This is a genomic window from Cobetia sp. UIB-001 (genome assembly GCF_044789135.1).
GTDB classification, from domain to species: domain Bacteria; phylum Pseudomonadota; class Gammaproteobacteria; order Pseudomonadales; family Halomonadaceae; genus Cobetia; species Cobetia amphilecti.
In genome coordinates, this window is sequence record NZ_CP058244.1 from 1 (window position 1) to 229376 (window position 229376).

Sequence of the window (229376 nt, forward strand, 5' to 3'; positions counted from 1 at the left end):
GTGTCGCTCGCACTTTGGCAACAATGTCTTGACGCCCTGCAAGACGAGCTGAATTCACAGCAGTTCAATACCTGGGTTCGTCCCCTGCAGGCTGAGGAAGGCGACAGCGGAGAGCTGTGCCTGCTCGCCCCCAACCGCTTCGTGCGTGATTGGGTCAATGACAAGTACCTCAAACGAATTCACGAGCTGCTGCGTGAGCTGGCACCGGGCAAGCCGCCCAAGGTCGAGCTGAGCGTCGGTAGCCGCCGGACCGTCTCGAACCCGCGTCCGGAAGGCGCGGCTGCGTCGCCGGTATCTGCCCAGGCGCAAGCGCCGGGCCAGATGCCGAGCCCGCGTGCCCCTTCCGTGCATACGCCGCCGCGGGGCAATTTCGCGGAAGAGCGTGAGATGGCCGGCGATGGCGCCCGGGAACAGGCGCCGCGTCGCAACACGCGCCAGGTGCAGGTAGAAGGTAGCCTCAAGCATTCCAGTGGCCTGAATCCGAACTTCACCTTCGAAACCTTTGTCGAAGGCAAGTCCAACCAGCTGGCCCGCGCGGCCTCGCGTCAGGTCTCCGAGAATCCCGGCGGCGCCTACAACCCGCTGTTCCTGTATGGCGGCGTGGGTCTGGGCAAGACCCACCTGATGCACGCGGTGGGCAATCATCTGGCCAAGCAGGGCGGCGAGAATGCCAAGGTGGTCTACCTGCATTCCGAGCGCTTCGTGGCGGACATGGTCAAGGCGCTGCAGCTCAACGCCATCAATGACTTCAAGCGTTTCTACCGTTCGGTGGATGCGCTGCTGATCGATGACATCCAGTTCTTCGCTGGCAAGGAGCGCTCCCAGGAGGAGTTCTTCCACACCTTCAATGCGTTGCTCGAGGGTGGTCAGCAGATGATCCTGACCTCGGACCGCTATCCGAAGGAGATCAATGGGGTCGAGGAGCGTCTCAAGTCACGCTTCGGCTGGGGGCTGACCGTCGCCATCGAGCCGCCGGAGCTCGAGACGCGCGTCGCGATCCTGATGAAGAAGGCCGATCAGGCCAAGGTCGATCTGCCTCACGATGCCGCCTTCTTCATCGCGCAGAAGATCCGCTCCAACGTGCGCGAGCTGGAAGGTGCCTTGAAGAAGGTCATCGCCGACTCCCACTTCATGGGGCGCGCGATCAATCAGGACTTCATCCGTGAATCCCTGAAGGACCTGCTGGCACTGCAGGACAAGCAGGTGGGTGTGGACAATATCCAGCGCACCGTGGCCGAGTACTACAAGATCAAGATTTCCGATCTTCACTCCAAGCGCCGCTCGCGCTCCGTCGCCCGTCCGCGTCAGGTCGCGATGGCGCTCGCCAAGGAGCTGACCAACCACAGCCTGCCGGAAATCGGCGATGCCTTCGGTGGGCGAGACCACACCACGGTGCTGCATGCCTGTCGCAAGGTGGCCTCGCTGCGTGAAGAGAACGCCGATATCCGCGAGGACTACAAGAATCTGCTGCGTCTGTTGACCAGCTGATCGAATTGCAGCGGCAGGTCGGGTTGGCGACAATCACGCTATCGGCCTGCTGTGCTCCGGGCTTGCCTGTCGCGGCCCCGAATTTCTTTTGCGTGCGCGCTGCCTGTCAGCGAGCATTGCCCCGTTTCCAGAGAGTGGAGTCTCCATGAAATTTGCCATTTCGCGTGAAGCCCTGCTGCGCCCGCTGTCCCTGGTGGCGGGTGTCGTCGAGCGTCGCCAGACACTGCCGGTGCTGTCCAATGTGCTGCTTGAAGTGTCCGATCAGCAGCTGTCGCTGACCGGGACAGACCTTGAGGTCGAGCTGATCGGGCGCGTCGAGCCCAGCCGTGTCGATGAGCCGGGTTCCGCGACGGTGCCGGCGCGCAAGCTGATGGATATCTGCAAGTCACTGCCCGAAGGCAGCGAGATCATTCTCGCGCTGGAAGAAGGGCGTGCCATTCTGCGCAGCGGTCGTTCACGCTTCACCCTGTCGACCTTGCCGGTGGCCGAGTTCCCGAACATCGATGATGGCCAGGGCGATATCACCGTCAGCCTGCCGCGCGGCACCCTCAAGCATCTGATCGACGCGACCTCCTTCGCGATGGCGCAACAGGATGTCCGGTATTACCTCAACGGCATGCTGCTGGAACTGACCAGCAACCTGGTGCGTACCGTGGCGACCGATGGTCACCGCCTGGCCGTCTGCGAGCAGGCCGCTGACATCAGCGTGCCGGAAGCGCAGAAGCTGATCATCCCGCGCAAGGGTATCCTTGAGCTGACTCGCCTGCTCGATGGCAGCAACGAGCTGATGACATTGACGGTCAGCGGGACGCACGTGCGTGCCCAGACCGGCGACTTCACCTTCACCTCCAAGCTGGTGGACGGCAAGTTCCCGGATTACGAGCGTGTTGTCCCGCGTGGCGGTGACAAGGTCATCGTGGCCGAGCGTGCCGAGCTGCGTCAGGTACTGTCGCGCACCGCGATCCTCTCCAACGAGAAGTACCGTGGCGTGCGCCTCTATCTGGAGGCCGGCAACCTGCGCGTATTGGCCAACAACCCCGAGCAGGAAGAGGCCGAAGAGAATATTGCCCTTGATTACCAAGGGGCTGGCCTCGAGATCGGCTTCAATGTCGGTTACCTGATCGATGTGCTGGGAGTGCTGGATGCCGATCGCGTACAGCTGACGCTGTCCGATGCCAACAGCTCAGCGCTGCTGGAAGAGCCGGGTGGCGGCGATGCGCGTTACGTAGTGATGCCGATGCGCCTGTAATATCGTAATTGCTATTTAAATCAGTATCTTGAATCGTAATTGTGACGCAATTGACGCGCGCAATCGCAGAATGAGCCTCGACAACACCCGCCATTTTCACTCCTGAATGGCGGGTGTTGTCGTATTTGAGCCCCGAAAGCGGCCATGGCTCTTTTTCTCTATCGAATGAGGCCGTCATGGCGCTTGAACGACTCCAATTCCAGAATCTGCGCAACCTGGCGACAGTCGATATGGCGCCGGGAAAAGGGGTGAATCTGGTCAGTGGTGCCAATGGCAGTGGCAAGTCGAGCCTGCTGGAAGGTATCCATGTGCTGGGGCTGGCGCGCTCTTTTCGCACGCACAAGCTCAAGCATGCCATTGCGCATGACACGGCGGGAATGACGCTGTTTGGCCGCCTGGCAGGCGATCCGCCGCGCCCACTGGGGGTAAGGCGTGATCAGGCTGCAGATGGGCTGGAGATGCGGCTGGATGGCGAGAAGGTAGAGCGAGTTGCCCAGCTGGCTCAGGCCTTGCCATTGCAGCTGATCAATCCGGATGCCTTCCGGTTGCTGGAGGGGTCGCCCTCTGCTCGGCGTGAGTTCCTTGATTGGGGTGTGTTTCACGTGAAACACGACTTCTTCGACGTCTGGCGCCGCGTGCGTCGGGCGCTCAAACATCGGAACGCACTGCTCAGGCATGGTAAGATGGACGTTCAGGCACTTAACGTCTGGGATCGAGAGTTTGCTCACTGGAGCGAGCGTCTTGATGCCCTGCGCATGGAATATATGCAGGCGCTGGCGCCTCTGTTTCAAGCCACGCTTGCCGAGCTGATTGATTTACCCGAGCTGACTCTGCGCTATCAGCGCGGTTGGGATGCCAAGCGCCCTCTGGGCGACGTGCTGGCAGCAGGGCGCGACAGTGATAGCCATATGGGCTTTACCCAGACTGGCCCACAACGCGCCGACTTGCGTATTCGCCTGGGGCGACGCCCTGCAGTCGAGGTGTTGTCTCGCGGCCAGCAGAAGCTGGTGGTCAGCGCTCTCAAGCTGGCTCAGGGTCGCTTGCTCGAAGAAATGAACGGACGTACCTGTGTCTACCTGATCGACGATCTGCCGGCGGAACTGGATGGCGAGCATCGCCGTCTCTTCTGCCAGCTGTTGGCAGGCCTCGAGTGCCAGGTCTTCGTGACCTGCGTCGAACCCGAAACATTGGATCGGGTATGGTTGCCGAACACTGATGTCAGGATGTTTCACGTGGAACACGGGCGACTGCACACGGAATGATTTCACGACGGAGAAGCCAATGAGCGAACAGGCTTACGACTCATCAAGCATCAAGGTCCTCAAGGGCCTGGATGCCGTACGCAAGCGCCCCGGCATGTATATCGGTGATACCGATGACGGCACGGGGCTGCATCATATGGTGTTCGAGCTGGTGGATAACTCCATCGACGAGGCGCTGGCCGGTCACTGTAGCGAAGTCCGGGTCGTTATCCATGCCGACGAGTCAGTTTCCGTCAGCGACAACGGTCGTGGTGTGCCGACCGAGATCCATGAAGAGGAAGGCGTCAGCGCAGCGGAAGTCATCATGACCGTGCTGCACGCAGGCGGTAAGTTCGATGACAACTCCTACAAGGTCTCCGGCGGTCTGCACGGTGTGGGGGTCTCGGTCGTCAACGCGCTATCCGAAGAGCTCAAGCTGACCATCTGGCGTCAGGGCAATGTCCACGAGCAGATCTATCGCCATGGCGAGCCGCAGTCGCCGCTGGGCATCGTGGGCCAGACCGAGAAGACCGGTACCCTGGTGCGCTTCAAGCCTTCCCCGCTGACCTTTGCCAATATCGAATTCCACTACGAGATTCTGGCCAAGCGTCTGCGCGAGCTGTCCTTCCTGAACTCCGGTGTCGCCATCCGTCTGATTGACGAGCGCAGCGGCAAGGAAGAGCTGTTCCATTACGAAGGTGGCCTCAAGGCGTTTGTTGACCATATCAACACCAACAAGGCGCCCTTGAATCCGGTGTTCCATTTCGAGATGGAGCGCGAGGATGGCATTGCCGTCGAAGTGGCGATGCAGTGGAATGAAGGCTTCGCCGAGAATATCTTCTGCTACACCAACAATATTCCTCAGCGCGATGGCGGGACGCACCTGGCCGGCTTCCGTGCAGCACTGACGCGTACGCTCAATAGCTATATTGAGGCGGAAGGTCTGCTCAAGAAATCCAAGGTCGGTACGACCGGGGATGATGCCCGTGAAGGCCTGACCGCGATCATCTCGGTCAAGGTACCGGACCCGAAGTTCTCCTCGCAGACCAAGGACAAGCTGGTCTCTTCCGAGGTCAAGACAGCCGTCGAGCAGGAAATGGGCCGTCTGTTCTCCGAGTATCTGATCGAGAAGCCCAACGAAGCCAAGGGCATCGTCAACAAGATGCTGGATGCGGCGCGGGCGCGTGAAGCCGCGCGCAAGGCGCGTGATATGACGCGTCGCAAGGGCGCCCTGGATATCGCAGGTCTGCCGGGCAAGCTGGCTGACTGTCAGGAGAAGGACCCGAGCCTCTCCGAACTGTACCTGGTCGAGGGTGATTCCGCTGGTGGCTCCGCCAAGCAGGGGCGTGATCGTCGTACCCAGGCGATCCTGCCGCTGAAGGGCAAGATCCTCAACGTCGAGAAGGCGCGCTTCGACAAGATGCTGTCGTCTGCCGAGGTTGGCACGCTGATCACCGCGCTGGGTTGCGGTATCGGTCGTGAAGAGTTCAATCCCGACAAGCTGCGCTATCACTCCGTCATCATCATGACGGATGCCGACGTCGATGGTTCGCACATCCGTACGTTGCTGCTGACCTTCTTCTTCCGTCAGATGCCGGAGCTGATCGAGCGCGGTCATATCTTCATTGCCCAGCCGCCGCTCTACAAGATCAAGCGTGGCAAGAATGAGCAGTATCTGAAGGACGAGCAGGCGCTGCAGGACTATCTGACCGCTACGGCGCTGGACGGCGGCAAGCTGCACGTCAACGCCGATGCCCCGGGCATCGCCGGCGCTCAGCTGGAAGCACTGGTCAACCAGTATCGTGGCGTGATGAAGCGCATTGATCGTCTGGCGCGCGTCTATCCGTCTGCCGTGCTGCGCAAGATCGTGCACGCTCCGCATCTGGATGAGGCCGCTCTCGCGGACCAGTCTCAGGTGCAAGGCTGGATCGACGGTCTCCAGAAGGAAATGGATGACCTGATTGCCTATGAGGGTGGCCCGCACTACAGCTTCACTCTCAGCCACGACGGCGAGCGCAATCTCTATCTGCCGGCGGTGACGCTGACGGCACATGGTGTCAGCAGCGATTACCTGTGGGATGTCGACTTCTTCAAGTCCGCCGACTACCGCGAGATGAGTGAGCTGGGCAACATGCTGGAAGGCCTGCTGGAAGTTGGCAGCTACGTCTCGCGCGGTGAGCGCAAGAAGGAAGTCGTCACCTTCTACGAAGCCCTCGACTGGCTGATGAAGGAAGCGGCACGTGGCTTCAGCATCCAGCGCTACAAGGGGCTGGGCGAGATGAACCCGGATCAGCTGTGGGAAACCACCATGGATCCGGAGTCCCGTCGCATGCTGCGTGTGACCGTCGAGGATGCGATCGGTGCCGATCAGATGTTCAACACCCTGATGGGTGACGAAGTCGAGCCGCGCCGTGACTTCATCGAGCGCTTCGCGCTGGTGGCCAACCTCGACGTCTGATGGCGTTGAGCTAGCGCTTGGCGGATGTCTTGCCAAGCCGGGCTAGAAAAACGGCCTCTGATCTTCGATCAGGGGCCGTTTTTGCATGTGCGTTTTGCCGCAGTCTAGAGCAAGGACAACAGCGAGGGGCTCGGCTCGGTCACGGCCGAGAGTGTCGTCTCAGCCGGGCGTGTCGTCCTGATCGGTGCGTTGCTCGGCCAGCCAGGCGGTGATTCGCTCTGCCGTGATGGAGGACGTCGCAAGCCCCAGGTGATCAATTGTCTGGAGGACTTCCACCTGCGCCGCGGGGTGGTGGGGTTGCAGACATTGGGCAAGTCGCTCGGCATGAAACGCCTCGTCATGCTCGCCGATCAGCGCCAGCACTGGCAGCTGATGATGGGCGAGCGCCTTGAGGTCACTTTGATAGTCGCGAGGATTGAGGCCCGTCATCAAGCGCCACGAGTAGGCGTCGGTGGTATGTGCATCGCGGTACTCTGGCGGGATATTGAAGCCAAGGACCTCAATATGATCCAGGCGATGGATGCCGAGCCGATTCAGCAGCGCGCAGGCCAGCATTCGCGCGATGCGTGGCTGTGCCCAGCGTGAATCACGGCGCATGTTGGGCGCGAGATGATGCAGGTACGGCGCCAGCAATATCACGCCGTGCAGCGGAATATCGGCACGCTGGCGCTGACAGGCAGCGGCCGAGAAGCGCAGTGCCAGGCCGCCTCCGGCAGAGTGGCCAGCGACAATGACTCTGGCATCGGCTGGTAGCTCGAGCGACAGGATTAGGTCCTCGAGATCTTCCTCGAGCTGAAGCAGGTGGTCGATGTCGCCACGTCGCTGCGGGGCTGGGCCGTGGCCGCGCAAGTCCGGCGTATGCACATGATGACCAGCTTCAGCCAGGCGCGTTGCCAGCGATGCGAGATAACGGCTGTCAGCGCTGGAGCCATGCAGCAGGATGAGGTGTGAGCGGCGCCCTGACATGCCTGCTGCGGGATAATGGCGACAGCCCAGGCTGCTGTCATCGCGGCAGCGGTAGGGGACGAGTTCATTCGGCGCTGACCACGCTTCCTTGTCTGCCAGGAAGGTCGTGAAATCAAAGGCATGGCTGCTGGAATCTGGCATTGGCTACACTCGCTCGGATGTCACGTCATGAAAAAAGCCCGCTATCTGATCCGGTCAGATAGCGGGCTTTTTCGTTCAAGTGCTCGGCGCACTCGACAGGCTGATCAAGCCCGGTGCCTCAAGGCTCGATGTCTCAAGGCTCAGTGCGCCTGATTGAGGAAGCCTTCATCCAGCTTCAGCTCGTCATTGCGGTTGACGCCGATATCGCGGGACAGGATGTTGCTGGCGATCTGCTTGGCTTCTTCCAGAGAGTGCATCTGTGCGGTGCCGCACTGATAGACGTTGAGCTCCGGGATCTCTTCCTGACGCGCCACGTTGAGCACGTCCTGCATGGCAGCAGACCAGGCAGCGGCAACGCGAGCTTCTTCCGGTTCACCGATCAGGCTCATGTAGAAACCGGTACGGCAACCCATCGGTGAGATATCGATGATCTCGACGTCATCACCGTTGAGGTGCTCGCGCATGAAGCCGGCGAACAGGTGCTCGAGGGTGTGAATGCCCTTCTCGGAGAGAATCTCTTCATTCGGCACGCAGAAGCGCAGGTCGAAGACGGTGATGTTGTCGCCTTTCGGGGTGCCCATCTTCTTGGCCACGCGCACGGCAGGCGCCTTCATGATGGTGTGATCGACAGTGAAACTATCCAGCAGTGGCATGTGAAGCCTCCAGCATGAGGAAGTGAGACAGGCAGGCAGGCAGTCGCCCGCCCGGATTCATGTCTGAAGGGTAGCATATCGCCGCTACTGATTAGAGAGGCAAGCGCGCCGTGCGCAGGGTTATCGCCGGGCAGACGCGCCTCACAGATAGCTTTCGGCAGCGGCTTCACAGCTGACGCAGCGGCGCTGGGACTTTCCCGGCTCACCATCCGATATAGGGTGATTGAGCTCACCATCGAGCAGGCGGTTGGTGAAGTCGGCCAGGTTGGCCACTACCAGCACGTCCTTGAGCCCCTCGCCATCTGCCAGCGTCTTCTGGCCCTTGCCGGTCATCACCAGCGCGGCGCGACAGCCGGCCTTCTGGCCCGCGATGAGGTCACGCAGGCTGTCGCCCAGCATCCAGGCCCCTTCGAAGTCGGGAATCTGCAGGGCATCCTGGATCTGATGGAGCAGACCGGGTTCGGGCTTGCGGCAATCGCAGCCGTCGTCCGGGCCATGCGGGCAGTAGGCAATGTGAGCGATATCGCCACCGGCTTCCTTCACCAGTTGCATCATCTTGGTGTGCATCTGGTCGAGTTCGCGGTGGCCGAAATGGCCACGGGCGATGCCGGACTGGTTGGTCGCCACGGCCACGGTATAGCCAGCGCGGGTCAGACGGGCGATGGCCTGGATGGAAGTGGGGTATTCGATCCACTCCTCGGCGTTCTTGACGAAGGCATCGGAGTCTTCATTGATGACACCATCACGGTCGAGCACGATCAGTTTTTGCATGGTCAACTCTTCACTTCAGGGCAGTCTGGGGCGTCAGCCGGGCTGCTTGTCAGGGGTCGCCGCTTTGCCTGGAAAATTGTGAGCCGAGTCACAAGATGACGCTCGCACGTGGGGATGGGCAAATGGCGCCGAGTGGTCGAAGTGCGTGGTGCGACAGGCTGCCGCGCTTTTCGAACACTGTTTCTATACTGGAATACTAGTGCGACCTAGGTAGGGGATCAAGGCAGAAATTGTGACATCGCTGCCGTGTTGCGTGAAATCCTGTCACGCAACACGGCATTTCGGGACCCCGGATGCAAAAGAACCCCGCCGTGGCGGGGTTCTTTTGCAGAGACTGCGATTTACCGATGTCAGGGACAGCGTGGATCGGCAGTTCTTATTGGGTCAGCAGACTGATGTCGGCCACACCCATGAACAGGCCTTGCAGACTGGCCAGCATCGCCAGACGATTGGCGCGCACGGCGGCATCGTCGGCGTTGACCATCACCTGATCGAAGAAGGCATCGACCGGCTCGCGCAGGCTGGCCAGTGCATCGAGGGCCTCCTGGTAGCGCGCCGCGGCGAACAGCGGTGCCACTTCCGCGCCACGTGCCGTCAGGGCGTCTGCCAGTGCCTGCTCGGCCGGCTCGCTCAACAGGCTCGCATCCACCTCGGTGCGACCATCGTGCTCGGCCTTGGCGAGGATGTTGGAGACGCGCTTGTTGGCTGCCGCCAGAGCAGCGGCTTCCGGACGTTCGCCGAAGGCGTGCACGGCACGCAGACGACGTGCGAAGTCCAGCGGATTGCTGATCTTCAGGGTACGCACGGCCAGGTACAGCTCGGCACCCATGCCTTCATCGCTGGCCCAGGCGCGGAAGCGATCGAGCATGTACTCGAGCACGTCCTCGACCAGTCCTTCGGCCTTGGGCAGATCACGATGCTGTTCGGCGCTGACGGTCAGCAGCTCGCGCAGGTCGAGGTCAAGCTCACCCTTGATCAGGATGTTGAGCACCCCGATGGTGGCGCGACGCAGTGCGAACGGGTCCTTGGCGCCGGTCGGACGCTGACCGATGCCGAAGATGCCGGTCAGGGTGTCGAGACGGTCGGCCAGGGCAATCGCCATGCCGGCCTTGGTCGTGGGGATCGCATCGCCGGCGAAGCGCGGCAGATACTGTTCTTCCAGCGCGAGAGCGACGGTGGCATCTTCGCCATCGTGACGGGCGTAGTAGTGGCCCATGATGCCCTGCAGTTCCGGGAACTCCAGCACCATCTCGGTGACCAGGTCGGTCTTGGCCAGCTGTGCGGCACGTGCGGCGTGGTCGACATCGGCACCGATGCGTTCCGCGATGTGGCGTGCCACGGCTTCGCTGCGACGGGCCTTCTCGGCCATGCTGCCCAGCTTCTGCTGGAAGACGACGCTCTCGAGCTTCTCGCGACGCGATTCCAGCGTGCTGCGCAGGTCGGTCTCGTAGAAGAAGGCGGCATCGCCCAGACGCGGACGAATCACCTTCTCGTTACCGGAGATGACCTGTTGCGGGTCCTTGCTCTCGATATTGGAGATGGTGATGAAGGCCGGCTTGAGCTTGCCGTCGTTGTCCAGCAGGTGGAAGTACTTCTGGTTGGCTTTCATGGAGGAGATCAGACACTCCGCCGGCACTTCCAGGAAGCGCTCGTCGAAGGTGCCCGTCAGCGCCACCGGCCATTCCACGAGGCCGTTGACCTCGTTGAGCAGGGCTTCCTCGATGACGGCGTTGGCACCATAGACTTCCGCCTCGGCCTGGACCTGTTCGCGGATACGCTCACGGCGCACCTCACGGTTGGCCAGCACGCGGGCATCTTCCAGCGCGTCGAGGTAGTCCTCGGCGTGCGCCAGCGTGATGGCCTGCGGCGCATGGAAGCGGTGGCCGAAGGTGGTGCGACCGGAATCGAGGCCGAGCACGCTGGCCTCGATCACTTCGCTGCCGTAGAGCGCGACCAGCCAATGCACCGGACGCGAGAACTCGATGCGTGAGGCACCCCAGCGCATGTTCTTCGGCACCGGCAGGCGATCCACGACCTGCTCCAGCATGGCCGGCAGCAGGGCGGAGAGATACTCGCCCGGCTGGGTGTGACGATAGCCGAGCCAGGTGCCCTTGTCGGTTTCCAGCTCGATCAGGTCACTGACTTCGACGCCGCAGGAGCGGGCGAAGCCCTGCACCGCACGGGTCGGTTCGCCATCCTTGAAGGCGGCGGCCTTGGCCGGTCCGCGCTTCTCGATCTCGCGGTCCGGCTGGCGCTCGGCCAGGGATTCGATCATCACCGCCAGACGACGCGGTGTGGCGTAGGCACGTACCTGACCGAAGGCGACTTCGGCGTCGCGCAGGCCATCGGCGAGGCCGTTGGCGAGGCTGTCAGCGAGTGCGTCGATGGCGCCCGGCGGCAGTTCTTCGCAGCCCAGTTCGATCAGCAGGGTATTCACGGAGGCCATGCTTACGCGTCTCCCTCGGTAGTGGTGTCATCGGCGGCGAGCAGCTCATCACGCAGCGCCTGCGGGGCCAGCGGGAAGCCGGCGGCCTTGCGCGAATCGTAATAGGCGTGGGCCACATCACGGGCGAGAGTGCGCACGCGCAGGATGTAGCGCTGACGCTCGGTGACGGAGATGGCGTGACGCGCATCCAGCAGGTTGAAGGTATGTGATGCCTTCAGTACCTGCTCGTAGGCCGGCAGCGGCAGGTTGGCGATCAGCAGCTTCTGGCACTCGCTCTCGCAGTGATCGAAGGCCGCGAACAGCTCCGGCACGGCAGCGTGCTCGAAGTTGTAGGCCGACTGCTCCTTCTCGTTCTGCAGGAAGACGTCGCCATAGGTCACGACGGAGCCGTCCGGCGCGGTGGTCCAGATCAGGTCGTAGACGCTGTCCACGTCCTGCAGGTACATCGCGATGCGCTCGAGGCCGTAGGTCAGCTCGCCGGTGACCGGGAAGCATTCGATGCCACCTGCCTGCTGGAAGTAGGTGAACTGGGTCACTTCCATGCCGTTGAGCCACATTTCCCAGCCGAGGCCCCAGGCGCCCAGCGTCGGAGATTCCCAGTTGTCCTCGACGAAACGGATGTCGTGGACCAGCGGGTCGATGCCCAGACGCTCCAGCGAGCCCAGATAGAGCTCCTGCAGGTTGGCCGGTGACGGCTTCATCACCACCTGGAACTGATAATAGTGCTGCAGGCGATTGGGGTTTTCGCCGTAGCGGCCGTCGGTGGGACGGCGGGAAGGCTGCACGTAGGCAGCGTTCCAGGTTTCAGGACCGATGGAGCGCAGGAAGGTCGCCGGGTGGAAAGTCCCCGCGCCAACCTCCATATCCAATGGTTGCAGGATGATGCAACCCTGTTCGGCCCAGTATTGCTGCAGGGCCAGAATCAGGCCCTGGAAGGTTTTCACGTCTGGCTGTGTCATTGGTGAAGCCCGTTGGCCCATGAATTCGAGAACTGCCGAGTATACAATCCCCGCTTATCGGGTTATAGGCCGCAGACGAAACCGAGTGCGTGCCATTTCCAAATTCTGATGTGTCGCGTTACTGAACGCGCGCGTTGCCTACAAGCCTCTAGAGGCTCTGGGAGCTCAAATGATCGTCGTTACCGGAGGCGCCGGCTTCATCGGTGCCAATATCGTCAAGGCACTCAATGACCGCGGCCGTACCGATATCCTGGTGGTGGATGACCTGAGTGACGGCACCAAGTTCGTCAATCTGGCGGACCTGACCATCGCCGATTACCTCGACAAGGACGACTTCCTGATTCGCGTCCAGTCGAGCCTGATGGGCGAGTATGCCGAGTTGCCGAAGATCGAGGCGATCTTCCACGAAGGTGCCTGCTCGGACACCACCGAGTGGGACGGCCAGTTCATGCTCGAGAACAACTTCGAGTACTCCAAGGTGCTGCTCAACTTCTGCGAAGCGAACCAGATTCCCCTCCTCTACGCGAGCTCCGCGGCGACCTACGGCGACAGCCAGGTCTTCAAGGAAACGCCGGAGTTCGAAGGTCCGCTCAACGTCTACGGCTACTCCAAGCTGCTGTTCGATCAGCACGTGCGTCAGCGCTGGGACAGCCTGACCACCCAGGTCGTCGGCTTCCGCTATTTCAATGTCTACGGCCCGCGTGAGCAGCACAAGGGCAAGATGGCCAGCGTTGCCTATCACCACCACACCCAGGTGAAGGCGGGCGAGAACCCCAAGCTGTTCGGCGCCTACGATGGCTACGATGCCGGCATGCAGAGCCGTGACTTCGTCTATGTCGGTGATGTGGTCGACGTGAACCTGTGGTTCCTCGATCACCCGGAAGCCTCCGGCATCTTCAATCTGGGTACCGGTCGCGCCGAGCCGTTCAAGGCGATCGCCGAGACCGTCATCGAGTACTACGAGAAGGGCGAGATCGAGTACATCGACTTCCCGGAAAACCTCAAGGGCCGCTACCAGAGCTTCACGCGTGCCGATATCGGCAAGCTGCGCAAGGCCGGCTGCAACGTCGAATTCAAGACCGTTGCCCAGGGCACGCGCGCCTATCTCGAATGGCTGAATCGCTGAGTCCGAGCACGTGGGGACTGAGCGCGTGTGGATTGAGGGTGAGCGCCTGCCTCGCAGGGCGATGGGGCAGGGCAAGCGCACCCGCAAGGAGGATTGGCCGTGAAGAGGAGCAAGGCATGAGTGAGCGCATTCTGGTGGTCGGGCCCAGCTGGGTCGGCGACATGGTGATGGCGCAGAGCCTGTTCATGACGCTGAAGCAGCGCTCGCCCGGCTGCCGGATCAGTGTGCTGGCGCCCGCCTGGTCGCAGCCGATCATCGAGCGCATGCCCGAGGTCGAGGAGGCACTGGCGTTGCCGGCGGGGCATGGTGACTTCGCCCTCAAGGCGCGCTGGCAGCTCGGGCGTTCGCTGCGTGGACGCTTCGACCGCGCCATCGTGCTGCCGCGCTCGTGGAAGGCAGCGCTGGTGCCGTTCTTCGCGCGCATTCCGGTGCGGGTCGGCTTCACCGGTGAGCAGCGCTACGGTCTGCTCACCGAGTGTCGCAAGCTCGACAAGTCGGTGCTCGATCAGACCGTCAAGCGCTTCACGTCGCTGGGCCTGCCCGTTGAGGAGGCCAATCCGCCGGCGGGCATCCCGGAGCCCGCTCTGGTCACTGACAGCGCCAATCAGCTGCGCTTGCGCGGCGAGTTGGGACTGGTGGCGCCGCCGGCGCCCATCATCGGCATGATGCCCGGGGCGGAATATGGCCCGGCCAAGCAGTGGCCGCTGGCGCACTTTCGCGCGCTTGCCGAGTCATTGACCCGCCAGGGGGCCGAGGTGCGCATCTTCGGTGGCCCCAAGGATGTCGCGGCGGGGGAGGAGATCGCCCAGGGGCTTGCGGGCGTTCACAACCTGTGTGGCAAGACGCGGCTGGCGGATGCGGTGGACCTGATCGCCGAGTGTCGGGAAGTGGTCAGCAATGACTCCGGCCTGATGCATGTCGCAGCCGCTGTAGGGGCCCGTATCCAGGGCATCTACGGTTCCTCGTCGCCGCATTACACGCCGCCGCTGACGGCCAATCGCGAGATCCACTGGTTGGCGCTGGAGTGTTCACCCTGCTTCAAGCGCGTCTGCCCGCTGGGGCATACCAATTGCCTGAATCATATTGCTCCCGAGCGACTGTTGACGGCGATCTCGCTGGATGAGGATGCGCGGTGAACCTGCCGAGAAACCGTACGACGGATGATCTGATCCACCCGCGCATGCGCGGGGCCATGCAGCGTGCTCAGCGGATCGAGGCGCTGCGTGCCTGGTGCGAGCACCACCTGATACTGCCGTTCAGTCGTTGCTGGTTGAAGCGCTGGAAACGCCAGCGTGCACGCCATCAGTCCCTTGAGCGCCGTGGCCTGCCGCGTCATGCGTTGGAAGACGTGATGGGGCAGGAGGCGTTGACGGTCTGGGTCAATCCGCGTGAGCTGGTGCGCGACGTCAACTTCGGGCGTGACAAGCGCAACCGGCCATCCTCCAACGCCTTCATCTGGGATGGCGACTGGGACCTGCGGCGCGGCGCCTTCCGCTTCGGTTCACGCTCGCGGCTGATGCGGGACCTGATCGAGCATGGCGATGACCTGACGGTGACGGAGCGCTATCAGCACTTGAAGGCCTTGCTGGAAGCGGGCAAGCCGTGGTCGTCGCCGCGTGATGGACTGTTGATGGACAGCGAGGAGCAGATTCTCGGCTATCTGCGCTGTTATCGCGGTTATCTGCAGGACATGGCCAGCAATGGCTTTCGTCAGGGGGTCACCAAGGACGAGATGGGCGTCGCGGTGACGCGTGAGGGGCGCCTGCTCAAGATCAACCGTGGTCTGCATCGTCTGGCCATGGCGCAACAGGTCGGTGTGCCCAGCGTGCCCGTCGTCATCAAGGCGGTACATCGGGAGTTCTGGGACAGAGTGACCGCTGGTGCCGAAGGCGATGAGGCCCTGCAGCGGCTGCAGGTTGCGCTGCGTGAGTGTCGCCCCGAAAGCGAACCAGGCCCGCTGGATCCCCGGACATATCCCGTGTTGGGTGTGGACGAGGGTTGGCCGGATCTGCGCGGCCTGGAGGACGGTGATTCGCGCGCCTGAGCTGCTGACCTGCTGTTTGGAAAACGAAAAAAGCCCTGTTTCATTGTGATGTTTCACATGAAACAGGGCTTTTTTTATTCTCTAGCCGGGCGATAGGTGCTGGACGATAGGTGCTTGTGGGCCAAGTGCCTGAGATGAAAAGCGGTCTAGCGTGCCAGCCGCTGGTAAAGCCCCAGATAGGCCTCGCCCATGGCGCTGGGAGTGAAGCGTGCCAGATGCGCACGCGCCCCCGCGACCAGCCGCTCCCGACGTGGTGCATCAGCGACGAGTGCCACGATGGCGGCAGCCAGTGCCTGTGCATCGCCGGTGGGCACCAGCACGCCGGTGCTGTCGTCATGCACGATATCGGGGATGCCATCCACATCGCTTGCGATGATCGGGACGCCGTGATCCATCACGTCGAGCAGAATCGAGCCGAGACCCTCGTTGCGTGACGGGAAGGCGAACAGATCGAAGGCTTCCAGATAGTCGCCGACATTGGTGTGGAAGCCTTCCCAGACCAGATTGTCGAGATCGGCACTTTCCGCCTTGAAGGCCGCTTCGTCCTCGCCGGCGCCCAGACAGACGAACAGCAGCTGCGGGTGGCTGTCGCGCAGCCTGCAGGCCGCCTCGATCAGCACTCGCTGGCCCTTGTGTCGGTCCACCAGGGCGCCGACATGCCCGATGACAACACGATCTCCTGCGGGTGTATTGCCGAAGCGCTGGCGGAGCTCGGCCACGGCTTGCTTGTCGCTGGGCAGATGGGCGAGGGTGCTGGGAATCAACGCCGTCTCACCCCATTGGCGCTCCCGCAGGTGAGATTCGATCACCGACGAAATCGCCACCCGGCAGGCGGCCGCGCGATAGGTCAGGCGATTGAACGGCTTGTCCTTCACCGGCTGGGGCACCCGGCGTGTCAGCAGGTAGGGCGTGCCGGTGAGGCGCTGATGCAGCCATGCCCAGTGCACGGCCTTGGCTTCGTGAGCATGCACGATATCGGCGCGAGGCTGGCCGAGATGGCCCTTGAAGCGTCCGCTGATCTCGATCACGTCCACCGTGACGGCAAGCTCAAGCGCCGCCAGTTCGCTGATCAAGGGCGAGCCCTGCAGGCACACCAGTGACTGGCGGATCGGCGCACCGGCTTCGCCGTTCTCCCCCGGGCTTGCGCGTCGCGCCAGGTCCGCGATCAGGTTGAGCGTCTGGCGCTCCCCGCCGCGAAAGCCGCGTGCCAGATTGACATGGCGTACGTGAAGCGGGCGCGTCACACCTCGCGCGGCAGTCGGCTCACAGCTAGAGGTCATGGTCACCATACCTTGTTGAAATCTTCGGCCTCACGCACCTTGGCGTCACGCTGGAATTCCAGCAGCTTGGCGTATTTCAGGTAGGCATTGACGCTGGCCGACAGCGCCACCGAGAAGCCATCGACGCCATCGCGGAAGCCAGCCTGGAAGACGAACTTGCGCATGAAGGCATTGCTGGCATGCAGGAAGGGAGTGAAGGCGTTGGCGCGTTTTCCCTTCTGATACATGATCTTGGCGGCTCGGTTCGAGAAGCGGCCACTGGCCTTGACGAACAGTTCACCAAGATTGGCGAAGCTGTAATGCTCGAGATCGGCGTCCAGCTCGCAGGGATGGTTGGCCTGCACCGAGCTGTGCTGACGCGAATCGCGGAAGGCGAGTTTCTCGCGGTCATACAGGCGCAGGCAGTAATCGGGGTACCAGCCGGCATGCCGCACCCAGCGTGAGCCGATGAAGTTGCGACGGCGCAGCGCGAAGCCGTCGTGAGGCGTGCTGTCGAGTGCCAGTTCCCGGATGGCGCTGACGGCACCGTCGGTCAGGCGCTCATCGGCATCCAGAGACAGCACCCAGCGGTGGCTGGCATGGCTCGGCCCGACATTCTTCTGCGGCCCGTCGCCCAGGTAGGGTTGATCGATCACCACGGCACCCATGTTGCGCGCCAGCTCGCAGGTGGCATCGGTGGAGCCGGAATCGACCACGATCAGCTCATCGCAGACCTGGGCCAGCGAGCGCAGGCAGTCCTCGATGTTGTGGGCTTCATTGAGGGTGATGACACAGCCGGTGATGGGCACCGCGGTGCGCAGCTTGCCATCGGGTGAATGGGCGGCCGAGGCCTCGTCGCTCGTGTTCATGACGGTCTCTGTCTGAAGAGCGCCTGCAGCACGACGGGGTGGGGCAGGCGCCGATGGGACTCAGTGGCAGGCTCAGTTCGCGTAGAAGCGGCGCATGGTCTCCATCACTTTCATGACGGGGTTGGCGCCTTCGCCGAGCGCCTGCCGACGATTCATGTCGCCATCGTACACTGCATAGCCGCCGGTGCCTTCCAGTGCGTAGATGCGATCGCGCTGAATGATACCGAAGTCCTGATAGCTACCGGAGAGCACCCATTCGTTGTCGACCTCTGGCTGATGGTCGAGAGTGCGCAGCAGGTCATGGCCCATGCTGTAGTCGCTGGGGGGATTGCTGATGCCCATCACATGGCGTAGCAGTGTCGGGACGACATCATAATGCGCGGTGACGGGCGGCAGGGGCAGCTGGCTTCCATAGTGGCCGGCAGGAATGCCGGGGCCGCGCAGAATCAGCGGTACCTGGGTCTGGTAGCGAGTGAAGTTGCCATTGTGTCCCCAGAAATTCTTGCCGCTGTCATTGAACTCCTGAGCATGATCACCGGTGACGACCAGCACCGTATTGTCCCACTCGCCGTGTTCTTTCAGGTCCTGAATCACGCGCGCCAATTGCCTGTCCAGATGATACAGCGAGTTCAGATACAGGTTGCGTACAGGCGTCGGGTCGGTGTCGGGACCCAGTGTCAGATAGTCCATGCCGGTGGCGCTGGGCTGGAAGGGAGTGCTGGCACCTCTGGGCAGCGAGTAACCATGCGGAGCATCGTAGAACAGCACGCCCAGCCACGGTTTCAGCGCATGAGCGTCCTGCTGCAGCGCTGTCTGGCGGCGCTGGGCCTGCCAGGCGAGCCAGTCGGTCGTCATCACGCGGTCCCGCATGGCGGGGCTATCGCCCAGGGTGCGCAAGCGCAGATCTGGCACTTTCGGGAAGAGGCTGCGGTCCAGGCCGACACCATTGAAGCTTGCCGAGGAGAATAGCCCCAGCGGCCACTGGCGCTGCAGCGCCTGATTGACCAGCACGCTGCCCAGGCCGTCATTCTCCATCGGGGTGACGTAATTGGCGGTCAGGCCAGATAGCAGGCTGAAGAAACCGGTGCGGGTGCTGTTGCCGCCGGAGATGTGATCCGGGAAGTGCAGGCCATCCGCCAGGGCGGCGTGCAAGTGGGGCATCGTTTCGGCAGTGAAGCTATCGGCGCGCCAGGAGTCGATCACCAGAAACAGGATGTTGGCAGGCTGGCCGTCGACACCTCTGCTGGTGATGACATCGTCATCCTGTTCAAGCGGTACGGCAGGGTAGGTCAGCGAACCCGCCCCGAAATTCTGGATATTCACCTTGGCCGCTTCTGCAGTCCGGGCATCCAGCCATCCGTGGTCTTCCATGAAGTCGCGCGCTGTGGCCGGGAACAGCAGCGGGAAGGCGGGGGCTTCGCGTGTCACCTGCAGGTTGTGATGGGCATCTGACACGATGTGCTGGATGTGGCTTGCCAGCAGCATGAGGAACAGCAAGGCATGCAGCTTGCCTGTCGGCAAACGGTGAGCGCGCTTGACTGCCGCAGGCCCACTCAGTCGATAAGCCAGCCCGCAGCAGAGCGCGATCAAGCCGAGCAGGGTGCAGGCACCCAGTAGCCAGGTCGTGGCATCGAACTCGAAGATTTCACCGTTGCTGTCATTGAGGAACATCGACAGCATGAAGCCGTTGAGATGGAAGCGGTACTGGGCATAGACGAGGCTGTCGATGATCAGTGCGCTCAATGCACTGCCGGCCAGAATGCCCGCAGGGAGCCACAGCCAGCGGCGAGCGCTGCGCGCGGGCAACATCATGCCGAGCAGGCCGAGTGGCAGCCACAGTAGCTGGGCAAGTAGTCCGTAGTGACCCAGCCAGGTGGTGGCCAGGTAGGCCCAACCGCTCAGACTGGCGGCACTCACTCCTTGCGGCAGTGGGGTAAAGGGCAGATAGCGGGTCGCTACCAGCCAGATCAACACCAGGATGGCGAGAGAGAAGGTGGCGCTGTCGCGAAGATAGCGGCGGCGGCTGTCACGAGGTCGGGCGTTGGCGGGCGCAGGCGAGTCAGGGGTCTTTGCTGTCATCGGTCATATCCGGCGGATAGGAATAAGCGCGATAACCCATCAAGCGTGGGGAGCGGCAAGATAGTTATCATGCATAATATATTGTTAGCATGATATCTTGTTTTGCGCGCCGGATGACCACTTTGTTAGTAATAGATTTGAACGGAGCGTCAGCAAAGAGTGGAACGGAGCGGGCGCCTACCCTTGATAGGCGCTGCGGATGCGGGCCAGGCACGCCGCATGATGTGTCGGGGTGAAGCGGGCCAACGAACGGCCCAGGCGGGAGAGATTGCTCTCGCGCCAGCGTGCATCCGTGGGAGCCTCGGCATGCAGCTGGCAGCGATCGAGATCGATCACGTAGACGCGTTCGCTTTCATCGATCAGCAGGTTGCGTGCGTTGAGATCGACATGCTCAAGCCCGGCGTCATGTACGGCGCGAATGGCGTGGCCTGTCGCGTCGAGCAGGCGAAGCAGAGCCTCGGGCAGCTCGGCCCCGGCAGGCAGGTGCTGTGCTTCGAGGGCGATCAGGTCATCGGCGAAGGCGCGTGCGCCGGGAATCAGCACCGTGATCAGGGCGGCCTCGTAGGTCAGACCATGCCGCCACACGCAGGCACCGACGGGCTCTGGCACCGGCAGCCCCTGGCGATATAGGCGCTCCGTCAGGCGCAGTTCAGCGAAGGCGCGGGTGCGCTCAAGGCCGGTGTAGAGGTAGCGCTGACTGGCGAGCTTCGCGATCAGGCCGCCGCGACGATAGGGGCGCAGTGCCCAGCGGCGAGCCGGTGTCGCGGTGGTATTGTCGGGTTGCAGTTCGGCGGGCAAACGACAGACATCAAGGAACAGACTCGCCCCACGCCCCGGCGCTTCGCCGGTCACGGCGTCGTGTTCACGCCAGAACGATGGCATGAACCAATCCGGCGTCATTTGTGGCGCTGTTTCGCCATCATATAGAATGTGGGCATTCTCATTTCGGAAAACTGCCATCCGCATGAAGCATCCTCTCCCTGCCCAGCCCGCACATATCTGCGTGCTCCGGCTCTCCGCTCTCGGCGATGTCTGCAATCTTGTGCCAACGGTACGCGCCTTGCAGCGTCAGTGGCCTGAGGCCCGCATTACCTGGATCGTCGGCAAGGGGGAGCACAGTTTACTGTCCGGCCTGACCGGGGTCGAGTTCGTGGTCTATGACAAGTCCACCGGTCTTGCGGGCATGCGCGCCATCTGGCGACAGCTCAAGGACACGCACTTCGATGTGCTGCTGCACATGCAGCAGGCACTGCGCGCCAGTGCGCTGTCGCTGGGTCTCAAGGCCAAGGTGCGCATCGGTTACGACCGTGCGCGCGCCAAGGACTGGCAGTACCTCTTTACTTCCCATCAGCTGGCCCCACGAGAGCGCGCCCACGTGCTGGAGTCGTTCATGGACTTCGCGCGTACGCTGGGTGTCGAGGACTGCCGCCTCGACTGGCGCCTCGATGTACCGCCCGAGGCCTACACCGAAGCCGCACGCGTCACCGGTGAGGCGCCGTATCTGATCATCAGTCCGTGTGCCAATCCGCGACTGCGCAACTTCCGCAACTGGTCGCCGGAAGGCTATGCGGCGGTCGTCGATCATGCCTGGCAGCAATATGGCATCCGCAGCGTGATGACCGGTGGCGGCAGCCCGCAGGAACGTGAAATGGGCGCGCGCATCAAGGCGCTGGTCAGCGAAGGCGCGGTCATCGATGCCATCGGTGGCACCTCGCTCAAGGGCCTGTTGGCGATGATCGATCGCGCCGTGGCGGTGATCGCGCCGGATTCCGGCCCGGTGCACATGGGCAATGCGCTCAACACCCCGGTGATCGGTCTGTACGCCACCACCAATCCCGAGCGTGCGGCGCCGTACTGCTGGCAGCATCTGGTGGTCAATCGCTATCCGGACGCCGTGAAGACCTATCTTCACAAGCAGATGGACGAGATCAACTGGGGCCAGCGCGTGCGCCATCAGGACGCCATGAGCCTGATTCGCGCCGAGGATGTCATCGCGCGCCTCGCTGAGCTGCTGGCGGACACCGATGGCGTCATTCGCGGCCAGAGCTGCGAACGTCTGCCGGTCGCGGCTGTCTCCTCTACGGATACCTCTTCTTCCCAATCCCCCTCTGCACGCGGAGACGCCTGATGAAGCTTGATCTGACTGCGCTTGAACAGGCTCGCCTGCTGGTCGTGGGTGATGTGATGCTCGACCGCTACTGGCACGGTGGCACCTCACGCATCTCGCCGGAAGCACCGGTACCGGTGGTACGAGTCGGCGAGAGCGAAGACCGCCCCGGCGGTGCCGCCAACGTCGCGCTCAACATCGCCTCGCTCGGCGCACATGCCACCCTCGCGGGTGTGGTCGGTGAGGATGACAACGCCGCCATCCTCACGCGCGCGCTGGAAAACGCCAATGTCATCACGCGCTTCCAGGCCAGTGACAGCGTGCCGACCATCACCAAGCTGCGCGTGATGAGCCGCAATCAGCAGCTGCTGCGCCTCGATTTCGAGGAGCCGCTGCACGAGGTGGATACCAGCGCGCTGGTGAGCCAGGTCGAGGCCGAGCTGGGCGCCAGTGGTGTGATGATTCTCTCCGACTACGGCAAGGGCTCGTTGAATCAGGTCGAGGCGCTGATCGCCGCCGCACGTGCGGCGGGCAAGCGTGTGCTGGTCGATCCCAAGGGCAGTGATTTCTCGCGCTATCGCGGCGCCAGCATCATCACCCCCAACCTGACCGAATTCGAGACCATCGTCGGGCCGTGCCGCAGCGATGAGGAACTGGCCGAGAAGGGCGAGGCACTGCGTGCCGAGCTCGAGCTGGAAGCCCTGCTGGTGACGCGCAGCGAGAAGGGCATGACCCTGATCCGCGAGGGCTATCAGCCGCTGCACCTGCCGACGCATGCGCGTGAGGTCTACGACGTCACCGGTGCCGGTGATACGGTGATCGGCGTGCTGGGTCTGGCGCTGGCGGCCGGTCACGCCTTCCCGGAAGCCGTGATGCTGGCCAACCTGGCCGCGGGTCTGGTGGTTGCCAAGCCGGGTACCGCGACCCTGTCGGTGGCGGAGCTCTACACCGCGCTGCACGGCGACAAGCTGGCAGAATTCGGCGTGATCCAGGAGTCCGCGCTCATCCCGGCAGTCAAGGCCGCCCAGGCACGCGGCGAGCGCGTGGTGATGACCAATGGCTGCTTCGACATCCTGCACGCCGGTCACGTGGCCTACCTGCAGGAAGCGGCGCGCCACGGTGATCGCCTGATCGTGGCCGTCAACGACGACGACTCGGTGGCACGCCTCAAGGGGCCGACACGCCCGATCAACCCGGTGCTGCGCCGCATGCAGGTGCTGGCGGGCCTCGGTGCGGTCGCCTGGGTGGTGCCCTTCAGCGAGGACACCCCGGCACGCCTGATCGAGGCCGTGCTGCCGGATGTGCTGGTCAAGGGCGGCGACTATCGTCCCGAAGAGATCGCCGGGGGAGAGGCGGTTATCGCCAATGGCGGTGAAGTCCGCGTGCTCGGTTTCGAGGACGGCGTCTCCACCACCGCGATGATCGCCACCATCCTCGATCGTGAGGACTAGGCGTGAGCCTTGCCCTTGGCCTCTACAGTACCGCACTGACCCTGCTGTCGCCCCTCATCTGGCAGCGGGTCTGGCGCGAGCACGATGCCCAGCACTCCCGCCTGGAGCGGCTGGGTATCATCCCCTCCACGCCGAGCACCACGCCCGACAGTGAGCGCCCCATCTGGCTGCACGCCGCCTCGCTGGGCGAGGTGGTGATGGTGGCGAGTCTCGTCGAGGCGCTGCGTCAGCGCTACCCACGGCGCCCGCTGGTGCTGACGACCATGACAGCCACCGGCGCTGCACAGGCCGCACGTCTGCTGCATACCCCGCAGGGCTCGCCCGGGCTGGCCCCGGCCCGTCACCATTACCTGCCGCTGGATTTCCCGCTGAGCGCGCGGCGCTTCGTGCGCCGGCTGCGTCCGGCGCTGGCGATCATGGTCGAAACCGAGCTGTGGCCCAACCTGATGGCCGCCTGCGCGCGGGAGGAGATTGCGCTGTGTGTCATCAATGGTCGCCTGTCACCGCGCGCCTTCCAGCGCTATCGCAGGATCGGCGCCCTGATGCGCGATAGCCTCGCTCACGTCAGTGGTCTGTCGGCCAAGTCGCAGCAGGATCTGGAGCGTTTCATGGCGCTTGGCCTGCCGCCAGCGCGTGGCACGGCCGTCGGCTCGCTCAAGTTCGAACTGGACATTGCTGAACAGGTCATTGCCGACGGCCAGGTGCTGCGCCAGTCATTCGCGCAGCGGCCGGTATGGATCGCCGCCTCGACGCATGACGGCGAGGATGGCCAGATACTCGCGGCGCATGCCGCGGTGCGTGACCAGCATCCTCAGGCCTTGCTGCTGTTGGTGCCGCGCCATCCACAACGCTTCGAGGCAGTGGCCGCTCAGGCGGCGCAGTGGTGTCAGGCGCGCGGCGAGAGCAGCCTGCGGCGCAGTGCCATGTCAGAGAGCGGCACCGAGGTGGCTGGCGCCGTCTCGGTGCTGGTCGGTGACAGTCTCGGGGAATTGCTGACGCTGTATGCGGCCACTGATATCGCCTTCATTGGCGGCAGCCTGGTGCCCATCGGCGGGCACAACCTGCTCGAGCCCGCTGCGTTGGGGCTGCCACTGCTGAGTGGCCCATCGCTGGACAACTTCAGCGAGATCGCCGAGGTGATGGCCGCAGAAGGCGCGCTCCAGGTCGTCGCGGATGACGCGGCATTGGCCGAAGCGGTGAATGCGCTGTTCTCGGATCAGGCCGCGCAGCAGATGGCAGGCCAGGCGGCCAGCCAGGTCGTGGAGCGCAATCGCGGCGCGCTGAGTGGCACCTTGGCGATGCTCGAGCACCACCTGCCGCTGTGACGTCCCCGCGCACGCAAAGTGTGCATTGACTGTCTGGTCAGACAGAAAACGCCGCACAATCGTGCGGCGTTTTCTGTTTGTCAGTGGTCTGGCGCTGCGAGTGGCCTGACTCTTTCCAGCAAGGCAATCGACAGGCTCAGCAATCGACAGCTCAGCAGTCGACAAGCTCGGCTGTCACGCCCATTTCTGCCTCCAGCGCCCCCAGACAATCACGTGCGGCGGGGCTGGCATTGCTGATCACCACATCAAAGTCACTCAGTGGGGCGATGAAGGCGGGGCGCACCATCTCGAACTTGCGCGCATCGACGATCAAGAAGCGCTGCATCGCGCTTTCCAGAGCGGCCTGCTTGGCCGCGACCTCATGAAAATGGAAGCAGCTGACGCCTCGCTCGGCATGCACTCCGCCCGCCGAGAGAAAGGCCTTGTTGATGCCGAGGCGGCGGATGGCCTCCGGCATGTCGGTGGCGGTGAATGACTGGGTGGCCGGGTGAAACAGCCCCCCCAGCATCACCAGCCGCACCCCGGGCAGATGGCCGACCGCATTGGCCACATTCAGGGCGCAGGTCACCAAGGTCAGCGTCTGCTGGCGGTCGATGGCGGCTGCCAGATGGACCAGCGTGGTGCCGCAATCCACATACAGGGTGTCGCCATCCTCGATATGACTGGCCAGCTGCTGGCACAGCGCTTGCTTGATCGGGGCGCTGGCGTCGATCTCGCGATCCAGGCGATAGACGCTGCCGGCGGATGAATCGACCAGCAACAGGCGGCCACCCAGAATTTCCAGCAGTCCGTTGCTGTGCGCCACGTCGCGACGAATGGTCATCTCCGAGACGGCGCATAGCTGTGCGGCGTCGCTCAGTTGCAGAGGGCTGCCTTCGCGCAGAATGGCCTGCAGGCGGTCGAGTCGGGCGGCGCTGTGATTGTTCATGCGGCTTTTGTCCTTTGGTGCCGGTTCCGATGAGGGAGCGTTGGCGAAAAACTGGGCTGAAGCGCCACGTCCCACGTCAGAAGCAGATGATAAACCACTGACACACAGGGAGAACCTCAAAAATGCCCCTGACATCGCCAGTCTGGCACTGGAAGACAAGTGGGCGTGAGGTAAAACGGACGTATTGACTATTTGGTCAGGCTGTGACTTTTTGAACATGGTGAGAATGCAGGATAACACTGCACGACGTTGAGAACGGGTCGTCGCAGCCCTGCACGCAGCACCCATAACAACCACAAGAACCCTCAGGATCTTCCCAATGAATCCCCTCATGAGTCTCGTCGGGATGGCTTCGCTCATCCTCATTGCCGTGGCGCTGTCGTCGAATCGACGCGCCATTCGCCTGCGCACCGTGGGTGGTGCCTTTGCCATCCAGCTGGCCATCGGCGCCTTCGTGCTCTACACCTCCTTCGGTCAGGGAGTGCTGGCCGGTGTCTCCGGTGCCGTCAGTCAGGTGGTCAACTATGCCGATCAGGGCATCAACTTCCTGTTTGGCAGCCTGGCCAATCCGGGCAGTGGTGTCGGCTTCATCTTCGCGGTCAAGGTGTTGCCGATCATCATCTTCTTCTCGTCGCTGATCGCGGTGCTCTACTACCTCGGCATCATGCAGTGGGTGATTCGCCTGCTGGGCGGCGGCCTGCAGCGTGTGCTGGGCACGTCGCGTACCGAGTCGCTCTCGGCCACGGCCAACATCTTCGTCGGTCAGACCGAGGCGCCGCTGGTGGTCAAGCCGTATCTGGCCAGCATGACGCGCTCCGAGCTGTTCGCCGTGATGTGCGGTGGCCTGGCCTCCGTCGCCGGCTCGGTGCTGGGCGGCTATGCGGCGCTGGGCATTCCGATGGAGTACCTGGTGGCGGCATCATTCATGGCAGCGCCCGGCGGGCTGCTGTTCGCCAAGCTGCTGTTCCCGGAGACGGAGAAGCCGGACGACTCGATCGCACTCGCCGATGCCGCCCTCAAGGATGATGATGCGCCCTCCAATGTGCTGGACGCTGCGGCCTCCGGTGCGTCTTCCGGCCTCAAGCTGGCGGCCAATGTCGGGGCGATGCTGCTGGCCTTCATCGCGCTGATCGGCCTGATCAACGGCATTCTCGGCGGCGTGGGTGGCTGGTTCGGCATGGACACGCTGAGTCTCGACATGATTCTCGGCTGGTTGTTCGCGCCGCTGGCCTTCCTGCTGGGCGTGCCGTGGAGCGAGGCGACCCTGGCGGGTTCCTTCATCGGCCAGAAGCTGGTGGTGAACGAGTTCGTCGCCTACATCAATCTGGCGCCCTACCTCAGCGGTGACAGCATCGTCGCGGCCACCGGCGCGGTGATGACGCCCTACACCATGGCAGTGCTGTCGTTCGCGCTGTGTGGCTTCGCCAATCTGTCGTCGATCGCCATCCTGCTGGGGGGGCTGGGCAGCCTGGCACCGACACGCCGTCATGAGATCGCAAGCCTGGGGCTCAAGGCGGTACTCGCCGGCACGCTGTCCAACCTGATGTCGGCGGCGATTGCCGGTTTCTTCCTGGCGCTGGCGGCCTGATGCATTCCTCGCTCTCCGCTCGGTCAGTCGACGGGAGCCATCCTGCCGGCATGCGCCGGGCGGCAAGCGAGGAAACATCGGGATGTCAGCTCGGGGAAGCCGGGAGTGGCAAGGTGCCAGGCGAGAGTGTGAAAAGGTTCACATTGTCGTCGAAGGCACGTTGATCACCCCCGAAATGTCGCTCTGTCGTTTTTGCGAGGAAGTGCTAACATCGCCGCCTTTCCAGACTGGGCCCCGTGCGAGTTTCACTCCCGCGCCTTCGTCGGACTTCATAGCGACAAGACCCGCTCAGCGGGCAAGACCACAAGAATTCGAACAGTCTCATCATTCAGGACAGGATCGTTACGCGATGACCATGCTCAAGACCCTCGCGGCCAGCACTCTGGCTGCCACCACGCTGCTGACCGCTGCAGCACCGGCGCAGGCTACTGACTTCAATGGCGATATCCACGCCAATGATTACAAGTGGCTGACCTTCAACCTGATGCGCAGTGAAGACAACCGCCTGCCGTTCCGCAACAGCGAAGATACCTACTTGGAGATGGAGTTCGGCGGCCGCTCGGGCATCGTCGATCTCTACGGGTATGTCGACTTCTTCGACCTGCTGGACGACAGTTCCGATGACCTGAACGACGGCGACAACTTCTTTGCCAAGCTGGCGCCGCGCTTCTCGCTGGACGCCATGACCGGTTACGACCTGTCGTTCGGCCCGGTGGATGAGCTCTACATCGCCACCGTCACCAACATCGGTGACAACGGCGCATTCGGCGGTCTGTGGGAGCACTACGTCGGCCTGGGCAGCGATGTGCAGGTGCCGTGGTTCGGCAAGATGGGCTTCAACCTCTACGCGCGTTACGTGCGTGAGAACTACGGCGGCGAAGACGAGAGCAAGTGGGACGGCTACATGGCCTCCACCAACTGGTTCAAGCCGTTCGTCAACTTCGATGATGGCAGCTTCATCGCCTATCAGGGCTACCTGGACTACAAGTTCGATGCCGACGAAGTGGGCAGCCAGGCGGGCCGCAGCGTCAACAGCATGGAGTGGTTCAACGGCATCTACTACCACACCCAGCGCTATGCGATCGGCTATGGCCTGAAGTACTACAACAACATGGCGTTCTTCACCGATGGCTCCACTGCCACCGGCGTTCGCCAGGACACCACCGGCTTCGGCAACTACTTCAGCATCAACTACAAGTTCTGATCACCGCTTCGCTCTCGCTGAGCGACCGGCGCTAAAACAGAAACGGGAAGCCCCTCAGGGCTTCCCGTTTTTCGTTTGGCTGCTGTGGCATCTGACACCTGGAATCCGGCATCCGGCATCTGATGATCAGCGGAACTCCACCTCGGTGACTTCCACGCGCACCAGCTGGCGTGACCACTCACCCTCCGGCAGCGAGACGCGTACCTCGCGGCTATCGCGTGTCTGGCCGGGGCGCAGGTAGGTCTGGGGCAGGCGATATTCCCCGACCCACAGTGGCACCTCACGCGTCGCGAGCAGATGGCCATCATCGGCATACAGGCGCAGTCTGGCCTGCACGCCGATGACACTCTGGCCGGCCGTGTTGTCGAGACTGAACTGCAGAAGCGCCTCGTCATCCTCTTCGCTCACCAAGGACAGACGCGCGACCAGACCATCGCGGTGGCCTTCACTCAACAGCCGCGGATTGGCCAGCGCGCTGCTGTTGAGGCGTGACGCGCTGTCAGGCGCTGCGTTGCTGGCACCGGCTGATGGTGAGGTCGAGTCGCCAGCCGGAGCGACCGCCGCCGTCACCGGCACGGCCGTCGAGGTCGGCACCAGCGCGCTGCCAGCGCCAGTTTCCACGGACGGCCGTGTGGCCGGGGCGGAAGCGGCCTGCACCTCATCCAGCTGATATTCCCAGCTGTGGTCCGGCTTGAGCAGGATCTTGACGCCACTGTCGAGCGTCACGGTGACTGGCTGGCTGATCGGCAGGCTATCGGCCAGCGCCAGCGGACTTGCGCTGGCTGCCAGCAGCAGTGCGGTCGCCAGGCGCAGTCGTGGGCGCAGATTCATCGTCATGCCAGCTCCTCAGGCAGTGATGCGTTCGACGCCACTTTCGCGTCCCACCAGCAGCACATCGGCCCCACGTGCCGCGAACAGACCGTTGGTGACAACACCGACGATGGCATTGATGCGCGCTTCCATGGCGATCGGGTCCTCGATCAGGAAGTTGTAGCAGTCGAGGATGCGGTTGCCGTTGTCGGTCAGCACGCCATCGCGGTAGACCGGGTCGGCGCCCAGCTTGACCAGCTCACGCGCGACATAGGAGCGCGCCATCGGGATGACCTCCACCGGCAGCGGGAAGCCGCCGAGAATATCCACCTGCTTGGAGCCATCGGCGATGCACACGAAGCGCTCGGCGCAGGCCGCGACGATCTTCTCGCGGGTCAGCGCGGCGCCGCCGCCCTTGATCATCGCCAGGCGCGGGTCGATCTCGTCGGCACCATCCACGTAGACCGGCACGGTGCCGACATGGTTGAGTTCGAAGACGTCGATGCCATGGCCCTTGAGGCGCTCGGCAGTGGCTTCGGAGCTGGCGACGGCGCCGGCGAAGTCGTGGCGCACTTCCGCCAGCGCATCGATGAACAGATTGGCTGTCGAGCCGGTGCCGACGCCGATGATGGTGTCGCGGCTCAGCAGTGGGCGAATCTCGTCAAGGGCGGCGCGGGCCACGGCCTGCTTCAGCTCATCCTGGGTCATGTGATACCTCGGGTCGGTGGGGCGGTGGTGAAAGTGGGCATTGGCGCGGTCTTCCCTACGTGGCCAGCAGTTTACCGCCGACAGGCACTGGAAAACGGCTTGACGTGAAGCGCAACGCCGGAAAACGCCACATTATAACGGCAAACCCGGCGATGGCGCTGGACGCTCTCGCCAGCGGTCTGATAACAATGGGGGTTCGGTCGCGCTCATGCGGCCCGCGCTGTGACACATCAGGACATTCCTATAATGCTCGAACATTACGTCAAGAAAATCCTGTCGGCTCGTGTCTACGAAGCCGCCCATGAAACTCCGCTCTCGCCGGCACCCTTGTTGTCGCGTCGTTTCGGCAATCACATCTTCATCAAGCGTGAAGACCTGCAGCCTGTCTATTCCTTCAAGATTCGCGGCGCCTACAACAAGATGGCCCAGCTGACGGATGAACAGAAGGCGTGTGGCGTGATTGCGGCCTCGGCCGGCAATCATGCGCAGGGCCTGGCGATGGCGGCCAAGCTGATGGGCGTCAAGGCAGTGATCGTGATGCCGCGCATTACGCCGGAAATCAAGGTGCAGGCCGTGCGCGAGCGCGGCGCGCGGGTGATTCTCAAGGGCGACGCCTTCCCCGAGGCGCTGGCCCACGCGCGTACCCTGATGGATGAGCACGGCTATACCTTCATCCCGCCCTATGACGACCCGGATGTCATTGCCGGTCAGGGCACCGTCGGCATGGAAATCCTGCGTCAGCACCCCGGCAAGATCGATGCGATCTTCGTGCCGGTCGGGGGTGGTGGCCTGATCGCCGGTGTCGCGGCCTACGTGAAGTACCTGCGCCCCGAGATCCGCGTCATCGGGGTCGAGGCGGAAGATGCCGCCTGCCTCAAGGCGGCCATGGAAGCCGGCGAACGCGTGGTGCTGGACCAGGTCGGCGTGTTCGCCGAGGGCGTGGCGGTCGCGCAGATCGGCGCGGCACCGTTCGAGCTCATCCAGCACACCGTCGATGAGGTCATCACCGTCAATACCGACGAGATGTGTGCAGCGGTCAAGGATATCTTCGAGGATACGCGCGCCGTCTCCGAAACCAGTGGCGCACTGTCACTGGCTGGCCTCAAGAAATACGTCCAGCAGTCAGGCGCGGAAGGGGAGACGCTGGTGTGCATCAACTCCGGCGCCAACACCAACTTCGATCGCCTGCAGCACATTGCCGAGCGCACCGAGCTGGGTGAGCAGCGTGAGGCGATTCTGGCCGTGACGCTGCCGGAGCGCCCGGGGGCCTACAAGCAGTTCTGCAAGGTGATCGGCAAGCGCATGGTCACCGAGTTCAACTATCGCTATGCCAACCCGGAGGAAGCGCATGTCTTCGTCGGCGTGCAGGTCAAGCCGGGCGGTGAAGACCGCGCCGCTGTGGTCGATAAGCTGCGTGAGGCGGGCTATGCGGTGGAAGACCTGACCGACAACGAACTGGCCAAGCTGCACACGCGTCATCTGGTCGGTGGGCGCACGACCAGCGATCTCGAGGAAGAGGTCTATCGTTTCGAGTTCCCGGAGCGCCCGGGCGCCCTGATGAATTTCCTCACCCACCTGCCGGCGGACTGGAACATCTCGCTGTTCCACTACCGAAACCACGGCGCGTCGCATGGGCGGGTGTTGATCGGCATGCAGATCCCCAATGGCGACCGCGCGCGGGTCGAGGAATATTTCAATGAGATCGGCTATCGCTTCTGGAAAGAGAGCGATAATCCCGCCTACCGCCTGTTTCTGTCCTGAGCGAGGCAAGCGATGGGGCGATGATGGCTATATGAGTCATTGGCGTTGAAGGCGGCGAGCTGAGGCGCAGCTCATCATGTTTCATTGGTCATATTCGTGGAAGGAAAAGCCCCGGCCTTCGCGTGGAAGGTCGGGGCTTTTTCATGCGTATCCGGCGGGCATGCCGCAGGAAATTCCACATTTCATGCCGAGCGCGAAAAAGAACGGTGTTTTTGACGAAAACCCTTGTCGGCTGGGGCGACCAGACATCAAAAGCTGCGTGGAAAAGCGTCCATTCAAACGATTGCATGGTGATTGTCATACAGAAGTCAGATGCCTATCATCTGGTCACTGTCAGGAAGACAGTCATCGACAACCGTCACGCGAAAGCCACTGACGATATAAGAAGAAGCCCGCTCTCATGAAACGTAAGCCCGATCTGGTCATGGCCCTGGTATTCATCTTCGGGATTGGTGTAGTGGCAACCGGCTACGCCCAGACCGTAATGGGTTCCTGAATCCTGCGCTGCTGCCCTCACCGGCGGTAGCGGTGCTGCTGGCGTCAGTCTCTCTGGCGCCACGCACCCATGCCATGACCCTCCTGCCAGGCTTTCCAGCGTTTCTGCTCCCGGCTTTCCAGCTCCCCGACTCCCCCCCTCAGCTTGACCCCTCGTCTGGCTTCACTGCGTTGCTGCTTCGCCTCCTCACAGATAGCCCCTTTCTGCCTGCTTTCACCCTCGACATCTCGCGGTCGTGCCATCGTTCTCGTTATAAAGCCTGTCGCCTCATTCGGCACGGGCAGGACGCACGACTTCGCGATCACTGACGATGGCGTCCAGCGGGACATCCCAAGGCTGTTCCGGCAGGGCGGGGACCTTCTGACAGTGATGGGCGAGACCGATCAACAGTGGCCGTGGGCCGGGACGGCGGGTAAAGGCGAAGCTGCGATCATAGAAGCCGCCGCCCATGCCGATGCGCGCCCCGCGCCCATCGAAGCCGACCAGCGGCATCAAGACGACATCCAGCGCCCAGGCAGGCAGGCGCCGCGCCCTGGAAGCACCGTGACGGGTGTCCGGTTCTGCGATGCCGAAGCGATTGCTGACCAGGGGTGTCTGATCGTCATAGCGCACGAACCATAGCGAATTGGCCGCGAACGGACGCAGTACCGGCAGATAGACCTTCGCCCCCCGTCGCTGCAGCCAATCGCACAGACGCGTGGCATCGATCTCGCCATCGTAGGGCAGATACAGGGCGACGTGGCGGGCGCGCAACAGTTCCGGCAGCCGTTTCAGCTGACGCAGGAGCGCATCTTCGGCTTGCAGACGAATGGCAGGGGGTAGCTGACGGCGGCGTTGACGCAGCAGACGGCGAAGCGCACGGCGGTCGGCCTGAGGGTGATCGAGCTCGCTGGGCAGCGCCCAGAGCGTGGTATCGAGTGCTGCAGAAGAGAGTGGCGAGCGTGGGCTCGCGGGTGCGGCATAGACCGCGGGGGGCTTGCGCATGCCTGACAATCTCCGTCAGACAGGGTTCTCCAAGGTGCCGGTGTTACCGGGGGCCCTTGAACCCAGCGGTTCAAGGTGGGTAGTCCCGCGCAGCGCATCAGGCGTTCCGACGCACGGACATGCACACAGCACTGCGCAGTGGACTCCCTGGGAATAGCTTATAAGCTCGAGGGACATCGGCAACTGTCGTACACCCCAGAGAACTCATCCAGTCTACCAAACCCCGCCTGCCTGCCCAAGGGCTAATCCTGTCGGGAACAATCTGTTGCCTGAATGTATCAGTTGTTTGATTCTGAAGCGTTTTTACGCTCAGCAGCGCGCGCCTTCGCCTGATCGGCATAGTCGGCTGGCAGCTGACTGAGCGCGGCATCCAGTTGACGGTCCAGCGCGGTGAGGCGAGTCTCGAAGTCGCGCTGCAGGGCGCGCTCGCTGTCACGGCTGTTGATCAACTCATGCGAGATATTGAGCGCTGCCATCAGGGCGACCTTGTCGGCGCTGATGGTGTTGCCGCGCTGCTGGATGCCTTGCATGGCGAGATCCAGATAAGCCGCCGCACGGGTCAGGCCATCTTCCTCGCCGGGCTGACAGCTGACGGTATAGCTGCGGCCGAGCAGGCTGATCTCGGTGGTATTGCGTGGGGTGGCGGAATCGCTCATGTAGATCCTCTCGGGCCTTGTCCGGCGTCATCCAGATTGATGCCGACGTCCTGCTGTCAGTGCGTCACCGTCGCAGTCAGGACGGCAAGCCAGAAGGAGGGCCAGTGCGGTAAGATGGGGGCATTCTCGAGCCACTATAGAGAGCCGCTTCTGGAGGGTCAACGCGCCGCGCGGCGCGGCTGCCTTGTGCTGCAGCACATCCTTCAGATGCCATTCTCCCGCTACAGAACCACTTCTCACTGACTCAATGGGGCCGCATCATGGCGATCATCAACGATACCTTCGACTTCTCGCTCGTCGCAGACCACTTTCTGGCTCACGGCAGCCTCAACAATCCCTCCTTCCTCGATGGTCAGCTGGTAGCCGCACTGGCGCTGGATGACATCAGTGCCGAGGATTGGCTGGCGCGCGTCTGCGCCTCGCTGGGGGTCGAGCAACCGGCCACGCGTGAAGCCGGTGAAGTCTTCCTCACCTGGCGCACGCGCAATCAGGAGCGTCTGGCCGCCAGCGAGATGAGCTTCGAGCCGCTGCTGCCGGATGACATGTTCTCGCTGGCCGAACGTGGTCAGAGCCTGCGCGAATGGACGCTAGGCTTCCAGGAAGAGCTGGCCGGTGCCGATGACGATGTCCGCAGTGGCTGGAGTCAGGCGCTCAAGGATGCGCTGAGCGATGTCGAAGCCATCTCGAGCGGCCTCGCCAATGCCAAAGATCTCGACGACGACAACGCCGAGGACGAGGCCGATCTGTTCGCGCTGGCTGACCATGTGCGCATGGCGGCCTTGCTGCTTTACACCGAGCAGCACCCGGGCAACCCGGACGTCGAGAAGCCCAGCGATGACCAGCTGCCGGAAGGCGGTCTCGAGGGCAGCCTCGGCGTCAGCTCGCGTACCGATACCCACTGAAACGATGGTCACCCACCGCTTGCGCCGCGTCTGACGCAAGGCTGGTACAAGAGGGCGGGTGACCCCATCTACAGCATCACGCCTGTTTGTCACTCGAACGCGCCATGCCCGGCGGGTTCTCGACGGAGATTGCCATGACTGCCCCAGCCATCCTGCCCGCACCTGCTGCCCTGACGGCAGAGGATTTTCGTGCACGCCGCCAGCGCCTGATCGCGCAGCTGCCGCAGGGGGCTGCCGCATTGGTGGTCTCGTCGGGCCTGGCCCAGCGCAACCGCGACAGTGAATACAGCTTCCGTCAGAACAGCGACTTCCACTATCTGACCGGCTGGCCGGAACCCGAGGCCGCCTTGCTGTTGCTGCCCGGGCGCGCCGAAGGGGAGAGCGTGCTGTTCTGTCAGGAGAAGGACCCGCTGGCCGAAGCCTGGACCGGCATCCGCATCGGCGCCGAAGGTGCCGTCAACACGGCAGGCTTCGATCAGGCCTTCACCAATGAGGCCCGTGATGAGGTGATGGCCAGCCTGCTGGATGGCCGCGAGCGTCTCTACGTGCTGTTCGAGGATGATGAAGCCCTGGCGCTGGCTCAAGCGCTGCGCGATGAGCTGGCCGCCGCGGTGCGTCGCGGGGCACGGCCGCCGGCCGCCTTCGAGGATCTCGCGCCGCTGCTGCATGAGCAGCGCTTGATCAAGGATGAGCGTGAACTGGCACTGATGCGCCACGCCGCCGAGATTTCCGCGCGCGCGCATGTGCGTGCGATGCAGATCAGCCGTCCCGGCCTGCACGAGTATCATCTGCAGGCCGAGATCGAGCATGAATTCCAGTGGCAGGGCGCGCCGGCTCCGGCCTACACCAGCATCGTCGGGGCGGGTGTGAATGCCTGTGTGCTGCACTACATCGAGAATCGCGCGCCGCTGGAGGATGGTCAGCTGGTGCTGATCGATGCCGGCGCCGAGTACGCCCTGTATGCCGGCGACATCACGCGTACCTTCCCGGTCAATGGCCGCTTCAGTGAGCCGCAGCGCCGTCTGTACGAGATCGTGCTCAAGGCGCAGGAGCGCGCGGTGGCCGCCGTGGTGCCGGGTGCAACGTTGGTGGGCATTCACCAACAGGTCGTGCATGACCTGACCACGGGGCTGGTCGAGCTGGGCCTGTTGCAGGGCGAGGTCGAGGAATTGATCAGCAGCGATGCCTACCGTCGCTTCTATCTGCACTCCACCTCGCACTGGCTGGGGCTGGATGTGCACGATGTTGGCAGCTATCGCGAAGCGGGTGAGCCGCGTCCGCTGGTGCCGGGCATGGTGCTGACCATCGAGCCGGGCCTCTACATTCCGCAGGACGGCGACATTCCCCTTGAGTATCGCGGGATCGGCATTCGCATCGAGGACGACGTCGCGGTTACTGCCGCGGGCCACGAGGTGTTGAGTCATGGCGTGCCCAAGTCCGTCGAGGCCATCGAGGCGCTGATGCGCGCGGAGGCCTGACGCCATGAGCGAGCCTGAAGCCATGAGCGGGCGTGATGCCGAACACTTCGACATCGTGATCATCGGCGGCGGCCTGGTGGGCGCCAGCCTGGCCTGTGCGCTGGCGCCGCTGATGGAACGTGTGGCCGACGAGAAGGGCCGTGAGGCCGCAGCGTTGCGTGTCGTCGTGATCGAGGCCAATGAGCTGCCCGCGGCGTCAGCAGATGCCCAGCGCTTCCAGCCCAGTTTCGATGCACGTGCCAGCGCCATCGCGGCGGGTTCACGCCAGCGGTTCACCGCCTTCGGGGTCTGGGAGGCGATGTGCGAGCACGCCACGCCGATTCGTACCATCCATGTCAGTGAGCGCGGCCACCTGGGCGCGACACGCATGCGGGCCTCCGAACTCGAGGTAGCCGCGCTCGGCCACGTGATTCCCAATGCCTGGATGGGTCAGGTGCTGCATCGCCAGCTGGCTGGGCTGCCGCTGGCCTGGTATTGCCCGGCGCGCGTGGCAGAAATCGCTGTCACGGCGCAAGGCCATCGCCTCACGCTGGAGGATGGTCGTCTGATCGAGGCTGAGCTGACCGTGCTGGCGGATGGCGGTCGCTCCGGACTCAAGGAGCGCCTCGGTATCCACAGTGCGGCGCAGGACTATGAGCAGCATGCCTTGATCGCCACGGTGGAGATGAGCCAGCCTCACCAGGGAGTCGCCTACGAGCGCTTCACCAGCGAAGGCCCGATGGCGCTGCTGCCGCTGGCCGGCAAGCGCATGGAGCTGGTGTGGACGCGCTCGCCCGCTGACACGGAAAGCCTGATGACGCTGCCCGACAGCGACTTCCTGCAGGCGCTGCAGCGCGCCTTCGGTGAACGCGCCGGCCGCTTTCGCCGCGTCGGGCAACGCCACGCCTATCCGCTGTCGTTGGTGCGTGCCAGCGAAGGCACGCGCCCCGGCCTTGCGGTGCTCGGCAACGCCGCCCACGCCCTGCACCCGGTGGCAGGGCAGGGCTTCAATCTGGCACTGCGCGGCGTGACCGATCTGGTCGCGGCCATCGAGGCGGGCCTGACGCGTGGCGAGTCGCCGGGGGCCACCAGTGTGCTGAGTGACTTCGAGGAGCGGCGCGGCGCGGATCGCGACAATGTGGTGCTGTTCAGCGATGGCTTGATCCGCCTGTTCGGGGTCGAGAGTCGCTGGCTGGGGCATGCACGGGCAGCGGGCCTGATCGGGCTCAATCTGGTCTCGCCGCTCAAGCGCCTGTTGGCCAGACGCTCGATGGGCATTGAGCGCTGAGATTGGTAGGCACTCACTGACTTGGCTCGTGGGTAGAGCCTCGCAGGCAGGGCGTCACTGACAGGGCCTCACTGACAGCGCCTTGGTGTCGAGCCACGCGACGGGGCTTCGAAATCAGGGCACGAGATTGGTCTTCGAGATCAGGCCACGAGACAGAACTACGAGACAGAACTTCGAGACAGGGAGCAGGCATGAAGGACGGTCGATCAGCAGGTAGCGCACATGACGCCGATGTCGCCATCGTCGGTGCCGGTATCGTCGGTGCCACCCTGGCACTGCTGCTGGGGCAGGCGGGACTGCGGGTCATGCTGGTCGAGGGGCGTGAGTCCGCGACCCGCTGGCAGCCAGATAGCGCCCCCGAGCCACGGGTGAGTGCATTGACGCCGGTCTCTCAGCAGCTGTTGAGCGGTCTGGGTGTGTGGCCGACGATCGCCGCCAGTCGCCTGATGCCCTATACCGGCATGCAGGTGTGGGACGCGGAGGGCAATGGCGAGATCCAGTTCAGCGCCGAGGACAGCGGTGTGCCGGTGCTGGGGCATATCGTCGAGAACCGGGTCACGCTCGCCGCGCTGGAGCAGGCCATCGATGCCTGCCCGGCGATCACGCGCTGCTTCGGGGCGCGTGTGGCAGGCATGGCACTGCCACGCTCGGGCGCTACATCGGTAGTGAATGCTTATCAACTCGATGAGGCGGAAGCGACCAGCCTGACGCTGACCGATGGCCGGACAGTCACCGCGGCGCTGGTGGTCGCGGCGGATGGTGCGCGTTCACGGCTGCGCGAGCTGGCCGGGATCGCCACGCGGGAGCACGACACCGGCCAGGTCGCGCTGGTGGCCACGGTGCGCAGCGAACTCGCGCATCAGGCCGTCGCGCGTCAGCGCTTCCTGCCGACCGGGCCGCTGGCCTTCCTGCCACTGGCCGTCAATGACGCCCTGGCTCAGCCGGCCGAGGGAGCCTCGGCCGCAGAACGGCATTGCTCCATCGTGTGGTCGACTACGCCAGAAGAGGCTGAGCGTCTGCTGGCACTGTCAGCGGCGGCATTCTGTAGTGAGCTGGAAGACGCCTTTGAAGGTCAGCTGGGCGCCATCGAATGGGCGAGCGAGCGCTTCAGTTTCCCGCTGCATCAGCGCCACGCCGAAGACTATGTGCTGCCGGGGCTGGCGCTGGTGGGGGATGCTGCGCATGCCATTCATCCGCTGGCAGGCCAGGGCGTCAATCTGGGCTTGATGGATGTGGCGGTGTTGGCAGACGAGCTGCTGGCAGGACATCGCCGCGGGGTGGCGCTTGGCGACGAGCGCTGGCTGGCGCGCTATCGCCGCCGGCGTCGCAGCGACAATGCCATGATGCTCAAGATGATGGATGGCTTCCGGCTGTTGTTCGGCAGCCGTCAGCCGGGCGTGCGTCTGCTGCGCAACTTCGGGCTTGGTTTCGTCGACGGCCAGGGCGAGTTGAAGCGTATCCTGATGCGTCAGGCGATGGGGCAGCGGGGTGAGTTGCCCGCCAGCTGCAAGCCGTAACAAGAGTGAAGTTGGTGTAATTCCTGCGCCATCGGGTATGTGAGCGCCTACTATCATCGCTTGGGCACAGGTGGTCACAGGATGGCCGACCGCTGTCACACATACCGCTATATGCCTCCATGCAAGTGCGCATGTCATGCCCCCTGCAACGACAAGGCCCCGCCAGATGGCGGGGCCTTGTCGTTGTGGCCTGATGATCTGGCGATTATGGCGTGATGCTTACTCGTCGCTTGTGGGCACGGTGGCCTTGAGTGCCGCACTGCGCCCCAGCACGTTCATGCCCTTGAGCAGATTGAGCGCCTCACCCAGCTGGTAGTCGCTTTCCGCCACCACCGGGCTGTCGGGCGCCTTGCTGCTGGCGGACTCGCTGGCGGCGTTGGCATTGTCGAGGCGCCCGTCGAGATCTGCCTCGCGCACACTGAAGTCACGTCGCGTGTCGCGCTCGAGGCGGCCTCGCACGACCTCGACATCCGGGCGAATGCCCTCGGCCTGGATCGAACGGCCGCTGGGCGTGAAGTAGAGCGCGGTGGTCAGCTTGAGCCCATCGCCATTGCCCAGCGGCATCACCGTCTGGACCGAGCCCTTGCCGAAGCTGTCGGTGCCCATGATGATGGCGCGGTGTTGATCCTGCAGCGCGCCGGACACGATTTCCGCGGCCGAGGCCGTGCCGCCATTGATCAGCACCACCAGCGGGGTGTCGCCCGCCGGGGTATCGGGCTTGGCCGAGAAGGACAGCTCGCTGTCGGGCAGGCGGCCTTCGGTGTAGACGATGCGGCCGCTGGACAGGAACAGGTCACTGATCTCGACGGCGGCCGAGAGAAGCCCGCCGGGGTTGTTGCGCAGATCCAGCACCAGCCCCTTGAGCGGCTCGCCATCGTTGTCTTCCCGCAGTCTGGAAAGCGCCGTGTGGGCCTCGTCACCGGTCGCGCTCTGGAACTGGCTGATGCGCAGATAGCCATAGCCCGGGTCCAGCAGGCGCTGACTGACGCTGCTGCTCTTGATTATGGCGCGTTCCAGCACCACTTCGCGCGGCATGTCGGCGCCCTCGGACAGAATCAGCAGCCGAATGCGAGAGCCGGCCTCACCGCGCATCAACTTGACCGATTCCGACATCGACAGGCCGTCCAGCGGCGTATTGTCGATCTTGAGGATGACGTCTCGCGGCTGCAGGCCCGCGCGCGCCGCCGGGGTGTCGTCGATGGGGGCGATGACGGTCAGCTGGCCATCGTCGCCGGTGCCGACCTCGATACCGATGCCGCCAAACTCGCCATCGGTATTCTCGCGCAGGTCCTGCCAGTCTTCCTGATCCAGATAGGCGGAGTGCGGGTCCAGCCCTTCGAGCATGCCGCGCATGGCATTCTTGAGCAGCGTGCGGTCATCGACCTGATCGACGTAGGTGCGCTTGATGCGCTCGAAGACCTCGGCGAAGGTGCGCAGCTCATCCAGCGGCAGGTCCGTGCCCTGACGGGCATCCTGAGCGCTGTCGGATGGTGAGATGACATCTTCTGCACTGGCCGGCAGTCCGCCGCCCAGCAGGGCAAGGCTCAGCGGCACGCTGACCGCCAGCTGACGCAGGCGGCGCGGGGCAGGACGGAACGGCGACATTGCAGACATGCGATTTCCTTCTCGACGGATACTGACTCGACTGGTACCGAAATGCGCTGAGCGCCGGGGCCGGATGTCGAGGCATGGCAGGGGGGAACACCGCCCAGCATGCTCGCAGTCACAGGCTACTGCGAGCATATCCCGCGCGAGTGCCTGGCGACTAGCCCGCCGGGTAGCGGTGGCATTCAGCGCTGACTGACAACCAGACGCTGCGCGAGGTGCCGCTGCCAGGCACTTCAGCGGCGCGAGAGCCAGCGACTCGGGTCTGTCGGCTGACCGCTGCGGCGCACTTCGAAATAGAGCGCCGGGCCATCACGCCCGCCGCTGCTGCCGACGCTGCCCAGCTGCTGGCCACGTGACAGGCTGTCGCCCGGGCCCACGCTGAAGCTTGCCAGGTGGGCGTAGAGCGTCAGCACGTTGTCACCGTGATCGAGTATCAGCAGGTTGCCATAGCCGCGCATCCAGTCAGCGAAGACCACGCGACCGGCGTGCGGCGCCGTGACGGCGGTGCCCTGTGTCGCGCGAATTAGCACGCCATCACGGTTGACGCCCTCGCCACGCCCATAGGCGGAGATCACCTTGCCCGGTGCCGGCCAGTCCATCTTGCCCATCGCACGCGTGATGCGGGTCTTGGGTGGCGGCGCACTCTTGATCGACTTGAGGCGCTTCTCGAGGGTCTGGATCAGCTGGTTGGCATGCGCGCGGTCCTGGTCCAGTTCGGCGATCTTCGCCTCATGACTGGCATAGCGCGCATCCAGCTTGCGCAGCAGGGCGGCGCGTTCATTCTGTTGCGCGATCAGCTGACTGGCCTGCCGCTTGAGTCCTGCCTGCACGTCATCCAGGCGTGCCTGGCGGGCCAGCAGCTGTGCGCGGGTGTCGGCCAGTGACTGGTTCAGCTCGGCCAGGCGCTCCAGCGCCGCACGCCGTGATTCGCTCAGATGGTTCAGATAGACCTGCAGGCGCTCAAGACGTGCGGGATCATCCTGGTTGAGCAGCAATTTCAGTTCAGGCTGACGACCAAGGCGATAGAGGGCGGCCATCTCTTCAGCCACCGCCGCCTTCTGGGCCGTCTGCTGCTGACTGAGGGCTTCACGCTTGCGCGTCAGTGCCACCAGCTGCTGCTTGATGTCATCGCGCTCATCCTCGAGCTTGCCGGTTTGCTGGCGCGTGGCATTGAGTTGGCGCTCGATCTTCTCCAGCCCGTTGCGGGTGTCGCTGCGCCGCGCTGCCGTGGCCTTGAGCTCGCCCTGCATCGCCTGGATCTCGCGCTTGAGGCGCTTGAGGTCTTCCTGGGAGGCCTGCTTCTTCTGGGTCAGGGTGGCGGTGTCGTCAGCGGCCAGCGCGGTGGTCGCCACCACGGGGCCGAGTGCCAGCGGGGCGAGGCTCAGCAGCCAGGCAGACAGCACAACGCCGGAGACTCGGCTCCGGCGCTTGAATATTCGGGGGCGGTCGCCCAGCCCTAGCGGCTTGCTCGGGCTGGGCGAGAGGCACGACGCACCGAAGGGTGCGCCATGCAGCCTGCTATCAGGCCTCGGCATAATCGACCAGCACCTTGCCATCCATCTCTTCCGGCACCGACTGGCCCATCATGGTCAGCAGGGTCGGGGCGAGATCGCACAGACGCCCGTCGGCGGCCAGCTTGGCATCGCGCTGCGTCACGTAGATCAGCGGCACCTCGAAGGTAGTGTGCGCGGTCTGCGGATTGCCGGTTTCCGGGTGCACCATCTGCTCGGCGTTGCCGTGGTCGGCGGTGATCAGACATTCGCCTCCGACCTTCTCCAGCGCCTCGACCACGCGTGCCACGCACTTGTCGAGGAACTCGACGGCCTGGACGGCAGCGTCGAACTTGCCGGTGTGGCCGACCATGTCGCCGTTGGCGTAGTTGCAGACGATGAGGTCGTAGCCGCCGGACTCGATGGCTTCCACCAGCTTGTCGGTGACTTCGCCGGCGCTCATTTCCGGCTTCTCGTCGTAGGTCTTCACGTCCTGCGGGGAGGGCACGAGGATGCGCGTCTCGCCGGGGTATTCCTCTTCGCGGCCACCGGAGAAGAAGAAGGTGACGTGCGCGTACTTCTCGGTCTCGGCGATGCGCAGCTGGGTCAGGCCACGGTCGGATACGACCTCGCCCAGGGTGTTGTGCAGCTCGGACGGCGGGAAGGCTGCCGGCGCCGGGATGTCGGCGGCGTACTGGGTCATCATCACCAGACCGTCGTGGGTCAGCTTGGGCGGCGTGCGCTCGAAGCCTGCGAAGTCCGGCTCGACGAAGGCGCGGGTCAGCTCGCGGGCACGGTCGGCGCGGAAGTTCATGAAGATGGCCGCATCGCCTTCCTGCATGGCGACGGAATCGCCGATGCGGGTGGCGGTGACGAATTCATCGGTCTCGTCGCGCTCGTAGGCGGCAGCTAGCCCGGCGACCCCGGTGGCGGCTTCATGCTCGGCTTCACCGTTGGCGATCAGGCGGTAGGCCTGCTCGACGCGGTCCCAGCGGTTGTCGCGGTCCAGTGCGAAGTAGCGACCGACCAGCGTGGCGACACGGCCGTCTTCCAGGCCCAGGCCCGCGAGGTGCTCATCGGCACGCGCGATGGAGGCCTCGGCGCTCTTGGGCGCGGTGTCACGGCCATCGGTGATGGCGTGGATATAGATGCGCTTGGCGCCCCGCTCGGCGGCCAGGTCGGCCATGGCCAGGGTGTGGTCTTCGTGGGAGTGGACGCCACCCGGGGACAGCAGGCCGATCAGGTGCACGGCACGCCCGGCCTTGACGGCGGCATCGATGGGCGCGGTCAGGATGTCATTGTCCTTGAGGGCATTCTCACGCACCGCCTTGGTGATGCGCGTGAAGTCCTGATAGACGATGCGACCGGCACCGAGGTTCATGTGGCCGACTTCGGAGTTGCCCATCTGGCCGTCCGGCAGGCCGACGAAGCCACCATCGGTGTGAATCAGTTCGCTGGGATATTCACGACGCAGGCGGTCCATCACCGGCGTGTCGGCGGCGAGGATGGCGTTGTCCTTCTCCTCTTCGCTGTGACCGTAGCCGTCCAGAATGATTAGGGCGACGGGACGCGGACCTTGTGCTTGAGCTGCCATGACTTCCTCGCTGTGATGACGAATGATCTGGGGTGAGCAGGGGCCGGGATGACAGGATGATGTTCGACGGGCGACGCATCATGCAGCTGTCATGTCCTGCGGCCATGCTGTGGCGCATCCGTGGGGCAGAACCCTCGGCGGAAACGACATGTAGTGATAAAACTACCTGCTCGTTCTGCCCTCTATTAGAGGGGTGGTAAGGTGCCGAGTGCAAGTGCCGCAAGTGTATCGCCGGGATTGGGTTGCGCTATCGGTGGATCGCCCCGGCCCGGCTGAGCTGACAGCAGCCGGCGCATCGCCCGGCTACGCCTTTTTGATGCCATGCAGCGGCATTCATGCTTGGGCCTGTCATGTATAATGCTGGCTCCGTTACCTCAGGTAGCGGTCTATTTCCTTTGCCGCGTACGCGTCGGCATGCACGTCACAGCGGAGTTAGCCCGTCTCATGATCGAACAGCTGCTTCAGTTCGCGCAGAATCATCCCTTGCTGGTCGGCGCCTTCGTCGCCCTGCTGGTCGCCCTCATTGTCATGGAAACCATGCGTGGCAACCACGGCGTCAGCGTCAGCGAGGCCACGCGACTGGTCAATCGCGAAGAGGGTGTCTTCATCGACATCCGCGACAGCAAGGAATTCAAGGCCGGTCATATCGCCGGTGCCGTCAACGTTCCCAGCAGTCAGCTGACCAGCGAGACCACTCCGCTGGCCAAGTACAAGGAACGCCCGGTGATCATCGTCTGCAAGCATGGCCAGACGGCGGGACCGCTGGTGGCGCGCCTCGAGAAGGATGGCTTCAAGCAGGCCGTCAAGCTCAAGGGCGGCATGGGCCAGTGGGAAGCCGACAGCCTGCCGGTCGTGACTCGCTGAGTCGCAGACTCGCACGTCGCGTGTCTGCCAGCTGTCATTGCCCCGCTGGCTGGGCAAGTTTGCGGGTCTGCTGGAGGCAGGCTCGCAACCAAGAATAAATCTCCGAACCCTCAAGGATATGTCTCATGGCTGAAGAACAGAACGCACAGGCTGCAGCAGGCGCAGAACAGGCTCAGGATCAGCTCCAGTTTGCCCTGCAGCGCATCTACGTGAAGGACGTGTCCTTCGAAGCCCCGAATTCTCCGGCGGTCTTCTCCCAGCCGTTCCAGCCGAAGGTCGCGCTGGAGCTGGATACCGAGCACCAGCAGGTCGGTGAGGAGCTGTTCGAAGTCTCCATCAAGGTCACCGCTCAGGTCACCAATGGCGAAGACAAGACCACTGCCTTCCTGGCGGAAGTCGAGCAGGCTGGCCTGTTCCGTATCGCTGGCCTGTCTGCCGAGCAGCTGGACCACACCCTGGGCGCCTTCTGCCCGAACGTGCTGTTCCCGTATGCGCGTGAAGCCATCGACAACCTGGTCAACCGTGGCAGCTTCCCTCCGCTGATGCTGGCTCCGGTCAACTTCGAGGCCATGTACGCGCAGCGCAAGCAGCGTGAAGCCCAGGGCGCCGCCGAGGCGACCGCTCACTGATCAGTGAGCCGGCCTTGATTGGCCACATGACAGGTACGACCAGCGACGGGCCCCAGTGGCCCGTCGCTGCGTTTTTGGGCGACAATGACCGCCGCCTTGCCTGCGATGCTGCATCGACTCATCACAGTTCACTTTCACTGCTTCTTAGTCCGCGAGACCCCGTCCATGGCCATCCGTCTGCACTGCCCCGATCTTGATCTCAATGTCAGCGCCGGGGCGTCCTTCGCGCTCCCCGAGGGGCCTGCACGCCACCTCGGACTGGTGCTGCGTGCCAAGGTCGGCAGTGAGGCGCAGCTGTTCGATGGCCGTGGGCAGGAGGTGCGCGTGCTGCTGGAGGAGGTGACCCGCAAGGGCGTCAGCGTGCAGGTGATCGAGGCGGTGCCCAATGACCGCGAGGCGCCGCTGGCGGTGCATCTGGGGCAGGCGATCTCCAAGGGCGATCGCATGGATTATGCCATCCAGAAGGCCTGTGAGATGGGCGTGGCTGCCATCACGCCACTCTATACCGCGCGAGGCGACGTCAAGCTCAAGGGCGAGCGCGCCGACAAGAAGCTGGCGCACTGGCAGGGCGTGGCGGCCAGCGCCTGCGAGCAGTGCGGGAGAAGCGTCGTGCCGGTCGTGCATGCCCCGGTGGCGATGACGCAGTGGCTGGCCGAGCGTGATGAGCCGCTGCGCCTGATTCTGCAGCCGGGCGGCGCCGAGGCGCTGAACGTGGCCGAGGCCGAGGGCGGCGTGACCCGCGCCAGCCTGCTGATCGGCCCGGAAGGCGGCTTCACGCAGGAAGAGGTGGCAGAAGCGGCCGCCGCCGGTTGTGAGGTGCTCGGCCTGGGGCCGCGTATCCTGCGCACCGAGACGGCGCCGGTGGTGGCGCTGACCTTGCTGCAGCAGCGATTTGGTGACCTGCCGCGCTGATCTCCCATCATCGGGCACCCGGGCGGAATTGTTGATCTGCCGGCAACACAGCGTGAGCCGGCAAGGGCGTTTCGCCAGTGGTGAGCAGCACGGCGCTGCTGCATACTTGTCCCATCGCTCCCGCGCCATGGTGTCATGTCGCGACGGGAGTCTCCGTTATCCCCGCTGCCGGCCGCGTTCCGGGCTGGCAGTGTCGTCACAAGGTTGCCTCAATGACTGCTCGCAAGCTCAAGATCGGCGTGGTGATGGACCCGATGTCCAGCGTCGCCTACAAGAAGGACACCACTCTGGCCATGTTGTGGGCCGCCAGCCAGCGTGGCTGGTCGCTGCACTATCTCGAGCAGGAAGACCTCTATCTCGAGAATGGTCGCGCCATGGGCCGGATGCGTGATCTGGAGGTCTACCACGACCCGAACAACTTCTATCAGCTGGGCGAGGTCGTCGCGACTCCGCTGGCCGAGCTTGACGTGATCCTGATGCGCAAGGATCCGCCCGTCGACGAACACTTCCTGAATGCCGTTCACCTGCTGGGCTTTGCCGAGCGGGAAGGCGTGCTGGTGGTCAATCCGACGGCCGCGCTGCAGACCTGCAACGAGAAGCTCTTCGCTCAGCAGTTCCCGCAGTGCATCCCGCCGACCACCGTGTCGGCCAACGACAAGGTGCTGCGCGCCTTCCACGCCGAGCATGGCAACGTGATCTTCAAGCCGCTGGATGGCATGGGTGGCAGTGGCATCTTCCACGTCGCCGAAGATGGCCGCAATCTCGGCTCGGTGATCGAGCAGCTGACGCTGCGGGGCACCCGTCAGATCATGGCCCAGCGTTATGTGCCGGAAATCAGTGCCGGCGATACGCGCATTCTGCTGGTGGATGGCGAACCGGTGCCGTTCGGCCTGGCGCGCATTCCCAGCGCCGGCGAGACGCGCGGCAACCTGGCGGCTGGCGGACGTGGCGAATCGCGTGAGCTGACCGACCGCGATTACTGGCTGATCGAGCAGGTCAAGCCGGTGGTGAAATCATTGGGTCTGATGTTCGTCGGCCTGGACGTGATCGGCGACTACATCACCGAGATCAACGTCACCAGCCCGACCTGCGTACGCGAGATCGATACCCAGCGCGGCACTGATATCGCCGGTCTGTTGATGGATGCCATCGAAGCGCGTCTGGCGGCGCAGCCGTCCGCCTGAGCAACGTCGTGATGAGGTCGGCACCAGTGGCTGACCCGCGATGGATTCGCAGTAAACGGCAGGGAAGCCGAAGCTGCCAATGAGGTTCCGTGGACAGGGAGTGGGGTATGGCAGCACCCGTCGAATGGTGGGCAGGCAATCATAGCGTCACCGACCCGATCACCTATGTGCCGGTGACTCGGGTGCATCGCCGTGTGGTGGCATGGGGCGCGGCACTGGCCGTCCATGCCGTCATCGGCTGGTGGTTGCTGGGCAGCGGCCTGCTGACGCCGCCTGAGGTGCCGCCGATGCCCAAGCCGGTGATGCTCGATGTGACGCTGGTCAGTCAGGCCAGCACCACTGCCGTCGACTCGCAGGTGGTGGCCGAGCAGGACCAGCAGGCCAGTGGCAGCGGGCGCGAGGCGGCGGTGCAGGCCGGGCCAGTCAATCAGGCGCCCCCGCAGCCGGGTGAGCAGAGTGCGTCCGAGGCCAGCGAGCCGGCCGTGTCGGAAGCCCAGGCCCCGGCCACGCAGGCGCTGGTACTGCCGGAGCGCATCCCCGAGGTGATCGCTACTCAGCAGGCGTCGTCACAGCAGGTGACGCGTTCCGAACTGCTGCCGGATACGCCGGACAATGAACAGCAGGCCAGCGAGCAGGACGTTCAGCGAATCCAGGCCTCCGGCCAGTCGCGTGAGGTGGTGGGTGACACCGCCTCACGCAAGGCGGCGCGTGCCTCGGCCCGCGCGCGCTATATCAATGACTGGACCGGCACGGTGCAAGCGTTCGGCAATCAGCACTATCCGGCGCCTGCTCATCTGAGCGGCGAGCTGCGGATTCGCGCCGTCGTGCTGCCCAGCGGTCAGCTTGAGTTCGCGGAAGTGTTACAATCCTCGGGACATGCTGAACTCGACCAGGCGGCTCTGGATACGGTCTACGGCGCGGCTCCTTATGCGCCCTTTGATGAAAGTCTCAAGGGGATGAGCCAGCTGACCATCACCCGCATCTGGCGATTCGGCCCCGGCAACGATTCTGGCGCGCCCTGACGCCTCGGGAGGACCATGCAAAGTCTGCGAGACTATTTCCTGCTGGCGATGCCGCATCTCGATGATGACAATTTTTCCGGCTCGCTCAGTTACCTCTGTGATCATGATGACAAGGGCACCCTCGGTGTCATCGTCAACAAGCCGATCAAGCTGACCATGCGCGGTCTGTTCGAGCAGCTCGAGATCGCTGCCGACAGCTGTGAACGCCTCGATGAGGTGGTCTATTACGGCGGCCCCGTCCACAAGGACCGCGGCTTCATCCTGCATCGCGGCAAGGCCAGCGAGTGGGATTCCAGCCTGCAGGTGACCGACGAGCTGGCGCTGACCACCTCGTTGGACATCCTGAAGGCGATAGCCGGCAACGAAGGCCCTGATGACTTCATGGTCTGCCTCGGCTGCGCTGGCTGGGAGCCGGACCAGCTCACCAACGAGCTGAAGGAAAACAGCTGGCTGATCGTCGAAGGCGACAGCGGCATCCTCTTCGATGCCGACAGCGAGTCCCGTCTCGAAGCGGCTGCCAGCAAGCTGGGCGTCGACATGAATCTGATGTCGCGGGAGATCGGGCATGGCTGAGCGGCAAGTCAGCCGTACGGCGCTGGCGTTCGATTTCGGCACGCGCCGCATCGGTGTCGCGGTGGGTACCGAGATGCTCGGCACCGCGACGCCCCTGGTGCCGCTGCATGTGCGGGACGGCATTCCGGACTGGAATGTCGTCAATCGCCTGATCGAGGAATGGCAGCCCGACCTGTTCGTGGTCGGCCTGCCTCTCGAGCTGGACGGCAGCGAGACACTGATGTGCAGCCGAGCCCGCAAGTTCGGCAAGCGCCTGTATGGCCGCTACGGCAAGCCGCTGGAAATGTGGGATGAGCGCGGCTCCACCAAGGCGGCCAAGGGCTTGGCGCGCGAGCGCGGCCACCGCGGCAATTATCGCGATGATGGCGTGGACGGCCTCGCCGCTCAGCTGATTCTCGAGAGCTGGTTTGCAAGCCAGCGAGGCGAGGGCGACCTTGTCGGTTACTGAATACTCCACCCGCTTCCTTTCCGGAAGCGGGTTTTTTTTGTCTGTTTGCCGCCATCCGGCAGGGAAGATAGGAAGCGATATCCATGCAAGAGTCTGAGATGCACGAAGAACATGAGGCACTGCCAGAGGTCGAGGCACTGCTCGAGGCCATGACCGAGGAGCTCGAATTGCTGTTCGAGCGCCGTGAACTCGATCGTGAACGTCTGATTCCGGTCGGCATTCATACCGGCGGTGTCTGGGTCGCCCAGGCACTGCGTGAGCGGCTGGGGCTGGAAGAGCCCCTCGCGACACTGGATATCGGTTTCTGGCGCGACGACTTCGGCCACAAGGGCCTGCCGGATGGCGGCCAGGGGTCACAGCTGCCGGATATCGAGAATCGCGATCTGCTGCTGGTGGACGATGTACTGATGAGCGGACGTACCGTGCGCGCGGCGCTCAATGAGCTGTTCGACTATGGCCGTCCGCGCCGCGTGCTGCTGGCCTGCCTGGTAGAGCTGCCGGGGCGTGAGCTGCCGGTGCAGCCGGACGCCCTGGGTGCCAACCTGGCGCTGGCGCCCGGCAAGCGCATCAAGCTGGAAGGCCCCGACAACCTGCGCCTGACACTGGTCGATACCGGCGAGGTGACGGCATGAACCTGTTTGATCTCTCGCAGGCCAGCGCGGACGTGCGGGCTGCCTCGCCGGCACAGGTCCAGCTGGATGAGCAGGGCCGGCTGCGTCACTTTCTGGATATCGAAGGCCTGCCGCGCAGCGTGCTGACCGAGATTCTCGACACCGCCGATCACTTCCGTGGCATCGGCGATGCCGAGGTCAAGAAGGTGCCGTTGCTGCGCGGGCGTACGGTGGCCAACCTGTTCTTCGAGAACTCGACCCGCACGCGTGCCACCTTCGAGCTGGCCGCCAAGCGTCTGTCGGCGGATGTGCTCAATCTGGACATCAAGACCTCGTCGGCCGCCAAGGGCGAGTCGCTGATGGATACCCTGGTCAATCTCGAGGCCATGCAGGCGGACGCCTTCGTGGTGCGTCATGGCGACTCCGGCGCGGCGCACTTCATCGCCAGCCAGATCACGCCGCATGTGGCGATCATCAATGCCGGCGACGGTCGCCATGCGCACCCGACCCAAGCGATGCTCGACATGCTGACCATCCGCCGCCACAAGGGCGAGTTCGCCAATCTGCGCGTCGCGATCGTCGGTGACATCCTGCATTCGCGCGTCGCTCGCTCGCAGATTCAGGCGCTCAATACGCTGGGCGCAGCGGAGGTGCGGGTGGTCGCGCCGCAGACGCTGCTGCCCATCGGGGTCGAGACGCTGGGCTGTCAGGTCTTCACTGAGCTGGCAGCAGGGCTGAAGGATGTTGATGTCGTCATCATGCTGCGCCTGCAGAAGGAGCGCATGGATGGCGCGCTGCTGCCCTCGGAATCGGAATACTACCGCCGCTATGGTCTGACCCGCGAAAGCCTGGCACACGCGCATCCTGACGCCGTGGTGATGCATCCGGGGCCGATCAACCGGGGAGTCGAGATCGAATCCGCCGTCGCGGATGGCCCGCGTTCGCTGATACTCGATCAGGTCACCAATGGTATCGCGGTGCGCATGGCGGTGCTGTCGATGGCGGTCTCCGGACAGATGAAGGCGCGCGCCGAGCGCAGGGGTGAACGTTCACGAGGAGCTGGCGCATGAAACGCAGCCTGATCAATGCACGGGTAATCGACCCGACCAACGGCCGCGATGGCCAGTACGACCTCCACCTCGACGGCGGTCGCCTGATCGCGATCGGCGAAGCGCCGGCGGACTTCAGCGCCGAGCAGCGCGATGATCTGGCGGGCAAGCTGGTCACGCCGGCCTTCATCGATCTTGGCGCGCACCTGCGTGACCCGGGCCCGCGCTACAAGGGCAGTCTGGTCAGTGAGTCGGCTGCCGCACTGGCGGGTGGCTACGCGACCATCCTGCCGCGCCCCGACACCAGCCCGGTGCTCGACAGCGCCTCGCATATTCGTACGCTGCTGGACCGCGCGCGTGATGTGGCGGGGGTGCGTCTTGCGCCGCTGGGGGCACTGACGCAGGGGCTGGAAGGTGATCTGCTCGCCAATATGGCCGCGCTCAAGTCCGCAGGCTGCGTGGCGCTGACCAACCTGCGCCAGCCGATACGCGATCTCGGCGTACTGCGCCGTTGTCTGGAGTACGCGCGGACCTTTGATATCACCGTCGTGTTCCAGGCCCAGGAGGCCGCCTTGGCTGGGCAGGGCTGCGCCCATGAGGGCGCCATTGCCTCGCGTCTCGGATTGGCCGGCATTCCGGAATCTGCCGAGACGGTTGCCCTGACCCAGTGGCTGCTGTTGATCGAGCAGACAGGCGTACGGGCGCATGTGTCGCTGCTCTCCAGTGCACGGGCCGTGGAGCTGGTACGTGATGCCAAGGCCAGAGGGCTGGATATCAGCGCGGATGTTTCGATGGCGCAACTGCACTGGACCGATGAGCAGCTGGAAGGCTTCAACGCCAATTTCCATCTTGAGCCGCCTCTGCGCAGCGCGGCAGACCGTGATGCGCTGCGGGCCGGTGTGGTCGATGGCACCATCGACGCCATCGTCAGTGATCATCTGCCCCATGAAGCCGCTGCCAAGAGCGCACCCTTTGCAGTATCCGAGCCCGGCATGACCAGTCTGGAAACCATGCTGTCGCTAGGGCTGGCGCTGGTGAAGGCCGAGCTGCTCAGCCTGCCTCGCCTGATCGAGACATTGACGTTCAGTGCCAGACGCTTCGGGCTTAAGGGCGGCATGCTGGAAGTAGGCGAGTACTGTGATCTGGCAGTGATCGATATGGCGCATGAGTGGCGTGTCTCAAGCGAGACGCTGGTCAGTGCCGGCCATAACACGCCGCTGCTTGGCATGCTGTTGAACGGTCGCGTCGAAGAGGTGCTGCTGGGCGATTCCTGCTACGCCTAAGCAGTGTTTCACGTGGAACATGATGCTTGAGATATTTGGCTAAAGCGCGCCAACAGACTGATAGCCAAGCGATTTTTTGGATGACGTATGGAGAGAAATTGGCTGCTGTATCGTAAAGCAGCCAATTTCTTTACCAGCCTATGGCGCAGAGTGACATCGCTGGGCTGCGCTCTTTGCTGCCGGCAGATGTTTCACGTGGAACAATGGCTTCAGAAGCGATTTGCGAGAGCCAATTGGCCACAGCGCCTTAAAGCGGCTGTGGCAATAGCGAGCAAGGCGGCTGGCCAGGCTGATCTGGCATGCAGAAAAAGAGATTTGAACAACAAGGAGAGAAAACCATGCCGATGATTCGTGCGGAATTTCTGACTGGCAAGACACAGGAACAGAAGCGGGAGCTGGTGGAGGCGTTGACGCGCGAGACGGCTCGCGTGCTGGGTGTGCGTGAGCAGTCCGTCTGGGTGGTGCTGCAGGAAGTGGAGCCGGAAAACTGGGCCGTCGCTGGCACGCCATTGTCAGAGCGCTGAGAGAAGAAGTTTCAACTGGGCACCTGTTCTCAACTATCTGATTCAGAGGGTGTTTTTACGAGGAATCAAGATGTTCCACGTGAAACACGCCCCTGGTCTTGGCCCGGCATTGCCAGTCTATGGGAAACCGGCTGAGGCATGACGGAGGCATGACAGAGGCATGACAGAGGGGAGTGGGACGCAAGGCACGGGACGAGCAACGCGCCTGGTAATCCGGAACAAAAAAACGCCGCAGCCATTTCTGGCTGCGGCGTTTTCATTTGCCTGCCCTCTGCTCCACGGCCATGAAGCAGAGCACGGACTCAGTTCTCGAAATCAGCTTCCGAGTAGAGGGTCCGGATACGCAGGGTATGGTCGACGGTCTTGAGCGCTTCGAGCGCTTTCTTGCCGTAGGCCTTGTCGACATCGATGACCACATAGCCAACCGTGTTGTTGGTCTGCAGGTACTGGCCAGAGATGTTGATGCCTTCCTCGGACAGCACCTGGTTGATGCGTGACAGCACGCCCGGGACGTTGTCGTGGATATGCAGCAGACGGTGCTTTTCCGGGTGCGCCGGCAGGGCGACTTCCGGGAAGTTGACCGAGCCGATGGTGGTGCCGTTGTCGGAGTAGGTCACCAGCTTCTCGGCGACTTCGACACCGATGTTTTCCTGGGCTTCCATGGTGGAGCCACCGACGTGCGGCGTCAGGATGACATTGTCGAACTCGCGCAGCGGAGACACGAACTCTTCGCCGTTGCCTTTCGGCTCTACCGGGAAGACGTCGATGGCGGCGCCCAGCAGCTTGCCGCTGGAGAGGGCTTCGGCCAGGTCTTCGATGACGACGGTGGTGCCGCGTGCCGCATTGATGAAGACGCTGTTCTGCTTCATCAGCGCGAACTGCTGCTTGCCCATCATCCACTTGGTGGAGGGAATTTCCGGCACATGCAGCGTGACGATGTCAGCGCGCGCCAGCAGCTCTTCCAGGCTTGCCACCTGACGGGCGTTGCCCATGCCGAGCTTGGTGACGGCATCGTAGTAGATGACGTCCAGGCCCAGGGATTCGCTGAGCACGGACAGCTGGGAACCGATGCTGCCGTAGCCCACGATGCCCAGCGTCTTGCCGCGGACTTCATGGCTGTTCTTGGCGGATTTCATCCACTGGCCACGATGTGCCTTGGCGCTCTTCTCCGGCACGCCGCGCATCAGCATGATGGCTTCGGCCAGTACCAGCTCGGCGACCGAGCGAGTGTTGGAGTAGGGCGCGTTGAACACGGGGATACCGCGCTTCAGTGCGGCTTCCAGGTCGACCTGGTTGGTGCCGATGCAGAAGCAGCCGATGGCGGTGAGCTTCTCGGCAGCGGAGATCACGCGCTCGTTGAGCTGAGTGCGGGAACGAATGCCGATGAAGTGCACATCGCGGATCTTCTCGATCAGTTCTTCCTCGGCCAGCGAGGTCTGAAGCAGTTCGATGTTGGTGTAACCCGCGTTGAGGAAATTATCCACGGCGGATTGGTGGACACCCTCGAGCAATAGAATCTTGATCTTGCTCTTGTCCAGGGACGTCTTGGCCATTGTCGGATCAACCCTCTCGCCGGTCATGCCGGCGTTTCTGTTCGTTTGGTCTTTTTCATGACCTGCTGGCGTGTCACACCTCAAGAAAATGCCAGAGAAACAGCGGGGCGTGCTGTCAACAGGGGAGCAAAGAATATCACAGCCGACGGGGCCTCCGGATGAAATGTCCGCGTGCCGGGCATGAAAAATTCACAGCACAGCCGTTTGATGTGACTCTTCCTCCGTGCGCAGGGGGTGGGCAGCGTCGTGAAGCCCTTCGGGTTATACTGGCGCTCCACACAGAGACACCGGGCCCGCCCGGTCGGATGAGCGAGAGCACCCATGGCCGAAAAGGAAGTGCCACAGGATTTCGCCGCCACCCTGGCCCGTCTTGAAGGGTTGGTGACGCGGCTCGAGGCTGGCGACATGTCGCTGGAAGCGTCACTGGGCGCTTTTGAAGAGGGCGTGAGCCTGGCGCGCGAGGCGCAGCAGCGGCTCGACAGTGCCGAGTTGCGCCTGCAGGCATTGGTGGAAGGCCCGGAGGGAGCGCTGACGCCCACGGCGTTTACGGCGCCCGATGCCGCAGGCAGCATGGCGGGTGAAGCGGACGAGGAGAAGGACTGGTGATGTCAGGTGGATTGAATACGCAAGTCACGCCGACTGCATCGCAGGCCAGCGAGCTGATCCGCTCTGGACAGGCGCGCAGTGAGGCCGTGCTTGAGGCGTTGTTGACTCCCGGCAGTGCGGCGGTGAGTGAGCGTCTCGAGGACGCCATGCGCTACAGCGTGCTGGGTGGCGGCAAGCGTCTGCGCCCCGTGCTGCTGTATGCGGTGGGTCGTGCCCTGGGCTGCGATGAAGAGGCCGCTGACCGCGCTGCGCTGGACGCGGCGGCAGCGGCGCTCGAATTGGTGCATGCCTATTCGCTGGTCCATGATGACCTGCCGGCCATGGACGATGATGACCTGCGGCGTGGCCGTCCCACCGTGCATCGTGCCTTCGATGAGGCGACCGCCATTCTCGCGGGCGATGCCCTGTTGACGCTCTCCTTCGAAGTGATGGCGACGACCGGCCATGTACGGACACCTGCCCTGGTGCGTACCCTGGCCGAGGCCTCCGGGCGGCGCGGCATGGTGGCCGGTCAGGCGCTGGATCTCGAGGCGGTCGGCCAGTTCCGCGAGGTAGAGGCGCTGTCACGCATGCATGCCTACAAGACCGGCGCGCTGATTCGCGCCGCGGTCCGTCTGGGCGGATTGGTGGCAGTCGACGAGCAGGATTCGCGTCTTGCTGCCCTGGAGCGCTACGCTTCGGCTATCGGCCTGGCCTTCCAGATCCAGGATGACATCCTGGACGTGACGGGCGACACCGCAACGCTTGGCAAGACGGCCGGTGCTGACGCTGCGCGCGACAAGCCGACCTATCCCTCGCTGCTTGGACTCGAAGGTGCTCAAGAGCGAGCAGGTCAGCTACTGCAAGAGGCCCTGGATGCCCTGGCACCGTTGGGAGAGGCCGCAGAGCCACTCGCGGTGCTGGCGCGCTACATGATCGAGCGAGACCACTGATTCCTGACGCCTATGAAGCTGTTTGACGAGATACCTCAGGCGCGCCCCGCGACGCCACTGCTCGATGCGGTCGAGACACCTCAAGCGCTGCGCGCCATGAGCGCGGCACAGCTGCGCCAATTGGCTGACGAACTGCGCGCCTACCTGCTTTACAGCGTCGGCTGTACCGGCGGGCACTTCGGTGCCGGGCTCGGTGTGGTCGAGCTGACCGTGGCCCTCCACCATGCGCTGGAAACGCCCCATGACCGTCTGGTGTGGGACGTGGGTCATCAGGCCTATCCGCACAAGATTCTGACCGGCCGTCGTGAAGCCATGTACAGCATGCGCCAGTACAACGGCCTGTCTGCCTTCCCCAAGCGTGCCGAGAGCGAGTTCGACACCTTCGGAGTGGGCCATTCCAGCACCTCGATCAGTGCGGCGCTGGGCATGGCGCTCGGCGCCCGCACGGCGGGTGAGTCACGGCGCGCCTGTGCGGTGATCGGCGATGGTGCCCTGACGGCTGGCATGGCGTTCGAGGCACTGGCGCATGCCGGGCACGTGAAGGCCAATATGCTGGTCGTGCTCAATGACAACGAGATGTCGATCTCCGAGAACGTCGGCGGCCTGGCAAGCTATCTGGCACGTATTTTGGCCAGCAAGCCGTATACCCAGATGCGCGCCAACGGCAAGCGACTGCTGTCGCCCTTGCCGGGTGCACTGGAGCTTGCCAAGCGTACCGAAGAGCACATGAAGGGCTTCATCAGCCCGGCGACGCTGTTCGAGGAGATGGGCTTCAACTACATCGGCCCCATCGACGGCCATGACCTGCCGGCGCTGGTGCAGACGTTGCGCAACATGCGTGATCTGGATGGCCCGCAGTTCCTGCATGTGGTGACGCGCAAGGGCAAGGGCTTCCTGCCGGCGGAGCGTGACCCGATCGGCTATCACGCCATCACCAAGCTCGAGAAGGCCGCGCCTCAGGCAGCCGAGCAGGCGCCTGCCGTCACCGACGCGCCGGCTCCCAAGCCGCAGAAATACTGCAGCGTCTTCGGCAACTGGCTGTGTGACGCCGCCGCCGCGGATGCGCGCGTCATCGGCATCACGCCGGCCATGCGGGAAGGCTCGGATCTGGTGCGCTTCTCGAAGGAATATCCTGATCGCTACTACGATGTCGCCATCGCGGAGCAGCACGCGGTGACAGTGGCAGCGGGCATGGCCTGTGAGGGCATGAAGCCGGTGGTGGCGATCTATTCCACCTTCCTGCAGCGTGGCTATGATCAGCTGATCCACGATGTCGCGGTGCAGAAACTGGACGTGACCTTTGCCATCGACCGCGCTGGTCTGGTCGGCGAAGACGGCCCGACGCATCACGGCAGCCTGGACATGTCGTTCCTGCGCTGCGTGCCGGAGCTGGTGCTGATGGCGCCGGCCGATGAAGCCGAGTGCCGTGGCATGCTGAGCGCGGCATTGGCCCACCCCGGGCCTGCCGCGGTGCGCTATCCGCGCGGTACCGGGCCGGGGGTGGCCACCGATGCCGACCTGACGCCAATGGCGATCGGTCAGGGGGAATACCGTCGTCGTATCAGTGGCAGCCCCGAGGTGCGTGTCGCCATCGTCGCCGTGGGCAGCATGAACACGCCGGTGGCCGAGGTCGCCGAGGCGCTGGACGCGACCCACTTCAACCTGCGCTCCATCAAGCCGCTGGACCGCGAGGCATTGCTCGAGATCGCCGCGGAGCACGACCTGGTCGTGACCGTCGAAGAGAATGCCATCGCGGGGGGCGCGGGAGCCGGCGTGGCCGAGCTCTACCTGAACGCGGGACTGGCTCAGCCCATGTTGCTGCTGGGGCTGCCGGATGGCTTCGTCGAGCATGGCAAGCCGGTCGAGCTGCTGCGTGACTGCGGTCTGGATGCCGCCGGCATCCGCGCCAGTATCGAGGCTCGCCTCGGCAGCTGATCCTGGTGACATGCAATACCGAAACGCCTGTGGATGACTCGAGAATTCGAGTTGTCCACAGGCGTTTTTCGTTGTGTGACTGCCTGCGGCGAGACGGCGAAGGATGCATGGAAACTCCGCGACTTCCCGCCCATGCTGGATGACCATCAAGCCCTCTGCTCAAGCAGCCAGGGCCTGGCTGGCGCGAAAGCCGTCACCTGCGCCAGTCACCACCGCAACGCCACGGAGTGCGCCCGACCATGTTGACTCTCTACAGCTATCCGAATTCCCGCTCGCTGCGGGTCGCCTGGACGCTCGAGGAACTGGGGCTCGATTACCGGATTCATAGTCTGGATCTGAAGGCCGGTGAGGGGCACAGCCCTGAATACCTGGCCATCCATCCCGATGGCAAGGCGCCAGCCCTGGTGGATGGTGAGCTGGCCCTGTTCGAGTCCAGTGCCATCTGTCGCTACCTGGCGGCGCGAGAAGGGCGCCTGCTGCCACAATCGCTGGCCGGGCAGGCACAGATGGATCAATGGCTCAGTTTCCTGACCACCGAGCTTGAGCAGCCGCTGTGGACATTGGCCAAGCACACCTTCGCGCTGCCGGAGGACCAGCGCTGTGATGCCATCAAGCAGACAGCCCAATGGGAATTCCAGCGTGCTCTCAAGGCACTTCAGCGCCGCTTCGATGGCCAGGGCTGGCTGGTGACCGATGAATTCAGTGTCGCCGATATCTTTCTCGCCCAGACCCTCAGCTGGGCGCAGATGGCCGGGCAACCTCTGCCGGCCGTGCTTGAGCAGTGGGGCGAAGAGGTGCGAGCGCGTCCTGCCTGCGAGCGGGCCCGCCAGCGCGAGCAACAGGCCGCCGAGGAGCGTCAGCAACACTGAGCCCTGTTGCCGGAAACGTCATCGAACGCCGCCACAGGCCAAGCTGACGGGCTGACCTGTCCTGCATATCCTGTAGTGAAGCCATGAGAGCGCTCTGAGAGCGCGCACACGCCACGAGGCGCCATCCTGATATCAGGGTGGCGCCTTTTGCGTTTCTGGGCCTTAAAGGCGCTTGCAGGACGCCTGACGAGGGTTGAGGGGTCACCCTGCTCGTTCAGCGGCGTCAACTGTCTGGGGCGCGCCCCAGACAGTCTGGTGGCGGGCTGACTCAGGTCGGTTAGAGGCAGGCCAGTTCGAGACAGGTCAGTTCGAGGCAGGTCAGTTCGAGGCAGGTCAGTTCGAGGCAGGTCAGTTCGAGGCAGGGCGGCGCGAGGCAGGCCCTCGATCGAGGGCGGGTTTCAGCCATCAGGCGCTGAATGATGCGCTGTTGAGTCTTTTGCGTATCTATTAATGATTCGGTAATTGGTTGTTTTCGTCATGATGGTCAAGTGTTGATCTTGATGAGGTCGAGGGAAGCACTCATGCGTTGTGAGTGGCGACATATCCGATGAAAATCATGGGGTTGAGAGGTTTATTAGATTTTCATGACATGATATTGATCAAATCAAGAGCGATGAGCGCATCTTGTCTGTTTTGCGCATCATTAATTGATTCGATATGTGGTTTATTGCGGATCTTTTTGATAAGATGTTAGTGAAAACCTCAATGGGAATAACAACTTATGTGGATCTGGCAGCAGCCTGATTGGCCACGGGGGCGGTTGGAGGTCATGCCCTTGATGGGGCAGTTGGCGGCGACCCAGGCGGTGATGTCGCCGCTGGTCGCTCAGGGGCAGAATCTCTATCCCCGACAACGCCTGCGTCTCGAGGCGACGCTCCTCAGCGAAGAGATGGAAGCCAGTGCCCAGCTGTCCGGCGTGGTGCTCGGGCGGGCGGCGTTGCGTGATGCGCTGTATCAGGCGCTGGGGCTGGAGTCCGGCCATCAGGAGTCACCGCGCGGGCCGGCACCTGGCGTCGACGTCTTCGTGGATGTGACGCTGGAAGTCGTGCGCACGGCATTTCAGCCGCTGACCCGCCAACAGGTGCTCGAGTGGCATCGGCGTCTGGGGCCTTTCCTGCCGCGCAGCAGTGGCCAGCCTCTCGGTGCATGGCGCGAGGCGCGCTACGAAGCGGTCAGCGGTCGTTACGGTCTCAAGCGCTTGCGCTATCGCGCCCCGGCGGAGAACCCCGATGCGCTGGACCGGGAGCTGGATGTCTTCTGGCAGCGTCTGGCGACGGAAGAACCGGATGTGGATAACTCAGGGGTGCTGAATGCCCTGCAGCTGCATGCGCACTGGCAGGCGCTCGCACCGCTGGCCTTGGGCAACGGCTTGATCGGGCGCTTGCTGCTGATGCGCTGGCTGACACGAATCGATGCCCTGGCCGCGTTGCAGCAGCAGGGCGAGTTTGTCGGCAAGGTCGCCGAGCGCTGGGAGCCGGAAGCGCTGGAGCAACTCTGCTGGCGCCGCCAGGCGCTGTTCTCGGTGGTGCTCGAGCATCAGGATGAATTGCGCGAGCTGGAGCAGCGTTATCTCGGCAAGCCCCAGACCTCGGCCAGCGGCCATCCGCTGCCGCCGCAGCTGGACCGCGCGCTCAATGGTGAGGGGGAGGATGCACTGCCCGGTGACATGAATGTCTGGGCCGAGTGGTGGCTTTTGCGTCTGCGCGACGCCGGTCGTCGGACGGCCTTCCATTACCAGCGCGTCCAGCGCGCCGAGCGTCTGTGGCTGGAGCACGCGCGTACGCCGCTGAATGCCCGCCAGCGCGAGCTGGTACTGACATTGTTGGAGCGAGATGACGAAGAGGGCGTGGGGCGCGCCGAATACCGCGCCCTGGTCGATACCTCCGACCCTACCGCCGCCCGCGATCTCGCCGACCTGACCGCCAAGCAGGTACTGGAAAGTTACGGTGTCGGGCGTGGCACCCGGTATCGCTTGCCGGTCTTCGCCCCTCAAGGAGACACCCCTGTGAGAGACGAGCCCTGAAGCGTCAAAAAAATCGCGAAAAAAAGCGGGAAGGGTCGTCATGACCCTTCCCGCTTTTTTGAGGTGGCTTGCCGGTGTTCTCAGTTCCTTGTTCTCAGTGCCGTGTTCTCAAGCCGGTGTGCTCAAGAGCGCCGGCCAGCATGGCGGCCCCGATCACGTCACACGGAATACGGCAGCACTGCGGTATAGATGGCGAAGAAGTGGCAGGTACTGCCGCCAAGCACGAACAGGTGCCAGATGGCGTGGTGATAGCGCAGGCGCGTCATCAGAAAGAAGATCACGCCCAGGGTATAGGTGATGCCACCGGCGACCAGCAGGATGAGCCCTGTCTCGGAGAGCTTCTCGACCAGCATCGGCGAGGCGAACACGATCAACCAGCCCATCAGCAGATAGACGCTCACGCGCAGGGCGCTGAAGCGTTCAGGCCAGCGCAGCTTGAGGAAGATGCCACCCAGTGCAAGCGACCAGATGATGGCGAACAGCGTCCAGCCGGTCGGGCCGCGAAGATTGACCAGCAGGAAGGGTGTATAGGTGCCGGCGATCAGCAGATAGATGGCGCAGTGATCCAGCAGCTGGAAGGCATATTTCAGGCGTGGGTGACGAATACCGTGATAGAGCGTCGAGGCCGCATACAGCACCACCAGGGTCAGGCCGTAGAGGCTGACGCTGACGATCTTCCAGGGGTCGACTTCGGCAGCGAGGCTGGCCATCACGATCAGCACGATCATGCCGACGAGGCCCATGACGGCGCCGATGCCGTGGCTGGCGCTGTGCAGCCATTCTTCCAGCCGGGTATAGAGAGCAGGCGTCGCGGAGGTGTCGCGTGAATTCGCGTCATCGGCAGGCGATGCGCTGGAAGAGGGGGATGCCTGAGGAGGTGCCGAGGCGGGCCGTGTTGACGAAGGCTGTGATGATGCAGCCGTTGAGTCTTTGCGCATGGCGATGTCTCCGGCGCGGGTTCGACTCCAGCCTACTCTCTGGCGGGTGACGTCGTCATGTCACGCTCGCTGTGCCAGCCAGTCAATTTGCCTATAAAGGAAGGGGGAACCCATCAGGCTCCCCCTGCGCGCGGCTACTCGCTGCGCTCGATATCCACGTCGCTTGCCTGGGTGAAATCATCCAGTGCCATCATGTGGCCCAGCTTGCCCGCCTTGGTCGAGAGATAGTGCTCGTTGTGCGGATTCAGGCCGGTGGTGATCGGCTGGCGCTCACTGATGGTGACACCATCACGGGTCAGGGCATCGACCTTGCGCGGGTTGTTGGTCATCAGCTTGAGAGTGCTGACGCCGAGATGCTCCAGCATCGGCACACAGATATCGTAGCGGCGCATGTCAGCCCCGAAGCCGAGGCGCTCATTGGCTTCGACGGTATCGGCGCCGCCATCCTGCAGCTCATAGGCGCGAATCTTGTTGAGCAGGCCGATGCCGCGGCCTTCCTGACGCAGATAGAGCAGCACGCCACGGCCTTCGGCGGCAATGCGCTTGAGCGCTTCCTGCAGCTGATAGCCGCAGTCACAGCGCATCGAGAAGAGGGCGTCGCCGGTCAGGCACTCGGAATGCACGCGGCCCAGCACCGGTGCGCCGTCATCGATGTCGCCCAGAGTCAGGGCGATGTGGTCCTTGCCGGTGGTCTCATCCTCGAAACCGTGCATGGTGAAGGTCGCCCAGGGCGTTGGCAGCCGCGAGGCGGCGATGAATCGAATGGTCACTGTTCACCTCGAACGCCCGGACAATCGCCGGGCTGAAAAAGCGCGGGCATGCGGTGGTCCGGCAATGTCTCGATGAGTCGCTCGAGATACCGGCGGCCAGCATGCAGTCATGTGGCGAGTTTACCAGTCTGTGGCCGATGACTCATCGCTCTGTATGGAAAAGCGTTGTTGCCGCCACCACCACAATGGCCGGATGACGCCAGCAAAGGAACTATAAAGGCGGGGCGATTTGCCAATGCATTTGTTGCATCACCACGATGGGCGGGATTTTTCTCAGGCTCTGATAGAATGCCGAGACATTCCCCGAGCTGATGTGTGATTCCGATGACCTTGAAGAATGATCGCTTCCTGCGCGCGCTGGCCCGTCAGCCGGTCGACCGTACTCCCGTCTGGATGATGCGCCAGGCTGGCCGCTATCTGCCGGAATATCGCGAAGTCCGCGGTCAGGCCGGTGGCTTCATGGACCTGTGCATGGACACCGCGCGTGCCTGCGAGGTGACGCTGCAGCCGTTGGAGCGCTTCCCGCTGGATGCCGCCATCCTGTTTTCCGACATCCTGACCATCCCGGATGCCATGGGGCTGGGCCTTTACTTCGAGACCGGCGAAGGCCCGAAATTCCGCAAGACAGTGCGGACTGCCGAGGAAATCGCGGCGCTGAGCGTGCCGAATGTCGAGCGTGATCTCGATTACGTCATGCGTGCCGTGTCCACCATCCGCCGTGAGCTGAACGGTCGCGTGCCGCTGATCGGTTTCTCCGGCAGCCCGTGGACACTGGCCACCTATATGGTCGAGGGCGGTTCCAGCAAGGATTTCCGTCACGTGAAAGGCCTGATGTATTCCAATCCGGAAGCCATGCATCAGTTGCTCGACACCCTGGCGCAGGCTGTCACCGACTATCTGAACGCCCAGATTGCCGCGGGTGCTCAGGCGGTGCAGATCTTCGATACCTGGGGCGGCACCCTGTCCACGCCGGCCTACCTCGAGTTCTCGCTGCGCTACATGGAGCAGATCGTCGCTGGCCTCAAGCCGGACAGCGAAGGCAACCGTGTACCGGTGATCCTGTTCACCAAGAATGGTGGCCAGTGGCTCGAACACATCGCCGCCACCGGCTGTGATGCCGTCGGCCTCGACTGGACCACCGAGATGTCCAATGCGCGTGAGCGTGTCGGCCATCGTGTGGCCCTGCAGGGCAACCTGGACCCGAATGCGCTGTTCGGTACGCCGGCCGCCATTCGTGCCGAAGTCGGGCGTATCCTCGACAGCTACGGTCAGGGCCCGGGCCACATCTTCAACCTGGGGCACGGCATCAGCCAGTTCACCGACCCGGGCAACGTCAATGCCCTGATGGACGCGCTGCACGAGCTGAGCCCGGCCTACCATCAGGATGACGCCGCCAATGCGACACCGGTCGCCCGCGGCTGATGGGAGAGCCCATCATGGTCTTCTCTGCTGTAACCCCTGTTGCTGCCTATAGAAGGTGGCAAGCAGCAGGGCAGCAAGCAGAAGGGCGCCGGCCAGCGGGGGTGTCAGCATGACGCCGGTCGAGCAGCGTCTCATCCCGCGCCGCGGTTGGGCCTTCGTGGCGCTGCTGTGCCTGTTGCTGATCCTGTTCGGCACGCTCTCCCCGGGCGTGCCGCACCCGGAGCAGACCTTCCCCTGGGACAAGCTGCAGCATTTCTCCGCCTTCGCGTTGCTGGCGCTGACCACACGGCTGGCGGGCTTGACCAGCTTGATCATCCTGCCGGTCCTGCTGCTGCTGGGCGTCGCCATCGAATGTCTGCAGCTGGCGATTCCCTATCGCGGCGCTGAGGTGCTGGATGCACTGGCGGACCTCGCCGGCATCCTCATCGGGCTGGGAGTGTTTCAGTGCGTCCGACTGATTCTGCATCTGGTCCGCCTCGGGCCGGCTTCTCGCTGAGCCTCTCCCCCGGGCCGCGTGTCATCGATACGCGGCCTGTCTGAAATTGTCATGCATCAACACTTTCCACTCCGGCCGTCTTTGGCTATGGTGCAGCGCCTGCGCCATGTTGGCGCTTGCCCGGCATGTCGCGTATCACGACATCACGCCGCGTGGTCGTCATGCGGGCCGTGAACTGCCGGCCTGACGCTGGCGCAGTGCTGATTGGCGCAATTTCCGATGGCCATCGTGCCGTCTCTATCCATACCTTGATATCCCGTCTGTGATATCCAATGCGAGGGTCCCCCATGACCGAACGTCTCGATGGCTCCTGGTTTACCGAAATCTTCGATCGCCACGGCAGCGCCTTCTCGCTCAAGGTCAGCCACAAGCTGCATGACGAGCAGACCCCTTATCAGCACCTCGAAGTCTATGCCACCGAGACCTACGGCAACCTGATGGTGCTGGACGGCTGCGTGATGCTGACTGACCGTGACAACTTCCTCTATCACGAGATGATGTCGCACCCGGCGCTGTTCGCTCATGCAGACCCCAAGCGTGTCGTCATCATCGGCGGTGGCGATTGCGGCACCCTGCGTGAGGTGCTCAAGCACCCGGGCGTGGAGAAGGTCACCCAGATCGATATCGATCCGGCGGTCACGCGTGCCTCCGAGCAATTCTTCCCGGCGCTGGTCGAGTCCAATGACGACCCGCGCGCCGAGCTGCTGTTCGAGGATGGCGTCAAGTGGGTCGACAACTGCCCGGACGAGAGCATCGATGTGCTGATCGTCGATTCCACCGACCCGGTCGGCCCGGCGGAAGGTCTGTTCAAGACCGACTTCCTCAAGCGCTGCCATCGTATCCTCAAGCAGGGCGGCCTGATGGTGCAGCAGAGCGAGTCTCCGCTCTATCACACCGATTCCATCATCAAGGACCTGCGCAACGACATGGGCGAAGCGGGCTTTGATAGCGTCGCGACCCTGCCGTTCCCGCAGCCGGTGTATCCGTCCGGCTGGTGGAGCTGCACCCTGGCGGGCAAGAGCTGTGACGTGAAGTCATTCCGCGAGGAAGATGCCGCTGCCGCCACCTTCGCGTGTGACTTCTATACCGTCGAAGGCCATCGCGCCGCCCTGGTGCTGCCGCCCTTCATGCAGCGCCTGCTGGAGAAGTGATCTGCATGCACCTTGCAGTGGCAAGGGAGTCCCATCAGGCACGAAAACGTGCCTGACGGGATGAACAAGCGTTGAGTCAGGCAGACCGAGACATTGGTCGCAATCTGCCACTCGCGCCACATCGCTGCACCGCCAACGGCCGTTTCGCAATGAAACGGCCGTTTTTATTTTGCACCGATATGAGGCGAACTGGTCTCGCCATGAGCCTAACTGCGCGGCAATCGCGCGGAATGATCCGCCGCCCCACTCCGAGGCTTTGGCCTATATCACTGGGTTTTAGCGCTTTTTTCAGCGTTGAACGCAGCGGATCACGCGATAGGCGGAAATTGGAACGCGGCTTGCTATTGTCGGTAGGTGCCATGCAATGCATTGCACCACTTCTGACTCGAGGCTGATCGAGCGGACTCCAGACTTTCGCGAGGGAATCACGATGCATAACAACAAGAAGCCACTGCTGATCGCTAGCGCCGCTGTCCTGGCCGCCTCCATGGCGACAGGCGCCAGTGCCGCGACCCTGGATAGCGTCAAGGAAAAGGGCTTTGTCCAGTGTGGCGTCAGCACCGGCTTGCCGGGCTTCTCGGCACCGGATGACGCCGGTAACTGGCAGGGCCTCGATGTCGATGTCTGCCGCGGCGTCGCCGCTGCCGTGCTGGGCGATGCCAGCAAGGTGCGCTATGTACCGCTGACGGCCAAGGAGCGTTTCACCGCGCTGCAGTCCGGCGAGATTGATGTCCTGTCCCGCAACACCACCTGGACGGCGACCCGTGACACCTCACTGGGCCTCAACTTCGCTGGCGTGAACTATTACGACGGCCAGGGCTTCATGGTCAGCAAGGACCTGGGCGTCGCCAGTGCCAAGGAGCTGGACGGTGCCGCCGTCTGCATCCAGTCCGGCACCACCACCGAGCTCAACCTGGCGGACTACTTCCGCCTGAACGACATGTCCTTCGAGCCGGTCGTCTTCGATACCTCCGACCAGACCGTCAAGGGTTTCGAAGCCGGTCGTTGTGACGTCCTGACCTCCGACCAATCCCAGCTCTACGCGCTGCGTATCAAGCTCTCCGATCCGGCGTCCGCGATGGTGCTGCCGGAAGTCATCTCCAAGGAACCGCTGGGCCCCGTCGTCCGTCAGGGCGATGACCAGTGGTTCAACATCGTCAAATGGACCCTGTTCGCCCAGATCAACGCCGAAGAGATGGGGCTGAGCTCCGACAACATCGAAGAGAAGAAGTCGGACACCAACCCGAACGTCGCGCGCCTGGTCGGTGCCGATGGCAACTACGGGGAAGCCATGGGGCTGCCGGCTGACTGGGCCTACCAGGTCATCAAGCAGGTCGGTAACTACGGCCAGATGTTCGAGCGCAACGTCGGTACCGGCTCCGCACTGGGTATCGAGCGCGGCTTGAACGCACTGTGGACCGATGGCGGCGTCCAGTACGCCCCGCCGGTTCGCTGATGCGCGGGCTCGCCCTGTACTGCGGGTGGGCCTTGCCCCTCATGACAGGCTGAGCAAGGACGCTGGCCAGGGGAAGTGAGCGTCTTGCTCCACTTTCTCTGGCCAGCGTCATGTGGGCCCCAGTTCATGAGGCCCAGCCTGTGAGGCCCAGCCTGTTCCTCGTGACCCATTCATCGAGTGCCGAGAGATAACTGATCTGCCGTTCGATAGGACGGCAGGCGGAAGTCGCATAGCTTTCCGGCGGAGATTGCCTGTATGACACAACCTGCTTCTCGCCCGCCGGCCACGGTCAAGCCACCATTCTGGCGTGACCCGGCCAAGCGGGCACTGATCTTCCAGCTATTGATGCTGGCAGGCGTGTTCGGTGTGTTGGCGATCATCGTCAGCAATACCCTGACCAACCTCGAAAGCCGTGGCATCACCACCGGCTTTGCCTTTCTGGACAACACCGCAGGCTTTGGCATCCTGCAGAGCCTGATCGACTATTCCGAGCAATCCACCTATGGCGATACCTTCATCGTCGGCCTGCTCAATACCTTGTTGATATCCGCACTGGGTGTCATCGCCGCGACCGTGATCGGCTTCGTCATGGGGGTCGCGCGCCTGTCCCCCAACTGGCTGATCTCACGGCTGGCGGCGGTCTATATCGAAGTCTTCCGCAATATCCCGCTGCTGCTGCAGATCTTCTTCTGGTATTTCGCCGTCCTGAGAACCCTGCCGAGTCCGCGTGGCTCGCTGTCGCTGGGCGAGGCGTTCTTCCTCAATGTTCGCGGTCTGTTCGTGCCGGCCCCCATCACCTCCAGCGGTTTCTCGGTGGTGATTGCCGTGTTCGTGCTGGCCGTCGTCGCCAGCGGCATCTTCAGCTACTGGAACCGTCAGCGTCAGGCACGTACCGGTCAGCGCCTGCCGGCGGGCTGGATCTCGCTCGGCCTGATCATCGTGGCGCCGCTGCTGGCCTACTTCGCGATGGGCATGCCGCTGAGCTGGGAGCTGCCGGAACTCAAGGGCTTCAACTTCCGTGGCGGCATCACGGTCGTCCCCGAGTTCCTCGCCCTGTGGGTCGCGCTGTCGGTCTACACCGCAGCCTTCATCGCCGAGATCGTGCGTTCCGGCATCGAAGCGGTACCGCACGGCCAGACCGAAGCGTCACGGGCGCTGTCGCTGTCCGGTGGCATGACACTGCGTCTGGTGGTGGTGCCGCAGGCGCTGCGCGTCATCATTCCGCCGCTGACCAGCCAGTACCTGAACCTGATCAAGAACTCGTCGCTGGCCACGGCCATCGGCTATCCTGATCTGGTCTCGGTCTTCGCGGGTACCACGCTCAACCAGACAGGTCAGGCCATCGAGGTGATCGCCATGACGATGCTGGTCTATCTGACCATCAGTCTGCTGGTCTCCATGTTCATGAACTGGTTCAACGCCCGCATGGCGTTGGTCGAGCGCTGAGGGTCTGCCCATGTCGATTGAAAAGACCCTGTCACGGGTCACCGAGAAGATGATCGATTCCCGTCCGGCGCCGAGCGACAGCATCGGCGCGGTGGCCTGGTTGCGCAGCAATCTGTTCGCCGGACCGATCAATACGCTGTTCACGCTGTTCGCGCTGTATCTGGTCTACCTGCTGGTGGTGCCCAGCCTGCAATGGGCGCTGATCGATGCCAGCTGGAGTGGCACCTCACGAGAGGACTGCACGGGGGAGGGCGCCTGCTGGGTGTTCATCAGTGCGCGTCTCGATCAGTTCATCTACGGCTTCTACCCGAGTGAGGAAACCTGGCGGGTCGATATCGTCTTCGCCGTCTTTGCGGCTCTGATCGCCTGGCTGGCGATTCCGAAGCTGCCGGCCAAGGGCTGGGTCGCCATCGTCAGCCTGGCGGTGTTCCCCTTCATCGCCTACTTCCTGCTGCATGGCGGCAGCTTCGGCCTCGAGATCGTCGGTACCCACGAGTGGGGTGGTCTGATGCTGACACTGGTGCTGGCCGTGGTGGGTATCGTGGCGGCACTGCCGCTGGGGATCCTGCTGGCGCTGGGGCGTCGCTCCGAGATGCCGATCGTCAAGAGCATCTGTGTGGTGTTCATCGAGTTCTGGCGCGGCGTGCCGCTCATCACGGTGCTGTTCATGGCCTCGGTGATGCTGCCGCTATTCGTGCCTGGCGAGGTCAATCTCGACAAGCTGGTGCGCGCGCTGATCGGCATCACCCTGTTCCAGAGTGCCTACATGGCGGAAGTGGTGCGTGGTGGCCTGCAGGCGATCCCCAAGGGACAGACCGAGGCCGGCATGGCGCTGGGGCTGGGCTACTGGCGCAACATGGGGCTGATCGTGCTGCCCCAGGCGCTCAAGCTGATGATTCCCGGCATCGTGAATACCTTCATTGCCCTGTTCAAGGACACCTCGCTGGTACTGATCATCGGGCTCTTCGATCTGCTCGCCATCGTGCAGGCCGGTCTCGCCGACCCCAAATGGCTGGGCTACTCCATCGAGGGCTATGCCTTCGTGGCGCTGGTCTTCTGGGTCTTCTGCTTCAGCATGTCGCGCTACAGCCAGTATCTCGAGCGCCTGCTGCATACCGGTCACAAGAAGCGCTGATCACGGCGCCAAGGAATCTTCATCATGACAACGACAACATCCGCCTCGCAGGGCAACACCGGCACCGATGAGCGCCCGATGATCGAGCTCAAGGGCCTCAACAAGTGGTACGGCGACTTCCACGTGCTGCGTGATATCAACCTGAGCGTGCGCAAGGGCGAACGTATCGTCATCTGTGGCCCTTCGGGCTCCGGCAAGTCGACGATGATCCGCTGCATCAATCATCTCGAGGAGCATCAGGAAGGCGATATCGTGGTCAACGGCATGCCGCTGACCCAGGACATCAAGCAGATCGAGGCGATCCGTCGCAACGTCGGCATGGTGTTCCAGCACTTCAACCTGTTCCCGCATCTGACGGTGCTCGAGAACTGCTGTCTGGCGCCGATCTGGGTGCAGAAGCGGCCGCGCCGCGAGGCGGAAGCCGAAGCCATGAAGTACCTGGAGCGCGTGCGCATCGCCGATCAGGCCCACAAGTTCCCCGGTCAGCTGTCCGGTGGCCAGCAGCAGCGTGTCGCGATCGCGCGCTCGCTGTGTCTGAGCCCGGAGGTGATGCTGTTCGATGAGCCGACCTCGGCGCTGGACCCGGAGATGATCAAGGAAGTGCTGGATGTCATGGTCGAACTGGCCAATGAAGGCATGACCATGCTGTGCGTGACCCACGAGATGGGCTTCGCCAAGACCGTCGCCGACCGCGTCATCTTCATGGATCAAGGCCAGATCATCGAAGAGAACGCGCCGGAGCCGTTCTTCAACAATCCGCAGTCCGAGCGGACCCAGCTGTTCCTCAGCCAGATTCTGGGGCATTGAGGCCACGGACTGACCGGATGCTGTAAGCCGAAAAAGACAACGCCCCGCGTGATTTCCATCACGCGGGGCGTTTTCGTGTGTGAGCCGAAAGGCAGTCGGTGGGTGCTCACTATCAACTCATTCCACTGAATAAAGAGGCTCGCTTAGAGGCTGGGCTCGGTGCGGCGTACTTCGCTGCTGTTGGTGTCTGGCAGCTCTTCATCGCTGCCCAGGCTTGGCTCCTGCGGCTTGGCTGCGGCCTTGGGCGATGCAGCGGCAGGTGTATCGGCAGATGTCGCCGTCGCCGCTGTGGCAGCGGGGGCTTCTTCGCCTTCGCGCGGCCAGGTGACGCTGCGCGGCTTGCCGACCCAGCTGTCGTCATTGTCGTGCACCGCCGGGCGGCGTGAGATGGAGCGCGTCACCAGCGCCGCGGCATCCAGGGTGTGATTGCCCCCGCGAATGCTCAGCAGGTGATGCGGCGCCATCAGCAACTCGAACAGCAGGCGCGTCATCACGAAGGCCAGCAGGAAGCCGCCGACACCCTGCGCCAGTACCGGCCACTGCGCGACCAGCGAATTGTCAGGCCCGATGGGCGTCAAGTGCTGCAGCGTCCAGCCACTGGCAGCCGCCAGCAATCCCAGCTGCAGCATCAGGTGAGCGGTGACCAGCACGCGCCGGGGCAGCGGGCGGCGCATCAGGAGCAGATTGCGCATCGAAACTTCTCCGAGAAAAGACCACAGGATGAGGGGAGCGGTGGCAGACGGGCAGGCGGCGCCCCGCGTTGAGCGGATGTTAGCACGCACTTCGCCATCGACGTCATGTCCGGGAGTCGCGACGCCAGTGTCGGTTCCGGCGACGGTGGAGGAGCGTTGCGGGCGGCTGGCGGGGTAAAGGAAAGGCCGGGCATGCCGATACAGAGGGTGGCACGTACCGATGATGACGCCGGTACACCGCATGCCTGCATGCCTTGCCACCGAGGGGCAGACCCGGCGCGCTCTGCGCTGGCGCCCCCGGCCCCCTTCCCGATGGATTTGAACCAAGGAGTGGCGATGTTTGCCTCGTTACGTGCGCGCATCACGTTAGCCTGTGTGGCGATAGTGCTGGTGGCGCTGGTGGTCGTCAGCAGCCTGAATGCCTGGACCACGTTCCGCAATACGCATGCCGATGAGAGCGACTACCAGCAACAGTTGCTGAGATCGAACGCCGCCCAGCTGAGCCAGTGGTTCAGCGTGCATATCAATGCGGTGAGCGGCATCGCGGCCAGTAGCCTCGAGAGCTTCCCCGATGCCGCCTTGACCCAGGCGATGAAGCAGGGCGACTTCAGCAAGACCTATGTCGGCTTCCCGGATGGTCGTTTCCGTTACTTCGATGGGCGCCCGGGGCGGGCAGGTTATGACCCGCGCCAACGTGGCTGGTATCAGGCGGCGGTGGCGACCGGCAAGCCCGTCATCACGGCGCCCTATGTCGGTGCCACCAGTGGCGAACTGGAAATCAGCGTGGCGGCGCCGGTCTATCGCGGCTCACGGCTGGTCGCCGTGGTCAGTGGTGATCTGCCGCTGGCGTTCATCACCCGCACGGTCGCCGAACTCTCGCCGACGCCCAACAGCTTCGCCTTCCTGATCGACGATACCGGCACGCTGATCGCCCACCCGGATGATGCCTTGGTGCTCAAGCCGATGAGTGCACTCGCATCGGCGCTGACGCCCGAGACCCTGGCCAGCAGCACTCGCCTGGTGGCCGCTGGCCAGTCGGCACTGGTGGTCGATATCCAGCAGCGTGACTACCGCATGTTCAGTGCCGAGCTGGATTCGACAGGGCTGGGAGACACCGGTTGGCGTCTGGCGCTGGCCCTGGATGTGGCCGACTCGGATGCACCGCTTTATGCCCAGCTGTGGACCACGCTGGCCATGACGCTGCTGGTGTTGCTGGGGGCCGCCGCCGTGATGTCGTGGATCGCCAGCCGCAGTCTGCGCGGCCTGGCGCTGGTGCGTGATGCACTGGTGGATATCGCCGCGGGCGAGGGCGATCTCACGCGGCGCATTCAGGTCAGCGGGCGTGATGAAGTCGCCGAGATCGGCAATGCCTTCAATCGCTTCGTCTCGACCCTCAATGGCGTGCTCAGCGAGATTCGCCTCGCCAGTGGCGCGGTGCAGACCGCCGCCGCCGAGATCAGCCAGGGCAGCCAGGATCTGTCGTCACGTACCGAGCAGGCGGCGGCCAATCTGCAGGAAACCTCGGCCTCGATGGAGCAGATTTCCGGCACCGTCGCCCAGTCCGCGGACTCCGCACATGAAGCTGACGGGCTGGCCAAGTCGGCCAGTGAGGTCGCGCGTCGCGGGGGTGAGGTGATCGGAGAGGTCGTCACCACCATGCAGGGCATCGATGATGATTCGCGCAAGATCACCGAGATCGTCAGTGTCATGGACTCCATCGCCTTCCAGACCAACCTGCTGGCATTGAATGCCTCCGTCGAGGCGGCACGCGCCGGCGAGCAGGGACGTGGCTTCGCGGTGGTGGCCGGTGAGGTGCGTACCCTCGCCCAGCGCTCTTCCGAGGCCTCGCGGGAAATCGCCACGCTGATCAGCTCCGCCAACGAGCGCACGCGCAATGGTGCCGAACAGGTCAGGGTGGCCGGCAGCACCATGAACGAGATCGTGGCCAGCGTCATGCGTGTCAGTGAGGTGATCGGCGAGATCAGCCATGCCACCCAGGAGCAGAATCACGGTGTCGGACAGGTCTCCAGCGCCGTGGCCGAGCTGGACCAGGTGACACAGCAGAATGCGGCGCTGGTGGAGGAATCCGCCGCGGCAGCGGATGCGCTCTCCGAGCAGTCGGCGCGTCTGGCCGAGATGGTGGGCCGCTTCCGTCTGGATGGCCCTGCGCAGCCGCCCGCAATGGCGCCGCGCAGCGCAGGCACCCTGTCCGCACAGGGCTCCAGTCCCCGTGCTGCCAGGCCCGTCGCATCGGAGGAGCTGGATTGGCAAGCCTGGTAAGGCCGTCAGCACGCGAGCCTGTCAGTCGCCAGTGACAGGCATCAGACGCCAGGGCCGCCCTTCGGGGCGGCCCTGGCGTTTTTGGTTATCCGCTTTCCTGTCGACCTTCAGGCGTCGGGCTGGCGGGGTGGTGTGCGGGAAATGAGCGGCAAGGGTTGAATGTGCGCAAGGGTGCCAGCATGTAGTCAATTGAAAGCGAAGCGATGATCATCATTCTTCATCAACGACGCCTCACGAGAGACAGGGAGTGTGTAAATGGTTACTTACATCGTTGCTGCCGACGCCGCACGTGCACGTATCTTTGCCCGTGCCGCTGGCAAGGTCACCGAAGTGGAAAGCCTCGTACATCCTGAAAGCCGCCAGCATACCGGTGACCTGAGAACCGGTGGCAAGGGTGAATCCAGCGGCGGGCACGGCAGCCTGCATCAGACTGGCGATGATGGCGCGACCTCCGACAAGCATCAGGACTTCTTCGCCAAGGAAGTCGCGCAATACCTCAAGCAGACGGCCAATGACGGCAAGTTCGATCAGCTGATCATCGCCGCCGCGCCCAAGTTCCTGGGGGCGCTGCGCGACAAGCTCGACAAGCCGGTCGCCAAGCTGGTGACGGAAACCGTCGACAAGGACCTCTCCCACGAGAGCGCTGATGAGATCAAGGCACGTTTCACCGGCTTGACTCACTGATCACTCCCCCGTCATGCAGAGACCAGGACGCCGCCAGCGGAAACGCTGGCGGCGTCTGTGTGAGTGCTCGCTATTCTTGTGAGCCTCATGACGTGAGGAGATAGTGCCATCAGGCTCGGTTGCTGAAGGCCGTGCATGTGCGAATCACGGCACCTGCGGCAGGATGATCTCGTCACTGCGTGAGGCGCTGCCGCTCAGGTTGCGGCAACCGGCGACGAATTCGCGCATCGCCTGGGTGATGAAGCGATCACGATGGTGGACGAAGCGATAGGCGCGCGTCAGCTCCAGCCATGGAGTGGGCAGCTCGACGAGGCTGCCGCGCCGAAAGGCATCTCTCAGCGCGAGGCGCGAGATGCAGCCGATGCCGAGCCCCGCTTCCACGGCACGCTTGATGGCTTCGGTGTGTTCCAGCTCCAGCATGATGTCGAGGCGCTGGGAGACGCTGGTCGAAGGCCCGTCCAGATGTGGGCGCAATGCCTGCTCGAAGGTGCCGCGTGTGCCGGAGCCACGCTCGCGCATGATCCAGCGTGCCGCCAGCAGGCGCTCAAGCGTGACCTCGCCCTGTGCCAGCGGGTGTGACGGCGCACAGAAGATGCTCAGCCGATCACTGACCCAGTGGGTCGCCTCCAGCAGCGGGTGCTCCACCTCGCCCTCCACCAGCCCGATATCCAGTTCGAAGTGCACCAGCTTGTCGATCAGCTGATGGGTATTGTGCACGTGCAGCTCGACGCGGCTGGCGGGGTGATGATGCAGAAAGTCACCGATGATCTGAGGCGCCAGATAGTTGCCGATGGTCAGCGTCGCGCCGATCTCCAGCGAGCCGGTGGCGTCCTGCTGACCGAGCAGCTGCTCCAGTTCCTCGGCCTGGTCCAGCAGCGCGATCGCCTTGGGCAGCAGCTCACGCCCCAGGCCATTGAGCCGCAGGCGCTTGCCATGGCGATCGAACAGCCGACAATCGAACTGACGCTCCAGCTCGGCCAGTGCCGTGCTGGCCGCTGATTGCGACATGGCCAGACTGTCGGCGGCCAGCGAGACATTGTCATGCCGCGCGACCGCCACGAAGACGGCCAGCTGGCGAAGGCTGTAGCGCATTCGACCTCCCGGGGCATGCAGTGAAGGGGCAGAGATGAGGAGGCGAAAGTGAACGCAACGCAGGATTCGCCGTCAGAGCGGGCGGACCCTGCACGATCGAGGTTGAAATGCGATTCATTCGCAACCAATATTGGTAAACTAGATAACCTATATCCAGATAAACCATTTAACGCATAACCCTACAGTGACTACAATCGCTGCATAGTTCATTGGGTCATAAGCTGTTATTTGTTTATGCCAATAGAGAATATCGAATTCGAGGGGCCACGCCCCGGGAGGCCATCAGGTGAGCAGTCTGACCACAACCGAAGTCATCGACGTCCATCACTGGAACGATTCGCTGTTCAGCTTCCGCACTCAGCGTGAAGACAGCCTGCGCTTCAAGAACGGCCAGTTCGTGATGATCGGCCTGGAAGTCGAAGGCAAGCCGCTGATGCGTGCCTACTCGATCGCCAGCCCGAACTACGAGGAGCACCTCGAGTTCTTCTCCATCAAGGTGCAGGATGGCCCGCTGACCTCACGCCTGCAGCACCTGCAGCCGGGCGACCAGATCATGGTCTCTCGCAAGCCGACAGGCACGCTGGTACTGGACGACCTGCTGCCGGGCGAGAACCTTTACCTGTTCTCCACCGGCACCGGTCTGGCACCCTTCCTGAGCGTCATCCAGGATCCGGAAACCTATGAGCGCTATGACAAGATCATCCTGATGCACGGCGTGCGCCATGTCTCCGAGCTGGCCTATGCCGACATGATCGCGGAAGAGCTGCCCAAGCACGAGTATCTGGGCGAAGAGATCGCCGAGAAGCTGATCTACTACCCGACCGTGACGCGCGAGGAGTTCCGCAACCAGGGCCGCATCACGGACCTAGTCGAGAACGGCAAGCTGTTCGAGGACATCGGCCTGCCGCCGCTGGACCCGAAGCGTGATCGCGCCATGATCTGCGGCAGCCCGGCGATGCTCGACGACATCAGTGCCATGCTGGATGCGCGCGGCTTCGCCATCTCGCCGAAGATGGGCGTGCCGGGTGACTACGTGATCGAGCGTGCCTTTGTCGAGAAGTGATCCGCGAGCATCACGCATGAGCGACAAGTGCTGAAACGAAAAAAACCGCAGGCCGATGGCCTGCGGTTTTTTTGTGCTCATGTCACCCGTCGGGGCAGCACGTCAGTGCCAGGGGCTTGCGCCAGAGGCTCAGACGGCGTCCTTGCCGGTCTCGCCGGTACGGATGCGAATGACCTGCTCCAGCGGCGAGACGAAGATCTTGCCGTCGCCGATCTTGCCGGTGTTGGCGACATTGGTGATCGCCTCGATCACGGAATCGATCATGGCGTCATCCACCGCGACTTCCAACTTCACCTTGGGAAGGAAGTCGACCACGTACTCGGCACCCCGATACAGCTCGGTGTGGCCCTTCTGGCGGCCGAATCCCTTGACCTCGGTCACGGTGATACCCTGCACGCCAATCTCCGACAGGGATTCGCGCACGTCGTCGAGCTTGAATGGCTTGATGATGGCAGTGACCAGTTTCATCGTGTCTCTCCTTGGGTGATGGTGCGGGTAACGAGGCCTGCTCGTCACGCCGGTCTCTGACTCAAGCATACACCGCTTATCCAGTCAGGAAAAAAGACTCCCGCCAGGTGGCGGGAGTCTTGATGCTGCAGGTGCTGTCGCGTCCAGGCTTACTTGCGGCTGGAGGTGAATTCCGGATAGGCCTCCATACCACATTCGGCCAGATCCACACCTTCATACTCTTCTTCCTCGCTGACGCGAATCCCCATGATGGCCTTGATGATCAGCCACACCACGAAGCTTGCGATGAACACCCAGGCGAAGATGGAGGCGGCGCCCAGCAGCTGTGCGGAGAAGGTGGCATCGTCATTGGTCAGCGGCACGGCCAGCAGACCCCAGAGACCAACCACACCGTGCACGGAGATGGCGCCGACCGGATCATCGATCTTCAGCTTGTCGAGACCGACGATGGAGAACACGACCAGCAGACCGCCGACGGCGCCGATCAGGGTGGCAGCGCCGACGCTCGGTGCCAGCGGACCTGCAGTGATGGCGACCAGGCCAGCCAGCGCGCCGTTGAGGGCCATGGTCAGATCAGCCTTGCGGAACCACAGACGGGCGAGGATCAGCGCGGCGATGACACCACCACAGGCGGCGGCATTGGTGTTGACGAAGACCTGAGCGACCGCGTTGGCCTCATCGATGTTGGACAGCACCAGCTCGGAGCCGCCGTTGAAGCCCAACCATCCCAGCCACAGGATGAAGGTACCCAGCGTGGCCAGCGGCAGGTTGGCGCCCGGGATGGCATTGATCTCACCATTCTTGCCGTACTTGCCCTTGCGAGCGCCCAGCAGCAGCACGCCTGCCAGTGCGGCGGAAGCGCCGGCCATGTGCACGATGCCGGAACCGGCGAAGTCGCTGAAGCCCGCTGCGCTCAGGAAGCCGCCACCCCAGGTCCAGTAACCCTGCACCGGATAGATGACGCCGGTCATGACCACGGCGAAGGCCAGAAAGGCCCACAGTTTCATGCGCTCGGCGACCGCACCGGAGACGATGGACATGGCGGTAGCCACGAACACGACCTGGAAGAAGAAGTCGGAACGTGCGCTGTAGTAGATGTCGCCACCGGAAGCGAGCGCTTCCTCAGCGGTATTCTCGGCACCGATCAGGAAGCCCAGGCTCGGCAGGAAGCCGCCTTCGGCGCTCGAGTACATGATGTGGTAACCGACGACCATGTACATGGTGCAGGCGATGGCGAACAGCGCCACGTTCTTGGTCAGGATCTCGGTGGTGTTCTTGGCGCGGACCAGACCGGCCTCGAGCATGGCAAAGCCGGCTGCCATCCATAGCACCAGGGCGCCACAGACCAGGAAGTAGAAGGTATCAAGTGCGTACTTGACCTCGATGATCTCGTTCATGCGGGGTTCTCCTTGTTATTGTGCGCGGGGCTCAGACAGCGTCGGCGCCGCGTTCACCGGTGCGGATACGGATGACATCGTCCAGCGGAGTGACGAACAGCTTGCCGTCGCCGATCTTGCCGCTGTTGGCCGCCTGGGTGATGGCGTCCAGTACCGATTCCACACTGCTGTCATCGACAGCCACTTCAATCTTGACCTTGGGAAGGAAGTCGACGACATACTCGGCACCGCGATACAGCTCGGTGTGCCCCTTCTGACGTCCGAAGCCCTTCACTTCGGTGACGGTAATCCCCTGCACGCCGTTGTCGGCCAGTGCTTCTCGCACGTCGTCCAACTTGAAGGGTTTGATGATGGCGGTGATCAGTTTCATGTGCTGCCCCCGTTCGCTACCGGAATGATCATTCTTGTTAAGCATGGCCAGTCAGATGAGCTGGCGGCCTGTTCCTGACAAGTGCATCGCACGAGATGTGCCATGCGACTGAAAATCCTTGTAACTCATCTGGTTATCGCAGGATGGCTGACAGTCTTTCGGCCTATGCAAAGATGGCTGAATCCGAAGGTCACCTGGCATGCACCGTAATGGTGCTGTTTCTGCGCCTTTGGGTGTGGGGGCAAGTTCTAATGTGGTGCAGGTGTGTGCCTGTCGATGAGGATTGTCTGGTGCAGGGCGATGCGGGGCATGCACCCGACTCCAGGGTTGCGTATCCTTGCAGCAGGACACGACGGCCCCATGTACAGGGGTGTCATCATTTTCTGACCGGCAGTCCGCACGACGCGGTTGCCGGCCCGCAACGGCTGAGGTGCAGCATGTTCAAGAATGACGTCATCGGGCGTATGGCCCAGCAGATCGGTGAGCGCCTGCAGGATGCCTCGCATGGCCCGGAAGAGCTGCAGAAGTCCGTGCAAGGGGTGATGCGCGGTGCCTTCGACCGCATGGAACTGGTCTCGCGTGAAGACTTCGACATCATGATGGATGTGCTGACGCGTACGCGCAGCCGCGTCGAGTCGCTGGAAAAGCAGGTCATTGCCCTCGAGGCACTGCTGGAGAAGCAGGGGCTGGTAGCGGGCAATGCACCGGCTGCCGAGCCCGCCACACCAGTGGATGACGAGGGGGAAGCCGCGGTAGCGAAGCGTGAAGCCGCCAGTCACGCCGCGGAAATCGAGCGCCAGCGCGACGCCTGATTCCGTCAGGTGACGGCTGAACCAAAACCGCCACGCCCTTTCTGGGCGTGGCGGTTTTTTGCGTCATGGGCGCCGCTGATTCTCAGGGGAGGCCTCAGGCAGTCTGGGGACGAGTGCCCAGCATCCAGCGCACCAGACCTACCACTGAGGCGATGATCCAGAAGATCTCGATCACGAAGCTGGCGAGGTTGAAATTGATGCACAGGCTGATCAACAGCAGGATCGCCCCGCTCAGATTCATCAGGTTGTAGGTCAGGCTGCGGGCATCGAGTCTGCCTATCTGCAGCAGGAAGAAGGCGCCGACGACCAGAGTGGTGCCTAGCATGCCGATCACATCCGCCAGGGATGCCAGCGGGGCAAGCATGTCTTGCATGGGTAGTGCTCCTGAAACAAGCCGAAGTCGTCCTGAATGGCTGGCCCTTTCCGTGGGTTGGACGATTCTCTGCCGCGCAGCGGCGGCGTTCCGTGAGACAGCTTGGCGGTCATCCCGGCAAGGCCGGGACAACCGATCAAATATACAGCAGTCCCCGTCTGGCGGCACTCTTGTGGCTCTCTCGAGGACGCTATTGCCCCTGTATGAGCACTTTCTTGGTGCAGGCAGGTATCGAGTCGGCCCCACGCCATGCCCATGTGGCGACTGCTGGCGCTGCAATGCGCCAAAACAGGCGCTTTTGCGTGGAAAGTGCTGCCAAAACCGCTACTTTTAACTCGCCGCGTGCGTTTGTCGGCAATGCCGGCAGCGTCAGCACCCGGGCGCGTCGCGGCGCGTGAAGCTGAAATGGCAGCCGCAGCCGCAGCCGCAGCCGCAGCCGCAGCCGCAGCCGCAGCCGCGAGGCGCCAGGTGCTCTCAATCACCAGATAGCAATAAGCCGTCACCCAGCGCCAGGTCCTCAGGCACCAATCCCCGGGCATCAACGACACGATGCTCGTGAAAATTCCTCGAACGCAGCGCATGCGCCGTCGCTGATCTCTCCCTGACAGGCGCCTCATGAGCTCCTCTGGCTCAACCTGATCTCTGACATGGCTTTCATCACTCGACTGAGTCGATCGTCCAAGCACCCTGCCTGCAGTTATTGAGTTTAATTTCTGTTGGTTGGTGCTTGTGAGTTGAGGTCGGGCTGTGGGTGTCCTGGTCCGACGTTGGCTCGCTTGATCATCGATGGCATCAGTGCCTTGAATGATGAAGTTTTGAGCGCTCAAAAAATGTCCACACGCAATGATTATGTAATCTTATCCACAGCCTGTCTGTTTGTTACGTATTCAGTAATTGCGGGAGTCTGGGGCGTAAGGAAATTTACGTTATAGACGCGAGAATCGTCACCTGAACACGCATTTTCAGGTGACTCATGGCAGTGTCGTGAGGGTGTGCGAAGCCTTGCGGCAATTGTCGAGCGCCCGAGCGTTGAGGCGCTCGCCTTCCGGGGAGTATGAGGTTTGCCATGCTGGGAGGGTTGGCAGCGGTGTGTGCCTTCGCGCTCATGGCAGGCCAGTGCCTGCTCCGATTGCGCCGTGCAACTGAGAGGCGGCATCACGCAGGGAAGGCTCATGTCATTGGCAATGTTGCGCACGCGCGCGTCACTTGGTCTCGAAGCACCGGAAGTTCAGGTGGAGGTACACCTTTCCAACGGCTTGCCGGGGCTGTCCATCGTCGGCTTGCCGGAAGCGGCGGTGAAGGAGAGTCGCGAGCGGGTGCGCAGTGCGCTGCTCAATGCCGGCTTCGAGTTTCCGGCGCGGCGTATCACCCTCAATCTGGCGCCAGCGGATCTCCCCAAGGAAGGCGGACGCTTCGACCTGCCCATCGCGCTGGGGATTCTGGTTGCCTCCGGGCAGATACCGGAAGAGGCCGTGGCAGCGATGGAGTGCCTTGGCGAGCTGGCGCTGGATGGCAGCATCCGTGCCGTGACCGGCGTGCTGCCAGCCGCACTCTGCTGTCGCAAGGCGGGGCGGACGCTGGTGGTGCCGCGCGGCAATGCCGACGAGGCGGCACTCGCCGAGGAGTTGGAAGTGCTGGCGGTGGGCCATCTGTTGGAGCTGGTGGCTCACCTGCTGGGGCGCGAGCGCCTCACGCCGCATGTGTGTTCGATCATTCCCCAGGCGCGCCTGCCGGAGCCCGACCTGAGCGAGGTGCGTGGCCAGCATCAGGCACGCAGGGCATTGGAGATCGCCGCGGCCGGCGGCCACAACCTGCTGTTCGCTGGTCCGCCGGGCACCGGCAAGACGATGCTGGCCAGTCGCCTGTCCGGCATCTTGCCGCCACTGGGCGAAGGGGAGGCGCTGGAAGTCGCGGCGGTGCGTTCGGTATGTGGTCTGCCGATCATGGAGCGCTGGGGTCAGCGGCCTTTCCGCGCCCCGCACCATACGGCCAGTGGGGTCGCGCTGGTGGGAGGTGGCTCCAAGCCGCGTCCGGGCGAGGTGTCGCTGGCGCATCATGGCGTGCTGTTTCTGGATGAGCTGGCGGAGTTCGACCGTGGCGTGCTGGAAGTGATGCGCGAGCCGCTGGAGAGTGGCCGTATCCTGATCTCACGCGCCAGCCATCAACGCCGTTTCCCGGCGCGCTTCCAGCTGGTCGCGGCGATGAACCCCTGCCCCTGTGGCTACCTCGGTGACAGTCGCCGCAATTGCAGCTGTACCCCGGCGCAGATCCAGCGCTATCAGGCGCGTCTGTCCGGCCCGTTGCTGGACCGCATCGACCTGCAGGTCGAGGTGCCGGGCCTGCCCGCCGAGGAGCTGACGTCCGCCACCCCCGGTGAGGCGTCGGCCGGCGTGCGTGAACGAGTGCTGGCCGCTCGCGCGCGCCAATTGGCACGCGGCGGCCTGAATGCCCATCTGGATACCCACGCGCTGGAAGCCGCCTGTCAGCTGGAAGACGGCGAGCGCCAGTGGCTGGCCGGTGTGCTGTCACGCCTCAATCTCTCGGCGCGCGCCTATCACCGGGTGCTGCGTGTCGCGCTGACACTGAGTGATCTGATCGACCAGGACGGCGTGCAGCGGCCGCAGCTGATGGAGGCCATCGGCTATCGCCAGCTGGACCGCATGATGGGCAGGGACCCGGCACGCCCGGGTGCCGGCGCACAGCGTGACACTGCTTGAGGGAAGTCGGGTGATGGCTGTGCGGCCATCAGGCCGTGATGCTCAAAAGGACGGTTGGTCCGCGCCGGGAATGCCCTCACGAATCAGGCGTGAGAAGTCGCCGTCCGGATGCTCGTCGGCGGCGATGGCGGCGGGATTGATCAGGCTGCTGGCTTTCAGCTCCGCGAAGGGCGCAGCGTCACTCAGGGCGCCCTGGTCCGCGACATATTCCGGCAGATAGCCGGAGAGCAGCAGGCGGTAGTCCAGCGGCAGGCCGTCGGTCAGGCGCGTCATCATCGCGTAGACGAGGGTGGTGCAGTTGCTGGTGGCGGTGTTGTAGAAGCGTGGCTGAGTGCGCAATGTCTCGGCTTCGTCGACGTAGGCCAGCAACAGCTCGCGGATCATCTCGCGCGGCATCTGCACCCGATAGAGGTGTACCTGCTCGCCGCGCATGTTGCTGCGCACGCGGATGATGTCGCGTTCGTCGGCGGCGATCACCGCCAGTTCGTACTGCTTGAACATGCCGCCGAGGGTCGAGAACTGCTCGGTGCGCTCCTTGCGGATCTCCACCGAGAAGGCCAGATAGCGGCCATCGGCAAAGCCGAAGCTGACCAGCGTGTGGGCGATCTGCGGCCCCATCCAGTGACTGGTCAGCAGGTCCACCGAGGTCAGCTCCTCCAGCGGATAGTCGCGGCTTTCCCAGCGCGGCGTGTAATCCTCGGCGCTGTGCCACACGAAGTTGCGTACCTGCTCGAGATGCAGCACTTCACCCTGCGTGGCAGCCTCGGCCCTGGCGCTTGCCGGCGATGCCTCGTCCCGTGCTGGCGTGACCACCTGCCCCTCGACCAGATGCGCCACCTCCGGCGCCCAGTCGCGGTCCGCCCGTGGCGTGATGCTGGCCCACCAGGCAAGGCTTGCGACCAGCAGCATCAGGTAGCTGCCCATCAGCCGCCAGCGAATCGCGCTGGCCTGCGGCCACCACAGGGCAATCACGCACACGAGGCCCAGCACCGCTGAGAGAGCAGCCACGGTGGTGCGCAGCCCTTCCGGTCCCGGCAGGCGGAACCACAGTGCGGGCACCAGCCAGAGGCTCGCGCCCACCACGGCGAGGCTGCTCAAGGCGCGGGCCGCGAGGCTGACCAGGGTCATCGCGAGGCCCTCACGATAAATCGCTCATGAACGGCGCTCTTCGGCGATGGCCTGCTCGAGACGCGCCAGACGGCCCGGCACCAGACTGTCTTCGAGTGTCGAGATGCGCAGGATGTGGCCAAGCGAAGGATGCGGAGAGCGAGTGATCAGCACGCCTTGAGCCATCAATTGCTGCTGCACCTGTGCTGCCAGTTCGGCGCTCTTGAGGCGCACGCAGAGGAAGTTGGTCGCGCTGGGCAGTACTTCCGCGCCCAGCGAGCGCAGGTGCTCGGCGAGACGATCGCGACAGTCGATCACGCCGGCGACGTGCGCTGCCGCCTCTTCAGGGTGCGCCAGCAGCAGCTCACCTGCCGCCATTGCCGGGGCGCTGACCGCGAAGTGAATCCGCACCTTGGTCAGCATGGCGACATCATCAGGCTCGGCGATCATGAAGCCGAGACGCAGGCCCGCCAGCCCATAGGCCTTGGAGAAGGTGCGCAGGCGGAAGGTGCGTGCCATCGGCGCATGGTCGGCGTGGGCGGCGTCCGGGCGGAAGTCGTGATAGGCCTCATCCAGCAGCAGGCTGCAGTTCTGGGGCAGGGCGTCGCGCAGGGCGCGCACATCGGCGTCAGAATGCAGGTGACCGCTGGGGTTATCGGGGTTGGCGAGATAGACGACGCGGGCATCATGCAGCCTTGCCGCGGCGAGCAGCGCCGCGAGGTCCGGTGCCAGTCGCGACGATGAGGCGTCATCGGCCGTGGCGAAGCTCTCGCTGTAGGGCACCTCGATGACCTCGGCACCCAGCCCGCGGGCGAAGTACGCCAGGGTCGGATAGGTGCCGGCGCTGGTGATCACGCGCTCGCCCGCACAGACGGTGGCGCGCATCACCAGTGCCAGCAGGCTGTCGGCACCGGCATCGACCAGCAGGTTCTCGTAGGCGACTCCCAGACGCTCAGCCAGTTGCTGGCGCAGTTGCCAGGCATCGGCGTCGGCATAGCTGCGGCTCAGGTCGGCCAGGGCAGTGCCCAGCGCGCCGCCCAGCGTATGGTGCGGCATGTCGAGCCCTTCGTTGGAGCCATATTGATACGGCAGCGCGTGTCCCAGTCTGCGTTCCAGCGCCTTGATGCCGGGGAACGGGTTATGCGGCCCATCCTGATAGAGGTGGGCAAGAAAGCGACGGGGACTGGCGGTGGTCATGTTGGCTCCGGAAAAGCAGAAAACGGTAAAGGGTGAATCAGGGGTGGTGGGCGGGTCCCGGCGCAGCTGGGCGCAAGACTCAGGGCTCAGGGCTCAGGGCTCACTGCTCAGGGCTCAGGGCTCACAGCTCAGGGCGCGGGGTGATTGCGCGCCAGCGACTCGAGGGCCGCCTGGTCGAAGGCGCCGCTCAGGGTGAAGGTGCGCGTCTCATTGCGCTCGGCACTGGCGCTGCGGACCAGCGTCAGCTGCAGCTGATACGGCTGCAGAGTGCGGTCTGACAAGGTCAGTGCGACGCCACTGGCCTCGAGAGTGGTCTCGAGACGCCACTGGCGGCTATCGACGGCGGGGCGGTCAGTGCTCCAGTTGAGCACCTGAGGCCCGTTCTTGAGCGCCAGTAGTGCGCGGGTCAGCGCCTCGTTCAGCGCGCCCGGGTTGGCCTGCAGCGTGTCATCCACCTCGGGCGGCGCGAGCAGCAATACCTGTTGCTCGAGCGGGGGTGTCCAGGGCTGCTCGGCGATCAGGCGCGCCGCGCTCTGGCCGAGACCATAGATGGGGTCGCGTTCGGCACGCGGCACCTGGTCCAGGCTCATGCAGCCCGCCAGCGTGGAGAGTAGCAGGGTCGCGGCCAGCATGCGCAGGCGATGCATGGCCATCATGCCGTGCGCCCCTGCTGCGGCAGGTCTGACGGGCGCTGCGACAGGGCATCGAGGAAGGCGTCCAGCTCGGCAAACAGCTCCTGACGAATCGGCTCGGCTTCATTGACCAGGTGGTGCTGGGCCTCGGGATGGCGGTAGATGCGCGCATTGGGGAACTTGCTGGCCAACACGCCGAGATTCCACTGCCAATCGACGGTGGTGTCCTGCTCGCCCTGCAGGATCAGGGTCGGCAGTGAGCAGGGGGGGAGGGCGCGCAGACGGGGGATCCACTCCCGCATCGCCGTCACCCACTTCACCGCGAGGCGATCGGCCTGCAGCGGATCATTGGTGCTGAGAAACTCGTAGAAGGCCACATCATTGGTATTCGCGCGGTACTTGCGCGGAATGGAATCGATGAAGGGGCGCGCCATGCTGTGCAGCCAGCGTGACTGCGACCAGCCCCACGGCCGCACCAGTGGTGCGAGCAGGGCGATTCCCTGCCAGCGCGATTCATCGCCGCGCATCAGGGCATCGGTGGCCAGCACCGAGCCGCCGGTGCTCTGGCCGATGCCGAACCACGGGTGCGGCGCCAGGCTGTGCTCTTCCAGGTAATCCTGGAAGGCCTGCAGGCAGCCGACATAGTCGCCGAAGTCATCGATGGAGGCGGGCTCGCCGGATGACAGGCCATGGCCCGGCAGGTCCCACAAGGCAACCTGCCAGCCGTTGCGCAGCAGGTGCGCCAGCAGATGGCGATAGAGGGCGAGGTGATCGAAGTAGCCGTGGACCACGAAGACGGTGCCGCGCGGCTTGCGCGGTGTCCACAGCTGGGCCCACAGGCGAAAGCCCCCGGCCTCCAGGTGGCCGGCATGCACGGCGATGTCCTCGCTGCGCAGCGCATCGAGACCATAATGGCCCAGGTAACGCTCCAGTGGACTGGACGTCTGGCCCGGCAGCATGTCAGGCAGGCGGATAAAGGGGCCGTGGTCGAGCAGTTCACTGAAATCGGGCATGGTCATCTCCATAATGCTGCCATGCTAGCGGCTGGCGCGGCTGCGAGCTACACAAAGAACAGTGTTTCTTCACTGTTTTCCCCGCCTGTCGCCGAGCAACAACAGCGACGCGGAATCAACGCTGGGCGGGTAATCGGGCTCCATGAGCTTGTTCATTGGTCATAGCAGTCCTTTCGCCGGCCTCGCCATCGGGTATGGTGATGGGATTCGTCCCCGCCGGGCAGGTGACAGCGTCTTCCTGCCCGGCGCCTCGATGGCTCACGCTGGTCGGGCAGTCGCGCGTCAGCAGTCGCGTCAAACGCCGCGCCAGTGAGTGCCGTCTGGCGAAAATCCTTTTGAACACCACTGCTTGCAGTGTTGTCAGCCGTTGAGGGTTTCCAGCGATTCGTTTTCAGGGAGAGCAAACGCATGACCGACCGTATTCAACTTCAGCGCCTGGCCATCGACGCCAGCCTGCACCGCTTCATCGAGCAGGAAGCGCTGCCGGGCACAGGGATCGCGCCGGAGACCTTCTGGGCGGGTGTCGATTCACTGCTGCACGAACTGGCACCGCGCAACCGCGAACTGCTGGCGACCCGCGAGCAGCTGCAGAGCGAGATCGACGCCTGGCACCGCGAGCATCCGGGCAAGGTAGACCTCGAGACCTACAAGGCGTTTCTGCACAGGATCGGCTATCTGCTGCCGGAGCCGAATACGGTCGAAGCCAGCACCGCCTTCGTGGATAGCGAGATCTGTCAGCAGGCTGGCCCGCAGCTGGTGGTGCCGGTGATGAATGCCCGCTACGCCCTGAATGCCGCCAATGCGCGCTGGGGCTCACTTTACGACGCGCTCTACGGTACCGATGCGATCAGCGAGGAAGATGGCGCCGAGCGTGGCAAGGACTACAACCCGGCGCGCGGGGCCAAGGTCGTCGCCTATGCGCGCCAGGTGCTGGATACCATCGCGCCGCTGGCCGGCGGCAGTCACCACGACAGCGAAGGCTACACGATTCGTGATGGTCATCTGCTGGTGCGTGCCGGAGGACGTGACCTCAGCCTCAAGTCGCCGGAACGCTTCCTCGGCTATCGCGGCGATGAAAGCGCGCCGAGCGCGATCATCTTCGCCCACAACGGTCTGCACGCCGAGCTCGTGATCGATGCCGAGCACCCCATCGGCAAGACCGACCCCGCCAATGTCAGTGACCTGATCATGGAGGCCGCGCTCTCCACCATCATGGACTGCGAGGACTCGGTGGCCGCCGTCGATGCCGAAGACAAGGTGACGGTCTATCGCAACTGGCTGGGCCTGATGAAGGGCGACCTGACCGAGACGCTGGAGAAGAATGGCCGCAGCATGACGCGCAAGCTGAATGCGGACCGCGAATACACCGGCGCCGATGGCACCACGCGCGTGCTGCATGGTCGTTCGCTGATGCTGATTCGCAACGTCGGCCATCTGATGACCAACCCGGCCATCCTGCTCGAGGACGGCAGCGAAGCGCCGGAAGGCATCATGGATGCCATCTTCACCAGCCTGATCGCGCTGCACGACCTCAAGGGCGACAAGCAGGACCGCGGCGGCATCTGCAACTCGCGCACCGGCTCCGTCTACATCGTCAAGCCCAAGATGCATGGTCCCGAGGAGGTCGCCTTCGCCGATGAGCTGTTCGCGCGGGTCGAGCAGCTGCTGGGGCTGCCGGACTCCACGCTCAAGATGGGCATCATGGATGAGGAGCGCCGCACCACCGTCAACCTCAAGGCCTGCATCGCGGCCGCCAGTTCCCGCGTGGCCTTCATCAACACCGGCTTCCTGGACCGCACCGGTGACGAGATGCACACCTCGATGGAAGCCGGCCCGATGCTGCGCAAGGGCGACATGAAGGGCGCCGCCTGGATTCAGGCCTACGAGAAATGGAACGTGGATGTCGGCCTGGAATGTGGCCTGCGGGGTCGCGCCCAGATCGGCAAGGGCATGTGGGCCATGCCCGACCTGATGGCCGCGATGCTCGAGCAGAAGATCGGCCATCCGCGCGCCGGTGCCAACACCGCCTGGGTACCGTCACCGACCGCCGCCGTGCTGCATGCGCTGCACTATCACCAGGTCTCGGTGAAGGACGTGCAGCATGATCTGCTCAGCCGTCCGCGTGCCAGCCTCGATGACCTGCTGACCATCCCGCTGGAGCTCGACCCCCAGTGGAGTGCCGAGGAGATCCAGGCCGAGCTGGACAACAATGCCCAGGGGATCCTCGGTTATGTGGTGCGCTGGATCGATCACGGCACCGGCTGCTCCAAGGTGCCGGACATCCACGATGTCGGCCTGATGGAAGACCGCGCCACGCTGCGCATCTCCAGCCAGCACATCGCCAACTGGCTGCATCACGGCATCGTCGACAGCGCCCAGGTGCAGGACACGCTGGAGCGCATGGCCGGCGTGGTGGACCGCCAGAATGCCGCGGACCCCAGCTATCAGGCGATGACGGATGACCTCGAGGGCTCCATCGCCTTCCAGGCCGCCTGCGAGCTGGTCTTCCAGGGTCGCGTGCAGCCGAGCGGCTACACCGAGCCGGTCCTGCATCGCCGTCGTCTCGAGAAAAAGCAGCAGGCTTGCTGATCGCAGGGCGGCTGACGGCAGGAAACACTGAACACGACAACGGCGACCCAGGGTCGCCGTTGTTGTCTGTCGCCGAGCAGGAATTGCCCGGCCACTATTTTGCCAGGCGCATGTTTCCCGAGACCGCATTTGCCGCTAGCCTTGCCCCAGAAACCGCGTAACCGCGCGATCGGACCCAGTGTGTCGAGGAGAATGTCATGCCCGTGATGAGCGCCGCCGCCATCGAGGATTTCCTCGATGAAGTCTTCCCCCAGCGTCTGGGTACCATCGAGGCCGTCGGCGATCGCTGGGCGACCATGGGGCTGGCCATCGAGGACGAGCACCTGCGTCCCGGCAGCTGTGTGTCCGGGCCGACGATGATGGCGCTGGCGGATGTCTGCCTGTATGTCGCGATTCTCGGCGAGATCGGCCCGGAGCCGATGGCCGTCACCAGTGATCTCAGTATCCACTTCCTGCGTCGCGCGCGCGGAGACCGCGATCTGATGGCCACCGCGCGTATCCGCAAGCTGGGTCGGCGGCTGGCCGTCGGCGAGATCGAGCTTTTCAGCCACGGTGACACCGACCCGGTCGCCATCGTGACCGCGACCTATACCTTGCCGGACAGCGATGACTGACCCCGGGACGGTCGTGGGCAACGCCTTGGGCCAGTCCGCTACAGCTTGTTGATATCCTTCTCTTCGCTGCCGCGCTGACGCCAGCCGGTGACGGCCAGGCTCAGCCAGCCGGCGATCAGCAGCAGGCCGCCGATGGGCGTGATGATGCCCAGCTGGGTGCGCGCCGTGGTCGCCAGGGCATACAGCGACCCCGAGAACATCAGGATGCCGGCAGCCCACAGCCCCAGCGTCAGCATCTGGCCGCGCAGCGGCTGCACCGAGCGCCAGGCGAGTACCCCGACCGCCGCCAGCACGTGCCACATCTGATAGCGGACGCCGGTCTCGAACACGCGCAGCATGTCCGCGCTCAGGGTGCCGCGCAGGCCGTGACTGGCGAAGGCACCCAGCGCGACGGTGGACATGCCGGCCAGTCCCATGGCCAGCCACCAGTGGCGGGAGTGGGAGTCGTTGTGACGCATAGACAATAATTCCTTGAGGGCAGGTGGCGCGGCACGATGTGCCTACGCCTGTCCACGTAAAGCCGCTACAATAGCGGCCTCTTTTCGCGGGAGGACAGCATGCAGATACAGCTCAACGGTGAAGACCACGTGGTGACGGACGACACGACGATTGCCGCTCTGGTCGAGAGTCTCGGTCTCCAGGGCCGCCGACTGGCAGTGGAACGCAATGAAGACATCGTGCCACGTAGCGCGCACGCCGACACCCGTCTGCATGCCGGTGACCGCATCGAGATCGTCCATGCCATCGGTGGTGGCTGATCCGTCCTGTTTCCAGGATTGACACTTTTCACTACTCGCTCGCGCTCAGCGCGTTCACGTCCAGCTCGATGAGGTCATCATGACAGACAGTTCTGCCCCGACATTGAACAATCCCGTCACCCAGGTCGCCTGCGACAGCCCGTTGATCGTCGCCGGCCGCGAGTTCTCCTCGCGCCTGCTGGTCGGTACCGGCAAGTACAAGGACATGGACGAGACACGCTCCGCCATCGAGACGTCCGGCGCGGAAGTGGTCACCTTTGCGGTCCGCCGTACCAACCTGGGTCAGAACGCTGACGAGCCGAACCTGCTCGACGTGCTGTCACCGGATCGCTATACCTTCCTGCCCAACACCGCCGGCTGCTACAACGCGCGTGATGCGGTGCGTACCTGCAAGCTGGCCCGTGAACTGCTGGATGGCCACAACCTGGTCAAGCTGGAAGTGCTGGGCGATCAGGACACGCTGTATCCCAATATCGTCGAGACGCTCAAGGCCGCTGAAGAGCTGGTCGCCGATGGCTTCGACGTGATGGTGTATACCTCCGACGACCCCATCGTCGCGCGCCAGCTCGAGGAAATCGGCTGCTGCGCCATCATGCCGCTGGGCTCGCTGATCGGCTCCGGCCTCGGCATTCTCAACCCGCACACCCTATCGCTGATCATCGAGCGCGCCAATGTGCCGGTGCTGGTCGATGCTGGTCTGGGTACGGCGTCAGAAGCCGCCTTCGCCATGGAGCTGGGCTGTGATGGCGTGCTGATGAACAGTGCCATCGCCCACGCGCGCCAGCCGCTGTTGATGGCAGATGCCATGCGTCAGGCCGTGATTTCCGGCCGTGGCGCCTTCCTGGCCGGCCGCATGCCGACTCGCCTGACGGCACGTGCTTCCTCACCGGGCGCTGGCCTGATCACCGGCTGAGCCCTGAAACATTCGAATCCGATGCACGCGCATCGTTCATGCAAAGACCAAGACGACCCCATGACTGACGAGACTTCCAAGCCGCAGGACGACACGTCCACTTCTGCTCCCGCTGACGACGCGCAGCAAGAGAGTGTGCAGAACGAGAGCGCGCAGCCCGAGAGCGTGCAGACCGAAAGCGCGCCAGCGACCCCTTCCGTTGCCGATGAAGCCGTCGCCCGCAAGCGTGGCATCAAGAGCTACGTGATTCGTGGTGGCCGCATGACCCAGGCCCAGACCCGCGGGCTGGAAGAGGTCTTCCCGCGCCTTGGCCTGCGTCACGAGCAGGGCGAGCTGGATCTCGAAGCGCTGTTCGGGCGTCGGGCGCCGCTGGTGATCGAAGTCGGCTTCGGCATGGGCAAGTCACTGTGTGAACAGGCACAGGCCAACCCGGACACCGACTTCATCGGCATCGAAGTGCACGCGCCGGGCGTCGGCAAGCTGCTGGATGATGTCGACAAGCTGGGCCTGACCAACCTGCGTGTCTATCGTCACGACGCGCTGGAAGTGCTGGCGGATTGCGTGCCGGCCGGTTGCGCCGACACCTTCCAGCTGTTCTTCCCGGACCCGTGGCCGAAGAAGAAGCACCACAAGCGTCGTATCGTTCAGCCGGCCTTCGTCGAGCTGGTGCGTCGTGTGCTCAAGCCGGGCGGCCACTTCCACATGGCCACCGACTGGGCCAACTACGCCGAAGCGATGGCGGAAGAGATGGCCGAAGCACCGGGCTTTGCCAACACCGCTCCGGCGGAAACCGCACCCTACGTGCCGCGTCCGGACTTCCGTCCGCTGACCAAGTTCGAACAGCGCGGCGAGCGTCTCGGCCACGGCGTGTGGGACCTGATCTTCGTCAAGCAGGACTGATCAGCGCCTCGTGCGCAGTGGCGGCGTCTTCATGACGCTGCATCGCGGCCGCCTTCGGGTGGCCGCTTGCGTGTGAGGCCCATTGCCATGGCGCGGTTCTGCGTGCCAAGGCCATTTGCCTGCGTGGCGGTCTGTGCCGCTTGCCGTGTTTGCTGTCCCTTTCTTTCCTCGTCCCGAGAGTTGCTGACCATGACGACGCCTACCGCCGACTCGGCTGATCGCCCGACCATGACCCCGCTGACGGCCCTGACCTGTCCGCTGGATGCCCAGCCGCTGGTACGTGATGGCCAGAGCTGGTGCTGTGCCGACGGGCATCGCTTCGATATCGCACGCCAGGGGCATGTCAATCTGCTGCCGGTGCAGCGCAAGCGCAGCCTGGACCCCGGCGACAGCAAGGCGATGGTGAGCGCTCGTCAGCGCCTGTTCGCCCTCGGCGGCTATCAGCCGCTGGCGGCGGCCCTGGCCAGCCGTGTGCTGGCATTGGCAGCGGCCCAGACGTCTCAGGCGCCGCTGGCCGTGCTGGATGCCGGCTGCGGCGAAGGCTTCTATCTGCGTCAGTTGGCGTGCGCTGCCGGTGAGCAGAATCTCTCGCTGACGGCGGCGGGGCTGGATATCTCCAAGCACGCGGTGCTGGCCGCGGCGAAGCAGTCACGTGATGCCGCCTGGCTGGTGGGCACCAACGCCGCCCTGCCGCTGGAGGAGGCGTGTGTGGATGTCGTCATCTGCGCCTTCGGCTTCCCTGTCTGGCAGGAGTTCGCGCGTGTCCTCAAGCCCGGTGGCCACGTCGTGTTGCTGGAAGCGGGGGCCGAGCATCTGCTGGCGTTGCGCAAGATTCTCTACCGCGAGCTGAAGCCCGCGCGTGGCGAGGCCGGACTTAGCGCTGCCGAGTCTGCTGGCTTCGCCATCAGCGGCGAGGTCGAGCATCTGCATGCGGGGCTGTCATTGACCAGCAATGAGCAGATTCGGGACCTGCTGACCATGACCCCGCATCTATATCGCGCCGAGCGTGATGGCCTGGCGCGTGCGGAAGCCATGACGGCGCTGGAGGTCGAATTGCATGCGGAGCTGAGGGTGTTCTCGCTCGAGGATGCACAAGACAAAGCTTAAATAGAAATTCTTCGCATTTGCCTTGCAAAAGCAAATGAGAATGATTATCTTGTCTGTGTGGTGTCCGGGCAGACATCGCAGGGCGCAAGCCCAGCCGTAGCGGCGGAGTCAGGCCCCCGCTACGGTGTTTCTCCTCATCAAGCTAGTCACGGTCTTGGGCATCCTCATCTGGGGATGCCCTTTTTGTTGTGCGCTACGCATGCTTTGGGTGCTCACGTCGCGTTTTGAATGTGCGGTCGTCAGATCGACAGCTCGACAGGAGATCAGGTCGCCAGCCACAGGGGTAGGGTCAGCATCGCCAGCAGCGTCTGGGCGGTGATCAAGGCCGCCATCAGCTCGGCATTGCCGCCCAGCTGGCGGGCCAGAATATAGGCGGAGGTCGCGGTGGGCAGCGCCGCGAACAGAATCGCCACATCGCGCGCCACTCCCTCAAGGCCGAACCACCGGCAGAGCACGACCACCAATGCCGGCATCGCCAGCAGCTTCAGCAGGCTCGCCAGCCACGCCACGCTGCCACTGCTCACCAGTACACGCGGACGCAGTGCCACGCCCACCGCGACCAGGCCGAGCGGCAAGGCGGCGCGCCCCAGCAGGCTGATGGCGTCACCACTCCAGCCCGGCAAGCCGATGCCGCTCAGGTTGAGCGCCGTGCCGGCCAGACACGCCAGCACCAGCGGATTGCGGGTCAGCGCCTTGAGCGAGCGCAGCAGGCCGCCTTCGCCCAGGGTGCCTGCCCCGATGAAGGCCATCACGCACAGCAGGTTGGCGGCAGGCACCATCAGCGCCAGCGCCACGGCCGCGACGGTCGCCCCGGCACTGCCATGCAGCGCTGCTGCCCCGGCCACGCCGACGTAGCTGTTGAAGCGGATGCTGCCCTGGAAGAGCGAGGTAAAGGAGGCGGCGTCGCCCATATGACGGCTCAGCCAGTCCGGCGCGTGACGCCAGCTCAGCCATAGCGCGGCGGCGAACAGCAGCATCGCGCCCAGCATCACGCTGGCCAGCGCCACGACCGGCACGCTGGCCATGTCGGCACGTGCCAGCGTGGACACCAGCATGGCGGGGAACAGCACGTAATAGATCAGGCGTTCCAGTTCGCTCCAGAAGCCTTCGCCGGGGAAGCGCTTCCACCCGAGCAATGCCCCCGCGAGGATCAACAGGAAGAGGGGGCCGAGCGCCTGCTGTACACTTGCCATGCTGACTCCTTGTCGGGGCTGAGTGCGAATGCCTTGAGAGCGATGTGGCGTGCGCGTGACATGATGTCTCGCCTGCTGCCGCGGTGAGGCGGGCTGGTAAGCTTGTCATGACTCGCTCAGCGCTGCACTTGGACTCAGGTCTTGTTCGCCGGTCACGCGCTGGCGTCATGTCGTGGCTGAGCGCAGACCATTCCCATCACGTCACTTTCTTTCCCATTCGGGGCGCCTTGCCTGTCGATGCGCTGCCGGACCGTTGCCGGAACTGCCATGTATCGCGTAGAAGAAGACAATGCCCGCCCGCGGCTGCTCAATCTGCTGATCATCGTCACGCTGATCACCATCGTGGTCTCGCTGTATTACCTGATCGACTATTACCTGGTACGCGATGGCAGCAACGGCAAGGTGACCTGGTTTGCGCCCAATCAGTCCTGTGAGCTCAATCATGCCCCCTGTACTGCAGAGCTGGGCCGCTTCGGGCGTATTACCCTGGCGCTGGAGGGCGATATCAGTCCGCTGACACCGCTGGGCATCCGCGTGATGACGGAAGGCGTCTCACCGGAGGGGGTCGAGGTGGACTTCATCGGCCGCCACATGGACATGGGCGTGAAGCGCAGCGTGCTGAACACCACCGATGCCCAGAGCCTCGAGCGCCAGCATTGGCAGGGGGAGGGGCAGCTGGGGTTCTGCAGCAGCGCGACCATGGCGTGGCGTGCGCAGGTGATCGTGACCACCGAGCGTGGCCGACTGGGCAGCTGGTTCGATTTCGATAGCCACCCGCAGGCCACCACGGCGGAGCAGCTCGAAAGCTCGGTCGATCAATTGTTTCGCAGTGATACCCGCCCGACGCATCAGGGCAGCTAGCCGCTGGCGCTGAGCCCGGCCGGCAGGGACGTCGTTTCAGGCATGAAGGCACCGGGAGGCAGGGATGGGCGCAGAGCGAAAGTCACAGGCCGGGCAAGCAGGCACTCGCCGACAAGAGAGCCATCAGCTGGACAATAGTCGACAAGAAAGCCATCAGCTGGACAAGGGCGTCGCCAGACGCTGGTGGCTGCTGGGTGCCGTCGGCCTGGCGGCCGTGATCGGTGCCGGTGTCGCCTGGCAGCAGGCGCAGCAGGATCTGGCGCCGGTCACGGGAATGCAGGCCTGGGCCAGTCTGGGCGGCCCCATCCAGTTCGAATCACAGCAGGGTGACTTCACGCTCGCGGAGGTCACGATGGGCGAGGCCGCAGACGCGCAGGCCACGCCGGTCGTCGCGCTCTACTTCGGCTATACCCAGTGCCCGGATGTCTGCCCGATGACGCTGGCGGCGCTGCGTCAGGTGATGTCTGAACTGCCACCCCAAGCGGCGGCGCGCGTGGTGCCGGTGATGGTGTCGCTGGACCCCGAGCGCGACACCCCTGCCCGGCTGGCCGAATACACCGGGCACTTCGGGCCGCGCTTTCAGGGCATCACCGGCAGTCAGGCGGCACTCGCCGATGTGGCGCGGCGCTATGGCGTCAGCTATCGGCGTGTCGAGGCGCAGGACTCCGCGCTGGGTTACACCATCGATCATGGTGCCGCGCTTTATCTCGTCTCTGCTCAGGGACGCATCTACGATCGCATTCCATTCACGCCGGGGCCGGCCGGTGTTCGCGCTGGCGTGACGCGCGTCCTGAGCGCGACCGCTGATTGAGCGCTGCGTGGCACCCGCTGAATGCGCCGCGTCTTGAGCCCTTTCTCATCGGTGAAATACACATTGTCCACAAGTTGGCAAGCGCTCAAGGAAAATTTTGTGGATAATCATGACGCTTCGAACACGCAACGCAGTGCCGTCAAGTGCTGATTTATAAAGACCAGTAAAAACAAACTGTTACGCAATATCGACTAAAAATATCAAGTCAGTGGTTGCTTTGCGTTCAACCAGCATCACTGCCGCGACAGGCACCGGAAAGGCCGGTTGTCAACCTGTGGTCAATAGCTTCCCCACAGATTTATCCACAGGCTGGCGGCGTCCGCACCGGGCCTTCTGGAGGGGAGAATCAGCGGACATCAGCCATTGCCGTAGTGATGGCATGCCCCGTTGTCCTGTGCGCAGCATGCGCTTGGATGAGCTTGCCACTGGCCCTCATCCAGCCTTGCCAGAAACGCAAAGAGCCGCCCGATGGGCGGCTCTTTCGTTGCAACCGGCAGCAGTGCTTGCCGGTTGCCAGCAGGGGAGGCTCACGCCGCCATTACTGCTTGGCGTCAGCCTTGGTCACGTCGAGCAGCTCGACCTTGAAGGTCAGCGTCTCGTTCGGGCCGATCGGGCCGCCGGTGCCAGCCTTGCCGTAGGCAAGCTCGGCCGGGACGTAGAGCATCCAGGTGTCGCCGACGCTCATTTCCTGCAGTGCTTCCTGCCAACCCTTGATGACCTGGTTGACCTTGAAGCTGACCGGCTCGCCACGCTGGTAGGAGCTGTCGAAGACGGTGCCGTCCAGCAGCTTGCCTTCGTAGTTCACCTTGACGGTATCTTCAGCGGACGGGGTCGCGCCGTCACCGGATTCCAGCACCTTGTACTGCAGGCCGGAATCCAGCGTCTTCACGCCATCCTTCTTGGCGTTGTCGGCGAGGAACTTGTCACCCTCTGCCTTGTTGTCGGTCGCTTCCTGCTCGACCATCTTCTTCTGCTCTTCCATCTTCTTCTGCTGGAAGCGGGAAAGCGAATCCGCGATTTCCTGGTCGCTCATCTTCATGTCGCCCTTGGCGTAGACATCACGCACGGCTTGAGTGAAGGCGTCGAGATCCAGATCGGTGATGTCCTGGGAGAGGCTCTTGCCCAGAGTTGCACCGATGCCATAGCTGAGCTGTGCCTGCTCGTCTGCGAGGCTGTCATCGGCGGCAAAGCTGAACGGGGTGACCAGGAGGGCGCCGAGCGCGACGGCACTGACCAGCTGTTTCATGAAAACTCCTTCAGGATGGAATGGGCCTGAGACGGGCCCGAAACACGCAATTGGCACCGAGGCGGCATGGCCTGCCTCGGGCACTAGTGTTACTCCGACTCTACCAGCCGCGTACAAGTTCCGCATCTCGCTGGCGTTGTCAGGCGCCGGCGGGCACGCGGGCCAGTGCCAGCCGGCGCAGGGCACGTGCCGACGGGTGGTCCCCCACGGTGAGCGTCGTCTTGCCGCTCAGCAGGGCCAGCGATTGCTGAAAGGCCTGCAGCGGGTCCGCGACATGCGCGAAGGGCGCCCGCAGGCCGGTCGCGCCTTCGGCTGACGACAGCGCAGGACTCAGCTCTTCCAGCTGGGCGAGGGTTTCCTGCTCGGCGGAAAGCTCGCAGGCCTTGAGCTGCTGATAGAGGCGTTCCAGGCGTTGCACCGCGGCCGGGTCCTGGGTCGCGGGCAGCGTCGTCAGCTCCTGCTTCAGCTGGCGGCGCCGCTCGCGCAGCATCCCGGTCATCCAGCCCTGCCAGTCGCGCACGTCTTCCAGCAAACGAGTGGGCGAGGCGGCGAGGGCGATGCCGTGGGCGGACAGCCAGTGAATCCACAGCAGCTCGCAGACATCGAGGCCCGCCTCGTCCTGCAGCAGCAGGCAGGTACTCATCATGTCCGGCGTCGGCTGAGGGTTGCCCGCAGAGCCGACCTCGCCGGGCAGGGCATACAGAGACAGCGCGTAGTCCCACAATCCGATAGAATATGCGCCCATCAAGTCGGCCTCTTCGTGTGTCACGGATGATGTCTCTTCATGTGTCACGGATGATGTCTCTTCACGTGCCACCGATGATGTCTCTTCACGTGCCACCGATGATGTCTCTTCACGAGTCGCGCCCAGCAGCTTGCTGAGTCGTAGCGCTCGTGTCGGTGGCGGTGAACGGGAGCCCGACGTCCCCCGTATTTTCTGATCGAGGTTGTCATGATTGCACTGCGCCAGCTCGCCCTGCAACGCGGCGGAGCACCGCTGATCGACGAAGCGGACCTGACGCTGCATGCCGGTCACAAGGCCGGTATCGTCGGCCCCAATGGCGCCGGCAAGTCGAGCCTGTTCGGCCTGATCCTCGGCGAGCTGACGCCCGACAGCGGCAAGGTATCGCTGGCCGGTGGCGTGCGTGTCGCGCACATGGCGCAGGAAATCGATGCGCTGGAGCGGCCGATCGTCGACTACGTCATGGACGGAGACCACGCGCTGCGCGAGACCGAGCGCGCCCTGGCGGCCGCTGAAGAGAGCGGTGAGCACCAGCGTCAGGCCGAGCTGCACGCCCACTTCGACACCCTCGATGGCTACACCGCGCGGGCACGTGCCGAGCAGCTGCTGGTCGGCCTCGGCTTCAGCCAGGCGCAGCTCAGTCAGCCGCTGGCGGCCTTCTCGGGTGGCTGGCGCATGCGTGCCAATCTGGCGCGTACCCTGTTCACGCCCTCTGACCTGCTGCTGCTGGATGAGCCGACCAACCACCTGGATCTCGATGCGCTGCTGTGGCTGGAGCAATGGCTGGCGCGTTATCCCGGCGCGCTGCTGCTGATCTCCCACGACCGCGACTTCCTCGATGCGGTGTGTGATCACATCATCCACTTCGATCGCCGCAAGCTGGTGGTCTACAAGGGCAACTACAGCCGCTTCGAGCGCACGCGTTCCGAGCGCCTGGTGCGCGAGCAGGTCGAGCACGAGAAGACCATGGCACGGCGCGCCGAGATCGAGGATTTCGTGCGTCGCTTCAAGGCCAAGGCCACCAAGGCGCGTCAGGCCCAGAGCCGCATGAAGATGCTGGAGCGCATGGAAGAGACGGCGGCGGTCAAGGCCGATTCCCCGTTCCACTTCACCATCCCGTGCTCCGACAAGATCTCGCATCCGCTGCTGGGGCTGGACCGCGCGGTGATCGGCTATCCCGGTCAGCCGCCGCAGCTCTCCGGGGTGCGCTTCTCGCTGCTGCCGGGGCAGCGCATCGGTCTGCTCGGCCCCAACGGCGCCGGCAAGTCGACGCTGATCAAGGCGCTCACCGGCGAGCTTGCGCTGGTCGAGGGCCAGCGGACCGCCGGCGAGCATCTGGCCATCGGCTACTTCGCCCAGCATCAGGTGGACGGGCTCGACCTGTCCTCGACGCCCTTCAATCATGTGCTGCGCCTGTCACCGTCGGCGGGTGAGCTGGAGATCCGCACCTTCCTCGGCAGTTTCGGCTTCCACGGCGATGAGGTCTACGCCACGGTGGAGTCGTTCTCCGGCGGCGAGAAGGCGCGTCTGGCGCTGTCGCTGATCGCGTGGCAGAAGCCCAACCTGCTGCTGCTGGATGAGCCGACCAACCACCTGGACCTCGACATGCGCGAGGCGCTCACCGATGCACTGGCGACCTTCGAGGGCACCGTGATTCTGGTCTCCCACGACCGCCACCTGCTGCGTGCCTGTGTCGATGAATTCTGGTGCATCGCCGATGGCCGCGTGACGCCCTTCGATGGTGATCTGGATGACTACCGTGCCTGGCTCAAGGCACGCGTCGAGGGCGAGCGGCGGGAAGCGCGCGCCCAGAAGGATGCCGATGCAGGGACCGACAGCACGCGCACGCCGGACCGCAAGGAGGCACGCCGTCAGGCGGCTGAACTGCGCGAGAAGCTGCGTCCGCTCAAGAAGGTCAGCGACAAGGCCGAGCAGAAGATGAGCAAGGCGCAGGGCGAGCTGGACAAGATCGAGGAAGCGCTGGGCGATGCCACGCTCTACGAGGTGGACCGCAAGGCGGAGCTGACCAATTTGCTGGCCAGCCAGGGCGAGATCAAGAGTCGCCTCGATGAGGCCGAAGCCGAATGGTTCGAGGCTCAGGAAGCGCTGGAAGAGATGGAAGCCCAGCTCAAGGCGGCGGACTAGGTCATGCGGCTGGACCGCTGGCTGACACGTCAGCCACAGCTCAACCGTCGTCATGCGCTCTCGGCGCTGGCGGCGGGGCGCGTGCGGGTCAACGGCGCGACGATCAGCGACCCGCTGCATGAGGTCGGCCCCTTCGATGACATCCACCTGTCAGCGAGTGACGCGACCGTCTGCCTGCAGATCGCGCGGCGTCCGCGTCATATCCTGCTCAACAAGCCCGCCGGAGTCGTGACGGCCTGTCATGACCCCGAACACCCCACCGTGATCGATGTGCTGCGCGAGACGCTTGAAGTACGCGGCGAGGACAGCGGCTGGCTGGCCGAGATCCACCATGTCGGGCGTCTCGACCGTGCGACGACCGGTGCCCTGCTGCTGACCAACGACGGCGATGTCTCGGCGCGCATCAGCGATGCCGGGCTCGAGGGCCCCGCCAAGCGCTATCGCATGGGGCTGGAGCGGCCCCTGACGGAGGCCGAACAGGAAAGCGCCATCGCACAGGTTCGCCAGGGGGTGCTGCTCGAACATGATCCGCGCCCGACACTGCCGGCAAAGCTTGCGTTTCTCACCGCGAACCAGGCACGCCTGACGCTGCACGAGGGACGCCATCACCACGTCAAGCGACTGTGGCGTAGCTTGGGCAATCGCGTGGTGTGGCTGCACCGTGAGTCGGTGGCGGGCTTGAGTCTCGAGGGGCTGGCGCCGGGGGAGTGGCGCGAGCTTACCCGCGAGGAGTGTTCACGGCTGGGGGCCGCGCAGCCTCGCGGGTGAGGCCACCCGGCGGGTGGCGTCTTGCCGAGACCGGGTTATCCACACCCGCCTGGTGCGCCGCCAGCGCGTGACGGCTGCGATGGGGTGTGGATAGATCGTTCTGAATCGTCGTCAGCGCTGCTCAGCTGCCGGTCGCCTGACTGGGCAGGTCCTCTGCCGTGATGCTCGCCTGGTCATCGTCGACGGGGCTGGCATCAGGCGTCGACAGGCTGACCAGCTCGCCCTCGGCGTTGCGCGTGAAGTTGCGCACGATGACCCCGATATCCTCCGGCAGCGGCGCAAACTGGCTGCAGCGGCTCAGCACTTCCTGCATGTCCTGATAGCCACTGTCGCGACGCGAGTCGATGGTCGCGCGCGAGAAGTCGATATCCTTCAGAGAGGTCTCGCCCGGGCGCGCCGAGGCCAGCAGACGCACCACGTTGATCGAGGGCTGCTGGGTCATGGCGAGGATGCGCTGGATCTTCGGTAACTGGCGCAGCTCCTCCGGCAGATGGTCGGCGAGATTCTCGATCCCCATGCGCAGCGCCTGATTCTCCTCCAGCAGATTGAGGTGCTCGCCGGCACGGCTGGAATACTGGATATCCTTCTCGCGCAGCTGCGCCTCCTGCAATGTCTCCGGCACCTTGCCATCGGCACTCCACAGGTCGATCACGTAGCAGTTGACCACCGTCTCGCCATGCGGACGCTCCGACAGCACCCAGCTGACGGGCGTATTGGAGTACAGGCCACCATCCCAATAGGCTTCGCCATCGACCCACACCGGCGGGAAGGCCGGTGGCAGGGCGCCGCTGGCCAGAATATGGCGGTGGTCCAGCGCTTCATGCGAGGAGTCGAAGTAGCGCAGCGCGCCGCTGCCGATATTTACCGCCCCGACCGACAGGCGAACGTTCTCCGGGTGGCGGGCATCGAGGCGCTCGAAGTCCACCAGCCGATTGAGCGTGTCGCCCAGCGGTTCGGTGTCGTAGAGGCTGGGCGGCTCGCCGAAGAAGCTCTGCCAGATCGGTACCGTCCACAGCGGGCGCGGGCGGAAGAAGCCCGGAATGCCCCACAGCATGGCGGAGGTACGCGCGACACTGCGCTCCCACGGATGAAAGGCGGGACCCATGCTGGCAGCGGGTTGGGCGATGCCATACCAGAATGACTCGAGGGCCTTGAGGCGCTCGCCCTCCGGATTGCCGGCGATCAGGGCGCCATTGATGGCGCCGACCGAGGTGCCGACCACCCAGTCGGGCTGGATGCCGGCTTCGGCCAGCGCCTCGAAGATGCCGATCTGGTAGGCGCCGAGCGCACCACCGCCTTGCAGCACCAGAATATTGAGCGCATCGGCGCAGAAGTCGCAGGATGTATCACGCATGAAACCTTCTCCTCTCTAGCAGTGCAGTACTCCGCCGGGGAATGCCCGAGGTCAGGGGGACCGTCGCGAGCGAGACGCCATGTGATGGGGGAGGCGTGGACTCGTGGAGGCGGCAAAAGGGTGACGAGGTGCATATCAAGGGCAGCGAAGCACCTGATCAAGGCAATGAGGCACTGGTGAAAAGCAACCGAAGTACTTTTATTGTGCAGTGCAGCATGGCGCTTGTCAGCATAGCACGCATCCTCGCCTTGCGTGTCTGCGATCTCATTCAAGCGACTGACTGAGGCAGCAGGGAGAAAGACGAGGGTGAGGTCAGGAACAGGAGCAGGAGCAGCAGCCGTGCGGCGGTCATTGGCACCAGGGCGTCAGCCACAGGTCGGCTGCCAGCAGCAACAGGGCATAGCGTCCGCCCTTGGCGATCACGATCAGGAAGATGCTTTTCCACCACGCCAGCCGGAAGACGCCCGCCAGCACCGTCAGCGGGTCGCCGATCAGCGGGGCCCAGCTCAGCAGCAGGCTCCAGGCGCCGAAACGGCGATACCACAGGGTGCCGCGCGCCAATGCGCGCCGCGAGACCGGAAACCATCGCCGTGTGCGCAGACGGCGGGCGCCACGCCCCAGGGCGACGTTGATCAGGCTGCCGAGCGTGTTGCCCAGCGTCGCCGCGATCCATAGCGCCCAGGGCGCGTGCCCCTGGCACCACAGCCCCGCGAAGGCCGCCTCCGATCCGCCGGGCAGCAGGGTGGCGCTGGCCAGCGAGATCACGGCGAGCGAGGTCAATGCCGGCAATGACAGTAGGGCCACTTCATTCATATCACTTTCTTCTGTTTTTCACGGTGGCAGGGCGCTGGGGGTGGCTTTCTTCCCTCCTCAGCTCGGGTATGCTGTTGGCACGTCAAAGCCATATTTCGGGAGCTTCCTGCATGCATATTCCGTGCGTCCTGACGATAGCGGGCTCAGACCCCTCCGGGGGAGCCGGCATTCAGGCGGACCTCAAGACATTCTCTGCGCTGGGCGCCTACGGGGCCAGCGTGATCACGGCGCTGACGGCGCAGAATACCTGCGGCGTGCGCAGCGTGGAGGCGGTCTCGCGGGAATTCATCGCCGCACAGCTGGACGCCGTGCTGGATGATCTCGATATCCGCGCCGCCAAGATCGGCATGGTGGCCGATCCGCTGGTGGTGGAAATGCTCGCCGACCGCCTTCAGCAGCGTCGCCCGCGCTGGGTCGTGCTCGACCCGGTGCTGGTCGCCAAGAGTGGCGATGCGCTGGTCAATGATGCTGCCATCCAGTCGGTGGCCGAGCACCTGGTGCCGCTGGCCGACATCATCACGCCCAACCTGCATGAAGCCGCGGTGCTGCTGGGTGAGCGGCGCCTGATCGGGCGCTCCGACATGCCTGAGGTCGCCCGCGAGCTGCGTGCCAGAGGCGCGAAGGCGGTGTTGATCAAGGGCGGGGCGCTCGAGGGGCAGGCCTGTGATGACCTGCTGGTCAGCGATGCCGGCGAGCAATGGCTGTGCGCACCGCGTATCGAGACCGACAACCTGCACGGCACCGGCTGCTCGATGTCTTCCGCCATCACGGCGCGACTGGCGAACGGCCTGCCGTTGCCGCAGGCGGTGGTCGAGGCGCGCGAATGGTTGCTGGGCGCGCTGCGCGCCTCCGACCAGCTCAGCGTCGGCAAGGGCCGTGGGCCGGTGCATCATTTCCACGCCCTGTGGTAAGCCAGTCAGAGCCAGGCCTGTGTAACCCGGTCTGCAGGAGTGATGAACCCCGCAAGCTCCCCCTTGATCACTGCCAGCCAACGAGTAGATGCCATGCCTATATCGCCGCTGTATCGTTTGTCCGTGTCTGCTGTCCGTGGCGCCGTTTGCTGCCTGAACGCCGCCTGTCGTGTCGTCAGCCTGCCGGTGGTGAGTGCGCCGCGCTGGCTGGCCGCGGGCGTGATGGGGGCGCTGCTTGCCACCACCAGCCCGGCGGCGCTCGCCGTCGAGATCAAGGGGGTGACCTTCGCGGATCAGGTGACCACGCAGTCCGGCCAGCCGCTGACGCTGATTGGCAGTGGGCTCTTCACCTACCTGCTGTGGGACGCCTATGTCGGCGCCTATTATCAGGATGCGCGTCGCCCGCGCCCGGCGCCGCTCAAGGATGTCTCGCGCCGTCTGGTGCTGGAGTACTTCCATGCCATCGATGCCGAGGACTTCGCCAAGGCGACCACCAAGGGCGTGCGCAAGAACCTGTCAGCGGCGGATTTCGCGGCGATCGAGCCTGAATTGACGCGCTTCAATCGTGCCTATCAGGACGTCGTGCCGGGGGATCGCTATGCGCTGCAATGGCTGCCCGCCGGTGGCGGCAGAGGCACGCTGTCGCTGGTGCTGAACGGGCAGGTGATCTTCGAAAGCGATTCACTGGCGCTGGCCAACGGCCTGTTCGCGATCTGGCTGGGCGATGAACCGGCCCAGCAGGATTTCCGTACCCAGCTGCTGGGGCAGTAGCGCGCGCTCTCCATCTGGCTCCTCTAGCCCCTCTCTGGCCCATCTAGCCCCTCTCTAGCCTATCTGGCCCATCTGTCGCGGTATCGCCATCGTCTTGCGCCTATATCGCGCCTCTATCGAGACATCACGAAAAACGCCCCTGCCGGGAGTCCCGGCAGGGGCGTTTTTTCATGCTCGTCTTTCTAACATTCTAACTTTCTATCTTTCCATCACTCTTTCGATCCTTGCTATCTACCTGGCGGGGCTGACGCGCTTGCCTGGGCTTACTTGCCTTCGGCAGCCTTGATGTCGGCCTGCAGGGTGTCGAGGATCTTGCTGCCGCGCTCACCGGATTGCTCACGATAGACTTCCCAGCCCTTCTCGCCGACCGGGCGGAAGGCTTCGCGCTGCTCATCGGTCAGCGTGATGATCTCGATGTCGCTGTCTTCATTGATCTTCTCCAGACGGTCGGCGTTGTACTCCTCCTGCTTCTCGAAGATGTACGGACGCATCTCGTTGGTGACCTTGTCGAGCATCTGCTGCTGCTCGTCATCCAGACCGGAATAGAAGTCACTGGAGGCCACCAGCGTGGTGATGAACTGCGCCTGCTTGGCCTGGATCATGTAGTCCTGAACTTCGTAGAAGCTCATTTCCTGGATGGCGAACACCGGGTTCACCTGGCCGTCGATCTGGCCCAGCTGCAGGCCGGAGTAGACCTCGGAATAGGGCATCGGCGTCGGGTTGGCACCGTAGCCGCGATAGCTCTCGACCAGAATCGGCGAGGTCATGGTGCGGATCTTGAAGCCTTCCATGTCCTCGGGGGTCTTGATGTCGCGGTTGCCGGTCCACACCATCCAGCCTTCCGGAATCACGCCCAGCAGCTGGAGGTTCTGCTCGGTGTAGGCCTCGGACAGCATGTCGATGGCCTTGGAGTTGCCGAGCACCTCTTCATTGACGGCATTGTCGTCGGAGAACAGGAAGTGCAGCGTGAAGACGCCCGACTCCGGGATCACCGAGGCCAGGTGACCCGGTGAGGCAAAGGTCAGCTGGATGGCATCGCTCTGCACCAGTTCGGTGAGCTGTGAGGAGGTACCCAGTGCACCATAGGGGTAGATCTCGACATCGATGTCACCACCGGAAGCCTCTTCGATACGCTTCTTGAATTCCTGGGCGTAGGCATCCTGCACACTGCCGGAGACCTCCTCCAGCGCGAAACGCCAGGTGTCCGCCTGCACGCCCGCGGAGGCCAGCGCCGCCATGCCCAGGCCGGACGCGAGGGCGCCTCCCTTGATGAACGCGGCGAGACGAGAAAGGGGAACAGGAGTCCTGGACGTCTCGCGATTCTGCTCGGGTGACGGGTTCCATTGCATCGTCATCTTGTTCTCCTTGTGTGATTTCCATCAGCGTCGGGCGGCTCTGGGCATACCCGGCGTGCAACTTGCATCATTTAGATAATATTGCCATTCTTAATATAATAAAAAAATTACCAAATTGGATAGTATGATTAGAATTTATTATGAATAAGCTGAGCCTGTGCGCATGAGGCTCTGGTACTCGAGCTCTGGTGCTTGAGGCTCTATCCGTCGCTCGCCAGACCGACATGCCGCGCGTCAGCCGCATACTGATTTCAAGCGCCGCTAATAAAGCTAGAACAAGAGTAGCCAAAGTGAAAATCACGGCGGCGCCGCGGAAAATTTCAATGGATCGTACTGGCAAATGCAGGCCGTCTGGCGCAAACCACTGCACTCATGACGTCTGGTAGAAAGCCTATCTGGCAGGATGCCACATCAACAGGAAGCCGCTTCATGAACTCGCCCCCCTCCAAGTCTCCCTCCGCTGACGAGACCCGCCCCGCCCCGGCCGAGACGAATGGCGGTCAGGACCCCCTCGCACATCTGCCTGCGCCGCTGCGCCGTCTGGCCGCCTGGTTCGAACGTGGTGACCAGGGCCTGGCGCATGTCGAGCGCTGGTTGATCGCCCTGTGCGTGCTGGGCATGGCGACGGCCAGCATTGCCAACGTCATCGGGCGCAACGTCTTCAACTACAGCCTGCCGTTCACCGAAGAGCTGATGCAGATCCTGCAGCTGTGGCTGACCTTCCTCGGCATCAGTTACGGCGCGCGCGCCGGGCGCCATATCCGCGTGACGGCGCTGCTGGACTTCATGCCGCCGTGGTTGCGCAAGGTGCTGCTGATCGCCGGACAGGTCATCACCTGTGCCTTGCTGGCCTATCTCGCCTGGCTGGCGGTGGATTATCTGCAGAGCCTGGCCAAGTCCGGGCGTGTCACGCCGTCGCTGCGCTGGTCGCTGGCGGCGCTCTATGCCGTGGTCCCGCTGGGGCTGGCACTCGGGGCGCTCCAGTACCTGATGGCGATCCTGCGCAATCTGCTGGCGCAGGGCGCCTGGCTGTCATGGCGTACGGCGGAGATGGACGAGAACGAGGAAGTCGACGGCAGCGGCGCGCTCTAGCCACTGCACCGGGAATGTCTTCTCGATGTCTCGATAGACGATTGATCACACTTCATTGACCCAGGGACGGAAGCTGCGATGTGGATTCTGCTCGTGATGGTGGGGCTGCTGTTGCTTGGGGTACCCATGATGGTGCCATTGAGCGTCGGCACCTTTTTCTTGTTGTTCAGCGATTTTCCTTTCCTCAAGCCGGAGCTGGTGATCCAGCAGATGATCGGCGGTCTGCAGCCGGTGGTGCTGACGGCGGTGCCGATGTTCATTCTGGCGGCCGATATCATGCTCAAGGGCTCCACTGCCCAGCGCCTGCTGGATCTGGTCGAGCGCTTCGTCGGCCACTGGCGCGGCGGCCTGCCGGTGACCACCGCGCTGGGTTGCACCCTGTTCGGCGCGGTGTCCGGCTCCACCCAGGCCACGGTGGTGGCGATGGGGCGGCCGTTGCGCCCGCGGCTGCTGGAAGCCGGTTACAGTGACAAGTTCACCATCGCGTTGATCATCAATGCCTCCGATATCGCGCTGCTGATTCCGCCCTCCATCGGCATGATCATCTACGGCGTGGCGACCGGTACCTCGGTGGGTGACCTGTTCATCGCCGGTATCGGCCCGGGGCTGATGATCCTGGTGCTGTTCTCGCTCTACTGCATGTGGAAGTCGTGGAAGCTGGGCATCGCCCCGCAGCCCAAGGCGGACTGGCCCGCACGCCTCAAGGCCTTGAAGCGCGCCAGCCTGCCGGCGGGCTTCCCGGTGATCATCATCGGCGGCATCTACTCGGGCATGTTCTCGCCGACGGAGGCCGCCACGGTCTCGGTGATCTACGCGCTGATTCTCGAGATGCTGATCTATCGCGGCGTGACCCTGAAGGACCTGCCCAGTGTGGCCTTCTCCACGGGGCTGATCACCGCGGTGGTGTTCATCCTGGTGGCGGCGGGCGCGGGCTTCTCGTGGATGATCTCCTTCGCCAAGATTCCGGATGCCATTCTCGGCGGCTACATCCCCTACCTGTCGGAGCATGCGCTGGCGCTGTTGGCGGTGATCGCGGCGGCCTACTTCGTCGGCTGCATGTTCGTGGACCCCATCGTGGTGATCCTGATTCTGGCGCCGGTGTTTGCGCCGGCAGTCGATGCCGCCGGGCTGGACCCGGTGCTGGTCGGCACCCTGGTCACCCTGCAGGCGGCGATAGGTTCGGCGACTCCGCCCTTCGGCTGCGACATCTTCACGGCGGTGGCGGTGTTCCGAAAACCCTACATGGAGGTCATCCGGGGGACGCCGCCCTTCATTGCCCTGCTGTTGCTGGCGACGGTGCTGCTGATGCTGTTCCCGCAGATCGCGCTGTTCCTGCCCAGCCTCGCCAACTAGCAGCTAGCCCACTCAAGTAGCACCTGTCGCGCCCCGCAGGCTCAGTCTGCGGGGCGTTCGCGTCTGGTATGCTCCCGAACACGAAATGTCATGAATCATCATCCATCTCTTGAAGGAGCAAGCGGCATGCGAGCATTGATCCAGCGCGTCACACGGGCGGAAGTCGTGGTCGAGGGCGAGAGCGTCGGCGCCATCGGGGGCGGTCTGCTGGTACTGGTGGGCGTCGAGAAGGGCGATGATGAGGCGCGTGCCGACAAGCTGCTGCACAAGCTGCTGCATTACCGGGTCTTCGCTGACGAGAACGACAAGATGAACCTCAACGTCCAGCAGGCGGGCGGCAATCTGCTGCTGGTCTCGCAGTTCACGCTGGCGGCGGACACCGGCAGCGGCATGCGCCCCAGCTTCTCCTCGGCGGCGCCACCGGCGGAGGGCGAGCGGCTGTTCACCTATCTGGTCGACAAGGCGCGTGAGCGCGGGCGAGAACTCGGGGTGGGAATCGAGACCGGACGCTTCGGCGCCAACATGCAGGTCTCGCTGCTCAATGACGGGCCGGTGACCTTCCTGCTCGAGAGCTGATCGCGCAGACCGAAAAAAGCCGCCCCCGAGGGGGGCGGCTGCAAGCATTGGAGGACGGGACTGCGCCGTCTCGGGGGAGCGCGGCGCAGGTAACGCAGTCTTACTGCACGCCTTCCGGATTGCGCGCGTTCAGGTAGGCCTGCTCAGAGACCTCATGCCACTTCTCGACCTTGCCTTCGAAGGTGGTGTAGGACTCGTAGATGCGGCCGGCCAGATCGTTGGAGTCGCCGAGTTTCTTGACCACTTCGCCAGACAGCTCACGCGCCTTGTCGAGCACGTCCTGTGGGTAGCGGCGCAGCTCGACCTTGTGCTCGTTGAGCAGTGTCTCGAGGGCGTCGTTGTTGCGCGCGGTGTACTCGTCGAGCATGTCCTGGTTCACGTCACGTACCGCGGAACGCAGGATGGCCTGCAGGTCCTTGGGCAGCTCGGCCATGGCGTCGTCATTGACGATGGCCTCGAAGGTGACAGTCGGCTCGTGCCAGCCCGGATAGTAGTAGTACTTGGCGGCCTGATAGAGACCGAAGGCCAGGTCGTTGTACGGGCCGATCCACTCGGTGGCATCGATGGCCCCGGACTGCAGCGAGGTGAAGATCTCGCCGCCCGGCATGCTGACCGTCGCCACGCCCATCTGCTGCATGACATCGCCACCCAGACCCGGCATACGCATCTTCAGACCATCGAGGTCGGCGACCGAGTTGATCTCCTTGTTGAACCAGCCGCCCATCTGCACGCCCGAGGCGCCGCCCGCCATGACTTCGACGCCGAACTTGTCGTAGACCTCGTTCCACAGCTCCAGACCGCCGCCGTAATGCAGCCAGGCGTTCATTTCCTGCGCGGTCATGCCGAAGGGCACGGCGGCGAAGAACTGGGCTTCCGGCGCCTTGCCTTTCCAGTAGTAGGAAGCCGAGTGACCGATCTGCGCGGTACCGGAAGACACGGAGTCGAGGACCTCGAAGCCCGGGACCAGCTGGCCTGCGCCATAGACCTTGATCTTGAGACGGCCGTCGGACATCTCATCGACCAGACGTGCGAGGCGTTCCGGCCCCTGGCCCACCCCCGGGAAGTTCTTCGGCCACGAGGTGACCATCTTCCAGGTGAAGGTATCGGCGGCATTGGCGACGGCCGGCAGGGTACCCATGGCGGTCATGGTGCCGACGGCGATGCCGAAGGCGAGTTTGTTGAGTTGCATGGCATGCTCCTTGAAGTGCCCGATTGTTGTTGTGCACCGGTCATGAACTGGCGCTGGGCAAGAGGTGGGCCGCGAACGACCCCCGGATATGATGCATCTGCATGAGCCGACTGGCGGCTCTCCCATCAGCTGGCGGGGCAGGCCCCGCCAATTCAGTTGCTGCTCTGTCCTTGTGCTGTCTCGTCAGTCGTGGCCTAGAACTGGGCCGGCAGCCAGGTCGCCAGCCCCGGGAAGGCGGCCAGGGCGCCCAGCATGCACAGCTGGATCAGGATGAACGGCACGACACCCTTGTAGATCTGGCTGGTGCTGACTTCCTTGGGCGCCACGCCGCGCAGGTAGAACAGCGCGAACCCGAAGGGCGGCGTCAGGAAGGAGGTCTGCAGGTTGATGGCGATCATGATGCCCAGCCAGATCGGGTCGAGGCCCATGGCCAGCAGCACCGGACCGACGATCGGCACCACCACGAAGGTGATCTCGATGAAGTCGAGGATGAAGCCGAGCAGGAAGATCACCAGCATCACCACCAGCGTGGCACCGATGACGCCGCCGGGCATGTTCTCGAAGATCTCGGTGACGACCTCTTCGCCGCCGAAGCCTCGGAACACCAGCGAGAACAGCGCGGCACCGATCAGGATCAGGAACACCATCGAGGTGACGTTGGTGGTGGAGCGCACCACTTCCGTCAGGGTCTTCAGGCTCAGCTTGCGGTTGGCGAGGGCCAGCATCAGCGCACCGAAGGCACCCACGGCAGAGGCTTCGGTCGGGGTCGCGAGACCGCCGAGAATCGAGCCGAGCACACAGACGATCAGCACGATCGGCGGCACCAGGCCCTTCATCAGCAGCCAGAAGATGCTGCCGGTATGTCCCAGCTCTTCCATCAGCGCATCACGATCGACGGCCGGCGCCTTCTCCGGCTTCAGCCAGGCGACCATGGCGATGTAGACGATATAGGCGAGCACCAGGATCAGGCCCGGAATCAGCGCGCCGATGAACAGGTCACCCACCGAGACGGTCTTCGGGCTCCAGATACCCATCGACAGTTGCGCCTGCTGATAGGCGGAAGACAGCACGTCGCCCAGCAGGACCAGCGCGATGGACGGCGGAATGATCTGCCCCAGGGTACCGGTGGCACAGATGGCGCCGGTGGCCAGTGACGGGTCATAACCGCGCTTGAGCATGGTCGGCAGTGACAGCAGGCCCATGGTGACGACGGTCGCACCGACGATACCGGTGGAGGCGGCCAGCAGCATGCCGACGATGGTCACGGAAATCCCCAGCCCGCCACGCAGCGAGCCGAACATCAGTGCCATGGCGTCGAGCAGCGTCTCGGCGACCTTGGACTTCTCCAGCAGCACGCCCATCAACACGAACAATGGCACGGCCAGCAGGGTCTGGTTGGTCATGGTGCCGTAGAGGCGGTTGGGCATCGCGGACAGGAAGCTGGCATCGAATACGCCCTGGGTAATGCCCAGCGCATCCAGCCCCATGCCGAGTCCGGCGAAGGCAAGCGCGGTACCGGCCAGTGACAGCGCCACCGGATAGCCCAGCATCAAGACGATACAGATACACACGAACAGCAGCAGTGGCATGATCTCGAGCATTACACCAGCTCCTCATCGTGGTCAGGGGTGTCATCGCTCGCATGCGGAGAGGGCAGGCGGCCCATCAGGAACAGCAGATGGCGGCCGGCTTCCGCCACGCCTTGCAGCATCATCAGGATGGCGATGGCCGGAATCAGGGTCTTGAGCAGGTAGACGCCCGGCAGGCCGCCGGATTCGGGCGAGGCTTCCTTGATGCCCCAGGAATCGCCCACGTAACCGAGGCTGGAGAGCAGGATGAAGGTCATCACCGGGAACAGCAGGAACAGGGTGCCGCCGAGATCGACCCACGACTTCCCGCGGTGCGACATGCGCTGATAGAAGATATCCACCCGCACATGGCCGTCGTGCTTGAGCGTGTAGCTGGCGGCGAGCAGGAAGACGGCCGCGTGCATGTACATCACGGATTCCTGCATGGGGATGCTGTTGATGTTGAAGGCGTAGCGCAGCATCACGATGGTGAATTCGACCAGCATCATGATGACGACCAGCCAGGACACGCAGCGTCCCAGCCCCTCGGTCATGCGGTCGAGCCCTGTGAGCCAGCCGGGGGTAGAGGCATTGGCAGACATGGAGTCCCCTTGGCCTGCGGGTAGCAGGTGATGATTGTTGGTGTTGTTGTTGCTTTGCCGACAGCGTCTGCTGTGTCTTTGCCAAGCGCTTGTGTTGCAAGCGATTGCTGGCAAGGTCGCCAATTCAGATGTTGCTCATGTTGTGGTCAGTCACGGTGTCCAGCAAGCCGTGATGGCATCGCTTTGAACAACGCTATTCCACGCTTCATCCCTGTAAGTGACGTCGCTCGGATGCGGCATGCCATCAGTCATCGCTAAGTCAACGATTAATCCACGTCATTGGCAGACAAAGAGTAGCGAGCGGCGTCGCAACAACAAATGGATCATTGGTCTGACAGGCGGTTTTTGTCTTTGCTTACAGTGAGATAGGCGAAGAAATACCGGCAGGCAGGCAAGGAAACGGACAAGTAAGGGCGCGGCAGATCGCGTTATGCGCATCCAACAGCCCGCAAGCGATGCGCCGCAGACGCGGCGGCAGGGGTGAGCATCATGGCGCAGACAGCTGCCGGCAAGCCGTAGCCGAGAGAAGCCTGGGTCGGGAAAGTCAGGCGGGAGAGTCAGGCGGGAAAGCCAGGCGGGAGAGCCAGGCAGTAGAGGGGGCGATATCCGGGGGGATCGATATCCGAGGGGCAGGCGTCAGAGATGCCTATGCAAGAGAGGCAGGCGTCACGCGAGCCCGATCGCCTTGCGGCATGCGGCTGGCAGATGGACTTCTACCGCAAGCGGCAGATGGTCGGAGAACAGGTGCGACAGCGTGGTCGGGTGGCTCAAGCGCAGCGTCGAGGAGACCAGGATATGGTCGAGCCCACGGCGTGGCTGCCAGGCCGGGTAGCTGTTGATGGCCTTGCTGGGACGGGAGTCGAGTGCCTCGCTGAACGCCTTGTGCTGACGGAGCTGGGCCAGCGTGCAATTGAGGTCGCCCATCACGATGACATGCTTGAGGGGCGCGATCAGCTCGCCGAGGTACTGCAGCTGACGATGCTGGATACGGGCGCCGAGTGCCAGGTGGGTCACGAAGACATGCAGGGCGTGTTCGCCCTCGCCGAAGCGGGCATGGATGGCCCCGCGTCCCGGCAGCGTCCCGGGCAGACTGTGCTCCTCGAGATGGCGGATCGGCAGGCGCGACAGCAGGCCGTTGCTGTGCTGAGCCAGGCGGCCCAGGTTGCGGTTGAGCTGCTGATAGCGATGCGGGAATTCGGCCGTCTCGGCCAGTGAATCGACCTGATTGACGTTGCCGGAGCGGAAACTGCCACCGTCGACTTCCTGCAGACCGACGATATCGTAGGGCGTGATGGCGGCGGCGATCAGCTCCAGACGCTTGCGGCGCATCGGGTGTGGCAGCACATGCTGCCAACCGCGGGTGACGTAGTGATGCCACGCCGCGGTATGGATACCGACCTGCATGTTGAAGGTCAGCAGACGCAGGGGAGGTGCCGTCTCGCCGAGTCCGGCACCTCCCGCGGCGCTGGCGGCCACTGGGTCAGCAGCCGCTGCCATCAAGCGGCGTCCTTGCTGCCGGCTTTCTCTTCACGCACCTGCTCGACCAGCTCGTCGGTGATCTTGAGCATGTTCTGCAGTGAGCCAGCCGTGCTCGGCGAGATGACATAGCGGCCATCCACGATCAGTGCCGGTACGCCCATGATCTTGTAGGCGCGCATCTGGGCGTGGGCCTGATTGACCTGACTCTTCACGCCGAAGGACGTCAGAGACTTCTTGGCGTCTTCTTCGCTGACGCCGAAGTCGCTGTAGAACTTGGCGATATCATCCGGGTCGGTCAGACGCTGGTGGTCCTGATGGATGGCATCGAAGAAGGCCTTGTGGGTCTCGTCGAGGATGCCCAGGTCCTTGGCGGCATAGAAGGCATAGGCGTGCTTGACCCAGTCCTGCCCCATGGTGGCCGGCAGACGGTTGAAGGTCACGTCACTCGGCAGCTCGTCGACCCACGGCTCGAGGCTGGATTCCAGCTTGTAGCAGTGCGGGCAGCCATACCAGAACGCTTCGACCACTTCGACATTGCCCGCCGGCGCGTCGGTCTTCACCGGCTCGTCGAGTACCTGGTAGTCCTTGCCAGCTTCAGCGGCGAACACGCTTGCTGACAGGCCAAGGCCCGCCACCAGAGTCAGTAGGGGTTTCCACTTCATGGAACATCTCCATCGGATTGAGGCATGCCCGGGCATGATACCCGGCAACATTAGTGATGCATCGAGTATGCGTGTCAGCCACCACTGCTGTCGAGACTGCCGGGCGGGACACGGCGGATCACTGTCGAGCCAGCCTAGCGTGACAAGGTTGACCGTTGGATGAACGCCGTTCGATCACGCGCCATACAAGGCGTCGCTCGAACACGCCCCGTGAACGGCGTGCTGGTGCCGGTCATCATCAAGTCAGTCATACGCGACACCCGGCTGAACGGATGCCTCAGCGCAGGCCGTGGAGATATTCGGCCACCTGCTGCATGTCGCTGTCACTCATGCGCGCGGCGATGCTGCTCATGATGGCGTTCGGGTCGTTGTCGCGGCTGCCGTCGCGGAAGGCCTTGAGTGCTGAGACGGTATAGGCGGGGAATTGCCCGGCCAGCGCCGGATAGCCTGCCGAGTCGATGCCTTCACCGCGCGGGCCATGACAGGCTGTGCAGGCCGCGATGCCACGCTCGAGCGAGCCGGCCCGATACAGCACCTCGCCGGCTCGGGCCGCCTCTGGCTCGGCCTGGCCGCGATTGGCGGGCTGCGCGGCGTAATGGGCCGCGATATCGGCGATGTCCTGATCGCTCAGGTTGTCGGCGATACCGGCCATCTGCGGCACCGAGCGGCGGCCATCCCGGATGTCGGCCGTCTGCTTGCGCAGGTAGTGGGCCTGCTGGCCAGCAAGATGGGGAAAGGCCGGCGTCGGCGAGATGCCCTGGGCACCATGACAGGCAGCACAGACGGCAGCCTTGGCCTTGCCTGCCGCGGCATCGCCGACCAGCGACTCGGCGGCGGCCCCCGTCGGCAAGGTGGCGGCCAGCGTCGTGGCAGCAAGTGCCAGCAGCAGGCGCAAGGGGCGCACGGGGGTCTGCCTTGGTCTCATCAGCTCATCCATTTCACTGGTCCCTGTTTCACGAAGAGGCCCGTTCGGGGCTTGTATCATCCGGCGTGGATGGTGGCCTCTGTCATTTCCCCGGTGCCCGCGCCGTGCTGCGCGCGGTGAGAAGTGCACCCCACTCTCGCAGCCCGTGAGAGCAGGGTGGTACACTAGGCCTCATGATCGCCATGCTGACCTTGCAGGCAGTATAGCGAATCCCCTCAGGGCGCGTGAGCGTGCCTGTCGCCAGTCGTGTCATCGCAGTAATCCAGAGCATCTTCCCGCTGTCGTCGGCAAGTTGCAGCGCCGATGGCAGGGCATGCGGCACTCTTTTCGTTACACCGGTCGTTTCTTCTGCTCTCTCGTGATGTCGCGCGGGCGAGACGTCCGCCTTCAACAGGTATTCAGAACTCCCATGGCCGAATCAGCTCCTTCGACCCCCAAGCTCCATTATCGTCAGGCGCGCTTCCTGATCAGTGCCGCGACTCTGGCCCAGTGCCCGACGGACGTGGGTGCTGAAGTGGCCTTCGCGGGTCGCTCCAATGCCGGCAAGTCCAGCGCCATCAATGCGCTGACCTCGCAGAAGGCGTTGGCCCGTACCTCCAAGACCCCCGGCCGCACCCAGCTGATCAACTATTTCACCATCGGTGAAACGGGCCGCCATCTGGTCGACCTGCCCGGCTATGGCTATGCCAAGGTGCCGGACAAGGTGAAGCGCGAGTGGCAGTCACATCTGTCCAACTACCTGCGCAACCGCCAGTCGCTGCGGGGCCTGGTGCTGCTGATGGATGTGCGCCATCCGCTGTCTGAATTCGACCAGATGATGCTGGGCTGGGCCGATGAGGCCAAGATGCCGGTGCATATCCTGCTGACCAAGGCGGACAAGCTGAAGCGCGGGCCTGCTGCGGCAAGCCTGCAGAAAGTGCGTCACGCGCTCAAGGAGTGGGAAGACCTGGTCACCGTGCAGCTGTTCTCGTCGCTGAAGTACTCTGGTGTCGAGCAGGTGCATGCCAAGCTCGACGAGTGGCTGGCGGACCCGTCGGTGATGGATGGCGTGGAAGAGATGGCGGGCGATGAGGCACCGCAGGACCCCTTCGACGACTGAAGGGGTAAGGCGATTTGGGGCGAAGCCTCGAACCACGCGACCTTGCATGATGAAACGGCCACCCCTCGGGGTGGCCGTTTGCGTTACGACAGGCGCGTTGTCACTCACATCTGCATTGTTGCCCTTCCCCAAGGGCCAATCACATGAACAGGCTGCGCGGCGCGCTGCTGATGGGGTCAAGGCGGGTCAGGGAGCTCGTCACCCTGGGTGCCGAGAGAATATGCGGCACCTTTGCCGCGGGCTCGACGACTTCCGGCATCGTCACGGCCTCGCTGGGGACGCGCAGGCTGCGCATGGCCTCCTGTGGTGAGGCTGCCGGCGCTTCCTGCACGCCGGATTGCGATGTCGCGAGGCTGGCACGCCCACTGTAGACCGCCAGGATGACCAGCAACGCGGATGCCAGCACGATGGCCACGCCTTTCAGCAGGGCGCGGCTGTTCTGACGCGAGGGCGTCATGTTCGGCGCGCGCTGCTCGCCTTCACCGTGCAGGGGCGGCCTCTGGGGAGAGGAAGATGACACACGGTAGCGCGGGAGTGAGTGGGTGCTCATGCTGGCCTCTCCTTTTGAGGTCGAGGTGGCAGGCATCTCCCAGCGCAGACTCAGGAACCCCAGACAGGGTTCAATATCGACGACGCTGAGAAACTTGTACATGAAATATGGTTGAGGCGTCATTTTTGTACAAGTTTTAATTCACTCAGCCATTGGGCACACCAGGCGCATCAGGCGCGCCACACCTTGAGCCTCAGCCGTGGGCCGCTCAGTCATTCCGTCACTCAGTCATTCCGCCACTTGCACCGTCACTCAGTCATTCCGTCACTTGCACCGTCACTCAGTCATTCCGTCACTCAGTCATTCAGGCGTGCAATCAGCGCCGGTAGTTCGCGGACATGCGAGATGACATGTACGCCTGCCGGGACGGGGCCCGGCGCGCCCTGGCCCTTGACGTCGATCCAGGCGGCCTGCATGCCCAGGCGCGCGGCAGGCAAGGCATCTTCCTTCCATGAGTCACCGACATGCAGGGTGGTGGAGGGGCGGCTGCCCAGGCGTGCCATGGCGGCGAGGAAGGGGCGCGCATCCGGCTTGGGTGCCAGCCATTCGCCGGCGGCGATGCTGAACTCGAAATGATGATCCAGCGCGAGGCGAGCCAGGTCGATATTGCCATTGGTGATGGCACCAAGACGGTAATCGCGGGCGAGGGAGTCGAGCAGCTCGCTGGCTTCCGGGAAGGGCGTCAATTCGTGGCGCAGCGCCAGGAAGCGCTCGATGGCGGCGCGCGACCAGTGGCCCGCCTGCTCATCATCATGCCCGGCATCGCGCAGCATGGCGTGCATGGCCTCGCGACGCAGCCAGGTGAAGTCACCGCGGCGCAGCGGATGCTCCAGCCCCAGCGCCATGCGGCGACGGGTGTATTCCTCGAGGGGGAAATCGTTGGCATGCCCGATCTCGCCATCCAGCCAGGCGTAATGCTCGGCCTCGGCGCGCTCCATCACCGCGCGATTGGCCCACAGGGTGTCATCGAGATCGAAGGTCAAGGCCGTCAGGCGAGGCGCGTTGGCAGGCGTCACAGGGTGTCATCCTTGAGTGGGGCATCAATAGGGGAGGTGGCGTCGGTGTCTGATGTTGCCGTCGCTGATCCGCGCTGGCGGCGGGCGCGAGGGTGCGCCTGATCATAGGCGCTGGCCAGTTGCTGCCAGTCGAGGCGCGTGTAGACCTGGGTGGTCGAGAGGTGAGCGTGCCCCAGCAGTTCCTGCACGGCGCGCAGGTCGCCGCTGGATTCGAGCAGATGACTGGCGAAGGAGTGGCGCAGGCGGTGCGGGTGAAGATGCTCGGGCAGGCCGCGTTCTTTCGCCTGCGTCACCAGCCTGAGCTGGACGCCACGCTGGCCGAGGCGCCGGCCCTGCTGGCCGACGAACAATGCCGGCTCGTTCTGGGCGGCGAGCTGGCCACGCACCACCAGCCAGGCATCCAGCGCCTGGCGGGCGCGTGAGCCGATCGGCAGCTGGCGGGGCTTGTCGCCCTTGCCGCGTACGCGCAGGCGGCGGGTTTCCAGCATGTCGAGGTCGAGGCTGACCAGCTCCGAGAGACGCAAGCCCGCGCCGTAGAGCAGTTCCAGCATCGCCTGATCGCGGATCGCCAGCGGGGTGCCGTCATGTGGGCAGTCGAGAAAGCGTGCCAGGCTGTCGATATCCACCGGGCGTGGCAGATGGTCCGGCAGGCGTGGTGTCTGCACCAGTCCCGCCGGGTTGTGTGGCAGCACATCCTGCTCGACCAACCAGCCACAGAAACGGCTGATCGCCGCGCGCCGCCGTGCCAATGAGCGCGGTGCGAGGCCACGGCTACGCTCGGCACCCAGAAAACGTCTGAGCGTCGGCACGTCCAGCGCCTGCCAATCCTGCGGCAGGGGCGGCGAATCCTTTGCACGAGCGGCGCTGCTGTCCGCTGCGGGGCGCAGCATGAAGGCGGTCAACGCCTGCAGATCACGCGCGTAGGCGCTGACGGTCGCGTGGCTGCTGTCGAGGGCAAGCTCGGCCAGAAATTCCCGACAGGTCGCGGACAGCGCCTGCTCGGCGGCAACACGCTCGGCGTTGCTCGCTGAGGCGTCGTCGGTGGATGTGTCGACGACCGAGGCGCCGTGGACCGACTCGATGCGACTCATCGACTGGCCTGGTCGTCACGGCTCGAGGAGCGCAGTGGCGCCTGGCCCGGGACATCGCGCCCCAGGCAGCGGGCCAGCACGTCGCCGAGGTATTCGGGAAACAGGGTGTCGAGACCAGCACGAAACTGCTCGGCATCGGCACTCGCCACCACCAGATAGCCCAGGCACTCGCCACGGGTCAGGCGCACGATGACGGCGGAGCCGCGCGTGGCATCGGCCTGGCTTGCATCGACGAGGTCTGCGCAGTCGGCGCCGAGTGGCCACTGATGGTCGGGCAGCAGGGCTTCCCAGCGCGTGCGCGGCATGGCCAGGCAGCGGCTGGCGCGCCCCTCGAGCAGACGCTCGAACTGCTCGCCGCGCGCATCGTCGAGTGCCTGGCGCGGTGGTTGTGCCGAGGCACCGGCGTCGCGCTGCCACAGACAGACGGCCGCGATGTCGAACAGCTCGCTGAGACGCGTGGCCAGCGTTTCGGCCAGCGCATCATCGGACTCGGCATCGAGCAGATCCAGCACCAGCTGACGCAGACGCTGATAGCGACTCTCGTTGTCGCGCGCGGCGGTCAACAACTCCTCGAGGCGCTCTTCTGCCTGATCGGTCCGCCCGCGCAGGTCATGTACCAGCCGCTCCAGCAACGAGATGCTGCCGCCGCGCGCTTCCGGGTGTGGCACCCGCATGCGTTGCAGCAACCCTTCACGCCCCTCGAAGAAATCGGGATGCGTGGCCAGCCATTCGGCGACCCGATCCGGGTCCAGCGTGCGCGGGCGACGTGACACGGGTGACTCGGCCATGTGGGACTCCTTGCGGACGGTTGGCAGCGGGACGCCGTCGGCCATGTTTCCGGCAGCGTCCCTCGGCTGGGGCTGGCGCTCTACAGGATGATGCGGCCTTCGAAGACGGTCTCGGCGGGACCGGTCATGAATACCGGCTGGCCGTCGCCAGCCCATTCGATGCTCAGGGTGCCGCCGGGCAGCGTGACATTGACCGGGCTTGCCAGCAGGCCACGGCGAATGCCGGACGCGACCGCCGCACAGGCGCCGGTGCCACAGGCCAGCGTCTCGCCGACACCGCGCTCGAAGACACGCAGGCGCGCTTCATGCGGCGAGACGACCTCGAGGAAGCCGGCATTGACGCGCTTGGCGAAGCGCGGATGCGCCTCGATCAGCGGGCCCAGCGTCAGCACGGGGGCCTGTTCGACACTGTCGACCAGCAGCACTGCGTGGGGGTTGCCCATCGAGACGACGCCGATTTCCAGCGTCTCGCCGTCGACATCCAGGGTGTGCACCGGCAGGTCGGCCTCGGCCTCGAAGGGCAACGCGGCGGGGGCGAAGCGCGGCGCGCCCATGTCGACGCGCACACGACCATCCTCGGCCACGACCAGGGTCAGCGGGCCGCCGGCCGTCTCGACGCGAATCTCGCGCTTGGTGGTCAGGCGCTGTTCACGCACGAAGCGCGCGAAGCAGCGCGCCCCGTTGCCGCAGTTCTCGACTTCACTGCCATCGGCATTGTAGATGCGATAGCGGAAGTCCATGTCCGGGTCGCGGGGCGGCTCGACCACCAGCAGCTGGTCGAAGCCGATGCCGAAGTTGCGGTCCGCCAGACGGCGGATATCGGCATCGCGCAGGCGACTGCGCTGCGAGATCAGGTCAATGACCATGAAGTCATTGCCCAGTCCGTGCATCTTGGTGAAGTTCACCAGCATCAGGCATCACCTTCCGGCAGCAGTTGCTCACCGGTCCACAGTTCTTCGAGGCGCTCGCGACGACGCACCAGGTGCATCTCGGGGCCATCGACCATCACCTCGGCAGGACGGCAGCGGCTGTTGTAGCTCGAGGCCATCACGAAGCCGTAGGCACCGGAAGAGCGCACGGCAAGCAGGTCGCCCGGCGCGATGGCCAGTTCGCGGTCCTTGCCGAGGAAGTCACCGGTCTCGCAGACCGGGCCGACCACATCGTAGCTGGCGGACTTGCGCGCCTCGCGAGTGTCGACGGTGACGATGTTCTGCCACGCCTGGTACAGCGACGGGCGGATCAGGTCATTCATGCCGGCATCGATGATGGCGAAGTTCTTCTCTTCACCGGGCTTGAGGTATTCGACACGGGTCAGCAGCACGCCGGCGTTGGCGGCGATGGAGCGGCCCGGTTCGAACAGCAGCGTCATCTCGCTGCCGTGTTCATAGCGGGCCAGACGCTCCAGCAGGGCGCTGGCGTAGGCGAAGGGCTCCGGCGGAGTCTCGTTCTGGTAGGGCACGCCGAGGCCGCCGCCGAGATCGAGGTGCTCGATGACGATGCCGCGTTCACGCAGGCGATCCAGCAGGACCAGCAGGCGTTCGAGGGAATCGAGGAAGGGCGCCAGCTCGGTCAGCTGGGAGCCGATATGGCAGTCGGCACCGACCACCTGCACGTGCTCCATGGCGTTGGCGATCTCGTAGACCTCCAGCGCCTGTTCGACCGGAATGCCGAACTTGTTGGCCTTGAGGCCAGTGGAGATGTACGGGTGAGTGCCGGCATCGACGTCGGGATTGATGCGCAGTGACACCGGCGCGACGCGTCCGAGACGGCCGGCGACGGCGTTGAGGCGCTCAAGCTCCGGCAGCGACTCGACGTTGAAGCACTTGATGCCCAGCTCCAGTGCACGCTCCATCTCGCCTGCCTGCTTGGCGACGCCGGAGAACACCACCTTGGCGGGGTCGCCGCCGGCCTTGATGACGCGCTCCAGCTCACCGGCGGAGACGATGTCGAAGCCGGCGCCCAGGCGTGCCAGCACATTGAGCACCGCCAGGTTGGAATTGGCCTTCACGGCATAGCAGATGAGGTGCGGGTGGTCGCCCAGCGCATCCTGATAGGCCTTGAAGTGGCGCTCGAGCGTGGCACGGCTGTAGACGTAGCACGGCGTGCCGAACTGCTCGGCCAGCGTGGCGAGCGAGACGTCTTCGGCGTGCAGCACGCCATCCTGATAAACGAAGTGATCCATGATCCGGCCTGCAAGATGTCGCGCCGGCGGGCATCACCCGCCGGAGATGAATAAGGGGCTCAGGCGTCGCTGCCGGAAGTCTCGGCAGCGGCGGTGCTCTCTGTCTCGGAGGCGTCAGCTGCCGGCGCGGGAGCTTCGGCACGCTGACCACCGGCATCGGCGTCCGCCGGCAGATAGAGCGGGCCTTTCTGGCCGCAGCCGGCCAGCAGGCCAGCACCCAGCAGCAGCGCCGCGAGGGTGCGAAGGGTATGACGGGCGGACTGGCTCATCAGATGACGCATCGGGCGGCCTCCTGGCAGCAAGCGATAGAGCGATGCGGGCCCGGTTGCCATGGGTGGCGACCAGGCCCGAAAGAGGGTATCAGGCGCGTGAGGCCAGGGCGTCACGCGCACGCTGCACGGCAGCGCGGACCTGGTTCGGCGCAGTGCCACCGATGTGGTTGCGCGCCGCGACGGAGCCTTCCAGCGTCAGCACGTCGAAGACGTCCTGCTCGATGGTGTCGGAGAACTGCTGGAGCTCTGCCAGGGTCATTTCGGACAGGTCGCGTTGCTGCTCGATGCCGAAGGCGACGGACTTGCCGACGATCTCGTGGGCATCACGGAAGGCGACACCCTTGCGCACCAGGTAGTCCGCCAGGTCGGTCGCGGTGGCGAAGCCCTTGCTGGCCGAGGCGTACATGTTGTCGGACTTGGCGCGGATCGCCGGAATCATGTCGGCGAAGGCACGCAGGCTGCCGCGCACGGTATCGATGGTATCGAACAGCGGCTCCTTGTCTTCCTGATTGTCCTTGTTGTACGCCAGCGGCTGGGACTTCATCAGGGTCAGCAGGCTCATCAGGTGGCCATAGACACGGCCGGTCTTGCCGCGCACCAGCTCCGGCACGTCCGGGTTCTTCTTCTGCGGCATGATGGAGGAGCCGGTGCAGAAGCGGTCCGGCAGGTCGATGAAGTCGAACTGGGCGCTGGTCCACAGCACCAGCTCTTCGCTCATGCGTGACAGGTGCATCATCAGCAGGCTGGCGAAGCTGGTGAATTCGATGGCGAAGTCACGATCGCTGACCGAATCGAGGCTGTTCTCGGTCGGACTGTCGAAGCCGAGCAGCTCGCTGGTGACGTGACGGTCGATGGGGAAGGTGGTGCCGGCCAGCGCCGCGGCGCCCAGCGGCAGCACGTTCATGCGCACGCGGCAGTCACGCAGGCGGTCCTGGTCGCGGGCGACCATTTCCTGCCAGGCCAGCAGGTGGTGGCCGAAGGTGACCGGCTGGGCGCTCTGCAGGTGAGTGAAGCCCGGCATGATGGTGTCGGCTTCCTGCTCGGCCAGCCCCAGCATGCCTTCGCGCAGACGCGTCAGTTCGGCGTCGATGGCGTCGATCTCGTCACGCAGATAGAGACGGATGTCGGTGGCGACCTGGTCGTTGCGTGAACGGCCGGTGTGCAGCTTCTTGCCGGTGATGCCGATCTTGGCGGTCAGGCGTGCCTCGATGTTCATGTGCACGTCTTCCAGTGCCACGGACCACTCGAATTCGCCCCGCGCGATCTCTTCACTGATTTCCTTCAGTCCCGCGATGATGACGTCGCGTTCTTCTTCGCTCAGCACGCCGACACCGGCCAGCATGGTGGCGTGGGCGATGGAGCCCTGGATGTCGTGCTGCGCCATGCGCTGATCAAAATCGACGGAGGCGGTGAAACGTGCCACGAAGGCATCGGTCGGCTCGCTGAAGCGGCCGCCCCAGGACTGATTGGTAGATTCGCTCATCGGGATCTCGAATTGTGGTGACGTGTCCAGAGTTCGGCGTCCGGTGCACGGTCGCGCAGCCGGTATCGTTGACCTTGGAGTGTACCAGACTCCTGCGCGTGGGCGAGGGGCCGCGGCCAGTCCGGCGGATCGCAGGAAAGCGTGCCACGGATTTTCCCCCTGAGGTGACTGGCTTTATGATAAGTGTCATCAGAGGGCAGCGCTGTTCGTCAGTCATGTTTGCTCAACAAATTCGAATCAGATGGCGTGCATTGCGCGCCAGCAAGGAGAATGCCGTGCCCCGCCGTGAGATTCTGCGTATCGCGACCCGCAAGAGCCTGCTCGCCCTGTGGCAGGCCGAACACGTCAAGGCGCGACTCGAGACCCTGCATCCTGGCTTGAGCGTCGAGCTGGTGCCGATGTCGACGCGTGGTGACAAGATTCTCGATACCCCGCTGGCCAAGATCGGCGGCAAGGGGCTGTTCGTGAAGGAGCTGGAAGAGGCGATGCTCGACGGTCGCGCCGATATCGCCGTGCACTCCATGAAGGACGTGCCGATGCACTTCCCGGAGTCGCTGGGACTGGCGGTGATTCTCGAGCGTCACGCCCCGACCGACGCCTTCGTGTCCAACACCTGTGCCAACTTCGATGCCCTGCCGCAGGGCGCGCGCCTGGGCACCTCCAGCCTGCGTCGTGGTCTGCAGGCCAAGGCGGCACGCCCGGACCTGGAAGTGCTGAGCCTGCGCGGCAATGTCCAGACGCGTCTCGGCAAGCTGGATGCCGGCGAGTTCGACGCCATCATCCTGGCCACCTCTGGCCTGCAGCGCCTCGAGCTGGATGCGCGCATCACCGCCGAGATGGACGCCGAGACCTGCCTGCCAGCCTGTGGCCAGGGCGCGCTCGGCATCGAGTGCAACCTGCAGGACGAGGAGATTCTTGCGCTGCTCGAGCCGCTGGCCCATGAAGACTCCAGCCGGTGCGTGCTGGCCGAGCGCGCCATGAACACGCATCTGGAAGGTGGCTGTCAGGTGCCGATCGGCGGCTATGCCGTGCTCGAGGAAGGCGGCAGCCAGCTGTGGCTGCGCGCGCTGGTCGGCAACCCCGACGGGACGGTCATCCTGCGCGCCGAAGCGCGTGGTCCGTCCAATGCGCCGGAAGCGCTGGGCGTCGCCGTCGCCGAAGACCTGCTCTCCCAGGGTGCCGGCGAGATTCTGGCGGCGGTCTACGGCGACGCTCGTGGCTGAGGTGTCAGCGATGGCAAAGGCGTCGCGTCTTGAGGTGTTGACGACGCGGCCGGGCTCGCGCGGAGCGGTTCTCGATGCGATGCTGAGCGAGGCTGGCTGCGAGGTGGAATGCCTCAAGCTGATGGCACTCGAGGCCTTGCCGCTGGAACCCGCTGCGCGTCAGGCGATCATCGATGTCGATCTGTATCGCGGCGTGATCGTGATCTCGCCCCAGGCCGCCGGCTATCTGGCCGATTGGCTGGAGGAGTGGTGGCCACAGCTGCCTGAAGGCGTCAGCTTCTATGCTGTCGGCGCGGCCACGGCCGAAGTGCTGCATTCGCGGCTGGGGGTGCCGGTGCGTATTCCGCCGCGCGCCACGCGCGGTGAGCATGCCGAGCGCGATGCGCCGGTCGGCACCACCAGCGAAGCCTTGCTGTCGCTGCCGTCGCTCAGGGCGCTTGCGGGTCAGCGCTGGTTGCTGGTGGCCGGTGAAGGCGGGCGTCCGCTGCTGGAAGAGACGCTGGTGGCACGGGGCGCTCAGGTCACGCGTCTGGTACTTTATCGACGCCTTCCGTTGGCTTTGTCGCCGCAACAGGCTGGCCGTCTGGCGGCGGGCGCGTATGATGCAATGGTGGTGACCAGCAATGAACTGCTCGAGACGGTGATGGCATCGGTGACGCCGCAGGCCTTGCACCAACCGCTAATCGTGTCGAGCCACCGTTTGGCTACACTGGCACACGCTCATGGTTTCGAGCGCGTGACGGTCGCCGAGGACGCTTCACCCGGGGCCCTGACGCAGGCAGTACTTCGCGCCTGCGCCCCCACCAGCAAGACTCGCCATGCAGTGACCGGCGCCACTGCGCCTGGTCCGCGTGAGGCCATCGATTCCCAAGAATCCGGAAAAGGGCAAGCGTAGATGAGCAACCGAGAACACGATCAGGAAGATAACGGCTCTGCCGGCATGACGCCCGGCAAGTCGGGCGACAAGGATGCTGCCGCTCGCGCATCAGATGCTTCTTCCGCTTCCGGCGTTTCCGCCGATGACACTGCCTCTGGCCGCCCTGGCGCCGAGGCCTCCCGTTCGTCCTCTTCCTCGTCATCCGACACGGCTGATGCCCCGCGCGAGCGCCGCTCGCGAGGTGGGCGCAATCGTCGTGGGCGTGGCAAGGGGCAGGGCAGCTCCTCCTCTTCAACCTCATCCTCCACTGCCAGTGAGTCCACGCCCGTGAGCCAGACTTCAGACGACAACGCATCGACGCCTTCCGGCGCAAAATCGCCGCTTCCGGAGCGTAGCGAACCCGCCAAGGAGGCGTCTGCCGCCAAGCCGAGTGCTGGCAAGGCCTCTTCCAGCAAGGCGACTCCCGGCAAGCCCTCCACGCCGGCTGGCAAGACGGCCAGCGCGGGTGGCGCAGGCCTGGGTGGCACGACGGCACCCGGTACGCCGCCGCCCGGCGAGCCGCAGGGCAAGAAGAGCAAGGCCGGCAGCATCGCGCTGATTCTCGTCATCGTGCTGGCCATCGTGGTCGCGGTGCTGGCGTGGTTCGGCTGGCAGCGTCTGAACGCGCTGCCGGATGCCCAGGGCCTCGACAAGCAGGTCAGCGAGCGCGTGACCCAGCAGGTCGGCCAGGTCTCCAGCAAGGTCGATGGCCTGTCGAGCACGCTGGAGAAGAACGAATCCCGCGTCAGCGAGCTCGACAAGCGCCTGTCCAGCGAAAGCCAGGACACCGAGCAGGCCCTCAACAAGGTGCTCGAGGAGCTCAGCAAGTCCCAGCAGACCGACGCGCGTGACTGGTACTATGCGGAAGCCGAGTACCTGCTGCGCCTCGCCAACCAGCGTCTGCAGCTGGAGCGTGACGTGAACGGTGCCGATGCGCTGCTCGAGAACGCCGATGCGCGCATCGCGGCGGCCAACAACCCGGCGCTGCTGCCGGTGCGCAAGGCCATCCAGTCCGAACTGGCCAGCCTGGACAGCGTGCCGCGCGTCGATCGCAGCGGTATCTATCTGGCGCTGCTCGCCGAGCAGGAACAGCTGGCGCGTCTGCCGCTCAAGCAGGATGTGGCCGAGATCGCCGCCAAGGTCGAGAACGACGCAGCGCCGACAGGCGGTTGGCAGCAGCAGCTGGCCCGCTTCGGCAACGAGCTGAAGGACCTGGTCACCGTGCGTCGTCATGACGAGGCACTGGAAGCCCTGATCACGCCGGAGCAGGAATCCTACCTGCGTCAGAACGTGCGTCTGGTGCTGGAACAGGCGCAGCTGGCGCTGCTCAAGGAAGAGCCGAAGCTCTACCAGGCCGCCATCGACAAGGCCATCACGCTGGTCAATGGCTACTACGACACCAAGACCGATGGCGTGCAGAATGCCGTCGCCAAGCTGGAAGAGCTCAAGAGCAAGACCATCCGTCCGGAGCTGCCTGACATCTCCGCCTCTCTGAGCAAGCTGCGTGAGCTGATCGAGCGTCGCGCCCAGCAAGGGGGTGGCAACGCATGAGAGTCCTGATACTGCTGATCATCATCGGGCTGGCCATCGGTGCCCTGTTCGGGCAACTGATGCAGGCCTTCCCGGGCTACTGGCTGATTCGCGTCGGCGATACCTCGGTCCAGACCTCCTTCTGGTTCGGCTTGATCCTGCTGTTCGCGGGCTTCGTGGTGCTGCACTTCGGTCTGCGCCTGCTGTCGCGCTTCGCGCATCCGTTCTCCCGCCTCAAGGTGTGGAACAGCCGTACCCGTCATCGCAATGCCACGCGCAAGACCGTACGGGGTCTGGTGGCGCTGGCCGAAGGCCGCTGGAAGCGGGCCGAGAAGTCGCTGACCCACTCGGCGGAAGATTCCAGCACGCCGCTGGTCAACTACCTGTCCGCCGCCCTGGCCGCGCACTATCAGGGACGTTTCGAGCAGGCGGACACGCTGCTCAAGCGGGCGCACGAGTCCACCCAGGGCTCCGAGAGTGCCGTGGGTCTGGTGCAGGCACAGCTGATGCTGGACCGCCAGCAGCATGAACAGGCGCTGGCGACCCTGACGCGTCTCGACAAGCAGCTGGGCGAGCACCCGCAGGTGCTCAAGCTGCTCAAGCAGGCCTATCTGGCGGTCAATGACTGGGATGGTCTGCGTCGTCTGATGCCGCGTCTCGACAAGCAGGACCTCATCTCCCCCGAGGAGAAGAAGGAGCTGGAACAGCGTGCCTATGTGGCGCTGATCCAGCAGGCCGCGCGCAATCCGGAAGACATCGAGCGCGTGCGTAACCTGTGGGCCGACATGCCGGACCACCTGCGCACCGACGTGAATCTGGTCGCGCTCTACGCCGAGGCGCTGATCGCCGGTGGCCAGGAAGGTCTGGCCGAGCGTCTGCTGCGTCACTCCCTCAAGGAGTGCTGGGATTCGCGTCTGGTGCTGCGTTACGGCCTGCTGGACGTGGATGCACCGCGTCAGCTGGTGTATGCCGAGAAGTGGCTGCAGGAGCGGCCGAATGATCCGGACCTGCTGCTGTCGCTGGGCCGTCTGGCACTGCGCAACGCCAGCTGGGGCAAGGCTCAGGAGTACTTCGAGGCTAGCCAGCGCCAGCGTCCGAGCGGTACGGTGTGTGCTGAACTCGCGCGTCTGTTCGCCAACTTGGGCGAGCACAATAAGAGTCAGCTCTACTACCGTCAGAGCGTCGAGCTGCTGGATCGCTCACTGCCGGCCCTGCCGCAGCCGAGCAAGGACAACGCCTGAGGGGCGGCCGCCGAGTGTCAGTCAACCGTCGAGCGCCAGCCGTCTAGTGCCAGCCAGGGCATGCCAGGCGTCATGAAGGCTGGCGGACAAGACTCTCGGCGGCTTGCACGATGTTTCCTTGTTTGATGAAAGGTATTGCCCAATTGCACCGGTCGCGCTGTCGGCCGGTGATGCAGGTTTCTCTCCGGGGTATCCACGTTCACACGCTGTGTGACGGGATGCCCTTCTTTTTGCCCGCATGACGGGCGCTGAGGGCATTCTCGCCCAGGCTTTCGCCCTGTCAGCACGCCGCCGTGAGATGTCGGTGGGTGCATGCTGGCGTGGGCATGGCCGGTGCAGGGTTTCTCGTTGCTGATCCGGCAACGATGCGTCCGGGCCTTCACGGCCAGAGCGTGAGCGTGTGGCGCTGGCTGGAAGCGATTCCTCCGTGCGATGATTCTGCGTGTCGGATGCGCCCATGCACGTGGTGCATCTACGGGCCGAGTCCGGTCCGTTTCCCCAAGCGATGATGGAGTCTGCATGTTGCATAAGTCCCTGGCCCTGATGGGCGCCTCTGTACTGGCCGTGTCACTGGCCGGTTGTGCCGCTACCGGTAACAGCTCTTCCAGCAACGCCGCCAGCTCCTCCAGCTCGTCCAGCTCCATGATGAGCCTCGCCAGCAGCATGCTGAGCAGCCAGACAGGCCAGACCCTGCCGGCGGCCGACCTGATGTCCAGCCTGACTTCCCAGCTGGGTGTGTCCTCCACTCAGGCGCTGGGTGGCTCTGCTGCCATGTTGGCCCTGGCCCAGTCCCAGCTTGGCACCAGCGCGACCTCCGAGCTGTCCACTGACGTGCCGCAGCTGTCCAGCCTGACCAGCAGCAGCTCGCTGTCCACGCTCTCCAGCCTGGCGAGCCTGAGCGGCAACGACAATGCCACGGCATTGGCCAGCACCGTCGGCAATGTCGATGACAGCGCGTCTCTGGATAGCGCCTTCTCCGCGCTGGGCATGGACAGCAGCATGGTCTCCCAGTTCGCGCCGGTGCTGCTCAGCTACATGGGCGGCGAAGGCGTCAGCTCGACGCTGCTGAGCTCGCTGTCCAGCATGTGGGGCACCGGCTCCTGAGCCAGCCGCTTGCATGAGGTGTGAGGCAGTGTTTTTGCCCGCACATGAAAACGCCCCCGAGCCACTGGCTCGGGGGCGTTTTCGTTTCAGTACGGCTGCCTGCGCAGGCAGCCGTGTCGGGGCAGCCGTGTCGGGATAGTGCAGGCGCTTGATCAGTCGCCGTCGGCATCCGGTTGGGTGGTCTGACGGATGCGCTGTTCCTCGGCATCCACGACTTCGCCGTCTTCGGTGGCATGACGCGTCAGCGGATTCTCCTCGCGACGCTTGGCGACCTTGGCGGCTGCCTCGCGCTGCTCGGGAGTCTTCGGCTGACCGGCGGCCGAGCCATCGATCACGAACGGCGCCTGCATGGTGCGCACGTTGGCCGGCGGCGCACCACCGTCCTTGTCCTGACCGAAGTACATGGTCATGTGCGGGAACGGGATCTCGATGCCAGCGGCGTCGAAGTGCTGCTTCACGAGCTTGTTGTACTCGCGACCGATGGCCCACTGGTTGCCCGGGCTGGTCTTGATCATCACGCGGATGTTGACCGAGCTGTCGGCCAGGGCCGAGACGCCGGCGATGGTGACCGGCTCGAGAATCTCCGGACCATAGCTGCCTGCCTCGAGCTCATCGAAGGCCGCACGCAGGTGCACGATGGCGTGGTCGACATTCTCGCGATAGGAGATGCCGTATTCGCCGACATGGTAGGCGAAGTCACGCATGTAGTTGGAGACGGTATCCACCGACGAGAACGGCACGATATGGAAGGTGCCGGACAGGTCGCGGATGCCCACCGAGCGGATGGTCAGGCGTTCCGCGGTGCCGGTCACGCCACCGGCAGAGACCACATCGCCGGTGTTGATGGCGTTCTCCAGCTGGATGAACACCCCGGTGATGATGTCCTGCACCATCTTCTGGGCGCCGAAACCGATCGCCAGACCCAGTACCCCGGCACCGGCCAGCAGCGGCGCGATGTCGATGCCGATCTCGGACAGCACGATCATCGCAGTGAAGACGATCATCGCGATGGCGATGGCATTGCGGAACAGCGCCAGCAGGGTTTCCACCCGCGAGGACGGCTTGCCCTTGCCGGTGTCCGGATTGAGCTTGTGCTCGATCAGGCTGGCGATGCCGACCCAGACCGCGATGGCGAAGGCGAGAATGAACAGCACATGGAAGATGCGCGACAGCAGCAGGGCACCGGCATCGGTTGCCAGCCACTCGCCGAGCGCCACGATGTGCCAGGCATTCAGCACCATGCCGACCACCACGATCAGGATGATGGCGCGCATGATGCGCAACGCAGTCGGTATGTAGGAGTTGAGGCGCTTCTCGAGCAGCGGCAGCTGACCACGCAGCTTGTCGGAGATCTGGATGCGCTTGCCGATCAGCTGCGTCACCACGCGCGACAGCAGAGCACCGCCGCCAATGGCGAGCAGCGTCTTGAGCGTCGCCCCCATCATGAACGGCAGCGCCTCTTCAGGCGTCGTCTGCGAGATGATGAACAGGGTGGCGAAGTAGGCCAGCGCGATCAGGTGCCAGGTGCGCGCCAACATGCGCAGACACACGGCGATGATCGCGTTGTGCGCCTCGCGGGCTTGAGTGAGCAGGCGGTCACGCAGAATGATGCGATTGCGCGAGATCACCACGATGGCCCAGACGAGGGTAATGGCCATGATCAGCAGATTGACGAAGCTGCCAACGGCCGGTGCCAGGTTGTTGTTGATCATCGGCACCACGACCAGGATGCCGTAGCCGATGAAGCCGGCCAGCATGGCCAGGGAGCGGTTCCAGTAACGTGCCACCTCATCCGGCATCGGCAGCAGACGCAGCCCCTTGTAACCGGAGGAGAACAGCATGCGCATCAAGGCCTTGAACAGCTCGATGACCAGATAGGCGTTCAGGAACATCGACTCGCGCTGACCGATCACGCCCTGTTCGCCATAGGCGAAGATGGCGAGCAGATAGCCGCCGAGGAAGGCGAGACCGATGACCGCGATGTCCACCACCGCCGCGACCAGTACCGCCAGCAGGGTGCGCAGCAGGGGGCTGCGGTGCTGGCCATCCAGTGACCACTGGCTGACGCGCGAGAACAGCGGCTTGGCGAGCCTGCGCAGCACGAGGAACAGCGCGATGGTCGAGATGACGACCAGCCCGAGGCTGATGGCCTCGCTGGTGAAGCGACTCCAGTCGATCTCGTCGGCGTCCTCGTTGGCCAGACCATCGAGAGTGCCCAGCATGCGGTCCAGCGTGGCGGAGAGATCCGCGACCAGGTCCTGGCTGATGGCCGCCAGCTGGCGCGACAGTGACGGCGAGTCCTCGCTCAGGGTGACGTCTTCCCCCGCCACCTCGACGGCTTGTTCACTCGCCTTGCTGTCCAACTGTCGCAGGCCTTCGATCAGGGCCTCGCGCTGACTGGGGTCTTCCAGCAGCGTGGCCAGACTCTCGTAGGAGGATGTTGCGCCATCGCCGCTGCCGCCCTCGGCCGGGGCGGCATGGGACAGGCTGCTGAACCCGAGGCTCAACACCATCAACAGCATCATCAGGCCGGACATCAGCCAGGCAGGTCGCCATGAGTCCGGTTGGCGCGAGGCAGCAAGGGCGGGAGGGGAGTGCGGGGGTGTCGGAATCGCCACAGATGGCTTCTCCATGTCGGTGAGTGTGTGAGGCGTCGGGGTAGAGAGTGAGAGCAGGCTCCGCAGGTGCATCAGAGGCTCGCAAGCGTCCCATCAATAACGCGAGGATCTGTCAGGTAGATGTTGAAGGGGCGTCACGCGCGTCCTGCGCGCACGCCGAGCGAGAGTCCATCCCTCAGTTATCGGGGCACTTGGTGCTATCCCAACCCCTGCGGGGACTCCGCCAGAGACATTCTTGCGCACAGCCTGCGGCAGGCGTCGCCAACCTTCAAGGTCTTCAGGCGCTGCTCGGGGAAGAGGCGTGACCTGCTGCCACGCAGGATGTTGCAATGTCGCGTTGCATGAACTGGTGTGGTGAGTCACAGGATGAGTCGGTATTGTTGCGATTGATTATTATTCGTTGTTCAGGTGTGATAGTCATGCGCACAGGGGCCGCCTTGCGGTATCGTCCTGCGCAGGATCACGCCTGCCTTCGCTTGAGTGCGAGATCATTTCCTTCATTTCGGAGTACTGCATGACCGTCTCGTCGACTGCTTTTACTGCTCGTGGCATGACCCGGCCTGCATGGTTCAAACAGGGCCTGATGGCGACCTTGGCGGTAGCGCTGATGGGGGCTTCCCTGTCTGCCGAGGCACGCAGTGTCGAGACGGCCTACGGTGAGCTGGACATCGAGGGCACGCCGCAGCGTGTCGTCACCCTGTACGAAGGCGCGCTGGATGTGGCCGTCGCCAGTCAGGTGACGCCGCTGGGCACCGTGACCACGCGTGGCGGTGATGGCGTGGCGAGCTATATCCAGTCGCAGGTGCCGGACATCAAGATCATCGGCACGCCGCGTGAGTTCAATCTCGAGGCGATCGTCGCGCTCAAGCCGGACCTGATCCTGGCGCCGCCGGGCCTCGACAAGTCCCAGTACCAGCTGATGTCGCGTCTGGCGCCGACCGTCGTGCCGAGCGCTTCAGCGCTGAGCCAGCAGGGCTGGAAGGAGCAGAGTCGTGTCTATGCCGAGGCGCTGGGCGAGACGGCCGAAGCGGAACTCGAGACACGTCTGGCCGCCATCGACGCGCACGCCGCGCGTCTGAAGGCCGAGATGACCACCCCGGAAACCGCCAGTCTGGTGCGTCGCATGCCGGGTGGCCTGATGGCGATGTCCGACCAGCTGTTCGCGACCGGCCTGATGGCGGCCAGCGGCTATGAGCTGGTCGGCGGTGATCTGGTCAAGCCGGGTCGCCCGCATTCCGATCCGCTCAGCGACGAGAACATGGCACGCATCGATGCGCAGACCATCTTCCTCGCCACCATGGACGATTCCTCTGATGCCGCGGTTGACGCCCTGGCGGCAGAACCGGCCTTCCAGCGTCTCGAGACAGCGGACCGCGACAGCCTGGTCGGCGTGAATGGCCAGTTGTGGACCAGCGCCAGCGGCCCGTTGGCCGCGGAAGCACTGCTGAAGGATATCGACCGGGCGCGCGATGATGGCTAGTCGCAGTCATGTCGGTGCACGACGTTTGACCCCTGCGCTGGCAGGGGACCTCCCGCAACCGCGACGCGGGAGGTGGTATGCAGGCTGAAGAGACCTCTCCACAGGTCCGCAGGCCACGCGCACATGCCGCCCGGATGACCCACAAGGTCTCCGGGCGTCTTGCGTTGCGTCAGGTGATGCCGCTGGCCTGTCTGAGCGCCCTGCTGACCTGTCTGGCCAGCCTGCTGTGGGGGGCTGGCGATGTCGGCCCCTGGCAGGCGCTGCAGGTGCTGGCCGGACAGGGCAGCGATCAGGCGCGCTTCGTGGTGCTTGAGCTGCGCGCGCCGCGTACCCTGATCGGCATGGTGGTCGGCATGATGCTCGCCTGTGGCGGCGCCCTGATGCAGGTGGTGGCACGCAACCCGCTGGCGGAGCCGGGCTTGCTGGGCGTGAGTGCCGGGGCCTCCTTTGCCGTGGCCGTGGCATTGTTGCTGGGGATGGAGGCGACCGGCATGCACGTGATGGTGGCGCAGAGTGGTGCGCTGCTGGGCTGTCTGTTCGTGATGAGCACCGTGCGGATGAGCGGCGCACGTCAGGACCCGGTGCGCCTGGTGCTGGCCGGCGCGGCGCTGTCGAGCCTGCTGGTGGCGCTGACGTCTCTGGCCTTGCTGATCGACCAGCGCGCGGCCGACGAGATCCGCTTCTGGGTGATCGGCAGTCTGGCCGGGCGCTCGCTGGAGGCGCTTTACAGCAGCCTGCCCAGTATCCTGCTCGCGGTGCTGCTGACGCTGTGGCTGGCGCGGCCGCTCTCCGCGATGGTGCTGGGTGAGCAGGTCGCCAGTGGCCTGGGCCATCATCCCAAGCGCGTGCGCAAGGTCGCGATCCTGGTGGTGGCGCTGCTGGTCGGTGCCGCGACGGCCCTGGCAGGGCCGGTGGCCTTTGTCGGCCTCGCCGTGCCCTATGTGGCGCGAGCGCTGTGCGGCGCCGATGTGCGGCGCACGCTGTGGCTGTGCCTGCCGCTGGGCGTGACCATGCTGCTGAGCGCCGATGTGGTGTCGCGGCTGGTCGTGCCGCCCTCGGAGCTGCCGCTGGGGGTACTGACGACCCTGATGGGCGCGCCCGTGCTGATTGCCGTGGTGCGTGCTCGCCGTCTGCCCACCCTGTAGTAGTTGGTGCCTCTGGCGCTTGCGGCGTGAACGATGATGGAGGCCAGGCTGGCGCGCATGCCGGTGCCATCGCCTCATTGCTTGAATCGACCGGCCCTGTCAGGCGTTGTCCTGACAGGGCCTTGTTTGGAATCGATGATGTCTAGACCTTCACCGCTTGATCCCCTTCGCTCAGCCCCCACAGGCACGCTCTGGTGGCGACATGGCAAGCTGTCCCTGCTGCTGTTGCGTGCGCCATTGCTGGCGGCCGGAATACTGCTGCTGGCGCTGCTGATGGCCAGTGTCGCCTCGCTGATGCTGGGCAGTGCCGGCCTCGGGCCGTGGGATGCCTTCAAGGCGGCCTTCGGGCACGGCGAGTTCGCCACCGTCTTCGTGGTGCAGGAACTGCGCCTGCCGCGCCTGCTGGCCGGTATCGCCACGGGCGCTGCCTTCTCGCTGGCGGGCTGCCTGATGCAGACCCTGGCCGGCAATCGCCTGGCGACGCCGGGCATCATCGGCATCGACAATGGCGCGACCGCCTTCGCGGTGGCCTCCGTGGTCGGGATGGGCATCTCGTTGGCGCCGCCGGTCATGGCGCTGAGCGGTGCCGTGATCGCCACTGCGCTGGCCTTCGGGCTCTCCGGCGGCATCGGCACGCGTGGCTATCGCTTCCTGGTCGCCGGTATCGGGGTCGGGGCGCTGTTCGGTGCCGGCACGCAGCTGATGCTGGCAAGAGTCTCCATCGATGCCGCCAACAGCGCCTATCCGTGGACGGTCGGCAGCCTCAATGCGCGTGACGCCGATTCGCTCACCTGGCTGGGACTGGCCTTGCTGATCGGCGTGCCGATCGCACTCTGGCTGGGGCGCGGGCTGAATACGCTGCGCTTCACCGACCGCGTCGCGACCGGACTGGGGCAGCCGGTCTCGCGTGTACGCCTGATCACGCTGTGGCTGTCGGTCGTGCTGACGGCGGCGGCCGTCGCGGTGGCCGGGCCGGTAGGCATGGTGGCGCTGGTGGGCCCCGAGATCGCACGCTACCTGTCGCGCCACAAGGGTGTGCCGCTGCTGGCTTCGGCGCTGGCCGGTGCGCTGGTGATGGTGCTGGCCGACCTCGCCGGTCGCACCCTGCTGTCGCCACTGGAAATCCCGGTCGGTATCGTGATGGCCGTGGTCGGCAGCCCTTATCTGCTGTGGATACTGCTGCGCAGCCCGCGCTAGCCGTTGCCCCTATTTTCCTGCTGAGCAGCCCAGGGCCAGCCCTTGCCGCTCAGCGTCGCACGACATGTTTCAGCGGCTGATGATGTTCCAGCGGCCGATGATGTTTCAGGAGAGTGCGCCATGAGCGCTGAGACGATGCTTGATCCGCGAGCGATGAATTCCCCGGCCGATCGCCACGCCGCGGCCACCACCGGCACCCTGCGAGCGAACGAGCTGTCGCTGGGCTACGGCGCGCGCCAGCGCCATGTCACCGTGATCGATTCGCTGACTCTGGGGCTGCCCGATGGCAAGGTGACGGCGATCGTCGGGCCCAACGGCTGTGGCAAGTCGACACTGCTGGCAGGGCTGGCTCGCCTGCAGTTGCCTGAGTCAGGCGCGGTGCTGCTGGAAGGCAAGGACATTCACGCCTATAAGCGGCGCGAAGTGGCCCAGCGCATCGCGCTGCTGCCTCAGGAGACGCATTCGCCCGAGGGGGTAACGGTACATGAGCTGGTGCGTTTCGGTCGTCAGCCCTATCAGGGCGCGCTGAGTCAGTGGTCTGAGGAGGATCAACGGCTGGTGGCCGAGGCGATGGCCGCCGCCGACATCGAGAGCCTGGCGGACCGTGAGCTGGCCTCGATGTCCGGTGGGCAGCGCCAGCGCGCCTGGATCGCCATGGCGCTGGCACAGCAGACACCCTTGCTGCTGCTGGATGAGCCGACCTCGGCGCTGGATCTCGGTCACCAGATCGAGGTCTTCGAGCTGATCCAGCGTCTGGCCCATGAAGAGGGCAAGACCATCGTGATGGTGGTGCATGACCTGGCCAGCGCCTGCCGCTATGCCGACCACATCGTGGCCATGCATGCAGGCCACGTGATCGCGGAAGGTGCGCCCGCCGAGGTGGTGACGCCGGAGCTGGTGCGCAAGCTCTATGGGGTCGAGTGCCGCCTGATCCCCGACCCCGACACCGGCACGCCGCTGCTGATCGGTGTGCGCCGCACCAGCGAGCGCCTGAGCGGCAGCGCGACCTGAGCCCGAGGCTGTGGCCATGATGGGCGCTGTGGCGCCTGCGTGGCCGCTGCCGGGCCTTGCGCAGGCCTGAGAGAGGGGCTTGAGAGGCCTGAGAGGGCGACTTGAGGGGCGGTCTGCCACTGACAGGAAAAGGTCAGCCAGAACTGATCGCCCACAAACAGAAAGGCCTCCCCGAAGGGAGGCCTTTCTGTCACGGATATGGTGGAGGCGACGGGAGTCGAACCCGTGTCCGCCGGCACTCCGCCTTCGGCTCTACATGCTTAGTTTCATTATTTGATTTAACACTACTGCCGCCAATGAACAGGCTACAGCAATGCGATTCTCTGAGTTTTAATCTCGACCTTAGAGACGTCGGCCAAGACGATCCTGTTTATACGGGCTCGTTCTCAATCCACCTTGAACAGGCGCAACGGTATCATGAGCAGCTTATGCAGCTAGAGCGTAGTTGTCGTCGTTTGCGACTATATATTTGCAACGTTTTATTTACGAGATACGTTACGATCTCGGCATGCACCTCAGGGTTTGCCACCAGCGTCGAATGCCAGAACGCCCCCATAACAGTGTTACCACTTTACTGCGTTGCTACGTCTTCATCATAACAGGTGGGGACTGTGCTACGCCAGTTCAAGCGTTCAGGAAAATTTCTGACCTGACAGTAGCTTGCTGGCGTGAGCTGCCTCACGCTGCCCTCAGCGGTCGCGCAGGATACGGGCCTTCTGACGATTCCAGTCACGGTCTTTCTCGGTGGCGCGCTTGTCGTGCAGCTTCTTGCCTTCCACCAGCGCGATCTCGCACTTCACGATCGCATTCTTCCAGTACAGCTTGACCGGCACACAGGTGTGGCCCTTGTCCTGGGTGCGCGAGAAGATGCGTGCGATCTGCTTCTTGTGCAACAGCAGCTTGCGCGTGCGCTGCGGGTCCGCCACCGCGTGGGTGTTGGCGGTTTCCAGCGGGTGGATGTGGCAGCCCAGCAGCCAGGCTTCGGCATTCTTGATCACGATATAGGTATCGGTCAGCTGGCCCTTGCCTGCGCGCAGCGCCTTCACTTCCCAGCCTGCCAGTACCAGACCCGCTTCGAAGGTTTCCTCGATGTGGTACTCGTGGCGTGCCTTCTTGTTCTGGGCGATCAGATTGCCGCCCTGTTCGGGTTTCTTTTTCTTGCCCATGTTGCCTCATTTGTCGTGTGCGCCTGCCGTCATCCAGTGTGGATATGGCACATCCTTCTGGATGGGGGGAGGCGTGTTACCATTCAAGGCCAGACGGCACTTCATGCGCCGGCCCATTGTTCATGATACGCATGCTGCGTATCCAAGTCAGCGGAGAGCTAGATGCCTACGGTCAACCGGTCTGCCCTGGTGCGGCATTCGGCCCGGGCAATGTTCGATCTAGTCAATGATTTCGAGCGTTATCCCGAATTCCTGTCCGGCTGCAGCAACGCGGAATTGCTGGAACGTGATGAGGACCATCTCAAGGGCAGGCTCACCCTGTCCAAGGCAGGCATGCAGCAGAGCTTCGTCACGCGCAATGACCTGTATGCCCCCGAGCGGATAGAGCTGAACCTGGTCGATGGCCCCTTCAAGCGTCTGCAGGGGACCTGGCTGTTCACGCCGCTGGGCGAAGACGCCTGCAAGGTCTCGCTCGAGATGGACTTCGAGTTCAGCAATCGCCTGCTGGGCATGGCGTTCGGCAAGCTGTTCAGTCAGGTCGCCGCTCAGATGGTCGAGGCCTTCACGCGCCGCGCTGACCAGATCTACACCCAGCGCTGACACATGGCCGTCGGCCAGGGTGAAACGCCGCGCAGGTGATATATCGCACAGGTGGTATATAAAGGTGGCGAGAGCAAAGGAGCAGACATGACAGACAGAATCACGGTCGAGGTGGCCTATGCGCTGCCCGACAAGCAGAAGATCGTCTCGCTGGCGGTCGCCCCCGGCACCACGGCGCGCGAGGCCGTGCGCATGGCACGTCTGGAGCAGCACTTTCCGACGATTGCCGCCGAGGTGTTTCTCGAGGCGGACCTGGGTATCTTCGGCAAGGCACTGCGCAAGCCCGATGAGCATGTGCTGGACGCCGGGGATCGAGTCGAGGTCTATCGCGCCTTGATCACCGACCCCAAGCTTGCACGCAAGCGGCGCGCCGACAAGGCCGCTCGCGCCGCTCAGTAAGACGAGATACAGGCGAGAATCAAAAACAGCGGGGCACCTTTCAAGGTGCCCCGCTGTTGTTCTGGCTTGTCACTGAGTGAAGAGGACAGTGATCAGCGCTCTTCAGGCAGGTCGGCTGCGCCTGCCTTGGGTTCAGCACGGTTAGGCTGTGCCGCGCGAGGGTCGATGTCCAGGTCCGGCACGATGACGGTTTCCTGGTCGATGTCGCCGCTCTTGTCGATGTTGGAGAGTGAATCGCCTGCGAAGGTCAACGTCACGCGCTTGTTGATGATTTCGCCATCCGCTTTCTTGAGGCGATAGACGTAGTCCCAGCTATCCTCACTGAAGGGGGCGGTCAGCAGCGGTGAGCCCATCACGTAGATGACCTGTTCGCGGCTCATGCCCGGCTTCAATTGCTCGACCATTTCCGGCTTGATCAGGTTGCCCTGAGGAAGGTCGCGCTTGTAGACGCTGAAGTAGCTGCACCCGGTGAGCAGCGACAGGGCGCTGCAAAAGGCGACTGTTTTGATCAAGTTTTGCATTTGCCCTGAAGATTCCCTATCGTTTTGCCTTGGCCGATCATACCTGATACATCAAGCGACTGCGAAGAGTACCCCAGCATGGCCGATCAGAACCATGAACTGCGCAAGGCGGGACTCAAGGTAACCCTACCGCGAGTCAAGATCCTGCAGATCCTCGAGAAATCGACGGATCGACACCTGAGTGCCGAGGACGTGTACAAGGCGTTGCTTGAGGCTGGCGAAGATGTCGGTCTGGCGACGGTTTATCGTGTGCTCACCCAGTTTGAAACAGCGGGACTGGTGATGCGTCACAACTTCGATGGCGGTCACGCCGTCTTCGAACTGTCCCAGGAAGAACACCATGACCACATGGTATGTCTGGACAGCGGCGAGATCATAGAGTTCTGTGATCCCGAGATCGAGCGCCGTCAGCGCGAGATCGTCGAGGAGCACGGCTATGAGCTGGTCGAGCATGCGCTAGTGCTCTACGTGCGCCCCAAGGGCGACAAGAGCGATAGCTGACGCGGGTTGCGTCAGGGATGACGTGGCCGGAGAGCCTTCTCCGGCCAGATACACGAACGGCCGCCCTCAGGGGCGGCCGTTCGTGTATCTGGCGTTCATGTTTCCTCAATCCATGACTCTGGCGTTCGTCTTGTTGAGGAGCGTCATTGGACGAATGGACGTCGCTGGCAGTGCATGAACGGCGACTTTGACGACAGCGCTCAGTGGCGGCTGTCGGCAGCGCCGAGCATCTCGCGGGCGTGGGCGAGGGTCTGCTCGGAGAGGTGAATGCCGCCCAGCATGCGTGCCAGCTCGCGCACACGGCCGCTTTCATCCAGTAGCGCCATGTGCGTGCGGGTCGTGTCCTTCTCGGCCTGCTTCTCTATATGCAGGTGCTGATGCGCCTGTGCGGCGACCTGCGGCAGGTGAGTGACGGTCAGCACCTGGCCCTTGTCGCCCAGGCGACGCAGCAGCTGACCGACGATCTCGGCGGTAGCGCCGGAGATGCCGACATCGACTTCATCGAAGACCAGGCTGGGGATGGTCGAGCGACTGGCGGCCACGACCTGGATCGCCAGTGACACACGCGAGAGCTCGCCGCCGGAGGCGACCTTGGCCAGCGCACGTGGCGGCTGGCCCGGGTTGGCGCTGATGCGGAAGTGGATGCGTTCCATGCCTTCCGGCTGCGGGCGCTCCCGCGCCTCGATGGCGACCTCGAAGGTGGCCTTGCCCATGCCGAGGAAGGCCAGCTGGTCCTGGATGTCGCTGGCCAGTTGCGGGGCGGCAGTGGCGCGTTTGGCGCTCACCTCACTCGCCAGCCCCTTCCAGGCCTCGCGACGCTGAGCCACTTCTTCCCGCAAGGCTTCGATGGCCTCCTCATCGCCACCCAGGCCGTCGAGTTCTTCGCTCAGACGCTGATGAAGGCCATGCAGCTCGTCCGGCATCACATGATGCTTGCGTGCGATCTGGTGAATGCGGCTCAGGCGCTCATCGACGAAGGCGAGACGCTCGGGATCGAGTTCGGTGACTTCCACGAACCGATGCAATTCACGCGCCGCTTCTTCTATCTGGATGCGCGCTTCCTCGAGCATGCCCAGCGCACTGGCCAGTGAGCCATGCTCGTTGCCCGGCAGATGCGCCAGACGTGCCAGGGCCTGGTTGAGGCGTGGCAGCGCACCTTCTTCGTCGTGATCACAGCATTCGGCGGCGGACTGCGCCTCGGCCAGAATCTGCTCGGCATTGGCCAGCGTTTCCTGCTCCTGTTCCAGGGCTTCCAGCTCCCCTTCGCACAGCGCCAGTTCATCGAGCTCCTCGACCTGATAGCGCAGCAGCTGGCGGCGTGCACGCACCTCATCGCCATCATTGCTCATGCGCTTGAGGCGACGATGCGCCTCCTGCCAGTGACGGAAGTCCTCGCGCAACTGGGCAGCCTGAGTCTCCAGGCCCGCATATTCGTCGAGCTGACGCAGATGCGTCTCTTCCTTGAGCAGGGAGTGATGCGCGTGCTGGGAGTGGATGTCGATCAGGTGCTCGCCCAGCTCGCGCAGGTCGGCGATGGTGCAGGGCGTGCCGTTGATCCAGGCCTTGGAGCGGCCGCTGGCGGTGATGACGCGACGCAGCAGGCAGTCGTCGCTGCCCAGTTCGCGCTCATCCAGCCACTGACGGGCGTCGCCAAGCTCACTGATATCGAAACGCGCGATGAGGTCGGCGCGGTCGGCGCCATGACGCACGCTGCCGGCATCGGCGCGCTCGCCCAGACACAGGCCGAGGGCGCCGAGCAGGATGGACTTGCCGGCACCGGTCTCGCCGGTGATGGCGGTCATGCCGCGGCGGAAATCGAGTTCCAGCGTTTCGACGATGGCAAAATCTTGGATGGCGAGTTGCAGCAGCATGACTACCTCCGAGGGGGCTTTGACGTACGCCGTGCTGGGAGAACATCAGCGGACCCGGACTCGATGGGCGGGCTACGGTGTCGCCATACAGTATGTTTATACAGTGAACATGGCTTTTTATACAGCACGTTCGGGTGGCCTTCAATCCATGCCGGACTCAGTGGGGAGAAAAGCCTGCGGCAAGGCTTGAGAAGCGATGTGCTGTCCCCATATAGAGGCACTGACACTTTCAGTCGGCAGCAATGGCCTGGCCTTGCTGCCTCTCAAGGCAACTCATGGCCTGTCTGTCAGCCAGTGCGCGTGATGCTTCGCGACAAGCTCAGCAGGCCACGAATCAGGGCAATGGCGCATAGACGCCGGCCCGCAGGAGATCAGCATGGCTCAGGACCCGCAGACCCCGATGGACGAAGAGCTTCAGCGTGCCGCTCGCGATGCCGAGCCGCAGCCGGAAACGCCGGAAGGTGAAGTGATCGACAACGTACTGGATGCCGACGATACCGGCGCCGAAGGCTCTCTGGTGGACAACCCGGAAGCCGAGATGCTGGCCGCCCAGGTCGAAGAGCTTGAGCAGGCCGTCAAGGAAGCCAAGGACCAGGCACTGCGTGCGGCTGCCGATGCGCAGAACGCGCGCCGTCGTGCCGAGCAGGACGCCGAGAAGGCGCGCAAGTTCGCGCTGGAGAAGTTCGTCAAGGAAATGCTGCCGGTGGTGGATTCCCTCGAGAAGGCACTGGAATCCATGTCGGGTGACGAAGCGGCCAAGACCCACGTCGAAGGCATCGAGATGACCTTGAAAATGCAGCTGGATGCCCTGAACAAGTCAGGCGTCGAGCAGCTGGATCCGCACGGCGAGCCCTTCGATCCGGAATACCATCAGGCTGTCGCCATGGTGCCGTCCCCGGACGCGGAGCCGAACAGCGTCATCGACGTGATGCAGAAGGGTTACACCCTCAATGGCCGCCTGGTGCGTCCGGCGATGGTGGCAGTCAGCAAGGCCTCCTGAGGCCTGCGCGCTCCCGACGCCCGATAGGCGTTGGATCGCGCCCTGTGGGGGCTCAGGGCGATCCGGCCCGGGAAAATTTGCCCGGCCGGGTCTTGAAACCCTGACACGCGACCCCATCTAGAGAAACAAGTTCAGGCACCGACACAAGGTGCCGACATCCAGACTTATCTTTCAGGCTAGCAACAGATTCGAGGTATACGATTATGGGACGCATCATCGGTATTGACTTGGGTACTACCAACTCCTGTGTGGCAGTGCTCGACGGCGAGAAAACCAAGGTCATCGAAAACGCTGAAGGCGGTCGCACCACACCGTCCATCATCGCTTACACCGACGACAACGAGATTCTGGTCGGCCAGTCGGCCAAGCGTCAGGCAGTGACCAACCCGGAGAACACTCTCTTCGCGGTCAAGCGCCTGATCGGTCGCAAGTTCAAGGATGATGTGGTTCAGAAAGACATCAAGATGGTGCCGTACAAGATTGTCGAAGCCGACAACGGCGACGCCTGGGTGCAGGTGAAAGACAAGAAGATGGCACCGCCGCAGATCAGTGCGGAAATCCTCAAGAAGATGAAGAAGACCGCGGAAGACTACCTCGGTGAAGAAGTCACCGAAGCCGTCATCACCGTTCCGGCCTACTTCAACGATTCCCAGCGTCAGGCGACCAAGGACGCCGGCCGCATCGCGGGTCTCGACGTCAAGCGCATCATCAACGAGCCAACTGCCGCAGCCCTCGCCTACGGCATGGACAAGTCTCGTGGTGACAAGACCATCGCGGTCTACGACCTGGGCGGCGGTACCTTCGATATCTCCATCATCGAAGTCGCCGACGTCGACGGTGAGACCCAGTTCGAAGTGCTCGCCACCAACGGCGACACCTTCCTGGGTGGTGAAGATTTCGACATGCACCTGATCAACTACCTGGTTGACCAGTTCAAGGCAGACAGCGGTATCGATCTGTCCGGCGACAACCTCGCCATGCAGCGTCTGAAGGAAGCCGCCGAGAAGGCCAAGATCGAGCTGTCCAGCGCTCAGCAGACCGACGTGAACCTGCCGTACATCACGGCTGACAACACCGGTCCGAAGCACCTGAACGTCAAGGTGACCCGTTCCAAGCTCGAGTCTCTGGTCGACGACCTGGTCGCACGCTCCCTGAAGCCGTGCCAGACCGCGCTGTCCGACGCCGGCCTGTCCGCCTCCGAGATCGACGACGTCATCCTGGTCGGTGGTCAGACCCGCATGCCGCTGGTGCAGTCCAAGGTGGCCGAGTTCTTCGGCAAGGAAGCTCGCAAGGACGTCAATCCGGATGAAGCGGTCGCCGTCGGCGCCGGCATCCAGGGCGGCGTGCTGGGCGGCGACGTCAAGGACGTGCTGCTGCTGGACGTGACGCCGCTGACCCTCGGTATCGAGACCATGGGTGGCGTGCTGACGCCGCTGATCGAGAAGAACACCACCATCCCGACCAAGAAGTCCCAGGTGTTCTCCACCGCTGACGACAACCAGGGCGCGGTGACCATCCACGTCCTGCAGGGTGAGCGCAAGCAGGCCGCGCAGAACAAGTCTCTGGGTCGCTTCGACCTGGCCGACATTCCGCCGGCACCGCGCGGTGTGCCGCAGATTGAAGTCGCCTTCGACCTGGATGCCAACGGTATCCTGAACGTGTCCGCCAAGGACAAGGCGACCGGCAAGGAACAGTCCATCGTCATCAAGTCTTCCGGCGGCCTGTCCGACGACGAGATCGAACAGATGGTGCGTGACGCGGAAGCCAACGCCGACGAAGACAAGAAGTTCGAGGAAATGGTCCAGCTGCGCAATCAGGCCGACGGCATGATTCACGCGACCAAGAAGACCCTGACCGAAGCCGGTGACAAGGCCGAAGCCAGCGAGAAGGAAGCCATCGAGACGGCCATTTCCGAGCTGGAAGAAGCCCTGAAAGGCGACGACAAGGATGCGATCCAGGCCAAGCTGGATGCACTGACCGAAGCGTCCGGCAACCTGGCGCAGAAGCTCTACGCCGAGCAGGGCGCCCAGGGTGAGCAGGCTGCCGAAGGTCAGGCTGGCAAGAAGCAGGACGACGACGTGGTTGACGCCGAGTACGAGGAAGTCAACGACGACAAGAAGTCCTGAGGGATTTCTTGAACGACGTCTGATGACAGCGCGGGAGCCTTGTGAAGGTGTCCCGCGTTGTCGTTTGCATCGGTGGCGCCTTGCGCTAGCCGCGAGCCACCGGTGACAACCGGCATTCCAGAACAGACCGGCAGCCTCAGGCTGCCAGCAATCCAGGCGGACCTGATCCATGTCCAAGCGTGATTATTACGAAGTGCTTGGTGTCGAGCGTGGCGCCGACACCAAGGACATCAAGAAGGCGTACCGACGCCTGGCCCAGAAGCATCACCCGGACCGCAACCCGGATGATGAAACTTCGGCCGAGAAGTTCCGTGAAGTCTCTGAGGCCTATGAAGTGCTGTCCGATGCTGACAAGCGCGCCGCCTATGACCAGTTCGGTCATGCCGGTGTCGATGGTCAGGGTGGCGGTGGCTTCGGTGGCGGCGGCTTTGGCGGTGGTGGTGCCGGCGGCTTCGGCGATGTGTTCGGCGATGTCTTCGGTGACATCTTCGGTGGCGGCGGTGGTCGTCGCAACCCGAACGCTCCGCAGCGCGGCAGCGACCTGCGTTACAACCTGGATCTCGATCTGGAATCGGCGGTTGCCGGTACCACGGTCGATATCCGCGTGCCGCGTCTGGCGGCCTGTGGCCACTGCGATGGCGATGGTGCCGAGCCGGGTTCCAGCAAGGAAACCTGCCCGACCTGCAATGGCATGGGCAAGGTGCGCATGCAGCAGGGCTTCTTCGCGGTCGAGCAGGCATGTCCGACCTGCCACGGTCGTGGCGAGAAGATCAGCGTGCCGTGCCGCAAGTGTCACGGCGAAGGCCGCGTCCAGGAATCCAAGACCCTCTCGGTCAAGATTCCGCCGGGCGTCGACACCGGCGACCGCATCCGTCTGAACGGCGAAGGCGAGGGCGGTGTCAACGGCGGGCCGTCAGGTGATCTGTATGTGCAGGTCAACCTGCGCGAGCACGAGATCTTCAAGCGCGATGGTCGTCACCTGCAGTGTGAAGTGCCGATCAGCTTCGTCGATGCGGCGCTGGGCGGTGAGCTCAACGTGCCGACCCTCGACGGACGTGTCGTGCTGAAGATTCCGGCCGAGACCCAGACCGGCAAGCTGTTCCGTCTGCGCGGCAAGGGCGTCAAACCGGTGCGCGGCGGCCCCGCCGGCGACCTGCTGTGCAAGGTGGTCATCGAGACCCCGGTCAGCCTGAATGAAGAGCAGAAGGAGCTGCTGCGTCAGTTCCAGCAGAGCCTTGGTGATACCGGCAAGAGCCATTCACCGAAGGAGAACAGCTTCTTCGATGGCGTGAAGAAGTTCTTCGAAGACATGAAGCCCTAGGCATTCGCCTTGCCGTCTGCGGGCCAGCCCCGTGGACGGCCCTCATGCCAGAGAGCCCCGCATTCGACTTGTCGAGTGCGGGGCTCTCTGGCATGAGGGCCCAGTGGCTCAGTCCAGTAACACAGCCCGGGGCGTGGCTATTCCTGCGCTGATTCAGCCGTGAAGGCCTCTGGCTCGATGACGGCAAAGCAGCTCAGCAGCGTGGTCTGGAAGCTGCTGAAGTTGTCATCCGAGATCATCAGGAAGCGATTGCCTTCCAGATGCGTCAGCCCTTCGAAGTTGTCCAGCGACCAGCCATCGCCGCTCGACAGGCGTGCCAGGGTGCGCACCTCGGCCTGGGTGCCGGGCTCGCCGAGATGCGCGCGGCGCAGACTGATCACCAGCGGGAAGGGCGGTGAGAAGGCGCGCTCCAGCATCAGCATGTCACCGTCGGGCAGCATCTCCATTGCGGTCAGGCTCGAGCCGGTGTCGCTGGCCAGCGGGTAGCTCCACTCGTGCTTGTCATCGAGGCTGAAGATGCGCGTCATGCCGTCGCTCATGCCCTCGGGCGTGGCTTCCAGTCCGGCGAGCATGCCGTATTCCGGGTGCAGGGTCAGGGCTTCCATGCCGTTGTTGGGCGCCGCGCCGCGCGCGCCCATCGGGGTGAAGGGCTCGCTGACGGCCAGGCCGCTGGGCAGGAAGTGCTCGACGCGTGGCTGCTGCTCGAAGCTGATCACCAGGCGGGAATCGCCACGGCGGTCATTGTTCGCGCGCAGCAGCTGCAGGCCCTCGGCATCACTGAGGGCGCCGCGCAGCGAGACATCGGTCTCGTCGCGCAGGGTATAGGTATTGAGTGCCTTGGCCCCGACCAGCTCACCGTGACGGAAGGCGAGCCGCAGGCGGTGCAGCCAGCCGCGGTCCGACACGGCATACAGCAGTGACTCGTCCTGGTCCCAGCCGATGTCCGACAGGCCCCCGACGGGGGTGTCATCCAGCCATTTGCCCGGCAGCCTGAGTGTGCCGCACCACTGGATTTCCGGGAACTCGCTCTTCTGTTCCGGCGATGCCAGCGTGTAGGGACGCGGGTGAACGCCGCAGGCGCTCAACAGGCCGGCGAGCACCGTGGTGACAGCTAGGGTCTGGAGCATGCGCCAGCGGCGCGAGGCGGGGGATTGGCGTGCAGGCATGCTGACTCCGGAGACTGAGCGGTGATGAGAAAAATGACGATCAACAGGAGACAACCTGGTACGAGGCTACTCTAGCGCGTAACCGACACAAATACATGACGTCAGCCAACGCTGCAGGCGGCTGATATACTCGTGGCAACAGCATAGGTGGCACGCTCGGGGCATGCTCGCGGGCTGTCACCCTCAAGACCCACAACAGGCAGGAGTCAGCATGACCCGTATCGCAATCATGGGCGTCGCCGGACGCATGGGACGCACGTTGGTCGAGGCCGTCGGTGCAGTGGAAGGTCTGACGCTGGCGGCGGGCATCGTCGAATCCGGCAGCTCCCTGGCGGGCGTCGACATTGGTGAGCTGGCCGGTCAGGGCCGTCTGGGCGTGGTCGCCAGCGACAGTCTGACTGCCGTGGTGGATGACTTCGATGTGGTGATCGACTTCACCGCACCGCAGGTGACACTGGCCAACCTGGCGCTGTGCGCCGAGCACGGCAAGCGCATGGTGATCGGCACGACCGGTTTCACGCCGGAGCAGCTCGAGCAGCTGGATGGCTACCGTGACAGCGTGCCCTTCGTGTTCGCGGCCAACATGAGCTCCGGCGTCAACCTGACCCTCAAGCTGCTGGAGACCGCCGCGCGTGCCCTGGGCGATGCCGGCTACGACATCGAGATCATCGAGGCGCACCACCGCCACAAGGTCGATGCCCCGTCCGGCACGGCGCTGGCGATGGGCGAAGCCGTGGCACATTCCATCGGGCGTGATCTCGCCACCCATGGTGTCTTCGCGCGTGAAGGTCAGTGCGGCCCGCGTACCGACAAGGAAATTGGCTTCGCCACCGTGCGTGCCGGTGACATCGTCGGTGAGCACACCGTGATGTTCGCCACCGAAGGCGAGCGCATCGAGATCACCCACAAGGCGTCGAGCCGCATGACCTTCGCCAAGGGCGCGGCACGCGCGGCCGAATGGCTGTCAGGACGCGAAGTCGGCCGCTATGACATGCAGGATGTGCTGGGGCTCAAGTGAGCGAAGTAGAGAGCAAGGTGGTGAGCGGAATGGAGAGCCAAGCGCTGAGATGACAGTCTGGCGACATTCAGGAGAATTTCTTGAAAGCTGTCTCGGTGGGCAGGATGTGGCGCACTCGTGAGCCATTCTGGCCGCCTTGCGCCGCTGGACTGCCTCGCTTTACAAGCGCTGTGCAGTGTCCCGGCTCGGCCAAGGGTTTCGGCAAGCTGACCGCGGCGACGAAACGGCCGTATCGTGGGCCTTGTCGCCTGCTGGCGGGGCATGCGCGGGGTGGTCAGCACTCAAGGATTCCGGTAATCTCTACCCAATTTGGCCACGTTCTTGGCCGCCCTATTGGTTGCCGTTTTGGCAGCGCTCGGGCCAGCAGCATTCCGAAGAATGATAACAAGCGGGATGAAACCTGATTTTTCGGTTTCGTCCCGCTTTTTTGCAACCTGAATTTGCCGCTTCTGGCGCGCGTCTGTCCAGTGACAGGCATCTGGCAGAAGTCGGCAGCGGGACACAGGCTCGGCGAATGTCGAGCACGATAATCAAGCAGCATGTCCGGTGTTCGACCGCGGATTCCGGGCAGGAAAGTGGACACTATGGGGAGGACGTTGCGTTGATCAAACCCGCGATACTGGCCTTGGAAGACGGCAGTGTATTTCACGGCAGCGCCATCGGTGCTGATGGGCAGACCAGCGGCGAGGTGGTGTTCAACACTGCCATGACCGGCTACCAGGAAATCCTGACCGATCCCTCCTACACCCGACAGATCGTCACTCTGACGTATCCGCACATCGGCAATACCGGCATCAACGACGAGGACACCGAGTCCGACAGCGTCGCAGCCGCCGGCCTGGTCATCCGCGACCTCCCGCTGCTGGCCAGCAACTTCCGTTCCACTCGCTCCCTCGATCAGTACCTGCGCGACGATAATGTCGTCGGCATCGCTGATATCGACACGCGTCGCCTGACGCGCATCCTGCGCGAGAAGGGCTCCCTGAACGGTGCCATCCTCGCCGGTGAAGATGCCCAGGGTGATGATGCCGTGGAACGCGCGCTGGAAGCGGCACGCGCCTTCCCGGGTCTGAAGGGCATGGACCTGGCCAAGGAAGCCTCCTGCAGCGAGCAGTTCGAGTGGCACGAAGGCGAATGGACACTGGGCGAAGGCTATGCCGATACCCGTGAGTCCGAGCGTCCCTTCCACGTGGTCGCCTACGACTACGGCGTCAAGCACAACATCCTGCGCATGCTGGCCTCCCGCGGCTGCCGCCTGACCGTCGTGCCGGCGCAGACGCCTGCCGCCGAGGTGCTGGCGCTCAATCCGGATGGCGTCTTCCTGTCCAACGGCCCGGGCGACCCCGAGCCCTGCGACTACGCCATCACCGCGATTCGTGAAGTGCTCGAGACCGACACGCCGGTCTTCGGCATCTGCCTGGGTCACCAGCTGCTGGCACTGGCCTCCGGCGCGAGCACGGTCAAGATGGGCCACGGTCACCACGGTGCCAACCACCCGGTGCAGGACCTCGACAGCGGTGTGGTGATGATCACCAGCCAGAACCACGGCTTCGCAGTGGATGAAGCGGGCATGCCGAGCAGCCTGCGCGCGACCCACAAGTCGCTGTTTGACGGTAGCCTGCAGGGCATCGAGCGTACCGACCGCCCGGCCTTCAGCTTCCAGGGTCACCCGGAAGCCAGTCCCGGCCCGCAGGACGTCGCCCCGTTGTTCGATCGTTTCATCGAGATGATGCGCGCGCGACGCTGAGCCGAGCGCAGGCCCGAGGGCCTGATCCATCGTTGAGTTCAGTCACCAGATCATTGCGGGAAGAGACATGCCGAAACGTACAGACCTAAACAGCATCCTGATCATCGGCGCCGGCCCCATCGTCATCGGCCAGGCGTGCGAGTTCGACTATTCCGGCGCACAGGCCTGCAAGGCCCTGCGTGAAGAGGGTTACCGGGTCATCCTGGTCAACTCCAACCCGGCAACCATCATGACCGACCCGGTGATGGCCGATGCGACCTACATCGAGCCGATCACCTGGGAAACCGTGGCGCGCATCATCGAGAAGGAACGCCCGGACGCCATCCTGCCGACCATGGGCGGCCAGACCGCACTGAACTGTGCGCTGGCGCTGGAGCGCGAAGGCGTGCTCGAGCAGTACGGTGTCGAGATGATCGGTGCCAACGCCGACACCATCGACAAGGCCGAAGACCGTGATCGCTTCGACAAGGCGATGAAGAAGATCGGTCTGGCGTGCCCGAAGGCCAAGGTTGCGCACTCCATGGAAGAAGCCTGGGAAATCCAGGCCGAGCTGGGCTTCCCGTCCATCATTCGTCCCAGCTTTACCATGGGCGGTTCCGGCGGCGGCGTGGCGTACAACCGTGAAGAATTCGAAGAGATCTGCCATCGCGGCTTCGAGCTGTCGCCGACCCGCGAGCTGTTGATCGACGAATCGCTGCTGGGCTGGAAGGAATACGAGATGGAGGTCGTTCGTGACAAGAACGACAACTGCATCATCGTCTGCGCCATCGAGAACTTCGACCCGATGGGCGTGCACACCGGCGACTCCATCACTGTCGCCCCGGCCCAGACCCTGACCGACAAGGAATACCAGCTGATGCGTGATGCATCGCTGGCCGTTCTGCGTGAGATCGGCGTCGAGACCGGCGGTTCCAACGTCCAGTTCGGCATCTGCCCGGACACTGGCCGCATGGTCGTGATCGAGATGAACCCGCGCGTGTCGCGTTCCTCGGCACTGGCTTCCAAGGCGACCGGCTTCCCGATCGCCAAGATCGCCGCCAAGCTGGCCGTCGGCTACACCCTGGACGAGCTGCAGAACGACATCACCGGTGGCAAGACGCCGGCGTCCTTCGAGCCGTCCATCGATTACGTCGTCACCAAGATTCCGCGCTTCACCTTCGAGAAGTTCCCGCAGGCCAATGACCGTCTGACCACGCAGATGAAATCGGTCGGCGAAGTCATGGCCATCGGCCGTACCTTCCAGGAATCCCTGCAGAAGGCGCTGCGTGGCATGGAGACCGGTGTTGACGGTCTCGACCCGATCGTCGAGAACTTCAGCGACGAGAACATGGCGCGTATCAAGGGTGAGCTGCAGGCCGCCGGTGCCGAGCGTATCTTCTACATCGCCGATGCCATGCGTGCCGGTCTCGATATCGAAGAGATCTTCCGCCTCACCAACATCGATCGCTGGTACCTGGTGCAGCTGGCCGACCTGATCGCTCAGGAAGGCGCAGTGGCCGCAAGCTCGCTGGGCGAGATGGACGCTGATCGTCTGTTCCGTCTCAAGCGCAAGGGCTTCAGCGATGCGCGTCTGGCGCGTCTGATGGGCGTGTCCGAGAAGGCCTTCCGCAAGCACCGTCAGAAGCAGGGCATCCGTCCGGTCTACAAGCGCGTCGACACCTGTGCCGCCGAATTCGCGTCCGACACCGCCTACATGTACTCCACCTATGAGGAAGAGTGCGAGGCGGAAGTCAGCGACAAGAAGAAGATCATGGTGCTGGGTGGCGGTCCGAACCGTATCGGTCAGGGCATCGAGTTCGACTACTGCTGTGTCCACGCCTCCCTCGCCATGCGCGCGGACGGCTACGAGACCATCATGGTCAACTGCAACCCGGAAACCGTGTCCACCGACTACGACACTTCCGATCGCCTCTACTTCGAGCCGGTCACCCTGGAAGACGTGCTGGAGATCGCCGACAAGGAGCAGCCGGTCGGTGTCATCGTCCAGTTCGGTGGCCAGACACCGCTGAAGCTGGCGCGTGAGCTCGAAGCCGCCGGTGTGCCGATCATCGGTACCACGCCGGACGCCATCGACCGCGCCGAAGACCGCGAGCGTTTCCAGCAGATGATCGAGAAGCTCGGTCTGATCCAGCCGGAAAACGCCACCGCGCGCAGCTTCGAGGAAGCCTTCGTCAAGGCCGAGGTCATCGGTTATCCGCTGGTGGTGCGCCCGAGCTACGTGCTGGGCGGCCGCGCGATGGAAATCGTCTACTCCGCCGCCGAGCTCGAGAACTACATGACCCACGCGGTCAAGGTCTCCAATGACTCGCCGGTGCTGCTGGACCACTTCCTGAACGCGGCCATCGAGGTCGACATCGATGCGGTGTCCGACGGCAAGCAGGTCGTGATCGGCGCCATCATGCAGCACATCGAGCAGGCCGGTATCCACTCCGGTGACTCCGCGTGCGCACTGCCGCCGTACTCGCTGCCGGCAGACGTCCAGGAAGAGATGCGTGAGCAGGTCAAGCGCATGGCGCTGGAGCTCAACGTCGTCGGTCTGATGAACGTGCAGCTGGCCTGGCAGGATGGCGTGATCTACGTCATCGAGGTCAACCCGCGCGCTTCACGTACCGTGCCGTTCGTCTCCAAGTGCATCGGCCAGTCGCTGGCGCAGATCGCCGCACGCTGCATGGCCGGTCAGACCCTGGAAGAGATCGGCTTCACCCAGGAAATCGTGCCGACCTTCTACAGTGTGAAGGAAGCGGTGCTGCCGTTCGCCAAGTTCCCGGGGGTCGACCCGATCCTGTCGCCGGAAATGAAGTCCACCGGCGAAGTGATGGGCTCCGGCGATACCTTCGCGGAAGCCTTCTACAAGGCGCAGCTGGGTGCCGGTGAAGCCATCCCGACCCTGACTGGCGATCGCAAGGCCTTCCTGTCCGTACGTGAGTTCGACAAGGCGGGCGTTATCGAGGTGGCCCGCTCTCTGGTAACATTAGGCTTTACGCTTTGTGCTACCCGTGGCACGGCAGAGGTGATCGCCGCTGCCGGCCTCGAGGTTGAACCCGTCAACAAGGTGTTCGAAGGGCGGCCGCATATCGTCGACATGATCAAGAACGGCGAGATCGCCTATATCGTCAACACCACAGAGGGACGTCAGGCCATCAATGACTCGTCCGTGATCCGTCGCACGGCGCTGGCGCACAAGGTGCCCTATGCCACGACGCTGGCGGGTGCCAATGCCGTGTGCATGGCGCTTGCCTACGGCAACGACGTCAAGGTCCGTCGTCTCCAGGATATGCATGCAGGAGTCATGATATGAGTAGAAGTCCGATGACCGTCGAAGGCGAAGACCGCCTTCGCAAGGAGCTCGAGCACCTAAAGGGCACTGAGCGTCCCCGGGTCATCGCTGACATCGCGGAAGCCCGTGAGCACGGCGATCTCAAGGAGAATGCCGAGTACCACGCCGCGCGTGAACAGCAGGGTTTCATCGAGGGTCGTATCCAGGAGATCGAGTCCAAGCTCTCCATGTCCCAGGTGATCGACGTCACCAAGTTGCCGAAGACCGGCAAGGTGATCTTCGGCACCACGGTCGACCTGATGAACCTCGATGACGATAGCGAAGTGCGCTATCGCATCGTTGGCGAAGATGAAGCCAGCATCAAGGACGGCAAGATCTCCGTCACCTCTCCGATCGCGCGTGCGCTGATCGGCAAGGAAGAAGGGGATGTCGTGGTCGTGCGTACCCCGGGTGGCGATGTGGAGTATGAAATCTCCGAAGTGCATCACATCTGAAGCACGTCACATCTGAAGTGCATCGCCTCTGATTCGTCAGATTCCGATGTCGTGACAGCCCTGCCGGTCATCCCGGCAGGGCTGTTTTTTTGCCTGCGGGCACGAAATCCTTCAGACAGACGGCTCTCACCGTCATCAGGTCGTGATTGTCAGCAATAGAAAACAGAAACGCCGCCCTCGATGAGGGCGGCGTTTCTGTCTGCGGCAGGCGTGGCGTGCGAGGTGAGCCCCGTCAGGCCTGGGCCCGGCGGCTTACTTCTCGCTGAAGCGCTGTACGTTCGACAGCTTCGGCTTGGCCTGCGGGTTGCGGCGATACAGCAGAGCGATCTTGCCGATGCTCTGGATCAGGGTCGCGCCGGTTTCGCTGCACAGGTGGCGAGCCACCTCGCCGCGCGCTTCGCGATCGTTGATCGCCAGCTTCAGCTTGATCAGTTCGTGATCATGCAGTGCGCGCTCCAGTTCGGTCACGACGCCTTCGGAAAGGCCGTTTTCCGAGACGGTGACGATCGGGTCAAGATGGTGCCCGATGCTGCGAAATGCTTTCTTTTGTGACTGTGACAAGCTCATGGTATCGTAAAGTTTCCCTGTTGGCGTCCGATGGGAGCGGGGAGCGTAGCGAAAGACAGGGTCGACTCCAGGGCTTGAAATCCAGGGGTGTGAACCCGTCTGTTGCGCAGGCAATGTCTGTGCCCACGGGCGGAACCGCGCGCAGGACCCGCCATTCTACTCCATGACGACGCTCATGACACGACCCGTGCGCATGCTTGCCACGCCTTTCGTGTCGTCGTTATCCCCCGCGCTATCTCCCGCCAGTATTCGATTTTCCCCGACATTCCAGGTGACAACGTGGCTCACCCCAGCAAGAGCAGTGCTGGCTGGATGAAGGAACACTTTGATGACGCCTATGTCCAGCGCAGCTGGGCCGACGGTTATCGTTCCCGTGCCAGCTACAAACTGATTGAAATCGATGACAAGGACCGCCTGCTCAAGCCGGGCGCCACCGTTATCGACCTCGGCGCAGCCCCCGGTGGCTGGAGCCAGATCGCCGCGGACCGCGTCGGCATGGAAGGCGTGGTCATCGCCTCCGACATTCTCGAGATGGACGCCCTGGCCGGTGTCGACTTCATTCAGGGCGACTTCACCGAAGAGGCCGTGCTGAACCAGATTCTGGCCACCCTGGGTGACCGCCCGGTGGACCTCGTGATCTCCGACATGGCGCCCAACATGAGCGGCATGAGCGCGATCGATCAGCCTGCCGGCATGTATCTGGTCGAGCTGGCGTTGGATCTGGCGCGCCAGACCCTCAAGCCGGGCGGCAATTTCCTGGTCAAGGTCTTCCAGGGCGAGGGCTTCGATGCCTATCTGAAGGACATGCGTGGCAGCTTCAAGAAGGTCGTGACCCGCAAGCCGGAAGCGTCGCGTGCACGCTCACGCGAAGTCTATCTGCTGGGGCAGGGCTTCAAGGGCTGATGGTCAGTGTCCTTGCATGCCGCTGCACGCGGCAGGCATCGGCTCGCGGTGGCGAGATTTCCACGTTGCTGGTCGCATGCTTCATCGCGGGTTAAGGCGAGCCATGCGATGCTCGTCCAGACTGTCGCCAATGTGTCCGGGCGAGTCGCGGCGCTGGCTGATGCAGGCTGTCTATCGGCGCAATAGTCCATCGACGGGCTTTAAGCAATGGTTGCCAGCCCCCATCTGGTGTAGTGTCGATATCATTGGGTCTTGAGTACGATGGGCCAGTGACAGTTCGGTGGGTTTCAATGCCTTACCGATGCTGGCAGGCAAGTAGCACAATGCACGGCAAGCTTTGAGTGACTCGGTAGGCGAAGTGGCGCGTTGCGCTGACTTGATACCCCGCAGGCACGATCAGATAGCATGGCAGGCCACCACAAGACGGCAGTCGGAGTATTCACGGCATGCCAAGACAGATTCATGCAATGAGGGTGTCCCCTTGAACGACATGGCGAAGAACCTGATTCTCTGGTTGATCATCGCAGCAGTGCTGCTGACGGTGTTCAACAACTTCAGCGTCGATACCTCGCCGCAGGCGATGAACTATTCACAGTTCGTCCAGCAGGTGCAGAACGACCGGATCAAGAGTGTGACCATCGATGGTTACACCATTGAGGGTGAGCGGGCCGATGGCTCCAGCTTCACCACCATCCGGCCGGCGGCGTCCGATCCCAAGCTGATGGATGACCTGCTTGCCAACAAGGTGGAGGTCATCGGCAAGAAGCCTGAGCAGCAGTCGCTGTGGACACGCCTGTTGATTGCCAGCTTCCCGATTCTGATCATTCTGGCCATCTTCATGTTCTTCATGCGCCAGATGCAGGGTGGCGGTGCCGGCAAGGGTGGCCCGATGAGCTTCGGCAAGTCCAAGGCCAAGCTGCTGAGCCAGGACCAGATCAAGACCACCTTCAGCGACGTCGCAGGCTGTGACGAAGCGAAGGAAGAGGTCGAGGAACTGGTCGACTTCCTCAAGGACCCCAGCAAGTTCCAGCGTCTTGGCGGTCAGATTCCGCGTGGCGTCCTGATGGTAGGCCCGCCGGGTACCGGCAAGACCCTGCTCGCCAAGGCGATCGCCGGTGAAGCCAAGGTGCCGTTCTTCAGCATCTCCGGTTCTGACTTCGTCGAGATGTTCGTCGGTGTCGGTGCCTCCCGTGTGCGTGACATGTTCGAGCAGGCCAAGAAGCAGGCGCCGTGCATCATCTTCATCGATGAGATCGACGCCGTCGGCCGTCACCGTGGTTCCGGCATGGGCGGTGGTCACGATGAGCGTGAGCAGACGCTGAACCAGCTGCTGGTCGAGATGGATGGCTTCGAGGCGAACGACGGCATCATCGTCATCGCCGCGACCAACCGTCCTGACGTGCTTGACCCCGCGCTGCTGCGTCCGGGCCGCTTCGACCGTCAGGTGACCGTCGCACTGCCGGACATCCGTGGCCGTGAGCACATCCTCGGCGTCCACCTGCGCAAGGTGCCGATGGGCGACGACGTCGTGCCGGTCAACATTGCACGTGGTACGCCGGGCTTCTCCGGCGCGGACCTGGCCAACCTGGTCAATGAAGCCGCCCTGTTCGCCGCGCGTCGCAACAAGCGTCTGGTCGGCATGGAAGAGCTGGAGCTGGCCAAGGACAAGATCATGATGGGCGCCGAGCGCAAATCGATGGTCATGTCCGAGAAGGAGAAGCGCAACACGGCCTATCACGAGTCTGGCCACGCCATCATCGGCCTGGTGATGCCCGAGCATGATCCGGTCTACAAGGTGTCGATCATTCCGCGCGGTCGTGCGCTGGGTGTGACGATGTTCCTGCCGGAAGAGGATCGCTACAGCTACTCGCGTCAGCAGATCATCAGTCAGATCTGCTCGCTGTTCGGCGGTCGTATCGCCGAAGAGATGACGCTGGGCCCGAACGGTGTCACCACCGGCGCGTCCAACGACATCAAGCGTGCTACCGAGCTTGCCCACAACATGGTCGCCAAGTGGGGTCTCTCCAGCGAGATGGGTCCGATCATGTACGACGAGGACGAGTCCCATCAGTTCCTCGGTGGCCCGGGTCAGAGTGGCGGCAAGCTGAAGTCTGGCGACACCACCTCGCGTCTCGACAAGGAAGTGCGTCGTATCATCGACGAGTGCTACGCCAAGGCGCAGCAGATCCTGGAAGAGAATCGCGACAAGCTGGATGCGATGACCGAAGCGCTGATGACCTACGAGACCATCGATGCCGAGCAGTTGGCGGACATCATGGCGGGTCGTGCTCCGCGTCCGCCGAAGGACTGGGGTGGCCCGGCGAGCGGCGGTGACGGTGGCCTGGTGGCCCCGGTTGCCGACACTCCGAAGGCGGAAGCGCCGGAAGCTCCCAAGGCGGATGATGACGCTGATGGCAGTGAAGATGACGACAGCAACCGCCGTCGTCCGTCTGATCCGCTGGGTGGTCCGAGCGGTCATTGATGTACGCCTGATGTAGGCCTGAACTAGGCCCGATGTAGGCATAAGGGGCTCCCGATATCGCATGCGATGTCTGAGCCTCTGAAAGGAAAAACGCCCGACTGGCTTGCCAGTCGGGCGTTTTCTTGTCTGCAGCAATGCTGGCCTGTGCCGCTGCAGCAATGACGCTGGTGAAGTTAAGGTGCTGCTGATGAGTGGCCTACGCCGTGGCGTGACGGCGTCGACTCATGTCTCTGCACGGGCATTGTCAGCGCCATGATGAGCGTGGGGTGAAAGGTCTGAGCCAATGGCGTTGCCATCTGCTGACGCCCCGTGTGGTGGCCATTCCACGCCTTGCGCGCCATGGGCTGGCTCTTTAAAGTGGTGCCCAATCATTTCTGACCGGGCTGCGAAGTCACCTTCGCGCCCCTCTCGCCTGCATGGAATGCCATGACGAATTCTGCCTTGAGTACGCCTCTCGAGCCTCAAGTGGGCCATCTGATGTCATTGGAGTGCGCTGGACACCTTCTCGATCTTTCGCGTCCGCGGGTGATGGGGATTCTCAACGTGACACCGGATTCCTTCTCGGATGGTGGCCGCAGCGCGACCCTGGACGCCGCGCTGCGCAATGCCGAGCAGATGCTGGCCGATGGTGCCGCGATGATCGATGTCGGCGGTGAGTCGACGCGACCCGGGGCGACGCCGGTCAGCACCGAAGAAGAGCTTGAGCGGGTCTGCCCGGTGGTGGAGCGGCTGGTGAGCGAGCTGGGCGCCTTGGTGAGCATCGATACCAGCAACCCGCAAGTCATGCGCGAAACCGCACGGCTGGGGGCCGGCATGATCAATGACGTGCGTGCGCTGAATCGAGACGGCGCGCTCGAGGCCGCCGCTGACAGTGGGCTGCCCGTCTGTCTGATGCACATGCGCGGCGAGCCGGACACCATGCAGCAGGATACGCATTATGCTCAGTCCATCGAGCAGGAAGTCCGGACGTTCCTGGCGGCGCGTATCGCGGCCTGTGAGGCGGCGGGCATCGCGCGTGAGCGACTGCTGCTGGACCCCGGCTTCGGCTTCGGCAAGTCACTGCAAGACAATCTGCGCCTGTATCACCGCATGGCGCAGTTGCATGAATTCAACCTCCCGCTGCTGATCGGCACGTCACGCAAGAGCATGATCGGCAATGCCCTCGGGCGCGCGGTAGAGGATCGCTTGGCTGGTAACCTGGCACTGACGGCATTGGCCGTTCGTGACGGGGCCAGACTGTTTCGCGTTCACGACGTGGCCCCGACTGTCGACGCTGTCGACATGGCATGGGCCGTGCTACAGGAAGGCACGATACGATGAGTCGACGTTATTTTGGTACGGATGGTATTCGCGGCACGGTCGGGGAATTCCCCATCACGCCAGACTTCATGCTCAAGCTGGGCTGGGCGGCAGGCCGCGTATTTGCCCGCCACGGCCGCGGCAAGGTATTGATCGGCAAGGACACGCGCATCTCAGGCTACATGTTCGAATCCGCGCTCGAGTCCGGCCTTTCGGCAGCGGGCGTCGATGTGTCCCTGCTCGGCCCGATGCCGACACCGGGGATCGCCTATCTGACGCGCACCTTCCGCGCCGATGCCGGCATCGTCATCTCGGCCTCCCACAATGCCTATCCGGACAACGGCATCAAGTTCTTCTCCGCTGCCGGCACCAAGCTGGATGATGCGCTGGAAGCCGAGATCGAAGCCGAGCTGGACCGCGACATCGTGATCGTCGGCCCGGACAGCCTGGGCAAGGCGTCACGCATCCAGGATGCGGCCGGCCGCTATATCGAATTCTGCAAGTCCACGCTGCCGGGTCGTCTGGGCCTGCACGGCATGAAGGTGGTGCTGGATTGCGCGCATGGTGCGACCTATCACATCGCGCCGAACGTCTTCCGTGAGCTGGGTGCCAAGGTCAGCGTCATCGGCGGTGAGCCGGATGGCCTCAACATCAATCAGGGCGTCGGCTCCACGCACCCGCAGGCGCTGCGCGCGGCCGTCATCGAGCAGGGCGCCGATCTGGGCGTGGCCTTCGATGGGGATGGTGACCGCCTGATCCTGGTCGATGCCGATGGCCGTGTCATCGATGGCGACGACATCCTCTACATGATCGCGCGTGACCGTCACGAGCGCGGCGTGCTGGGCGGCGGTGTCGTCGGTACCCTGATGTCCAATTTCGGTCTGGCGGCTGCGCTGGAAGGCCTGGGAATTCCCTTCGAGCGTGCCAAGGTCGGTGACCGCTACGTCATCGAGCGTCTGGAAGCCAACGGCTGGCAGCTGGGTGGCGAGTCCTCCGGTCACATCGTCTGCAGCCATATCCAGAGCACCGGTGATGGCATCGTCTCGGCGCTGCAGGTGCTGGCGATCATGGCGCGTGAAGAGTGCTCGCTCAGCGAGTTGCTGGTCGGCTTCGAAAAGGCCCCTCAGGCGCTGATCAATGTGCGTCTGGCGCCGGGGTGTGACAACAAGGCGCTGATGGCGGCGGACGCCGTGCAGGCCGCGGTGGTCGAAGTGGAACAGACGCTGGGCAACGAAGGGCGCGTGCTGCTGCGTCCCAGCGGCACGGAACCGCTGATTCGCGTCATGGTCGAAGGGCGTCCGCACTTCGATGTCGATGCGCTGGCGGGTCAGATCGCCGCGACGGTCGAATCCAGCATGTCGGCGTGATGCGCTGACAAGGCGACTCGCCGGGGCGACGGTTCACGTCGCCGAGTGGTCGGGTTGCACAGGACGACAACAGGCGCCGAGTGCGCCTGTTGTCGTTTCTGGCAGTTGCCCCGAGCCTGATCGTGCCGGATCACGGGGCTTGACAGGGGTCGCGAAGGTTGTCAGTCAAGGGCGGCTCCATTACCATCCTCGCACTGCTCACAAGGGAGAAGCACATGCGTACACCGCTGATTGCCGGAAACTGGAAGATGAATGGTGATCTTGCCCTGGTCGATGAGTTTGCCCGGGGTCTGCAGGCGGCTGAGCTGCCGCAGGGCATTCAGGTGGCGCTGGCAGCGCCTTTCCCTTATCTGAGCGCCGCTCGCGCGAGCATGCCTGTGAGCGTGGCGCTGGCGGGGCAGACGCTGAACCCGGCGAGCGAGGGTGCCTTTACCGGCGAAGTGGCGGGTCAGATGCTCAAGGATGTCGGTGCCGAGATGGTGCTGGTCGGTCACTCGGAGCGTCGAAGCCTGTATGCTGAAGACGATGCGGCGGTACTGGCGCGTGTCGAGGCGGCGCTTGCCGCTGGCCTCACACCGGTGCTGTGCGTCGGTGAGACGCTCGAGGAGCGTGAAGCCGGTGACACGGAGCGTGTCGTGCTGGGACAGCTGGAGGCGGTGTTCTCCGCGCTCTCCGCCGATGCGCGCACGCGTCTGGTCGTCGCCTACGAGCCCGTCTGGGCCATCGGTACCGGGCGCACCGCCTCGCCCCAGCAGGCGCAGGAGGTCCATGCGGCCATTCGCGCGCGCCTGGCCGAGTGGTCTGCCTCGCTCGCCGAGGCAATGCAATTGTTGTACGGCGGCAGCATGAAAGCTGCCAATGCCGCCGAGCTGCTTGCGCAGCCGGATATCGACGGCGGTCTCGTGGGCGGTGCCTCGCTCCAGATCGACGAATTCCTAGCCATTTGCCAGTCTGCAGGTTGAATCTCATGCAAGTAGCCGTTCTGATGGTCCATGTGGTACTCGCGGTCGCGCTGATCGTGCTCGTCCTTCTCCAGCAGGGCAAGGGTGCCGAAGCTGGCGCTGCCTTTGGTGGCGGTGGTGCTTCCCAGACCGTTTTCGGGTCCAGCGGTAGCGGCAACTTCCTCGCGCGCTTCACGGGTGTTCTGGCCGCGGGCTTCTTCGCGACCTCTCTGACACTGGCCTGGTTCGCGTCCAACGCCAACCAGCCGTCTGTCGAAGCGGGCATTCCGAATGCCAGCGTGATCGAGCAGCAGAAAAATTCACTGCCATCTCTTGACGACTCCGAGGAAAGTGTGGAGAATACGTCGCCAGTGCTTGAGGAAAGCGGCAGCGCAGACCAACCAGCACTCTAAGGAATTCAAGGCGTTAACTTTGAATTCTTCCGGGTAACGTCTCAGGCGATACCCGCCCCCGTGCCGAAGTGGTGGAATTGGTAGACACGCTATCTTGAGGGGGTAGTGACCTTATGGTCGTGGGGGTTCAAGTCCCCCCTTCGGCACCATCTTGTTAGATCGATTGGCAGTCTGGACGCAACTCTGCCACCTTGGAAAGACGTCATTCCTTGACCTCCTTTTTCGGTGACATTACCATCGTCCGACTATTGTTGCGGGGTGGAGCAGTCTGGTAGCTCGTCGGGCTCATAACCCGAAGGTCATCGGTTCAAATCCGGTCCCCGCTACCAAGTTTCTTGAAAGGCCCCTTCCTATGAAGGGGCTTTTTGTTAGCACCAGTGCCAATCAGCCACCTAGCTCTCTTCTCTACTCCCGGTCAGGTGCCTGATGCAACTGCTGTAGGAGCCTCGTCTGTGTCAACCAAGGACGCTGCGCTTAACGCGCTTATCGATCCAGTCGTCTCTGCTCTGGGCTTCGAGCTCTGGGGTATCGACTATCTCTCCCAAGGCAAGCAGTCCCGTCTGGTGATCTATATCGACCATCCCGATGGCATTACCGTGGACAACTGCGCAAACGTCAGTCGTCAGGTGGGTGCCGTACTGGATGTCGAAGACCCCATTACCGGTCAGTTCCAGCTTGAAGTCTCGTCTCCAGGCATGGATCGTCCGTTGTTCACGCTTGACCAGTACGAGCGCTACATCGGTCACGTGGTGGCACTGCGACTTCGCCAGGCCTTCGATGGCCAGCGCAAGTTCCAGGGGCTGGTGACTGGCACCGAAGACGGTGATGTCGTGATCCGGGTCGATGAAGAAGAATACTGCTTTCCCATTGAAAGCATCGACCAGGCACGCATTGTGCCGCAGTTCAAATAACTGACGTTGTCGGCACACCGCTCGCGTTGCGAGCCCGGGTCGATGCGCAAGGACAGGTTTCTGGCGAGGCAAAGTCATGAGCAAAGAGATTCTGCTGGTCGTTGACGCCATCTCCAACGAGAAAGGCGTGCCGCGGGATGTGATTTTCGAAGCCGTCGAAGCGGCATTGGCTTCGGCGTCACGCAAGCGTTTCGATCAGGAAGAGGCGGATATCCGCGTCAAGATCGATCGTGTCACCGGTGATTACGCGACCTACCGTCGCTGGACCGTCGTCGAAGACGACGAGTTCGAGACGCCGGACTACGAGATCAAGGCCAGCATCGCCGAACAGCGCGAAGAGCCGCTGGCGCTGGGTGCCGTGGTCGAGAAGCAGATCGAATCCGAAGCGTTCGGTCGCATCGCTGCACAGACCGCCAAGCAGGTCATCGTGCAGAAGGTGCGCGAGGCCGAGCGAGCGGAAGTGGTGCGCCTTTACGCCGAGCGTGAAGGTGAGCTGGTCGCGGGTATCGTCAAGAAGACGACACGTGATGGCCTCATCATCGATCTGGGCGACAACGCCGAAGGCTTCCTGCCGCGCGGTGAGATGATTCACGGCGAGCGCTACCGCTTGAACGAGCGGGTTCGTGCCCTGCTGTGGAAAGTCGACGCGGATGCTCGTGGTTCTCAGCTGATCCTGTCGCGTACGCGTCCTGAGCTGATCATCGAGCTGTTCAAGATCGAAGTCCCGGAAATCGCCGAGCAGCTGATCGAGATCAAGGGTGCTGCCCGTGATCCGGGCTCGCGCGCCAAGATCGCGGTCAAGAGCAACGACAAGCGCATCGATCCGATCGGTGCCTGTGTCGGCATGCGTGGTTCACGCGTGCAGGCCGTGTCCAATGAACTACGTAACGAACGCGTGGATATCATCCTGTGGGATGACAATCCTGCCCAGCTCGTCATCAACGCCATGGCGCCGGCAGATGTCGGTTCCATTCTGGTCGACGAAGACACCCATTCCATGGATGTCGCTGTCGCTGCGGACAACCTGGCTCAGGCCATCGGTCGCAGCGGTCAGAACGTTCGTCTGGCCAGTGAGCTGACCGGTTGGCAGCTCAACGTCATGACCGAGGCGGAAGCCGAGGGCAAGCGCGAGCAGGAAATCGACAGTTTCGTCGAATATTTCATCACTCATCTCGAGATTGAAGAGGATCTAGCCCGTGTCCTGGTGGACGAGGGCTTCACCTCACTCGAGGAAATCGCCTATGTCCCGCTCGAGGAAATGCTCGAGGTCGAGGGCTTTGACCAGGATCTGGTCGAGGAGCTGCGCGCTCGGGCCAAGGATGAACTGCTGAATCTCGCCATCGCCACTGAAGAGCAACTGGACGGCGCACAGCCGGCCGAAGACCTGCTCAACATGGAAGGCATGGAGAGTCATCTGGCATACATCCTGGCCAGCAAGGGTATCGTCACCATGGAAGACCTTGCTGAGCAGGCCATCGATGATCTGAAAGACATCGAAGGCGTCGACGAAGAGCGAGCAGCGGCGTTGATCATGACCGCCCGCGCGCCCTGGTTCGCAAGCGAACAGTAACTAGGTCACGGGCTCAGGAGGGTCGTACATGTCAGAAATGACAGTCAAAGAATTCGCCAAGAAGGTGGGCCGCGAGTCAGCCCGCCTACTGGAACAGATGCATGAAGCGGGTCTGAAGCACAAGTCAGAGAACGACGCCGTCTCTGAGGTCGACAAGCAGAAGCTGCTTGATCACCTCACCAAGAGCCACGGTGGTGGCGCCGCTCCGGCAGCGCCCAAGAACCGCATTACCCTGACCCGCAAGACCAAGTCTCGCATCAACACGGGTAGCGGTCGCGGCAAGTCCATCGAGGTGCAGGTGCGCAAGAAGCGTACCTACGTCAAAGAGGGCGAAGAGCAGGCTGCAGAAGCGCCCGCTGCTGCTGCACCGGCAGCTGCCGTTGCGGACAAGCCGGCTGCGGCACCGCAGCGCGAAGAGCGTCGTGGCAATGACAACCGTCGCGAAGAGCGTCCGCGTCAGAGTGCACCGGCTGCTGCCGCTGCACCGGCCGCCGACGCTGCGCCGGAAGTCAATGCGCCGCCGAAGGAGCCGCGTGGTGATGCACCGCGTCGCGCCAAGGCTGCGCCGCGTGATGAATCACGTGATCGTCGTGAAGCCCGTGAAGACCGTAGCGAACGCAAGCGTGGCGGGGCCAAGAAGGTCAAGCGCGCCGAGCGTCGCGGTGGTCGTCGTGGTGGCCGTGATGCCAACCGTCAGCCGCCGAAGCCGGTCCAGACCTTCGTCCGTGAAGTCTCCATCCCTGAGTCCATCTCAGTGGCAGACCTCGCCGACAAGATGGCCGTCAAGGCGTCTGAAGTGATCAAGACCATGTTCAACATGGGCGCTGCGGTCACCATCAACCAGACGATCGATCAGGAAACCGCGACCATCGTGGTCGAGGAAATGGGCCACACGCCCAAGCTGATCAAGGATGACGCTCTCGAGACAGCCGTTCTCGAAGGCATCTCCTACGAAGGTGAGCAGATCACCCGCGCGCCGGTCGTTACCGTCATGGGTCACGTCGACCACGGCAAGACCTCGCTGCTGGATTACATCCGCCGCACCAAGGTTGCCACAGGTGAAGCGGGTGGTATCACCCAGCACATCGGTGCCTACCACGTCGAACACGACAACGGTGACATCACCTTCCTGGATACCCCGGGCCACGCGGCGTTCACCGCCATGCGTGCTCGTGGTGCCAAGGCGACCGACGTCGTCATCCTGGTGGTGGCTGCCGATGATGGCGTGATGCCGCAGACCATCGAGGCTGTCGAGCACTCCAAGGCCGCGGGTGTCCCGATGGTCGTGGCGGTGAACAAGATCGACAAGCCGGGTGCTGATCCGGACCGCGTCAAGAATGAGCTGTCCCAGCACGGTGTCATCTCCGAGGAATGGGGTGGTGATACCCAGTTCGTCCACGTTTCCGCCAAGACCGGCGAGAACATCGACGCGCTGCTCGAAGGTGTCCTGCTGGTCTCCGAAGTTCTCGAACTTCAGGCCGTGCCGTCCGCGCCGGGTAAAGGCGTCGTGGTCGAGTCCCGTCTCGACAAGGGCCGTGGCCCGGTCGCGACCGTGCTGGTCCAGAACGGTACGCTGAAGAAGGGCGATATCGTCCTCGCCGGCCTGCATTACGGTCGTGTGCGTGCGCTGATCAACGAACTCGGCAAGCAGGTCGATTCCGTGGGTCCGGCCATGCCGGTCGAGATCCAGGGCCTGGGTGGCACGCCGGACGCCGGTGAAGAGTTCACCGTGGTCCCGGACGAGAAGAAGGCACGTGAAGTCGCCAACTTCCGTCAGGGCAAGTACCGCGAAGTGCGCCTGGCACGTCAGCAGAAGGCCAAGCTGGAGAACATGTTCTCCCAGATGGGTCAGGACGAAGTCGCCAAGGTCAACGTCGTCCTCAAGGCCGACGTGCAGGGTTCTCTGGAAGCCATCCGTGGCGCGCTGGAAGAACTCTCCACCGAAGAAGTCAAGGTGGCCGTGGTCTCTTCCGGTGTCGGTGGTATCACCGGTACCGATGCCAACCTGGCACTCGCTTCCGAAGCGATCCTGGTCGGCTTCAACGTCCGTGCTGACGCCTCCGCGCGTGAGATCGTCGAGCGTGAAGGTCTGGATCTGCGCTACTACAGCGTCATCTACCAGCTGATCGACGAGGTCAAGCTGGCCATGACTGGCATGCTGGCACCGGAATTCCGCGAGCAGATCGTCGGTGTTGCCGAAGTGCGCGATGTCTTCAAGGCACCGAAGATCGGCGCGATCGCCGGTTGTATGGTCGTCGAAGGCAACATGTACCGCTCCAAGCGCATCCGCGTGCTGCGTGACAACGTGGTCATCTATGAAGGCGAGCTGGAATCCCTGCGTCGCTTCAAGGATGACGTCAACGAAGTCCGCAACGGCATGGAATGTGGTATCGGCGTCAAGAACTACAACGACGTGCAGGTTGGCGACAAGATCGAGGTGTTCGACCAGATCCAGGTCGAGCGCACGCTCTGATAGCGCCCCTGCAAGGAGAGATCACGGATGCGTGAATACAGCCGTACTGACCGCGTGGCGGACCAGATCCAGCAAGAGCTCGCGCTGTTGATTCAGCGCGAGGTCAAGGACCCGCGCCTTGGCATGCTGACGGTCAGCGCCGCCAAGGTCAGCCGCGACCTGTCCTACTCCGATGTCTACGTGACCCTGTTGGGTGACGACAGCCCGGAACGCATCAAGGAAAACCTCGCCGTGCTCAAGCGCGCGGCAGGTTTCCTGCGCTCCCAGCTGGCGCGCACCATTCAGCTGCGCCACGTGCCGGAACTGCGTTTTCATTACGATGAAAGCGTCGTTCGTGGCCATCACCTGTCCTCACTGATCAACGATGCGGTCGCCGACGATCGCAAGCGCAGTGCTGAACGCGGTGATGACGACAGCGAAGATGGTGCCCCGGGCACCACGCCGGACGCCTGATGGCGCGTCGTCGTCGCGGCTTGTCGATCGATGGCGTTCTGTTGCTGGACAAGCCCAAGGGCATGTCCAGCAACTATGCGCTTCAGAAGGCTCGTCGCCTCTACCAGGCGCAGAAGGCCGGTCATACCGGTACGCTCGACCCGATGGCGACCGGCTTGTTGCCGGTCTGCTTCGGGGAAGCGACCAAGTTCTCCTCGCATCTTCTCGAGGCAGACAAGGTCTATCGGGCACGGATCAAGTTTGGCCAGGTCACCGATACCGGTGATGCGGAAGGCACGGTGATTCGCGAGCGGGAGATTCCCGAGATTGCGCAGGCCGAGCTGGACGCGGTGCTGGACAGGTTCCGTGGCGAGATAGATCAGGTACCGCCGATGTACTCCGCGCTCAAGCACCAGGGACGTCCGCTCTACGAGCTGGCGCGCCAGGGGATTGAAATCGAGCGTGCAGTCCGTCGCGTTACCATCTACAATATGGCGCTTCTTGCGCGGCACTCCGATGGCATCGAGATCGAAGTGGCGGTCAGCAAGGGTACCTACATACGCAGTCTGGCCGAGGATATCGGCGAGGCGCTGGGCTGTGGAGCCCACCTCACGGCACTGCGTCGTCTCAAGACGGGCCCGTTCACGGGTGATGCCATGCTGGATTTCGAGCGCCTCGAGGCGCTGGCTGACCAGCAGGCACGTGAAGGCGTTCTGTTACCTGTCGACATCCTGCTCGATCATCTCCCGCGTCTCGACATCACTGCCGAGATGGCGCGGATGATATTGCGTGGTCAACAGGCTGAAACGACGACAGGGTCGCTGGAAGTGGACTCCCTGGCTCGTGTGTATCAGGACCAGCAGTTGCTCGGGTTGGTCCGGATTGCGGCGGAGGGCGTCATCGCTCCTCGCCGACTGCTCAGTTCTGCCGTCGAGGCGGCGGCTGGGTGAGCTGATTGCGGCCTCGCCGCAAGCCGCATGAAGACTGCAAATATGCGTGGTCTTCGACATTTCTAATCTATCAAGCATATTGCTTACTGGAGAGACAGATGGCACTTACCGCTGAGAAGAAGGCTGAGATCGTTACCGAATTCGGCCGTGGCGAGAACGACACCGGTTCCCCGGAAGTTCAGGTTGCTCTGCTGAGCGCCAACATTGATGGCCTGCAGGGTCACTTCAAGGCCAACAAGCAGGATCACCACTCCCGTCGTGGTCTGATCCGCATGGTCAACCAGCGCCGCAAGCTGCTTGACTACCTCAAGCGCAAGGACTTCGAGCGTTACACCGCTCTGATCCAGCGTCTGGGTCTGCGTCGCTAATCAGCGATGTTGCCGCCATGCACTTCGGTGCATGGCGGGCCCCCGGTGGGCACAGGAAAACCGACACTGCCTGCGGGCGGTGTCGGTTTTTTTGTGCCTGATACCGAGGTGATCCGGGCTTCAGATCAGAGGTTCGACCCGCGCTGCAGCCCGCTTGTCGCGTGGGATCAACCCGCTTTTCATTGCCTGTGGCGCGCTTTACCATGAGCGCCTGGCATCGATGACTATCAGATTAAAGGACATGCGCCGTGAACCCGGTAACGCACAGCTTCCAGTACGGTAATGACACCATCACCCTCGAGACCGGCCGCATCGCGCGTCAGGCGACCGGTAGCGTGATGGTGACCATGGGCAATACCTCGGTGTTGTGCACCGTGGTGGCCAAGGCGTCGCCGAAACCCGGCCAGTCCTTCTTCCCGTTGTCGGTCCACTATCAGGAGAAGGCCTACGCGGCGGGGCGTATCCCCGGCGGCTTCCTCAAGCGCGAAGGGCGTCCCACCGAGAAGGAAACCCTGACCTCACGCTTGATCGACCGTCCGATGCGCCCGCTGTTTCCCGAAGGCTTCATGAATGAGGTGCAGGTGGTCTGCACGGTGATGTCGGCGGAGCGCAATGTCGACCCGGACATCGCAGCACTGCTCGGCACCTCTGCAGCGCTTTGCATCTCCGGTGTACCCTTCGCGGGCCCCGTGGGCGCGGCGCGCGTCGGCTTCAGCGAGCAGCGCGGCTACTTCCTGAACCCCGGCTACAGCGAACTGGCGCATTCCGAGCTGGACATGGTGGTGGCGGGGACCGAGAAGGCCGTGTTGATGGTCGAGTCCGAGGCCCAGGAGCTGCTGGAAGACGAGATGCTCGGCGCCGTGCTCTATGGCCATCACGAGATGCAGAAGGCCATCACGGGGATCGAGACGTTCGCCGCGAAGGTCAATCGTCCCAAGTGGGCGTGGGTGCCGCAGAAGCTCGACCGCGTGCTGGTCGAGGCGCTGGAGCAGAGCTTCGCCACCCGGATCGGTGATGCCTATCGCCTGAGTGACAAGTTGGCGCGTCAGGACAGCCTGTCGGCGCTCAAGGCGCAGGCTATCGACCTGCTGGGCGCCGAGGATGATGCGCGCTTCAGTGTCGAGGCCGTGGCGACTGCCTTCGCGGCGCTCGAGAAGCGTATCGTGCGTCAGCGCGTGATCGCCGGTGAGCCGCGTATCGATGGTCGTGATACCCGCACCGTGCGACCGCTGGACATGGCGGTGGGCGTGTTGCCCAAGGCGCATGGTTCGGCGCTGTTCACCCGCGGCGAGACCCAGGCGATCGCCACTGCCACCCTGGGGACCACACGCGACTCACAGCTGATCGAAGGGCTGTCCGGCGAGAAGCAGGACCGCTTCATGCTGCACTACAACTTCCCGCCCTACTGCGTCGGCGAGACGGGCTTCATCGGCGCGCCCAAGCGGCGTGAGATCGGCCATGGGCGTCTGGCGCGTCGTGGCATCGAATCCATGCTGCCGTCGTTGCAGGCCTTCCCCTACGCGATCCGTGTCGTCTCCGAGATCACCGAATCCAATGGTTCGAGCTCGATGGCATCCGTGTGTGGCGCCTCGCTTGCGCTGATGGACGCCGGTGTGCCGCTCAAGGCGCCGGTCGCGGGTATCGCCATGGGGCTGGTCAAGGACGCCAATGGCGTCGCGATACTGACCGATATCCTCGGCGATGAGGATCACCTCGGCGACATGGACTTCAAGGTCGCGGGGACCGCGGAAGGCGTTACCGCGCTGCAGATGGACATCAAGATCGAAGGAATCGACGAGGAGATTCTTGAGCAGGCGCTGGAACAGGCCCTCGAGGCACGTCTGACCATCCTCGCGCAGATGAATGAGGTGCTGGCCGCCAGTCGCCAGGAAGTCTCGGACAATGCCCCGGCGATGCTGTCCCTCAAGATCGCCCCCAACAAGGTGCGTGACGTGATCGGCAAGGGCGGCTCCACCATCCGCAAGATCTGTGAAGAGACCGGGGCCAATGTCGATCTCGACGACGATGGCAGCGTGCGCATCTATGCCGAGCACAAGGCGCAGGCACAGGCGGCTGCCAAATACGTCGAGGGCATCATTGCCGAGGCCGAGATCGGCAAGCTCTATGCCGGAAAGGTGGCGCGCATCGCCGACTTCGGTGCCTTCATCACCTTCATGCCGGGCACCGATGGCCTGCTGCACATCTCGCAGATCGTCGAGGAGCGGGTCAATGACGTACGTGACTACCTCAACGAAGGCGATGAGGTGGTGGTCAAGGTGCTCGACATCGACAATCGCAATCGCGTCAAGCTGTCGCTGAAAGAGATCAGCGAAGAAGAGAAGGCGGCCTTTGCAGCTGCTCAGGCTGAAGAGGCCGCCGCCCAGGGCTGACCGATCGTCGCGGATCGCCCCCGCCCCGGTCTTGCCTGCTCTGCATGAGAGGTGAGCCTTCCGGGCAAGAAAAAGCCCCCGCCAGGTTACTGGCGGGGGCTTTTGCATGTCTCCCTGCTCGAGATTGCGCGAGCAGGGAGGGTTCAGGCGGGGGTTCAGATATGTGAGCGATCAGCTGCGCTCGATGGCCAGCGCGACACCCTGACCGCCACCGATGCACAGGGTAGCCAGACCCTTCTTGGCATCACGCTCGATCATCTCGTGTACCAGCGAGACCAGCACACGGCAGCCGGAGGCACCGATCGGGTGGCCGAGGGCAATGGCGCCGCCATTGACGTTGACCTTGTCGACATCCCAGCCCAGCTCCTTGTTGACCGACAGGGCCTGGGCGGCGAAGGCTTCGTTGGCTTCGATCAGGTCGAGGTCTTCCAGGCTCCAGCCGGCCTTCTTGAGGCATAGGCGAGTCGCCGGCGCCGGGCCGATGCCCATGATCTTCGGATCAACACCCGCGTTGGAGTAGGCCTTGATGGTCGCCAGCGGCGTCAGGCCCAGCTCGCGGGCCTTGTCAGCGGAACACAGCATGACCACGGCAGCGCCGTCGTTGAGCGCCGAGGCATTGCCGGCGGTGACGGTGCCGTCCTTCTTGAAGGCCGGACGCATGCCGCCGAGCTTCTCGGCCGTGGTACCGGCGCGCGGGTTCTCGTCGGTATCGAAGACGATCGGGTCGCCCTTGCGCTGCGGGATCTCGACCGGGACGATCTGGCCCTTGAAGCGGCCAGCTTCGATGGCGGCGCAGGCCTTCTGCTGAGAGGCGGCCGCGAAGGCGTCCTGGGCTTCACGGGTGATCTCGTATTTCTCGGCCAGATTCTCGGCGGTGATGCCCATGTGGATGTCATTGAAGGCATCCCACAGACCGTCGTGGACCATGGAGTCGATCGCCTTCCAGTCGCCCATGCGCTTGCCGTCACGCGAGTTGGGCAGCACGTGCGGAGACAGGGACATGTTTTCCTGCCCGCCGGCCAGAATCAGCTCGGCATCGCCGCAACGGATGGCCTGGGTGGCCAGGTGCAGCGCCTTGAGGCCAGACCCGCAGACCTTGTTGATGGTCATGGCGGGCACGCCTTCCGGCAAGCCTGCCTTGATGACCGCCTGACGTGCCGGGTTCTGACCGCATCCTGCTGTCAGCACCTGACCCAGAAGCACTTCATCGACCTGATCGCCACTGACACCCGTGCTGGCGAGGATATCCTTGATGACATGTGCGCCGAGATCCGCGGCGGAAATGCCAGCCAGGCTGCCACCGAAGGCGCCTACGGCGGTACGACGGGCTGCTACGATCACCACATCCTGCATCTGAACGCTCCTGTTCTCTTGCGAGACTGTCTGAGTCAATTGGCTGCGACTATGGCCATGCCATCAAGCGGGCGAGGCGCAGTCCTGCTGAGGTGAGATTCCAGCATAAGGCAGTTTTGTGCGGTGCGGCAATCGCCAAAGGGCATCTCCAGTGTCAGCCTTTAGCCATACGTATCGCCTCTCCAGACGGCACGACGCCAGCGCTCTGGCAGGCAGGGCTGGCGTCGTGTTGGAGCGCTCGCGGCAGGCTCGAGGCTTGAAAGCATCAGCCCTCAGGGCGTGGAGCGGCAGGCAGCAAGGGGTGCTCAGGCCATCTGGACCGGGATGGCGTTGGCCGTATGGCTGACCTCGTTGCCTTCCATCAGATAGACCATGGAGGGCTTGTGCGCGTCCAGTTCGCTCTCGGCGTAGTGGGCGAAGGCGCAGATGATCACGCGGTCGCCGACGTCGGCCTGGTGGGCTGCGGCGCCGTTCACCGAGATGATCTTCGAGCCTTCTTCGCCGCGAATGGCATAGGTGGTGAAGCGCTTGCCGTTGTCCACGTTGTAGATCTGGATCTGTTCATACTCACGAATGCCTGCCATGTCGAGCAGGTCGCCATCGATGGCGCAGGAGCCCTCGTAGTTGAGGACGGCGTGAGTCACGCGGGCCATGTGCAGCTTGGCCTTGAGCATGATGGCTTGCATCAGGATGTCTCCAGTTGAGCGCCGCCGGGCGCAGATCAAGGCCCTGGGGCCAGGGCCATGGCGCGTATGACGTGGCGGACAGTGCCACGCCAGGGTGCAAGGCGGCGCAGTCTAATCAGGCATCAGGCCGCCGGCAAGGCGACCTTCAGGTTATCGAGCAGGCGCGTACGGCCCAGGTGTGCGGCGACCAGAATCACCGCCTCGCGCGTGTCATCCTCGACCGGCCCCAGGTCAGCCGCGCGGCGCAGCTCGAGATAGTCCGGCTTGAAGCCGCTCTCGCTGATGGCGGCCAGTGCCTCGCGCAGCGCCACATCACGCGCCACGCCCTGCTCAAGGCGAGCCTTCAGGGCGTCGAGGCACTGCTTGAGACGCGGCGCGATGGCACGCTCCTGCTCACTCAGGTAGCCGTTGCGTGATGACAGTGCCAGCCCATCCTCGGCACGCACGATGGGCACACCGATGATCTCGATGCCGAAGTGCAGGTCGCGGTTGAGCTTGCGGATCACGGCCAGCTGCTGGAAGTCCTTCTCGCCGAAACAGGCGACTTCAGGGCGCACCAGATTGAACAGGATGCTGACGACGGTGGCGACGCCATCGAAGTGACCTGGACGGTTGCCGCCGCACAGGCCTTCGGAAACGCCCGGCACCTGCACGTTGCACAGTCCGTCGCGGCCCGTGGGGTAGAGTTCCGCCGTCGAGGGGGCGAACAGCAGGTCACATCCTTCTGCGGCCAGCGCATTCTGGTCGGCCTCGAGGGTGCGCGGATAGCTGTCGAGGTCTTCGCCGGGGCCGAACTGCAGCGGGTTGACGAAGACGCTCGCGACGACCATGTCGGCGTGGCGGCGCGCTTCACGGACCAGCGACAGGTGGCCGGCATGCAGGTTGCCCATGGTCGGCACCAGCGCGATACGCAGGCCATCGCGGCGCGCCTGGGCGAGTTGTTCGCGCAGGGCATTGATCTGGGAGACGGTTTTCATCAGAAGCCGTGCTCCGGCGCCGGGAAGCTGCGCGTCTTGACCGCCTGGTGGTAGGCGGTGAAGGCCTCCTGCACGCTGCCGGCATCGCTCATGAAATTCTTGACGAAGCGTGGCTTGCGGCCGGGCGTCAGGTCGAGCATGTCGTGCATGACCAGAATCTGGCCATCGACGTCCACGCCGGCACCGATGCCGATCACCGGCACCTCGACGGCATCACGAATGCGCGCGGCCAGCTCGGACGGCACGCATTCGAGCAGGATGATCGCGGCGCCTGCGGCTTCCAGCGTGCGCGCATCGGCGATGATCTGCTCGGCGCGTGCCTCGTCGCGACCCTGCACCTTGTAGCCGCCGAAGGCATGCACGTGCTGTGGCGTCAGGCCCATGTGCACGCAGACCGGCACGCCACGCTGGACGAGCGCGGTGACGGCATCGGCCAGCCAGGCTTCGCCTTCGACCTTGACCATCTCGGCACCGGCACGCATCAGGCGCGCCGCATGATCGAGCAGGATGTCGGTGCTGGCATTGCTCATGAAGGGCAGGTCGGCCATCAGCAGGCTGCCTTGCTTGCCACGTGCCACGGCGGCGGTGTGGTAGCAGATGTCATCGATGGTGACGGGCAGGGTGCTGGTATGGCCCTGCAGGACCATGCCGAGAGAGTCGCCGACCAGCAGCACTTCAATGCCGGCATCGCTGGCAAGATGAGCAAAGGTGGCATCGTAGGCGGTGAGGCAACTGAACGTCTCACCATCGGCCTTGAGGCGGCGCAGGGTGCTCAGGGTGACGTTTTTCATCGGGACGCTTACTCGTTGCGGCGCGTATGACGCGGCTGCCCGTGGCGTCGAGCAGCCGCGATCGCGAGAAGGCCGCCGAGGGCGGACTGCGGGCGACACGGGCCGGTGTTACCAGAAAGTGTTACCGCACAGGCCAAAGTGGGCACGACGGTAACAAGATGGCGAAACTCTACTCCTGAGGTCCGAGGGGGAGCAAGTCATCGCCCTCAACTCGAGACGCCAGTATTTCGAGATTCTCCTCGCCCAGCACGCTGAGGCGCTGCGGGCCCAGCAGGTCAGCCAACGGACGCATCACGAAACCACGTTTGAGCATTTCGCGATGGGGCACGACGAGACGCGGCGTCGAGATCCTGCTGTCATTGAAGAGCAGCAGGTCCAGGTCCAGCGTGCGGGGGCCCCAGTGACGCAGCCGCACGCGGCGATGCTGCTGTTCCAGGGCTTGCAGTTGATCGAGCAGGGCGAGGGGAGACAGGCGGGTCGATAGCTCGGCGACGGCGTTGACGAAGTCGGGCTGGTCCTGCGGGCCGACCGGCTTGCTGGCATACAGGCGAGAATGTCGCGTGCAGCGGGTCAGCGGCAGCCGGTCGAGAGCCTCAAGCGCGCGCTCCAGTTGAGCGCGCGGGTCGTCAAGATTGGCACCGAGGCCAATCAAGGCTGTCGAAATCATGCGGAGTTCCTGCGTGGAGACGGCAGTGGCTCAGACGAGCCACTGCTCAGCCCTGGCCGCGACCATTGCGCCGACGCTTGCCGCGACGCTTGGTGCCGACCGGCTTGCTGCCGGCGGGGCCTTCATCGGAGACACCTTCGATCATCGTGACCTGGGTGCGAGCATCGACTTCCTGGAAGTCGGTCCACCACTTGCCCAGCCCCGGCTTCACTTCGCCGGCGAATTCGCGCAGCAGCAGGAAGTCGTAGGCGGCGCGGAAGCGCGGATGTTCGCGGGTCTGGAAGGCGCGTTTGCCACGGCGCCGCGGCAACTTGGCCTGCATGTCCCAGATCTCGCGCATCGGAATGCTGAAGCGCTTCGGGATCGAGGTGTGGTTGAGCTGGCGAGCGATCGCCTGCTGGGCCGCCTGGTGGGCTGCCGGAATATCGGGCATGCCACTGGCGATCAGCTGGTCGGTGCGCGCCTTGACGCCCGGCCACAGCAGGGCGGCATACAGGAAGGCCGGCGTGACCGGCTTGTCTTCGCGGATGCGGTCGTCCGTGCTGGCCAGCGCCTTCTCGATCAGCGGCATGGACCAGTGATAATGCGCGAAGCTCTCTTCCGTCTCGGGGAACAGCATCTGGAACAGACCAAACTCACGCAGGAGATGGAAGGTTTCCAGTGCATAGCCGGACATGAACAGCTTGAGCACTTCCTCGAACATGCGCGCCGGCGGAATCTGCAGCAGCAGCGGGGCCAGTTCGTACATCGGTTCGGCCGTGGCCTCCTCGATGTCGAAGTCCAGCTTGCCGGCGAAGCGGACGGCACGCAGCATGCGCACCGGATCTTCGCGATAGCGTGTTTCCGGATCGCCGATCAGGCGAATCATGCGCGCTTCGATATCGCGTACACCATTGGCCCAGTCGTGGATCGTGAAGTCGGACACGTCGTAATAGAGGGCATTGATCGTGAAGTCGCGGCGCAGCGCGTCCTCCTCGATGGAGCCGAAGACGTTGTCGCGCAGCAGCATGCCATCTTCCGACTGCTGGGTATGCTGGCTGGGCGTGCTATCGGCCGGCTTGCCGCGGAAGGTGGTGACCTCGATCACCTCACGACCGAAGCGCACGTGCACGATACGGAAACGACGGCCGATGATGCGGGCATTGCGGAACAGCTCGCGGACCTGTTCCGGCGTGGCGTTGGTGGCCACGTCGAAGTCCTTGGGGCGTTGTCCGAGCAGGGCATCACGGATACAGCCACCGACCAGATAGGCCTGATATCCACCGCTTTGCAGGCGATAGAGTACCTTCAGCGCATTCTCGCTGAGCTGGCGGCGGGACACGGGATGCTCATCCCGCGGTATCACACGCAGGCTGGGCAATGGGGCCGCGGGCGCGTTAGTTGCATTGAAAAGCGTCTTCAAGCGGTCACCGGGGCGTTGTAGAAAGCGGGTAAATCCTTTGAGCATGCAGCGATTCGACTCGTGCGTGGCAGGCCGCCCAGTGTAGCCGAGGGCAGATACCTTGGCAAAGCGCCGGTCTGCCATCCAGGGGCCGACTCTGCACTTCAAGGCGTCTGACGAGGCGAAAATCACCTCTCAGACAAGGAAAAAGGGAGACCGATCACTCGGTCTCCCTTGCAGGTAGGGTACACGCATCCTTGAGCGGATGTTCTTTTTCGTGATGGCGCATCGCCCTGAATACGCACCACAGTCACAAATCAATGCAGACAGATCCTTCGTGTTGCAGATCATGTTGTTGTTGTCTGGCTGTCTGTTCGGTGACCATCTCGTATTCAAAACAATCTTCCATTCACCGACGGCTGAGTAGCCTCCCCCCGCGAGTTGTTGTTGTTTCGGGGGTGATCCGGGGTCGAGCCTGTTGTTCTTGTTGGTGCTCGAGGCCGGATTCGTCGCGTCCTGGTCAGTAGATTCCGGACTGCCGATATCTTGTTGTTGGATCGGCGGATGATGAACTGCGGCCGTTTGTTCTTGTTTTGGCTCTTGCCTGTCACCACTCATGTAGTGAGGCATGCGGTTCATCATCAATGTCACGCGCTCGACGGGTATTGTTCTTGTTGGTGTCGAGGGTTTTCGAAGCATTGCGCGTTCTTGTTGTTGTTGGGCGCGCTTCGTATTTCCGGTTGTTCTTTTTCTTGACCGTGTTATTGCATCGGATGTGCCACAGCTTAAAAAAAACCAGCAATTCAGTCATTTAGACATAGGTCGCTGAGACGTGAGGTGTAGAGAGGTGCGAGGTGTTACCTGACGTGGCCATTGGTGCGCTGGATGGGGTCATGATTTGGGGTCGATGGTAACAATTGGTGCGAAGGTCTAACGAAGTGCCTTGCAAGCTAATGATTGAGCTGGTTTTTTTGCGAGTCTTTCGACACTAAAGTCTAGCGATGCCCTCGATGATGCGGGGATCTCTGGCATGCAAGGTGGCGCCGCAGGCGGGTTGCTCGCTCGGGAGGGCACCTGCATGGTGCAGTGACTTCAGCGCAGTGACTTCAGCGCAGTGACTTCAGCGCAGTGACTTCTGTGCGCCAGCGTCAGTGCTCCAGCGTCGCTCCAGCTTCATTGCGCCGACGTCAGTTTGCGGGAGAGCTGCGGCGGCCCTTGCGGCGTGGAATGCCCAGGCGCTGGCGTCGCTCCCAGAGGTTCTTGCGGCTGATGCCGAGGCGGCGTGCGAGCTCGGTCTCGCTCATGTGGTCCTGATGCTCGAGCACGAAGTGCTGGAAGTAGTCCTCCAGCGAGAGGTCTTCCTCCTCACCGGCATCGCCGACCACCGAGAGGCCGCTGCGTGGGGTGTCCGCAGGCGGTGGCTGGCCCATGTCCTGTTGGCCGGTCGCGGGCTGACCTGTGACAGGCGCTGCGGCCGTCTCGGGACTTGCGTCCCTGGCGGCGCCTTTCACTGTGCCTTTCATCGCTCCTTTCGCCACCCCTTTGCCCGCTGTCTTCGGCGCCTGAGCAGTGGACGGGGGCGCAGGGTTTGCCGTTGCGGCGGGCGCTGGCTGAAGCGGCTGCCCTGAGGGCGTGCGCAGGCCGAGGTCTTCCGGGGCGATGATGCGGCGCTCCGCCAGGATGACGCCACGCTCGAGGGCGTTTTCCAGCTCACGGACATTGCCGGGCCAGGCGTAGTGATGGATTTCCTGACGCGCCCGCTGAGAGAGTCGCATGCCGTCACGACCATGCTTGCGGGCGATGCCGGCCAGCAGGTGCTCGGCCAGTTCCAGCACGTCATCGCCGCGCTCACGCAGGGGCGGCAGGTCGATCTCCATCACGTTCAAGCGGTAGTAGAGATCGAGGCGGAACTCACCGCTGGCCGAGAGCTGATGCAGGTTGCGGTGGGTCGCGGCGATGAGGCGGATGTCGACGTAGCGCGTCTCGATCGCCCCCACGCGGCGAATCTCGCCCTCCTGCAGCACTCGCAGCAGGCGTGCCTGGGCATCCAGCGGCAGTTCGCCGATCTCATCCAGGAACAGTGTGCCGCCGTCGGCGGCTTCGATCAGGCCGGTGCGCGAGCTGGTGGCGCCGGTGAAGGCGCCTTTTTCATGGCCGAACAGCTCGGACTCGATCAATGTCTCGGGAATGGCGGCGCAGTTGACGCAGATCAGCGGCGCCTGATGGCGTTCGCTCTGACGGTGAATGGCGCGCGCGACCAGCTCCTTGCCGGTGCCGGACTCACCGAGCACCAGCACGGTGACATCGGCGGGCGCAACCTTGCGGATGCGGGTATAGACCTGTTGCATGGCGCGACAATGGCCAATCATCTCCACCGGCTTGTTGGCCGTGCCAGCATGCGCCTGGGGCGGAGGGGGCACGGCGCTCGGCGCCCTCTGGCGTGGCAGCGACAGCGCATCGCGCACGCTGCGCGCGAAGGCCTGCTGATCGAACGGCTTGGGCAGATAGTCGGCTGCCCCTGCCTTCAGGCAGCCGATGGCGGCGTGCAGGCTGGGGTTGTCGGCCAGCAGCAGCACCGGAGTTGGCCGGCTGGCGCGCAGGATCGGGTCGGCATGCTCTCCGGCCAGTTCGCTGTCACAGATCACCAGCGCGAAGTCGGCGGGGTGCTGCAGACGGGCATCCTCCAGGCCGCTGGCCTGCACCACGTCGTGACCCTCGCGCTCCAGCAGATGCTGCAGCGTGTTGCGCGAAGCACCTTCCTTTTCGACGATCAGAATCCGGGCCATGGGGTGATGTCGCTCGCCTGAGGGTGTGCATGAGGGAATGACTGTCGTTCGAGTCTGTCCTGTTCCCACAGGGGAGGCAATCCGACAATCGTGGCTGTTGTCAGGCGTCCCGAGTGCATGGCGTGTCTGGTCTCAGCTGCCCTCAACTTCCCTCAACTTCCCTCAGCAGTCCTTGGCATCGGAGCAGTGGCCGCACTGAGTGACGGCGCGGTGCCGACCGCTGCGAGTGACCAGCGAGGAGTGGCGTGGGCGAGTTGTTCAGCGGGGCTGGCGGTCGCCAGTTCCGGTGGCGGTGCCTGGCCGAGCAGCGTCAGGGTATGGTGCAGCAGTGTTCGAATCGCGCTGGCATCTTTCGGCAGGGCCGGTGCCAGATTCTGCTTGGAGAGCTTCTGGCCATTGGCGGCCGTGATCAGCGGCAGGTGCGTCAGGCGGGGCATCGGCAGGGCAAGCGCGGCCTGCAGCAGGCGTTGCCAGGGGCTGTTGTCGAGCAGGTCCAGCCCGCGCACGACATCGGTGATGCCCTGCTCGGCATCATCCACCACCACGGCCAGCTGATAGGCCCACAGGCCATCGCGTCGCTTGAGCACCACATCGCCGAGCGCGGCGAGATCCAGCTGGACCGCGCCCTGCAGGCGGTCCTGCCAGCCAGCGATGGCCCGGGTGCCGCCGAAGCGCTCTGCCGCACGCACATCCAGCCGCCAGGCATGCTCGCCCGTGGGAGGCTCAGCTCGCTCACGGCACCAGCCGGGGTAGATGGCGTGCTCGCGCCACTGCTTGCGCGAGCAATCACACGGGTAGGCGATACCACTGGCCTTCAGTTGCTCCAGTGCCTCGGCGTAGGCGGCGTGACGCTGGCTCTGATAGCGGAGCTCGCCATCGCGCTGCAGGCCGAAGGCATCCAGCTGGCGCAGGATGGTATCGGCGCTCCCGGCGGGGCAGCGCGGCGGGTCGATATCCTCGATACGCACCAGCCACTCGCCGCCGTGATGGCGGGCATCGAGATAGCTGGCGACGGCGGCCAGCAGTGAGCCCGCATGCAGTGGGCCGGAGGGTGTAGGGGCAAAGCGGCCACGGTAGGCGGTAGGCATGTGGGCTCCGTCATCCTTCGTGGTGGGGAATTCGCAGGCAGCAGGGCCTGAGCGCATACGGGCACCGCTCCGAGGAGGGTGCCCGTATGGGGGATGAGGGCGACGGCCTGACGTCGCTTCATCGACAGCAGGGCTTAGCGGCCCAGCTGCTTTTCCTTCAACTCGGCCAGCGTCTTGCAGTCGACACACTGGGTAGCGGTCGGACGTGCTTCCAGACGACGAATGCCGATCTCGACGCCGCAGGCTTCGCAGAAGCCGTAGTCGTCTTCATCGATGTTCTCGATGGTCTCGTTGATCTTCTTCAGCAGCTTGCGCTCGCGATCACGTGTTCTCAGTTCGAGGCTGAAGCCTTCTTCCTGAGTGGCACGGTCTGCAGGGTCCGCGTAGTTGTTGGCATCTTCCTGCAAGTGACGCACGGTGCGATCGACCTCTTCCATCAGCTCCTGTTTCCAGTCCAGCAGGATCTGACGGAAGTGCGCTAGCTGCTTCTCGTTCATGTACTCTTCACCCGCTGCCGGCTCATACGGGGTGAATTTCTTAAGCGCTTCCGGCTTGGTTTCAGCTAAGGGCATGGGACCGCCTCATTCCGCAAGGTGACTTGGGCCGTCGACAGTCTGTTGCACTGCCTCCTTGGCCACGGCGAGGGGGCTGTCCTGACTGCTGCCCTCGCGAGAAGATCAGCTTATTTAGCGTAAAAATGACAAGTTTGCAACCGATCTCCGACGATAGTTTGTAGCGGGCAGTGGTCCGGCGTGTACCGGCAAACACCGATTTTCCTGCACGAAGGGGCTGGGAATGGGCCTTGGCAGGCGCCTAGAATGAAGCTCCCATCCTGAGGAGTGTTGTCATGCCGTTTGCCCGCCGTCTTGAATCCGTCGCTGCCTTTCGCGTGATGACGCTGCTGGAAGCCGCCCAGGCACGCGAGGCCGCGGGCCATGACGTCATTCATCTGGAAGTGGGTGAGCCCGACTTCCCGACCCCCGCGCCGGTGATCGCCGCCGGACAGGCGGCGCTGGCGGCCGGTCAGACGCGCTACACCCCTGCCTGCGGCCTGCCGGCCCTGCGCGAGGCCATCGCGGCAGACTATCAGCGCCGCCACGGCGTCACGGTGTCTCCCTCCCGTATCATCATCACGCCCGGCGCCTCCGGTGCCTTGCTGCTGGCCACATTGCTGTGCGCCGAACGTGGCGACAGCGTGTTGATGGCCGACCCGACCTACCCCTGCAATCGCCACTTCATGGGCCTGGTGGATGCCCAGCTGGATGTGGTGCCCGTCAATGCCGAGAGTGGCTGGCAGCTGACCGCCGAACTTGCCGATGATTTCTGGCGCGAGAACACGCGGGCCGTGATGGTGGCATCGCCCTCCAATCCCACCGGACACGTGCTGTCGCCCGAGGAATTGAAGGCGCTGGGCGAGCTGTGCCAGACGCGTGATGCGCACCTGCTGGTGGATGAGATCTATCAGGGACTGACCTATGGCGTGCCTGCGCACACCGCACTGGCGGAGTGCCCCGATGCCTTCGTCATCAACAGCTTCTCGAAATACTTCGGCATGACGGGCTGGCGGCTGGGCTGGCTGGTGGCGCCTGAAGCCGCGGTCGAGCCATTGTCACGCCTGGCGCAGAATGTCTTCCTGGCTGCCTCGACGCCTGCCCAGCATGCGGCGCTGGCGGCCTTCACGCCGGAATGCGAAGCAGAGCTCGAGCGTCGTCGGCAGGTGCTCGAAGCCCGCCGTGGCGTGCTGCTGGCCGGGCTCGAACGCCTGGGGCTGGCGCCGTCGGTGCCGCCGCAGGGCGCCTTCTACGTCTGGCTGGATATCTCGCATCTGAGTGATGACAGCGAGGCCTTCTGCCGCGCACTGCTGGAAGAGGAGAATGTCGCCATCACGCCGGGCACGGACTTCGCGCTCGCCGAAGGGCGTCGCCATGTGCGTATCGCCTTCACCGCCGATGAGGCGCGTCTGCGCGAGGCCCTGGCTCGCATGGAGCGCTTCCTTGAGCGGCGTGCCACTCAGGCGGGAGTGTCGGCTTGATGGTGCTTGAGGGGCTGTATCGTGGTCGCCTGATCCGTCGCTACAAGCGCTTCTTCGCCGAGGTGGAACTGCTCGAGGGTGAGCGGGCCGGTGAAGTGGTGACGGCGCATTGCCCGAATACCGGCTCGATGCGCGCGGTGTGCGTCGAAGGCTGTGAGGTATGGCTGTCGCCGTCCGACAACCCCAGGCGCAAGCTCGCCTGGACCTGGGAGCTGATTCGCCTGCCCCTGGACCCACCCGGCGCTGACGGCCGGCGTGAGGCCTTGGTGGCGGTGCATACCGGACGTGCCAATGCCCATGTCGAGGCGGCGCTGCAGCAGGCCAGCGTCAGCGTGCTGCACGACATGGGGCTCGCCGACTTTGCGCGCCTCAAGCGCGAGTCGCGTGTCGAGGTCCTGCTACCGGGCAATGACACGCCGGAGCGCTCACGGCTCGATTTCCAGATGTGGCCGAAGGAGGAGGGCGCGGCCTCGATCTATCTGGAGGTCAAGCAACTGACGCTGCGTGAATCCGACGGTCACGGCTATTTCCCGGACTCGGTGAGCACGCGTGCCCAGCGTCATCTGGCCAGCCTCGCGGCGCTGGTCGCAGCAGGCCACCGCTGCGTGCTGGTGTTCTGCGTCGCCCATGACGGGATCGAGGATGTCGCACCGGCGGCGCATCTCGACCCGGCCTACGCGCAGGCCTTTGCCCGGGCGCAGGCCGCCGGTGTCGAGGTAGTGGCGCTGGGCATGCAGATCACGCTCGAGGAGTCTCTTTCGGACGCGGGTCAGCCGCTGTGGCGAGCAAGACTGGGCCTGACACGCGCGCTGCCACTGCATGACGCGCGCTTTGCTGGCTGATCAGGTCGCCGGCGCTCAGCCTGTCAGTCAGCGCTCGCCTCTCTATAATCTCTCTATCATCTCTCTATCATTTCTCCCTCATTTCTCCACCGCTGCCTGCGGCCTCCCACAGCAGCAGCTGTGCTGGTGAGGCGTCGTTGTGCACCAGCTCAACGTCCAGCGCGGTCAAGCGTTGGCCGACGCAGGGCCCGCTGATGCAGGTGCCGTGATGCGGTTCGAAACAGGCTTGATGGCGGTGGCAGAGGATCAGGCCGCCGGTCGCGTCCATGTAGGGATCGCCAGTCTCGTCTTCGGTCAGCATTCGGCTGCCCTGGTGCGGGCAGCGGTCGAGGAAGGCGCGCGGGCCATCGGGCCGCATCACCAGCAAGGCCGGACGGCCATCATCGAGTGTCAGTGTCATGCTACGGCCGACGGGCAGTGATGGCAGCGGCAGTCTCAAGCACAGCCTGGATGAGGGCCCTTGGGGTAGTGTTGGTGGCCTTTCGGACATGAGGGGGCTCGCATCGGGTATCATGGCAGCGTTGGCACGCTCTCTTGTGGTCTTTTACCGTGTCTTGCCGCTTCCTTCCATGCCGGGTCATCTTCATGTCGCTATTTCGCCGCTCGATCACTTCCAGCTTCCGCTCCAGCAACGAATCCGAGACGCCTGAGCGTGCGGCCGGGGTAAGCCGTCGCCAGTTGCTGGCCGGCATGGTCGCCTCGGCGGGCGGGCTTTCCGTGCTGGGCACGGCACTGAGCAGCCCGCTCGCACAGGCCGCTCAGCCAGCCAACGGGCCGTTGCCACCGCTGCCGGCCTGGCATGATCCCAAGGCGTCCCATCCGTTGCTGGGCAGCATTCTGGTCGCGGAGGGCAACCGTCGTCTGTCGCCAGCGGCGCTGGTCGATTGGAGTCAGGCGCACTCGATGGTGCTGCTGGGCGAGCATCACGACAATCCGGACCATCACCAGCTGGAACGCTGGTTGATCGATGCGCTGGTCGCGCGGCGTCAGCTGGGCGGTGTGGCGCTGGAGATGCTGGACACGACCCAGGATGCCGCCTTGTCGCTGGCCAATCGTACGTCGCTTGCGGTCGCGGGATTGCCGGATGACGAACTCCAGCAGTTGCTGGCCTGGAATGCGCGCTGGCCCTTCACCGACTATGCCCCCCTGCTGCGCGGAGCGCTGGACAGTGGGGCACCGCTGGCCTCTGCCAGCCTGTCGGCGTCACAGCTGGAGGCCAGCATGGCACCGGGACAGTCGCCGTTGGCGCTGCCGGAAGCGGTACTGCGCCTGCAGCGTGAGGCACTGGATGAAGGCCATTGCGGCCTGCTGGGTGCAGAGCGCCTGGATGCGATGCTGCGTGCGCAGCTGGCACGTGATCAGCAGATGGCAGAACGCCTGGAGGGCCTGGCGGCCGACGGCGCCACCAGCCTGCTGGTGTGTGGTTCCGGCCATGCCCGTCGCGATATCGGCGTGCCGCGCTGGCTGGACGGCAGCACGCTGTCCGTGGCGCTGATGCCGGTGGCCTGGGATGACGCGGGCCAGCCACTGACGCATCTCACCGATTATCTGCCGGAGAGCGCCGGTGCGGCGCCGGCCTATGATCTGGTGTGGTTCACGCCGGCGACGGCGCCAGTCGCGGATGCCTGTGAGGGCCTGCGTGAGACGATGCAGACGACCGTCAGCTAGCGGCCAGGCAGCGGCTGGAAGTCAGCAACACAACAGCGGCCTGAATTGCCGGCATGAAAAAAGGCACCTCTCGGAGGTGCCTTTTCCGTTGGTGCGACCTGCGTGGCGCGACCTGAACAGCGACGCGATCAGGCGTTCTTGAGATCCGACGCGCTATCGGCACGCCGACGCGGTGCCTTCTGCGGCGTTTCGTCTTTGTGACTGTCGTTGTGGCCGTCGTTATGACTATCGTTGCTGCCGGCCTGCTCACGGAAGCGGTCTTCGATATAGGTGATGCGCGTTCGGCCGTGGGGCACCGGCTTGAAGTCGGCATCGACGCTGACCAGCACGATGCGGTCGATGGTCAGGATGCGCTCGCGGGTGATCTTGTTGCGGATCTCGACGCACAGCGAGATCGAGGTGCGACCGAAGGCGCTGGCGGTGATGCCCAGTTCGATGATGTCGCCCTGACGCGCGCTGGAGACGAAATTGATCTCCGACATGAACTTGGTGACCACGCGCGAGGTGCCCAGCTGGACGATGGCGTAGATGGCCGCTTCTTCATCGATCCAGGCCAGCAGGCGTCCACCGAACAGGGTGCCGTTGGGGTTGAGATCTTCAGGCTTGACCCACTTGCGGGTATGGAAGTTCATGCACTCTCTCCTCGGGATGCCGGCGCACCTCACCGGAAGTGCGAGCCGTGATCCTCAGCTGCGTTTACCCCGAAAGTATATAGACTTTAGTTGCGACTGTCTGTGCATGGCCCGGATAGCGCAGCACTATCGCGGCGCGGAAGAATCGGTAGTGTCATGACGCAAAACGGCCGACAGGCGTGTCCTGTCGGCCGTTTTCTTGCGGTGCCTGGCGCTTGGTCTGTGGCGACTGCTGTAGGGCGCCAGAACTCAGCGCTGGTCGGGCGGGCAGTTGTCGCGGCAGACGCGGAAGATGGCCACTTCCCCGAACAGGTTCGGCCACCAGGTCGCCGCCGGGTGTGGCTCGTGATCGCCATTGCCGACCGCGCGATCGATGATCTTGAGGCCCTGGGCGCGACACAGGCGCTCGAAGTCCGCGAAGGTCGACAGGTGGATGTTCGGCGTGTCGTACCAGGCGTGAGGCAGCGACTTGGAGACCGGCATGCGCCCCTTCATGCCCAGGTGCAGGCGATGACGCCAGTAGGCGAAGTTGGGGAAGGTGATGATGGCCTCACGCGAGACGCGCATCATCTCCTCCAGCGCACGGTCCGGGCGACGCAGTACCTGCAATGCCTGGGACATCACCACGCGATCGAAGGTGTCGTCGGCGAAGTTGGCCAGGCCGTCATCGACATTCTGCTCGATGACGTTCACGCCACGGGCGACACAGGCACTGATGTTGTCGGGGTCTATCTCCAGGCCATAGCCGAAGACCTGCTTGGTCTCCTTGAGGGAGGCCAGCAGGGTGCCGTCACCGCAGGCGAGGTCCAGCACGCGCGCGCCTTCGGGAATCCAGTCATGAATCTGGGCGAGGTCGTTACGCATGGCTGGTCTCCTTGGTGCTCGGCTTTTGCGTGGCTGGCGCGCCACAGGCGTGGTCGTAAGCGCGAGTCAGGAAGTTGCCCAGTACCGTCTCGTAGCGTTCGCCCGGCAGCAGGAAAGCATCATGCCCGTGCGGCGAGTCGATGTTGGCGTAGCTGACCGACTTGCCGGCATGGATCATGGCATTGACCAGCTCGCGAGAGCGTGACGGCGCGAAGCGCCAGTCGGTGGTGAAGCTGACTACCAGTACCGGGCAGCTGATCGGCGCCATGGCCGCGGACAGGTCATCGCCTGCCGTGGCGGCAGGATCGAAGTAGTCGAGCGCCTTGGTCATCAGCAGGTAGGTATTGGCATCGAAGGCGGTGGAGAAGGTGTCGCCCTGGTGGCGCAGATAGCTCTCGACCTGGAAGTCGACGTCGTAACCGAAGTTGAGGCGGTCCTGACGCAGATCACGCCCGAACTTGGTGCCCATCGAATGCTCGGAAAGATAGGTGATGTGACCGACCATGCGCGCCAGCTTGAGGCCGCGCTTGGGCACGGCATCGACACGCGAGTACCAGCCGTCATGGAATTCCGGGTCAGAGCGAATCGCCTGACGCGCGACTTCATTGAAGGCGATGTTCTGCGCCGAGAGTTTCGGCGTGCAGGCGATGATGGCGACGTGGCCGACGCGATCAGGGTGGTCCATCACCCACTGCAGCGCCTGCATGCCACCCAGCGAGCCGCCGACCACCGCCGCGAAGCGGGTGATGCCGAGAGACTCGGCGAGGCGCTTCTGGCTCTCGACCCAGTCCGGCACGGTCACCAATGGGAAGTCAGGCCCCCATTGCTCGCCCGTCTCCGGGTTGATCGAGGTCGGGCCGGTGCTGCCGTGGCAGCCGCCGATGTTGTTCAGCGCGATGACGAAGAAGCGCGAGGTATCAATGGGCTTGCCGGGGCCGATGTAGTCGTCCCACCAGCCAGGCTTGCGGTCGCTCATGGCGTGATAGCCAGCCGCATGATGGTGGCCGGTGAGGGCATGACAGATCAGGATGGCGTTGCTGGCGTCCGCGTTCAGCTCGCCGTAGGTCTCGTAGACCAGCGAGTACTGCTCGAGGCGTCTGCCGCAGGCCAGCTCCAGCGGGGTATTGAAGTGGGCAGTCTGAGGCGTGACGAGACCGACCGAATCCGGGGGCAGGGAATCAGGCATCGTGGTGAAGGTTTCCAGCATCATGTCCAGCAGAGTGTTCGGGGCAAGGCCCGTGTCCGGGGCGCGAAGCCGCGGTGATGCGCCTTGTGGGCGTCTCGTGCACCGTGGTTCTGGCTTCGGCCGAGGGCTCACTCTAGCACAGCGTGCGCACGCGTGATCCAGTGACGCGCGATGCAAGAGCGCCCGCCACGGGAGTCCGTGGCGGGCGCTGATCTCGTCGGCCTGCGCGCTGGGCGCATGCGAGCCAATCTTGCTGGCGGAGCGCCGGCTTAACTGAAGGCGCTGCGCAGCATGCCCAGTGACGGCAGGGTCTGGTTGATCAGGCTGCCGACCAGATTGAGCGCGATGAACACGAAGATCGGAGACAGATCGAGCATGCCGATCGACGGGATCACCTTGCGCACCGGCTTCATGATCGGATCGACCAGCTGGTGGACCAGGATGGCGCCCGGGTGGTTGGCCTGCGGTGCGACCCACGACAGGATGATCATCGCGATCAGGGCGAAGAAGTAGATGTTGATGATGCTGTCGAGAATGGTGCCCAGTGCCGTCAGCGCGATGAAGCCGACCGGCAGCATGCCGCCACCGAACAGGGCGCCGATCGCGACCAGCACCAGGCTGACGACGATGAAGGCCGCGGCCAGGGTGGCGATGTCGAAGCGTCCCAGCGGGCGCAGGATGCCCTGCAACGGGGCTACCAGCGGGTTGGTCGCCTTGACCACTGACTGGGTGACCGGGTTGTAGAAGTCCGCGCGGGACAGCTGCAGCAGGAAGCGCAGCATCAGGATGTAGACAAACAGTTGCAGCAGGATGGTGACCAGCTGAAGTCCGATATTACCCATAGCACCCATGGGGCTTTCCTTAATACGGTGAGAAGTGGGCGCGCGATAGTGCACGCGTCATGCCGCTAGCATGCCAACAACAGATGAACCGCGCATGATGGCCTGTTGTGACCCGGGCTGCCAGCGGCCTGCAGGAGTTGTCAGTGGAGCAGAGGCTGTCAGCGATCCAGCTCGCGGGCAAGCTCGGCGGCGCGCACGCTGGAGGCCTTGGCGGCGCGCGCGACGATCTCGCGCAGGCCATCCTCCTCGAAGCTGTTGATGGCGCGCTCCGTGGTGCCGTTCGGCGAGCACACGCGGCGGCGCAGCTCGGCAGGCTCATGCTCGCTGGAGAAGGCCATCTCGGCGGCACCGCGGGCGGTCTGGATCGCCAGGCGGCGCGCGGTCTCGGCGTTCAGTCCCAGCTCGATACCTGCCGCTTCGAGTGACTCGATGAACAGGAAGAAGTAGGCCGGGCCGGAACCGGAAATGCCGGTGACGGCTTCCAGAAGACCTTCTTCCTCGACCCACTCGACGATACCGACCGCGGTCAGCATCTCATCCATCAAGCCGCGTTGCTCCTCCGTCACCTGGGCGGTGGCATAGAGGCCGCTGGCACCGACACCGACCAGTGACGGCGTGTTGGGCATGCAGCGGATGATGGCGAGATCGCCGCCCAGCCAGCGCTCGAGGCTGTCGCAGGTGATGCCGGCCGCGACCGAGACGATCAGCGGCTTGCGGTTCTGCACCGCAGGGGTCAGCGCCTGGCAGACGTCATGCATCATCTGCGGCTTGACGCCCAGCACCACCACATCGGCTTGCGAGACGGCGTAGGCGTTGTCCTGGGTCGCGCTCACGCCGTAGCGCTGCTCGAGGGCATCGAGTGTCTCGCGCGAGCGAGCCGTGGCGATGATGCGGTCCGCGGGATAGCCGGCATCGACCATGCCGCCGAAGATGGCGCTGGCCATGTTGCCGGCGCCGATGAAGGCGATGGTGCGCGGTGTAGCGGTGCTCTGGTGCGTCATGCGGTGCTCCTGATCATTCAGTGGGAGGGCTGGCGGCAAGCTCGAGAGCCTTGCATCAGCGAGCGTTGGATTCAGTGGACGTGGGAATAGTCACGTGCGCCGAAGATGGCAGTGCCGAGGCGTACCAGTGTCGCACCTTCGGCGACGGCGGCCTCAAGATCCGCGCTCATGCCCATCGAGAGCGTATCGAGCCGAGCCTGCGGGTAGCTGGCGGCAGGGAAGCGCGTCTGCAGTTGCTCCAGCAGCTCGCGCAGCTGGCGGAAGGGCGCACGGCGCTCGGTCTCACTGGCATCGGCGGCGCAGGGGGCCGGAATCGCCATCAGGCCGCGCAGACGCAGTCCGGGCAGCGCGATCACCGTCTCGGCCAGCGCCAGCAGTTCCTGCGGTGCCACGCCAGCCTTGGAGGTTTCGCCGGAGATATTGACCTGCAGGCAGACATCGAGCGCGCCAAGCTCATCGGGGCGCTGCTCACTCAGGCGGCGTGCGATCTTCTCGCGTTCCACGGTATGCACCCAGGCGAAGTGCTCGGCAATGGCGCGCGTCTTGTTGGACTGGATGGGGCCGATGAAATGCCATTCGATATCGGTGAGGTCCGACAGCGCCTGCTGCTTGTCCAGCGCTTCCTGCAGGTAGTTCTCGCCGAAGGCCCGCTGGCCGGATTGCCAGGCTGCGCGCACCAGCGTGGCGGGTTTGGTCTTGCTGACGGCCAGCACTTGCGCCGAATCAGCGTTGCGTTTACTTGTCTGCAATGCCTTTTCCAGCCGCGCGCGGGCCTCTAGGATACACTGGGTAACACAAGCTTCGTCGTCGGGGACTGCGGTCATGCGGCTCGGCTCCAGAATTTGCGGAACAACCTGGCGATGGCTGGCACGGTATCAGGCGTGTCATCAATAGCATGAGCGTGACAGGCCTGGTGACATGGTGCCCATCGCACTATCTACTGAAGAGTCACTTCACACTTTCACCAGAGTACACAAGACTCGTTGGTACAAGAGCTTCGGTCTTCGCGAGGGAACTGCATGGATATTACCGAACTGCTGGCTTTTTCGGCAAAACAGAACGCGTCGGATCTTCACCTGTCCGCTGGTTTGCCACCGATGATTCGTGTCGACGGTGATGTGCGGCGCATCAATGTGCCGTCAATGGATGACAAGCAGGTGCGTGCGCTGATCTACGAGATCATGAACGACAAGCAGCGCCGTGACTTCGAGGAATTCCTCGAGACCGATTTCTCCTTCGAGGTGCCGGGCGTCTCGCGCTTTCGTGTCAACGCCTTCCATCAGGGGCGTGGTGCGGGGGCCGTCTTCCGTACCATCCCCTCGGAAGTGCTGACGATGGAGGATCTGGGGCTCGGTGAAGCCTTCCGCAAGATGTGCATGCTGCCGCGCGGCCTGATTCTTGTCACCGGGCCGACCGGCTCCGGTAAGTCCACCACGCTGGCGGCGATGGTCGATTACATCAACGAGAACAAGTACGACCACATCCTCACCATCGAGGACCCGGTGGAATTCGTGCACCAGTCCAAGCGGTGTCTGGTCAACCAGCGTGAAGTGCACCGTGATACCCACGGCTTCGCGCCCGCGCTGCGTTCGGCGCTGCGTGAAGACCCGGATGTCATTCTGGTCGGCGAGCTGCGAGATCTCGAGACCATCCGCCTGGCGCTGACCGCGGCCGAGACGGGCCACCTGGTGTTCGGCACCCTGCACACCACCTCCGCGACCAAGACCGTCGACCGTATCATCGACGTCTTCCCCGGCGAGGAGAAGTCGATGGTGCGCTCGATGCTGTCCGAGTCCCTGCAGGGCGTCATCGCCCAGACACTGCTCAAGAAGATTGGCGGTGGCCGAGTGGCGGCTCACGAGATCATGATCGCGACGCCTGCCATTCGTAACCTGATCCGCGAGGACAAGGTGGCGCAGATGTATTCCTCCATCCAGACCGGTGGCGCCCTGGGCATGCAGACACTGGATGCAGCGCTGACGCGTCTGTTGGCGGAAGGGCTGGTGACCAATGAAGATGCTCAGGCGAAAGCCAAGGGCTTGTTGAGCTGAATTCGTCAGGAGTGCCGACAATCACGTTGCAGGTAGGTGGGGCAGGGGCCGGAACACGTCAACTTTTCAGGTTCATGGGACGGCATTTCAGCGCGAGGCCTTGGGCGCGACTCTCAAGGCGCATATCGGGATACAACTCATGACTCCTCATGAATGGCTGCATGAACTTCTGCAGTTGATGGTCAGCAAAGGCAGCTCGGACCTGTTCATCTCCACCGGCACGCCGCCACAGATGAAGGTCAATGGCCGCATGGTGGCGCTGGGTGACAAGAAGCTGAGTGTCGATCAGGTGAGAGAGCTGGTGCTCGCACCGATGAGTGACATGCAGCGCGAGCGCTTCGAGGAAGAGCGCGAGGCCAACTTCGCGCATAGCTTGCCGGGGGTCGGGCGCTTCAGGATCAGCGCCTTCTACCAGCGTAGCCAGATGGGCATGGTGATTCGCCGCATCCAGCTGTCGATTCCCAGCCTGGAAGAGTTGCGGCTGCCGGAGATCATCAAGGGGCTTTCCGAGACCAAGCGTGGTCTGGTGATCTTCGTCGGCGGCACCGGCGCCGGCAAGTCGACCTCGCTGGCGGCGATGATCCAGCACCGCAACCAGACCTCGAGCGGGCATATCATCTGCATCGAAGACCCGATCGAGTATATCCACCCTCACCAGCGCTCCATCGTGACGCAGCGTGAAGTGGGGATCGATACCGAGTCCTTCGAGGTGGCACTGCGCAATACGCTGCGTCAGGCGCCGGACGTGATCATGATCGGCGAGATCCGCTCGCGTGAGACCATGGAGCACGCGCTGACCTTCGCCGAGACCGGTCACCTGTGTCTTGCGACGTTGCATGCCAACAATGCCAACCAGGCGCTGGACCGCATCATCCACTTCTTCCCGGAGGAACGTCATGAACAGGTGTGGATGGATCTGTCGCTGAACCTCAAGGGCATCGTGGCCCAGCAGCTGTTGCCTCACAAGAGTGGCAACACCACCCAGCGCGTGCCGGCCATTGAGGTGATGCTGCGTTCGCCGCTGATCGTCGATCTGATCCGCAAGGGCGCGGTGGTCGAGATCAAGGACGTCATGAAACGCTCGCAGCAGCAGGGCATGATGACCTTCGATCAATCGCTGTACGCCTTGCATCAGCAGGGCTTGATCACCGAGGAAGTGGCATTGGCGCATGCCGATTCCGCCAATGACCTGCGCCTGATGATCAAGTTCGGTGATTCCGACAGTGCCCAGGAAGCCCAGCTGGATGTCCTGAATGCCGCCAGTCGCTTCTCGCTGCAAGGGGATGACGACTGAGGCGTGTCGGTGATGCCAGCTGTCGGTGACGCCAGCATAGTGATTGGTCAATCAAGAGCCGCCCTGCTTCTGAGGAAGAGGGCGGCTTTTTCGTATCCGCTGAGGATCAGCGAGCGTAGAGGCCGCCCAGCACTCTCGGGCCGCTCGCGCCGGTCACGCTGGGCAGGTTGCCGGGGCGCTCCAGTACTCTGCGCGCCGCGAGCCAGGCAAAGGCGCTGGCTTCGAGCAGGTCTGCGTTCCAGCCCATGTCAGCGCAGGACACGAGAGGCGTCGCTTGCTCGCCTTGCGCCAGGCGCTGCTCCAGCTGCGTGAGCAGGGCGCCATTGCGTGCCCCGCCGCCGCAGGGAGTCAGCGCGGCCAGTGATACGCCGGTCTGCTCCAGTGCCCGCACGATGCTCTCGACGGTCAGACTCAGGAGCGTGGCCTGCACGTGGGCCGGTGACTCGTCGCCGGTCAGGTGCTGTGCCAACCAGTCGAGATGGAAGTCTTCGCGGCCAGTGCTCTTGGGAAGGGGGCGGCGGAAGTAATCGGCCGACAGCAATCTCTCGAGCAAGTCAGGAATCACCTTGCCGCTGGCGGCCCACTGACCGTCCTGATCCACCGCGGTGCCACGATGGCGGGCATGCCAGGCATCCAGCAGGCAGTTGGCGGGGCCGGTATCGAAGCCGATGACGTCAGCCGTGGAGCCCTGAGGGGGAAGTAGCGTCAGATTGGCGATGCCGCCCAGGTTGAGCAGCCCATGCCATTGGTCTGGCTGACTGAAAAGGGCAGCGTGGAAGGCGGGCGCCAGCGGGGCCGCCTGACCGCCGGCGGCTAGGTCACGGCGCCGGAAGTCAGCGACGACGGGAATGCCGCACAGCTCGGCCAGCAGGCTGGGGTTGTCGAGCTGCAGAGTGTAGGGCGAGTGGCATGGCCGGTCGCCGAAACCGTAGGGGCGATGCTCGATGGTCTGGCCATGGCTGCCAATCGCCGCGATATCGTCTGCACTCAGTTGCTGGCGGGTCAGCAAGCGCATCACTGCGCTGGCGGCCAGTTCGGCCAACGCCTGCTCGGCGGCGGCGAGATCGGCGAAGCATGCCTCATCGCAATGCATCAGCTGCCAGAGACGGGTCCGCAGTGTCTCGGGCAGCGGCAGGTCGAGCCCATCAATGAAGCGAATCCGTTCGTGGTCTGGCGAGGAGGGGGTGATATCGAGCAAGGCGATATCGAGTCCGTCCAGGCTGGTGCCGGTCATCAAGCCAAGGTAGAGCGCCATGCGATGATCTCCCGATCCAGTGGGGGTGAAGCTTGTGAGCACGCCGCTCTGCGGCAGGGGGTGCATGCCATGCTCGTCATGCTAACATTCTCGGCCAACATGCCCCGTTACGAGGGGAGCAGCAACGGTCAGAGAGGGCAGGATGAGCGACAAGTCAGTAGTGGAAGCGCTGGAGATCATCAAGCGCGGTACCGATGAGGTGCTGGTCGAGGAAGAGCTGATCAAGAAGCTCGAGTCCGGGCGCAAGCTCAAGGTCAAGGCGGGCTTTGATCCGACGGCGCCGGACCTGCACCTCGGTCATACGGTGCTGATCAACAAGCTGCGCCAGCTGCAGGACCTCGGTCACGAGATCATCTTCCTGATCGGTGATTTCACCGGCCGCATCGGCGACCCCACCGGCAAGAGCGTGACGCGCAAGCCGCTGACCGAAGAGGATGTGAAGGCCAATGCCCTGACGTATCAGGAGCAGGTCTTCAAGATCCTCGACAAGGAGAAGACGTGCATCGCCTTCAACTCCGAATGGATCAACAAGCTCTCCGCGGGTGACATGATCGAGCTGGCGGCCTCCAGCACGGTCGCGCGCATGCTCGAGCGTGACGATTTCGACAAGCGCTATACCGGCAATCAGCCGATCTCCATCCATGAGTTCCTCTACCCGCTGATCCAGGGGTATGACTCCGTGGCACTGGAAGCGGACATCGAGCTTGGCGGCACCGATCAGAAGTTCAATCTGCTGATGGGGCGTGAGCTGCAGCGCCAGCGCGGCCAGGAGCCGCAGGTCGTGATCACCATGCCGATCCTCGAGGGCCTGGATGGCGTGCAGAAGATGTCCAAGTCGCTGGGCAACTACATCGGTATCAACGACCGCCCGGGCGAGATGTTCAACAAGATCGTCTCCATGCCGGATTCGCTGATGTGGCGTTACTTCGAGCTGCTGTCGCTGCGTCCTCTCGATGAAGTGAAGGCGCTGATGGCCAGCATCGACGGCGGTGCCAACCCGCGTGATATCAAGATGGAGCTGGCGCGTGAGCTGGTGGCACGCTTCCACGATGAAGAGGTGGCGGCGACGGCGCACCTCTCCAGCGGCAATCAGCTGGCCGACGGCGAGCTGCCGGCGGACATGCCGGATGTCACTGTCAGCCTGGAAGGCGCCGAGGTGGCGCCGATCGCGGCGGTCATCAATCGCGCGGGCCTGGCCAACAACAGTGCCCAGGCCAAGGACATGCTCAAGAATGGTCGCGTGAAAGTGGATGGCGAAGTGGTCGAGCCTTCCTATATGGCACCTTTCGATACTGCCATCGTCATCCAAGCGGGCAAGAAGCGCTACGCACGAGTGACCGTGACGCGCTGAGGTACTGAGAGCTGAGGTGCTAAGAGGTGCTGTGAGAAGACGCTGGCGTATGTCGCCTCCCGTTCGGCCCCACCAGACATGGTGGGGCCGAACGCGTTTTGAGCGCCTGACATCATCGCGGCGAGATTCTCTCAAGAAAGCCCTTGCCCTCACGGCGGTTCGTGCGTAAAGTACGCATCCGCTGCCGGGGACGCATGGCGTTACCAGCGGTGAAAGAGGTTTGCAGGTTATTGTTTTGCTTGATGTTTTTGAAGTCCGCTTCGATATCATCGATTGACAATCCCGGGCGATTCGCTAGAATACGCCGCACTCCTTACGGAACAGGTGATCGAGCAATGCTCCTCACCGCTTGATGATGCTTAGAGGCAGTCGACTGACTCATCATCAAGTGCTTGACTTCTCAAGCGTTCCGGGTAGAATATGTCTCCTCGCTTAACAGCGACGCTCTTTAAAAATTTGATCAGGTAATTCGTGTGAGCGCTTGCCGATGAGTGGTGACAAGGTCACCAAATATCGGAGCAAGCCTCTCACGAGAAGTTTGACTCTGAACCAAGTTTGGTCTGCTTAACAGACTATCAAGCTTTCAACTGAAGAGTTTGATCATGGCTCAGATTGAACGCTGGCGGCAGGCTTAACACATGCAAGTCGAGCGGAAACGATCCTAGCTTGCTAGGAGGCGTCGAGCGGCGGACGGGTGAGTAATGCATGGGAATCTGCCCGATAGTGGGGGACAACCTGGGGAAACTCAGGCTAATACCGCATACGTCCTACGGGAGAAAGCAGGGGATCTTCGGACCTTGCGCTATCGGATGAGCCCATGTCGGATTAGCTTGTTGGTGAGGTAATGGCTCACCAAGGCGACGATCCGTAGCTGGTCTGAGAGGATGATCAGCCACACTGGGACTGAGACACGGCCCAGACTCCTACGGGAGGCAGCAGTGGGGAATATTGGACAATGGGCGAAAGCCTGATCCAGCCATGCCGCGTGTGTGAAGAAGGCCTTCGGGTTGTAAAGCACTTTCAGCGAGGAAGAACGCCTTGGGACTAATACTCCCGAGGAAAGACATCACTCGCAGAAGAAGCACCGGCTAACTCCGTGCCAGCAGCCGCGGTAATACGGAGGGTGCAAGCGTTAATCGGAATTACTGGGCGTAAAGCGCGCGTAGGTGGCTAAGTCAGCCAGGTGTGAAAGCCCCGGGCTCAACCTGGGAACGGCATCTGGAACTGCTTGGCTAGAGTGCAGGAGAGGAAGGTAGAATTCCCGGTGTAGCGGTGAAATGCGTAGAGATCGGGAGGAATACCAGTGGCGAAGGCGGCCTTCTGGACTGACACTGACACTGAGGTGCGAAAGCGTGGGTAGCAAACAGGATTAGATACCCTGGTAGTCCACGCCGTAAACGATGTCAACTAGCCGTTGGGTCCCTTGAGGACTTAGTGGCGCAGCTAACGCAATAAGTTGACCGCCTGGGGAGTACGGCCGCAAGGTTAAAACTCAAATGAATTGACGGGGGCCCGCACAAGCGGTGGAGCATGTGGTTTAATTCGATGCAACGCGAAGAACCTTACCTACCCTTGACATCCAGAGGACTTTCCAGAGATGGATTGGTGCCTTCGGGAACTCTGAGACAGGTGCTGCATGGCTGTCGTCAGCTCGTGTTGTGAAATGTTGGGTTAAGTCCCGTAACGAGCGCAACCCCTATCCTTATTTGCCAGCGAGTAATGTCGGGAACTCTAAGGAGACTGCCGGTGACAAACCGGAGGAAGGTGGGGACGACGTCAAGTCATCATGGCCCTTACGGGTAGGGCTACACACGTGCTACAATGGCAAGTACAAAGGGTTGCAATACTGCGAAGTGGAGCCAATCCCATAAAGCTTGCCTCAGTCCGGATTGGAGTCTGCAACTCGACTCCATGAAGTCGGAATCGCTAGTAATCGTGGATCAGAATGCCACGGTGAATACGTTCCCGGGCCTTGTACACACCGCCCGTCACACCATGGGAGTGGACTGCACCAGAAGTGGTTAGCCTAACCTTCGGGAGGGCGATCACCACGGTGTGGTTCATGACTGGGGTGAAGTCGTAACAAGGTAGCCCTAGGGGAACCTGGGGCTGGATCACCTCCTTATCGACACTGTCTACTGCTCGCGGCAAGTGCTCACAACGAATTACCTGATCTTATTGCTGGCTTAGCCGGCAGTGGCAAGCGTGCTCATCATAGAGCGCGCTTCTCACTGTTCTCTGAACAGCCGCTCTTTAACAATGTGAATCATGCTGACGATAGATGTGTGCGCCAAGTGCATGTCTATCAAACGATATGTCGGAGAGGTCCGACAGATTCGTAATCCTTGACAGACCCCTTGGGGTTATATGGTCAAGCGATTAAGCGCATACGGTGGATGCCTTGGCAGCCAGAGGCGATGAAGGACGTGATAGCCTGCGATAAGCGTTGGCGAGGTGGCAAATACCCTGCGACCCAACGATTTCCGAATGGGGAAACCCACTCACCATCAGGTGAGTATCTATAGGCCAATACATAACCTATAGAGGCAAACCCGGGGAACTGAAACATCTAAGTACCCGGAGGAAAAGAAATCAACCGAGATTCCCCAAGTAGCGGCGAGCGAACGGGGACCAGCCCTTAAGCGTGACAACTGACAGACGAACAAGCTGGGAAGCTTGACGATACAGGGTGATAGTCCCGTAGTCGAAGTCTGAGTCACGTGAAATCGAGTAGGTCGGGGCACGAGAAACCTTGACTGAACATGGGGGGACCATCCTCCAAGGCTAAATACTCCTGGCTGACCGATAGTGAACCAGTACCGTGAGGGAAAGGCGAAAAGAACCCCGGCGAGGGGAGTGAAATAGATCCTGAAACCGTATGCGTACAAGCAGTGGGAGCACCTTCGTGGTGTGACCGCGTACCTTTTGTATAATGGGTCAGCGACTTATATTCTGTGGCGAGCTTAACCGTATAGGGGAGGCGTAGGGAAACCGAGTCTTAACTGGGCGACCAGTCGCAGGGTATAGACCCGAAACCGGGCGATCTATCCATGGCCAGGGTGAAGATTGAGTAACATCAATTGGAGGCCCGAACCCAAGTATGTTGAAAAATGCTGGGATGAGCTGTGGATCGGAGTGAAAGGCTAATCAAGCCCGGAGATAGCTGGTTCTCCTCGAAAGCTATTTAGGTAGCGCCTCACGTATCACCGCTGGGGGTAGAGCACTGTTTCGGCTAGGGGGTCATCCCGACTTACCAACCCGAGGCAAACTCCGAATACCAGTGAGTGCAGCGTGGGAGACACACAGCGGGTGCTAACGTCCGTTGTGAAAAGGGAAACAACCCAGACCGTCAGCTAAGGTCCCAAAATCCTGATTAAGTGGGAAACGATGTGGGAAGGCTCAGACAGCTAGGAGGTTGGCTTAGAAGCAGCCATCCTTTAAAGAAAGCGTAATAGCTCACTAGTCGAGTCGGCCTGCGCGGAAGATATAACGGGGCTAAATCAGGTACCGAAGCTACGGGTTCATCCTCTGGATGAGCGGTAGAGGAGCGTCGTGTAAGCCAATGAAGGTGGATTGAGAAGTCTGCTGGAGGTATCACGAGTGCGAATGCTGACATGAGTAACGATAAGGGGAGTGAAAAACTCCCCCGCCGGAAGACCAAGGTTTTCTGTTCTACGTTAATCGGAGCAGAGTGAGTCGGCCCCTAAGGCGAGGCGGAAACGCGTAGTCGATGGGAAACGGGTTAATATTCCCGTACCGGATGTGGTTGCGATGGGGGGACGAAGAAGGCTAGGTGAGCCAGGCGTTGGTTGTCCTGGTGAAAGCATGTAGGCCGAGGAATCAGGCAAATCCGGTTCCTCTGAGGTCGAGATGCGAGACGAACTGACCACGGTCAGGAAGTCATCGATGCCACGCTTCCAGGAAAAGCCTCTAAGCTTCAGATCACATGCGACCGTACCCCAAACCGACACAGGTGGTCAGGTAGAGAATACCAAGGCGCTTGAGAGAACTCGGGTGAAGGAACTAGGCAAAATGGCACCGTAACTTCGGGAGAAGGTGCACCGGTTCGAGTGAAGGACTTGCTCCGTAAGCTCTTACCGGTCGAAGATACCAGGTGGCTGCAACTGTTTATTAAAAACACAGCACTCTGCAAACGCGCAAGCGGACGTATAGGGTGTGACGCCTGCCCGGTGCCGGAAGGTTAATTGATGGGGTTAGCTCACGCGAAGCTCTTGATCGAAGCCCCGGTAAACGGCGGCCGTAACTATAACGGTCCTAAGGTAGCGAAATTCCTTGTCGGGTAAGTTCCGACCTGCACGAATGGCGTAATGATGGCCACGCTGTCTCCACCCGAGACTCAGTGAAATTGAAATCGCAGTGAAGATGCTGTGTACCCGCGGCTAGACGGAAAGACCCCGTGAACCTTTACTATAGCTTTACACTGGATGCTGATGTTGTCTGTGTAGGATAGCTGGGAGGCTTTGAAACCACGTCGCCAGATGCGGTGGAGCCAACCTTGAAATACCAGCCTGACATCATTGGCGTTCTAACTCAGGTCCGTTATCCGGATCGAGGACAGTGTATGGTGGGTAGTTTGACTGGGGCGGTCTCCTCCTAAAGAGTAACGGAGGAGCACGAAGGTACCCTCAGCACGGTTGGAAATCGTGCATTGAGTGCAAGAGCATAAGGGTGCTTGACTGCGAGACAGACACGTCGAGCAGGTACGAAAGTAGGTTCTAGTGATCCGGTGGTTCTGTATGGAAGGGCCATCGCTCAACGGATAAAAGGTACTCCGGGGATAACAGGCTGATACCGCCCAAGAGTTCACATCGACGGCGGTGTTTGGCACCTCGATGTCGGCTCATCACATCCTGGGGCTGAAGTCGGTCCCAAGGGTATGGCTGTTCGCCATTTAAAGTGGTACGCGAGCTGGGTTTAGAACGTCGTGAGACAGTTCGGTCCCTATCTGCCGTGGGCGTCGGAAGTTTGAGAAGAGCTGCTCCTAGTACGAGAGGACCGGAGTGGACGAACCTCTGGTGTTCGGGTTGTCATGCCAATGGCATTGCCCGGTAGCTACGTTCGGACGGGATAACCGCTGAAAGCATCTAAGCGGGAAGCCCCCTTCAAGATGAGACTTCCCTGAGGCCTTGCGCCTCCTGAAGGGCCCTTGAAGACTACAAGGTTGATAGGCTGGGTGTGGAAGCACAGCAATGTGTTGAGCTAACCAGTACTAATTGCCCGTGAGGCTTGACCATATAACACCCAAGGGGTTTGCGTAGGCAAACCGCCGGGATTGCGACAGGATCGAGACATATCGGTCAGCATAATTCATATTGCGAGTCACGAGGCCACAAGCCTTGAGACTCAGGCATCGCAAGATGCCACCGTTTCGCCTGACGACCATAGCGAGCGTGAACCACCCGATCCCATGCCGAACTCGGAAGTGAAACCGCTTAGCGCCGATGGTAGTGTGGAGTTTCTCCATGTGAGAGTAGGTCATCGTCAGGCACTTATACCGAACCGCCCCTGCAGCCTTGCTGCAGGGGCGGTTCTCTTTGTGCGCAGGAAAAGCAGTGGGCGAAAGAAAAGAGCTCTGCCCAAGCAACGCGCACATGACACAAGAAGGCCCCTGTCGATTTTTCGACAGGGGCCTTTTATCTTCGGGCCTTTTATCTTCAGGGCCAGTGAAGTTTCAGTGTGCCATCACATCAGGGCGAGACTTCGTAGAGTTCGATGGGCGTGCCGTCAGGGTCTGCCAGGAAGGTGAAGCGAGCGCCGGTGTATTCATCGACACGTATCGGCTCTGGCGTGGCGCCACGGGTGATCAGCAATTCGACACAGGTATCGATGTCTTCCGTCGCCAGCGCCAGGTGACGAAGCCCACAGGCTTCCGGATAGCTGGGGCGCTCAGGCGGCGAGGGGAAGGAGAACAGCTCCAGCTGGATACCGCCCGGCAGGCGCAGATCGAGCTTGTAGCTGTCGCGGGCCTCACGATAGGCCTCGTTGATCACCTGCGCATCCATGACCTCGAGATAGAAGCGCCTGGCGCGAGGGTAATCAGCGGTGATCAGCGCCACGTGATGGACTCGCGTCAGAGGCAGGCGGGGTGTCGGGGTAGCGTCTGAAGCCATGGCGAGACTGTCCGTTGTCATGTTGTGCTCCTGCAGAGTGCTCGGTGCGATGAACGGCACGACGAACTGTGTGATGAGCTGTGTGGATGGGCCGTACGGTGAACTCCTGACTGACATCCTGATCAAAGAAGGCGCCCACTGGGCGCCTTCTTTGATTGGAGCAATCACTGGCCAGCCCGTGCGCTATCTCAGCGACACAGGGTTTCCAGGGCTTCGATCAGGCTGTCCATCTCGGCATCGGTACCGATGCTGATGCGCAGATAGTCACGCAGTGCGTCGGTGTTGAAGTGGCGCACCAGGATGCCCTGTTCGCGCAGGCCGATGAACAGCTTGCCGGCATCGTGGGTCGGGTGAGTCGCCAGCACGAAGTTGGTCTGCGAGGGCAGGATCTCGAAGCCCAGCGTGGCCATGCGATCGCGCGTCTGCTCGCGAGTGGTGATGACCCGCGTGCGGCACTCATCGAAATAGTCGGGATCACTGAGCGCAGCGACGCCGACCTGTTCGGCCAGGCGGTCGATGGGGTAGGAGTTGAAGGAGTCCTTCACGCGCTCCAGACCCTCGATCAGCTCACGCGAGGCCACGGCATAGCCAAGACGAATGCCCGCCAGGCTGCGCGACTTCGAGAAAGTGCCTGTCACGACCAGATTCGGATACTGATGAATCAGCGGGATGGCGCTTTCGCCACCGAAGTCCACGTAGGCCTCGTCGACCAGCACCACGCTCTGCGGATTGCGCTCCAGCAGCGCGGCAATCGCCTTGCGGCCATGGCCATGCCCTGTCGGGGCGTTGGGGTTGGCGAAGATGATGCCGCCATTGTCGTTGCCGAAGGCTTCCAGGTCGACTTCCCAGTTGTCGGTCAGCGCGATGCTGCGCGACTCGATGCCATACATGCGGCAGTAGACCGGATAGAAGCTGTAGCTGATGGACGGCAGCAGCAGCGGCTTGTCCTGACGGAAGAATGCCTGGAAGGCCAGCGCCAGCACCTCATCGGAGCCATTGCCGACAAAGACTTCCTCGGCGCCCACATGGAAGGTATCGGCGAGGGCGGCGCGCAGCGAGCTGGAGCTCGGGTCCGGGTAGCGGCGCAGATCAGAGGCATTGAACTCGCTCAGCGTCTGCTCCACGGCGGGCGCCGGCGGATAGGGGTTCTCGTTGGTGTTCAGCTTGATCAGCTGCTCACGCGGTTGTTCGCCGGGGACGTAGGGGGTCAGGTCGTGGACCTGGGGGCTCCAGTACTTGCTCATGATTTCTCGCCGCTGGTGACAGTGCATGACCCGTGTCATGGATGCTTTTCATGTTGCCCGCTGGATCGTCGCGGTACAAGCACCGGCATGCGCTCTGAGTGAGTCCAGAGGGGCATTGGAGCGGTGATTGAAGGCTGTTGCGAAGGTCTGTTGCGAAGGGCTATCGAGAGGGGGTGTTGAAAGAAGCCCAGGAGTAGCCGCACGGCGGGCCTCGCCCATTGTTGCCATGCCAGCATTATTCTCGTGCGATGCGCGTGCTTGAAGCAGCGCGTGGTGTGCCGCATGTCACAGGCATGCTTGCCCAGCTCGTGCGACCTTGCACGGTGAGGACGCTGGGTGAAGTCCTGCAATTCAAGGAGTCCCGATGACTGCCAACACCAATGCCCCGTACGCCGATACCCTGCTCGATCCGGTCAAGCTCGGTGATCTGACCCTGCCCAACCGCATCCTGATGGCACCGCTGACACGTGCTCGTACCCCCGACAGCGTGCCCGGTGAGCTGCAGCAGGCCTATTACGGTCAGCGTGCCGGCGCCGGCCTGATCATCAGCGAGGCGACCAACATCTCGCCCACCGCACGTGGCTATGTCTACACGCCGGGCATCTGGACCGATGAGCAGGAAGCGGGCTGGAAGGGCGTCGTCCAGGCGGTGCACGCCAAGGGCGGACGCATGGCGCTGCAGCTGTGGCACGTCGGGCGTGTCTCGCATGAGATGGTGCAGCCGGACGGCCAGCAGCCGGTCGCGCCGAGCGCCCTGCGTGGTGAAGGCGCCCAGTGCTTCGTCGAGTTCGAGGACGGCACCAGCGGACGTCACCCCACCAGTACGCCGCGCGCCCTGGAGACGGACGAGATTCCCCAGCTGATCGAGGACTATCGCCAGGCCGCCGTGCGCGCCAAGCGTGCCGGTTTCGACATGATCGAGGTGCACGCCGCCAACGCCTATCTGCTCAACCAGTTCATGGCCACCGGCACCAATCAGCGCACTGACCAGTACGGTGGCTCGGTCGAGAACCGTGCGCGCCTGACGCTGGAAGTCGTCGATGCCGTCGCCGAAGTTTTCGGCCCTGAGCGTACCGGCATCCGCCTGACGCCCTTCATCGAGATCTTCGGTCTGACCGATGACGAGCCGGAAGAGATGGCCTTCTACATGGCCGAGCAGCTCTCCAGACGTGGCATCGCCTATGTGCACGTCAACGAGCCGGACTGGGCCGGTGGCGACATCAAGTTCAGCGATGACTTCCGTCGTGCCCTGCGCGAGCGCGTCACGGGCGCGCTGATCTTCTGCGGCCACTACGATGGTGAGAGCGCAGCACGCATCATCGATGAGGGCATCGCGGATGCCGTCGCCATCGGGCGCCCGTATATCGCCAACCCGGACCTGGTCGAACGCATTCGCCTCGGCGCTGAGTTCAACGAGCAGGACCCGGACACCTTCTACGGTGGTGGTGCCAAGGGTTACACCGACTATCCGTTTCTCGACAATGGCCATGATCGCCGCGGCTGAGGCCGACACGATTTAGCGAATGGTGTTCGATAAACGCCATCGGGGGTGGCCTCTCGGGGCGGATACCCGCTATTCTTGAGCATGGAAGCTTGTGAGCGGTCTGCCTGCCAAAGCGGGTAGACCGCTCGCCGTCGATAGCGCTGACGCTGCTATCGAGTCATCGCCTTAAGGAGGATTCAATGCAGATCAGGACTCTGATGGTGGGAGCCGCGCTGATGGTCGGTCTCGCCGGGTGCGCATCAACGGCCCAGACCAATGACGGTGCCGCTGACAACAGCGCCACCGAGACAGCCAGCGAGCAGGTTGCCGTCTACAAGGGCACCCTGCCGTGTCGTCGCTGCACGGGCATTGACCTCGATGTACGCCTCAAGGGTGCCGAAGAGGCAGCCCAGGATGAGCGTACCTTCAGTCTCGATGCCACCTATCGTGATCATCCGCAGCAGCCGGATCCAGAGCATTACGAAGGCCAGTGGGACGTGCTGTCCGGCACCGTGACGGACCCGAACGCGACCGTCTATGAGCTGACGCCGGACGGCGAAGGCCAGACCTACTACTTCCTGCGTCTGGATGCCCAGACTCTGGAGCTGGTCGACCCGCAGAAGCGTCGCTTCCAGAACGGTGAGACACTGCGCCTCAAGCGCCAGTAAGCGTGCCGTGCGCCACAAGGCGATCGTGAGCACAAGGAAGGCGGCGCAAGCCGCCTTCCTTGTGTCTGGCCGTTGGAAATCCGCGGCTGACGACACTCCGCCGCGGCGCCGAGAATCATTTCTTCCCGACAGGATTGTCTGATGGCGAAAGCAAAGAGCGCCTTCGTATGTACCGAATGCGGTAGCGAATTCTCTAAGTGGCAGGGCCAGTGCAGCGGCTGCCGCGAATGGAACACCCTGCAGGAAATCCGCGTCGGCGCCACGGTATTGCCCGGCGCCGCCCCCGCTGCGGGGGCCGTCGCCGGTGGTGCCGCGCGTAGCGCCAGCAATGGGCGGGGCGGGTACGCCGGCACGCTCAGCGACAACGTGACCGATCTTTCCAATGTCTCGCTGGCCGAGGTGCCGCGCTTCTCCTCGACCTTCGGCGAGTTCGACCGCGTGCTGGGCGGCGGGCTGGTGCCGGGTTCCGCCGTGCTGCTCGGTGGCCACCCGGGGGCCGGCAAGTCGACGCTGCTGCTGCAGACCGCCTGCAAGCTCGCCCAGCACAAGCGCTCACTCTATGTCACCGGTGAGGAATCGCTGTCGCAGGTGGCGATGCGCGCCCATCGCCTACAGCTGCCGACCCAGGGGCTCAAGATGCTGGCCGAGACCAGCGTCGAGACGATTCTGGCCACCGCCGAGCGCGAGAAGCCCGAGGTGCTGATCATCGACTCCATCCAGACCATGCATCTGGAGGATCTGTCATCCGCGCCGGGGGGTGTCTCGCAGGTGCGTGAGTCCGCCGCCGCGCTGACCCGCTTCGCCAAGCGAACCAATACCGTGCTGCTGCTGGTCGGCCACGTGACCAAGGACGGCTCGCTGGCCGGGCCCAAGGTGCTGGAGCACATGATCGATGCCTCCCTGCTGCTGGAGGGCGATGGTGATTCGCGCTTCCGCACGCTGCGTGGCCAGAAGAACCGCTTCGGTGCGGTCAACGAGCTGGGCGTGTTCGCCATGGTCGAGCTGGGTCTGAAGGAGGTGAAGAACCCCAGCGCGATCTTCCTGTCGCGCAGCGAGGAGCAGTCCTCCGGCAGTCTGGTGATGGTGGTGTGGGAGGGCACGCGACCAATCCTGATCGAAGTGCAGGCCTTGCTGGATGACTCACCGCTGGGCAATCCCCGCCGTGTCGCCGTCGGTCTGGACGGCAATCGTCTGTCGATGCTGCTGGCAGTGCTCAACAAGCATGGCGGCCTGTTCACCGGCGATCAGGATGTCTTCCTGAACGTGGTCGGCGGGGTCAAGGTGCTCGAGACCAGTGCCGACCTCGCGGTGCTGTGTGCGGTGGTCTCCAGCCTGCAGAACCGTCCGCTGCCGCGCGAGCTGGTGGTGTTCGGCGAGGTGGGGCTGTCCGGCGAGATCCGTCCGGTGCCGAGTGGTCAGGAGCGCATCGTCGAGGCCGCCAAACACGGCTTTACGCGCGCCATCGTGCCCAAGGGCAATGCCCCCAAGAACCCGCCCAAGGGCATGACCATCGTGGCGGTCGACAAGCTGTCCCAGGCACTGGAAGCCCTGTGACATCTGCGCCTGGCGCGTGAGCCTGCCGCACGGGGACATCGTGGTGTGATGCTGCATACAACGAACAAGGCCAGCCTAGCGGCTGGCCTTGTTCGTATGGGGTTTTTTCCGAGCACGAAGCTCAGCCTGTCTTGTCAGTCCTGCTTGTCAACCTGGCGGGCGGCATGAGCACAGGCCTTGAGGCGTGAGACCAGAAGCTCGACACCGCGCTCGCGCATCAGCTCCTCATTGCGCCCCGGCACTTCTTCGACATCGCCTGCGTAGGCATTGATGGCGGCTTCGACCGAGCTCTCGCGCAGCAGGTGCAGCATCGGGTAGGGCGAGCGGTTGGTGTAGTTGGCCGCGTCGTCTTCCTCGGTATCTTCGAACACGTATTCCGGGTGGAAGCTGGCCAGCTGATAGATGCCTTCGTAGCCCTGCATCTCGAGCAGCGCCTCGGCGTAGTCGAGCAGCTCCAGGTAGGTATCGAAGTCGCGGAAGCCGTCCTTGAAGATCACCAGCGTCGTCTCGGCATCGCGATTGGCGTCCAGGTTCAGCAGCTCGTCGCCGAGTGCCTGCAGGCTGCGCTCGAGCCCTGCACCGGGTACCACGGCATACTGGATGCTGTTGCGTGCCATCTCGCGCGCGGCGAACGGGCACAGATTGTCGGCGATGATGTGCGTCTCGACCCACTGGCGCGTGGCGTCGATGGCCTCGGCTTCGCTGGCATCCAGCGGCGGGGTATAGCCACCCGCCGTCTCGGGAGTCGTGGTATCGGTCGGCGTAGCGTCGGTGGTCATGGCGTCAGGGTCCGCAGCGGTGTCAGGAAAGGGTATTGTCACTGCTCGGGCGTGGCATGGCCAGCGCCGTGTCTTATCGTCTCTCTTCGTGTCTCGTTATCGTGTCTCGTCGCCGTGTTGCTTGATCATGTCTCTTCATCGTCTCTCTTCAACATATCTCTTTCTAGGGAAAGGGCCGCAAGGTCACAGGTCGCTGTCGAGCATGTGGCGGCCCTGTTTCATTAGTGATTTCAGCGATAGACTTATCACCGCTGGTTTCAAGCCTGCCCCGAGTACGCTCAGGGACATTACGGCTACCGGCTGACGACTTCTTTCCTGCCTCGCCACGGAGATACTTCTTGTCCGCTGATACTCCGCCTCCTTCCTCGCCGCCCCCCGAATCTCCCGAATCTACCGAGACGGCAGAGGGGCCCGAGCACACCAGTGCCGCGGCCTATCGTCTGTCGCGACTGTTGCCCTTTCTCGGCTGGATGCGTCAGCTGTCGCCCGGGGATGCGCGTTCTGATCTGATCGCGGGCCTCAGTGGCGCGGTGCTGGTGCTGCCCCAGGGGGTGGCCTATGCGTTGATCGCCGGCCTGCCACCGGCGCATGGGCTGTATGCCGCCATCGTGGTGGCGATCATCGCCGGCCTGTTCGGCAGTTCGCGGCATATGGTCAGTGGCCCGGCCGCGGCAATCTCGATGGTGGTGTTCGGCACCGTCTCGACCCTGGCCGCGCCGGGCAGTCCCGAATACCTGCCGCTGGTGCTGGCGCTGACCTGCATGGTCGGCATCATCCAGCTGTCGTTGGGGCTGATGCGCATGGGGGCGCTGGTCAATCTCATCTCGCATACGGTGGTGATCGGCTTCACCGCCGGCGCCGGGGTCTTGATCGCCACCAGTCAGCTCAAGCACCTGTTCGGCATCGCGCTTGGCGATGCCTCGAGCTTTCTCGGCACCTGGTGGGCGCTGCTCGGGCATCTGGGCGATACCTCGTGGGCCACGCTGATCACGGGACTCAGCACCTTGCTCACGGCCGTGCTGGTCCGGCGGTTGAATCGCAAGCTGCCGTGGATGCTGGTGGCGATGGCTGTCGGCTGCGGTGTCGCGGCATTGCTCGGCGGCAGTGCGGCAGGTATCCCGATGGTCGGCGCTCTGTCCGGCAGCTTGCCGCCGTTTTCCCTGCCGCCGCTGGGCTTTGATACCCTGCGCTCGCTGGGTGGGGCGGCCTTCGCGCTGGCGGTGCTCGGCTTGATCGAGGCGGTCTCCATCGCGCGCGCCATCGGCGTGCGCTCGCATCAGCGTATTGACGGCAACCAGGAGTTCATCGGCCAGGGCTTGTCGAATCTGGCGGGCAGTTTCTTCTCGTGCTTTGCCGGCTCCGGCTCCTTCACGCGCTCCGGCGCCAACTATGATGCCGGCGCCCGCACCCCGCTGTCGGTGGTGGTGGCGGCACTGATCGTGCTGGCGGTGCTGTTGCTGGTGCCAGACGTCACAGCCTGGCTGCCGTTGCCGGCGATGGCGGGCCTGATCATGGTGATCGCCGCCAACCTGATCGAAGTCGCTCATATCCGTCAGATTCTGGCCGTCAGCCGCGAAGAGGCGGTGGTGCTGGTGATCACCTTCCTCGCTACCCTGCTGTTGCCGCTGGAGTTCGCCATCTTCGCCGGGGTGCTGGTCTCGCTGGTGCTGTATCTGAACCGCACCTCACGGCCACGGCTGGTCGAGATGGCGCCAGACCCGGAGCACCCGGAGCTTGGAGTGCGCAATGCCGAGCGTTATCAGCTGGCCCAGTGCCGGGAAGTGGTGATTCTGCGCGTGGATGGTTCGCTGTTCTTCGGGGCGGTCGACCATGTCCAGCGCAAGCTGGCGCGCTATACCGGCAAGCACGTCATCCTGCTGGGCACCGGCTGCAACTTCATCGATATCGCGGGCGCCGAGATGCTCGAGATCGAGCAGCGTCGCCTGCGCGATGCCGGCGGCAGTCTCAGCATGTGCGGCTTTCGCATGTACGCGCTGGAAGTGATGGAGCGCGGTGGCTTCCTCGAGCGCATGGGGCGTGAGAACTACTTCCATACCGCCGAGGCGGCGATCGCCTCGCTGCGCGACTCGGTCGCCGAAGCGCATCGCGCGCACGGTGATCAACCCGCTGCCTGCCCCGATTGTCAGCTGTTCGGCCCGGCCGGGATCGGGCCGGGGCAGGGGGTGCGCCTGACGCCACCGTTGGCGTGAAAGCACAAGGCTGGGGGCGGCTGCACGCTTGCGATAGAATATGGCCCCTTGATGGTGCGGCCAGTCAGCCAGTCAGCCAGTCGCCGCCCATTGCCTCAATCCTGTTCTGTCTGCCGAGAGATGCCCATGAGTTTGCCCACCGTGGCGGCCAGCTGCGACCTGATTCGCGACGGCCGTCCGTTGATCGATGTGCGCGCGCCGGTCGAATTCGCCGCTGGTGCCTTGCCGGGTGCCGTCAATCTGCCGCTGATGGATGATGAGGAGCGTCATCGCGTCGGGCTGCAGTACAAGCAGGTCGGCCCGGAATCGGCGGTACATCTTGGTCATCAACTGGTCAGCGGCGGGATCAAGCGCGCACGTATCCGCGCCTGGGTCGAGCACGTCGAGCGGCACCCTGACGCGATTCTCTATTGCTTCCGCGGCGGCATGCGTTCCCAGCTCAGTCAGCAGTGGCTGCAGGAAGCGGGGATCGAGCGCCCGCGCATCGAGGGCGGCTGGAAGGCCATGCGTCAGCAGCTCTGTCAGCATATCGATGAGCGTGCCGAGCAGGCCCCGATGCTGTTGATCGGCGGGCTGACCGGCTGCGCCAAGACCGAGCTGATCCATGCGCTGGACAATGGCATCGACCTGGAAGGCTGTGCACGCCACAAGGGTTCGGCCTTCGGCCGCCATCCCTTCCCGGCGCCGAGCCAGATCGACTTCGAGCACCGCATCGCCGCCGAGATGCTCACGCTTGAGGATGAAGCGCCGACCATCATGGAAGACGAGTCGCGTTTCATCGGCAGCGTCAACATTCCGCTCGCCACCTGGCGTGCGATGGAGCAGGCACCGTTGATCCGCGTCGAGATGCCGCTGGATTGGCGAGTCGTGCAGATTCAGAAGGACTATATCGAGGGGCTGTGGTCCACCTACAGTCGCCACTATGGTGACTTCCTCGGCTGGACCCTGATGCAGCGCCAGCTGCGTCAGGCGCTGCTGCGTCTGCGCAAGCGCCTGGGCAGTGCGCGCCTTGCTCGTCTGGTGCGCATGCAGGACATCGCCTTCCAGGAGCACAAGCGTGGCAATCCCATTGCCCATGAAGGCTGGCTGGCGCCGCTGCTCAGCGAGTATTATGACCCGATGTACCGCTATCAGCTCGAGAAGCACGAGCGCACCTTCCTGCACGTCGGCGACTGGGACAACAGCCTTGCCTTCGCGCGTGAGTGGAGCGCCAATCACCGCTGGCAGCGCTGACATTCCTCACGGGCGCCGTCAGCGCTCACGCATTCAGCCAGTCTACCAGCAGGCGGTCCAGCAGGGCCGCCTGACGATCAAAGCGCTTCGGGTCCTCCAGCAACGCCTCGCGTGACTGCACGCCATTGCCCTCCAGGGGCGCGGGATGGTGGGCCAGGCGGTCCTGCGTGGCCGCCGCATCCATGTGCGGATGGAAGTTGAGCGCCACCACGCGCCCCTCATCCCAGCTGAAGCCGGCCACTGGCGTATGCTCGCTGCTGGCCAGCAGCTCGCAGTCTTCCGGCAGGCCGCAGATCTCCTCATGCCACATCAAGGCCTCAAACTCGGCGGGTAGCCCCAGCGGGCACTCGTTGCTGCGCGTCAGCGTGGCCCAGCAACGCTGCGGCACCACGGCGGACGAGACGATCGCCCCCATCTGCTCGGCGATCAGTCGCGCCCCCAGGCCAATCCCCAGCAGCGGACGATTGCTGTTCAGCGTGCGCCGAATCAACTTGCGCTGCAGGCGCAGCGACTGCTGTTCGGCGGGCGAGGCGGGCTGTGCGGCGCTCGACAGGCGTTGCGGACCATCCAGCACCACCAGCGCATGGAAGTCATCGATGCCCGGCAACGCTTCGCCTGCCAGCGGGAAGCTGGTGTTGAAGCTGTGCCCCATGCCGGAAAGCCAGTCCTTGAGGCGTAGCGGACTCTGCCAGTCATGCGCTAGCGTTGCGGTATCGGCGGCTGAATCTGGTTCAGTGTCAGGGAGTTGCCCCTGATGTATGAAGTAAAGATGCATGGCTTCATCATGCGTGAGCGCCATGTCAGCGTAAAGGCCCCAGTGCCGGCATATCAGTACTTGCACCGGGCGAACCAGCCGCGACACGACAAGGAGAGAACCGCATGCGGGCCGAATTGCTCGAACAGATCTACACCGTGGTGGCGCAGATTCCCGAAGGCCGCATCACCACCTACGGGCGTATCGCCAAGATGACCGATGGCGCCAGCGCGCGCATGGTCGGCTCGGCGATGCGTCACCTGCCGGATGGCCATCAGTTGCCGTGGCATCGCGTGATCAATGCCTCGCTCAAGGTCACCGAGCACGGCGGGGCGGTGCGCCAGCGGGAAAAGCTGCGCAGCGAAGGCATCCTGTTCGATGGTGCCGGCCGCGTGCCGACGGAGTGCCTGTGGCCCTGAGGCATGCGGCAGCACGGCAGCGCTCGAGCGGGAGCGTGTTCATCCGGCCACGCGCGGGCGCTACCCTTTCGCCTACCCTATCGCATACCCTATAGCGACCTCCGGTGACATCGCGGCTGGCGGAGCCAAGACGCCAGCGCGAACGCCGCATATTGAATAGTGAAGTGAGAATAGAGCCGTCATGACTCAGCCTGTATCCGGTTTCCGTGCGCGCCTTGATGCGCTGGCCCCCGTGCGCCGTACTGCCTTCATGGCGGCGCTGACCGAGCGACTCCTGCCCAATGCCGGCTTCTACGCCGAAGCCAATGGCACGGCCAGCGCGCTGGACACCACGCGTGAGCTGCGCAAGCTGCTGGACCTCGTCTGGGAGCAGCTGCGCGTGCGCGATGCCAAGATCGATTTCTCGCTGCAGGCCGAGAAGGTCACCGCCTTCGAGCCCGGCGAGGACGATGACAGCTTCGGCGCGCGCCGCGCCCTGGAAGCCGTGATGGCGCTGACCGCCTGCATCGATGTGCTGATCAGCGAAGAGCCGGAAGCCGCGCTCAAGATCAGCCGTCTGTCCGCCGATGGCGTGCGCGCGTTGATCGACCTGCAGGCCGGTGAGGGCATCGAGCAGGAAGCACTGGAAGCCATGATTCGCGAACATCCGTTGATGATCGATGAGCGTGACTTCCAGGACGCCGTGCTCGAGAGCGTCGAAGCCCCGCAGCTGTCACGCGATGACTGGCGCGCGCTCAAGCAGTTGGGCCGCAATGAAGATGTCAGCAATCTCGGGCTATCCTTGCAGGACTGAGCGGCCCGATTCGGGCCATCCTGGTGCCAGTGATGACTGGCCAGCCGTTGTTGGAGAGACAGATGAGCGACACCCGTCAGCAGGATTCTTCTCCGATGAACGCAGCGCTGAATGGCGCGATTCAGACGCGTCTGGACGCCATGCGTGAGCGTCTCGCGCAGCCGACGCTGAGCGCGGCGGATGTGCATGCGCTGCGTGTCGACTGCAAGCAGCTGCGCGGCTGGTGGCAACTGCGGCGTGAGTCACTGGGCAAGTCGGCGGTGAGTGAGCATCAGGCGCGTCCGCGCGCCGTCGCCAAGGCATTGGCCGGGCCGCGCGAGGCGCACATGCTGCGCAAGACCCATGGTCGCGCCTACGCCTGGGTGGATGAGCGCAGTCAGCGCCTGCTGGATGCGCTGCGTCCGGGGCTGACCAGTGCCTCGCTGAGCGAGCCAGAGGGCGAGCTGGATCACGCGCCGCTCGAGACGCTGCTGAGCGAAGAGCGGGCGGCCTGGCAGGCGGCACCGCTGACGGTGGAGGAGCTCAACATCGGGCTGGAATTCAGTCGTCATCGCATCAGCAAGCTTGCGGCGCAGGTGGCCAGCAAGCGTGAGATCGAGACGTCTCACCGTCTGCGCAAGTGGGTCAAGTACCGCATGTTCCAGCTGGCACTGGCGCACGAGGCGCTGGGTGAGGCAGCCGCGCGGGAACTCGAGTCACCGAGTCACGGACGGCGTCGCGAGCCGGAGCTGCTCGACAAGGCGGCCGCGCGGCTGGGCAATCAGCATGACCTGGCGGAGCTGGCGCTGTGGGTCGGGGAGCGCGTGATGCTGCCTGCCGCCGAGAAGCACCTGGTCGCGGATATCATGACGCTTGCCGACCAGCGACTCGCGCAGGCGCTCAAGCCGCTGAAGAAGCTGGGCTACGTCTGAGCGCTGTTCTCACTTCAACCGAAGTTGCTTCTCTGCAGACAAGAACGCCGCCATTCCCTGAGGAAATGGCGGCGTTCGCGTTTCTGCCTGAACTTCCCTGCGGCTGCGCTTACAGGCGCATCTCGATACCGCGTGCGGCCATATGCGCCTTGGCCTGGGGGATCGTGTACTCGGCGAAGTGGAAGATGCTGGCGGCCAGCACCGCATCCGCACCGCCTTCGAGCACGCCATCCACCAGATGGTCGAGGGTGCCGACGCCGCCGGAGGCGATCACCGGCACGCTGACGGCGTCGGAGATGGCGCGTGTGACGCCGAGATCGAAACCGGCCTTGGTGCCATCGCGGTCCATGCTGGTCAGCAGCAGCTCGCCGGCGCCCAGCTCGACCATCTTCTTCGCCCACTCGACGGCATCGAGTCCGGTCGGCTTGCGGCCACCGTGGGTGAAGATCTCCCAGCGCGGTGTCTCGCCGTCCTGGCTGACGCGCTTGGCGTCGATGGCGACCACGATGCACTGGCTGCCGAAGCGTTCCGCGGCTTCACGCACGAAGTCCGGGTTGAACACGGCCGCGGTGTTGATCGAGACCTTGTCCGCGCCGGCGTTCAGCATGGTGCGAATGTCTTCACAGGTGCGGATGCCGCCCCCCACCGTCAGCGGGATGAACACCTCACCGGCGATGCGCGACACCATGTCGACCGTGGTGCCACGGTTGTCGACGCTGGCGGTGATGTCGAGGAAGGTGATCTCGTCGGCGCCTTGCTCGTTGTAGCGCTTGGCGACCTCGACCGGGTCACCGGCATCGCGGATACCGACGAAGTTGACGCCCTTCACGACACGACCGGCGTCGACGTCCAGACACGGAATGATGCGTTTGGCGAGTGCCATGATCGCTCCCCTCAGGCCTTGCGGCCGGTGATGGAGTCGGACAGCGCCTGCGCTTCGGCGATGTCCAGGCTGCCTTCATAGATGGCGCGGCCGGTGATGGCACCGAGGATGCCCTGATCGGCCACTTCGGCCAGGCCACGGATGTCATCCAGGTTGGTCACGCCGCCGGACGCGATCACCGGGATACCGCCTTCGCGGGCCAGTGCCACGGTGGCTTCGATGTTGACGCCCTGCATCATGCCGTCGCGGGCGATGTCGGTGTAGACGATGGAGGACACGCCGTCGTTGGCGAAGCGCTTGGCCAGCTCGGTGGCCTTGATGGTGGAGACTTCAGCCCAGCCATCGGTGGCCACGAAGCCGTCACGCGCATCGAGACCGACGATGATGCGGCCCGGGAAGGCGCGGCACATCTCGGCGACGAAGGCCGGTTCCTTCACGGCCTTGGTGCCGATGATGACCTGACCGACGCCGGCTTCCAGGTAGTGCTCGATGGTCGCGGCATCACGGATGCCACCACCGATCTGGATCGGCAGCTCCGGGTAGGCGCGGGCGATGCGTGTCACGGCGTCGCCATTGACCGGCTTGCCTTCGAAGGCACCGTTGAGATCGACCAGATGCAGACGACGGCCACCGGCCTCGACCCAGCGCGCGGCCATGGCCAGCGGGTCATCGCCGTAGTTGGTGGAGTCTTCCATGCGGCCTTGCTTCAGGCGTACGCACTGACCGTCCTTGAGATCGATCGCGGGGATTACCAGCATGTCGGGTGTCCTCTCGGCGTGTCTGGGCACGCCTGTATTGTCGTCGGTATATCGAAGGCGGATGTATCGGCGTCCGTCACGCGAGACAGACGCCGAGGGTCACGCGGGCGAGCCTTCAGGGCTGCCAGCGGACGAAGTTCTCGAGCAGCTTGAGGCCGGCGGCCGCGCTTTTCTCCGGGTGGAACTGCACCGCGAACAGGCTGCCCTCACCGATGGCGACGTGCGCCTCGGCACCGGCGTAGTGCGTGGCGCCGTAGACCTTGGAGCGCTCGCTGGCCGACACATAGAAGCTGTGCACGAAGTAGAAGCGCGAGTTGTCCTCGATGCCTTCCCACAGCGCGTGGCCCTGGGTGTGCGCGACATGGTTCCAGCCCATGTGCGGCACCTTGAGGCGCTGGCCGTGCTCGTCCAGCTGCTGGTCATCGAAGCGTTTCACGTCGCCCTTGAAGTAGGCGAGGCAATCGATGCCACCGTTCTCTTCGCTGCGCTCCATCAGCATCTGCTGACCGACACACACGCCCAGCAGCGGCTTGCTGTGGTTGCTCAGCAGCTCGCCGACCAGACCACGCAGCTCGGCGCGTTCAAGCTCGCCCATGCAATCACGGATGGCGCCCTGGCCGGGCAGCACCACGCGGGTGGCACCGCGGATGGCGCGCGGGTCGCTGGTGATCACGACATTCTCGTCGGCCACGTGCTCAAGCGCCTTGGCGACGGAGTGCAGGTTGCCCATGCCATAGTCGATGACGGCAATCGTCATGTCTTTCTCCCGAAGGCCGGAGGCAGGCTCCGGCGCTGGATGTCAGGCGTCTGGCGCCCGGGTCATTCGTTTACAGCGAGCCCTTGGTGGAGGCGATACGGCCTCCCATGCGCTCGTCCTCTTCCACCGCCATGCGCACGGCACGGCCGAAGGCCTTGAAGATGGTCTCGGCCTGGTGGTGGGCATTGAAGCCCTTGAGGTTGTCGATATGCAGGGTGGCGCCAGCGTGATTGACGAAGCCCTGGAAGAATTCCCAGAACAGCTGGGTATCGAAGCGACCGATGTTGCCGCGGGTGAACTCGCACTGCATGAACAGGCCCGGACGACCGGAGAAGTCGATCACCACGCGAGACAGGGCTTCATCCAGCGGCACGTAGGCATGGCCGTAACGGCGGATGCCGGCCTTGTTGCCCAGCGCCTGCGCGAAGGCCTGACCCAGGGTGATGCCGATGTCCTCGACGGTGTGGTGGTCATCGATATGCAGGTCGCCATCGCAGTCGACCTCGATGTCGATCACGCCGTGACGGGCGATCTGGTCCATCATGTGTTCGAGGAAGGGCACGCCAGTGTTGGCGCTCAGCTTGCCTTCACCGTCCAGATTGATGCGGACCCGGATCTTGGTTTCCGAGGTGTTGCGATGAACTTCGGCGATACGCTCTACCATGATGTCTCTCCAGCGGTCGGTGACGCCATCAGCGGCTTCGAGGCCGATGGGGTCTGGGCGCAGTCTGGGGCCTTTGGTAAGAGAGGCGTGTGTCCAGTCCGGCCGGGAAGTGCGCATCATGTGGTTATTGTCATGTGATGTCGCAATCGAAATCGTGATCAGGGCATTGACGACGGCAGAGAGCCGTCGGCGGGGCGCTTGATCGGCGGCAGGCGCGTCGTCTTTGTGCCTGCCCGACCCGTCATTATAGAGAAAGGACAATGGCATCCGCTACAATGGCGGGCATTCATATCGCGGGCGAGGATCTCACCATGCCGGTCACTCTTCAGATGATCGATCACGCACGCTGGCAAACCGATGAGCAAGTCCGTATCGATCTGTCGCGTATCTATCACGAAGCCCCCAGTGAGCGTCTCCCGCTCGCCCCGGATGACTTCATTCAGGCCAATCTCGCCGCGGGACACCGCTTCTGCAGCGCCTTCTTCAACGATCGTCATATCGGCGCGCTACTCTGCGAGGATGAAGGCGATGCCTGGAAGATCAGCCATTGCTGCGTGCGCAAGAGCACGCGTCGGCGCGGTGTCGGTACGCGTCTGATGGCGCTGCTGTCGCTGGAAGCGGCCAGTGCCCAGCGTCTGCTGGTCGTGCCGAGTCAGGGATTGACCCTGGCCGACGAGCTGCTGGTATCACGTCTGGGCTATGTGCGAGACCCCGCCCGCGACGGCTTCGTGCTGGCGCAGGAGTGAACCCGGTCGTTGCCGGATGCGGAACTGACGTCAACGCGACCTGTCCACCGGCTGTGTCATCATCATTTCTGTCTTGAGGCTGTCTCGCTGTGCGGGAGGATGGCGCGCAGCGCTCGAGCTAGATGATGAGCGGGAGAAAGGGCATCGCCTGATGCCACGAGTTCCCAGCGCCATTCCATGTGCTGCCCTCTGGAGTGAGGGCACCGTAGCAATTCTCATCGTGTCAAAGGGAGGACGCAGATGAAAGCACTGTTCAGAGCCTTGCTGGCCATCGTCGGAGTACTGGCGTTGGTGGTCGTGGCAGGGGTGATCTATGTCACCACCTTCCTCGATCCGAATGATCTCAAGCCGCGACTGGTCAAGGCGGTCAAGGACCAGGCGGGGCTGGAACTGGCCCTGAACGGCCCGCTGGACTGGTCCTTCTATCCGCGTCTCGGCGTCAGCGTCGAGGACGCCGAAGCCTGGCTGCCGGAGCAGGAGCGTGACCAGTCACCGTTTGCCTCCTTTACCCGCGCGGAAGTCGGCGTGTCCTTCACGCCACTGCTGAGCGGTGAGGTCGAAGTCGAAGGCGTCTTCCTCGACGGCCTCAAGCTGGCGCTCGAGCGTGATGCGCAGGGGCGTGGCAACTGGGAAAGCCTGCTCGAGCATGCGGCGACGGCCGCCGACAGTGGTGCGGCGGATGAAGCGCTGCCGCCGGCCAAGAGCGCCGGTGTGGCGCTGGCGGATGACACGACCCCGTCGGTGCAGAATGGCGCCGGCAGCATGGCGGTCAATCTCGATATCGCCTCGGTGCAGGTCACCAATGGTCAGATCGCCTATCAGGACGCGGCCAGCGGGCTCGACATGACGCTCAACGACGTGGCGTTGACGTCCTCCAACGTCAGCCCCGACAAGGCCTTCCCGGTCGAGTTGTCGTTCGTGGCCGATGGGCGTGAGCCGGAGCTTCAGAGCACCGTCAGCCTCGATGGCAAGGTGGCGCTGGACCTGCAGGGCGGCCGTCATGTGCTGACCGGCGTGAGCCTGGATACCACCACGCGCATGCCGTCGCTGGGTGACAAGGACCAGAGCGTGGCGCTGGATATCGACACCCTGACGCTGGATACCGACAAGCAGCTGTATCTGGCCGATGGTGCCGAGCTGGACGCGACGCTCCATCAGGCCGCGCTGGGTGACAAGGCCCTGCCGCTGAAAGCCACCTTCGGCGCCGAAGCGGACCTGGCGGCGGGCACGGCGAATCTCGAGAATCTGCTGCTGACCTCCGGCAGTGACCTGCGCCTCAGCGGGGCGCTCAAGGCCAAGGACATCACCGGCGATGCGCTCAGCTATAGCGGCCAGTTCAAGCTGGCACCGCTGTCGCCCAAGGCGTGGATGACGCGTGTCGGCATGGAGGCACCGCAGACTGCCAAGAGCAGCGCGCTGACCTCGCTGGCCTTCTCCAGCCCGTTCAAGGGCGACATGTCGCAGGTGCAGCTGACCAACCTGGTGATGGCGCTGGATGACACCACCATCAATGGGCGTCTCGGCTCGTCCTTCGATGCCTCGCAGATCACCTTCGATCTGGATGTCGACGCGCTCAATCTCGATGACTACCTGGCACCGGCAGGCGCAGACGAGAAGACGGCAAGCCTGGGGGAAGCGCTCACGGCGGGCGTGATCGCGCCGGTCTATGCGGCCGATGGCGATGCGGAGCTGCTGCCGGTGGCACTGCTCAAGACGCTGGGCCTTCAGGGGCAGCTGGATATCGGCACGCTGATCGCCTCGGGGCTCGAGATGAGCAAGGTGACCGCCAAGCTGTCCGGTCAGCCGGGTGTGCAGCAGCTCGATAGCCTGACGGCCAGCCTCTATGGCGGCTCGCTGGCGGCCAATGCACGCATCGACAGCCGCAAGACACCGCTGAGCATGAGCTTCGGCGAGAAACTGACCAATCTGGATATCGCGCCGTTCCTCAAGGCGCTGGCGCCGGAGCAGAAGGACATCCTGCGCGGTCGCCTGACGCTCAATGGTGACTACACCACCAGCACCAATCAGATCGACAGCATCAAGCGCAATCTGAACGGCAAGGGCAACTTCGAGATTCGCAATGGCGAGGTGCTCGACGTCAATATCTCCAGGGAGATGTGTACTGCCGTGGCGACGCTGAGTGGCAAGACCTCCTCGCGCGAGTGGAAGGCCAATACGCCGCTGGAGCGCGCGCAGGGCAGCTTCACGGTCACCAATGGCGTGATCAGCAATCAGGATCTCGCCCTGGCGATCCCGGGCATCGCGCTGGACGGCAAGGGCCAGCTCAACCTGCCGACCGAGGCCTTCGACTACAACGTGGCGGCGCGCTTCATCGAGGGTGCGGATGACGCGGCCTGTGAGGTCAATCCGCGTCTGATCAAGCTGCGCTTCCCGGTGCAGTGTCAGGGCAACCTGAGCGGTGAGCCGGGCGAGTGGTGTGGCTTCGATCAGAAAGGCTTCCAGAGTGCCGCAGCGGAACTGGCCAAGGATGAAGCCAAGCGCAAGGCGGGCGAGAAGGTCAGCGAGAAGCTGGATGAAAAACTCGACGAAGATACCCGCAAGAAGATCGACGACAAGCTGGGCGAAGGCGCCAGCGACAAGCTGAAGGGCGCGATTCAGGGGCTGTTCAACTGATCACGCGCTCTCTTCGCAGCAAGACCGGCACGCCAGCTCCTAGGGGCTGGCGTGCTGCCGTTTGAGCCCAGGCCATGGCGTCGACCATGGCGCGAGCAGAGGAAGTTTTGATGGCGCGACCTGACACTGCTGCCACGCCAGACGTGACAGCTCCCGAGAGCCACGCCACACCCGGCTTCGAAGACATCGCCCTGAGCCCTGAGGCGTTTCAGGCGCGCGTGTTCGACTGGTTCGATGAGCATGGCCGCAAGCATTTGCCCTGGCAGGAGAACACCACGCCGTATCGCGTGTGGGTCTCGGAGATCATGCTCCAGCAGACCCAGGTCGCGACAGTGCTGCCGTACTACGCCCGCTTCATGGAGCGCTTCCCGGATGTCGCGGCGCTGGCGGCGGCGGATATCGATGACGTGCTGCATCTGTGGACGGGCCTTGGCTACTACGCGCGGGCGCGCAATCTGCACAAGGCCGCGCAGCAGGTCGTGAACGAGCACGACGGTGCCTTCCCGGTCGAGAGTGTCGAGGCACTGTCGGCCTTGCCGGGTATCGGGCGTTCGACCGCCGGGGCGATCATCAGCATCAGCACCGGACAGCGGGCGCCGATTCTCGATGGCAACGTCAAGCGCGTGCTGGCTCGCCTGCATGCCGTGGAGGGCTGGCCGGGACGACCGGCGGTGGAGCGCAAGCTGTGGACGCTGGCGGAGCGCTACACGCCGCAGGTGCGGCTGGCGGACTGGACCCAGGCGATGATGGATCTCGGAGCCACCCTGTGCACGCGCGGCAGCAAGCCCGATTGCGCGCGTTGCCCCTTCGAGGAGGTCTGCGTGGCGCATGCGCGTGGCGAAGAGAAGCGCTTCCCCGAGAGCAAGCCCAAGAAGACCATACCGACGCGTCAGACGCTGATGTTGCTGGTCAGTGATGCGGCGGGGAAGGTCCTGCTGGAACGCCGTCCGCCGACGGGCATCTGGGGCGGCCTGTGGGCGCCGCCACTGGTCGAGGACCGCGAGGCCGCGCGGGAATGGGTCGCCCGCGAAGCCCGCGGCGCCCATCTGGAGGCGCCACTGGCAAGTTTCGAGCATGTCTTCAGTCACTTCCGGCTGACCATCACGCCGCAGCCGATACAGCTGGGGGAGGCAGGGCTTGTGCCAGCTCAAGCGGCCGGGAGCGTCAACGAGTCAGCCGCCGACCGCCGCTTCGTCGACCCTGCCGCGCCGGACGCCGTGGGCCTGCCGGCGCCGGTCAAGGCGCTGCTGGCGCGCTGCACGGATGATCTGTTCGGCCTGTGAGACCTTGCTGGCGTCGGCATCGGCAGCACGTCTGGGGCAAAGCGGCTCAAGCGTGCGAGAATGAGGCAACAGTAAAGGCGTCTGGCGAAGGCTCGGCGCTCATCTGCACTGACATCCAGTTCTCTTACGGAGTTACCCATGCGCACCGTACATTGCCGCAAGTATGACCAGGACCTGCCGGGTCTCGATTTTCCGCCGCTGCCGGGCGAGAAGGGCCAGGACATCTGGTCCAACGTCTCGAAGCAGGCATGGGAAGAGTGGCAGGCGCTGCAGACGCGTCTGATCAACGAGAAACACCTCAACATGATGGATGCCGACAGCCGTCGCTATCTGATGGAGCAGATGGATCGCTTCTTCAACAATCAGGAGACGGACCAGGCCGAAGGTTTCGTGCCGACGGACGCCGCTGCCAAGGGCGAATCGCAGGGCGGACAGGGCTACGAAGTCTGAGTGGACGGCGAGGACGGCAGAAGGCGAATTACGACGCCAAATTCTTGATAAGCAAGGGTTGACGTCGGGAAAGGTTTTCTATTTAATACGTCCTCGTTGGCAAGGGCCAGATAGCTCAGTTGGTAGAGCAGGGGATTGAAAATCCCCGTGTCGGCGGTTCGATTCCGTCTCTGGCCACCAAGTGTTGGGGTATAGCCAAGTGGTAAGGCACCGGTTTTTGGTATCGGCATTCCCAGGTTCGAGTCCTGGTACCCCAGCCAGCTGACATGCAGTAACGTAGTAAGAAGACTCATATCATGAGTTCTTTGTGCCGGCTTAGCTCAGTTGGTAGAGCAACTGACTTGTAATCAGTAGGTCGAGGGTTCGACTCCTTTAGCCGGCACCATCTTCAGGCTTCTGTAGATGAGCGAAGAACACACGATATAGAGGTCGCCTTGGCGGCTTTTTTTGTGTCTTCAGGTTGGCCAGATAGCTCAGTTGGTAGAGCAGGGGATTGAAAATCCCCGTGTCGGCGGTTCGATTCCGTCTCTGGCCACCAAATTGGGGTATAGCCAAGTGGTAAGGCACCGGTTTTTGGTATCGGCATTCCCAGGTTCGAGTCCTGGTACCCCAGCCAATTCTGGCTAGCTGATGAAGTCGCAGGATGAATTCGGCAGCCAACAGAAAAGCCACCCTTCGGGGTGGCTTTTTTGCGTCTGGAGTAAAGGTCTGGAGGGCGACGGGGCATGCCGTGGGCCGGCGCTCATCTCAATGCGAGGTGGGCTCGTCCGGGTGCATCGCCAGCCAGCTCAGGCGCTTGCGATAGATGGTGGAGGGCGCGATCTCCAGTATCGCCGCAGCGCGGGGGATACTGCCATCACAGGCGCTGATGACGCTCTCGATCGCCTCGCGTTCGACCATCCACAACGGGCGCAACGTGGTCTCGCTGTCCTCCGACGCGCTGTGGCTGACAGTCGTGCGATGCGCCGTGCTGCTGGGCAGGTCCAGCATGTCGGCCGTCAGCACCTCTCCATCATTGAGGATGATGGCGCGCCGCAGCGTGTTTTCCAGCTCCCGCACGTTGCCGGGCCAGTCATGGGCCAGCAGCTGACGCTCGGCGCATGCACTGAGTCGTGTGAAGCGCTTGCCCTCGTGGCCTGCCATGCGCCCCAACAGCCCGGTGGCGATCTCCAGGATATCCTGACCGCGCTCGCGCAGCGGCGGCACCTTGAGCGGGATGACGTGCAGACGATAGAAGAGGTCTTCCCGGAAGCGGTGAGTATCGACCAGTGCCCGCGGGTTCTGATGCGTGGCGCACACGATGCGGCAATTGACCTCTACCGTGCGCGTGGCACCCACCGGCATTACCTGTCCTGTCTGCAGGAAGCGCAGCAGCTTGCTCTGCAAGGGCAGCGGCAGCTCCGCGATCTCATCGAGAAACAGCGTCCCCCCATCTGCCGCCACGGCGAGCCCCTGCTGGGCGCTCACGGCCCCCGTGAAAGCCCCGCGCACATGTCCGAACAATTGCGACTCCAGCAGCTCTGCCGGAATGGCGGCACAATTGACGGCGATGAACGGGCCGTCACGTACCGGGCTATGGCGGTGAATGGCAGTGGCACACAATTCCTTGCCGCTGCCGCTTTCGCCGGTGATGAAGATGGGAGCGTCCGAGTGGGCGACCTGGATGAGAGTGCGATAGAGCGTCTGCATGGCCGATGAGTCTCCGATAAACTCCCCAAAACCGCGAGGTCGCTTTACCGGTAGTTCCCTTACCCGCGAGGTAGTGGAGATATCGTCAGCCAGATTCAATGCAGTAGCCGATGATGCAGCCTGATGAGCTTTCAGTGCGGTCATGAGTGTTGTTCCCTTGCTGCTGGTCTTTCTGCATTGCCTGTGCTTCGTGCAAGCGGGCTGCGAAAGAATAATTGTCGGGCTGCTTCTGGTGACAGCCTCACCGGAGAGTCTGGATTCTCCAGCGTTGAGTGTTCGTCTTGGGGGTTTATCGAGTACCCATATAGAGGTTAATGACTTGTGCGAGATGATCATGGCGGCTTTTAGTGCGTTTTTTCCGCTCCCCCTGAGTGGCAGACTTCTCAGTCTCGACGCTTGCCTGGCTGACCAACTCTCTACTCACGCTGAAAGGGTGAGTTCTGGTATCTGACGGTCTGTCTTCCCGCGGATGACTGTCCCGAGCAGTGCATCACTGGGCGTCTTCCTCCTCATCTTCGTTGTTGTGGGTGATGGTGAAGTCAGTCGACGACGTCTGAGAGCTGCCATCCGCGGACTGATCCGCAGTGCTGTCGATGGTGCCGGTGGAGCCATCACTCAGCGTCTGTTCGATCTGTTGCCAGTTGCCGATCGAGGTGCTGCTGCCGGTATTGAGGGTATATTCCCCGATATTGGTATCGGACCCTTCCCCCAGGCTGCCGGCCTTCTTGCTCTCGTAGAGGATCAGGGCGGTTTCTGCGCTACGTGCCGGAAAGTCGTAGGGGAAGGGCCCCATCAGCGAGTTGGCGCTGGCAGTCGTGGCCAGCAGGCATCCCGCGCTGACGACCCCCAGGCTGATACGTGTAAAGGCATTCATGTCTTGCTCCTTTCGCTCTGTGAAAGATGCAGTGTCTGATGCGTGAAGAATCTGGTGTCGGCAGATGCTGAAACACACGCGGGTTGCCCCGCGTGTGTTGATCAGGCTGTCGCTGGATTATTGCGGACCGACATTGATGGAGACGTTGTTGCCCACTGAGGTCGCAGCATTGTTGATGACCGGGCCCTCGAAACTGCCCACTGGCGGCAAGCCGAGCGTGATGTCGCTGACCGAGGCCGTGGAGGTCACATTGGCGAAGCTCATCTGGGTATTGTCAGCAATCAGGGCGGTATCAAGACCAGCTGTATCCTGGGTGACCGACAGGTTGTTGCCCACGGAGGTGGCAGCGTTGTCCACGCTCAGGTTGAGAATGTTCTCGACCTTGGCCAGTGAATCAATATCAGCTTTGCTGAAGTATCCCCCTGCCAGGAACTGCTCGTTATGCAGGTTGACCATGGCATCGCTTTCGATGGAGGCATTGTTGCCGACTGAGGTCGCCGCATTTTCCAGGCTTTCCAGGCGCGTGATATCAGGATTCACGACACCGCCAGTATCGGTGGTGATAGTGTAGGTGCCCGCGATAGCGCCCGCAGCAGCACCCGCACCTGCAGCTGCGCCACTACCAAAGATGCTTGCCGCTGCACCTGCTCCTGCGGCGGCCCCTGCGCCTGCCCCAGCGAAGCTACCTGTCTCGACGGTAGTTTCCCCGGCGGTCGTGCCATAGGTGACATCCTTGACGATGGCTTCCGAGCTGACGTCACCGATCTGCTTCTGGAAGTTCTCGATCATCACCAGGCCGCCCGGATCAACGATATGCGGATCAATATAAGCTCCCACCTTGACGTGAGTGTCTACATGTCCATGCCACTTCCAATGGACATTGTCGAAGGCCTGCGCCTGGCTTGCCATCATCATGCCGCTTGCGAGACCGATGGCGACTGCGAGCTTGTTATAGGTAGTCATTGTCATGTTCCTCATGAATGTTGACTTATTGTGCTGCGCTGGATGCTGCCGGTACTTCTGATGCGGGTGTTGCTTGCAACGGTGTTGCGACTGCTTCATTTGATTCATTGCCACTTGTTGCATTGCTGCTGGTATTGGCTGCGGCCACTTGCTGCGTGTTGCTATCGTCGTCTGCAACATGCTGTCCCGGGTGAAGCTCGCATTCCTGTCCCGCAGGTACAGGAAGCCCCAGGCCTTCAGTCAGAAGCTGGTACGCGCCCATCTCCACGACTGATCTCACGCCCAGCTGCAGTGGTTCATTGCGCACTGCGCCGGAGTCAAACTCGATCAACTGATTGCCGAAGAAGCGGTAGATACCGGCTTCGACTTCGTAACCCACCACCTGCTTCTGCAGGCTGGTGACATAGACGGTGCGGAAGGTGCGGATATCGACCATGCGCAGGTCCAGGCCGACGTTGATGACTGCAGTGCGCAGTCCGGCCCCGATTCCGCTGACGAACAGGCGGGCACCGCCGCTTGAAATGTTGTAATTGAGCTCTGTCAGTGCACCAAGAACCACGAAATGCGAAGGGAGAACTGCCAGTTTGCGCGGCGAGTAGGCCATGGCCTTATTCTCGAAAAGCTGCTGCTCTGCCAGCGGGACTCGCACATCGAGACGCTCGGTAAGATGCACCTTGCGAGTCTTGTAGAGGGCACTTATCAGCATCTCGGATACGCCCTGGGTTACGGCAGCGCTCTCTGTCACGGTGGAATAACTGCGTTGACCGGTCTTGTCCGTCACCTGACCCACTGCAATCACAGGCAGGTTGGTGGCACCCTGAATTCGACTGAGTGATACGAGGCATTCGCTATATGGCGTATTGTTGGAGGTGACTGGTGGCCCTACGACCGGTTCGACATTGTCGGATTTCGGTTCGACAGCGGCGCAGCCCCCCAGCACTGTGGCCATGCAAGCGGCCATGCATATCCGTGGCTTAAACATGCTGGAAGTTCCCCTGGTGTGACGCATGATCCTGCGCCGTTATTTTTTCTCTGATATGTCTCTATCAGTTGTCCTGCCGTGTTTTCTAAGGGGCACGAAGCGTGCCAAACAATTTCACAATATTTCACAGACACTTACGCATTAATGCGCAATGTTGCGTGCGATGCGTTTTGCAAATGGCGAAGCGAAGTGAGGGGAAATACCACGGGCGTGGTGCCAGTGATGAGTCGCTGATTGAGCCGCTTGTCTCACGAAAGATGAGAATTCGTGGCAACAGGATGAGTCGGGACTGGCGAGAGGGGATGACTTAAGGAATTTGTCATCCGCGAGGCACAGGCAGCCTCATGTTTTCTTGAGAAGGGTGATGGCGGGTGTGGTGTGATATTGGATGGTCTTTTAACGATCTTGCGGATCAGATCTCTATGCTTATTTCATGAATCTCGGGGTTGAAGTCTGTTGTATGGCCCATAGGTGGGACAGTGCGGGCAAGCCGCATGCTAGAACGCCAGATTCCACTTTCCTCAATGCAGGACATTGATGCCTTAAGGAGAGCATGATGACAGCTTCACGCCATATGACCTCGTACAACGCCACTTCTGCTCTTTCATCCAAGCAACGCCAACATGAGCAGACCGATGGTGGCAACGTCAGCGCCGCTGCAGAAGCCTCCAACCAGCAGCTGGACGCCCGTCAGACCAATGCCGACCGTGATCAGGCGCCGGAAGCCTATCTCGACAAGTCGGGCAGCGATCGAGGCTCCGATCACTCGAGAGACGCCTATCCGACGCGCCTGAGCCAGCCGCCGGAGCATCTGTGGCAGAAGCGCCGTGAGCCCGTCGTGCACTCGCGTGCCGATGAGGGTCCGCTGGGCGCCGAGCAGCTCAAGCGTTTCAAGAGTGACGGCTTCCTGTTCGAGCCGGAATTCCTGGCGCCGGAGGAAGTCGAGGCGCTGAAGACCGAGCTGGCAGCGCTGCTCGACAACGAAGAGTGGCAGGGGCGTGATTTCACCATCACCGAGCCCAAGAGCCGCGAGATTCGTTCCATCTTCGCCGTGCACTTCCTGTCCGAGCGCTTCCGCCAGCTGGCAGAAGACCCGCGCCTGGTCGATCGCGCGCGCCAGATCCTGGGGGGCGATGTGTATCTCCACCAGTCGCGCATCAACTACAAGCCGGGCTTCGAGGGCAAGGGCTTCAACTGGCACTCGGACTTCGAGACCTGGCACGCCGAGGATGGCATGCCGGAGATGCGTGCGGTCAGCGCCTCGATCATCCTGACCGACAATCACCACTTCAATGGTCCGCTGATGCTGATCCCCGGCTCGCATGAAGTCTTCGTGCACTGCCTGGGCGAGACGCCGGATGACAATCACAAGTCATCCCTGCAGACCCAGAAGGTCGGTGTGCCCTCGCGTGAAGCACTGAGCGAGCTGATCGCCGAACGTGGTATTGAAGCACCGACCGGTGCCGCCGGTGGCCTGTTGATGTTCGACTGCAATACGCTGCATGGCTCCAACGCCAACATGTCGCCGGACCCGCGCAGCAACGCCTTCTTCGTCTACAACCGTGTCGACAACGCGATGCAGGCACCCTTTGCCGCCGCACGTCCGCGCCCGGAATTTCTGGCGCACCGTCTCGATGGTGGCTGGGATGAACTTGAAGACTGAAGTGGAAGACCGAGCTTGAAAGCTGAGCTTTGAAGACCGAAGTGGACTGAACTGCACAACGCCGGGTTGCGCTCAGGCGGCGAAATCTCGGACGTTGGTGTGGTAGTGGCAGGCTGTCGGGGCGACGTATCATTGCGATATCTCTCATTGATCGTCTTTCATTGATCCTCCATCACGCCCCGACAGGAGTTCTGCATGCCGCTTGCTCAGCGTTTCACCCCGCGTTTCAGCGATGGTCGCGTCTTCGCTCATGACCTCGGCAAGGTGGTCTGTGTCGGCCGCAATTACGCAGCCCACGCCACGGAGCTCGGCAATGAAGTGCCCAGCGAGCCGCTGCTGTTCATCAAGCCCGCCACCAGCGTGACGCCGATGGACAAGCCATTGGCGATCTCGCGGCGTCGCGGCCAGTACCATTACGAGGCCGAGCTGG

The 229376-nt window shown here is 63.5% G+C and carries 198 protein-coding genes, 7 tRNA genes, 3 rRNA genes, 2 other RNA genes and 2 pseudogenes (1 of these 212 running past the window's edge); 123 read left to right on the forward strand and 89 right to left on the reverse strand.

What is annotated here, in order from left to right:
• The 4 genes from dnaA to gyrB all read left to right on the forward strand — a co-directional run bounded on the left by dnaA (window position 1) and on the right by gyrB (window position 6436).
• The gene (gene dnaA, locus HA399_RS00005; RefSeq protein ID WP_043331654.1) at window positions 1–1488 is read left to right on the forward strand and encodes a chromosomal replication initiator protein DnaA; all 1488 of its coding nucleotides are present in this window, start codon (window positions 1–3) and stop codon (window positions 1486–1488) included.
• Window positions 1489–1633: 145 nt separating this feature from the next.
• Window positions 1634–2737 carry a DNA polymerase III subunit beta gene (gene dnaN, locus HA399_RS00010; RefSeq protein ID WP_043331653.1) on the forward strand — a complete coding sequence of 368 codons (1104 nt, stop codon included), beginning with the start codon at window positions 1634–1636 and terminating at the stop codon, window positions 2735–2737.
• Window positions 2738–2913: 176 nt separating this feature from the next.
• Window positions 2914–3999 carry a DNA replication/repair protein RecF gene (gene recF / locus HA399_RS00015; RefSeq protein WP_153636738.1) on the forward strand — a complete coding sequence of 362 codons (1086 nt, stop codon included), beginning with the start codon at window positions 2914–2916 and terminating at the stop codon, window positions 3997–3999.
• A 19-nt stretch (window positions 4000–4018) separates the two neighbouring features.
• The gene (gyrB, locus tag HA399_RS00020; protein ID WP_404325618.1) at window positions 4019–6436 is read left to right on the forward strand and encodes a DNA topoisomerase (ATP-hydrolyzing) subunit B; all 2418 of its coding nucleotides are present in this window, start codon (window positions 4019–4021) and stop codon (window positions 6434–6436) included.
• 159 nt (window positions 6437–6595) lie between these two features.
• On the opposite strand, the gene HA399_RS00025 is transcribed toward gyrB, so the two are convergent.
• From HA399_RS00025 to glyQ, 5 genes are all read right to left on the reverse strand, one after another.
• Entirely contained in the window at window positions 6596–7543 is a 948-nt protein-coding gene (locus tag HA399_RS00025; RefSeq protein WP_404325619.1) for an alpha/beta hydrolase, read from the reverse strand.
• 140 nt (window positions 7544–7683) lie between these two features.
• The gene (gene luxS, locus HA399_RS00030) at window positions 7684–8196 is read right to left on the reverse strand and encodes an S-ribosylhomocysteine lyase (RefSeq protein ID WP_043331647.1); all 513 of its coding nucleotides are present in this window, start codon (window positions 8194–8196) and stop codon (window positions 7684–7686) included.
• Window positions 8197–8337: 141 nt separating this feature from the next.
• A complete protein-coding gene (gene gmhB, locus HA399_RS00035) occupies window positions 8338–8967 on the reverse strand; it encodes a D-glycero-beta-D-manno-heptose 1,7-bisphosphate 7-phosphatase (RefSeq protein ID WP_064503225.1) in 630 nt (209 codons plus the stop codon).
• Window positions 8968–9343: 376 nt separating this feature from the next.
• The gene (glyS, locus tag HA399_RS00040; RefSeq protein ID WP_404325620.1) at window positions 9344–11413 is read right to left on the reverse strand and encodes a glycine--tRNA ligase subunit beta; all 2070 of its coding nucleotides are present in this window, start codon (window positions 11411–11413) and stop codon (window positions 9344–9346) included.
• 2 nt (window positions 11414–11415) lie between these two features.
• Window positions 11416–12372 carry a glycine--tRNA ligase subunit alpha gene (gene glyQ / locus HA399_RS00045; RefSeq protein WP_404325621.1) on the reverse strand — a complete coding sequence of 319 codons (957 nt, stop codon included), beginning with the start codon at window positions 12370–12372 and terminating at the stop codon, window positions 11416–11418.
• A gap of 169 nt (window positions 12373–12541) precedes the next feature.
• On the opposite strand from glyQ, the gene rfaD reads away from it, so the two are divergent.
• The 3 genes from rfaD to HA399_RS00060 all read left to right on the forward strand — a co-directional run bounded on the left by rfaD (window position 12542) and on the right by HA399_RS00060 (window position 15542).
• Window positions 12542–13498 carry an ADP-glyceromanno-heptose 6-epimerase gene (rfaD, locus tag HA399_RS00050; protein ID WP_404325622.1) on the forward strand — a complete coding sequence of 319 codons (957 nt, stop codon included), beginning with the start codon at window positions 12542–12544 and terminating at the stop codon, window positions 13496–13498.
• A 116-nt stretch (window positions 13499–13614) separates the two neighbouring features.
• Window positions 13615–14634: a lipopolysaccharide heptosyltransferase II gene (waaF, locus tag HA399_RS00055; protein ID WP_043331640.1), complete on the forward strand. Its 1020-nt coding sequence runs from the start codon at window positions 13615–13617 to the stop codon at window positions 14632–14634.
• Window positions 14631–15542 (forward strand): hypothetical protein, encoded by a 912-nt coding sequence (locus HA399_RS00060; protein WP_404325623.1) that lies wholly within the window; start codon window positions 14631–14633, stop codon window positions 15540–15542. The genes waaF and HA399_RS00060 overlap by 4 nt, the downstream gene beginning before the upstream one ends.
• Before the next feature lie 146 nt (window positions 15543–15688).
• Here the strand turns inward: HA399_RS00060 and HA399_RS00065 are convergent, their stop codons facing one another.
• The 4 genes from HA399_RS00065 to HA399_RS00080 all read right to left on the reverse strand — a co-directional run bounded on the left by HA399_RS00065 (window position 15689) and on the right by HA399_RS00080 (window position 20715).
• Window positions 15689–16822, reverse strand: a complete 1134-nt coding sequence (locus HA399_RS00065) for a glycosyltransferase family 4 protein (RefSeq protein ID WP_404325624.1) — start codon at window positions 16820–16822, stop codon at window positions 15689–15691.
• Between the two features lie 2 nt (window positions 16823–16824).
• Entirely contained in the window at window positions 16825–17670 is an 846-nt protein-coding gene (locus HA399_RS00070) for a glycosyltransferase family 2 protein (protein WP_404325625.1), read from the reverse strand.
• A 72-nt stretch (window positions 17671–17742) separates the two neighbouring features.
• Window positions 17743–19749 carry a DUF3413 domain-containing protein gene (locus tag HA399_RS00075; protein WP_404325626.1) on the reverse strand — a complete coding sequence of 669 codons (2007 nt, stop codon included), beginning with the start codon at window positions 19747–19749 and terminating at the stop codon, window positions 17743–17745.
• Between the two features lie 177 nt (window positions 19750–19926).
• Window positions 19927–20715: a 3-deoxy-D-manno-octulosonic acid kinase gene (locus HA399_RS00080; RefSeq protein ID WP_404325628.1), complete on the reverse strand. Its 789-nt coding sequence runs from the start codon at window positions 20713–20715 to the stop codon at window positions 19927–19929.
• On the opposite strand from HA399_RS00080, the gene HA399_RS00085 reads away from it, so the two are divergent.
• The 3 genes from HA399_RS00085 to waaA are packed head-to-tail and all read left to right on the forward strand — an operon-like array spanning window position 20714 to window position 24632.
• Window positions 20714–21877 carry a glycosyltransferase family 9 protein gene (locus HA399_RS00085; RefSeq protein WP_153635005.1) on the forward strand — a complete coding sequence of 388 codons (1164 nt, stop codon included), beginning with the start codon at window positions 20714–20716 and terminating at the stop codon, window positions 21875–21877. The genes HA399_RS00080 and HA399_RS00085 overlap by 2 nt on opposite strands.
• Window positions 21877–23307, forward strand: a complete 1431-nt coding sequence (gene hldE, locus HA399_RS00090) for a bifunctional D-glycero-beta-D-manno-heptose-7-phosphate kinase/D-glycero-beta-D-manno-heptose 1-phosphate adenylyltransferase HldE (RefSeq protein ID WP_043331637.1) — start codon at window positions 21877–21879, stop codon at window positions 23305–23307. Before HA399_RS00085 ends, hldE begins: the two co-directional genes overlap by 1 nt.
• Before the next feature lie 2 nt (window positions 23308–23309).
• Window positions 23310–24632: a lipid IV(A) 3-deoxy-D-manno-octulosonic acid transferase gene (waaA, locus tag HA399_RS00095; protein ID WP_404325629.1), complete on the forward strand. Its 1323-nt coding sequence runs from the start codon at window positions 23310–23312 to the stop codon at window positions 24630–24632.
• A gap of 151 nt (window positions 24633–24783) precedes the next feature.
• Here the strand turns inward: waaA and HA399_RS00100 are convergent, their stop codons facing one another.
• Complete coding sequence (locus HA399_RS00100) at window positions 24784–25560, reverse strand: DeoR/GlpR family DNA-binding transcription regulator (protein WP_054556386.1); 777 nt, start codon at window positions 25558–25560, stop codon at window positions 24784–24786.
• 319 nt (window positions 25561–25879) lie between these two features.
• On the opposite strand from HA399_RS00100, the gene HA399_RS00105 reads away from it, so the two are divergent.
• Together HA399_RS00105 and HA399_RS00110 are read left to right on the forward strand one after the other, a co-directional pair.
• Window positions 25880–27148, forward strand: coding sequence for a NupC/NupG family nucleoside CNT transporter (locus tag HA399_RS00105; RefSeq protein WP_043331634.1), 1269 nt, complete (start codon window positions 25880–25882; stop codon window positions 27146–27148).
• Window positions 27149–27497: 349 nt separating this feature from the next.
• Window positions 27498–28352 carry an outer membrane protein OmpK gene (locus HA399_RS00110; protein WP_082388693.1) on the forward strand — a complete coding sequence of 285 codons (855 nt, stop codon included), beginning with the start codon at window positions 27498–27500 and terminating at the stop codon, window positions 28350–28352.
• A gap of 126 nt (window positions 28353–28478) precedes the next feature.
• On the opposite strand, the gene HA399_RS00115 is transcribed toward HA399_RS00110, so the two are convergent.
• Window positions 28479–29189, reverse strand: coding sequence for a DUF3157 family protein (locus HA399_RS00115; RefSeq protein WP_404325631.1), 711 nt, complete (start codon window positions 29187–29189; stop codon window positions 28479–28481).
• 9 nt (window positions 29190–29198) lie between these two features.
• Window positions 29199–29870, reverse strand: coding sequence for a ribose-5-phosphate isomerase RpiA (gene rpiA / locus HA399_RS00120; RefSeq protein ID WP_054556388.1), 672 nt, complete (start codon window positions 29868–29870; stop codon window positions 29199–29201).
• A 237-nt stretch (window positions 29871–30107) separates the two neighbouring features.
• Between rpiA and ilvA the strand changes: the two genes are divergently transcribed.
• The gene (gene ilvA / locus HA399_RS00125) at window positions 30108–31631 is read left to right on the forward strand and encodes a threonine ammonia-lyase, biosynthetic (protein ID WP_404327000.1); all 1524 of its coding nucleotides are present in this window, start codon (window positions 30108–30110) and stop codon (window positions 31629–31631) included.
• A gap of 763 nt (window positions 31632–32394) precedes the next feature.
• On the opposite strand, the gene HA399_RS00130 is transcribed toward ilvA, so the two are convergent.
• The 3 genes from HA399_RS00130 to HA399_RS00140 form a co-directional block, all read right to left on the reverse strand.
• Window positions 32395–33111, reverse strand: coding sequence for a 5-formyltetrahydrofolate cyclo-ligase (locus tag HA399_RS00130; RefSeq protein ID WP_404325633.1), 717 nt, complete (start codon window positions 33109–33111; stop codon window positions 32395–32397).
• A 22-nt stretch (window positions 33112–33133) separates the two neighbouring features.
• Window positions 33134–33316, reverse strand: a non-coding RNA gene (gene ssrS, locus HA399_RS00135) — 6S RNA.
• A gap of 73 nt (window positions 33317–33389) precedes the next feature.
• Window positions 33390–33767 carry a cell division protein ZapA gene (locus tag HA399_RS00140; protein ID WP_064503224.1) on the reverse strand — a complete coding sequence of 126 codons (378 nt, stop codon included), beginning with the start codon at window positions 33765–33767 and terminating at the stop codon, window positions 33390–33392.
• A gap of 260 nt (window positions 33768–34027) precedes the next feature.
• Between HA399_RS00140 and HA399_RS00145 the strand changes: the two genes are divergently transcribed.
• The 4 genes from HA399_RS00145 (at window position 34028) to HA399_RS00160 (ending at window position 38931) form a co-directional block, all read left to right on the forward strand.
• Entirely contained in the window at window positions 34028–34669 is a 642-nt protein-coding gene (locus HA399_RS00145; protein ID WP_404325634.1) for a UPF0149 family protein, read from the forward strand.
• 134 nt (window positions 34670–34803) lie between these two features.
• On the forward strand, window positions 34804–36147 hold the full coding sequence (gene pepP / locus HA399_RS00150) for a Xaa-Pro aminopeptidase (protein ID WP_404325635.1): 1344 nt from the start codon (window positions 34804–34806) through the stop codon (window positions 36145–36147).
• Between the two features lie 4 nt (window positions 36148–36151).
• Window positions 36152–37414, forward strand: coding sequence for a 2-octaprenyl-6-methoxyphenyl hydroxylase (ubiH, locus tag HA399_RS00155; protein WP_404325636.1), 1263 nt, complete (start codon window positions 36152–36154; stop codon window positions 37412–37414).
• A 191-nt stretch (window positions 37415–37605) separates the two neighbouring features.
• Complete coding sequence (locus HA399_RS00160) at window positions 37606–38931, forward strand: UbiH/UbiF/VisC/COQ6 family ubiquinone biosynthesis hydroxylase (protein WP_404325638.1); 1326 nt, start codon at window positions 37606–37608, stop codon at window positions 38929–38931.
• A gap of 219 nt (window positions 38932–39150) precedes the next feature.
• Here HA399_RS00160 and HA399_RS00165 read toward each other — a convergent pair whose 3' ends face one another.
• From HA399_RS00165 to gpmI, 3 genes are all read right to left on the reverse strand, one after another.
• Entirely contained in the window at window positions 39151–40536 is a 1386-nt protein-coding gene (locus HA399_RS00165; RefSeq protein ID WP_404326866.1) for a S41 family peptidase, read from the reverse strand.
• A 236-nt stretch (window positions 40537–40772) separates the two neighbouring features.
• The gene (locus HA399_RS00170; RefSeq protein WP_404325640.1) at window positions 40773–41942 is read right to left on the reverse strand and encodes a murein hydrolase activator EnvC family protein; all 1170 of its coding nucleotides are present in this window, start codon (window positions 41940–41942) and stop codon (window positions 40773–40775) included.
• A gap of 118 nt (window positions 41943–42060) precedes the next feature.
• Window positions 42061–43623 carry a 2,3-bisphosphoglycerate-independent phosphoglycerate mutase gene (gpmI, locus tag HA399_RS00175; protein ID WP_404325641.1) on the reverse strand — a complete coding sequence of 521 codons (1563 nt, stop codon included), beginning with the start codon at window positions 43621–43623 and terminating at the stop codon, window positions 42061–42063.
• 444 nt (window positions 43624–44067) lie between these two features.
• Between gpmI and HA399_RS00180 the strand changes: the two genes are divergently transcribed.
• The 11 genes from HA399_RS00180 to HA399_RS00230 all read left to right on the forward strand — a co-directional run bounded on the left by HA399_RS00180 (window position 44068) and on the right by HA399_RS00230 (window position 52722).
• The gene (locus HA399_RS00180) at window positions 44068–44487 is read left to right on the forward strand and encodes a rhodanese-like domain-containing protein (protein WP_043331622.1); all 420 of its coding nucleotides are present in this window, start codon (window positions 44068–44070) and stop codon (window positions 44485–44487) included.
• A gap of 125 nt (window positions 44488–44612) precedes the next feature.
• Window positions 44613–45116 carry a protein-export chaperone SecB gene (gene secB, locus HA399_RS00185; RefSeq protein WP_043331620.1) on the forward strand — a complete coding sequence of 168 codons (504 nt, stop codon included), beginning with the start codon at window positions 44613–44615 and terminating at the stop codon, window positions 45114–45116.
• Between the two features lie 165 nt (window positions 45117–45281).
• On the forward strand, window positions 45282–46028 hold the full coding sequence (locus HA399_RS00190) for a 16S rRNA (uracil(1498)-N(3))-methyltransferase (protein WP_084589228.1): 747 nt from the start codon (window positions 45282–45284) through the stop codon (window positions 46026–46028).
• A 212-nt stretch (window positions 46029–46240) separates the two neighbouring features.
• Window positions 46241–47212 (forward strand): glutathione synthase, encoded by a 972-nt coding sequence (gene gshB, locus HA399_RS00195; protein ID WP_404325643.1) that lies wholly within the window; start codon window positions 46241–46243, stop codon window positions 47210–47212.
• Window positions 47213–47319: 107 nt separating this feature from the next.
• Complete coding sequence (locus HA399_RS00200) at window positions 47320–48234, forward strand: energy transducer TonB (protein ID WP_153635016.1); 915 nt, start codon at window positions 47320–47322, stop codon at window positions 48232–48234.
• Between the two features lie 15 nt (window positions 48235–48249).
• Complete coding sequence (locus tag HA399_RS00205; RefSeq protein WP_043331610.1) at window positions 48250–48807, forward strand: YqgE/AlgH family protein; 558 nt, start codon at window positions 48250–48252, stop codon at window positions 48805–48807.
• Window positions 48800–49255, forward strand: coding sequence for a Holliday junction resolvase RuvX (ruvX, locus tag HA399_RS00210; RefSeq protein WP_054556397.1), 456 nt, complete (start codon window positions 48800–48802; stop codon window positions 49253–49255). The genes HA399_RS00205 and ruvX overlap by 8 nt, the downstream gene beginning before the upstream one ends.
• Window positions 49256–49353: 98 nt before the next feature.
• On the forward strand, window positions 49354–49887 hold the full coding sequence (pyrR, locus tag HA399_RS00215; RefSeq protein ID WP_192839044.1) for a bifunctional pyr operon transcriptional regulator/uracil phosphoribosyltransferase PyrR: 534 nt from the start codon (window positions 49354–49356) through the stop codon (window positions 49885–49887).
• Complete coding sequence (locus HA399_RS00220; RefSeq protein WP_052384301.1) at window positions 49884–50936, forward strand: aspartate carbamoyltransferase catalytic subunit; 1053 nt, start codon at window positions 49884–49886, stop codon at window positions 50934–50936. Before pyrR ends, HA399_RS00220 begins: the two co-directional genes overlap by 4 nt.
• On the forward strand, window positions 50933–52198 hold the full coding sequence (locus tag HA399_RS00225) for a dihydroorotase (protein ID WP_404325644.1): 1266 nt from the start codon (window positions 50933–50935) through the stop codon (window positions 52196–52198). The genes HA399_RS00220 and HA399_RS00225 overlap by 4 nt, the downstream gene beginning before the upstream one ends.
• A gap of 338 nt (window positions 52199–52536) precedes the next feature.
• On the forward strand, window positions 52537–52722 hold the full coding sequence (locus HA399_RS00230) for a tautomerase family protein (RefSeq protein WP_043331603.1): 186 nt from the start codon (window positions 52537–52539) through the stop codon (window positions 52720–52722).
• 302 nt (window positions 52723–53024) lie between these two features.
• Here the strand turns inward: HA399_RS00230 and serA are convergent, their stop codons facing one another.
• A complete protein-coding gene (gene serA / locus HA399_RS00235) occupies window positions 53025–54275 on the reverse strand; it encodes a phosphoglycerate dehydrogenase (RefSeq protein WP_043331602.1) in 1251 nt (416 codons plus the stop codon).
• Between the two features lie 321 nt (window positions 54276–54596).
• Between serA and xseB the strand changes: the two genes are divergently transcribed.
• The 5 genes from xseB (at window position 54597) to HA399_RS00260 (ending at window position 60640) form a co-directional block, all read left to right on the forward strand.
• Window positions 54597–54881, forward strand: a complete 285-nt coding sequence (gene xseB, locus HA399_RS00240; RefSeq protein ID WP_043331600.1) for an exodeoxyribonuclease VII small subunit — start codon at window positions 54597–54599, stop codon at window positions 54879–54881.
• Window positions 54881–55813: a polyprenyl synthetase family protein gene (locus tag HA399_RS00245; RefSeq protein ID WP_054556401.1), complete on the forward strand. Its 933-nt coding sequence runs from the start codon at window positions 54881–54883 to the stop codon at window positions 55811–55813. Before xseB ends, HA399_RS00245 begins: the two co-directional genes overlap by 1 nt.
• Before the next feature lie 12 nt (window positions 55814–55825).
• Window positions 55826–57748 carry a 1-deoxy-D-xylulose-5-phosphate synthase gene (gene dxs, locus HA399_RS00250; protein WP_054556402.1) on the forward strand — a complete coding sequence of 641 codons (1923 nt, stop codon included), beginning with the start codon at window positions 55826–55828 and terminating at the stop codon, window positions 57746–57748.
• A gap of 239 nt (window positions 57749–57987) precedes the next feature.
• Window positions 57988–58617, forward strand: a complete 630-nt coding sequence (locus tag HA399_RS00255; protein WP_404325645.1) for a glutathione S-transferase family protein — start codon at window positions 57988–57990, stop codon at window positions 58615–58617.
• 721 nt (window positions 58618–59338) lie between these two features.
• The gene (locus HA399_RS00260; RefSeq protein WP_404325646.1) at window positions 59339–60640 is read left to right on the forward strand and encodes a DUF4172 domain-containing protein; all 1302 of its coding nucleotides are present in this window, start codon (window positions 59339–59341) and stop codon (window positions 60638–60640) included.
• A gap of 158 nt (window positions 60641–60798) precedes the next feature.
• On the opposite strand, the gene HA399_RS00265 is transcribed toward HA399_RS00260, so the two are convergent.
• Both HA399_RS00265 and ribA read right to left on the reverse strand, forming a co-directional pair.
• On the reverse strand, window positions 60799–61578 hold the full coding sequence (locus tag HA399_RS00265; protein WP_404325648.1) for a hemolysin III family protein: 780 nt from the start codon (window positions 61576–61578) through the stop codon (window positions 60799–60801).
• Window positions 61579–61712: 134 nt separating this feature from the next.
• Window positions 61713–62348, reverse strand: coding sequence for a GTP cyclohydrolase II (gene ribA, locus HA399_RS00270; protein ID WP_043331593.1), 636 nt, complete (start codon window positions 62346–62348; stop codon window positions 61713–61715).
• A gap of 324 nt (window positions 62349–62672) precedes the next feature.
• Between ribA and hemE the strand changes: the two genes are divergently transcribed.
• The 7 genes from hemE (at window position 62673) to HA399_RS00305 (ending at window position 70261) form a co-directional block, all read left to right on the forward strand.
• Complete coding sequence (hemE, locus tag HA399_RS00275) at window positions 62673–63770, forward strand: uroporphyrinogen decarboxylase (RefSeq protein ID WP_043331592.1); 1098 nt, start codon at window positions 62673–62675, stop codon at window positions 63768–63770.
• 109 nt (window positions 63771–63879) lie between these two features.
• Entirely contained in the window at window positions 63880–64266 is a 387-nt protein-coding gene (locus HA399_RS00280; protein WP_052384300.1) for a VanZ family protein, read from the forward strand.
• A gap of 287 nt (window positions 64267–64553) precedes the next feature.
• Window positions 64554–65417: a polyamine aminopropyltransferase gene (speE, locus tag HA399_RS00285; protein ID WP_404325650.1), complete on the forward strand. Its 864-nt coding sequence runs from the start codon at window positions 64554–64556 to the stop codon at window positions 65415–65417.
• A gap of 430 nt (window positions 65418–65847) precedes the next feature.
• The gene (locus tag HA399_RS00290; protein WP_225347461.1) at window positions 65848–66873 is read left to right on the forward strand and encodes an amino acid ABC transporter substrate-binding protein; all 1026 of its coding nucleotides are present in this window, start codon (window positions 65848–65850) and stop codon (window positions 66871–66873) included.
• 255 nt (window positions 66874–67128) lie between these two features.
• A complete protein-coding gene (locus HA399_RS00295; RefSeq protein WP_043331589.1) occupies window positions 67129–68319 on the forward strand; it encodes an amino acid ABC transporter permease in 1191 nt (396 codons plus the stop codon).
• A gap of 10 nt (window positions 68320–68329) precedes the next feature.
• Entirely contained in the window at window positions 68330–69454 is a 1125-nt protein-coding gene (locus tag HA399_RS00300; RefSeq protein ID WP_043331588.1) for an amino acid ABC transporter permease, read from the forward strand.
• A gap of 78 nt (window positions 69455–69532) precedes the next feature.
• A complete protein-coding gene (locus tag HA399_RS00305) occupies window positions 69533–70261 on the forward strand; it encodes an amino acid ABC transporter ATP-binding protein (RefSeq protein WP_043331784.1) in 729 nt (242 codons plus the stop codon).
• Window positions 70262–70404: 143 nt separating this feature from the next.
• Here the strand turns inward: HA399_RS00305 and HA399_RS00310 are convergent, their stop codons facing one another.
• Entirely contained in the window at window positions 70405–70953 is a 549-nt protein-coding gene (locus HA399_RS00310; protein WP_225347462.1) for a hypothetical protein, read from the reverse strand.
• A gap of 336 nt (window positions 70954–71289) precedes the next feature.
• Between HA399_RS00310 and HA399_RS00315 the strand changes: the two genes are divergently transcribed.
• Window positions 71290–73233 (forward strand): methyl-accepting chemotaxis protein, encoded by a 1944-nt coding sequence (locus HA399_RS00315; RefSeq protein ID WP_404325651.1) that lies wholly within the window; start codon window positions 71290–71292, stop codon window positions 73231–73233.
• A 255-nt stretch (window positions 73234–73488) separates the two neighbouring features.
• Window positions 73489–73917 (forward strand): host attachment protein, encoded by a 429-nt coding sequence (locus tag HA399_RS00320; RefSeq protein WP_043331587.1) that lies wholly within the window; start codon window positions 73489–73491, stop codon window positions 73915–73917.
• A gap of 144 nt (window positions 73918–74061) precedes the next feature.
• Here the strand turns inward: HA399_RS00320 and HA399_RS00325 are convergent, their stop codons facing one another.
• Window positions 74062–75009, reverse strand: coding sequence for a LysR family transcriptional regulator (locus HA399_RS00325; RefSeq protein ID WP_107335730.1), 948 nt, complete (start codon window positions 75007–75009; stop codon window positions 74062–74064).
• A gap of 286 nt (window positions 75010–75295) precedes the next feature.
• Between HA399_RS00325 and HA399_RS00330 the strand changes: the two genes are divergently transcribed.
• The gene (locus HA399_RS00330; RefSeq protein WP_043331585.1) at window positions 75296–76072 is read left to right on the forward strand and encodes a ferredoxin--NADP reductase; all 777 of its coding nucleotides are present in this window, start codon (window positions 75296–75298) and stop codon (window positions 76070–76072) included.
• Between the two features lie 129 nt (window positions 76073–76201).
• Here HA399_RS00330 and glnK read toward each other — a convergent pair whose 3' ends face one another.
• The 3 genes from glnK to HA399_RS00345 form a co-directional block, all read right to left on the reverse strand.
• Window positions 76202–76540: a P-II family nitrogen regulator gene (gene glnK / locus HA399_RS00335; RefSeq protein WP_024951507.1), complete on the reverse strand. Its 339-nt coding sequence runs from the start codon at window positions 76538–76540 to the stop codon at window positions 76202–76204.
• Window positions 76541–76689: 149 nt separating this feature from the next.
• Complete coding sequence (locus HA399_RS00340) at window positions 76690–77937, reverse strand: ammonium transporter (RefSeq protein WP_043331583.1); 1248 nt, start codon at window positions 77935–77937, stop codon at window positions 76690–76692.
• Window positions 77938–77968: 31 nt separating this feature from the next.
• Complete coding sequence (locus tag HA399_RS00345; RefSeq protein WP_043331582.1) at window positions 77969–78307, reverse strand: P-II family nitrogen regulator; 339 nt, start codon at window positions 78305–78307, stop codon at window positions 77969–77971.
• A gap of 437 nt (window positions 78308–78744) precedes the next feature.
• Here HA399_RS00345 and HA399_RS00350 point away from each other — a divergent pair, with 437 nt between their 5' ends.
• Window positions 78745–79119, forward strand: coding sequence for an accessory factor UbiK family protein (locus tag HA399_RS00350; RefSeq protein WP_192839057.1), 375 nt, complete (start codon window positions 78745–78747; stop codon window positions 79117–79119).
• A gap of 94 nt (window positions 79120–79213) precedes the next feature.
• Here HA399_RS00350 and HA399_RS00355 read toward each other — a convergent pair whose 3' ends face one another.
• Window positions 79214–79492: a hypothetical protein gene (locus tag HA399_RS00355; RefSeq protein ID WP_043331581.1), complete on the reverse strand. Its 279-nt coding sequence runs from the start codon at window positions 79490–79492 to the stop codon at window positions 79214–79216.
• A gap of 1172 nt (window positions 79493–80664) precedes the next feature.
• On the opposite strand from HA399_RS00355, the gene HA399_RS00360 reads away from it, so the two are divergent.
• The gene (locus tag HA399_RS00360) at window positions 80665–82209 is read left to right on the forward strand and encodes a YifB family Mg chelatase-like AAA ATPase (RefSeq protein ID WP_404325652.1); all 1545 of its coding nucleotides are present in this window, start codon (window positions 80665–80667) and stop codon (window positions 82207–82209) included.
• 42 nt (window positions 82210–82251) lie between these two features.
• On the opposite strand, the gene HA399_RS00365 is transcribed toward HA399_RS00360, so the two are convergent.
• The 4 genes from HA399_RS00365 to HA399_RS00380 form a co-directional block, all read right to left on the reverse strand.
• Entirely contained in the window at window positions 82252–83337 is a 1086-nt protein-coding gene (locus tag HA399_RS00365; protein ID WP_404325654.1) for a DUF4105 domain-containing protein, read from the reverse strand.
• Between the two features lie 24 nt (window positions 83338–83361).
• Window positions 83362–84513, reverse strand: coding sequence for a pyridoxal phosphate-dependent aminotransferase (locus tag HA399_RS00370; protein WP_404325655.1), 1152 nt, complete (start codon window positions 84511–84513; stop codon window positions 83362–83364).
• Between the two features lie 128 nt (window positions 84514–84641).
• Window positions 84642–85169, reverse strand: a complete 528-nt coding sequence (locus HA399_RS00375; RefSeq protein WP_404325656.1) for a hypothetical protein — start codon at window positions 85167–85169, stop codon at window positions 84642–84644.
• Window positions 85166–86158: an alpha/beta hydrolase gene (locus HA399_RS00380; RefSeq protein ID WP_404325657.1), complete on the reverse strand. Its 993-nt coding sequence runs from the start codon at window positions 86156–86158 to the stop codon at window positions 85166–85168. Before HA399_RS00380 ends, HA399_RS00375 begins: the two co-directional genes overlap by 4 nt.
• A gap of 408 nt (window positions 86159–86566) precedes the next feature.
• On the opposite strand from HA399_RS00380, the gene HA399_RS00385 reads away from it, so the two are divergent.
• Both HA399_RS00385 and HA399_RS00390 read left to right on the forward strand, forming a co-directional pair.
• Window positions 86567–88747, forward strand: coding sequence for a malate synthase G (locus tag HA399_RS00385; RefSeq protein ID WP_404325659.1), 2181 nt, complete (start codon window positions 86567–86569; stop codon window positions 88745–88747).
• 197 nt (window positions 88748–88944) lie between these two features.
• Entirely contained in the window at window positions 88945–89361 is a 417-nt protein-coding gene (locus HA399_RS00390; RefSeq protein WP_043336979.1) for a PaaI family thioesterase, read from the forward strand.
• Window positions 89362–89399: 38 nt separating this feature from the next.
• Here the strand turns inward: HA399_RS00390 and HA399_RS00395 are convergent, their stop codons facing one another.
• Window positions 89400–89819, reverse strand: a complete 420-nt coding sequence (locus HA399_RS00395; protein WP_043336980.1) for a DUF423 domain-containing protein — start codon at window positions 89817–89819, stop codon at window positions 89400–89402.
• 99 nt (window positions 89820–89918) lie between these two features.
• Here HA399_RS00395 and thiS point away from each other — a divergent pair, with 99 nt between their 5' ends.
• The 4 genes from thiS (at window position 89919) to HA399_RS00415 (ending at window position 93039) form a co-directional block, all read left to right on the forward strand.
• A complete protein-coding gene (thiS, locus tag HA399_RS00400) occupies window positions 89919–90119 on the forward strand; it encodes a sulfur carrier protein ThiS (RefSeq protein ID WP_043336981.1) in 201 nt (66 codons plus the stop codon).
• Window positions 90120–90198: 79 nt separating this feature from the next.
• A complete protein-coding gene (locus tag HA399_RS00405; RefSeq protein ID WP_404325660.1) occupies window positions 90199–91032 on the forward strand; it encodes a thiazole synthase in 834 nt (277 codons plus the stop codon).
• A gap of 60 nt (window positions 91033–91092) precedes the next feature.
• Window positions 91093–91932, forward strand: coding sequence for a tRNA (guanosine(46)-N7)-methyltransferase TrmB (gene trmB, locus HA399_RS00410; RefSeq protein ID WP_082388702.1), 840 nt, complete (start codon window positions 91093–91095; stop codon window positions 91930–91932).
• Window positions 91933–92121: 189 nt separating this feature from the next.
• Window positions 92122–93039 carry a putative RNA methyltransferase gene (locus HA399_RS00415; protein ID WP_404325661.1) on the forward strand — a complete coding sequence of 306 codons (918 nt, stop codon included), beginning with the start codon at window positions 92122–92124 and terminating at the stop codon, window positions 93037–93039.
• Window positions 93040–93302: 263 nt separating this feature from the next.
• Here the strand turns inward: HA399_RS00415 and HA399_RS00420 are convergent, their stop codons facing one another.
• Window positions 93303–94232, reverse strand: coding sequence for an AEC family transporter (locus HA399_RS00420; RefSeq protein WP_131431117.1), 930 nt, complete (start codon window positions 94230–94232; stop codon window positions 93303–93305).
• A gap of 267 nt (window positions 94233–94499) precedes the next feature.
• Here HA399_RS00420 and HA399_RS00425 point away from each other — a divergent pair, with 267 nt between their 5' ends.
• Window positions 94500–95093 (forward strand): hypothetical protein, encoded by a 594-nt coding sequence (locus HA399_RS00425; protein WP_052384509.1) that lies wholly within the window; start codon window positions 94500–94502, stop codon window positions 95091–95093.
• 64 nt (window positions 95094–95157) lie between these two features.
• Window positions 95158–95904 (forward strand): SCO family protein, encoded by a 747-nt coding sequence (locus HA399_RS00430; protein ID WP_404325662.1) that lies wholly within the window; start codon window positions 95158–95160, stop codon window positions 95902–95904.
• Between the two features lie 538 nt (window positions 95905–96442).
• On the opposite strand, the gene HA399_RS00435 is transcribed toward HA399_RS00430, so the two are convergent.
• The gene (locus HA399_RS00435; RefSeq protein ID WP_043333314.1) at window positions 96443–97150 is read right to left on the reverse strand and encodes an FKBP-type peptidyl-prolyl cis-trans isomerase; all 708 of its coding nucleotides are present in this window, start codon (window positions 97148–97150) and stop codon (window positions 96443–96445) included.
• Between the two features lie 139 nt (window positions 97151–97289).
• Entirely contained in the window at window positions 97290–97895 is a 606-nt protein-coding gene (locus HA399_RS00440; protein ID WP_192839064.1) for a TIGR02444 family protein, read from the reverse strand.
• A 207-nt stretch (window positions 97896–98102) separates the two neighbouring features.
• Between HA399_RS00440 and HA399_RS00445 the strand changes: the two genes are divergently transcribed.
• Together HA399_RS00445 and HA399_RS00450 are read left to right on the forward strand one after the other, a co-directional pair.
• Complete coding sequence (locus HA399_RS00445) at window positions 98103–100037, forward strand: ATP-binding cassette domain-containing protein (RefSeq protein ID WP_404325663.1); 1935 nt, start codon at window positions 98103–98105, stop codon at window positions 100035–100037.
• 3 nt (window positions 100038–100040) lie between these two features.
• On the forward strand, window positions 100041–100805 hold the full coding sequence (locus HA399_RS00450) for a pseudouridine synthase (protein ID WP_404325665.1): 765 nt from the start codon (window positions 100041–100043) through the stop codon (window positions 100803–100805).
• Window positions 100806–100926: 121 nt separating this feature from the next.
• On the opposite strand, the gene HA399_RS00455 is transcribed toward HA399_RS00450, so the two are convergent.
• Both HA399_RS00455 and HA399_RS00460 read right to left on the reverse strand, forming a co-directional pair.
• Window positions 100927–102159: a patatin-like phospholipase family protein gene (locus tag HA399_RS00455; RefSeq protein ID WP_317292482.1), complete on the reverse strand. Its 1233-nt coding sequence runs from the start codon at window positions 102157–102159 to the stop codon at window positions 100927–100929.
• Window positions 102160–102507: 348 nt separating this feature from the next.
• Window positions 102508–102972: a YqaA family protein gene (locus HA399_RS00460; protein ID WP_404325668.1), complete on the reverse strand. Its 465-nt coding sequence runs from the start codon at window positions 102970–102972 to the stop codon at window positions 102508–102510.
• Between the two features lie 110 nt (window positions 102973–103082).
• On the opposite strand from HA399_RS00460, the gene thiD reads away from it, so the two are divergent.
• Together thiD and HA399_RS00470 are read left to right on the forward strand one after the other, a co-directional pair.
• Window positions 103083–103883, forward strand: coding sequence for a bifunctional hydroxymethylpyrimidine kinase/phosphomethylpyrimidine kinase (gene thiD, locus HA399_RS00465; RefSeq protein WP_192839067.1), 801 nt, complete (start codon window positions 103083–103085; stop codon window positions 103881–103883).
• Between the two features lie 93 nt (window positions 103884–103976).
• Window positions 103977–104654, forward strand: coding sequence for a chalcone isomerase family protein (locus tag HA399_RS00470; RefSeq protein WP_404325669.1), 678 nt, complete (start codon window positions 103977–103979; stop codon window positions 104652–104654).
• A gap of 263 nt (window positions 104655–104917) precedes the next feature.
• Here HA399_RS00470 and dctP read toward each other — a convergent pair whose 3' ends face one another.
• Window positions 104918–106009, reverse strand: coding sequence for a TRAP transporter substrate-binding protein DctP (gene dctP, locus HA399_RS00475; RefSeq protein WP_279834111.1), 1092 nt, complete (start codon window positions 106007–106009; stop codon window positions 104918–104920).
• A 429-nt stretch (window positions 106010–106438) separates the two neighbouring features.
• On the opposite strand from dctP, the gene HA399_RS00480 reads away from it, so the two are divergent.
• The 3 genes from HA399_RS00480 to dtd all read left to right on the forward strand — a co-directional run bounded on the left by HA399_RS00480 (window position 106439) and on the right by dtd (window position 109030).
• Window positions 106439–107101, forward strand: coding sequence for a TRAP transporter small permease (locus tag HA399_RS00480; protein ID WP_052384515.1), 663 nt, complete (start codon window positions 106439–106441; stop codon window positions 107099–107101).
• Window positions 107102–107179: 78 nt separating this feature from the next.
• Window positions 107180–108454: a TRAP transporter large permease gene (locus tag HA399_RS00485; RefSeq protein ID WP_054556427.1), complete on the forward strand. Its 1275-nt coding sequence runs from the start codon at window positions 107180–107182 to the stop codon at window positions 108452–108454.
• Between the two features lie 126 nt (window positions 108455–108580).
• A complete protein-coding gene (dtd, locus tag HA399_RS00490; protein ID WP_286987530.1) occupies window positions 108581–109030 on the forward strand; it encodes a D-aminoacyl-tRNA deacylase in 450 nt (149 codons plus the stop codon).
• Window positions 109031–109130: 100 nt separating this feature from the next.
• Here dtd and HA399_RS00495 read toward each other — a convergent pair whose 3' ends face one another.
• The 6 genes from HA399_RS00495 to HA399_RS00520 form a co-directional block, all read right to left on the reverse strand.
• On the reverse strand, window positions 109131–110177 hold the full coding sequence (locus HA399_RS00495; RefSeq protein ID WP_225348088.1) for a TRAP transporter substrate-binding protein: 1047 nt from the start codon (window positions 110175–110177) through the stop codon (window positions 109131–109133).
• A gap of 236 nt (window positions 110178–110413) precedes the next feature.
• Window positions 110414–111820 (reverse strand): TRAP transporter large permease subunit, encoded by a 1407-nt coding sequence (locus HA399_RS00500; RefSeq protein WP_054556429.1) that lies wholly within the window; start codon window positions 111818–111820, stop codon window positions 110414–110416.
• Entirely contained in the window at window positions 111820–112389 is a 570-nt protein-coding gene (locus HA399_RS00505; RefSeq protein ID WP_043333327.1) for a TRAP transporter small permease subunit, read from the reverse strand. Before HA399_RS00505 ends, HA399_RS00500 begins: the two co-directional genes overlap by 1 nt.
• A gap of 666 nt (window positions 112390–113055) precedes the next feature.
• Window positions 113056–113886 (reverse strand): endonuclease/exonuclease/phosphatase family protein, encoded by an 831-nt coding sequence (locus tag HA399_RS00510; protein WP_404325670.1) that lies wholly within the window; start codon window positions 113884–113886, stop codon window positions 113056–113058.
• Window positions 113886–114530 carry a thiol:disulfide interchange protein DsbA/DsbL gene (locus HA399_RS00515; protein WP_404325672.1) on the reverse strand — a complete coding sequence of 215 codons (645 nt, stop codon included), beginning with the start codon at window positions 114528–114530 and terminating at the stop codon, window positions 113886–113888. Before HA399_RS00515 ends, HA399_RS00510 begins: the two co-directional genes overlap by 1 nt.
• Before the next feature lie 277 nt (window positions 114531–114807).
• Window positions 114808–115425, reverse strand: coding sequence for a cytochrome c (locus HA399_RS00520; protein ID WP_176678204.1), 618 nt, complete (start codon window positions 115423–115425; stop codon window positions 114808–114810).
• A 439-nt stretch (window positions 115426–115864) separates the two neighbouring features.
• Here HA399_RS00520 and yihA point away from each other — a divergent pair, with 439 nt between their 5' ends.
• Window positions 115865–116554 carry a ribosome biogenesis GTP-binding protein YihA/YsxC gene (gene yihA / locus HA399_RS00525; RefSeq protein ID WP_054556430.1) on the forward strand — a complete coding sequence of 230 codons (690 nt, stop codon included), beginning with the start codon at window positions 115865–115867 and terminating at the stop codon, window positions 116552–116554.
• A 139-nt stretch (window positions 116555–116693) separates the two neighbouring features.
• Here the strand turns inward: yihA and HA399_RS00530 are convergent, their stop codons facing one another.
• From HA399_RS00530 to argH, 8 genes are all read right to left on the reverse strand, one after another.
• Window positions 116694–117104, reverse strand: a complete 411-nt coding sequence (locus HA399_RS00530) for a hypothetical protein (protein WP_404325673.1) — start codon at window positions 117102–117104, stop codon at window positions 116694–116696.
• Window positions 117105–117400: 296 nt separating this feature from the next.
• Window positions 117401–118120: an HAD family hydrolase gene (locus HA399_RS00535; RefSeq protein WP_404325674.1), complete on the reverse strand. Its 720-nt coding sequence runs from the start codon at window positions 118118–118120 to the stop codon at window positions 117401–117403.
• Entirely contained in the window at window positions 118117–119211 is a 1095-nt protein-coding gene (locus tag HA399_RS00540) for a tyrosine recombinase XerC (RefSeq protein ID WP_404325675.1), read from the reverse strand. The genes HA399_RS00535 and HA399_RS00540 overlap by 4 nt, the downstream gene beginning before the upstream one ends.
• Window positions 119208–119999 (reverse strand): DUF484 family protein, encoded by a 792-nt coding sequence (locus HA399_RS00545; protein ID WP_131431130.1) that lies wholly within the window; start codon window positions 119997–119999, stop codon window positions 119208–119210. Before HA399_RS00545 ends, HA399_RS00540 begins: the two co-directional genes overlap by 4 nt.
• Before the next feature lie 80 nt (window positions 120000–120079).
• On the reverse strand, window positions 120080–120910 hold the full coding sequence (dapF, locus tag HA399_RS00550) for a diaminopimelate epimerase (RefSeq protein ID WP_303568547.1): 831 nt from the start codon (window positions 120908–120910) through the stop codon (window positions 120080–120082).
• The gene (gene lysA, locus HA399_RS00555) at window positions 120910–122181 is read right to left on the reverse strand and encodes a diaminopimelate decarboxylase (RefSeq protein WP_153635055.1); all 1272 of its coding nucleotides are present in this window, start codon (window positions 122179–122181) and stop codon (window positions 120910–120912) included. Before lysA ends, dapF begins: the two co-directional genes overlap by 1 nt.
• A gap of 59 nt (window positions 122182–122240) precedes the next feature.
• A complete protein-coding gene (locus tag HA399_RS00560; protein ID WP_240548660.1) occupies window positions 122241–122462 on the reverse strand; it encodes a lipoprotein in 222 nt (73 codons plus the stop codon).
• A gap of 79 nt (window positions 122463–122541) precedes the next feature.
• Complete coding sequence (gene argH, locus HA399_RS00565; RefSeq protein WP_404325678.1) at window positions 122542–123936, reverse strand: argininosuccinate lyase; 1395 nt, start codon at window positions 123934–123936, stop codon at window positions 122542–122544.
• Window positions 123937–124211: 275 nt separating this feature from the next.
• Here argH and hemC point away from each other — a divergent pair, with 275 nt between their 5' ends.
• From hemC to HA399_RS00590, 5 genes are all read left to right on the forward strand, one after another.
• Window positions 124212–125159, forward strand: coding sequence for a hydroxymethylbilane synthase (hemC, locus tag HA399_RS00570; RefSeq protein ID WP_404325680.1), 948 nt, complete (start codon window positions 124212–124214; stop codon window positions 125157–125159).
• Window positions 125160–125169: 10 nt separating this feature from the next.
• Window positions 125170–126054, forward strand: coding sequence for a uroporphyrinogen-III synthase (locus tag HA399_RS00575; protein ID WP_404325681.1), 885 nt, complete (start codon window positions 125170–125172; stop codon window positions 126052–126054).
• Window positions 126055–127626 (forward strand): uroporphyrinogen-III C-methyltransferase, encoded by a 1572-nt coding sequence (locus HA399_RS00580; RefSeq protein ID WP_404325682.1) that lies wholly within the window; start codon window positions 126055–126057, stop codon window positions 127624–127626.
• Window positions 127623–128846, forward strand: coding sequence for a heme biosynthesis HemY N-terminal domain-containing protein (locus HA399_RS00585; RefSeq protein WP_043333341.1), 1224 nt, complete (start codon window positions 127623–127625; stop codon window positions 128844–128846). The genes HA399_RS00580 and HA399_RS00585 overlap by 4 nt, the downstream gene beginning before the upstream one ends.
• A gap of 519 nt (window positions 128847–129365) precedes the next feature.
• Window positions 129366–129950, forward strand: a complete 585-nt coding sequence (locus HA399_RS00590; RefSeq protein WP_052384518.1) for a DUF2780 domain-containing protein — start codon at window positions 129366–129368, stop codon at window positions 129948–129950.
• Window positions 129951–130102: 152 nt separating this feature from the next.
• Here HA399_RS00590 and HA399_RS00595 read toward each other — a convergent pair whose 3' ends face one another.
• Window positions 130103–132583 (reverse strand): mechanosensitive ion channel domain-containing protein, encoded by a 2481-nt coding sequence (locus tag HA399_RS00595; protein WP_404325685.1) that lies wholly within the window; start codon window positions 132581–132583, stop codon window positions 130103–130105.
• Between the two features lie 568 nt (window positions 132584–133151).
• On the opposite strand from HA399_RS00595, the gene HA399_RS00600 reads away from it, so the two are divergent.
• The 4 genes from HA399_RS00600 (at window position 133152) to HA399_RS00615 (ending at window position 137401) form a co-directional block, all read left to right on the forward strand.
• A complete protein-coding gene (locus HA399_RS00600; RefSeq protein ID WP_404325686.1) occupies window positions 133152–134048 on the forward strand; it encodes an ABC transporter substrate-binding protein in 897 nt (298 codons plus the stop codon).
• A gap of 176 nt (window positions 134049–134224) precedes the next feature.
• The gene (locus HA399_RS00605) at window positions 134225–135193 is read left to right on the forward strand and encodes an iron ABC transporter permease (RefSeq protein ID WP_043333495.1); all 969 of its coding nucleotides are present in this window, start codon (window positions 134225–134227) and stop codon (window positions 135191–135193) included.
• A gap of 138 nt (window positions 135194–135331) precedes the next feature.
• Window positions 135332–136390 (forward strand): iron chelate uptake ABC transporter family permease subunit, encoded by a 1059-nt coding sequence (locus HA399_RS00610; RefSeq protein ID WP_082388719.1) that lies wholly within the window; start codon window positions 135332–135334, stop codon window positions 136388–136390.
• Between the two features lie 153 nt (window positions 136391–136543).
• Window positions 136544–137401 (forward strand): ABC transporter ATP-binding protein, encoded by an 858-nt coding sequence (locus tag HA399_RS00615; protein WP_404326869.1) that lies wholly within the window; start codon window positions 136544–136546, stop codon window positions 137399–137401.
• A 199-nt stretch (window positions 137402–137600) separates the two neighbouring features.
• Here HA399_RS00615 and ssrA read toward each other — a convergent pair.
• Both ssrA and smpB read right to left on the reverse strand, forming a co-directional pair.
• Window positions 137601–137955, reverse strand: a transfer-messenger RNA (tmRNA) gene (ssrA, locus tag HA399_RS00620).
• Between the two features lie 135 nt (window positions 137956–138090).
• On the reverse strand, window positions 138091–138567 hold the full coding sequence (smpB, locus tag HA399_RS00625; protein ID WP_043333345.1) for an SsrA-binding protein SmpB: 477 nt from the start codon (window positions 138565–138567) through the stop codon (window positions 138091–138093).
• Between the two features lie 162 nt (window positions 138568–138729).
• On the opposite strand from smpB, the gene HA399_RS00630 reads away from it, so the two are divergent.
• Together HA399_RS00630 and HA399_RS00635 are read left to right on the forward strand one after the other, a co-directional pair.
• Window positions 138730–139167 (forward strand): type II toxin-antitoxin system RatA family toxin, encoded by a 438-nt coding sequence (locus HA399_RS00630; protein ID WP_043333347.1) that lies wholly within the window; start codon window positions 138730–138732, stop codon window positions 139165–139167.
• Between the two features lie 87 nt (window positions 139168–139254).
• Window positions 139255–139566: an RnfH family protein gene (locus tag HA399_RS00635; protein WP_043333350.1), complete on the forward strand. Its 312-nt coding sequence runs from the start codon at window positions 139255–139257 to the stop codon at window positions 139564–139566.
• 92 nt (window positions 139567–139658) lie between these two features.
• On the opposite strand, the gene HA399_RS00640 is transcribed toward HA399_RS00635, so the two are convergent.
• Complete coding sequence (locus HA399_RS00640; protein ID WP_052384519.1) at window positions 139659–140087, reverse strand: outer membrane protein assembly factor BamE; 429 nt, start codon at window positions 140085–140087, stop codon at window positions 139659–139661.
• A gap of 78 nt (window positions 140088–140165) precedes the next feature.
• On the opposite strand from HA399_RS00640, the gene fur reads away from it, so the two are divergent.
• Complete coding sequence (gene fur, locus HA399_RS00645) at window positions 140166–140588, forward strand: ferric iron uptake transcriptional regulator (RefSeq protein WP_043333352.1); 423 nt, start codon at window positions 140166–140168, stop codon at window positions 140586–140588.
• Between the two features lie 200 nt (window positions 140589–140788).
• Here the strand turns inward: fur and recN are convergent, their stop codons facing one another.
• Window positions 140789–142459 carry a DNA repair protein RecN gene (recN, locus tag HA399_RS00650; protein ID WP_107335699.1) on the reverse strand — a complete coding sequence of 557 codons (1671 nt, stop codon included), beginning with the start codon at window positions 142457–142459 and terminating at the stop codon, window positions 140789–140791.
• A gap of 376 nt (window positions 142460–142835) precedes the next feature.
• Here recN and grpE point away from each other — a divergent pair, with 376 nt between their 5' ends.
• The 3 genes from grpE (at window position 142836) to dnaJ (ending at window position 146906) form a co-directional block, all read left to right on the forward strand.
• On the forward strand, window positions 142836–143459 hold the full coding sequence (gene grpE / locus HA399_RS00655) for a nucleotide exchange factor GrpE (protein WP_043333357.1): 624 nt from the start codon (window positions 142836–142838) through the stop codon (window positions 143457–143459).
• A 203-nt stretch (window positions 143460–143662) separates the two neighbouring features.
• Entirely contained in the window at window positions 143663–145585 is a 1923-nt protein-coding gene (gene dnaK, locus HA399_RS00660; RefSeq protein WP_043333360.1) for a molecular chaperone DnaK, read from the forward strand.
• Between the two features lie 169 nt (window positions 145586–145754).
• A complete protein-coding gene (gene dnaJ, locus HA399_RS00665; RefSeq protein WP_043333362.1) occupies window positions 145755–146906 on the forward strand; it encodes a molecular chaperone DnaJ in 1152 nt (383 codons plus the stop codon).
• Between the two features lie 137 nt (window positions 146907–147043).
• Here the strand turns inward: dnaJ and HA399_RS00670 are convergent, their stop codons facing one another.
• Window positions 147044–148072: an esterase-like activity of phytase family protein gene (locus HA399_RS00670; protein ID WP_404325689.1), complete on the reverse strand. Its 1029-nt coding sequence runs from the start codon at window positions 148070–148072 to the stop codon at window positions 147044–147046.
• Window positions 148073–148283: 211 nt separating this feature from the next.
• On the opposite strand from HA399_RS00670, the gene dapB reads away from it, so the two are divergent.
• The 4 genes from dapB (at window position 148284) to greA (ending at window position 154608) form a co-directional block, all read left to right on the forward strand.
• Window positions 148284–149090 (forward strand): 4-hydroxy-tetrahydrodipicolinate reductase, encoded by an 807-nt coding sequence (dapB, locus tag HA399_RS00675; RefSeq protein ID WP_404325690.1) that lies wholly within the window; start codon window positions 148284–148286, stop codon window positions 149088–149090.
• Window positions 149091–149691: 601 nt separating this feature from the next.
• The gene (gene carA, locus HA399_RS00680; protein ID WP_404325691.1) at window positions 149692–150837 is read left to right on the forward strand and encodes a glutamine-hydrolyzing carbamoyl-phosphate synthase small subunit; all 1146 of its coding nucleotides are present in this window, start codon (window positions 149692–149694) and stop codon (window positions 150835–150837) included.
• Between the two features lie 67 nt (window positions 150838–150904).
• Entirely contained in the window at window positions 150905–154135 is a 3231-nt protein-coding gene (gene carB / locus HA399_RS00685; protein WP_107335696.1) for a carbamoyl-phosphate synthase large subunit, read from the forward strand.
• The gene (greA, locus tag HA399_RS00690) at window positions 154132–154608 is read left to right on the forward strand and encodes a transcription elongation factor GreA (protein WP_043333374.1); all 477 of its coding nucleotides are present in this window, start codon (window positions 154132–154134) and stop codon (window positions 154606–154608) included. The genes carB and greA overlap by 4 nt, the downstream gene beginning before the upstream one ends.
• A 252-nt stretch (window positions 154609–154860) precedes the next feature.
• On the opposite strand, the gene yhbY is transcribed toward greA, so the two are convergent.
• Window positions 154861–155175 (reverse strand): ribosome assembly RNA-binding protein YhbY, encoded by a 315-nt coding sequence (gene yhbY, locus HA399_RS00695; protein WP_043333380.1) that lies wholly within the window; start codon window positions 155173–155175, stop codon window positions 154861–154863.
• A gap of 279 nt (window positions 155176–155454) precedes the next feature.
• On the opposite strand from yhbY, the gene rlmE reads away from it, so the two are divergent.
• The 15 genes from rlmE (at window position 155455) to pnp (ending at window position 171674) form a co-directional block, all read left to right on the forward strand.
• On the forward strand, window positions 155455–156078 hold the full coding sequence (rlmE, locus tag HA399_RS00700; RefSeq protein WP_225347478.1) for a 23S rRNA (uridine(2552)-2'-O)-methyltransferase RlmE: 624 nt from the start codon (window positions 155455–155457) through the stop codon (window positions 156076–156078).
• A 481-nt stretch (window positions 156079–156559) separates the two neighbouring features.
• On the forward strand, window positions 156560–158560 hold the full coding sequence (ftsH, locus tag HA399_RS00705) for an ATP-dependent zinc metalloprotease FtsH (protein ID WP_215823701.1): 2001 nt from the start codon (window positions 156560–156562) through the stop codon (window positions 158558–158560).
• A gap of 426 nt (window positions 158561–158986) precedes the next feature.
• A complete protein-coding gene (gene folP, locus HA399_RS00710) occupies window positions 158987–159880 on the forward strand; it encodes a dihydropteroate synthase (RefSeq protein ID WP_404325692.1) in 894 nt (297 codons plus the stop codon).
• The gene (gene glmM, locus HA399_RS00715) at window positions 159877–161226 is read left to right on the forward strand and encodes a phosphoglucosamine mutase (RefSeq protein WP_043333386.1); all 1350 of its coding nucleotides are present in this window, start codon (window positions 159877–159879) and stop codon (window positions 161224–161226) included. Before folP ends, glmM begins: the two co-directional genes overlap by 4 nt.
• A 215-nt stretch (window positions 161227–161441) precedes the next feature.
• On the forward strand, window positions 161442–162188 hold the full coding sequence (tpiA, locus tag HA399_RS00720; RefSeq protein ID WP_404325694.1) for a triose-phosphate isomerase: 747 nt from the start codon (window positions 161442–161444) through the stop codon (window positions 162186–162188).
• A gap of 5 nt (window positions 162189–162193) precedes the next feature.
• The gene (gene secG / locus HA399_RS00725; RefSeq protein ID WP_404325695.1) at window positions 162194–162580 is read left to right on the forward strand and encodes a preprotein translocase subunit SecG; all 387 of its coding nucleotides are present in this window, start codon (window positions 162194–162196) and stop codon (window positions 162578–162580) included.
• 62 nt (window positions 162581–162642) lie between these two features.
• Window positions 162643–162729 (forward strand) — tRNA-Leu (locus HA399_RS00730).
• A gap of 103 nt (window positions 162730–162832) precedes the next feature.
• Window positions 162833–162909, forward strand: a tRNA-Met gene (locus HA399_RS00735).
• A 123-nt stretch (window positions 162910–163032) separates the two neighbouring features.
• Window positions 163033–163491: a ribosome maturation factor RimP gene (gene rimP / locus HA399_RS00740; protein ID WP_043333393.1), complete on the forward strand. Its 459-nt coding sequence runs from the start codon at window positions 163033–163035 to the stop codon at window positions 163489–163491.
• Window positions 163492–163567: 76 nt separating this feature from the next.
• Complete coding sequence (gene nusA / locus HA399_RS00745; protein WP_054556444.1) at window positions 163568–165061, forward strand: transcription termination factor NusA; 1494 nt, start codon at window positions 163568–163570, stop codon at window positions 165059–165061.
• A gap of 28 nt (window positions 165062–165089) precedes the next feature.
• On the forward strand, window positions 165090–167534 hold the full coding sequence (gene infB, locus HA399_RS00750; RefSeq protein WP_043333398.1) for a translation initiation factor IF-2: 2445 nt from the start codon (window positions 165090–165092) through the stop codon (window positions 167532–167534).
• A gap of 27 nt (window positions 167535–167561) precedes the next feature.
• Window positions 167562–167987, forward strand: coding sequence for a 30S ribosome-binding factor RbfA (rbfA, locus tag HA399_RS00755; RefSeq protein WP_043333400.1), 426 nt, complete (start codon window positions 167562–167564; stop codon window positions 167985–167987).
• Window positions 167987–168916 carry a tRNA pseudouridine(55) synthase TruB gene (gene truB, locus HA399_RS00760; protein WP_404325696.1) on the forward strand — a complete coding sequence of 310 codons (930 nt, stop codon included), beginning with the start codon at window positions 167987–167989 and terminating at the stop codon, window positions 168914–168916. Before rbfA ends, truB begins: the two co-directional genes overlap by 1 nt.
• A 98-nt stretch (window positions 168917–169014) precedes the next feature.
• Window positions 169015–169284, forward strand: a complete 270-nt coding sequence (gene rpsO / locus HA399_RS00765) for a 30S ribosomal protein S15 (RefSeq protein WP_024952154.1) — start codon at window positions 169015–169017, stop codon at window positions 169282–169284.
• Window positions 169285–169532: 248 nt separating this feature from the next.
• Complete coding sequence (gene pnp / locus HA399_RS00770; protein ID WP_404325697.1) at window positions 169533–171674, forward strand: polyribonucleotide nucleotidyltransferase; 2142 nt, start codon at window positions 169533–169535, stop codon at window positions 171672–171674.
• 171 nt (window positions 171675–171845) lie between these two features.
• On the opposite strand, the gene HA399_RS00775 is transcribed toward pnp, so the two are convergent.
• The 10 genes and pseudogenes from HA399_RS00775 to dksA form a co-directional block, all read right to left on the reverse strand.
• On the reverse strand, window positions 171846–173027 hold the full coding sequence (locus tag HA399_RS00775; RefSeq protein WP_043333407.1) for an acetyl-CoA C-acetyltransferase: 1182 nt from the start codon (window positions 173025–173027) through the stop codon (window positions 171846–171848).
• A gap of 305 nt (window positions 173028–173332) precedes the next feature.
• Window positions 173333–173713, reverse strand: coding sequence for an aspartate 1-decarboxylase (gene panD / locus HA399_RS00780; protein WP_043333409.1), 381 nt, complete (start codon window positions 173711–173713; stop codon window positions 173333–173335).
• 122 nt (window positions 173714–173835) lie between these two features.
• Entirely contained in the window at window positions 173836–174690 is an 855-nt protein-coding gene (gene panC, locus HA399_RS00785; protein WP_404325698.1) for a pantoate--beta-alanine ligase, read from the reverse strand.
• Window positions 174690–175481 carry a 3-methyl-2-oxobutanoate hydroxymethyltransferase gene (gene panB, locus HA399_RS00790; protein ID WP_404325699.1) on the reverse strand — a complete coding sequence of 264 codons (792 nt, stop codon included), beginning with the start codon at window positions 175479–175481 and terminating at the stop codon, window positions 174690–174692. The genes panC and panB overlap by 1 nt, the downstream gene beginning before the upstream one ends.
• 169 nt (window positions 175482–175650) lie before the next feature.
• Window positions 175651–176148, reverse strand: coding sequence for a 2-amino-4-hydroxy-6-hydroxymethyldihydropteridine diphosphokinase (gene folK / locus HA399_RS00795; RefSeq protein ID WP_054556450.1), 498 nt, complete (start codon window positions 176146–176148; stop codon window positions 175651–175653).
• A 46-nt stretch (window positions 176149–176194) separates the two neighbouring features.
• Entirely contained in the window at window positions 176195–177595 is a 1401-nt protein-coding gene (pcnB, locus tag HA399_RS00800) for a polynucleotide adenylyltransferase PcnB (protein ID WP_404325700.1), read from the reverse strand.
• 1121 nt (window positions 177596–178716) lie between these two features.
• A pseudogene (locus HA399_RS00805) lies at window positions 178717–179856 on the reverse strand (sigma 54-interacting transcriptional regulator); the annotation flags it as partial.
• A 153-nt stretch (window positions 179857–180009) separates the two neighbouring features.
• A pseudogene (locus HA399_RS00810) lies at window positions 180010–180315 on the reverse strand (response regulator); the annotation flags it as partial.
• Between the two features lie 152 nt (window positions 180316–180467).
• Window positions 180468–181403 (reverse strand): tRNA glutamyl-Q(34) synthetase GluQRS, encoded by a 936-nt coding sequence (gluQRS, locus tag HA399_RS00815; protein WP_404325702.1) that lies wholly within the window; start codon window positions 181401–181403, stop codon window positions 180468–180470.
• Between the two features lie 134 nt (window positions 181404–181537).
• The gene (dksA, locus tag HA399_RS00820; protein WP_043333424.1) at window positions 181538–181975 is read right to left on the reverse strand and encodes an RNA polymerase-binding protein DksA; all 438 of its coding nucleotides are present in this window, start codon (window positions 181973–181975) and stop codon (window positions 181538–181540) included.
• Between the two features lie 275 nt (window positions 181976–182250).
• Between dksA and HA399_RS00825 the strand changes: the two genes are divergently transcribed.
• Together HA399_RS00825 and sfsA are read left to right on the forward strand one after the other, a co-directional pair.
• Window positions 182251–183435 carry an aminotransferase class I/II-fold pyridoxal phosphate-dependent enzyme gene (locus HA399_RS00825; protein WP_054556453.1) on the forward strand — a complete coding sequence of 395 codons (1185 nt, stop codon included), beginning with the start codon at window positions 182251–182253 and terminating at the stop codon, window positions 183433–183435.
• Entirely contained in the window at window positions 183435–184277 is an 843-nt protein-coding gene (sfsA, locus tag HA399_RS00830; protein WP_404326871.1) for a DNA/RNA nuclease SfsA, read from the forward strand. Before HA399_RS00825 ends, sfsA begins: the two co-directional genes overlap by 1 nt.
• Window positions 184278–184344: 67 nt before the next feature.
• On the opposite strand, the gene HA399_RS00835 is transcribed toward sfsA, so the two are convergent.
• Window positions 184345–184677 (reverse strand): Rieske (2Fe-2S) protein, encoded by a 333-nt coding sequence (locus HA399_RS00835; RefSeq protein ID WP_404325704.1) that lies wholly within the window; start codon window positions 184675–184677, stop codon window positions 184345–184347.
• Between the two features lie 185 nt (window positions 184678–184862).
• Here HA399_RS00835 and HA399_RS00840 point away from each other — a divergent pair, with 185 nt between their 5' ends.
• On the forward strand, window positions 184863–185945 hold the full coding sequence (locus HA399_RS00840; protein WP_404325705.1) for a ChaN family lipoprotein: 1083 nt from the start codon (window positions 184863–184865) through the stop codon (window positions 185943–185945).
• A 128-nt stretch (window positions 185946–186073) separates the two neighbouring features.
• Here HA399_RS00840 and HA399_RS00845 read toward each other — a convergent pair whose 3' ends face one another.
• The 6 genes from HA399_RS00845 to HA399_RS00870 all read right to left on the reverse strand — a co-directional run bounded on the left by HA399_RS00845 (window position 186074) and on the right by HA399_RS00870 (window position 191294).
• On the reverse strand, window positions 186074–186577 hold the full coding sequence (locus HA399_RS00845; RefSeq protein ID WP_216061169.1) for an acyl-CoA thioesterase: 504 nt from the start codon (window positions 186575–186577) through the stop codon (window positions 186074–186076).
• A gap of 249 nt (window positions 186578–186826) precedes the next feature.
• Complete coding sequence (gene metW, locus HA399_RS00850) at window positions 186827–187441, reverse strand: methionine biosynthesis protein MetW (RefSeq protein WP_153635072.1); 615 nt, start codon at window positions 187439–187441, stop codon at window positions 186827–186829.
• Window positions 187434–188627 (reverse strand): homoserine O-acetyltransferase, encoded by a 1194-nt coding sequence (locus tag HA399_RS00855; RefSeq protein ID WP_213114187.1) that lies wholly within the window; start codon window positions 188625–188627, stop codon window positions 187434–187436. Before HA399_RS00855 ends, metW begins: the two co-directional genes overlap by 8 nt.
• Before the next feature lie 269 nt (window positions 188628–188896).
• Window positions 188897–189478, reverse strand: coding sequence for a YggT family protein (locus HA399_RS00860; RefSeq protein WP_043333437.1), 582 nt, complete (start codon window positions 189476–189478; stop codon window positions 188897–188899).
• Window positions 189479–189627: 149 nt separating this feature from the next.
• Complete coding sequence (gene proC / locus HA399_RS00865; RefSeq protein ID WP_404325707.1) at window positions 189628–190470, reverse strand: pyrroline-5-carboxylate reductase; 843 nt, start codon at window positions 190468–190470, stop codon at window positions 189628–189630.
• A gap of 71 nt (window positions 190471–190541) precedes the next feature.
• Window positions 190542–191294, reverse strand: coding sequence for a YggS family pyridoxal phosphate-dependent enzyme (locus HA399_RS00870; RefSeq protein WP_192839098.1), 753 nt, complete (start codon window positions 191292–191294; stop codon window positions 190542–190544).
• Window positions 191295–191489: 195 nt separating this feature from the next.
• Here HA399_RS00870 and HA399_RS00875 point away from each other — a divergent pair, with 195 nt between their 5' ends.
• A complete protein-coding gene (locus HA399_RS00875) occupies window positions 191490–192521 on the forward strand; it encodes a type IV pilus twitching motility protein PilT (protein WP_043333445.1) in 1032 nt (343 codons plus the stop codon).
• 139 nt (window positions 192522–192660) lie between these two features.
• The gene (locus HA399_RS00880; protein ID WP_043333447.1) at window positions 192661–193815 is read left to right on the forward strand and encodes a PilT/PilU family type 4a pilus ATPase; all 1155 of its coding nucleotides are present in this window, start codon (window positions 192661–192663) and stop codon (window positions 193813–193815) included.
• Between the two features lie 106 nt (window positions 193816–193921).
• On the opposite strand, the gene HA399_RS00885 is transcribed toward HA399_RS00880, so the two are convergent.
• A complete protein-coding gene (locus HA399_RS00885; protein ID WP_404325708.1) occupies window positions 193922–195070 on the reverse strand; it encodes an anhydro-N-acetylmuramic acid kinase in 1149 nt (382 codons plus the stop codon).
• Between the two features lie 142 nt (window positions 195071–195212).
• On the opposite strand from HA399_RS00885, the gene tyrS reads away from it, so the two are divergent.
• The 4 genes from tyrS to rrf all read left to right on the forward strand — a co-directional run bounded on the left by tyrS (window position 195213) and on the right by rrf (window position 201929).
• Window positions 195213–196421 (forward strand): tyrosine--tRNA ligase, encoded by a 1209-nt coding sequence (tyrS, locus tag HA399_RS00890; protein WP_404325709.1) that lies wholly within the window; start codon window positions 195213–195215, stop codon window positions 196419–196421.
• A 584-nt stretch (window positions 196422–197005) separates the two neighbouring features.
• A 16S ribosomal RNA gene (locus tag HA399_RS00895) occupies window positions 197006–198546 on the forward strand.
• A gap of 244 nt (window positions 198547–198790) precedes the next feature.
• Window positions 198791–201676: ribosomal RNA gene (locus HA399_RS00900) — 23S ribosomal RNA — on the forward strand.
• Between the two features lie 137 nt (window positions 201677–201813).
• Window positions 201814–201929 (forward strand): 5S ribosomal RNA (rrf, locus tag HA399_RS00905).
• Together the 16S, 23S and 5S rRNA genes form the textbook arrangement of a ribosomal RNA operon.
• Before the next feature lie 200 nt (window positions 201930–202129).
• Here rrf and HA399_RS00910 read toward each other — a convergent pair.
• Both HA399_RS00910 and hisC read right to left on the reverse strand, forming a co-directional pair.
• A complete protein-coding gene (locus HA399_RS00910; RefSeq protein WP_404325710.1) occupies window positions 202130–202573 on the reverse strand; it encodes a VOC family protein in 444 nt (147 codons plus the stop codon).
• A 167-nt stretch (window positions 202574–202740) separates the two neighbouring features.
• Window positions 202741–203796, reverse strand: coding sequence for a histidinol-phosphate transaminase (hisC, locus tag HA399_RS00915; protein WP_404325711.1), 1056 nt, complete (start codon window positions 203794–203796; stop codon window positions 202741–202743).
• A 364-nt stretch (window positions 203797–204160) separates the two neighbouring features.
• On the opposite strand from hisC, the gene HA399_RS00920 reads away from it, so the two are divergent.
• The 3 genes from HA399_RS00920 (at window position 204161) to radA (ending at window position 207501) form a co-directional block, all read left to right on the forward strand.
• Entirely contained in the window at window positions 204161–205300 is a 1140-nt protein-coding gene (locus HA399_RS00920) for an alkene reductase (RefSeq protein WP_404325712.1), read from the forward strand.
• Between the two features lie 179 nt (window positions 205301–205479).
• Window positions 205480–205947 carry a copper resistance protein NlpE N-terminal domain-containing protein gene (locus tag HA399_RS00925; RefSeq protein ID WP_043336742.1) on the forward strand — a complete coding sequence of 156 codons (468 nt, stop codon included), beginning with the start codon at window positions 205480–205482 and terminating at the stop codon, window positions 205945–205947.
• A 141-nt stretch (window positions 205948–206088) separates the two neighbouring features.
• On the forward strand, window positions 206089–207501 hold the full coding sequence (radA, locus tag HA399_RS00930; protein WP_043336740.1) for a DNA repair protein RadA: 1413 nt from the start codon (window positions 206089–206091) through the stop codon (window positions 207499–207501).
• A 134-nt stretch (window positions 207502–207635) separates the two neighbouring features.
• Here the strand turns inward: radA and HA399_RS00935 are convergent, their stop codons facing one another.
• Window positions 207636–208280 carry a DUF1415 domain-containing protein gene (locus HA399_RS00935; protein WP_404325714.1) on the reverse strand — a complete coding sequence of 215 codons (645 nt, stop codon included), beginning with the start codon at window positions 208278–208280 and terminating at the stop codon, window positions 207636–207638.
• Between the two features lie 338 nt (window positions 208281–208618).
• Between HA399_RS00935 and HA399_RS00940 the strand changes: the two genes are divergently transcribed.
• Together HA399_RS00940 and mnmH are read left to right on the forward strand one after the other, a co-directional pair.
• Window positions 208619–210490, forward strand: coding sequence for a SulP family inorganic anion transporter (locus HA399_RS00940; RefSeq protein ID WP_404325716.1), 1872 nt, complete (start codon window positions 208619–208621; stop codon window positions 210488–210490).
• A 126-nt stretch (window positions 210491–210616) separates the two neighbouring features.
• On the forward strand, window positions 210617–211723 hold the full coding sequence (gene mnmH, locus HA399_RS00945) for a tRNA 2-selenouridine(34) synthase MnmH (protein WP_284892480.1): 1107 nt from the start codon (window positions 210617–210619) through the stop codon (window positions 211721–211723).
• 25 nt (window positions 211724–211748) lie between these two features.
• Here the strand turns inward: mnmH and HA399_RS00950 are convergent, their stop codons facing one another.
• Window positions 211749–212498, reverse strand: coding sequence for a type 1 glutamine amidotransferase (locus HA399_RS00950; protein ID WP_404325718.1), 750 nt, complete (start codon window positions 212496–212498; stop codon window positions 211749–211751).
• Between the two features lie 104 nt (window positions 212499–212602).
• On the opposite strand from HA399_RS00950, the gene HA399_RS00955 reads away from it, so the two are divergent.
• From HA399_RS00955 to HA399_RS00965, 3 genes are all read left to right on the forward strand, one after another.
• Entirely contained in the window at window positions 212603–212896 is a 294-nt protein-coding gene (locus tag HA399_RS00955) for an MGMT family protein (protein WP_043336737.1), read from the forward strand.
• A gap of 181 nt (window positions 212897–213077) precedes the next feature.
• Complete coding sequence (locus HA399_RS00960; RefSeq protein WP_404325719.1) at window positions 213078–213689, forward strand: YjaG family protein; 612 nt, start codon at window positions 213078–213080, stop codon at window positions 213687–213689.
• 62 nt (window positions 213690–213751) lie between these two features.
• A complete protein-coding gene (locus tag HA399_RS00965; protein WP_404325720.1) occupies window positions 213752–214600 on the forward strand; it encodes a CHAD domain-containing protein in 849 nt (282 codons plus the stop codon).
• 109 nt (window positions 214601–214709) lie between these two features.
• Here HA399_RS00965 and hisF read toward each other — a convergent pair whose 3' ends face one another.
• From hisF to hisB, 4 genes are all read right to left on the reverse strand, one after another.
• Entirely contained in the window at window positions 214710–215483 is a 774-nt protein-coding gene (hisF, locus tag HA399_RS00970) for an imidazole glycerol phosphate synthase subunit HisF (protein ID WP_043336726.1), read from the reverse strand.
• 11 nt (window positions 215484–215494) lie between these two features.
• Window positions 215495–216241 (reverse strand): 1-(5-phosphoribosyl)-5-[(5-phosphoribosylamino)methylideneamino]imidazole-4-carboxamide isomerase, encoded by a 747-nt coding sequence (hisA, locus tag HA399_RS00975; RefSeq protein ID WP_043336722.1) that lies wholly within the window; start codon window positions 216239–216241, stop codon window positions 215495–215497.
• 115 nt (window positions 216242–216356) lie between these two features.
• Entirely contained in the window at window positions 216357–216998 is a 642-nt protein-coding gene (gene hisH / locus HA399_RS00980; protein WP_054555217.1) for an imidazole glycerol phosphate synthase subunit HisH, read from the reverse strand.
• A 70-nt stretch (window positions 216999–217068) separates the two neighbouring features.
• A complete protein-coding gene (hisB, locus tag HA399_RS00985; RefSeq protein WP_043336716.1) occupies window positions 217069–217662 on the reverse strand; it encodes an imidazoleglycerol-phosphate dehydratase HisB in 594 nt (197 codons plus the stop codon).
• Between the two features lie 260 nt (window positions 217663–217922).
• On the opposite strand from hisB, the gene HA399_RS00990 reads away from it, so the two are divergent.
• The 9 genes from HA399_RS00990 to HA399_RS01030 all read left to right on the forward strand — a co-directional run bounded on the left by HA399_RS00990 (window position 217923) and on the right by HA399_RS01030 (window position 223391).
• Window positions 217923–218408, forward strand: coding sequence for an acetyl-CoA sensor PanZ family protein (locus HA399_RS00990; protein ID WP_225347481.1), 486 nt, complete (start codon window positions 217923–217925; stop codon window positions 218406–218408).
• 240 nt (window positions 218409–218648) lie between these two features.
• Window positions 218649–221042: an AsmA family protein gene (locus HA399_RS00995; protein WP_131431162.1), complete on the forward strand. Its 2394-nt coding sequence runs from the start codon at window positions 218649–218651 to the stop codon at window positions 221040–221042.
• A 110-nt stretch (window positions 221043–221152) separates the two neighbouring features.
• Complete coding sequence (mutY, locus tag HA399_RS01000; protein ID WP_404325723.1) at window positions 221153–222325, forward strand: A/G-specific adenine glycosylase; 1173 nt, start codon at window positions 221153–221155, stop codon at window positions 222323–222325.
• Window positions 222326–222463: 138 nt separating this feature from the next.
• Window positions 222464–222775: an oxidative damage protection protein gene (locus tag HA399_RS01005; RefSeq protein WP_052384882.1), complete on the forward strand. Its 312-nt coding sequence runs from the start codon at window positions 222464–222466 to the stop codon at window positions 222773–222775.
• A 104-nt stretch (window positions 222776–222879) separates the two neighbouring features.
• Window positions 222880–222955 (forward strand) — tRNA-Phe (locus tag HA399_RS01010).
• 5 nt (window positions 222956–222960) lie between these two features.
• Window positions 222961–223035, forward strand: a tRNA-Gln gene (locus HA399_RS01015).
• Window positions 223036–223084: 49 nt separating this feature from the next.
• A tRNA-Thr gene (locus HA399_RS01020) sits at window positions 223085–223160 on the forward strand.
• Window positions 223161–223237: 77 nt separating this feature from the next.
• Window positions 223238–223313: transfer RNA gene (locus tag HA399_RS01025), tRNA-Phe, on the forward strand.
• 3 nt (window positions 223314–223316) lie between these two features.
• Window positions 223317–223391 (forward strand) — tRNA-Gln (locus HA399_RS01030).
• 131 nt (window positions 223392–223522) lie between these two features.
• Here HA399_RS01030 and HA399_RS01035 read toward each other — a convergent pair.
• The 4 genes from HA399_RS01035 to HA399_RS01050 form a co-directional block, all read right to left on the reverse strand.
• Window positions 223523–224800, reverse strand: coding sequence for a sigma-54 interaction domain-containing protein (locus HA399_RS01035; protein WP_404325725.1), 1278 nt, complete (start codon window positions 224798–224800; stop codon window positions 223523–223525).
• 154 nt (window positions 224801–224954) lie between these two features.
• Complete coding sequence (locus HA399_RS01040) at window positions 224955–225338, reverse strand: hypothetical protein (RefSeq protein ID WP_279835155.1); 384 nt, start codon at window positions 225336–225338, stop codon at window positions 224955–224957.
• Window positions 225339–225455: 117 nt separating this feature from the next.
• Entirely contained in the window at window positions 225456–226400 is a 945-nt protein-coding gene (locus HA399_RS01045) for a hypothetical protein (RefSeq protein ID WP_404325726.1), read from the reverse strand.
• Window positions 226327–227250, reverse strand: coding sequence for a CsgG/HfaB family protein (locus tag HA399_RS01050; protein WP_404325727.1), 924 nt, complete (start codon window positions 227248–227250; stop codon window positions 226327–226329). Before HA399_RS01050 ends, HA399_RS01045 begins: the two co-directional genes overlap by 74 nt.
• A gap of 589 nt (window positions 227251–227839) precedes the next feature.
• On the opposite strand from HA399_RS01050, the gene thpD reads away from it, so the two are divergent.
• Window positions 227840–228946 (forward strand): ectoine hydroxylase, encoded by a 1107-nt coding sequence (gene thpD / locus HA399_RS01055; protein ID WP_318833289.1) that lies wholly within the window; start codon window positions 227840–227842, stop codon window positions 228944–228946.
• Window positions 228947–229141: 195 nt separating this feature from the next.
• Window positions 229142–229376 carry the 5' portion of a fumarylacetoacetate hydrolase family protein gene (locus HA399_RS01060; RefSeq protein ID WP_216060197.1) on the forward strand. Its footprint extends 500 nt past the window's final position, so only the first 235 of its 735 coding nucleotides appear in the window; it begins with the start codon at window positions 229142–229144; the stop codon falls past the right edge of the window.

Coding starts and splice junctions, on each gene's coding strand:
- gpmI (WP_404325641.1), bottom strand. CDS start 43,623: ATGGCAGCTCAAGCACAAGGTCCGCGTCCCGTCGCCCTAATCATTCTG.
- radA (WP_043336740.1), top strand. CDS start 206,089: ATGGCGAAAGCAAAGAGCGCCTTCGTATGTACCGAATGCGGTAGCGAA.
- HA399_RS00615 (WP_404326869.1), top strand. CDS start 136,544: ATGAATTCCCCGGCCGATCGCCACGCCGCGGCCACCACCGGCACCCTG.
- panC (WP_404325698.1), bottom strand. CDS start 174,690: ATGAAAACCGTCTCCCAGATCAATGCCCTGCGCGAACAACTCGCCCAG.
- HA399_RS00590 (WP_052384518.1), top strand. CDS start 129,366: ATGTTGCATAAGTCCCTGGCCCTGATGGGCGCCTCTGTACTGGCCGTG.
- HA399_RS00200 (WP_153635016.1), top strand. CDS start 47,320: ATGGCAGCACCCGTCGAATGGTGGGCAGGCAATCATAGCGTCACCGAC.
- HA399_RS00110 (WP_082388693.1), top strand. CDS start 27,498: ATGACCATGCTCAAGACCCTCGCGGCCAGCACTCTGGCTGCCACCACG.
- HA399_RS00955 (WP_043336737.1), top strand. CDS start 212,603: ATGCGGGCCGAATTGCTCGAACAGATCTACACCGTGGTGGCGCAGATT.
- rpiA (WP_054556388.1), bottom strand. CDS start 29,870: ATGACCCAGGATGAGCTGAAGCAGGCCGTGGCCCGCGCCGCCCTTGAC.
- HA399_RS01005 (WP_052384882.1), top strand. CDS start 222,464: ATGCGCACCGTACATTGCCGCAAGTATGACCAGGACCTGCCGGGTCTC.
- glnK (WP_024951507.1), bottom strand. CDS start 76,540: ATGAAACTGGTCACTGCCATCATCAAGCCATTCAAGCTCGACGACGTG.
- HA399_RS00115 (WP_404325631.1), bottom strand. CDS start 29,189: ATGACGATGAATCTGCGCCCACGACTGCGCCTGGCGACCGCACTGCTG.
- HA399_RS00600 (WP_404325686.1), top strand. CDS start 133,152: ATGGCGACCTTGGCGGTAGCGCTGATGGGGGCTTCCCTGTCTGCCGAG.
- HA399_RS00225 (WP_404325644.1), top strand. CDS start 50,933: ATGAAACGCAGCCTGATCAATGCACGGGTAATCGACCCGACCAACGGC.
- HA399_RS00540 (WP_404325675.1), bottom strand. CDS start 119,211: ATGAGTCGCATCGAGTCGGTCCACGGCGCCTCGGTCGTCGACACATCC.
- HA399_RS00355 (WP_043331581.1), bottom strand. CDS start 79,492: ATGCAAGACATGCTTGCCCCGCTGGCATCCCTGGCGGATGTGATCGGC.
- HA399_RS00075 (WP_404325626.1), bottom strand. CDS start 19,749: ATGACAGCAAAGACCCCTGACTCGCCTGCGCCCGCCAACGCCCGACCT.
- dapF (WP_303568547.1), bottom strand. CDS start 120,910: ATGCTGGTGAACTTCACCAAGATGCACGGACTGGGCAATGACTTCATG.
- yhbY (WP_043333380.1), bottom strand. CDS start 155,175: ATGAGCTTGTCACAGTCACAAAAGAAAGCATTTCGCAGCATCGGGCAC.
- HA399_RS00395 (WP_043336980.1), bottom strand. CDS start 89,819: ATGCGTCACAACGACTCCCACTCCCGCCACTGGTGGCTGGCCATGGGA.
- HA399_RS00925 (WP_043336742.1), top strand. CDS start 205,480: ATGCAGATCAGGACTCTGATGGTGGGAGCCGCGCTGATGGTCGGTCTC.
- HA399_RS00345 (WP_043331582.1), bottom strand. CDS start 78,307: ATGAAACTGATCACCGCCATCATCAAACCCTTCAAGTTGGACGACGTG.
- HA399_RS00595 (WP_404325685.1), bottom strand. CDS start 132,583: ATGGAGAAGCCATCTGTGGCGATTCCGACACCCCCGCACTCCCCTCCC.
- hisF (WP_043336726.1), bottom strand. CDS start 215,483: ATGGCACTCGCCAAACGCATCATTCCGTGTCTGGACGTCGACGCCGGT.
- HA399_RS00495 (WP_225348088.1), bottom strand. CDS start 110,177: ATGACCGCCATGGGTACCCTGCCGGCCGTCGCCAATGCCGCCGATACC.
- HA399_RS00545 (WP_131431130.1), bottom strand. CDS start 119,999: ATGGCCGAGTCACCCGTGTCACGTCGCCCGCGCACGCTGGACCCGGAT.
- pyrR (WP_192839044.1), top strand. CDS start 49,354: ATGCACGAAGAACATGAGGCACTGCCAGAGGTCGAGGCACTGCTCGAG.
- rpsO (WP_024952154.1), top strand. CDS start 169,015: ATGGCACTTACCGCTGAGAAGAAGGCTGAGATCGTTACCGAATTCGGC.
- serA (WP_043331602.1), bottom strand. CDS start 54,275: ATGGCCAAGACGTCCCTGGACAAGAGCAAGATCAAGATTCTATTGCTC.
- HA399_RS00860 (WP_043333437.1), bottom strand. CDS start 189,478: ATGGGTGCTATGGGTAATATCGGACTTCAGCTGGTCACCATCCTGCTG.
- HA399_RS00575 (WP_404325681.1), top strand. CDS start 125,170: ATGGCAAAGGCGTCGCGTCTTGAGGTGTTGACGACGCGGCCGGGCTCG.
- ruvX (WP_054556397.1), top strand. CDS start 48,800: ATGGCTGAGCGGCAAGTCAGCCGTACGGCGCTGGCGTTCGATTTCGGC.
- dctP (WP_279834111.1), bottom strand. CDS start 106,009: ATGACGATGCAATGGAACCCGTCACCCGAGCAGAATCGCGAGACGTCC.
- HA399_RS00885 (WP_404325708.1), bottom strand. CDS start 195,070: ATGGCGCTCTACCTTGGCTTGATGACCGGCACCAGCCTGGACGGACTC.
- metW (WP_153635072.1), bottom strand. CDS start 187,441: ATGCGTAACGACCTCGCCCAGATTCATGACTGGATTCCCGAAGGCGCG.
- pcnB (WP_404325700.1), bottom strand. CDS start 177,595: ATGCTCAAAGGATTTACCCGCTTTCTACAACGCCCCGGTGACCGCTTG.
- HA399_RS00910 (WP_404325710.1), bottom strand. CDS start 202,573: ATGACAACGGACAGTCTCGCCATGGCTTCAGACGCTACCCCGACACCC.
- fur (WP_043333352.1), top strand. CDS start 140,166: ATGGCCGATCAGAACCATGAACTGCGCAAGGCGGGACTCAAGGTAACC.
- HA399_RS00325 (WP_107335730.1), bottom strand. CDS start 75,009: ATGCGCTACAGCCTTCGCCAGCTGGCCGTCTTCGTGGCGGTCGCGCGG.
- HA399_RS00385 (WP_404325659.1), top strand. CDS start 86,567: ATGACCGACCGTATTCAACTTCAGCGCCTGGCCATCGACGCCAGCCTG.
- HA399_RS00920 (WP_404325712.1), top strand. CDS start 204,161: ATGACTGCCAACACCAATGCCCCGTACGCCGATACCCTGCTCGATCCG.
- HA399_RS00300 (WP_043331588.1), top strand. CDS start 68,330: ATGTCGATTGAAAAGACCCTGTCACGGGTCACCGAGAAGATGATCGAT.
- gshB (WP_404325643.1), top strand. CDS start 46,241: ATGACTGCTCGCAAGCTCAAGATCGGCGTGGTGATGGACCCGATGTCC.
- panB (WP_404325699.1), bottom strand. CDS start 175,481: ATGAAAAACGTCACCCTGAGCACCCTGCGCCGCCTCAAGGCCGATGGT.
- infB (WP_043333398.1), top strand. CDS start 165,090: ATGTCAGAAATGACAGTCAAAGAATTCGCCAAGAAGGTGGGCCGCGAG.
- argH (WP_404325678.1), bottom strand. CDS start 123,936: ATGAGCGAATCTACCAATCAGTCCTGGGGCGGCCGCTTCAGCGAGCCG.
- rfaD (WP_404325622.1), top strand. CDS start 12,542: ATGATCGTCGTTACCGGAGGCGCCGGCTTCATCGGTGCCAATATCGTC.
- HA399_RS00515 (WP_404325672.1), bottom strand. CDS start 114,530: ATGAAGTGGAAACCCCTACTGACTCTGGTGGCGGGCCTTGGCCTGTCA.
- HA399_RS00070 (WP_404325625.1), bottom strand. CDS start 17,670: ATGAACACGAGCGACGAGGCCTCGGCCGCCCATTCACCCGATGGCAAG.
- HA399_RS00610 (WP_082388719.1), top strand. CDS start 135,332: ATGTCTAGACCTTCACCGCTTGATCCCCTTCGCTCAGCCCCCACAGGC.
- HA399_RS00855 (WP_213114187.1), bottom strand. CDS start 188,627: ATGCCTGATTCCCTGCCCCCGGATTCGGTCGGTCTCGTCACGCCTCAG.
- recF (WP_153636738.1), top strand. CDS start 2,914: ATGGCGCTTGAACGACTCCAATTCCAGAATCTGCGCAACCTGGCGACA.
- waaF (WP_043331640.1), top strand. CDS start 13,615: ATGAGTGAGCGCATTCTGGTGGTCGGGCCCAGCTGGGTCGGCGACATG.
- HA399_RS00145 (WP_404325634.1), top strand. CDS start 34,028: ATGGCGATCATCAACGATACCTTCGACTTCTCGCTCGTCGCAGACCAC.
- glyQ (WP_404325621.1), bottom strand. CDS start 12,372: ATGACACAGCCAGACGTGAAAACCTTCCAGGGCCTGATTCTGGCCCTG.
- thiD (WP_192839067.1), top strand. CDS start 103,083: ATGCATATTCCGTGCGTCCTGACGATAGCGGGCTCAGACCCCTCCGGG.
- trmB (WP_082388702.1), top strand. CDS start 91,093: ATGACTGACGAGACTTCCAAGCCGCAGGACGACACGTCCACTTCTGCT.
- HA399_RS00470 (WP_404325669.1), top strand. CDS start 103,977: ATGCCTATATCGCCGCTGTATCGTTTGTCCGTGTCTGCTGTCCGTGGC.
- HA399_RS00390 (WP_043336979.1), top strand. CDS start 88,945: ATGCCCGTGATGAGCGCCGCCGCCATCGAGGATTTCCTCGATGAAGTC.
- HA399_RS00585 (WP_043333341.1), top strand. CDS start 127,623: ATGAGAGTCCTGATACTGCTGATCATCATCGGGCTGGCCATCGGTGCC.
- hisH (WP_054555217.1), bottom strand. CDS start 216,998: ATGACGATTGCCGTCATCGACTATGGCATGGGCAACCTGCACTCCGTC.
- dnaN (WP_043331653.1), top strand. CDS start 1,634: ATGAAATTTGCCATTTCGCGTGAAGCCCTGCTGCGCCCGCTGTCCCTG.
- folK (WP_054556450.1), bottom strand. CDS start 176,148: ATGATTTCGACAGCCTTGATTGGCCTCGGTGCCAATCTTGACGACCCG.
- HA399_RS00530 (WP_404325673.1), bottom strand. CDS start 117,104: ATGAGCACCCACTCACTCCCGCGCTACCGTGTGTCATCTTCCTCTCCC.
- sfsA (WP_404326871.1), top strand. CDS start 183,435: ATGGTGCTTGAGGGGCTGTATCGTGGTCGCCTGATCCGTCGCTACAAG.
- HA399_RS00255 (WP_404325645.1), top strand. CDS start 57,988: ATGTTGACTCTCTACAGCTATCCGAATTCCCGCTCGCTGCGGGTCGCC.
- HA399_RS00440 (WP_192839064.1), bottom strand. CDS start 97,895: ATGGGCGCATATTCTATCGGATTGTGGGACTACGCGCTGTCTCTGTAT.
- HA399_RS00305 (WP_043331784.1), top strand. CDS start 69,533: ATGATCGAGCTCAAGGGCCTCAACAAGTGGTACGGCGACTTCCACGTG.
- speE (WP_404325650.1), top strand. CDS start 64,554: ATGACCGAACGTCTCGATGGCTCCTGGTTTACCGAAATCTTCGATCGC.
- HA399_RS00230 (WP_043331603.1), top strand. CDS start 52,537: ATGCCGATGATTCGTGCGGAATTTCTGACTGGCAAGACACAGGAACAG.
- mutY (WP_404325723.1), top strand. CDS start 221,153: ATGGCGCGACCTGACACTGCTGCCACGCCAGACGTGACAGCTCCCGAG.
- dapB (WP_404325690.1), top strand. CDS start 148,284: ATGACCCGTATCGCAATCATGGGCGTCGCCGGACGCATGGGACGCACG.
- HA399_RS00840 (WP_404325705.1), top strand. CDS start 184,863: ATGTCGCTATTTCGCCGCTCGATCACTTCCAGCTTCCGCTCCAGCAAC.
- folP (WP_404325692.1), top strand. CDS start 158,987: ATGACGAATTCTGCCTTGAGTACGCCTCTCGAGCCTCAAGTGGGCCAT.
- HA399_RS00950 (WP_404325718.1), bottom strand. CDS start 212,498: ATGCATCTTTACTTCATACATCAGGGGCAACTCCCTGACACTGAACCA.
- HA399_RS00350 (WP_192839057.1), top strand. CDS start 78,745: ATGTTCAAGAATGACGTCATCGGGCGTATGGCCCAGCAGATCGGTGAG.
- HA399_RS00080 (WP_404325628.1), bottom strand. CDS start 20,715: ATGCGGATGGCAGTTTTCCGAAATGAGAATGCCCACATTCTATATGAT.
- gmhB (WP_064503225.1), bottom strand. CDS start 8,967: ATGCAAAAACTGATCGTGCTCGACCGTGATGGTGTCATCAATGAAGAC.
- HA399_RS00365 (WP_404325654.1), bottom strand. CDS start 83,337: ATGACCCTGGTCAGCCTCGCGGCCCGCGCCTTGAGCAGCCTCGCCGTG.
- HA399_RS00360 (WP_404325652.1), top strand. CDS start 80,665: ATGTCATTGGCAATGTTGCGCACGCGCGCGTCACTTGGTCTCGAAGCA.
- HA399_RS00415 (WP_404325661.1), top strand. CDS start 92,122: ATGACGACGCCTACCGCCGACTCGGCTGATCGCCCGACCATGACCCCG.
- glmM (WP_043333386.1), top strand. CDS start 159,877: ATGAGTCGACGTTATTTTGGTACGGATGGTATTCGCGGCACGGTCGGG.
- tyrS (WP_404325709.1), top strand. CDS start 195,213: ATGAGCGACAAGTCAGTAGTGGAAGCGCTGGAGATCATCAAGCGCGGT.
- dnaK (WP_043333360.1), top strand. CDS start 143,663: ATGGGACGCATCATCGGTATTGACTTGGGTACTACCAACTCCTGTGTG.
- HA399_RS00340 (WP_043331583.1), bottom strand. CDS start 77,937: ATGAACGAGATCATCGAGGTCAAGTACGCACTTGATACCTTCTACTTC.
- carB (WP_107335696.1), top strand. CDS start 150,905: ATGCCGAAACGTACAGACCTAAACAGCATCCTGATCATCGGCGCCGGC.
- HA399_RS00580 (WP_404325682.1), top strand. CDS start 126,055: ATGAGCAACCGAGAACACGATCAGGAAGATAACGGCTCTGCCGGCATG.
- truB (WP_404325696.1), top strand. CDS start 167,987: ATGGCGCGTCGTCGTCGCGGCTTGTCGATCGATGGCGTTCTGTTGCTG.
- recN (WP_107335699.1), bottom strand. CDS start 142,459: ATGCTGCTGCAACTCGCCATCCAAGATTTTGCCATCGTCGAAACGCTG.
- smpB (WP_043333345.1), bottom strand. CDS start 138,567: ATGGGCAAGAAAAAGAAACCCGAACAGGGCGGCAATCTGATCGCCCAG.
- HA399_RS00880 (WP_043333447.1), top strand. CDS start 192,661: ATGACTCCTCATGAATGGCTGCATGAACTTCTGCAGTTGATGGTCAGC.
- HA399_RS00375 (WP_404325656.1), bottom strand. CDS start 85,169: ATGATGGCCATGCATCGCCTGCGCATGCTGGCCGCGACCCTGCTACTC.
- HA399_RS00480 (WP_052384515.1), top strand. CDS start 106,439: ATGAACTCGCCCCCCTCCAAGTCTCCCTCCGCTGACGAGACCCGCCCC.
- HA399_RS00445 (WP_404325663.1), top strand. CDS start 98,103: ATGATTGCACTGCGCCAGCTCGCCCTGCAACGCGGCGGAGCACCGCTG.
- HA399_RS00320 (WP_043331587.1), top strand. CDS start 73,489: ATGGTTACTTACATCGTTGCTGCCGACGCCGCACGTGCACGTATCTTT.
- nusA (WP_054556444.1), top strand. CDS start 163,568: ATGAGCAAAGAGATTCTGCTGGTCGTTGACGCCATCTCCAACGAGAAA.
- HA399_RS00435 (WP_043333314.1), bottom strand. CDS start 97,150: ATGAAACAGCTGGTCAGTGCCGTCGCGCTCGGCGCCCTCCTGGTCACC.
- hisA (WP_043336722.1), bottom strand. CDS start 216,241: ATGCTGGTAATCCCCGCGATCGATCTCAAGGACGGTCAGTGCGTACGC.
- HA399_RS00605 (WP_043333495.1), top strand. CDS start 134,225: ATGCCGCTGGCCTGTCTGAGCGCCCTGCTGACCTGTCTGGCCAGCCTG.
- HA399_RS00875 (WP_043333445.1), top strand. CDS start 191,490: ATGGATATTACCGAACTGCTGGCTTTTTCGGCAAAACAGAACGCGTCG.
- HA399_RS00505 (WP_043333327.1), bottom strand. CDS start 112,389: ATGTCTGCCAATGCCTCTACCCCCGGCTGGCTCACAGGGCTCGACCGC.
- HA399_RS00130 (WP_404325633.1), bottom strand. CDS start 33,111: ATGCGCAAGCCCCCCGCGGTCTATGCCGCACCCGCGAGCCCACGCTCG.
- HA399_RS00995 (WP_131431162.1), top strand. CDS start 218,649: ATGAAAGCACTGTTCAGAGCCTTGCTGGCCATCGTCGGAGTACTGGCG.
- HA399_RS00245 (WP_054556401.1), top strand. CDS start 54,881: ATGTCAGGTGGATTGAATACGCAAGTCACGCCGACTGCATCGCAGGCC.
- thiS (WP_043336981.1), top strand. CDS start 89,919: ATGCAGATACAGCTCAACGGTGAAGACCACGTGGTGACGGACGACACG.
- dnaJ (WP_043333362.1), top strand. CDS start 145,755: ATGTCCAAGCGTGATTATTACGAAGTGCTTGGTGTCGAGCGTGGCGCC.
- panD (WP_043333409.1), bottom strand. CDS start 173,713: ATGCAAGCCATCATGCTCAAGGCCAAGCTGCACATGGCCCGCGTGACT.
- secG (WP_404325695.1), top strand. CDS start 162,194: ATGCAAGTAGCCGTTCTGATGGTCCATGTGGTACTCGCGGTCGCGCTG.
- HA399_RS00640 (WP_052384519.1), bottom strand. CDS start 140,087: ATGCAAAACTTGATCAAAACAGTCGCCTTTTGCAGCGCCCTGTCGCTG.
- hisC (WP_404325711.1), bottom strand. CDS start 203,796: ATGAGCAAGTACTGGAGCCCCCAGGTCCACGACCTGACCCCCTACGTC.
- HA399_RS00190 (WP_084589228.1), top strand. CDS start 45,282: ATGGCCATCCGTCTGCACTGCCCCGATCTTGATCTCAATGTCAGCGCC.
- thpD (WP_318833289.1), top strand. CDS start 227,840: ATGACAGCTTCACGCCATATGACCTCGTACAACGCCACTTCTGCTCTT.
- HA399_RS00455 (WP_317292482.1), bottom strand. CDS start 102,159: ATGCGTGATACATCCTGCGACTTCTGCGCCGATGCGCTCAATATTCTG.
- HA399_RS00420 (WP_131431117.1), bottom strand. CDS start 94,232: ATGGCAAGTGTACAGCAGGCGCTCGGCCCCCTCTTCCTGTTGATCCTC.
- HA399_RS00510 (WP_404325670.1), bottom strand. CDS start 113,886: ATGGCAGCGGCTGCTGACCCAGTGGCCGCCAGCGCCGCGGGAGGTGCC.
- mnmH (WP_284892480.1), top strand. CDS start 210,617: ATGAGTTTGCCCACCGTGGCGGCCAGCTGCGACCTGATTCGCGACGGC.
- HA399_RS00295 (WP_043331589.1), top strand. CDS start 67,129: ATGACACAACCTGCTTCTCGCCCGCCGGCCACGGTCAAGCCACCATTC.
- HA399_RS00450 (WP_404325665.1), top strand. CDS start 100,041: ATGCGGCTGGACCGCTGGCTGACACGTCAGCCACAGCTCAACCGTCGT.
- HA399_RS01050 (WP_404325727.1), bottom strand. CDS start 227,250: ATGGCCACAGTGCTGGGGGGCTGCGCCGCTGTCGAACCGAAATCCGAC.
- HA399_RS00935 (WP_404325714.1), bottom strand. CDS start 208,280: ATGACCACCGACGCTACGCCGACCGATACCACGACTCCCGAGACGGCG.
- glyS (WP_404325620.1), bottom strand. CDS start 11,413: ATGGCCTCCGTGAATACCCTGCTGATCGAACTGGGCTGCGAAGAACTG.
- HA399_RS00960 (WP_404325719.1), top strand. CDS start 213,078: ATGACTCAGCCTGTATCCGGTTTCCGTGCGCGCCTTGATGCGCTGGCC.
- HA399_RS00100 (WP_054556386.1), bottom strand. CDS start 25,560: ATGAACAATCACAGCGCCGCCCGACTCGACCGCCTGCAGGCCATTCTG.
- HA399_RS01045 (WP_404325726.1), bottom strand. CDS start 226,400: ATGAAGCAGTCGCAACACCGTTGCAAGCAACACCCGCATCAGAAGTAC.
- yihA (WP_054556430.1), top strand. CDS start 115,865: ATGGCCGAATCAGCTCCTTCGACCCCCAAGCTCCATTATCGTCAGGCG.
- lysA (WP_153635055.1), bottom strand. CDS start 122,181: ATGGATCACTTCGTTTATCAGGATGGCGTGCTGCACGCCGAAGACGTC.
- HA399_RS01040 (WP_279835155.1), bottom strand. CDS start 225,338: ATGAATGCCTTTACACGTATCAGCCTGGGGGTCGTCAGCGCGGGATGC.
- HA399_RS00310 (WP_225347462.1), bottom strand. CDS start 70,953: ATGCGCAATCTGCTCCTGATGCGCCGCCCGCTGCCCCGGCGCGTGCTG.
- hisB (WP_043336716.1), bottom strand. CDS start 217,662: ATGGTAGAGCGTATCGCCGAAGTTCATCGCAACACCTCGGAAACCAAG.
- greA (WP_043333374.1), top strand. CDS start 154,132: ATGAGTAGAAGTCCGATGACCGTCGAAGGCGAAGACCGCCTTCGCAAG.
- HA399_RS00290 (WP_225347461.1), top strand. CDS start 65,848: ATGCATAACAACAAGAAGCCACTGCTGATCGCTAGCGCCGCTGTCCTG.
- HA399_RS00630 (WP_043333347.1), top strand. CDS start 138,730: ATGCCTACGGTCAACCGGTCTGCCCTGGTGCGGCATTCGGCCCGGGCA.
- HA399_RS00280 (WP_052384300.1), top strand. CDS start 63,880: ATGACGCCGGTCGAGCAGCGTCTCATCCCGCGCCGCGGTTGGGCCTTC.
- HA399_RS00425 (WP_052384509.1), top strand. CDS start 94,500: ATGTATCGCGTAGAAGAAGACAATGCCCGCCCGCGGCTGCTCAATCTG.
- grpE (WP_043333357.1), top strand. CDS start 142,836: ATGGCTCAGGACCCGCAGACCCCGATGGACGAAGAGCTTCAGCGTGCC.
- HA399_RS00500 (WP_054556429.1), bottom strand. CDS start 111,820: ATGCTCGAGATCATGCCACTGCTGCTGTTCGTGTGTATCTGTATCGTC.
- luxS (WP_043331647.1), bottom strand. CDS start 8,196: ATGCCACTGCTGGATAGTTTCACTGTCGATCACACCATCATGAAGGCG.
- HA399_RS00635 (WP_043333350.1), top strand. CDS start 139,255: ATGACAGACAGAATCACGGTCGAGGTGGCCTATGCGCTGCCCGACAAG.
- xseB (WP_043331600.1), top strand. CDS start 54,597: ATGGCCGAAAAGGAAGTGCCACAGGATTTCGCCGCCACCCTGGCCCGT.
- HA399_RS00205 (WP_043331610.1), top strand. CDS start 48,250: ATGCAAAGTCTGCGAGACTATTTCCTGCTGGCGATGCCGCATCTCGAT.
- HA399_RS01035 (WP_404325725.1), bottom strand. CDS start 224,800: ATGATCATCTCGCACAAGTCATTAACCTCTATATGGGTACTCGATAAA.
- HA399_RS00460 (WP_404325668.1), bottom strand. CDS start 102,972: ATGAATGAAGTGGCCCTACTGTCATTGCCGGCATTGACCTCGCTCGCC.
- HA399_RS00405 (WP_404325660.1), top strand. CDS start 90,199: ATGACAGACAGTTCTGCCCCGACATTGAACAATCCCGTCACCCAGGTC.
- hldE (WP_043331637.1), top strand. CDS start 21,877: ATGAAGCTTGATCTGACTGCGCTTGAACAGGCTCGCCTGCTGGTCGTG.
- HA399_RS00870 (WP_192839098.1), bottom strand. CDS start 191,294: ATGACCGCAGTCCCCGACGACGAAGCTTGTGTTACCCAGTGTATCCTA.
- gyrB (WP_404325618.1), top strand. CDS start 4,019: ATGAGCGAACAGGCTTACGACTCATCAAGCATCAAGGTCCTCAAGGGC.
- gluQRS (WP_404325702.1), bottom strand. CDS start 181,403: ATGCCTACCGCCTACCGTGGCCGCTTTGCCCCTACACCCTCCGGCCCA.
- HA399_RS00085 (WP_153635005.1), top strand. CDS start 20,714: ATGAAGCATCCTCTCCCTGCCCAGCCCGCACATATCTGCGTGCTCCGG.
- secB (WP_043331620.1), top strand. CDS start 44,613: ATGGCTGAAGAACAGAACGCACAGGCTGCAGCAGGCGCAGAACAGGCT.
- HA399_RS00315 (WP_404325651.1), top strand. CDS start 71,290: ATGTTTGCCTCGTTACGTGCGCGCATCACGTTAGCCTGTGTGGCGATA.
- HA399_RS00560 (WP_240548660.1), bottom strand. CDS start 122,462: ATGCGTCATCTGATGAGCCAGTCCGCCCGTCATACCCTTCGCACCCTC.
- HA399_RS00160 (WP_404325638.1), top strand. CDS start 37,606: ATGAAGGACGGTCGATCAGCAGGTAGCGCACATGACGCCGATGTCGCC.
- HA399_RS00835 (WP_404325704.1), bottom strand. CDS start 184,677: ATGACACTGACACTCGATGATGGCCGTCCGGCCTTGCTGGTGATGCGG.
- HA399_RS00670 (WP_404325689.1), bottom strand. CDS start 148,072: ATGCCTGCACGCCAATCCCCCGCCTCGCGCCGCTGGCGCATGCTCCAG.
- HA399_RS00265 (WP_404325648.1), bottom strand. CDS start 61,578: ATGCGCAAAGACTCAACGGCTGCATCATCACAGCCTTCGTCAACACGG.
- HA399_RS00485 (WP_054556427.1), top strand. CDS start 107,180: ATGTGGATTCTGCTCGTGATGGTGGGGCTGCTGTTGCTTGGGGTACCC.
- ubiH (WP_404325636.1), top strand. CDS start 36,152: ATGAGCGAGCCTGAAGCCATGAGCGGGCGTGATGCCGAACACTTCGAC.
- HA399_RS00065 (WP_404325624.1), bottom strand. CDS start 16,822: ATGACCTCTAGCTGTGAGCCGACTGCCGCGCGAGGTGTGACGCGCCCG.
- dxs (WP_054556402.1), top strand. CDS start 55,826: ATGAAGCTGTTTGACGAGATACCTCAGGCGCGCCCCGCGACGCCACTG.
- HA399_RS00180 (WP_043331622.1), top strand. CDS start 44,068: ATGATCGAACAGCTGCTTCAGTTCGCGCAGAATCATCCCTTGCTGGTC.
- dksA (WP_043333424.1), bottom strand. CDS start 181,975: ATGCCCTTAGCTGAAACCAAGCCGGAAGCGCTTAAGAAATTCACCCCG.
- HA399_RS00260 (WP_404325646.1), top strand. CDS start 59,339: ATGTGGATCTGGCAGCAGCCTGATTGGCCACGGGGGCGGTTGGAGGTC.
- HA399_RS00025 (WP_404325619.1), bottom strand. CDS start 7,543: ATGCCAGATTCCAGCAGCCATGCCTTTGATTTCACGACCTTCCTGGCA.
- HA399_RS00105 (WP_043331634.1), top strand. CDS start 25,880: ATGAATCCCCTCATGAGTCTCGTCGGGATGGCTTCGCTCATCCTCATT.
- HA399_RS00220 (WP_052384301.1), top strand. CDS start 49,884: ATGAACCTGTTTGATCTCTCGCAGGCCAGCGCGGACGTGCGGGCTGCC.
- HA399_RS00965 (WP_404325720.1), top strand. CDS start 213,752: ATGAGCGACACCCGTCAGCAGGATTCTTCTCCGATGAACGCAGCGCTG.
- proC (WP_404325707.1), bottom strand. CDS start 190,470: ATGACGCACCAGAGCACCGCTACACCGCGCACCATCGCCTTCATCGGC.
- HA399_RS00825 (WP_054556453.1), top strand. CDS start 182,251: ATGCCGTTTGCCCGCCGTCTTGAATCCGTCGCTGCCTTTCGCGTGATG.
- pepP (WP_404325635.1), top strand. CDS start 34,804: ATGACTGCCCCAGCCATCCTGCCCGCACCTGCTGCCCTGACGGCAGAG.
- HA399_RS00140 (WP_064503224.1), bottom strand. CDS start 33,767: ATGAGCGATTCCGCCACCCCACGCAATACCACCGAGATCAGCCTGCTC.
- hemE (WP_043331592.1), top strand. CDS start 62,673: ATGACCTTGAAGAATGATCGCTTCCTGCGCGCGCTGGCCCGTCAGCCG.
- HA399_RS00775 (WP_043333407.1), bottom strand. CDS start 173,027: ATGCAGGATGTGGTGATCGTAGCAGCCCGTCGTACCGCCGTAGGCGCC.
- tpiA (WP_404325694.1), top strand. CDS start 161,442: ATGCGTACACCGCTGATTGCCGGAAACTGGAAGATGAATGGTGATCTT.
- HA399_RS00165 (WP_404326866.1), bottom strand. CDS start 40,536: ATGTCGCCGTTCCGTCCTGCCCCGCGCCGCCTGCGTCAGCTGGCGGTC.
- HA399_RS00380 (WP_404325657.1), bottom strand. CDS start 86,158: ATGCCCGATTTCAGTGAACTGCTCGACCACGGCCCCTTTATCCGCCTG.
- HA399_RS00845 (WP_216061169.1), bottom strand. CDS start 186,577: ATGAACTTCCATACCCGCAAGTGGGTCAAGCCTGAAGATCTCAACCCC.
- dtd (WP_286987530.1), top strand. CDS start 108,581: ATGCGAGCATTGATCCAGCGCGTCACACGGGCGGAAGTCGTGGTCGAG.
- HA399_RS00430 (WP_404325662.1), top strand. CDS start 95,158: ATGGGCGCAGAGCGAAAGTCACAGGCCGGGCAAGCAGGCACTCGCCGA.
- HA399_RS00370 (WP_404325655.1), bottom strand. CDS start 84,513: ATGACCACCGCCAGTCCCCGTCGCTTTCTTGCCCACCTCTATCAGGAT.
- HA399_RS00990 (WP_225347481.1), top strand. CDS start 217,923: ATGGCATCCGCTACAATGGCGGGCATTCATATCGCGGGCGAGGATCTC.
- rbfA (WP_043333400.1), top strand. CDS start 167,562: ATGCGTGAATACAGCCGTACTGACCGCGTGGCGGACCAGATCCAGCAA.